Source organism: Rhodovulum viride, from assembly GCF_003265965.1.
GTDB classification, from domain to species: Bacteria; Pseudomonadota; Alphaproteobacteria; order Rhodobacterales; family Rhodobacteraceae; genus Rhodovulum; species Rhodovulum kholense.
Map to the genome: position 1 here is coordinate 1 of NZ_MUAV01000003.1, position 226,080 is coordinate 226,080.

The window sequence follows — 226,080 nt, forward strand, 5'->3', positions numbered from 1 at the left end:
CCGCGCGCCCGCCGCGACAGACGGCCACCAAAGACCGCGCCCGGTGACTGCGCCGGGCGCCGGGACAGCACCAGGACAATACAAGGAAGGACGACCCGATGAAGGCCCGCGTTCATGTCATGCTGAAGGACGGCGTGCTCGACCCGCAGGGCGAGGCGGTGCGCCACGCCCTGGGAACGCTCGGTTTCGAGGGCGTCGGCGGGGTCCGGCAGGGCAAGGTGATCGACCTCGATCTGGACGCGACCGACAAGGCCGCGGCCGAGGCGCGGGTGCGCGAGATGTGCGAGAAGCTGCTCGCGAACACGGTGATCGAACGCTACGACATCGAGATCGTCTGAGCGATGCGGGCCGCGGTCCTCACCGGCTGGCGCAAGCCGCTGGAGGTCTCGAAGGTCGACGACCCGGACTGCCCCAAGGACGGGGTGGTCCTGAAGGTCCTGGCCTGCGGCATCTGCCGGTCGGACTGGCATTCCTGGACGGGCGCCGATCCGGACGTGTCGCTGCCGCTGATCCCGGGCCACGAATATTGCGGCGTGGTCGAAGAGGTCGGGCCCGGGGTGACCCGCTGGCAGGTCGGCGACCGGGTCATCGCGCCCTTCATCCTGGCCTGCGGCCATTGCGCCGACTGCGCCTCGGGGCATCAGACGATCTGCGCGCATCAGGTGCTGCCGGGCTTCACCCAGGCCGGCGCCTTCGCCGAACTGATTGCGGTGCCCTTTGCCGATACCAACCTGACGCCGCTGCCTGAAACCATGGAGCCGGCGCTGGCCGCCGCACTTGGCTGCCGGGTGACGACCGCCTGGCAGGCGTTGACCGGGCGCGCCGCGCTGCGGCCGGGCGAATGGCTGGCGATCTTCGGCGGCGGCGGGGTCGGGATCTCGGCGCTGATGCTGGGCCGGGCGCTGGGCGCGCGGGTCGCGGTCGTCGATGTGGTGCCCGACAAGCTGAACTATGCGGTCGCGCTGGGCGCCGATGCGGTGATCGACGCGCGCGCCGGGGACGCGGCCGAGGCGGTGCGCGAGGTCACCGGCGGCGGCGCCCATGTGGCGATCGAGGCGCTGGGTATCCCCGAGACCACAATCGGCGCCATGAAATCCCTGCGCAAGCTGGGGCGCATGGTGCAGGTCGGCATGCCCACGGGCAAGAACACCACGATGGCTTTGCCGATGGATGCGGTCTATTCTGGCCAGTTGGCCGTTTACGGCACCCGCGGCATGGCGGCCTGGAAGTATCCCTCGCTGCTGTCGCTGATCGACGGCGGGCATGTGGACCTGACGCCGCTGATCGGCCGCCGCGTGAAACTGACCGAGGCCAGTGGCGAACTGGCCGCTTTCGATGCCCCCGCACCGCCCGGCGTTGCCGTGATCACCAATTTTCTCGCCTGAGAACCGCCACAGAGGAACCCGCCCATGAAAGCCGCCGTTCTCGTCTTCCCCGGGTCGAACTGCGACCGCGACCTTGCCATGGCCTTCCGCAACGCGGGCGCCGAGGTCACCATGGTCTGGCACAAGGACAGCGCGCTGCCCGAGGGTGTCGACGTGGTGGGTATCCCGGGCGGGTTTTCCTTCGGCGACTACCTGCGCTGCGGTGCCATCGCGGCGCGCTCGCCCATCACCCGCGCGGTGATCGAGCATACCGCCCGCGGCGGCTATGCGCTGGGGGTCTGCAATGGCTTTCAGGTGCTGACCGAAACCGGCGTCCTGCCGGGCGCGCTGATGCGCAATGCCGGGCTCAAGTTCGTCTGCCGGTCGGTGCCGCTGACGGTCGAGACAGCCGACAGCGCCTTCACCGACGGCTATTCCAAGGGCCAGCGCATCGCGATTCCGGTCGCGCATCACGACGGCAACTATGTGGCCGATGCCGATCTGGTGGAACGTCTGAGGGCCGAGGACCGCATCGCCTTCACCTATGCCGAACCGATCAACGGCGCGACCGCCGACATCGCCGGGATCCTGTCGGAAAACCGCAGGGTGCTGGGCCTGATGCCGCATCCCGAACGGGCGGCGGAACCCGCGCATGGCAATACCGACGGGGCGGCGCTTTTCCGCTCGCTTCTGGGCGCACTCGTCCCGGCGTGACCCCGCGCCGCTTGAGCGTTCCTTCGCGCAAGCGTAATTTGCGGGCATGTCCGGTCCCACGCGCAGCCCCTATCGGTCCGCATATCCCCTGCGGGGGGTCTGGATCGTGCGCGTTGCGGTCTGCCTCCTCATCCTGATCGCGGTCGCGACGGTCTGGACCACAAATACCTGGCTGACGGACCGTTTCACCGAAAGCACGCGCAGCCGGGCGCAGGTGCGGATGGCGCTCTATTCGGGCAACGTCGTCAGCGAGTTGCAGCGCGCCTCGGTGGTGCCGCTGCTGCTGTCGCGCGACCCCACGTTGATTCGCGCGCTGGAGAATGTCGACTTCTCGCAAAGCTCGCAGTTGCTGATTTCCTATGTCGATGAAATCGGTGCCGCCTCGCTGCAGCTTCTGGACGATACCGGCCGTGTGGTGGCCGCGACCGACCGCTCGACCATCGGCACCAATCTGCGGTCGGCCCCGTTCTATGTCGAGGCGCTGAGGTCGAACGATACCGTCTTCATCACCTCGCGCGCCGAAGCGGGGAATTTCACCTTCACCTATTCGCGCGCCATCACGGTCGACCGCAAGAAGGCGGGCGTGATCGTGGTGGGCGTCGATCTTGCCAAGTTCGAACAAAGCTGGGCGGGCATTTCGGACGCGGTGATCGTGACCGACAGCGAGGGCCAGATCATCCTCGCCACCGAACCGCGCTGGCGCGGGCGGCTGGTCAATGAGGCGCTCGACGCGCGCTCGGCGCCCTCGGCCGTGGCGCGTGCCATCCAGGCGACCGCCGACTGGGGCGCGCTGCCGCCCGATGCCTATGTGATGGGCGAGGCGGTGATGCGCAACGAGGCGCGGATACCCTTCCGCGGCTGGCGCATCATCTCGTTCACGCCCTATGTCTCGATCCGCGACAAGGTGAATGCCGTGCTTGCGCTCGAGATCATGGGCTTCGCCATGCTGCTGGCGCTGTCCTTCTACCTGCTGTCGCGCCGGGCGCAGATGAAGTCGCTGGGCTATCAGCGCGAGACGGTCGAGCTGCGCGAGCTGAACGCGCGCCTTCAACGCGAGATCGCCGAACGCGAGCGCGCCGAGAAGAACCTCGAGGTGGCCGAGCAGACGCTGGAGCAAAGCTCGAAGCTGGCTGCGCTGGGCGAGATGTCTGCCGCGATCAGCCACGAGCTGAACCAGCCGCTCGCTGCCATGAAGACCTATCTGGCGGGCGCACGCCTGCTGTTGCAGCGCAAGCGCCCCGACGAGGCGCTGTCCTCGTTCCAGCGGATCGACGACCTGATCGAGCGGATGGGCGCGATCACCCGCCAGCTGAAAAGCTATGCCCGGAAGGGCGGCGACGCGTTCGAACCGCTGGACATGCGGTCCTGCGTCTCTGGCGCGCTGTCGATGATGGAGCCGCAGCTCAAGCGGCGGAAGGTGACGATCACCCGGTCGCTGCCGCGCGAGCCGGTGATGGTGATGGCCGACCGCATCCGGCTGGAACAGGTGATCATCAACCTGTTGCGCAACGCGCTTGACGCGACCCGCGAAAGCCCGGTGCCGCAGATCGACCTGATCCTGTCGTCGGGCGAAACCGCGACGCTGACCGTGCGCGACAACGGTCACGGGATCGAGGACATCGACAAGCTGTTCGAACCCTTCTACACCACCAAGCAGCCCGGGGACGGCGTCGGGCTCGGGCTTGCCATCTCGTCGGGGATCGTCGCCGACCTTGGCGGCCGCCTGACAGCCCGCAATGCGCGCGAAGAGGGGGCTGTCTTCGAGGTGCAGCTTCCCATATTGAACCAGGACAAAGAAGCCGCGGAGTGAGCAGCACATGCCTCAGGCCATGAAGATCGCCATCGTCGATGACGAACAGGACATGCGTCAGTCGATCAGCCAATGGCTGGCCCTGAGCGGATTCGAGACCGCCACCTACGCCCGGGCGGAGGATGCGCTGAAAGAGATCGGGCCCGACTATCCGGGCGTCGTCGTGACCGACATCAAGATGCCGGGCATGGACGGGATCACCTTTCTGAAGCGGTTGATGAGCCAGGATTCCTCGCTGCCCGTCATCATGATCACCGGCCATGGCGATGTGCCCATGGCGGTCGAGGCGATGCGGATCGGTGCCTTCGACTTCATGGAAAAGCCGTTCAACCCCGACCGCATGACCGAACTGGCCAAGCGGGCCAGCCAGACCCGGCGGCTGGCGCTCGACAACCGGGCGCTGCGGCGCGAGCTGGGCGACGGCACAGTTCTGGTCAAGAAGCTGATCGGGTCCTCGGCGGTGATGGAGCGGCTGCGCGAGGACATTCTCGACCTGGGGCAGGCCGATGGCCATGTGCTGATCGACGGCGAAACCGGCACCGGCAAGACGCTTGTTGCCCATGCGTTGCATGCAGTGGGGCCGCGCGCCGGGCGCAAGTTCGTCCAGATCGCCTGTGCCGCCTTCGATCCCGAGGCGCTGACCGCGCGGCTTTTCGGGCCGATCGAGGACGGCTCGACCACGCTTCCGGCGGTCGAGGAGGCTCGCGGCGGAACGCTGTGCCTTGAGGATATCGACGCGCTGTCTCCGACGCTGCAGGCCCGTCTGCTGACCTTCATCAACGAACAGGGCAGCCCCGCCGAAACCCGGATCATCGCGGTCTCGAACTTGCAGGAGCAGGACAAGACCGTCGAGGACATGCTGCGTCCGGATCTTTTCTACCGGCTTGCGGCGATGAAGATCACCCTGCCGCCGCTGCGCAATCGGGGCGAGGATATCCTGACGCTTTTCAACCGGCTGAGCGACCAGTTCGCCGAGGAATATGGCTGCGACGCGCCCGAGGTGACCGCGCAGGAGGCCGCCCAGCTGATGCAGGCGCCCTGGCCGGGCAATGTGCGCCAGCTGATCAACATCGCCGAACGCGCGGTGCTGCAGAACCGGCGCGGTTCGGGCACCATCGCGAGCCTTCTGATGGCCGATAACGAGGCCAGCCAGCCGGTAATGACGACGGAAGGCAAGCCGCTGAAAGAATATGTTGAGGCTTTCGAGCGCATGCTGATCGACAACACGATGCGGCGGCACAAGGGCTCGATTGCGGCGGTGATGGAAGAGCTTTGCCTTCCGCGGCGTACCTTGAACGAGAAGATGGCCAAGTATGGCCTTAGTCGGTCGGACTATCTTTGACCCGCAACTGCGGCGTGTGGAAAAAGGCATTGTCTTTGACCGTCTCCACCCGCTAATGTCAACTGACGGAGGACCGTGCCGCCTGTCGGCCGCTCCGGAAGATTTTGAGTTTCGCTGTTTTTTCGCGCGGCGCAGGGCCCAGAGGCCCGTTGCCCGCAAGGAACAGATCGATCTGGCCGGTTTCGGCCAACCGCATTCCGGCGCGGAAATGACGCCGGGACAACCGAATGGATGCCGCTTGACGCGGCATCGGAGACGAACCGCGATGGAGCGTGCAGAGATGACGAGGCAGGGACGCAGACGGCTTGACGCCGCCGCCCGCGCCTCACATGCACGCCTTGACGCCCCAACAAGACACCCACCAGGCCGTTCTGCCCCGCCGGGGCCGAGCGACCTGCCGTGGTGCAAAGAGATCCAATGGCAAAGAAGATGCTCATCGACGCCACCCACGCGGAAGAAACCCGCGTTGTCGTGGTGGACGGAAACAAGGTTGACGAGTTCGATTTCGAGTCGGTCAACAAGCGCCAGCTCGCTGGCAATATCTATCTAGCGAAAGTCACCCGGGTCGAGCCGTCGCTCCAGGCGGCCTTCGTCGATTACGGCGGAAACCGTCACGGCTTCCTGGCCTTCTCGGAAATCCATCCCGACTATTACCAGATCCCCGTCGCCGACCGCGAGGCCCTGCTGGCCGAGGAACGCGCGCTGGCCGAGGACCTCGATGATGAGGATGGCGAGGGCGACAAGCCCAAGCGTCGCGGCCGGTCGCGCCGCAAGCCGCGCTCGGGCAGTGGGGCGTCGGGCCCCGCTGTTGCCTCCGGCGATCAGGCCGAGGAGGGCGCGTTCGACACCGAAGACGGGGACGAGGATCCCGCAGACGAGATCGAGGAACTCTCCGCGTCCGCCGAGGATGCGGACGACGACAGCGCGTCCGAACCCGACGCCGAAGAGGCCGAGGGGCCTTCCGATGCGGTTTCCGACGACGACGCGGACAACCCTGAGACGGATGCCGCCGAAGCGGCGGACGGCGACGAGGGGGAGGACGACGATACCCCGCCCACCGTCATGGCGATGACGGCCCATAGCGACGATCCGGTCGAGACCCGCGAGCCGGGCGCCGGCATTCCCGGCATGGACGTGGTCGATCTGGGCGAGGACGACGAAACCGCGAGCGACCTGGCCGACGAGCCGTCTTCGGAAAGCGCCTCCGAGGGCCGCAAGTCCTCGTCGCGCCGCCGCCGTCGCGGATCGCGCAAGAAGCCCGACGAGGCTGAGGATGAGGCGCCCGCCGTGCCCGCCGCCGAGGCGGACGATGAGGGTCCCGAAGAGGTGCATCACGACGACCAGATCGAGTCGGTCGCCGAAGAGGACGTCACCGAAGAGATCCGTCCGCGCAAGCCGCGCGCCCGGCGCTACAAGATCCAGGAAGTGATCAAGGTCCGGCAGATCATGCTGGTCCAGGTCGTCAAGGAAGAGCGCGGCAACAAGGGCGCGGCGCTGACCACCTACCTGTCGCTGGCTGGCCGCTACTGTGTGCTGATGCCGAACACGGCGCGGGGCGGCGGGATAAGCCGCAAGATCACCAATGCCGTCGACCGCAAGAAGCTGAAGGAAATCGCGTCGGAGCTGGACGTTCCGGAAGGCGCGGGCCTGATCATCCGGACTGCGGGCGCCAAGCGCACCAAGTCCGAGGTCAAGCGCGACTACGAATACCTGCAGCGGCTCTGGGAACAGATCCGCGAGCTGACGCTGAAATCCATCGCGCCCGCGCCGATCTACGAGGAAGGCGACCTGATCAAGCGTTCGATCCGCGACCTCTATAGCCGCGAGATCGACGAGGTTCTGGTGGAAGGCGAGGGCGGCTATCGTCTGGCCAAGGACTTCATGAAGATGATCATGCCGTCCCACGCCAAGAACGTGAAGCACTACACCGACCCCATGCCGCTTTTCGCGCGCTATCAGGTCGAAAGCTATCTGTCGTCGATGTTCAACCCGGTGGTGCAACTGCGCTCGGGCGGTTACATCGTGATCGGCGTGACCGAGGCGCTGGTCGCCATCGACGTCAACTCGGGCCGGGCCACCAAGGAAGGCTCGATCGAGGAGACCGCGCTCAAGACCAACCTCGAGGCCGCCGAGGAAGTGGCCCGCCAGCTGCGCCTGCGCGATCTCGCGGGGCTGATCGTCATCGACTTCATCGACATGGAAGAGCGCAAGAACAACGCGTCCGTCGAGAAGCGCCTGAAGGACAAGCTGAAAACCGACCGTGCGCGGATTCAGGTGGGCCGCATCTCTGGCTTCGGCCTTCTCGAGATGTCGCGCCAGCGTCTGCGCCCCGGCATGATCGAGGCCACGACGCAGCCCTGTCCGCATTGCCACGGTACCGGGCTGATCCGGTCTGACGACAACCTGGCGCTCAGCATCCTGCGCCAGATCGAGGAAGAGGGCGTGCGCGGCCGGTCGCGCGAGGTGTTGCTGAAGGCACCGATTGGCATCGTCAACTTCCTGATGAACCAGAAACGCGAGCATGTCGCCCAGATCGAGGCCCGCTACGGCTTGTCGGTGCGGATCGAGGCCGATCCCTTCCTGATCTCGCCCGACTTCTCTATCGAACGGTTCAAGACCGCGACCCGGTCGGTGCCCGAGGTGGTGACGCCGGTCGTGTCGCTGGACATGAGCGACATGCCCGACCCGGTCGAGGAGGAGGAAGAGGACGAGGCGCCGGTCGTCGAGACCGCCGCCCAGCCCGAGGCCGACGAAAAGGGTGACGACAAGCCCGGCAAGAAGCGCCGCCGCCGCCGCCGCCGCAAGAAACCCTCGCAAGGCGGGGACGACCAGAGCTTCGAGGCCGGTTCGGCCGAGGACGATGCCGAGGGCGAGGATGACGGCGACGCCGGGGATAAGGCCGAAGCCGAACCGCGCGAGGCCGGCGACAGCGAGGACGAGGCCGCTCAGGCCGAGGAGAAATCCGACGACAAGCCCCGCCGGACCCGGCGGAGCCGGTCGCGCGGCCGCAAGTCCGACCGGACCGAGAACGAAACCGACGGGGTGACGGAGGCCGCGGCCGAGGCTGTCGAGCCGTCGGCGCAGGACCTGCCCGCACCGGCGCCCGAAGCTGCACCCGAACCGTCGGCCGATCCCGAACCGGCTGTCGAAACGGCCCTGGCGGAGGAGGAGCAGAGCCCCGAAGCCACCACCGAGGCCACCACCGGGACCGCAGATGCGCCCGAGCCGGTGGAGCCCGCAGACCCCGTGGCCGAAGCCCCTTCGGAGGCGCAGCCCGAGCCTGAAACGCAGGCTGAAGAGCCTCAAGCCGACGAGTCCGACGCGCCCAAGCGGCGCGGCTGGTGGTCGCTCGGTCGCTGACCGGCGGCACCGGGAAGACCTACAGGCACGGTCAAGGCCCGGCGCCCTTCGGGGGCCGGGCCTAACCTTTCCGGATCAGGTAAAGCGTGGCGCCCGCCGCGTCCGGGTCGTCGTCCTCGGCCGCGATCAGCGCGTGCCCGGCCTCCCGGCAGAAATGCGGAATGTCGATCACCGCGACCGGGTCGTCCGCCCGAAGCCGCAGAAGGCCCCCGGGCGCGAGACCGGCCAGAGCCTTGCGCGCCCGCAACACCGGAAGCGGGCATTTCAGTCCCCGCACGTCGATTTCGATCTCTTCCGCCATGGCGCCGCGCTTAGGCTCGATGCGCCCACATGTCCACGGCTTTGTGAGACCGTCGCCCGTGACGAATGAACCGGCTTCGGCTAGGACCGAAGCGAGGTCAAGAGACCGGGGACCGGGCGACGGAGGGGCAATGTTCGGAATCGAGCTGATCGACGCGGGGCTTCTGCCCGCCATGCTGGTGGCGCTGGCGGCGGGCCTGCTGAGCTTTCTCAGCCCCTGCGTGCTGCCAATCGTGCCGCCCTACCTGGCCTATATGGGCGGGATCACGATGGGCGAACTGACCGCGGCCGGGGCGGCACGGCGGCGTGCGACGGTGGCCGCGCTCTTCTTCGTGCTGGGGCTTTCGACCGTGTTCCTGCTGCTGGGGTTCACCGCCTCGGCCTTCGGGGCATTCTTCCTGCAGAACCAGACGCTTTTCGCCCGGGTATCGGGCGCGGTGGTGATCGTCTTCGGTCTGCATTTCCTGCATGTCTTCCGGATTCCGCTGCTGGACCGCGAGATGCGGGTCGATGCGGGCGATCGCGGCGGCTCGGCTCTTGGGGCCTATCTGCTGGGACTGGCCTTTGCTTTCGGATGGACTCCCTGCATCGGGCCGCAACTTGGCGCGATCCTGTCGCTCGCGGCCTCCGAGGCCAGCGTCTCGCGCGGGACCGTCCTGCTGGCGGTCTATGCGGCGGGGCTTGGCATTCCCTTCCTGCTGGCCGCACTTTTCATTCAGCGGGCGATGGGGGTGATGAACCGTCTCAAGCGCCACATGGCCCTGATCGAACGCGCCATGGGCGTGTTGCTGATTGCGGTCGGGCTGGCCCTGTTGACCGGCGCGTTCAGCGCGTTCAGCTACTGGTTGCTGGAGACCTTCCCCTCGCTTGCACGCCTCGGCTGACACCGCTGCGAGTTCTGCGCGACCCTGTCGAGCGCTGACCCGGGCTTCCGATGGCGCCGCCAGGCAAGTGGGAGACGGGGGAAGGATAGGGTGGTTTGTCGTGCGTGAAAGGTCCCCGTCCGTGGAGATCGGTTTCGCGGCAAGTCGCGACAAGGGATGCGATTTTTCCGATGTTCACAACTGATCTGTGTTCTCCGGCGAGAAGCCTATGTCTGAGTGGCAGTTTATAAAGGTCGGACAGTCTGGCCCCGTCATTCGCAGGGACCTGTGCGGATCTGCGGGCGGCAATCGGTTCGCCACCAGAACTCGGGGTAAGCGTTTTGTCGGGATCATGGGGGCTCAGGTTGAGGGCCCGGAATTGCACGGCAGACGTGCGTCGATTCGCTGTTGCGGATGTGCTGCGTCAATCGCCTCGTCGGGTGCTCAGAAGTGCAGGTGCGGCAGGCATAGCGGGGCCGCATGGTGCCAATGAACCGCAGCCGCGCGGGGATGGTGTCGAGCCCTTCCGTCCCGTTCTTGCCAGTCTTGCGCATGCGTCCGCAGTCAAAGGCATTGTCGCGATCAGGATGCACACCCGGTCGGACCGGATCATGCCAATAGCCGCAACACGGCGGCGATCCGCTCATCCGCAGCGCCGGGCTCGAGCCGTACGGTCACCACGGCGACGGCGATCTCGATGCCGCCGCCCTAACCCGTGGCAGCCACAGGTTCCGGCGGCGCCACCATCGGCGGCACGAACTCCGCGGCATCGCCCGGCGCGGGACGCACGGGCTTTCCTGCGCGCGCCATTTGCCGCCAGGCTAAATTATGGCTTACCGGAAGCCCGTGCCGCGCGGCCAGGTCGTTCACGGTCGCGCCCGGACGCAATGTGTCGGCCACAATCTCCACCTTCAGGGCATCGGGCACTTCCGGTTCCGCCGCTGGCTCTCGCGCTGGTTCGTGAGAACCTCAAAATGCGCTTTCATTGAGAAAGTCACTCTCTGCGCTTCGCAGGAAATGAGATCTCCGAGCCGCCCTCTCATAAACAGGTGAGGCGGGAACACCGCACTCAACTCAGGCGTGACCCCGAGCGATCTCCGGGTCCCGGTTGCGGCATGCGCGTGCGGGCCGCCAGCGCGGTCGAAGGTCGGTGTATCGGGTGACCCTCCTCGTGCGTCGGAGCCAGATCGCTGTCACGCTGAGGGGATGACAATTGCGGGAACGCCGACCCTTCGACATTTCTGGTCGCGGTTGCTTCGCATGGCATCGGCAGACGTATTTGAGGCGAAACCAATCCGGGGCGAAAAGCAAGCATGCGGCGGTTCCAGCGATCCGGGCTGTGCATGAAACGGGCTTCAAACGATGACAGTCCATTAGGGTCGGGACCCACTGATTTGCTTGATGCCGCTCTGTCGGCGTGATTCACGCTCCCAAACAGGTGAGGGCTTCATGACCAATCCTTTCTGGCTGACGGACGAACGGATGGAGCGGGTGAAACCTTCGTCGGGAAAACAGTCCCCCGAACTGTTTTCTGATCCTCCAAACTCCCGAAGAGCCATGGTAAGTCTGACCTTCCCCCGCGATTAGGGCCGGGGCGATCCAGAATGTTCCGGTCGAGTTTGAGTGTTGAGCGGCGACGCGGAGACCGCAAGAGTCTCAAGCGCCCGAGCGGTGGTCTTGGTCAGGAACTCCGTTGGTGAGAGGTATCCGAGCGCCGAATGCGGGCGCGCGGTGTTGTGGTGATGGCGCCAGCGGCCGATCTCTTCGCGGGCCCGGCGCAGCGACCGGAACCAGTGCAGGTTCAGGCATTCATACCGAAACTTGCCGTTGAGGCTCTCGACGAAGGCATTCTGGACCGGCTTGCCGGGCTCGATGAACCGTAAACGCAGGCCGGTACGTTCGGTCCAATCGAACATCGCCTTGCTGCTGCTTTCGAGGCCGTTGTCAAGAACGATCTCCTCGGGCATCTGAAACCCCATCGCACGGCGTCGAGCCTGCAGCGCGAAGGCGGCATGGGCGTGATTGGCAGGACCAAGGGCGGCTTGAACACCAAACTGCATGCCATAACGGACGCCAGAGGCCCTCCAGTCAAGTGCTTCATAACGACCGGCCACGCCAGCGATTACACCGTTGCGGCCGTGCTGCTGAGCCGCCTGCCTCAGGGGACTGGCTGCTCGCCGACCGAGGCTATGATGCCGATTGGTTCCGAGACGACCTGAAAGAAAAGGGGATCAGGCTCTGCATCCCGGACCGAAAATCCCGCGGCAAGCCCGTCAAATACGACAAGCGCCGGTGCAAACGTCGCAACCGGAGAGAGATCATGCTTGACAGGCTCAAGGACGGGCCGCGAGCAGCGACCATTAGGACAGAGGCCCAAAGGTTTTCATCTCCGCGGTCGCTCTCCCTGCCACCGTCATGTTCTGGCGTTGACGATGAATGTGTCCGGAGCCTGGCGGCAGGCCGCAGGAGTCCACAATCCGCTTCTTGCGTTCGTGCAAATTAAAGGCGCGGCGGAGAAACGCCGCGCCTCTTTTCCGCGAAAGGGGCTGTCTGCCGCCTATTCCGCCGTCAGAAGAGGCGGCTTTTTCGATGAATCGAGGCGTCGTTTCTCGGGCTCCTCGATCCTGAGGTCGATCTCGCCATCCCGGACGCCGACCTTGACCACACCGCCTTTGGCCAACTTTCCGAACAGCAACTCTTCGGCCAGCGGTTTCTTGATCGTCTCCTGGATGACGCGAGCCAGCGGCCGGGCGCCCATCTTGTCGTCGTAACCCTTGTCGGCCAGCCATTCGGCAGCGGGCCGGGTCAGCTCGATGGTGACGTTGCGGTCCATCAACTGGGCTTCGAGCTGCAGCACGAACTTCTCGACGACCTGCAGGATGGTCTCTTTCGGCAGTGGCGCGAAGGAGATTACCGCATCGAGCCGGTTGCGGAACTCGGGCGTGAAGGTCCGCTCGATGGCGGCTGTATCCTCGCCTTCGCGCCGGTCGCGGCCGAAGCCGATCGCCGCCTTGGCCTGTTCCGCGGCCCCGGCATTCGAGGTCATGATCAGGATCACGTTCCGGAAATCGACCTGCCGGCCGTTATGATCGGTCAGCTTGCCGTGGTCCATCACCTGCAACAGGATGTTGAACACGTCCGGATGCGCCTTCTCGATCTCGTCGAGCAGCAGCACGCAATGCGGGTTCTGATCGACGCCGTCGGTCAGCATGCCGCCCTGATCGAAGCCGACATAGCCCGGAGGCGCGCCGATCAGACGGCTGACGGCGTGTTTCTCCATGTATTCGGACATGTCGAAGCGCAGCAGTTCCACCCCGAGGCTGGAGGCGAGTTGCTTGGCGACCTCGGTCTTGCCGACACCCGTGGGCCCGGCAAAGAGGTAGTTGCCGATGGGCTTTTCGGGTTCGCGCAGACCGGCCCGGGCCAGCTTGATCGAGGCAGACAGCGCCTCGATGGCCTTGTCCTGGCCGAAGACCACGCGCTTGAGCGTCGTTTCCAGGTCCTTCAGCAGCTTGGCATCGTCCTTCGAGACGTTCTTCGGCGGGATCCGGGCGATCTTGGCCACGACGGCCTCGATCTCCTTGGTGCCGATGGTCTTGCGGCGCTTGCTTTCTGCCAGCAGATGCTGGGCGGCGCCCGCCTCGTCGATGACGTCGATGGCCTTGTCGGGCAGCTTGCGGTCATGGATGTAGCGTGCGGCCAGTTCCACCGCCGACTTTATGGCGTCGGAGGTGTATTTGACCTCGTGATGTTCCTCGAAATAGGGCTTGAGTCCCTTGAGGATCTTGACCGCATCCTCGACCGAGGGCTCGTTCACGTCGATCTTCTGGAACCGGCGGCTCAGTGCGCGGTCCTTCTCGAAATGCTGGCGGAACTCCTTGTAGGTGGTCGAGCCCATGCAGCGCAGCTTGCCGCCTTGCAGCGCGGGCTTCAGCAGGTTCGAGGCATCCATCGCCCCGCCCGAGGTCGCACCGGCGCCGATCACGGTATGGATCTCGTCGATGAAGAGGATCGCATCGGGGTGATCCTCAAGCTCGGTAACCACCGCCTTCAGCCGTTCCTCGAAATCGCCGCGATAGCGGGTCCCGGCCAGCAGGGCGCCCATGTCGAGCGCAAAGATCGTGGCCTTCGACAGCACCTCGGGGGTTTCGCCGCTGACGATCTTGCGGGCGAGCCCTTCGGCGATGGCGGTCTTGCCAACGCCCGGATCGCCGACCAGCAGCGGGTTGTTCTTGCGGCGGCGGCACAGCACCTGGATGCAGCGCTCGACCTCCTGGTCGCGGCCGATCAGCGGGTCGATATCGCCCTTGCGCGACTTGGCATTCAGGTTGACGCAGTACTTGGCCAGCGCGGATTCCCGGGACTCGCCGGCTTCGGTCTGGGCGGCGCCGACCTGCGGCTCTTCCTCAAATTCCGAGGCGCCGGTCACCGGGCGGTGTTCGCCGAAGGACGGGTCCTTGGCCACGCCATGGGCGATGAAGTTCACCGCATCGTAGCGCGTCATTTCCTGTTCCTGCAGGAAATAGGCGGCGTTCGATTCCCGTTCGGCGAAGATCGCGACCAGGACGTTCGCGCCGGTGACTTCGGTCCGGCCCGAGCTTTGGACATGGATCGCGGCGCGCTGGATCACCCGCTGGAACGCCGCTGTCGGCACCGCCTCGGAGCCCTCGATATCGGTCACGAGCGTCGCCAGTTCATCCTCGATGAATTCGGTGAGCGTCTTGCGCAGATCCTCGAGATCGACCGAGCAGGCCTTCATCACCTTGGCCGCGTCGGGCTCGTCGATCAGTGCCAGGAGAAGGTGTTCGAGAGTGGCGAGCTCGTGTCGGCGCGCATTGGCTTGTGCCAGCGCAGCGTGAATGGCTTGCTCGAGAGTGTTTGAGAATGAAGGCACGGGACGTGCTCCTTTCCTTCTGTGGCAGAGGCGGGCATTGCCGTTCCTCCACCTTGGCCCCTTAGGATTAAGTTTTGGTGTTTGTTGGCCCGCTTCAAGTTTTTTCTGTTCAAAACTTGGACGCCGTTTCCGGTTCGCCCGGTTTTTCGGCAGGGCCGCCGGGGCGGCGCGAGCCTCAGAACCTGTCCTTGCGCGCGCGGATCTCGGCGAAGACCTCGACATCGGCGGCGGTCTCCAGGCCCAGCGCCGCCTTCAACTCGGGTCTGCCTGCGCGCAGGAAGGGATTGGTTGCGAGTTCGACGGAAAGCGGCACCGGTACGGTCGGACGGCCCTCGGCGCGGTGCCGGTCGATTTCGGCCGAACGGGCGCGGAGCGCGTCGTTGCCGGGCTCGACGGTCATGGCGAAGCGGGCATTCGCTGATGTATATTCGTGGCCTGAGAAAACAAGGGTCTCGGGCGGCAGCGCGGCCAGTTTCGTCAGGCTGTCCCACATCATCGCGGGCGTGCCCTCGAACAACCGGCCGCAGCCCAGGGCCATCAGGCTGTCGGCGGTGAAGACCGCGTTTCCGCCGGCAAAGAGGTAGGCGACGTGACCGAGCGTGTGGCCGGGCACCGCGATTACCTCGGCCTCGGCCGGGCCCTCGCCGATCCGGTCGCCTTCGGCCAGCGCCCGGTCGAGCGGCGGCAGCCGCGCCGCCTCGGCCGCCGGACCCATCACCTGTGCACCGAAACGTGTCCGCAGTTCGGCGACGCCGCCCACGTGGTCGTGATGGTGATGAGTGATCAGAATCGCATCAAGGCCCCAGCCGCGCGACTCCAGCGCCTCGGCAATCGGGCCCGCCTCGGGCGCGTCGATCAGAAGGGCCCCGCCGGGTCCTTTTACGAGATAGGCGTAGTTATCGCTGAGGCAGGGGACGGTGACGATCTCTAGGGGCATGGCATTCTCGTTCGTCTTGGTTATCTTGGGACCCGAGACCCAAAGCCCAGAGGCAGCCGCGCGGCAATGCATCTCGACGTTCTGGACCTGAGGAACTTCTACTACCGCACCAATCTGGGGCGCGTGGCGCAGAGGGCAATCCGCGAGCAGGTGCGCGAGATCTGGCCCGAGACCAAGGGCCAGACGGTCGCGGGCTTCGGTTTTGCGGTGCCGCTGCTGCGGCCGCTCAGGGCCAGCGCGCGCCGGGTGGTGGCGCTGATGCCCGGCCAGCAGGGGGTGATGCCCTGGCCTGCGGGCGAGGAAAACGTCTCGGTCCTGTGCGAAGAAACCGCCTGGCCGCTGCCCGACGGGTTCGTCGACAAGCTGGTGCTGCTGCACGGTCTTGAAACCAGCGAACATCCGGGCGCGGTGCTTGAGGAATCGCTGCGAGTTCTCAGGCCAGGGGGCAGGGCGCTTTTCATCGTGCCGAACCGGTCGGGCCTCTGGGCCCGTCGGGACGGCACGCCGTTCGGGTTCGGCCGGCCCTACAGTTCCGGCCAGCTCGAGGCGCAATTGCGTCAGCACGGGTTCGAACCCGAGGCCCATCGCGCCGCCTTGTTTTCGCCGCCGACCGCCAGGCGATTCTGGCTTAAAACCGCCGGGATCTGGGAAAACGCAGGGCAACGCATGTCTGCCTATTATGCGGGCGGCGTGCTGATGGTTGAGGCGACCAAAAGAGTCTACCGGCCGACGGGGCTGGCGACAAAGGATCCGCGGCCCCGGCCGCTGCGCATTCTCGATGGTCTGCCCCAGCCCGGCGCCGAACCCGCCTGAGAGGCCAGCGGGCATGGGCTTTCGCGGTCCGCGCCGCGGCCTGAGGGCCGCCGCGCGCCGCCGCACCGGGCGCGGTTGCCCCGGCGGCACCCGAGGGTCTTGCGGCCCGTTGTGGCGTGACCGTTACCCCCTGCAACATTCTGCCGTTCTAGGCGGTTGCGAGGTCAATCCTCCTCTGCTACACCCACGCCGATTTCGGAGCGTGCCCGACCGGGCGCGCCGCTTGATCTGCCCCGTCCGGGAGTTTAACGGGCATGCGAGGGGCCTTAAGACATCGGAAGGGTTGACGTGTCCGAACCAGCTTCGATTTCGTCCGGCATTGCCAAGCGCTATGCCACCGCGCTGTTTGACATCACCAGGGAAGCCAATGCCATTTCCGCACTCGAAGCCGATGTCGACGCGCTCGACGCGGCCTTGGCTGAAAGCGGGGAATTTCGAGACCTGATTTCGTCGCCGATCTATTCGCGTGACGATCAGGCCCGGGCCATAGACGCCATTGCGTCGAAAATGGGGCTGGGCCGGATGATGGCGAACACGCTGCAACTGATGGCCTCGAAACGGCGGCTGTTCGTTCTGCCGCAGATGGTCGCCGAACTGCGCGCCCTGATTGCAGAGGCCAAGGGCGAGATCAGCGCCGATGTGGTGTCGGCCCGGCCGCTGAGCGAGGCGCAACGCGCCGCGCTGGCCGCCGCGCTGAAAGAGAACGCCGGCAAGGACGTCAAGATCAATGCTTCCGTCGATGAAAGCCTCATCGGCGGCCTTATCGTAAAACTGGGCTCGAAGATGATCGACACCTCGATCCGCGCGCGGCTCAGTGCACTCCAGAACACCATGAAAGAGGTCGGATAAATGGGTATCCAAGCAGCTGAGATCTCTGCGATCCTCAAGGAGCAGATCAAGAATTTCGGTCAGGAGGCCGAAGTTGCAGAGGTAGGCCGCGTGCTGTCGGTGGGTGACGGCATTGCCCGTGTCCATGGCCTCGACAACGTCCAGGCGGGCGAGATGGTCGAGTTTCCGGGCGGCATTCGCGGGATGGCCCTGAACCTCGAGATCGACAACGTCGGGATCGTGATCTTCGGGTCGGACCGTGCCATCAAGGAAGGCGACGTCGTCAAGCGGACCAACGCGATCGTGGACGTGCCCTGCGGCGACGCGCTGCTGGGGCGCGTGGTCGACGCCCTGGGCAACCCGATCGACGGCAAGGGTCCGATCGCGACGACCGAGCGCCGCGTCGGCGACGTCAAGGCGCCGGGCATCATTCCGCGCAAATCGGTGCACGAGCCGATGGCCACCGGCCTGAAATCGGTCGACGCCATGATCCCGATCGGCCGTGGCCAGCGGGAACTGATCATCGGCGACCGTCAGACCGGCAAGACCGCCGTGGCGCTCGACACCATCCTGAACCAGAAATCCTACAACGAAGCCGCGGGCGACGACGAGAGCAAGAAGCTCTACTGCGTCTACGTCGCCATCGGCCAGAAGCGTTCGACCGTGGCGCAGCTGGTGAAGAAGCTCGAGGAAACCGGCGCGATGGAATATTCCATCATCGTGGCCGCGACCGCCTCGGACCCGGCGCCGATGCAATACCTCGCCCCCTACACCGCCACCGCGATGGGCGAATTCTTCCGCGACAACGGCCGCCACGCCCTGATGATCTATGACGATCTGTCCAAACAGGCCGTCGCCTACCGTCAGATGTCGCTGCTGCTGCGCCGTCCGCCGGGGCGCGAAGCCTACCCGGGCGACGTGTTCTACCTCCATTCCCGCCTGCTGGAACGGTCGGCCAAGATGAACGAGGATCACGGCGCCGGTTCGCTGACCGCCCTGCCGATCATCGAAACCCAGGCGGGCGACGTGTCGGCCTATATCCCGACCAACGTGATCTCGATCACCGACGGCCAGATCTTCCTGGAAACCGACCTGTTCTATCAGGGCATCCGTCCGGCCGTGAACACCGGTCTGTCGGTGTCGCGGGTGGGCTCGGCGGCCCAGACCAATGCGATGAAATCGGTCGCGGGTCCGGTGAAACTGGAACTGGCGCAGTATCGCGAGATGGCGGCCTTCGCGCAGTTCGGCTCGGACCTCGATGCCGCGACCCAGAAGCTGCTGAACCGCGGCGCGCGTCTGACCGAGCTGATGAAGCAGCCGCAATATTCGCCGCTGACCAACGCCGAAATCGTCTGCGTGATCTTCGCAGGGACCCAGGGCTATCTCGACAAGGTCGCCGTCAAGGACGTGACCCGCTACGAGGCGGACCTGCTGAGCTTCCTGCGCACCAAGCACCAGGCGCTGCTGGACGACATCACCAACAACGACCGCAAGGTGAAGGGCGAGCTCGAGGACAAGATCCGCGCCGCGCTGGACGAATTCGCCAAGAACTTCGCCTGAGCGGGGATGGGATCAGGATAGATGCCTAGCCTCAAGGACCTCAAGAACCGGATCGCCAGCGTCAAGTCGACGCGAAAGATCACGAAGGCCATGCAGATGGTCGCGGCGGCCAAGCTCCGCCGCGCCCAGGAAGCTGCCGAGAATGCACGGCCCTACGCCGCGCAGATGGAAAAGGTCATGTCCGGGCTCGCGGCCTCGGCCACCGGGGCGGCGAATGCGCCGAAGCTTCTGGTCGGCACCGGAGCGGACAAGGTGCACCTCTTGGTCGTGATGACGGCCGAGAGGGGCCTTTGCGGCGGCTTCAACTCGTCGATCGTGCGTCTGGCGCGCCACAAGGCGCAGGACCTCATCGCCGAGGGCAAGACCGTCAAGATCCTGACCGTGGGCCGCAAGGGCCGCGAGCAGCTGAAGCGCGACTTCGCCGACCATTTCGTGGGCCATGTCGATCTGAGCGAGGTCAAGCGCATCCGCTACGGCAATGCGCGCGACATCTCGCAGGACATCATCGCCCGGTTCGAAAAGGGCGAGTTCGACGTCGCGACGATCTTCTTCAGCCGCTTCAAGTCGGTGATCAGCCAGGAACCGACCGCCCAGCAGATCATCCCGGCCGTCTTCGACGAACCCGAGGACAGCTCGACCATGTATGATTACGAGCCCACCGAGGGCGAGATCATGGCCGAGCTTCTGCCCCGCGGGGTGGCGACCCAGATCTTCGCCGCGCTTCTTGAGAACGGCGCCTCGGAACAGGGCGCGCGGATGTCCGCCATGGACAACGCGACCCGGAACGCGGGCGACATGATCGACAAGCTGAACCTCGAGTACAACCGCTCGCGTCAGGCTGCGATCACCAAGGAGCTGATCGAAATCATTTCGGGCGCCGAGGCGCTCTAACGGAACCGGAGAAACGACAATGGCAAATGCTGTAGGCAAGGTCACCCAGGTGATTGGCGCCGTGGTCGACGTTCAATTCGACCAACACCTGCCCGAAATTCTGAACGCGCTGGAAACCGAGAACAACGGCAAACGGCTGGTGCTGGAAGTGGCCCAGCACCTCGGCGAGAACACCGTGCGCACCATCGCCATGGACGCGACCGAGGGTCTCGTGCGCGGCGCCAAGGTCACGGACTCGGGCAAGCCGATCTCGGTGCCTGTGGGCGACGCCACGCTGGGCCGCATCCTCAACGTGATCGGCGAGCCGGTCGACGAAAAGGGTCCGGTGCACGCGTCGGAAACCCGCGCCATCCACCAGCCGGCCCCGGAATTCGCCGAACAGGCGACCTCGTCCGAGATCCTCGTGACCGGCATCAAGGTCATCGACCTGCTGGCCCCCTATTCCAAGGGCGGCAAGGTCGGCCTCTTCGGCGGGGCCGGCGTGGGCAAGACCGTTCTGATCATGGAACTGATCAACAACATCGCCAAGGTGCACTCCGGCTACTCGGTGTTCGCGGGTGTTGGCGAGCGGACCCGTGAAGGCAACGACCTCTATCACGAGATGATCGAGTCGAACGTCATCAAGGTCGACGATCTGTCCAAGTCGCAGGTGGCCCTGGTCTACGGCCAGATGAACGAGCCTCCGGGAGCCCGCGCCCGCGTCGCGCTGACCGGCCTGACGCTGGCCGAGCAGTTCCGCGACCAGTCCGGCACCGACGTGCTGTTCTTCGTCGACAACATCTTCCGCTTCACCCAGGCGGGCTCCGAGGTGTCGGCGCTTCTGGGCCGTATTCCTTCGGCCGTGGGCTACCAGCCGACGCTGGCGACCGACATGGGTGCGCTGCAGGAACGCATCACCTCGACCAAGCGTGGCTCGATCACCTCGGTTCAGGCGATCTACGTGCCCGCGGACGACCTGACCGACCCGGCGCCCGCGACCTCGTTCGCCCACCTCGACGCCACCACGGTTCTGTCGCGTGCGATCTCGGAACTCGGCATCTACCCGGCGGTGGACCCGCTCGACTCGACCTCGCGGATCCTTGATCCGGCCGTGGTCGGCGAAGAGCATTACCAGGTGGCCCGCGACGTGCAGGGCATCCTGCAACGCTACAAGTCGCTGCAGGACATCATCGCCATCCTCGGCATGGACGAACTGTCGGAAGAGGACAAGCTGACCGTGGCCCGCGCCCGGAAGATCCAGCGGTTCCTCAGCCAGCCCTTCGACGTAGCGAAGGTGTTCACCGGTTCGGACGGCGTCCAGGTGCCGCTTGAAAAGACCATCGCGTCCTTCAAGGCGGTCGTGGCCGGCGAATACGATCACCTGCCGGAAGCCGCCTTCTACATGGTTGGCGACATCGACGACGTGATCGCCAAGGCCGAGAAGATGGCGGCCGACGCGGCCTGATAGGGCTTACGGCGCCGGACGGACCGTCCGCCCGGCGCCTGCTTGCAAGGAGGCAACATGGCCGACACGATGCAATTCGATCTGGTGGCGCCGGAACGCCGGGTGGCCTCGGAGCGGGCGACTTCGGTCGTCATTCCGGGTTACGAGGGCGACCTGACCGCGATGCCCCAGCACGCGCCCCTGATCACCACCCTGCGCCCCGGCCTGCTTGAGGTCTTCACCGAGAGCGGATCGCAGAAATACATCGTCACCGGCGGGTTCGCCGAAATCACCGCTGATGCGGCGACGGTTCTGGCCGAACGCTCGCATCCGGTCGAGGAGGTGACGCAGGACATGATCGACGAGATGGTCGCCGAGGCCCGTGCGGCCGCTCGCGACGCGCATCCCGATGTGGTCGACGCCGCGGCGCGGATGCTGGCCGACATGGTCGCGATGGGCACCCATATTGGCTTCGAGCCCCAGACCTGAGCCGTTTCGGCTCCGGTTTCTGGACGGGTCCGCTTCGGCGGGCCCTTTTCTTTTTGCGCTCCGGCCATCGGGCATGGGGATGGCGGAAGACGGGCAGGCGGCCGCCCGTCCGATCTGCGAGCGCTGCCGTCCGGCGCCCGGGGCCGTGGTCTCAATCCACAGTCCCGATCCGGACTTCGCCCGCATGCAGGAAACAGGCCTTCGTGAAAATTCCCCGCGGGACCGGATTTGGGGCGCGGATGTGTCCGAAATCAGGCACGGGGCTGCGCTCCGGGTCGAAGGAGCGGTCGATCTGCGAGATGAATCCCAGGACGATCCCGCTTTCTTGGGCCAGTGACTGCAGGAGGAGCAGCTGTTCCGCGAGGGGCGGCTTGCTTCGCTGCTGGTCGAGGATTTGCAGGTAATCCACGACGGCGACGGTGCTCCGGGGGGCGCCCTCGAGATAGCGGAAGATGAAACCGGCGCTGATGCCGTCGGAGGTCACGATCTCCGGCAGGTCCGGACCGGCCGCCTGCGGATCCATCGGCTTCATGCGTTCCAGAACCTCCCGGGCGGTATATTCCAGCGTGAAGAAGACGGCGCGTCGTCCCGCGCGCCTCGCATCGAGAAGAAGCTGCAATCCGAGCCGGGTCTTGCCATGTCCGGGCCGGGCGCCGATCAAAAGCATGTCCCCGTCTGCAAGCCGGGGCAGCAACGGCGCGGCGGGTGCGTATTCCGGCAAACGGCTGGAGAGGAGGCTCCACCCGGAGAACCCCTCCTCGCGCGCTATGCGGTCCTGCGCCTCGTGCAGAGGGATGTTCTCCTTGCGGGCCAGCAGCCTCGCCCGGCGTTTCAATCTGTAGACAGGTGCGGAAAGCCGCATCACGGAACCTCCATTCCGGGCCTGAAACGCAACCCCTCCTTATGCGGATGCCCGAACAGACGGTTCGATGATCATTTTGCCCCGTATTTGCGATACTTCCCGTTCGGAGGGAGGAGGCGCGGGCCAAGCCTTCCTCAAAACGTTACCGCAGCTCCTCTATGCGGGCAAGTCCGGCGGCCGGAGGCCCGCCCGGCCTGCGCCCGGGCGGACCGTCCCGGAAGACGTCTCCGGAGCGTCTTCTGCAGGGTGTTTGATCCCAAAGCGGGCGCGAGCCGCCACTGCCGCGAAGCGATGCGGCTCTTCCGCCGATATTTTGCAGATCCAATCGACCCGGGCGGACCCTTTAGGTGCCTTGGGTCTGCGTGCCGTCTTCCCTACTGCCCCAGCGCCTTCATGCCCCGCTCGATCCCGTCGAGGGTCATCGGCACCATGCGGTTGTCGAAGATCTCGCGGATCATGCCGATCGACTGGGTGTAGTGCCAGTACCGTTCGGGCACCGGGTTGATCCAGAGATGGTCCGGCCACTGCGCCCGGGCGCGTTCCAGCCAGACCCGGCCGGGCTCGGCGTTCCAGTGTTCGTTCGCGCCACCCGCGAAGGCGATCTCGTAGGGCGACATGCTGGCATCGCCGACGAAGATGCACTTGTAGTCGGACCCGTAGGTCCGCAGCACCTCGGCGGTCGGCGTGACCCGGTCCCAGCGGCGGCGGTTGTCGCGCCAGACGCCTTCGTAAAGGCAGTTGTGAAAGTAATAGTGCTCGAGATGCTTGAACTCGGACCGCGCGGCCGAGAACAGTTCCTCGACGACTCGGATATGGTCGTCCATCGACCCGCCCACGTCGAGAAACAGCAGTACCTTGACCGCGTTGTGCCGTTCGGGCCGGGTCTTGACGTCAAGATAGCCGTGATCGGCCGTGGCCCGGATCGTGCCGTCGAGGTCCAGCTCTTCGCGGGCGCCGTCGCGCGCCCAGCGGCGCAATCGTTTCAGCGCCACCTTGATGTTGCGGGTGCCAAGCTCGACCGAGTCGTCGAGATTGCGGAATTCGCGCTTGTCCCAGACCTTGACCGCGCGGCGATGGCGGCTTTCGTCCTGACCGATGCGCACGCCCTCGGGATTGTAACCATAGGCGCCGAAGGGAGAGGTCCCGGCGGTGCCGATCCACTTGTTGCCGCCCTGGTGGCGTTCCTTCTGTTCCTTCAGGCGCTCCTTCAGCGCCTCCATCAGCTTGTCGAAACCGCCCATCGCCTCGATCTCGGCGCGCTCGGCCTCGGACAGGTGGCGTTCGGCCAGCTTGCGCAGCCAGTCCTCGGGCAGGTCGAGCGCCTCGAGCACCTCGCCCGGGCCGATTTCCTCGAGCCCGCCGAAGCTTTGAGCGAAGGCCCGGTCGAACCGGTCGAGCAGGCGTTCGTCCTTCACCAGCGCGGTGCGGGCGAGATAGTAGAAGCCCTCGGCGTCATAGGTGACGAGGCCCAGCTTCACCCCTTCGAGGAAGCTCAGATACTCCCGCAGCGAGACGGGAATGCCGGTGGCGCGAAGCGTCTGGAAAAAGGGCAGGAACATGGTCCGAGCATAGGGCCCGGCAGGGCCGTCGGAAAGGGGAAAGCCCGGATCAGTCGGCCCGGATCAGTCGGCCCGGATCAGTCGGACTGGGCCGGGTTCAGCCAGGCGATTTCCGCCATGCGCTCGCGCACCTCGTCCTCGGAGCCGAATCCGTAGCGCGCCCAGCCAAGCGCGTCGCGCCGGATCGCGGCGGCCTCCCTGTGCCAGCCCAGCATGTCGAGCGCCTCGGCCTTCATCAGCAGCATCGAGGCCAGAAGGGCGGCATTCTCGCCGTTCTGCACGTCGTCGAGGTGATCGTCGATGATCAGGACGGCGGTATCCGGCTGCCCGGCAGACAGCGCGAAAGCCGCGATATGCATGGCCACATGGGCCGATTGCACGCGGGTCACCGGATGGGCGGCATAGATCTGGCCCGCCTCGAGGAACGCAGCCAGCGAGGTTTCGCCATTGTTCTGGCCAAGCGCCAGGCGGCCGAAGGCAAAGAGGCTGAAGGCCAGGCGGGTGTCGCGCCAGCCCTGGGTGCGGGCGATCTCGACCGCGCTCCGGGCGGCCGCAACCCGCTGCGACGGGGCGGTGCCGGGGCCGAGCGCGGTCTCGATGGCGTCGATCCAGACCCGCGGCGTCGGCGACATCAGATCGCCTCCGCCGATGCGTTCGCCGCGCGGGTTGAGCCGGGCCAGAAGCCGCGGCAGCACCCGGGCGGCTTCGTCGCGGGTGGTGCCGTTATGCAATTCGGGCGCGTAATAGGCGCGCAGGATCAGCATGTCGAAGCCGGTCAGGACGGTGTGGAAATTGTCGTCGTTGAAGACCGAATCCGGCAGCCGGTAGAGGTCGTTCAGCGGGCCGATGGCCTGGGCCAGTTCCTCATGCAGGCAGTCGCGCACCTCTTGCGGGCTGACGTCGCCGGGAATGAAGATCGCGACCCGTTCGCGCACCGGCAGCGTGGTCCAGTCGACCTCGCCCGAGCGGCGGCTTTGCCGGTAGTCCTCCCAGGAGGAGACGCGCGGTGCCACGAAGCAGGCGGCCTGCGGCACCAGCCGCTGCAACTGGCTGCGGGGCAGGAACTCGATCGTGATGCTGGCCGGCGCGTCGGCGGCGACCCGGCGGATCCCGATCCCGGCCTCGCGGCGGAGCCGGACCAGCAGCGCCGCCAGATCGGGTTCGAGGCTGGCGGGGGCAGGGCCGGTGACGCGGACGGTGATCGGCCCTTCGAAGCGCGTCATGGAAGGCAGGCTGCGCCCGCTTTCCATCTGGAAGGCGAGGTCGAGAAAGTCCTGGGCGATGGCGGCGTTCGAGCGTTGGGGCGGTGTCACGCGATGGGTGACGAAGGTTTTAATCGGCGGCAGATCGGCGAGCGCCGGCGGGCGGCGTGCCGGCATTTCCGGTCCGGGACCGGCGCAGGCGGCAAGCGCCAGCAGCAGGGCCAAAGGCCGCGCCAGGGCCGCGGCTCGGTCGATGGTCCGCGCCGCGGGGCCGCCGCGGCGGGCGTCAGCCGCGGACATATTTCACGAAGGGGGTGGGCTGGCCGATCCGGTCGTAAAGCTGTCGAGCGGTTTCGTTCGAGTCCTGGGTGAGCCAGTAGACCGAAGGCGTGCCCCGGGAATCGGCCACCGCGTAGACCGCCTCGATCAACGCCCGGCCGACGCCGCGGCCGCGCATGGCGGGATCGGCGTAGAGATCCTGCAGATAGCAGACATTCTCGGGCTTCCAGCAATGCCGGTGGAAGATGAAATGCACGAGCCCCACCGCCTGACCGCCGCTCAGCGCCAGGCGGCAGCCCATGTTCGGATCGCCGCCATGCAGAAGCCGCGCGAAAGTGACGTCATAGGTCTCGGCCGGGACCGAGGTGTCGTAGAAGTCGAGATAGGCCGCCCAGAGACCGCGCCAGGCAGTGGCGTCCTCGGGGCGGAGCGGACGGACGAGGAGGTCGGTCACGGCGGGGGGCCTTTCGCGGGGAGAGCAGGGGGAATCCGACAGTCGCATCTTGCGAGACCGCCGCGGTCTTCACAAGGGTCGGACGCGGTTCGCCGACCATTGCGGGGCGAGGCGTGGCCTTGCGGCCCGGCTTTTTGCGAGCTGCGGCGGGGCGGATAAAAAAACCCGCGCGGCGGGGGCAAGATTTGCGGCCGGAGGCGCTTGACGGGGGCTCTGGGCGTCAATAAAAGGCACGTCACGCCGGGCGAGCCCGGAAGGCGCTGCGGTTGTAGCTCAGTTGGTTAGAGTACCGGCCTGTCACGCCGGGGGTCGCGGGTTCGAGCCCCGTCAACCGCGCCACTTCTTTAAGTTCTGATATTTTTCGTTCATCCGGACGAAAGAAGCCGGGCGCTCCCGCCCGTCTTTGGCGGCCTTTCTGCCGCCGCATCCCGTTGGGCCGGGCGCCGCGCTGGCGCGCGGCGCGGTCGGGGCTGTGCGGAAGGGGTATTTCGTCCGGCCGGTCGTGGTGGTGCGCCAGGGGCTCGCATCGGTTCCGCCGTCCGCGGGGCCGCGGTGGTCGGCCCCGCTGTCTGCCCCGGACCGGAAACACTCCCGGCCGGGGGGCTGCCTCGGTGGGCCGCTCAGTCGGCGAGTGCGGCCAGGATTCGAGCCCAGCTGCGGATGCCCTTGTGGAAGCTCTCGAGATCGTACTTCTCGTTCGGCGAGTGGATTGCGTCGTCATCCTTGCCGAAGCCGATCAGCATCGACTCCATCCCCAGAAGCGTCTTGAAGTAGCCCGCCACCGGGATCGATCCGCCCGAGCCGACAAAGGCCGCCGGGTTGGGCCATTCCTGCGACAGCGCCCGACGGGCCTTCTCGAAGGCCGGATCGGCGATGTCCATCACCGAGGCGGGCGAGGCGCCGTGGGGGGCGAACTCGGCGGTGCAGTCGGGCGGCAGCATGTCCTGCACCATCTTCCGGAACGATTCGCGGATCTTCAGCGGGTCCTGGGTGCCGACGAGCCGGAAGCTGATCTTGGCCGAGGCCCTGGACGGCAGCACCGTCTTGAAGCCCGCGCCCTCGTAGCCGCCGGAGATGCCGTTCACCTCGCAGGTCGGGCGCGCCCAGAGCATTTCCAACACCGACCGGCCGTCTTCGCCCGCCGGGGTCGAAAGCCCGACCTCGCCCAGGAACCGGTCCGCGTCGAAACCGGTCCCGGCCCATTGGCGGAGAATCTCTTCGGGCATTTCGGGCACCCCGTCGTAGAAGCCCGGCACGGTCACGCGGCCGGTGTCGTCATGCAGTGCCGCGATGATCCGGGCCAGCACCCGGATCGGGTTCATCGCGGGGCCGCCATACATGCCCGAATGCAGGTCCTTGGACGGGCCGGTGATGGTGATCTCTTCGCCCACGAGGCCGCGCAGCATGGTGACGATCGTGGGGGTCGCCTCGCCCAGCATGCCGGTGTCGCAGATCAGCGCGAGATCGGCCTTCAGCCGGTCGGCGTTCTCCTTGAGGAAGGGCACCATCGAGGGCGACCCCGATTCCTCTTCGCCCTCAAGAAAGACGGTGATGCGGGCGGGCAGGGAGCCATGCACCGCCTTCCAGGCGCGGCACGCCTCGAGAAAGGTCATCAGCTGGCCCTTGTCGTCGCCCGCGCCCCGGGCGCGGATCACCTTGCCCTTCGGCGTCTCCTCTATGGCCGGATCGAACGGGTCGCGATGCCAGAGCGACAGCGGGTCGACCGGCTGCACGTCGTAGTGACCGTAAAAGAGCAGGCTCGGTCCGGTCGAGCCGCCCTTGGCGACGACCATCGGATGCTTGGGCGTGGGGCAGATCTCGGCGTCGAAGCCGATCGAGGCAAGATCGCGGACCATCCATTCGGCGGCCTCGCGGCAGGCGGTGGCATGGGCCGGATCGGTCGATATCGACGGGATGCGGAGCAGCGCCATCAGCCGGTCGAGCGCCTGCGGCAGATCGGCGTCGATACGGGAAAGAACAGGGTCAAGGCTCATCGCGGACTCCTTCTGGTGCGGGGGTTGCGCGGACCCTAGCAGGCCGGTGGGGGGTGTCCAGAGGGGGTCTGGGGCAGGGGCCGGAGGGCTGGCAGGCCGCCGCCGGGAGGACTAGAGTCACCGGGCGGTCGTCTTGACAGGAGGTGGGACATGGATTGCAGGAACGAAAACGCGGGGCAGCAAGGGGCAGAGGCCGGGCCGCGCCGGGGTCAAACCCGTCTTCCCGCGCGGATTCTCGGGATTTCGCTTGGAGTTGCCCTCGGGCTGGGCGCCGCCGTCGCGGCCTCGGCCGGACCGGTCGACGGCAAGGCCGCGCGCAAGCTGGCATTCAAGCCGAAAGGTGCCGAGGTCACCGTGATCGACCTGCCTTTCCTGTCGGAAGCCGACCGCAAGGGGCTGGTCTTCGCGGGCGAGCAGCAGCCCTATTACGGGGCCATCGCCGTCGCGCCCAGCGAGGGGCTCATTTCCGAGGCGACGCTCGCCGCGGCCAACTATCACGACGTCGAGTCGGCCCGCGCCGCGGCGCTGAAGGGCTGCGACGCCGCCCGCAAGCCCGATGGGAAGCCTTGCGTGATCGCGGCCGAGATCCGGCCGAAAGGCTGGGAGCCGCGGGCGCTGCAGCTCTCGGCCGATGCGACCGAAGGGTTGCGCTCCGACTACGGCCGGCGGGGCGGCCCGCGCGCCATGGCGATTTCGGAATCGACCGGCCGCTGGGTGGTGCGCAAGGGGCCCGACGCGGCGGCTCAGGCGCTCGACGCCTGTACCAGCGCCTCCGGCGCGTCCGATTGTCGGGTGGCGGTCGAGGATCGCTGAGACGGAGGCTTGGCCCTGCGGGGCATGGTCTCTCTGGACCCGCTAGACAGGGGCGGGTCCCGGACGCCGCCAGATGGCCTTTCCGGTGAGGCTGTCTAGCCAGACTTACAGTCGCTCTGTCCACCTGAATTGACAGAAATCAATGTTCAAACGCGAAAACTGTCGCTAAGCTGACGGACGGGTGGTGTGCGCGAACGCTCCTTCAGACCGAATCGTGCCATATTGCCCGGGTATCGGTGGACCTCAGAAACCCTGTTTCCGATCGGAACGCCTGGCCCGGGAAGGCTGACGCAAAAGCGAGGATCGGCTGAAATTTTGTGCAGCATCACGCTTCGATATCCGCCGTTTTTCGCATAAGAGAAACGGACCGGAAACGGAAACGGCAATTCGGACGCTCCCGGCCGGGACGGACGGAACGCCAGAGGGGTCGGTCGGTGACCCCTGAACGCAGAAGGACCCGGAAGGTTCCGCAGGGCGGGGCGTGACGGAAATCCTCGATGGCCTTGCGGGGCCTAGAAAAAGGAGAGACCCGGTGGATTATACCGCTGCTTTGGACGCATCCATCAACCGGCTGCATGAAGAGGGACGCTACCGCACCTTCATCGACATCGAACGGCGCAAGGGCGCGTTCCCCGAGGCGGTCTGGAGCCGTCCGGACGGTGAGAACCAGGACATCGTCGTGTGGTGCGGCAACGACTATCTCGGCATGGGGCAGCATCCGACGGTGATCGCCGCCATGCAGGATGCGATTTCGGCCACCGGCGCCGGGTCGGGAGGCACCCGCAACATTTCCGGCACCACGGTCTATCACCGCCGTCTCGAGGCCGAACTGGCCGACCTGCACCAGAAAGAGGCCGCGCTGGTCTTCAACTCGGCCTACATGGCCAATGACGCGACGCTCTCGACCCTGCCGGTGCTGTTCAAGGATCTGGTCATCGTCTCGGACGAGCTGAACCATGCCTCGATGATCCAGGGCATTCGCCGCGGCCGCTGCGACAAGCACATCTTCCGCCACAACGACATGGCGCATCTGCGTCAGGTGCTGGAAAGCATCGAGAAGGGCCGCCCGATCCTGATCGCCTTTGAGTCGGTCTACTCGATGGATGGCGATTTCGGCCCGATCGAGGAAATCTGCGACCTGGCCGACGAATTCGGCGCGCTGACCTATATCGACGAGGTCCATGCGGTCGGCATGTACGGCCCCCGCGGCGCCGGTGTCGCCGAGCGTGACAACCTGATGCACCGCATCGACATCATCAACGGCACGCTGGCCAAGGCCTTTGGCGTGTTCGGCGGCTATATCGCGGCCTCGGCCAAGATGTGCGATGCCGTGCGGTCCTATGCGCCGGGCTACATCTTCACCACCTCGCTGCCGCCGGCCATCGCCGCTGGCGCCTGTGCCTCGGTGCATCACCTGAAATCCGACCAGGCGCTGCGCGACAAGCATCAGGACCGCGCCCGCGTGCTGAAGGCCCGTTTCAAGGGGCTGGGCATGCCGGTGATCGACCATGGCAGCCATATCGTTCCGCTGATCATCGGCGATCCGGTCCACACCAAGCGCATCTCGGACATGCTGATCGAGGGTTACGGCATCTACGTGCAGCCGGTGAACTTCCCCACCGTGCCGCGCGGCACCGAACGGCTGCGGTTCACGCCGTCGCCGGTTCATACGCCGGAACAAATGGATGCCCTGATCCGCGCAATGGACGAGCTTTGGGCCCAATGTGCGCTGAATCGCGCCGAACTCACCGCATAGATCCAACTGCGGGTGTACCGCTCCCGCGCTTGTGATAATGTTTCGTCAAAGAGGCGGCGATTCCACGGATCGCCGCCTCATCGAGGACACGAAGGCAGGCACAGGGCGGTTCCATGATCAGGCGCAGGCAGCCGCGCGCGGCTGAGGGCTCGCAAGACGCACCTAAAGGTTTCGATGCGTTCGAATTGCGTCTTGGGGATGTCATGCGGGGAGAGCGCGCGACGCTCGGCAAGTCCCTGCTGGACGTCCAGCGCGAACTGAAGATCCGCGCAACTTACATCGCCGCCATCGAAAACGCCGATCCGACGGCCTTCGAGACGCCCGGTTTCATCGCTGGCTATGTGCGGTCCTATGCCCGCTATCTGGGGCTCGACCCGGAATGGGCCTATCGCCGCTTCTGCGAAGAGGGCGATTTCGCCACTGTCAACGCCATGGATGCGGCGGCGTCGCCGCGGCCCCAGGCGTCGCGCCGCAAGTCGGTTTCCGAGCCGCGCGATCCGCTGGCCGACCCCAATGCGATCTTCGTGCCGCGCGGTCCCGCGTTGTTTTCCCAGGTGCAGCCCGGTGCCATTGGCTCGATGCTGGTGCTGCTGTCGCTGATCGCGGTGCTGGGTTACGGTGGCTGGTCGGTGCTGACGGAGATCCAGCAGGTGCAGCTCGCGCCGCTCGACGATCAGCCGGGCCTGATCGCCGATGTTGATCCGCTTCAGGTGGCCGAGGCCGATCCGCTGTCGGACGAAACCCCCGCGACGCCCCCGTCGGTCGAGGCGCTCGACCGTCTCTATCGGCCGCAAGCTCTCGACCGCCCGGTCATGGTCGCCCGCGACGGACCGATCGCCACCATCGATCCCGGCGAAATCGGGGTTCTGTCCAGCGATCGTCGTCCCGACCGGGCCTTCGACCGCGCCGTTGCCAGCGCGCTGGCCGAGGCCGGTGCGGGCGCGCCGAGCCTGACCGTCGCTCAGGCAGGCGCGGCTGGCTCCGGGACGCGCCCTGTTCAGGTCGTGGCGGCCGACGCAACGCCCGAACTGGCGCTTCTGGCCGTGCGGCCTGCCTGGGTTCGCGTTTCGGCGGCGGACGGCACCGTACTGCTCGAGAAGATCCTGAATGCCGGCGAAAGCTACGTGCTGCCCCGGACGGACGAGCCGCCGACCTTGCGCGCCGGCAATTCGGGCTCGGTCTATTTTTCGGTGAACGGTCAGACCTACGGGCCGTCCGCGCCGGGCGCAAATGTCGCCAAGAACATCGAGCTTTCGCCGAAAGCGCTGACCCAGCGCTATCAGCTGGCCGATATCAAGGCCGATCCCGATCTGGCGGTCGCGCTTGCCCAGAACGAGGTTCCGGTCGCCGTATCGGGGCCGTCCCGCTAGGGGCGTCGTCGTCGGCCGAGGTCTCACTGTTCCTCCGAGGAACGCAGGCCGCCCCAAGGGCGGCCTTTGTCGTTCCGCCTGTCGCTTGCGTCTGATCGTCCGGCTGCGATCCTTTGGCGACTGCGTCCGGCAAAGGCTCTGGCTGTGACCGCGCGATGGGCCCGGGCGGGAGGAGGAATGTGCATCGAGAGGCAATTGGTGGCTGGCTCGATCCGGACTGGTATGGCTCCCGAAGAATTGCAGGGGGGCGGGAAGTCATCCGGGCGACGGGGAGATCCGTATTGGAGTCAATAAGACAATAAAAACAAAGGAGAAAAGGGAGGCCGTGGCCAAGCTGCGCGTTCTGCGGCAAAAGTCATTCTGCATTTACCTAGAATTGAACTTTAAGAGAGTTTCTAAACGGTTTGCGGTATACCGCGCAGCATTGCACAATTCGAGGTAGCACGCATGCCCGCCTTCCTGTACCGGATCCCGTTCCGCATTTATCTGATTGTGATCGTAGCGCTTGCGCTGTCGATCGTGCTGTCGGTCCTTCTGCTCTCGCGCGCCGTCGACAACGCATATCAGATGCGCGAGATCGAGCTTCACGGCATGACGGATGCCGCGATCTCGCTTCTAGACGATCTTCAGTCGAAGGTGGAAGCCGGAGAAATGGACCGAGCGGCGGCCGAGGCGAGGGGCCGACAGCTTCTCGAGACGCTGCGTTTCGGCGAGTCGGGGTACCTGTTCGCGCTCGACAACGACCTCATCGTGAAGGCGCACGCCACGCTGCCGGAATGGGTCGGGACCGACAAATCTGACTATGCGGACGTCAAGGGGCTGAAACTCTTTCAGGAAATGCGCGAGGTCGCGTTGCGCGACGGGGCGGGCACGGTGGAATACTGGTTCCAGAAACCCGGCGAGACGGACCCCGAGAAGAAGCTTGGCTCGGTGCAGGAGTTCAAACCCTGGGGCTGGCTGGTCGGAACCGGTGCCTATGTGTCGGACATCAATGCCGAACTGGCCAGCATGCGGATGGCGTCGATCATCACGCTGATCGTCGGCATGCTGCTGCTGATCGCCGTGTCGACCGTGCTGGTGCGCAGTGTCACCCGGCCACTGGCGGCATTCGTTGGGTCGATGAGCGATGTCGCGGATGGCCGCTACAATACGGAAATCCCGGCCGCGAAGCGCCACGACGAAATTGGCGACCTCGGCCGCAACCTGTCCGCGTTCCGTGACAAGCTGGCCGATTCGGAGCGTCTCGCCGCTGCCCGCGAGGAGGACCGCCGTGAACAGGAACGCGTGGTGGCCGATCTGGGCGTCGGGCTGCGAGCGCTGTCCGAGGGCGATCTGACCCGGACCATCGACACGACCTTCGCGCCGGCCTACGAACAGCTGCGTCAGGACTTCAACGCCACCGTCGACACGCTGAACGCGCTGATGGGCGAAATCGTCGAGAACTCGACCGAGATCACCACCCGCGCCGAGGAAATCAGCGGCGCCTCTGACGACCTGTCGCGCCGAACCGAGAACCAGGCCGCCACGCTGGAAGAGACCGCCGCCGCCATGGACGAGATGACCGCCAGCGTGCGCGCTGCCGCCGACGGCGCGGCCCAGGTCGAAAACGTGGTGCGTGAGGCACGCGGCAATGCCGAACAGTCGGGCCTCGTGGTCAAGGAAGCGATCAGCGCGATGTCGGAGATCAAGAAATCCTCCGACGGGATCAACCAGATCATCGGCGTGATCGACGATATCGCGTTCCAGACGAACCTTCTGGCCCTGAACGCGGGCGTCGAGGCGGCGCGCGCGGGCGAGGCGGGACGGGGTTTTGCCGTGGTCGCCTCCGAGGTTCGGGCGCTGGCCCAGCGGTCCTCCGAGGCCGCGAAAGAGATCAAGACGCTGATTTCGTCCAGTTCCGATCAGGTCGAATCCGGCGTGGCGCTGGTGAACCGGACCGGCGAGGCGCTGACCGACATCGTCGAGCGCGTCAGCAACATCGCCGTGCTGATCGGCGAGATCGCGACCGGCGCGCAGGAACAGTCTGTGGGGCTTGGCGAGATCAATGTCGGGATCAACGAACTGGACAAGGTCACCCAGCAGAACGCCGCCATGGTCGAGGAGGCGAACGCCGCCGCGGTGACGATGAAGCAGGAGGCGGGCAATCTGCAAAGCCTCGTCGCCCGGTTCCGTCTGAAGGGCAGCGGCCCCGTGCTGACCAGCCCGCGGAGCCCGTCGGCGCCCACCTACACGCCCGATCGCCCGTCATCCGCCACGATGGTTGCGCCCAAGCGGGCCGTGAACGACAGCGGCTGGCAGGATTTCTGAGCCTGCACGCCGGTGAGCGGGCAGCGGGTCTCGGACCGTTCGCAGAGCGTCAGCGCTCGGAAGGAGCGGTCCGAGATGCCGGAACCTTCAGGCGGATCGGTGCGGGCTTGGGAAAGGCATCGACCGGCTCCCGCCGCCGTTCGGCAATTCCGTGCGGAGCCGTGTTTGCGATTGCGCGGGATGAGCCGGACGAAGAAGACCGCGACGCGCGTCTCTGGCATCGGGCAAGTTCGCACGCGGCCGCCCGGACGAAGATCCCGAGACCTCGAGCGACCTCGGTGTATCCCAGGCCGGGTTCAGGCCGCGTCGCCCGAAAGATAGACCTTGACCGGGCGTACAGGGCGGCCGTCGGACCAATGACCCAGGTCGAACTCCAGACGGTCGGCCTCGGTGCCCTCGCGGATGACCCGGTCGAGCGCAGACCAGAGATAGCGCCAGTCCAGCGTGTCTTCGGCGCCAACGCCGTCGAGCAGCAACAAAGACAGAAGCGGGCGGAAAAAGCTGGTATCGTCGGTCGCCTGTTCGTGATTGGCGAAATGTCCGGGGCAGCCATGGGTATCGGTCTGCGACAGGTACATGCGCTTGCGATCCGTGGCGATGGCACCGAACGGGATATCCCATTCGGATTTCGGCACGATCCAGTCGGCGTCGCCATGCAGGATTGCGACCGGCATGGTCAGTGCCTTTCCCGTGACGCTCAGGTTCACATCGTCCTGCAACCGGTCGAGGGCCAGGCCGATCTGGCCCGGCGCCGACGCGGCGGAACTGCTGGGGATCGGGTCGGCAGTCACGACCTGCAGCGGCATCAGATTGGCGGGCAGGCCGTCCTGGGTCACGTACCAGGGCCAGCTCAGCGCGAAGAGTCCGCCCAGCGAATGGCCATAGACATAGGTATCGACCGCGACATCGGGTCCGAAGCCGACCTGGGCATAGGCATCGGTGACGCTGGCCAGCGCGTTCCGCATCCATTTCTCCTGGGAGGGCCGCAACCCGTCGCCGAAGACCTCGTCCAGCAACTCGGCCACGGTCATCAGCCCTCTGGCGGGAAAGCTGCAGAACCCGGTCTGAAAGTTCGGAAAGAAGACGGTATAGCCCTGACGGACGAGGTGTTCGAGATGAGCGCGGTAGATCTGCGACGCCCCCAGCACGAAGCCGTGCAGGAAGATCACCGCCTTGGGGCGTCCGTTCTGCCCGAGCCAGGGCGTCTTCGGCCGATAGACCTCGATATAGCTGCCCTTCTGGCATTTCCCGAACCGCTCGACGGTAAACTCCGGCGAGGTATAGACGGCGCTGTAATCGGGACGTGGCGGCGCCTTGGGGCGCAATGGTCCGAACACCCGGCAAAGGGCGGCCTGAAGCAGATAGCCTAAGGTGGTGCGCAGATCGCTCAGAAGCATCGACACGGCCCAAGCCTCCCTTGATGGGTCAGGACAATGAAAAGGCGGGGAGGGCGGCGGGTCAAGCTGTTTGCACAACTTGGCGGCGACTTTCTTTCGCCTTGCGGTAAGGTTCGGCGGGGCGCAATGCGGCCCCCTTCGGAAAGGGGGCCGCGGCGCGGCCGGGGCCTCGGTCAGGCGCGCTCGGGCACCTCGAGGCCGAGCCAGTCGCGATAGAAGGTGTCGATATCCGGTTCGAAATCGTGGATCACCGGATACCAGGGCGTGGGCGCCTCGACGTCCAGCAGGTCACCCGAGAGCGGGCAAAAGTATTCGCGGATCACCTGCCAGCCGGTCGAGGGCGCCATCAGCTTGGGATAGAGCTTTTCCATCGCCTCTGGCGTGTCGCGGACCCGGACCTTGGCATGCAGCTTCCAGTTCTCGGTCCAGTCGCAGAAATCGTGCCCGGCCCAGCTGCGGATCACCCATTTCTTGTCTTCGGCCCGCTGGACGATGAAAAGTCTCGGTCCCAGCGGCAGGATGATGCGATCGTCCCAAGGGACCTGCTCTTGCAGGATCCCGAGGTAGATTTCGAACCTTTCCTGATCCTTGGGCATGGACAGCATCTGATGCAGCGCGTCCTGGTCGATGGTGCCGTCCACGAGATCGCGGATCTTGGCTTCGGTATAGGCCATGTCTGTTCCTCCCTTTCTGAAACGGGCGCCGGGGTCGGCCGGCGCCCCGGTTGGGTCATTCCTCGACCAGCTTGACGATGGTGACGTCGGGCAGTTCCGACAGGTCCATCGAATAGTCCTTGCCGTAGGACGGGATCGGCAGGTCGGCCTCCTTCAGTTGCCAGCTGTCCGGCAGGTTCCAGAACGCCCGGAAATCTCGTTCGAATTTCGGGCCGAGCTTGAACGAGGCGGCATACATCTGCTGGACATGGGTGCCCGCCTCCTTGGCCAGGATCTTTTCGCGTTCGCCCGCCATCCAGTCGCGGGTCGGCACCGACTGTGCCAGCCGCTCCTGCCGGATCTCGGCACGGCGCGCCTCGGTCGCGGCCAGATCGGCCACCACCCGGCCGCGCTCGCCCTCGGCCAGCACGACGCCATAGACGCTGTCGGCAAAGCGCGCGAGCAGGTAGCCGCCATTCACATCGGCCGCCACCGCCTCGGGCTTGCGGTCGAGCGGGTCGCCGAAGCCCGGGCCGCCGCGCATGTAGTTGAGGTAAAGATCGTAATCGGCGAACATTTCCTCGGTGGTGATGGCCTGCTTGTCGCGCTTGATCCGGGCACCCTCCAGCATCCCGTCCCAGACCGGGTTCTCGGGGTCGGTATCGCCGCCCCAGGGGATCGGCTCGCCCCTGGCGATCTTCTCTTTCAGCCCGGTGTCATGCGCGGCGAAGCGGTAGCCCGAGGCCGCCGGATAGCCGCCCATCAGCCCCCAGTCGGAACTGATATGGCCGTTGCCCATGAAGAACATCGTCCAGTCCTTGGCGTTCCAGACCATGCGCAGGCTCTCGAAGCCGCAGCCGCCGCGATACTTGCCCGCGCCGCCCGAGGAGGCCTTGATCTGGCGGCCGAGATAGACCAGCGGCTCGGCCAGTTCCCAGATCTCCATGTCGCCCATGTCGCCCTCGGGGTTCCAGATCGCCGCCGCGTGGCTGATGCCGTCGCGCACCGCCGTGGCACCGACCCCGTTGGCCGCGCATTCGAACGAGTTCACGGCATGGATCTCGTCATACTGGTTGAAGCCGCCGCCCTGCAGCCAGTTCGAGGTATTGGCATTGCCCGCATTGACCTCTTCGAGATAGCCGCGTCCGAAATAGCTGCGCGAGAGCCCCCGCCAGAGTGCCGTCCAGGACGAGACCAGGAAGTGCCAGCTATAGGCGAAGGCCACGCGCCGGTCGTCGGGGTTCATCCAGGTGCCCTTGGGCAGGCGGAATTCGGTGCCGTAGGCGGCGCCGTCGTTGATCATCTCGGTCGGGATCAGGGTCTGGGTCATCATCACCCAGATACCGGACGTGAAGCTGACCGAATGGGCGTTGTAGGTGTGCCAGCCCCAGCGCGACGAGCCTTCGAAATCGAGCCGCCAGGTGCCATCCTTGCGGATCGTCATCTCCGACGGCGTGTGCATGATCGTATCGACCTTGGCGAAGTCCGAGGGCACGCGCACGTCGTCGTGGCTATAGGGCACGTCGACGAAGCCCACCTGGCGATAGGTGCCCGGAATGGTCATCGCCTTGATCCGGTTCTGAAGCCCCAGCCGGCCATGTTCGACCGCCTCATAGGCGAATTGCCAGTAGGCATCGATCCCCTCGTCGGCGATCACCTCCTCGACCAGCTTGCGGATCATGTGACAGCCCGCGACCCGGGTGCGTTCGTCGAGCATCCAGTAGCGCGTGGTACGCACCGCGCGCTGGCTTTCATGCAGCCAGTCGCGGAACAGCGTGTCGTTCTCGCCGATTTTGCGGCAGGTCACCGAATAGCCGTCGCCGAAGCGCTGGACCTGGCCCGTGGTCATCGAGCCCGGACCGACGGCGCCGGTATCGATCACATGGGTCACGCCGCCGACCCAGCCGATCAGCTCGCCCTCGTGGAAGATCGGCACGATGGTGTGGATGTCGCACGGGTGGACGTTGCCGATCAGGCTGTCGTTGTTGCAGAAAATGTCCCGGTCCTTGACGCCGGGATTGGTCTCCCATCCGTTCTCGATCATGTATTTGATCGCGGCCCCCATGGTGCCGACATGGATGATGATGCCGGTCGAGGTCAGGATGCTGTCGCCCGCCGCGTTATAGAGGGTGAAGCACAGCTCGCCCTCCTGCTCGACGATGGGCGAGGCCGCGATCTTCTTGGCGGTCTCGCGGGCATCGACGACACCGGCCCGAAGCCGCGAGAACAGCTTGTTGTACTTGATCGGATGCTCGTCCCGCAGCTCCATGTGGCGGAGCCCGGCATAATGGCCGCTGCGTTTGGTGGCCTCCATGATCTTGTCGCGGTGCTGCTTGAGGGTCTCGCCGCCGCGGACGATGCCCTTGATATCTGTCTGGATGTTCATGTGATGTCCTCCCTTTCGCGCGTCACAGTTCCTTGAGGTGGAACAGGCGGTGTTCGTCGAGCCAGGTTTCGAACCCGTCCGGCACGACGAAGGTCGTGGCGTCGGATTCGATGATCGCGGGGCCGACGACCTGGTTGCCGGGCAGAAGCGTTTCCATCCGGTAAAGCTGGGCCTCCACCCAGCGGCCCTTGCGGTAGAACTGCCGCGTGCCGGTGCGCGCCTCGCGCGGCGGGGTGGCGTCGTGCAGGGGTTCCTCGGGGATCTTCGGTTTCGGGATCGGGACGGTGCCGCGCATGATCGCGCCGGTCACCGAATAGCCCAGCTCGGGCGAGCGGGCCGAGGCGGCATAGACCCGGCCATAGGTGTCGTTGAAGGCAGAAACCAGCCGGTCCCAGTCGTCGGCGCCGGCGGCCGAGGCGATCGGGCTTTCGATTTCCAGGTCGTTCAGCTGCCCGCGATACTGCATCCGGAAACCGGGCTGCAGCTCGACCTTGTCGGCGGAATAGCCGTTGCGCTCGAACTCTTCCAGAACGCGCTCGGTCAGCTCGTCCCAGGCGGCCTGCAACACCTTGGCCTGGGACGCCTTGTCGGCCTCGTGGGCATCGGTGTCGATATTGATGTCGAGCGACTTGTCATAGCGGTATTCGAAATCGGCCGCCGCGCAGCCGAAGGCCGAAAAGCCCGCGGCCCAGGCCGGCACGATCACGTCCTCGAAGCCCAGGCCTTCGGTATAGCCATAGGTGTGGACCGGGCCCGCGCCGCCATAGCTGAAGCAGGTAAAGCTGCCCGGGCTGTAGCCCTTGCCCGAGATCATCGAGCGCATGTAGTCGCGCAGCTCGGCATCGAGCAGCTCGATCACCCCGGCCGCGGCATCCTCGACCGACAGCCCCAGCGGGTCGGCGACCTGCACCTTGATCGCGTCCCAGGCGCGCTGGCGGTCCAGCTTGACCTGTCCGCCGAGGAAGTTGTCGGGGTTCAGGTAGCCCAGCACCACATGGCAATCCGAGATCGAGACCGTCTCGATACCGCTTTCGGCCCAGCAGACGCCGACGCGATAGCCCGCGCTGTCGGGGCCGAGCTTGATCGCCTTGGTATAGGGGTCGAGCCGCACGAAGCTGCCCGCACCCGCGCCGACCGAGTCCATCGCCACCAGCGGCAGCGACAGCACCAGCCGCGCCATGTCGGGATCGTTGCGGATCGTCAGCTCGCTTTGCGTGATCAGCGCCACGTCGAAGGAGGTGCCGCCGATATCGGAACAGGCGATGTTCTTGTAGCCCAGCTTCTCGCCCAGATACTTGGCGCCGATCACGCCGCCGATCGGGCCCGACACGATGGTCCGCGCCAGTTCCTTGGCCTTCCACGAAATGGTGCCGCCATGGGTCGCCATCACCCGGAAGTCGAATTTGGACCCGTGATCCTTGAAGGCGCCCGAGATGCCGTGCAGCGTCTGGCGCGACGGCTCGGCGGCATAGGCCTCGAGCACGGTGGTATTGGTGCGGTGGGTTTCCTTGCGCACCGGATAGTAGTCTGTCGAGGCAAAGACCGGGATCGTCTTACCGCTGGCCTTGACCTCGTCCTCGACGATGTCGCGCACCCGGCGTTCGTGGGTCGGGTTCTTGTAGGAATGCAGAAGCGAGATCACGATGCCTTCGACATCCTCGGCGATCAGATCGCTCGCGGCGGTCCGGGCCGACTCCTCGTTCAGCGGGATCACCACCTTGCCCATCATGTCGATCCGCTCGGCCACGCCTCGGGTCAGGTCGCGCGGCACCAGCGGGTCGTCGTAATAGTGCGTGTTGATGTGGATGCGGTCCTCGTAGGCGAAGCCCAGATAGGCCTGGATCGCGCGGCCCATGCGGTGGAAATCTTCCATCCCCGCATTGACGATCAGCCCGACCCGAAGCCCCTTGCGCTGCACCACCCGGTTCAGCATCGCGGTGCCGGAATAGACCCCGGTCTGGATGTTGCGCAGCGCATCCTCCAGCGTCAGGCCCCAGTGTTCGAGCCCCTCGCGGCTGGATTCCAGCAGGCCCTGCGCCTCGTTTGCGGGTGTGGTCTGGGCCTTGCCGACGACGAAGTCGCCGTCTGCATCGACGAAGAACGTGTCGGTCATGGTGCCGCCGGCGTCGATGCCCAGCACCTGAACCGACCGCGCGTTCCGTGCGGTCTGTGTCATGCGTGTTTCCTCCCGTTTCAGCGCCGTCTCGGGACGCCGTCCGGTCAGACTATGCGAGCGGGCGTCGGTACCGGCCCTGTCCGGCGCTGGCGTGGCCGCCGGACAGTCATATTCGTTAAGGCAGGGTTTCGGGCGGCATTGTCCGGGGGCGAAGGGAGAGCCGTCCGGACAGGATGTGTCCGGCTGTCCGGACAGGTGCCGGACAGGTCCGAACAGGTTTCGGAGGGTGTGGGCAGACCGATTCGCGCGGTCTTGTGGGGGCGACCCCGAAGGTCCGTCCCCGTGCGTCAGTCCTCGGGGCGGGTCAGGCCGTAGGCGGCGAGCTTGGTGTAGAGCGTCGAGCGCGCGATCCCGAGCCGGCGGGCAGTGGCCGACATGTTGCCGCCGCTTGCCGCCATCGCCTCAAGAATGCGGGTGCGCTCGTCCGGTTCGGGCCGGGGCAGGGGGGCGGCCGGGGTCCGGATCTTTTCGGGCAGGTCTTCGGCGTCGATCACGCCGCGGCCGCAGAACAGCACCAGCGCCTGCATGTCGTTTCTCAATTCGCGGGCATTGCCGGGCCAGGGATAGGCCATCAGGGCCTCGCGTGCGGCCCGGGTCAGCGCCGGCGCCCGGCGCCCGGCCTCGGCGGCAGCCTGGGACAGGAAATGCTGGGCCAGCAGCGGAATGTCCTCGGTCCGGTCGCGCAGCGGCGGCAGCCGGAACTGGATCGTCGAGATGCGGTGGAACAGGTCGCGCCGGAACCGGTTTTCGGCCACGTCCCGGGGCAGGTCGCGATGGGTCAGCGCGATCACCCGAAACTCTGATCGTTCCGGCGCATCGGGGCTGCGCGCCCGGGTCAGCCCGTCTTCCAGTACCCGCAGCAAGAAGGGTTGCACATCCCCGGGCATCTCGCCGATCTCGTCCAGGCAGAGTGTGCCGCCATGCGCCGCGGCCACCGCGCCGCTGCCGGAGCCGTCGGTTTCGAACAGCACGCCCGCGGCGCTGTCGGCGCGCAGCGCGCCGCAATTGACCGGCACATAGCGCCCGTGCCGCTGGGCCGAGGCATCGTGGATCGCGCGGGCTAGCAGCTCCTTGCCGGTGCCGGTCTCGCCGCTGATCAGCACGGGCACGGCCGAGTCCGCCACGCAGCGCGCATGTTCAAGCAGCCGGACTATCGCGGGCGCTGTCCCCAGAAAGGCGTCGAACGGGTCGCCGCTGGGGGTTTCGACGGGCGTCCGCCGCCCGCGATAGGCCGTCAGCACCAGCCCGATGGGCAGGCCGTCGCGGCGCAGGATCTCGCCATCCATGCCCGAGAACCGGTCCGACATCTCGCTTGCCCAGTCGTCTTCGCGCCGGTCGCCGATGGCGCCGCCCTGGATCGCCTGGTTCGACCAGACGGCGCGGGTGTCGTGCAGGACCGCGCCGCGCCGGTCGATCAGGATCATGTGGGTGTTCTGCCAGCGCGCGCGGCGTCCCATGAACTGCTGGTATAGCACCTCGCGCTCTTCGCCGATCAGCCGGGCCAGCGCCTGGGTGATCTCGTCGCCGACCGCCATCGCCAGCGCCATGCTTTGCGGCAGAAACACATCGGTCGGCCCCGAGATGTCGACGATCCCGCGCAACGACCGGTCGACCGGGTCCAGCACCGGCACGGCGGCGCAGCTCCAGCGCTGGATCTCTTCGCAGAAATGCTGGATGCCATGCACCAAGGCCGGCCGCCCCGAGGCCGCGGCGGTGCCGATGCCATTGGTCCCGATGCTGGTTTCCTGCCAGTTGCCGCCGATCTGCAGCCGGTTCTCGCGGCCGGTGTCGATCACCCCCGGATCGCCCTCGGTTTCGGTGATGATGCAGTCGGGCGAGGCCAGGATCATCATCGATCCGGTGTCCTTCAGCATCGCCCGTGCCCGGAGCAGCGCGGCCCGGGCCAGCCGCCGCAACTCGGCGGTTTCCGTGCGCTTGCGCTGCAGCACCTCGTCGGTGACCTGCGGTGCGGTCAGCCGGTCGGGCAGAACGCCCGAGTCGCGCGAGCGCAGCCAGGAGGCCGCCAGGTCCGGGTCGAGATCGTCCGGCAATGCACCGGTGTCCAGGAAGCGGACCCAGTCCGCTTTCCTGACGAAGCGTTCGCGCGCGACCATATCTCCTCCCAGGGACCGTGCCCGGCCCCGAATACGTCGTCACGTTTGTCGCATCATTCTACCGGGCGCGGGGAAATCTGGAAAGGTCGCGGCCCGGGCTCCTTTGGCGGGGACGTGGGAGGGGCGGGACGGGCAGGGCGGGACCGGCGGCCTGCCGCTCGCGGCAACCGGATTGTTCCCAGAACCGGGTCCAGGTGTTAACCTTGATTGACGGTTCGCGTTGCGCATAGCGCGAATCGGGACGGATCTGCGACCCGGACCTCCCGGAAGGGCTGTCCGAGACAGGTCCATTCGCCGGATTTCCCCCGGCTCCGAAGGCCTCCGGTACTTACCCCGCCGGAGGCCTTCATCCTTTCAGGTTCCGGGTGCCGAGGCCTCACTTCCCGCGCGCCAAGGCGGCGACGCCGGTGCGCGCCATTTCGCAAAGACCGAGCGGGCGCATCAACTCGCCGAAGGCGTCGACCTTCTGGGGCGTGCCGGTGATTTCGAAGACAAAGCTTTCCAGCGTCGAGTCGACCACATTGGCGCGGAAGATATCGGCAAGCCGCAGCGCCTCGACCCGCTTCTCGCCGGTTCCGGTGACCTTGAAAAGCGCCAGTTCACGTTCGACCGACGGCCCCTCGACCGTCAGATCGTGGACCTCGTGCACGGGAACGATGCGGCCAAGCTGAGCCTTGATCTGCTCGATCACGGCCGGTGTGCCGGTGGTCACGATGGTGATCCGGCTCTTGTGGCCGGCGTGATCGACCTCGGCCACGGTCAGGCTGTCGATATTGTAGCCGCGCCCCGAAAAGAGGCCGATGACGCGGGCCAGCACGCCCGCCTCGTTGTCAACGGTCACCGCCAGGGTGTGACGTTCGCTGGTCTCGGCATTGGGGTCGCGCAGGTCATAGGCGGAATGTCTGGAGGTGCCTTGCTGGATGTTCAACGGAGCCATGTCATGTCCTCTCGGCGTTATCGTTTGCGCCCGGCCGGGTGCCGGGCGAAGTCTCGGGGCTTCGGGCGCGCGGCACGAGCCATAGCGCGACCGCCAGGGTCAGCGCCATGCCCGCCAGCGGAAGCCACGCGGCGGGCGGTTGCGGTCCGGGCCTTGGCACGAGGTCCGGCACGACCCTCGGTGCCACGGTCCGGAACGGGCCGACATCGTCGCGGTCTGCGTCCCGACGCGCCCGGGCCGCGCCGCGATCCGGGCGGCGAGGATTGCCGAGGGCAGGGCGGCGGCGATGGCCCGCGGCGGCCGCCACGGGCCGCCGGCAGGCGCCGACCCGTGCGGGCGTTGCCGCGAGGGTAACAGCGCCGCCGCCATGGCTCAGACGAGGACCGCGCCCTTGGTCCCGATCGCCCCTTCGGTATCGGCGTCGCCCAGCAGCATGTCGTTATGGGCGCGACCCGACGGGATCATCGGGAAGCAGTTCTCGTGCTTCTCGACCAGGCAGTCGAAGATCACCGGCCCGTCATAGGCCAGCATCTCGGCGATGGCATCGTCCAGATCGGCAGGGTCCGAACACTTGATCCCCTTGGCGCCGAACGCTTCGGCGAGCTTGACGAAATCGGGCAGCGCCTCGGACCAGCTGTGCGAATAGCGCCCGCCATGCAGAAGCGTCTGCCACTGCCGGACCATGCCGAGGCGCTCGTTGTTGAGGATGAACTGCTTGACCGGCAGGCGGTATTGCACCGCCGTGCCCATCTCCTGCATGTTCATAAGCCACGATCCCTCGCCCGCGACGTTGATGACCAGCGCCTCGGGATGGGCGACCTGCACGCCCACCGAGGCCGGCATGCCGTAGCCCATGGTGCCAAGCCCGCCCGAGGTCATCCAGTGGTTCGGCGCCTCGAAGCCGAGGAACTGCGCCGCCCACATCTGGTGCTGGCCGACCTCGGTGCAGATGAAGCGGTCCTTGCGGTGCCGCGTCAGCGCCTCGAGCCGCTGCAGGGCGTATTGCGGCTTGATGATCGTCTCGGACGGGGTGTAGCGCAGGCAGTCGACGGTCTTCCATTCGTCGATCTGCGCCCACCAGGGCTTGAGTGCCTCCTTGTTCACCTTGCGCCCGCGCGACTTCCAGATCCTCAGCAGATCCTCCAGCACATGGGCCACGTCGCCGATGATCGGCAGGTCGACATGGATCGTCTTGTTGATCGACGAGGGGTCGATGTCGATATGGGCCTTGACCGAGTGCGGGCTGAAATCGGCCACCCGGCCGGTGATGCGGTCGTCGAAGCGCGCGCCGACACAGATCATCAGGTCGCAATCGTGCATCGCGAGGTTGGCCTCATAAAGCCCGTGCATGCCCAGCATGCCCAACCAGTTCTTGCCGCTCGCCGGATAGGCGCCCAGACCCATCAGGGTGGAGGTGATCGGAAAACCCGTCGCCTCGACAAGCTCGCGCAGGAGCTGGGTCGCGGCATCGCCCGAATTGATGACCCCGCCGCCGGTATAGAAGATCGGCCGCTCGGCGGTTTCCATCGCCTCGACGAGGCGGGTGATCGTCTCGCGGTCGCCCTTGACCCTCGGGTGGTAATGGCCGTGTCCCGCCTTGACCGGACCGACATAGGTCCCCTCGGCGAATTGCACATCCTTGGGAATGTCGATCAGCACCGGGCCGGGACGGCCGGTGGTGGCGACGTGAAAGCCCTGATGGATCGTCTCGGCCAGCTTGTCGGGGTCCTTCACCAGCCAGTTATGCTTGGTGCAGGGGCGGGTGATGCCGACGGTATCGGCCTCCTGGAAGGCATCGTTGCCAACGAGGAAGGTCGGAACCTGGCCCGACAGAACGACCAGCGGGATCGAGTCCATCAGTGCGTCGGTGATGCCGGTGACGGCATTGGTCGCGCCGGGGCCCGAGGTGACGAGAACGACGCCGGGCTTGCCGGTCGAGCGGGCATAGCCCTCGGCCGCATGGACCGCGCCCTGCTCGTGGCGCACCAGGATGTGCTGGATGTCGGTCTGCTGGTAAAGCTCGTCATAGATCGGAAGCACGGCCCCGCCCGGGTAGCCGAAGATTACGTCGACCCCCTGGTCCTTGAGCGCCTGAACCACCATCTTCGCGCCGGTCATGGGCTGTGTCATCTTTTCGTTCTCCGTGCTGTCCGCCAGCTTTTGCGCATAAAAAAGCCCCCGTGGAGCGGGGGCGCATGGGGAGGACCCTGGGTCCGCCGTTACCGGCCCATGCGCCTGTCTTCCGTAATTACGAGTACGAGGGTCATTGCCGCGGGACTCCTTTGGCGTTGCGTGCGCGGGACATTAGGAGCCTGCCCGGAAGGGGTCAACCGCAAAAATCGTGAAGAATAGTTCCCTGCGGCAATGAATCCTTTCCGTTTGTTGCGCATCGATGGGGGTCTCGCGCACAAGTGCGAAACCGGGGTTGCGCCGGGCGCAGGGCGGACATGCGGAATGAGCAACGCAGGGCGGCTGGCCGGGGCCGCGCGGGGCAGCTAGGGTCGCGCCCGTTTTGCGCAGCACGCAGGCTCCGGCCGGTCCGAGCGACGACCGACCCGGGGCAGCGGACCCAAGAAAAGGACATCTGCCCATGGATCGCCGCTCTTTCCTGAAGACCTCCGCCCTTGGCGGCTCGGCCGCCGCGGCCACCACGCTGGCCGCCCCCGCCCTGGCCCAAGGGGTGCGGACGCTGACCATGGTCACCTCCTGGCCGAACGGCATGGCCGGGGTCCACGATTCCGCGATGTTCTGCAAGAACCGGATCGAGGCGCTGAGCGACGGCCAGATCAAGGTCGAGGTCAAAGCCTCGGGCGAACTGGTGGGCGCGTTCGAGGTGTTCGACGCGGTCAGCTCGGGGCAGGCCGACATGTACCATTCGTCGGACTACTATTTCGTCAACCAGCACCCGGCCTTCGCCTTCTTCTCGACCGTGCCCTTCGGGATGACCGCTCAGGAACAGATCAACTGGTACTATCAGGGCGAGGGTGCGGCTTTCCATGACGAGCTGGGCGAGATCTTCGGGCTGAAGATGTTCCTCGTCGGCAATACCGGCGCCCAGTCGGGCGGATGGTTCCGCAAGGAGATCAACACGCCCGAGGACTTCCAGGGGCTCAAGTTCCGCATGCCGGGGCTGGGCGGCGTCGCCATGGGCAAGCTGGGCGTCTCGGTCCAGAACATCCCCGGTGGCGAGGTCTATCAGGCGTTGTCGACCGGCGCGCTTGACGGCACCGAATGGGTCGGCCCCTGGGCCGACGAGAAGGCGGGCTTCTACGAGATCACCAAGATCTACTACACCGCCGGGTTCCACGAGCCGGGCGCGGGGCTGTCCCTTGCGCTGAACCGCGATCTCTTCGACAGCCTGACGCCCTTCCAGCAGCAGGTCATGGCAAGCGCCGCGGCCGAGTGCAACCAGTGGACGCTGTCGATGTTCCTGTCGCAAAACAGTGCGGCGCTGTCGCGGCTGGCTTCGGAAGGGGTGCGGATCATGACCTTCCCCGATCCGGTCTGGGACGCGTTCGGCCAGGCCGCGCAGGAGGCGCTGGAGGAAAACTGCGACGGCGATATCTACGACCGCATGCTGGACAGCTACATGGCCTCGATGCGGAGTTCGTCGAGCTGGCTGCAGGCCTCCGAAGGCACCTACCGCGCCCAGCGCGACCGCGTGATCGGCTGATCCCGGCAGGGCGGCCCCGGTCCTCCCGGATCGCGGGCCGCCGAATCGAGACAGGCGCCGGACGGGGTACGGCAGGCCGCCCGGTGCGGTTGCACAACTTTCGGGCGGAATGCGTGGCGATTCTGTAAGGAAAGTTCGCGCCCCGTCCTTTCTGGCTATTTATCTGATCTGACCCTCCCGCTAGATTGCCCGCACCTAAAACGATCCGCCCGTCGAGGAGGCGGGCACGAAACCGGGAGGAGAGAGTTCATGGATCGACGTTCATTTCTGCGCAGGTCCGCGCTGGGCGGTTCGGCCGCGGCCGCCGCCGCGCTGGCCGCACCCGCCTATGCCCAGGGCAAGCGCACGCTGACGCTGGTCACCACCTGGGGCCGGGGGCTCGCGGGCGTGCATGACGCCGCGCAGTACTGTGCCGACCAGATCACCGCCGTCACCGATGGCCAGCTGACCGTCGATCTGAAGGCTGCGGGCGAGCTTGTCGGAGCCTTCGAGGTGTTCGACGCGGTCACCTCGGGTCAGGCCGACATGTATCACGGGGTCGACTATTATTTCGTCGGCCAGCATCCGGGCTATCAGTTCTTCGCCTCGCTGCCCTTCGGCATGACCGCACAGGAACTGCACAACTGGTACTATCACTCGGGCGGGCACGAGCTGCACAACGAGCTGGGCCAGATCTTCGGACTGAAGAGCTTCCTTGCGGGCAATACCGGGCCGCAATCGGGCGGCTGGTTCCGCAGGGAAATCAAGAGCCCCGAGGACTTCAAGGGCCTCAAGTTCCGGATGCCGGGGCAGGGCGGCGAGATCCTCGGCAAGCTCGGGGCCTCGGTGCAGAACCTGCCGGGGTCCGAGGTCTATCAGGCGCTGTCTTCGGGGGCCATCGACGGCACTGAATGGATCGGCCCCTGGGCCGACGAGAAGGCGGGCTTCCAGGAGATCACCAAGATCTACTACACCGCCGGCTTCCACGAACCCGGCCCGGGCCTGTCGCTGGCGATGAACCTCGAGGTCTTCGAAAGCCTGACGCCGTCGCAACAGGCGACGGTCCAGCAGGTGACCGCCTCGGCCAACCAGTGGGCGTTGTCGCTGTTCATGAAGAACAACGCCTCGGCGCTGCGGCGGCTGCAGGCGGGCGGCGTGCAGGTGCGCGAGTTCAGCGACGACGTGTGGGACGCCTTCGGCGCTGCCGCGCAGGAGGTCTTTGCCCAGTACATGGGCGATGAGCTCTACAAGAAGATCTACGACAGCTACGTCGCCTCGATGCGCGATTCCGCTGCCTGGATCGAGATTTCGGAGGGGGTCTTCACCCGCCAGCGGAACCGCGTTCTGGGCTGAGCCCGGCCGCGCCCGAACCACCTGGCGCCCCGGCCCGAACCAAGGGCCGGGGCGTCGATGCTTCACCGATCCCGCCACGACAGGCGGGGCAAACGGGAGAACCGGATGCTCGACGGCATTCTGTGGGTCTGCAAGAACATCCTGCTGGCCTTCTACAATTTCGGCTTTGCGCTGTCCCATCCGGGGCTCTGGCTCGACTGGTCCGACAAGCAGGCGATCATGCGGGTCGTCTATTACGGCGGTTCGGTCGAATTCTTCTTCGTGGTCTTCACGGCTTTCCTCGTGCTGACCGCCGTCGGGATCTGGCGGCGGCAGGTCATGTGGGGCACGGTCCGGCTGCTGGAGGGGCTGGCCAACGGCATCGGCCGCGCCGTCGCCTGGTTCGGGCTGTTGATGGTGCTGCAGCAGATCATGATCGTCTTCCTGCAGCGGATCTTCCGTGTCTCGGAAATCGGTGTCGGGCCGTTCGGCTACACCTTCACCAAGGACCTCTCGTGGTGGTCCGAAGAACTCAAGCTTTACAACGCCGCCATCGTGGCGCTGTGCGCGACCTACACCTTCGTGCAGTCGGGCCATGTGCGGGTCGATCTGGTCTATTCGGCGGTGGGCTTCCGCGCCAAGCGCGCGATCGACATGGCGGGGTCGCTTCTGTTCATGATGCCGGTGGCGGTGCTGGTCTGGATGTATTCCTGGTTCTTCATGTGGCGCCACCTGATCACGCCCAAGCCCTCGGCCTCGGACACGATCGAGCGGCTTCTGATGAAGGCCCGCGCGGTGCGCTGGAATGTCGAGACCATCGGGTTCTCGCCCAACGGGTTCAACGGTTACTTCCTGTTCAAGGTGCTTCTGGTGGCCTTTACCGGCCTCGTGTTCCTGCAGGCCATCGCGTTCTTCTACCGGTCCTTCCTCGAATTCGTGGAAGGCGAGGAGAGCGCCGGAAAATATCTCGACCGGGACAGCCTTGGCGCCGGCGAAGAAGCCTATGAAGGCACGCATTAAAGGGGCAGGGCAGGCATATGCTATTCGGACTTGATGGCGTCGAGATCGGCCTGATCATCGTCATTCTCTGCCTCTTCGGGGGCATCCTGTCGGGCTTTCCGGTGGCCTTCGCCATCGGCGGCGCGGCGGTCATTTCCTTCGGGATCATCGCGGCGCTCGACAGCGCGGGCATCCTGGTGGCCCAGGTCATCGACACCGGCTCCGCCGCCTATGACGCGCTGATCGCGCAGGGCATTCATCCCGACACGATCTCGCCTTTTCGCTATCCCGACCTGCCGACCGTCGCCACGGCGCTGTTCCCGCAGGGCTGGGAAACGGCGATGGACCGCAATATCAGCTTTATCGTCAACCGGATGAACGAACGGGTCTTTGCCGGGCAGTCGATCGAGACGCTGCTGGCGGTGCTGATGTTCGTGCTGATGGGGATCACCCTCGAACGCTCGAAGATCGCCAACGACCTGCTGACCACCATGGCGCGGGTTTTCGGGCCGATGCCGGGCGGGCTGGCGGTCTCGGTGGTGGTGGTGGGCGCCTTCCTCGCCGCCTCGACCGGCATCGTCGGGGCGACCGTGGTGACGATGGGGCTTTTGTCGCTGCCCACGATGCTGCGCAACAAGTATTCGCCCGAGCTGGCGACCGGGGTGATCGCGGCCAGCGGCACGCTGGGCCAGATCATTCCGCCCTCAATCATCATCGTGCTGCTGGGTACGCTGGCGGGCGATATCTACGCCACCGCGCAGGAGACGCGCGCCCAGCTTGCGGGCTGTCCCGATGCGCTGACCTATCTGGGGCAGGCTGCCGTCGTTTCGGTCGGCACGCTGTTTCAGGCCGCGATCCTGCCCGGCGTGCTGCTGGCTCTGCTTTATGCGGCCTATGCGCTGGTCTATGCGCTTCTCAACCCGTCGAAGGCCCCGCCGGTGGTCGAGGCCGGGGCGCGGCGCGGGCGCAAGGGGGCGGCGCTGACCTGGTTTCTGGCGGCCCCCGCCGGGGTGATCGGGCTGGCGTTGCTGCTGGAGGCGACCGGGATCGCCGGAAGCCAGGACATTGCCGTCTCGCGCTATTCCAACACGGCCGAATCCGCGAGTCTGCGGACCAATGTGCCCGATCAGTGTAAGGCTTCGATGATCGCGCTGCACGGCCAGTCGAAATGGGATCGCGCCGTCGCCCAGCAGCAAGAGATCGACGCAGGCGGCGGCCGGGTCGAGATGCATCAGCTGACCGATGACGAACTCGCCGCTGCGCGCGCCGAAAAGATCGCGGCCACGCCGCCGGTCTCGGGCGGGGTGCTGCTGGGCTTCACCTTCCTCGCGCTGGCGCTGGTGACGGCGCGGGGCGTGGTGCCGACGGCGCGGCCCGCGCCGCTTCTGATCGGGGGGGCGGGGATCGTGCTGGGCCTTCTGGTCGATGCGCTCTTCATCGGGCCGCTGGCCTCGCCCGGCACGGTGCTGCTGTGGCTGGCGCTGCCCGTCGCGCTGGCTCTGTACGGCTGCCGCTACGCGGTGGCCTGCCTGTCGCGGTCGGATCTTCTGCGGGTGGTCTTCCCGCCGCTGGTGCTGATCGTGGCGGTGCTGGGGTCGATCCTCGCCGGTATCACCAACCCGACGCCCGCAGCGGCGCTGGGCGCGGGCGGCGCGCTGATGCTGGCCGCCTATCGCAAGCTGCTGGAAGAGCACCGGACCGGCAAGCTGATCCTCTGGGCCTCGTATGCCATCGTCATCATGCTTCTGGTCGGCACCAATTTCGACCTGAGGCTCGGGCGCGAGAGCGTGCCAGTCGAGGACTGGCTCGCTTTCTTCGTCGCGCAGGGCACCTATCACTTCGCGATGTTCGGCATCCTCTACGCCTGCTGGGTGCTGCTGCGCTCGGGCGTGCTGGGGCCGGTGGTGCGCGAGACGGCCAAGGTCACCTCGATGGTCTTCACCATCCTGATCGGCTCGCAGCTTCTGAACCTCGTGGTGATCTCGTTCGGGGGCGAGCATTACATCCAGCAATTCCTGCGCAGCTTCGACAACGAGCTGACCGTCTTCCTGCTGGTGATGCTGGTGCTGTTCATCCTGGGCTTCGTGTTGGATTTCCTCGAGATCATCTACATCGTGATCCCGATCGTGGGCCCGGTGATCTATGGCGGAACCTTCGATCCGAAATGGGTGACGATCATGATCGCGGTGAACCTGCAGACCTCGTTCCTGACCCCGCCTTTCGGGTTCGCGCTGTTCTATCTGCGGGGGGTCGCGCCGAAGGAGGTCACGACCTGGCATATCTATCGGGGCGTCGCGCCTTTCGTGGTGATCCAGGTGATCGGGCTGGCGATCCTGTGGTTCCTGCCCGGGATCGTGACCATCGTGCCGAACCTCCTGCCGAACGGCTGATTTCGGGAGGTCCTTCCAAAGGAAAGCCCGCGCCAATCGCGCGGGCTTGCTCTTTCCTGTCGCCGGGCCGCGGCCGGCCCTGCTCCGGTTCTGGCCTTTATCAATCGCGGGTTGGGCGGCTGTCGGGCAGGTGGATCCGGGCGACCTGTTCGGCAATCGGCGCGACAGAAAGCGGGTGTGTTTCGGCCTGATGGTCCTCGGGCGCGCCGATATCCTGCCAGCGGTCGTTCTTGTAGATCTCGAGCGCCGAGAAATTCGCCTTGTAGCCCATCTTCGGGCTGCCCGGCACCCAGTAGCCGAGATAGACGTAAGGCAGCCCGGCCTCGCGCGCGATCTCGACATGGTCGAGGATCACATGGGTCCCGACCGAACGTTTGGTTCGTTCGGGCTCGTAGAAGGAATAGACCATCGACAGCCCGTCATCGAGGATGTCGGTCAGGCAGACCGCGACCAGCGGCCGGTGGCGTCCGCCATCGGCGGGATCGGCGGTATATTCGACCACGCGCGAGCGGACCGGGGTTTCCTCGATCATCGCGGCGAATTCGAAGATGTCCATGTCGGCCATCCCGCCATCGGCATGGCGGCTGTCGAGATAGCGGCGGAAGAGTGTGTATTGCTCTTCGGTGGCCCAGGGCGAACTGGCCTGCCGCTTGAGATCTGAATTGCGGTTCTGGGCCTTGCGCTGGCTGCGGGTCGGCTGAAAGTCGGCCACCCGGATCCGGGCCGAAAGGCAGGCCGTGCAATCGGCGCAGGCGGGACGGTACAGAACATTCTGCGAGCGCCGGAAGCCCTGTTTCGACAGAGAGTCGTTCAGCGTCTCGGCGGTGTCGCCCTGCAGCGCGGTGAACAGTTTCCGTTCCATCCGCCGGGGCAGATAGGGGCAGGGTTGGGGCGCCGTCACATAGAACTGTGGCGCAAGCGGAAGGGTGTGGCGCATCGTCGGGCAGTCATATCCTGGTTACGAATACGCTAACACTCGTCCCCCGAGGCGCCAAGGGATTGTTGCTACGGATTTGCAGGTCGGTTAATGGCGGCGGTTCCAAGGAGGAAATCAGGCAATCCCTGGGCACGTGCGCCGGTCAGCATCAGGATTACCGAGGCCAATTGCGGCAACAAAAAGGTGATACAGGCCGAATAGGCCAAAGTGTGAAGGGCCGCCGTCGTGAGATCGAGTTTCTCGCCGCGCGCGGTGCGAATCTCTATCGCCATGATCCGCATCCCCCAGGTGGCCGAGCCGCGCGCCAGCGTGACGGTGCGGTAGCCAAAGCCCACGAGGGTGAAGAAGAGCGGCAGGAAGAAGATCGCGGTGAAGGCGGTGAAGGGCAGCGCCAGCAACGACAGGATCAGGATCAGCACGACGTCGATGACCCAGGCGGCCAGCCGCTTGGAAGGCACGTCGGTATAGAACTCGGGCTGGAGCACCGGGTCGGGCAAGCCCCAGAGGCGGTCGGCGGAGGGTTCGGTGCGGTCTGTCATCGCTGACATGTAGGAAGCCAGAGGCGCGCCGGGAAGAGGCGGCCGCGGGGCCGCCTCCCGGAAAGCGCGGGTCAGTCCATCTGCTTGAAGTGGAACTCGCCGCCTTCCTTCAGACCCGAGGGCCAGCGCGCGGTCACGGTCTTCGTCCGGGTGTAGAAGCGGAAGGCATCGGGCCCGTGCTGGTTCAGATCGCCAAAGCCCGATTTCTTCCAGCCGCCGAAGGTGTGATAGGCCAGCGGTACCGGGATCGGGACGTTGATGCCCACCATCCCGATATTGATCCGGCTGGCAAAGTCGCGCGCGGTGTCGCCGTCGCGCGTGAAGATCGCGGTGCCATTGCCGTATTCGTGGTCCATGGCATAGCCCAGAGCTTCTTCATAGGTCTTCGCCCGGACGGTCGACAGCACGGGGCCGAAGATTTCGGTCCGGTAGATATCCATGTCGGTCGTGACCCGGTCGAAGAGGGTCGGACCGACGAAATAGCCCGCCTCATAGCCCTGAAGTGCGAAGGCCCGGCCGTCGATCACCAGATCGGCGCCCTGGGTCACGCCGGACTCGATCAGGCTCAGCACGCGCTTGCGCGCCTCGGCGGTGATGACCGGGCCGTAATCGACGTCGCTGCCGGCGGTGTAGGGGCCAACCTTCAGCTTTTCGATCCGGGGGACCAGCTTCTCGATCAGGCGGTCGGCGGTTTCCTCGCCCACCGGGACCGCGACCGAGATCGCCATGCAGCGTTCGCCCGCCGCGCCATAGCCCGCGCCCACCAGCGCGTCGGCCGCCTGGTCCATGTCGGCATCGGGCATGACGATCATGTGGTTCTTGGCGCCGCCGAAACATTGCACGCGCTTGCCGTTCGAACAGCCGCGCCCGTAGATGTATTCGGCAATCGGGGTCGAGCCGACAAAGCCGATGGCCTGGATCGCCGGGTTGTCGAGGATCGCGTCGACCGCCTCCTTGTCGCCGTTCACGACCTGCAGCACGCCGTCGGGCAGGCCCGCCTCCTGCAGCAGCTCGGCCAGCATCAGCGGCACCGAGGGGTCGCGTTCCGAGGGCTTGAGGATGAAGGCGTTGCCGCAGGCCAGCGCCGGGCCCATCTTCCACATCGGGATCATGGCCGGGAAGTTGAAGGGCGTGATGCCCGCGACCACACCCAGCGGCTGGCGCATCGAATACATGTCGATGCCCGGACCGGCGCTGTCGGTGAACTCGCCCTTCAGAAGATGCGGCGCGCCGATGCAGAACTCGATGACCTCGAGCCCGCGCTGCACGTCGCCCTTGGCATCGGGCAGGGTCTTGCCGTGTTCGGACGAAAGCGCCTCGGCCAGCTTGTCCATGTCGCGGTTCAGCAGGCGGACGAACTCCATAAGCACCCGGGCGCGGCGCTGCGGGTTGGTGGCGGCCCAGCCGGGCTGGGCTTCGGCCGCGGCGGCGATGGCGGCATCGACCTCGGCCTTCGAGGCCAGCGGCACGCGGGCCTGCACCTGGCCGAGCGCGGGGTTGTAGACATCGGCAAACCGACCCGAGGTCCCGGCGGTGTGCTGCCCGTTCACGAAATGGGTGAGATCCTTCATGGCGTTCTCCCTGGGTTTTTCTCGGGCGCGAGCTTAGTCTTGCAAATTTGTGCCGAAAAGCCGCAGATCGCCAAAAGCGTTTTGCAGAAATGCAAGGATGGGCGGATGAACTGGGATGACATGCGGCTGTTTCTGGCGGTGGCACGGGCCGAAAGCCTAACCGGGGCGGGCAAGGCCTTGCGGCTCGATCCCGCGACGCTGGGTCGGCGGATCGCTCGGCTGGAAGAGGCGCTGGGCAGCGCGCTTTTCGCCCGCTCGCCACGGGGCTACGGGCTGACCGAGGCGGGCGAGCGGCTGATGGTCCGCGCGGTCGAGGCCGAACAGGCGCTGACCGAGGGCGTCGAGGAGGTGCGCGGGCAGGAGGGGCAGCTGACCGGGACGGTGCGGATCGGGGCGCCGGACGGGGTCGCCAACTATCTGCTGCCGCAGGTGGCGGCGGCGATCTGCGACCGGCATCCGGGGCTTGAGGTGCAGATCGTCGCGCTGGCACGGGTCTTCAACCTCAGCCGCCGCGAGGCCGACATGGCGATCGCCGTCAGCCCGCCCAAGACCGGGCGGCTGACGGTGCAGCGGATCGCCGATTACCAGCTGCACCTTGCCGCCCATCGCGACTATCTGGCGGCGCATCCGCCGATCCGCGATCTGGCCGATCTCTCCGGGCACCGGATCGTCGGCTACATCCCCGACATGATCTTCGACAGCGAACTCGACTACCTGTCGGCCACCGGGGCCGAGCGGGTGGCGCTGGCTTCGAATTCGGTCTCGGTGCAGTTGAACTGGCTGCGGGCCGGCGCGGGGCTGGGCATCGTGCACGATTTCGCGATCCCGGCCGCGCCGGGGCTGGTCAGGGTTCTGGCTGATCGGGTGGCGCTCAGGCGCAGTTTTTATCTGATCCGCCATGGCGACGACCGCAAGCTGGCGCGGCTGACCCGGTTCGCCGGGCTGCTTCTGGACGGGGTGCGCGCGGAATTGCAGCGCCTCGAAGGCTTGACTTGACAGAATGTCGCGGTCCGGATGACGCTTGGTCAATCGACACCGTCATCCTGGGGAGGAGACAATGCAAGTTCATCAGATCCTGCGCGAGAAACTTGTGCCGGGGGTGGCGACGATCCCGCCTGAAACCTCGGTGGCCGATGCCGCAGCCGAGCTGTCGGCCCGGCGCATCGGCTCGCTCTTGGTCAGCGGCAGCGGCGAGCGTGTCGAGGGCATCGTTTCGGAACGCGATATCGTGCGCGAGCTGGGGCGGCGCGGTCCGAAATGCCTCAAGGACCCGGTGGCCGCGATCATGACCCGCCGCATCCAGTTCTGCGCGCTGGAAGACAGCGCCGATGCCGTGCTGGCGCGCATGACCGAGGGCCGGTTCCGGCACATGCCGGTCCTGGAAGACGGGCGGATGGTGGCGATCATCTCGATCGGCGACGTGGTCAAGGCGCGGATGTCGGAACTGGCGATGGAGAAGGCCGCGCTGGAAGGGATGATCATGGGCCACTAGCCCTGCGACGTTCGGAAATCGGTCGCCAAGCCCATGGTGTGCTTGCAAAATGGGCGCCAATATTGTTGCGTGCGCCGGGAAGGCTGCAGGAGGTTGCCCGATGCGCATCGGTCTATATCCGGGGACGTTCGACCCGGTGACGCTTGGCCATATCGACATCATCACCCGGGCCTGCGCGCTGGTGGACAGGCTGGTGATCGGGGTCGCGATCAACCGCGACAAGGGTCCGCTGTTTCCGCTGGAAGAACGTGTCGAGATGATCGAAAGCGAATGCGCGGCGCTGGGCGAGCGGTTCGGAACCGAGGTCGTCGTCCATCCCTTCGAGAACCTGCTGATCGACTGTGCCCGCGATGTCGGTGCCTCGATGATCCTGCGCGGGCTGCGGGCGGTCGCGGATTTCGAATACGAGTTCCAGATGGTCGGCATGAACCGCGCGCTCGATGCCAGTGTCGAGACGGTGTTCCTGATGGCCGATGCCCGGCGCCAGGCCATCGCCTCGAAGCTGGTCAAGGAGATCGCCCGGCTGGGCGGCGACGTGTCGAGTTTCGTGACGCCTGGGGTGCGCGACCGGCTGGTGGCGAAGTTCGTCTGACCGCCGGATTTTGCGCCTGGCCGTCAGATCGGCGAAATGGCGTCGGCATGTCGTTTCTCTCTGGCGGCCCTGACCGGGCCGCAGACGGGTATTTTTGCCAAGAAGAAGGTGGAGGCGGGGCGGCGGGCCCTGCTGTCCCCGGAGTTGCGACGGCAGGGGCGGTCGAGCGGACCGGATCGGGCCGGGCGGCGGCCGTTGGGGGGGGGCGCATTCCGCCTTTCCTTAAGCTACACTTGACGCAATGGCCCGCCACCGCGATTCGGAACGCGGCTGCGACAGGGCCCCGAAAAGACTGGCCGGAGAGCAGGCGGATGAGCGATATCGTGGAACTGGAGCGCCGGATCGTCGCGGCGCTGGACCGCATCGGGCGAGGGCTCGATGGGCTGCAGCGGGGCGACGACCCCGACCGGCCCGACCCCTCGGAGCTGGAGGCGCTGCGCGAGGCGCTGGAGACCGAGCGCGGTGCAAATGCGCAATTGAACGAGCGGGTCAAGGCGCTTCATGACCGTCAGGAGACACAGGTGGCGCGGCTCGAGCAGCGGGTGGCCGATCTGACCGCGCGGGCCGAGGCGGCGGAGGCCGATGTCGACCGGCTGCGGGCGGTGAATGCCAAGCTGCGCGAGACCAGCGCGGCGCTGCGCGAGGCGAATGCCCAGGGGCTGGGCGACCCCGGCGCCATCGACGCGGCGATGCTGGCGGAGCTTGAGGCGCTGACCGCGCTGCGCGCCAGCGACCGGGCCGAGATCGACGCCATTCTGGCTGAACTGATGCCGGTGGCCGAAGGAGGGGCGGCGCATGCCTAATATCGAGATCGTGATCGGCGGGCGCAGCTTCGATGTGGCCTGCCAACCCGGCGAGGAACCCTATCTGGCGGCCGCGGCCCGCATGCTCGATGCCGAGGCCTCGGTACTGTCGTCGCAGAACGGGCGGCTGCCGGAAGCGCGGCTTTTGCTGATGTCGGGGCTGATGCTGGCCGACAAGACGGTGGGGCTCGAAGAGCGGCTGAAGGGGCTTGAGGCGAAGCTTGCCGAGGCCTCGGCCCGGATCGAGGCCATGGAGACCGCGCCGCGCCCGGCGCCCGAGCGGGTCGAGGTGCCGGTCATTCCGCCATCCGTCGGCGAGACCCTGGCCGAGATCGCGGCGCGGGCCGAGGCGCTGGCGGCTCAGGTCGAGGACCGGGCATCGGGGTCCTGACCGCCAGACCCGAACAGGGGCGCCCGGGAATTTCGACCGGACGCCCTTTTCGATCGGGGATCACATCAGGGACTTGCGTCTGTTCAGGATCACCGAGATTTCCGACAGGATCCGGCCGATCCGCGCCCCCAGCCCTTCATGCGGCGGGGCCGCTGTCGGGAAGAAGGACAGCCGTCCGTTGTCGAGATCCTCGACGATGGCATCGAGCGCGAAGGCAAGCGGCAACAGGACGCTGCGTGCCACTGGCGCGCCCGGGGCAAAACGCCTGCCGGGGGCCGGGTCAGACACCTCGATCCGCGCGGTGCAGCGCGCGAGGCGCCGGGCCAGGGCTGCGGGCGCATCCGCGGGAAGCCGACTGACCAGATCGGCCGCCTCGCCCGAGACGCCCAGCCCGCGTTCGAGCGCGAGCGTGGCGCCGACAGGCGCGGTCAGCCGGACCTCGGACCGCCATTCACCGTCGAGATTGCGTTCGCGCAGTGCCACGGAACAGGCCAGCGGCCCCCGCAGATATTGCGCGATGCGCTTCGGCGGAAGGTGGTCGCCGGCCGGGCCGTACCACAGACGTGCCCGGATCATCGGGGCGGCCTCAGGCGTTGGCCGCGCGGATCTTGTCGGCCGCGTCCTTGGAATAGGCCACGCCCTTGTCCTCGAACAGCTTGTCGAGTTCGCCCGAGAGCGTCATCTCGGTGACGATGTCGCAACCGCCGACGAATTCGCCCTTGACGTAAAGCTGCGGGATCGTCGGCCAGTCCGAGAAGTCCTTGATGCCCTGGCGGATGTCGTCGTCGGCCAGCACGTTCACATCGGCATAGTCGACGCCCATGAAGTTCAGAACGCCCGCGACCCGGCTGGAAAAGCCGCATTGCGGCGCGGATTTGGTGCCCTTCATGTAAAGCACCACGTCATTGTCGGAAATCGTCTGCTGGATGCGATCCTTGGCGTCGGTCATGGTCTGCGGTCCTGTCTGCGGGGCCGGGTCTGGCCCCTGGTGGGTCTGGTGCGATCCGGCGCGCACGGCTCTGCGCGCCTCCGGGCGATCCGTCCGGTCAGTCCGGGGCCTTGGTGGTGAGGGCAAGCGCGTGAAGCGCGCCGCTCGAGCCTTCCATCTGGGTTTTCAGCGCCGCATAGACGGCACGCTGCTGCTGCACGCGGTTGAGGCCGCGAAAGCTTTCGTCGATCACCTCGGCGGCGTAGTGGTTTCCGTCCCCGGCAAGGTCGGTGATGGTGATCTGCGCGGCGGGAAACCTCTCGCGGATCAGGGTCTCGATTTCTTCGGGCGTGATCGCCATGGGCGGGCGTCCTTTCTGCTCTCCCCTGCCAGATGTAGAGGGGGGAACGGCTGGCTGCAAGCGGTCAGCCGCGCCACTCCTCGCGCAGCATGCCGAAGAGCAGGAGATCGGCGATATCGCCGGCCGGACGTTTCCAGTGACGGCGAAGCGTGCCTTCATGGGTGAAGCCCGCGGCCAGATAGACCCGGTGCGCCCGGTCGTTGTCGGCCGCCATGTCGAGCCAGATCCGGTCGGCGGCAAGCTCGGTGAAGGCGTGGCGGACAAGCGCGGCCAGAAAGGCGCGGCCGAGCCCCCGGCCGGTCTCGGCGAGTGCCAGGCGGCGCAGCTCGACCCGACCCGAGGGATTGCCGATCTCGCAGAAGAGCGCAAAGCCCAGGGGGCGGCCCTCGGGGGACCAGATGACCAGCCGGCAGGCAGGATCTGCCAGATGGGCGGCAAGCGCCGTGTCGTCCTCGTCGATCACGAAGCGCGCCATGTCCGGGCGACCCGCGACGGCGTGAAGGAACGGAAAATCCGCCGGTGAAACCGGGCGGATCGCGGTGGCGGAAGGGGCGCGGTCATGTGTCGTCACAGCCCGAGCCTAGCCGGATCTGCACGCCCTGTCAGGCCGGGGCGCGCGGGTCCGTTGTCGCAGGTTCCGCTCAGGGGTTCCGCTCAGGCGCGACCTCGGGGTTAGCCCAGGGCGGCGGCAAAGGCCGAGCGGTACAGCGCCGTGAGATCGGCAAGCGGGGCCGACACCCCGCCGAAGCTGACCTGATCGCCGCCGAACCGGCCGACGGCGGCCAGCGGCACGCCCGCCTTGGCGGCGGCGACCATCAGCGCCTCGGCCGCGTCGAACCCGGCCGCCACCAGATAGCGGGCCTGATCCTCGCCAAAGAGCGTAGGTGTGTCGGCCGCATCGAGGGTGACGCCGATCCCGCCGGCCTGGGCCAGTTCGAAGGCCGCGAGCGCGAGCCCGCCATCGGCCAGATCGGTCGCGGCGGCGATCAGTGCGCGGTTGGCGCGAAGGAAATCGCCATTGCGGCGTTCGGCCTCCAGATCGACCGGGGGCGCGTCGCCATCCTCGCGGTTGAAGACCTCGTACAGCAGCGCCGACTGGCCCAGATGGCCCGCCGTCTCGCCGATCAGAAGCGCCAGATGGCCGTCGGCGGGCACCCCCGCGATCAGCTCGTCGAGGCTTTCGAGCAGGCCCACTGCGCCGATGGTCGGCGTGGGCAGGATCGGGGCGCCGTCGGTTTCGTTGTAAAGCGAGACGTTGCCCGACACGATGGGCATGTCGAGCGCCAGGCAGGCCTCGCCGATGCCTTTGATCGCGCCGACGAACTGGCCCATGATCTCGGGCTTTTCGGGGTTTCCGAAATTCATGTTGTCGGTGGTGGCGAGCGGCTTGGCCCCCACCGCCGAGAGATTGCGGAACGCCTCGGCCACCGCCTGCTTGCCGCCCTCGACCGGGTTCGCGCGCACATAGCGGGGCGTCACGTCCGAGGTGAAGGCCAGTGCCTTGGGCGTGCCGTGAACGCGGATGACGCCCGCGCCAAGACCCGGGCGGATCACCGTGTCGGCCATCACCTGGGTGTCGTATTGTTCATAGACCCAGTGCCGGGAACAGTAGTTCACCGACGAGATCAGCGCCTTCAGCCCGTCGATCGGGTCGATGCCGGGCACGTCGTCCATGGGCGCGGCCGGGGGCGTCTCGACCCAGGGGCGGTCATATTCGGGGGCATTGCCCGACAGCGCCTTCAGGGGCAGGTCGGCCCGCACCTCGCCGCCGTGGACGATCAGGAAGCGGTCTTCGGGGATCGTCTCGCCGACGATGGCGAAGTCCAGATCCCACTTGTCGAAGATCGCCTTGGCCTCGGCCTCCTTCTCGGGGCGCAGCACCATCAGCATCCGTTCCTGGGATTCCGACAGCATCATTTCATAGGCGGTCATGCGTGCCTCGCGGCAGGGCACGCGATCCAGATCGAGCCGGATGCCCAGATTACCCTTGTCGCCCATCTCGACCGCCGAACAGGTCAGGCCCGCGGCCCCCATGTCCTGGATCGAGATCACCGCGCCCGAGGCCATCAGTTCCAGACAGGCCTCCATCAGGCGCTTTTCGGTGAAGGGGTCGCCGACCTGGACGGTGGGGCGTTTCTCCTCGATGCCCTCGTCGAATTCGGCCGAGGCCATGGTCGCGCCGCCGACGCCGTCGCGGCCGGTCTTGGCGCCCAGATAGACGACGGGCATGCCGACGCCCGAGGCGGCCGAGTAGAAGATCTTGTCGGTATCGGCCAGACCCGCCGCGAAGGCGTTCACCAGGCAGTTGCCGTTATAGGCGGGGTGGAAGCGGACCTCGCCGCCCACCGTCGGCACGCCGAAGCAGTTGCCATAGCCGCCCACGCCCTCGATCACGCCATGGACGACCTGGCGGGTCCTGGGGTGGCTCACCTCGCCGAAGCTGAGCGCGTTCATCGCCGCGATGGGCCGCGCGCCCATGGTGAAGACGTCGCGCAGGATGCCGCCCACGCCCGTGGCCGCGCCCTGGTAGGGCTCGATGTAGGAGGGGTGGTTGTGGCTTTCCATCTTGAAGATGACGGCCTGCCCGTCGCCGATATCGACGACGCCCGCATTCTCGCCGGGGCCGCAGATGACCTGCGGACCGGTGGTGGGCAGGGTGCGCAGCCATTTCTTCGAGGACTTGTAGGAACAGTGCTCGTTCCACATGGCCGAGAAGATGCCGAGTTCGGTGAAGGTCGGCGCCCGGTTCAGCAGCTGCAGGATGCGGTCATATTCGTCCGGCTTGATCCCGTGCGCGGCGATGAGATCTTCGGTGATCTGCGGCTCGTCCATGGCGGTCGTCTTCCCCTCGGGCAGTTTGGCGTCGTCCTACGACAGGAGCGCGGTCGGGGGAAGGGGGCGCATGGCGGAAGGCGGCACGGAAGACGCGCTGGCCGGGGTCATGCCCGCGATTCGACCGCCGAGTCGGGCTCCGGGCCACCGCAAACGGCTTCCGCCATGGCAGCGATCTTCACATCCCGGTGAGATCGCATGCGGACGTAACGGCAACTTGCCCAAAAAAGCGCCAAGCTTGTGCTGCGCGCAAAAAAAGGCCGAGCATAAGCTCGGCCCAAGTCCAACAGGGAGGTAAAGACGAAAGCGCTACTTCCGCCTTCGTCCAAGCAATTATGGACGAGGTGGCTGCGGTTCAAGTCCAAACTTGCCGCAAGGCAGCATAGACGGCATGCATGTGACACATATCTCACATCGAGGGCGTGTCTTTGTCGCGCTGCCGCTTCTCCATGATCTGTTCGGTGATGAACTCCCGGAAGGCCGCGATGCGGCGCGAGGCGCGCAATTCCTCGGGGTAGGCGAGGAAGACCGGCACGTCGTGCGATTCGATCTCGTCGAGCACCCGGACCAGATGCGGATGATCCTCGGTCACGTAATCGGGCAGGACCCCGATGCCGAGCCCGTTCAGCACCGCCTGCAGCACGCCGAAATAGTTGTTCACGGTCAGGGTCGAGGGGATGTTGTAGGTCATCAGCTCGCGCACCAGCCGCGCGCCTGCCGCGACCTGGGCCGACGAGGTGTTCTGGCAGATCAGCCGGTGGGTCGACAGATGCTCGGGTGTGGCGGGCATGCCGTGCGCGTCCAGATAGGGCTGGGTCGCGTAAAGCCGCATCTTGATGTTCATCAGCCGCAGCCGGATCAGGTCGGCCTGGCTCGGTTCCTTCATCCGGATCGCGACATCGGCCTCGCGCATCGGCAGGTCCAGAACCTGCTCTTCGAGCATCAGGTCGATCTTGAGCTCGGGGTAGCGCTGATAAAGGATCGGCAGCCGCTTGGCGAGCCAGAGCGACCCGAAGCCGGTGGTGGTGGTGACGCGCAGCTCGCCGAAGACCTCCTCGACGCTGTCGCGGATGCGCGCGACGGCCGTGTCGAGCCGCCGGGCCATGGCCGAGGTCGCGTCGAACAGCAACTCGCCCTGTTCGGTAAGAATCAGGCCGCGGGCATGGCGGTGAAAGAGGGTCGATCCAAGGCTTTCCTCAAGCGCCCGGATCTGGCGCGAGACCGCCGACTGGGACAGGTGCAGGCTTTCGCCGGCATGGGTCAGGCTGCCCGCGTCCGCGACCGCGTGAAATATCCTGAGCTTGTCCCAATCCATCATGCAATTCCCGCAATGCTGGTATACCGATTTCGACAGATACCTACAGGCGGCGGTTCCGGATTTGCAAACGAAGAAGTGCCGCCGAAATCATTTTGTAGGTCACGGTTCCTGACCTAGACTGGGGGCAAACCCGACGCCAAGGGAGGGGCGCCATGACCAGACCCGATGTGAGCCTGCACGATCGCTACGACCTGTCGAAATCCCGGATCCTGTTGAACGGGACCCAGGCGCTGGTGCGCCTGATGCTGATGCAGTCGGCCCGCGACCGGGCGGCCGGACTGGATACGGGAGGCTATGTCACCGGCTATCGCGGTTCGCCGCTCGGGGCGGTCGATCAGCAGATGATGCGGGCGCGGGCCGATCTGGAGGCCGCGGGCGTGCTGTTCCAGCCCGGGCTGAACGAGGATCTGGCGGTGACCGCGCTCTGGGGTACCCAGCAGGCCGAATTGCGGGGCGAGGGGCGGCATGACGGGGTCTTCGGCCTCTGGTATGGCAAGGGGCCGGGGGTCGACCGGTCGGGCGACGCGATCCGTCATGCGAACCTGGCCGGAACCTCGCCGCGGGGCGGGGTGCTGCTGGCGATGGGCGACGATCATACCGGCGAATCCTCGACCACCTGCCATCAGTCCGACTGGGCGATGGTCGATGCCTATGTGCCGGTGCTCTCGCCCGCGGGCGTGCAGGAGATCCTCGATTTCGGGCTGTACGGCTATGCGCTGTCGCGCTTTGCCGGGGTCTGGGTCGGGCTGAAGGTGATGAAGGACACCGTCGAGGTGACTTCGGTCGTCGATGGTCGCCCGGACCGGATGCGGTTCGTCACGCCGGAATTCGCGATGCCGCCCGGCGGGCTGGGCATCCGGCTGAACGATCACTGGGTGCCGCAGGAAGAGCGGATGATCGACCACAAGCGCTTTGCGGCCGAAGCCTTCGCCCATGCCAACCGCATCGACCGCCGGGTCTGGGGCAAGCCCGGGGCCAAAATCGGTCTGGTGGCGGCGGGCAAGAACTGGCTCGACCTCGTGCATGCGCTGGAACTGCTGGGGATCGGCGAGGCCGAGGCCGAGCGGCTGGGGATTTCGACCTACAAGGTCGGGCAGGTCTGGCCGCTGGACATGAAGGGCTTTGCCGAGTTCTTGGAAGGGCTCGAACTGATCGTGGTGATCGAGGAAAAGCGCAAGCTGATCGAGGTGCAGGCCAAGGAGGCGATCTTTCACAACCGCCGCGGCCGCCGGATCTATGGCTGGAAGAACGACCGCGACCAGGAACTGTTTCCGACCCGCTATGCGCTGGACCCGGTGATGATCGCCGAGAAGCTTGGCCAGATCCTGATCGAGGAGGGCCGCGAGACCGAGGCGCTGACCGCGGCGCTGGCGCGCATTCGCGAGGCGCGGCGCGCCGACAATGCCGAGGATCTGGCGGCGCGGCTGCCCTATTTCTGCGCGGGCTGCCCGCACAATACCTCGACGAAGGTGCCCGAGGGCGGGCGCGCCTATGCGGGGATCGGCTGCCATATCATGGCGCTCTGGATGGACCGCGAGACCAGCGGCTTCACCCATATGGGCGCGGAGGGCGCGAACTGGATCGGCGAGGCGCCGTTCTCGACCCGGGGCCATGTCTTCCAGAACCTCGGCGACGGCACCTATAACCATTCGGGGCGGCTGGCGATCCATGCCGCCATCGCGGCTGGCGTCAACATCACCTACAAGATCCTCTATAACGATGCGGTCGCCATGACCGGCGGGCAGGGCAACGATGGCGGCCTGACCGCGCGCCAGATCGTCGACGAACTGCTGGCCGCCGGCACAAAGCGCGTCGAGGTCGTCTATGACGAGAAGGAAGACCTAGACCCACGGGGCTTTCCGGCCGGGGTGGCCTGCCATCCGCGCGCCGAGCTGATGGCGGTGCAGAAGCGGCTGTCCGAAATCGAGAGCGTGACCGCGCTGGTCTATATCCAGACCTGCGCCGCCGAGAAGCGCCGCCGCCGGAAGAAGGGCGCCTTCCCGGACCCCGACACCCGCGTCTTCATCAATACCGATGTCTGCGAGGGCTGCGGCGATTGCGGGGTGCAGTCGAACTGCGTGGCCATCGTGCCGGTCGAGACCGAGTTCGGGCGCAAGCGCGCCATCGACCAGTCGGCCTGCAACAAGGATTTCTCCTGCCTCAAGGGGTTCTGCCCGTCCTTCGTGACGCTGAAGGGCGCGCGGCCGCGCAAGGAGGCCTCGGCCGAGGTCGAGATCGGCGCGCTGCCCGCGCCTGCGCTGCCCCGGATCGAGGGCACCTGGAACCTCGTCATCACCGGGGTCGGCGGCACCGGCGCGGTGACGGTGGGGGCGATCCTCGCCATGGCCGCCCATGTCGACGGCAAGGGCGCGGGGATGATGGAAATGGCCGGGCTCGCCCAGAAGGGCGGCGCGGTGCAGATCCATTGCCGGATCGCCGAAACGCCCTCGGATATTTCCGCCATCCGCGTGGCGACGGGCGAGGCCGATGCGGTGATCGGCGGCGATCTGGTGGTCACGGCGGGGGCGAAGACCGTCGGGCTGATGACGCAGGGCCGCACCGGAGCGGTTGTCAACAACCACGACATCGTGACCGGGGCCTTCACGCGCGATCCGGAATTCCGGGTGCCGTCGGACCGGCTGGAACTGGCGCTGAAGGCGCGGCTGAAGGACCGGCTGCAGCTGTTCGATGCGACCGAGCTCGCGCGGCGGCTGATGGGCGACACGATCTATGCCAACATGATCGTCACCGGCGCTGCCTGGCAGCAGGGGCTGATCCCGATCTCGCACGAGGCGATCGACCGGGCGATCGAGCTGAACGGGGCGGGCGTCGCGGGCAACCGCCGCGCCTTCGAGATCGGGCGCTGGGCTGCGGCCGAGCCTGCCGCAGCGGCGCGGGTGCTGGTCTCGGAGACGGTCGAGAAGCCCCGGTCGCTGCGCGAGCGGATCGCGCTGCGCGAGGCGCATCTGCGCGCCTATCAGTCGGCGCGGCTGGCGCGGCGCTATCGCCGGATGGTCGAGCGGTTCGAGGACCCGTTCCTGCGGGCGGCCGTGGCAAAGGGCTATCACAAGCTTCTGGCCTACAAGGACGAGTACGAGGTCGCACGGCTGCATCTGGAGACCGCCGCCAAGGCGCGCGCCGAATTCGAGGGCGATCTTCAGATCACCTGGCATCTGGCGCCGCCGTTCCTCAAGGGGCAGGGCTCGGACGGCCGTTCGAAGAAACGCGCCTTCGGGCGGCGGATGGAACAGGGGTTCCGGTTGCTCGCGGCGTTCAGGCGGCTGCGGGGCACGCCCTTCGATCCGTTCGGCTGGCAGGACGAACGGCGGCGCGAACGCGCGGCGATCCGGCGCTACGAGGCCGACATGGACGAGGTTCTGGATCGGCTCTCGCCCGCCACGCTGGACGCCTGCACCGCGCTGGCCGAACTGCCGCTGACGGTGCGGGGGTTCGGCCCGGTCAAGGCGGCGGCCGAGGCGGCGGCCGAGGCGCGGCGCGACGAGCTTCTGGCCGCGATCCGGCGCGGCGAGGCGCCGCTGCGGACGGCGGCGGAATAGAGGGCTGGCGGGGCTGCCGCCGGGCCTCGGGAAATCCGGGTCCGGCGGCCCCTGCGACGCCGATATTTCTTTTCTGCGCGCGGGTTTTGGTGTAGCTCCACAGGCCACCCGGCCCGGCGCCGGAGAGCTTCGGGGAACGCCCATGCGGGGCCAGGTCGCGCGCGACATCAGCTATTCGAGTTCGGCCCGGACCAAGGGCGGCAAGGCCCTGATCCGGGTTCTGGAAAATGCCACGGGGCGCATTTCGCTGATCCGCCGGGCCGAGGGCTACGAGGTCGAGGTCGAACGCGGCCGGAACTTCTGGGAGGTGATGGTCGACCGCTACGGGCTCAGCCTCGACGTGGTGCAGGGCAGCCTTTCGGACATTCCTGCCAACGGTCCGCTGATCCTGATTGCGAACCATCCCTACGGCATTCTCGACGGGCTGATGATGGGGCTGATCCTCGCGCGGGTGCGGGGCGATTTCCGCATTCTGGCGAATTCGGTCTTTCGCAAGGCCGAGGCGCTGAACCGGGTGATCCTGCCTGTCAGTTTCGACGAAACCAAGGCCGCGATGCAGGAGAACCTGGCGACCCGCAAGGCGGCACTGGCCTATCTGGCCGAGGGCGGGGCCATCGGGGTCTTTCCGGGCGGGACGGTATCGACTGCGCTTCGGCCGATGGGGCCGCCGATGGACCCGGGCTGGCGCAGCTTCACCGCGAAGATGGTGGCGAAATCCGATGCGACAGTGGTGCCGATCTTCTTCGACGGCCACAATTCGCGGCTGTTCCAGCTGGCCAGCCACCTGCACGAGACGCTGCGGATGGCGCTGCTGCTGAAGGAGTTCCGCTCGCGGGTCGACGAACCCGTGCGGGTCGCAATCGGCCGCCCGATCGACCGGGCGCGTCTGAATGCCCTTGGGCAGGATGCCAAAGCGATGATGGATTTCCTCCGCAACTCCACCTATGAGTTGTCTCCACGGCCTCTGAAGTCGCTCGCATACGGCTACGAGTTCGATCACAAACGCAGGGCATGAGAGCATGGCGGTTGGTGTCTTCGATTCCGGGCTTGGCGGTCTGACGGTGCTGGATGCGGTATCGCGTCGACTGCCCGATGTGCCCTTCGTCTATTTCGGCGACAACGCCCATGCGCCCTACGGCATCCGCGATGCCGAGGATGTCTACAAGCTGACCACCGCGGCGGTCTCGCGATTGTTCGATGCGGGCTGCGATCTGGCGATTCTCGCCTGCAACACGGCCTCGGCCGCAGCGCTTCGGCGGATGCAGGAAAGCTGGGTGCCGAAGGACAAGCGCGTGCTGGGGGTCTTCGTGCCGCTGATCGAGGCGCTGACCGAACGGCAATGGGGCGACAACTCGCCGCCGCGCGAGGTCGCGGTCAAGCATGTGGCGCTGTTCGCGACGCCCGCCACCGTGGCCAGCCGCGCCTTCCAGCGCGAACTGGCGTTTCGCGCCATCGGCGTCGATGTCGAGGCCCAGCCCTGCGGCGGGCTTGTCGATGCCATCGAGGCGGGCGACGAGATGCTGGCCGAGGCGCTGGTGCGGTCCCATGTCGAGGCGCTGAAGCGGCGGATGCCCCATCCCGAGGCCGCGATCCTCGGCTGCACCCATTACCCGTTGTTGCAGGGCGCCTTCCAGGAGGCGCTGGGCGCGGACGTCAAGGTCTATTCCCAGGCCAATCTGGTGGCGGAAAGCCTTGCCGACTATCTGGGCCGGCATCCCGGGATGCGGGGGCCGGGGGACGCCTCGATGTTCCTGACCACGGGCGATCCGGGCTTCGTGTCGGACAAGGCCACGCAATTCCTGCGACGACGCATCGAATTCCGCGCGGCCTGAGCCGGGCCCCATGCTGCCGGCGCATCCGGTGGGGAGCGGAAACACCCTGTTTCCGTGAACTTTATCAAATAACGGGTTGAAAAATATCAGGATTATGTTACATACAGCCTGAGTTTTTCTGGGGAACAAGATGAGACCTGTGCTTGCCGCGGCTGCCCTTGCGGCAATCTTTGCCCTTGGCGGGGCTGCGTCCGCCGCAACGATCGTTCTGGATGGCAGCAAGGATATCCGGCTGACGCTGAACGATGTCAGCAATGTCGTCCTGTCCTTCTCGATCGACGCCAGCGCGGCGAGCTACACGAATTCGGGCGGCTACATCAAATGGTCCACCCGCGAGGACGGTCGTCAGGACGCGGACGGCCCATGGGGCACCTGCCTCGAATGCGGCTATTCCGGCGGCGACTGGGCGATGAGCTACGACCCTTACAGCAGTTCGAACACGCTCAGCAGCGATCTGAAGCTCGATTTCGGCAAGACGCTCGAGTCCGTCTATGTCTGGATCCGGCCGACCTATGGGACAGGCACGGTATCCTATGACGATGGCAGCCAAGGCGCGCCCGACATCGCGGCCGTTCCGCTGCCCGCGGGTGGCCTCCTTCTGATTTCGGCTCTGGGGGCGGCGGCGCTCCTGCGTCAGCGCCAGCGCGCGCGGAAAGCGGGCTGAGCGGGGCTTGTGCCCTCTCTTGCGTTTGGCCCCGCGCGACAGGTAAGACAGCCGGGTCCGCCTTGTGCGGGCCCGTTTTCCTGCAGGGGCAGAAGCCATGACACACTCCGTCGCCATTCTCGGCGCCTCGGGCTATACCGGGGCAGAACTCATCCGGCTGATCGCCACTCATCCCGAGCTTCGCATCGTGGCGCTGTCGGGCGAGCGTAAGGCGGGGATGCCGATGGCCTCGGTGTTTCCGCATCTGCGCCATATGGACCTGCCCGATCTGGTGAAGATCGAGGAGATCGACTTTTCCACCGTCGATCTGGCCTTCTGCGCGCTGCCGCATGCGACCAGCCAGGCGGTGATCAAGGAATTACCCCGCGATCTGAAGATCGTCGATCTGTCGGCCGACTTCCGGCTGCGCGACCCGGCCGCCTACGAGAAATGGTACGGCAAGCCCCATGCCGCGGTCGATCTGCAGAAAGAGGCCGTCTATGGCCTGACCGAATTCTACCGCGACGAGATTCGCGCCGGACGGCTGGTCGCGGGCACCGGATGCAACGCGGCGACCGGGCAATATGCGCTGAGGCCGCTGATCGAGGCGGGTGTCATCGACCTTGACGAGATCGTGATCGACCTCAAGGCCGGGGTGTCCGGCGCGGGCCGGTCGCTGAAGGAAAACCTGCTGCATGCCGAACTGTCGGAAGGCTTTCACGCCTATTCGGCGGGCGGCACCCACCGGCATCTGGGCGAGTTCGACCAGGAATTCTCGAAGATCGCCGGGCGGCCTGTCGAGGTGCAGTTCACGCCCCACCTGATCCCCGCGAACCGGGGGATTCTCGCCACCGTCTACGTGCGCGGCGAGGCCGAGGTCGTTCATGCCACCTTGGCAAAGGCCTATGCGGATGAGACCTTCATCGAGGTCCTGCCCTTCGGAGACCACCCCTCGACCCGGCATATCCGGGGCTCGAACTTCGTCCATATCGGGGTTGTGGGCGACCGGAAACCGGGCCGGGCCATGGTGATCGCGGCGCTCGACAACCTGACCAAGGGCTCGTCGGGGCAGGCGCTGCAGAACGCCAACCTGATGCTCGGGATCGCCGAGGAAACCGGCCTGATGCTGGCCCCCTGCTTCCCCTGAGGGAGAACGCAAGATGCGCGGACTGAAGAAGAGACGGCGGATACAGATCATCCTACTGGCCTTTGCGGCGCTGGTGCTTTCGACCGGGCTGATCGGCTATGCGATGCGCGACGGCATCAACTTCTTCCGCTCGCCGAGCCAGGTGACCGAGGCCCCGCCGCCGCCGACCGAAACCTTCCGCATCGGCGGTCTGGTCGAGCAGGGCAGCCTGAAACGCGGTCAGGGCAAGACCATTCGCTTCAACGTCACCGATGGCGGCGCCAGCGTGCCCGTGACCTATACCGGCGTGCTGCCCGACCTGTTCAAGGAAAACCAGGGCATGGTCGGCACCGGGCGGCTGGTCGACGGCGTCTTCGAGGCGCGAGAGATCCTCGCCAAGCATGATGAAAGCTACATGCCCAAGGAAGTGGTCGACGCGCTGAAAGAACAGGGCGTCTATCGTGACCCGTCCGTTGAGGGCGCGAACGGCAGCTGAGCCTCACGCTAACCGCCTTCGATCCAAATTCCCCCGGTTCCGACGCGAAGCGGGGGAGAAGCGCTCATGAAAACGGTGGAAGACCTCGCGCGGGAAATCGTCCTGCGCGAAGGCGGCTTTGTGAACGATCCCGACGACCCGGGCGGTCCGACGAATCACGGGGTCACGCTGGACACGCTGCGCCGACTGCGGCTCGACCTGACCGGGGACGGGCTGGTCGACATCGCGGATGTGCGCAAGCTGAGTGCCGAGCAGGCGGTGGCGATCTATGTCGATCATTATTTCCGGCGGCCGAAACTCGACGCCCTTCCGGACCTGCTGCATCCTTCGGTCTTCGACATGTATGTCAACGCGGGCGCCAATGCGGTGCGGCTGCTGCAGCAATTGCTGAACGACATGGGCCAGCCCTGCGGGATCGACGGCGTCGTCGGGCCCGAGACGGCGCGTGCCGCGAAGACGGCTGCCGAGGCGGCGCCGGACCATATCGCCGACGCCTATGGCATCGCCCGGCGCAACTATTATTACGCGCTGGCCGACCGCCGCCCGGCGAGCCGCAAGTTCGCCTGCCGGCGGGATGGCGGCAAGGGCGGCTGGATCCTGCGGGCCGAGGAATTCATCTCGGCGCGCTATCATCTCAGCGACGACGAACATCGGGAAAGGACAGCGCGATGGGGATGATGAATGCAGCCCTCGGCATGCTCTTCTCGGGCGGGCCCAATGTGGTGCGCGAGGCGGCCGAGGTGTTCCGGGTCAATGCCGAGGCCGCCGACAAGCGCGATCTGGAATTGCAGCGCGCCGTGCTGGAGGAATTCGCCCGTGAATTCGCCCAGCCGCGCCAGACGCTTTTCGATGTGCTGATCGACGGGGCGAACCGGCTGCCCCGGCCGCTGCTGGCGCTGGGCACGGTCGGGCTGGCGATTTCGGCCATGGTCGACCCGGTCTGGTTCGCGGCCCGGATGCAGGGCATGGCGCTGGTGCCCGAGCCTCTCTGGTGGTTGATGGGTGCGATCATCAGCTTCTATTTCGGGGCGCGCTATCAGGCCAAGGGGCAGGATTTTCAGCGCTCGATCGCCGAGACCATGGCGATGGCGCCGCAGGTGGCGCGCAACCTCCAGCATCTGCGCGACCTGTCCGAAGAGGCAGTCGCGATCCGCACCGCCCGGAGCGATACCGACGCCGTGGCGGTCTCGCAGGGAGCCAATCCGGCGCTCGAGGCGTGGCGCGAGAGGTAATCGAGAGCTGATCACGGGACGGCTGCGCCCGGCGCGGCCGGGCTCACGATTGCGTAAACGTCTCGGCCCCGCGACGCGAAATCCATTGGCGCAGGGGCGCCGGGCGGGTATGAGATCGCCATGGTTATCGAGCTCGGCCACTTTGCCCTCGCCCTCGCCTTCGCCATTGCCCTGGTGCAGGCGATCATTCCCATGATCGGTGCCCACAAGGGCTGGAGCGGCTGGATGGCCATGGCCGAACCGGCCGCCATGGCGCAGTTCCTGCTGACCGCCTTCAGCTTCGGGGTTCTGACCTACGCCTTCGTGGTCTCGGATTTCTCGCTGAGGGTCGTGGTCGAGAACTCGCACACCCTGAAGCCCATGCTTTACAAGGTGTCGGGCGTCTGGGGAAACCACGAGGGCTCGATGCTGCTCTGGGTGCTGATCGTGGCGCTTTACGGCGCGCTCGCGGCCTGGTTCGGGGGCGGGCTGCCGCCGACCCTCAAGGCGCGGGTGCTGGCGGTGCAGGCGGCCATCGGCGCGGCCTTCTACGCCTTTATCCTTTTCACCTCTAACCCGTTCGACCGGCTGGCCGAGGCGCCTTTCGACGGGCAGGATCTGAACCCGCTGCTGCAGGACCCGGGGTTGGCCTTCCATCCGCCCTTCCTCTACCTCGGCTATGTCGGGCTTTCGATCTGCTTCTCCTTCGCGGTTGCGGCCCTGATCGAGGGCCGGGTCGATGCCGCCTGGGGGCGCTGGGTCAGGCCCTGGACGCTCGCCGCCTGGATCTGCCTGACGGTCGGCATCGCGTTGGGGTCCTGGTGGGCCTATTACGAACTGGGCTGGGGCGGTTTCTGGTTCTGGGACCCGGTCGAGAACGCCTCGTTCATGCCCTGGCTGATCGCCGCCGCGCTGTTGCATTCGGCCATCGTCGTCGAAAAGCGCGAGGCGCTGAAAAGCTGGACGATCCTGCTGTCGATCATCGCCTTCGGCTTCTCGCTGGTCGGTGCCTTCATCACCCGGTCGGGCATCATCACGTCCGTGCATGCCTTCGCCAACGACCCCGAGCGGGGCGTCTTCCTGCTGATGATCCTGCTGGTCTTCATGGGCGGCGCGCTGACGCTGTTCTCGGTGCGGGCCAGCGCGATGCAGGCCAAGGGCGTGTTCGGGACGGTCAGCCGGGAATCGGCGCTGGTCTTCAACAACATCCTGCTGGCGGTCGCGGCGCTGGTGGTCTTCGTCGGCACGATCTGGCCGCTGGTGGCCGAGATGGCCTTCGACCGCAAGCTGTCGGTCGGCGCACCCTTCTTCAACATGGCCTTCACGCCCTTCATGGTGGTGCTGGCGATCCTGTTGCCGCTGGGCTCGATCCTGCCCTGGAAGCGGGCGCGACTTGCCCGCGCGGCAGGGCCGGTGCTGCCCGCGCTGGTGCTGGCAGTGGCGCTGGGGGCACTTGTCTGGGCGATGCAGACCGGACACAGCGCGCTTGGGCCCATCGGCGTGGCGCTGGGTGCCTGGTTGATCGCCGGGTCGGCGGTCGATCTCTGGCTGCGGGCCGGACGTGCGGGGCTGGTGGCACGGCTCGGCCGGCTGACGCGGCTGCCGCGCGCCGATTGGGGCAAGGCGGTCGCCCATGCCGGGCTGGGGATCACCATGATCGGCATTTCCGCGATGCTGGCCTGGAACCAGGAAGACATCCGCGTCGCCCAGATCGGCGAGCGCTATGACCTGGGCGGCTACGGCTTCCAACTGGACCGGGTGCAGAAGCTGGAAGGCCCGAACTATATCTCGACCGCCGCCACCATGAGCGTCTGGCGCGGCGACAAGCAGATCGCAGAAATGCATCCCGAAAAGCGGGTCTACCCGGTCGCGGGCATGCCCACGACCGAGGCGGCCATCGACGGCGGGTTTCTGCGCGATCTTTATGTCGCCATCGGCGATCCGCAGCAGGACGGCGGCTGGGCGGTGCGCACCTATATCAAGCCCTTCGCCAACTGGATCTGGATGGGGGCCATCGTGATGGCGCTGGGCGGGCTTCTCAGCCTTTCCGATCGCCGGGTCCGCGTCGCCGCCGGGGCGCGCAAGGATCGCGGCCCCGTGCTGCCCCAGCCCGCCGAATGAGGATGCCGATGCCCCGTCCCGCGCTGATCTCTGCCCTTCTGCTGGCCCTGAGCCTGACCCCGTTGCTAAGCGGGCCGCTGAAGGCGGTCGAACCGAACGAGATGCTGGCCGACCCGGCCGAAGAGGCCCGCGCCCGCGATATCTCGAAGGGCATCCGCTGTCTCGTCTGCCGCAACGAAAGCATCGACGATTCCAACGCCGATCTGGCGCGCGACCTTCGGGTCCTGGTGCGCGAGCGGATCGCGGCGGGCGACAGCGATACCGAGGTCGTCGACTATCTGGTCGACCGCTATGGCGAATACGTCCTGCTGAAACCAACTGCCACCGGCTCGAACCTCGTGCTTTACATCGCCGGGCCGCTGATGCTGGTACTGGGGCTGGGCGCGGCCGTTTTCTACATTCGCGGACGCCGGGCCGGGCGCGATGCGGGCTCGGAGGCGCTGAGCCCCGAGGAAGAGGCGCGGCTGAAAGAGATCCTCGGCAAGTGAGGCGCTGACCTCGCGTCTCCCTTTTCCCCGGGCGCGCTGCCGCTAGTCTGACCGGAGACCGGGCAAGGGGAGGATACTGCCGTGACGGATTACAAGACCATCGGATTTGACTGCACGGACGGGCTGGCGGTGGTGACGCTGAACCGGCCCGAGGTGATGAATGCGCTCAGCGCGCAGATGCGGGCCGAGATCACCCATGCGATGCGCGCGGCGGGGCAGGCGGCGCGAGTCGTGGTGCTGACCGGCGCGGGCCGGGCCTTCTGTTCCGGCCAGGACCTGGGCGACGGCGCCAACATCGCCAATATCGACATCGAGCGCACGCTGCGGGACGAATACGAACCGATGCTGAACGCCATCATCGACTGTCCGGTGCCGGTGATCGCGGCGGTCAACGGCGCCGCCGCCGGGGCCGGGGCCAATCTGGCGCTGGCCGCCGATGTGGTCATCGCCTCCGAGGCTGCGGTTTTCGTGCAGGCCTTTACCCGCATCGGGCTGATCCCCGATGCGGGCGGCACCTACTGGTTGCCCCGGCAGGTGGGCTTTGCCCGCGCGATGGGGGCGGCCCTTTTCGCCGAACCCGTCCCGGCGCGTCAGGCGGCCGAGTGGGGCATGATCTGGGAGGCCGTGCCCGAGGACGGGTTCGAGGCCCACTGGCGCGCCCGGGCGGCGCAGCTGGCCTCGGGGCCGACCGTGGCTTACGCCAATCTCAAGACCGCGCTGCGGCGCTCGGTCTCGAACGATTTCGAGACCCAGCTGTCGCTGGAGGCCGAACTGCAGGGCCAATGCGGTGCCTCGCGCGACTTCAAGGAGGGCGTGCTGGCCTTTCTCGAAAAGCGCAAGGCCCGGTTCGAGGGCTGCTGAGACGGGGGCGGTCGGCCGGTCCTTGCCGAGGCGAGGCCCGGCTCCGTGCGGCGATGGAACGGGAGGGGCAAGCCGTGCGTTGGGCAAGGCAAATGACCCAAGGGAAAGGATCCGCCATGACCCGTCTTCATACGATCACCGCCGTTTCGCTTCTTGGCGCCGCCTTGCTGGCGGGGTGCGGCGAAAGCTACGGCGAACGCGCACTGACCGGCGGCGTGCTGGGCGCGGGCGTTGGTGCAGCGACCGGCAACGATGTGGGGACCAGTGCCGCGATTGGGGCCGGTGCGGGTATCCTGACCAAGTAACCGGACCCCGCCGGGCGTCCGGCGCCCCGAAATGAAACGGACCCGCAGGCATCGGCCTGCGGGTCCGGTGTTTCGGTGACGGCCGGGGCGATCAGCGCCGGTCTTCGACATCCACGTAGTCGCGGCGGGTGGCGCCGGTATAAAGCTGGCGCGGACGGCCGATCTTCATCGCCGGATCGCCGATCATTTCCTTCCACTGGGAAATCCAGCCGACGGTGCGGCTGACCGCGAAGATCGGCGTGAACATCGAGGTCGGGAAGCCCATCGCGTCGAGGATGATGCCCGAATAGAAATCGACGTTCGGGTAGAGTTTCTTCGAGACGAAATACTCGTCCTCCAGCGCGATCTTCTCAAGCTCCATCGCGACTTTCAGGGTCTCGTTGTTCTCGATGCCCAGAAGCTCCAGCACCTCGTCGGCGGATTGCTTCATCACCTTGGCGCGCGGGTCGAAATTCTTGTAGACCCGGTGGCCAAAGCCCATCAGGCGGAACGGATCGTTCTTGTCCTTGGCGCGGGCGATGAATTCCGGGATCCGGTCGACGGTGCCGATCTCGCGCAGCATTTCCAGACAGGCCTGGTTGGCGCCGCCATGGGCCGGGCCCCAGAGGCAGGCGATGCCGGCCGCGATGCAGGCAAAGGGGTTCGCGCCCGACGACGAGGCCAGACGCACCGTCGAGGTCGAGGCGTTCTGTTCGTGGTCGGCGTGCAGCGTCAGGATCCGGTCCATCGCGCGGGTCAGGATCGGGTCGACCTCATATTCCTCGCAGGGCACCGCAAAGCACATGCGCAGGAAGTTCGAGGCATAGTCCAGATCGTTGCGCGGATAGATGAAGGGCTGGCCGATCGAATACTTGTAGGCCATCGCGGCGATCGTCGGGACCTTGGCGATCAGCCGGATCGAGGCGACCTCGCGCTGCCAGGGGTCCGAGATGTCGGTCGAGTCGTGGTAGAAGGCCGACATGGCGCCGACCACGGCCACCATGACCGCCATCGGGTGCGCGTCGCGGCGGAACCCGGTGAAGAAGCGGTGCATCTGTTCATGCACCATGGTGTGGCGGGTCACGCGGTTCTCGAAGTCTTCCAGCTGGGCGGCGGTGGGCAGTTCGCCGTACAGCAGCAGGAAGCAGACCTCGAGAAAGTGGGATTTCTCGGCAAGCTGGTCGATGGGATAGCCGCGATGCAGCAGCTCGCCCTTGTCTCCGTCGATGAAGGTGATCGAGCTTTCGCAGGACGAGGTCGAGGTGAAGCCCGGATCGTGGGTAAAGATCCCCATCTGGCCGTAGAGCTTGCGGATATCGACGACGTCCGGCCCGGCCGTCGGGCTCAGCACCGGCAGCTCGACCGATGTGTCACCCAGAGTCAGCGTTGCGGATTTCTTGCTGTCAGCCATGAAAGTCCCTCTTCTTGAGATACCGGGCCGCGCTCCCTGATCGCGGCTCCGGACGGTGGCGTGCAGGGGGCTTTCGGCGGCGGTGCCTCAGCCCTGGGTGTCAGCCAGCCGGGCGAGCGTCTCGTCCCGGCCGATGACAAGCATCATGTCAAAGACGCTGGGCGTAACCGTCCGCCCGGCAAGTGCGGCGCGCAGGGGCGGGGCCAGTTTCCCGAGGGTCAGCCCATGGGCCTCTGCCACCCCGGTCACGGCCGCCTCAAGGGCGTCACGCGTCCAGCTAGCATTTTGCAGATGCGGCGTCAATTCTCCCAGTATACCACGGGATACATCATCCAGCGATTTTGCTGCTTTCTGATCCGGCTCGAAGGGACGCTCTCCCAGAACGAAATACGCCTTTTCAACGAGTTGGGGGAAGGTCTTCGCGGATTGCTTGAGGAAGGGCAGGGCGCGGGCCAGACCGGCGATCTGTTCTTCCGTCAGGGACGGTCCGTCAGTTGCGGCCAGAAAAGCCTGAACTTCGCGCAGCAGCGCGGCATCCTCCGCCGCCGCGATATGCTGACCCGAGAGGTTTTCAAGCTTCTTGAAGTCGAGCCGCGCGGGAGAGCGGCCGATTCCTTCAAGGCTGAACCATTCCTTGGCCTGGGCGTCGTCGAAGACCTCGTCATCCCCGTGCGACCAGCCGAGCCGGGCCAGATAGTTGCGCATCGCGGCCGCCGGATAGCCCATGGCCTGGTATTCCTCGACCCCCAGCGCGCCGTGGCGCTTCGACAGCTTCTTGCCATCGGGCCCGTGGATCAGCGGGATATGCGCCCAGACCGGCACCGGCCAGCCCATGGCGTGATAGATCTGCATCTGCCGGGCCGCGTTGTTGAGGTGGTCGTCGCCCCGGATCACATGGGTCACGCCCATGTCGTGATCGTCGACCACCACCGCCAGCATGTAAGTGGGCGTGCCGTCCGAGCGCAGCATCACCATGTCGTCAAGCTGGTCGTTGCCGATCTTCACGTCGCCCTGCACCTTGTCAGCGATCACCGTCGCGCCCTCGCGCGGGGCCTTCAGCCGGATCACATAGGGCGCATCGGGATGGGTCGCCGGATCGGCGTCGCGCCAGGGGCTCTGGAAAAGCGTCGAGCGGCCCTCGGCGCGCGCCGCCTCGCGAAAGGCCTCGATCTCGGCCTGCGTTGCGAAGCACTTGTAGGCGGTGCCGTTGTCCAGCATCGCGCGGGCCACCTCGGCATGGCGGGGCGCGCGTTCGAACTGGCTGATGGCCTCGCCGTCCCAGTCGAGCCCCAGCCAGGTCAGCCCCTTCAGGATCGCGGCCGTCGCCTCGGGGGTCGAGCGGGCGCGGTCGGTATCCTCGATCCGCAGCAGGAAGCGACCGCCCCGGCCGCGCGCGAAAAGCCAGTTGAACAGCGCCGTGCGCGCGCCGCCGATATGCAGGTACCCGGTCGGCGAGGGCGCGAAACGGGTGACGACAGGGCCGTCCGACATGTCGGTCATGAGCCTTAACCTTTTATTCACCATGGTGGAGATAGCGTCTCTGTCTGTCTAGGAGATCGCTGCGGAGAGGACAAGCGGTGGGGCTTCTGCTGACCGGGCCGGTCGGCCTTGCGGGACCGGCACAGCTGGCGCGGGCGCTGGCCTTGGCGGCGTCGGCGATGCTGGCGTCGGTCGAGGCCCGGCGCGGCCATCTCTTCCCCTGGACGCCGGTCTTCCTGTCGTTGGGCATCGGGCTGTATTTCCTGCAGAAAACCGAGCCGCCGGTCTGGGCGCTCTGGGCCTGCGCCGGGGCCGCTGCCGTGCTGGCCCTGGCCGCGCGCCGCCTGCCCGAGCTGTGGGGGCCTCTCCTGATCGCGCTGGCGCTGGTTGCGGGCGGGACGGCGCTGGCAGGGGCCCGCGCCCATCTGGTCGCGGCGCCCAAGCTCGACCACCGCGTCTATGGCGCGCTCGAGGGCCGGGTGCTGGTTCTGGACCGCTCGATCTCGGACGCGCCGCGGATCACGCTCGATCAGGTCTGGATCGAGCGCGTGCCCCCCGACCAGACGCCCCGCCGGTTGCGCGTGGCGCTGCATGGCGAGGGCGGGGTGACGGCGCCGCCGCCCGGCGCCCGGATCGCGATGATGGCGCATTTGTCACCGCCGGGCGCCCCGGCCGAGCCCGGCGGCTTCGATTTCCGCCGCCATGCCTGGTTCCAGCAGATCGGGGCGGTGGGCTATGCCAACAGCCCGGCGGTGACGCTGAGCCCGCCCGAGGGCGGCGCCACGCTTCTGGTGCACCGCATGCGGATGGCGCTGTCGGACGCGCTTCGGGCGCGCATTCCGGGCGATCAGGGCGCGTTCGCGGCGGCGATCCTGACCGGCGACCGCTCGGCCATGTCGCGCGACACGATCCAGGCGCTGCGCGACTCGAACCTCGCGCATCTGCTGGCGATCTCGGGGCTGCATATGGGGTTGCTGACCGGGGTCGTGTTCGCCGCGCTGCGCTTTGCGCTGGCGCTCTGGCCGCGGCTGGCGCTGCGCCTGCCGATCAAGAAGATCGCGGCGGCGGGGGCGCTGGCGGTCGGCGCGGTCTATCTGGCGCTCTCGGGCGGCAATGTCGCGACCGAGCGTGCCTTCGTCATGGTCGCGGTCGTGCTTGGCGCGGTGATGGCCGACCGCCGGGCGCTGACGCTCCGCGCAGTGGCGCTGGCCGCGCTGATCGTGCTGGTCCTGACCCCCGAAAGCCTGACCCAGGCGGGCTTCCAGATGTCCTTTGCCGCGACGACGGCGCTGATCGCGGTCTTTGCCGCGCTGCGCGACCGGCCCGAAGGCGGCTGGCGCCCGCCCCGCTGGGCGCAGGGCGCGCTGGCGGTGGTGATCTCCTCGGCGGTGGCGGGGGCCGCGACCGCACCCTTCGGGGCCGCGCATTTCAACCAGGTCTCGCAATTCGGGCTGATCGCCAATCTGGCCTCGGTGCCGCTGATGGGGCTTCTGGTGATGCCCGCCGCGGTCGCAGCCGCCTGTCTCGCGCCCTTCGGGCTGGCGGTGCTGGGGCTCGAGCCGATGCGCTGGGGCATCGCCTGGATCCTCTGGGTGGCCGAGCGGGTCGCGGGGCTTGACGGCGCAGTCTGGCCCGTGCCCGCGCCGGGGCCGGCCGTGCTGCCGCTGATCGCGGTCGGGGCGCTTTTTGTCATGCTCTGGACGGGCCGCGCCCGGGCGCTGGGGCTGGTGCCGATCCTCGCGGCTTTCGCGCTCTGGTCGGCAGTCGAGCGCCCCGCACTGCTGATTGCCGACAGCGGCGGGTTGATGGGGGCGATGGGCTCCGAGGGCCGGGCGCTGTCGAAACCCTCGGGCGAGGGCTTCGTCGCGCTGAGCTGGCTGGAAAACGACGGCGACAGCGCCGATCAGGCCATGGCCGTCGCCCGGCCGGGGTTGAACGGCGCGCGTGGCGAACAGGAGGCGACGGTGGCCGGGCAGCGGGTGACGCTGATCACCGGGCGCGGCTGGGCCGACCGGATCGCGCCCGCCTGCATGCGGGGTTGGGTGGTGGTGCCGCAATATGTCGACGATCCGCCTGCGGGGTGCCGGGTCTTCGACCGCGCGGCGCTGGCCCGGACCGGGGCGCTGGCGTTGTTTCCCGGCGCGGACGGCCCGCGCCTTGTCACCGCCCGCGGCGTGGCGGGCGACCGGCTCTGGGCTCAGTAGCTGCGGATCAGCCCGACCAGACGGCCCTGCACCTTGACCTGATCGGATCGCAGGATGCGGGTCTCATAGGCCGGGTTCGCGGCTTCGAGCGCGATCATCTCGCCCTTGCGTCGGAACCGCTTCAGCGTCGCCTCATGGCCCTCGACCAGTGCCACCACGATCTCGCCGTTCTCGGCGGTGGTCTGTTCGCGGATCACCACGACGTCGCCATCGTTGATCCCGGCCTCGATCATCGAGTCGCCCTTGACCTCCAGCGCGTAATGCCGTCCCCGGCCCGACAGCATCGAGCCCGGCACAGCCACCGTATGCGACACCTCGGAAATCGCCTCGATCGGCGTGCCCGCCGCGATCCGGCCCATCACCGGCAGTTCCAGCGCATGGACGGGCGTGACGTCCATCGCACCCGAGGGGGGCGGCGTCTCGGGGCGGTCGCCGTCGATGACCACCGGGCGGAAGCCCCTGGCCTCCAGCGCCTCGGGCAGCTTGACGATCTCGATGGCGCGGGCGCGATGGGCCAGACGGCGGATGAATCCGCGTTCCTCCAGCGCCGTGATCAGTCGGTGAATGCCCGATTTGGACCGCAGATCCAGCGCCTCCTTCATCTCGTCGAAGGACGGCGGAACACCGTCGCGCTGCATTCTTTTATGAATGAATTCAAGAAGATCCAGTTGCTTGCGAGTCAACATGTCCATCCCCCCACAGGAAGCCGTTCTCTCCTGTTCTAGACATGTTCACGTTTTGTGTCAAGCTTTAGTTACCGCAACGTCAAGTATTCCGCCAGTGCCCCTGCGGGCTGTGGCCCGTCGTCCGCCGGACGGATCAGCAGCGCATCGGCCTCGGCCAGCACCGACAGCAGCGCGCTGTCCTGCCGCTCGAAGGGCAAAAGGCCCTCGGGTGTCAGGCGCGCGCGCAGGAAATGGGTGCGCGGTCCGTTGGCCTCGAGATCTGTGGCCAGCGGCGCGCGCGCGGTCGGGAGGGGCGCCTTGGGCAGGCCCTGAAAGGCCCGAAGCGCAGGCCGCAGGAAGACATGGCCGCAGACCATGGCCGAGACCGGGTTGCCGGGCAGGCCGATCATCGCGGCCCCGCCCAGACGGCCCGCCATCACCGGCTTTCCGGGCCGCATCGCGACCTTGTAGAAGGCCGGCGCCATACCGAGATCGGCCGCGACCTTGCCGACGATGTCGTGATCGCCGACCGAGGCGCCGCCGATGGTCACCACCAGATCGGCGCCCTCGGCCAGGGCGAAGACGGATCGCAGCGAGGCCTCGCTGTCGCGCGCGATGGGCAGCAGCCGGGCGATGCCGCCCTCGGCCTCGATCAGCGCCTTCAGCCCGAAGCCGTTCGCGGCCACGATCTGGTCGGGGCCGGGGGTTTCGCCCGGCATCACCAGCTCGTCGCCGGTCGCGATCAGCGCGACCTCGGGGCGGCGGTGGACGGGCAGGGCGGGCAGGTTCATAGCGGCGGCCAGCGCCAGATCGGCGGGACCCAGACGGCGCGGGGCGGCCAGCATGTCGCCTTGCCGGAAATCGCCGCCCGCCGCGCGGATATTGGTGCCGTGATCGAAGCCCGCGCCCAGCACGATCCGGTCACCCTCGCGGGTCACGTCTTCCTGAATGACGACGCGGTCGGCGCCCGCGGGCAAGGGCGCGCCGGTGAAGATCCGCACCGCCTGCCCCGGCGCCACCGTGCCCGGCCAGCCCTGACCGGCGGCGGCCTCGCCCTCGACGCGCAGCGCCGCGCCCGGGCGGGCGTCTTCCTCGCGGATCGCATAGCCGTCCATCGCCGAGGCCGCAAAGGGCGGCTGGCTGCGGCGCGCGGCGACCGGGCGGGCCAGCACCCGGCCCGCGGCCTCGGCCAGCGGCACCTCCTCGACGGGCAGCGGCGCGATCAGGTCGAAGACATGGCCAAGCGCCGCGTCGACCGAGATCATTCGGAGGCCTCGTAGCGGCCCGACTTGCCGCCCTCTTTCAGCTTCAGCCGGATGCCGCCGATTTCCATGCCCTTCTCGGCGGCCTTGAGCATGTCATAGACCGTCAGTGCCGCCGTACTGACCGCGGTCAGCGCCTCCATCTCGACCCCGGTGCGCCCGGTGGTCTTGACCGTGGCCTCGATCCGAAGGCCCGGCAGGCTCTCGTCGGGCGTCAGATCGACCGCAACCCGGGTGATCGGCAGCGGATGGCACAGCGGGATCAGATCCGAGGTCTTCTTGGCCCCCATGATGCCCGCGAGCCGCGCGACCCCGATCACGTCGCCTTTCTTCGCGCTGCCCGCGCGGACCAGAGCCAGCGTCTCGGGGGCCATCCGGACCCATCCCGTCGCCACCGCCAGCCGCGCGGTCTCGGACTTGTCCGAGACATCGACCATATGGGCCCGGCCTTCGGCGTCGAAATGGGTCAGCTCGGGCATCAATGCGCGCCCATCGCCGGGTTGGCCAGCAGCTTGCGGGTCGCGGCGGCGACATCCTCCTGACGCATCAGGCTTTCGCCGATCAGGAAGCTGCGCACGCCGTACATCGCCATCTGCGCCAGATCGGCCGGGGTGTTGAGCCCGGATTCGCTGACGATCTGGCGGCCTTCGGGCACCCGCTTGGCCAGCTGCCTGGTGGTGTCGAGGCTGGTCTCGAACGACTTCAGATTGCGGTTGTTGATGCCGATCAGAGCCGATTTCAGCTTGGCCGCGCGGTCCAGTTCATCGGCGTCATGAACCTCGATCAACGCATCCATCCCCCAGGAAGTCGCGGCCTCTTCCAGCTCGGCCGCCTGGGCGTCAGACACGCTGGCCATGATGATCAGGATACAGTCGGCGCCCAGCGCCCGGGCCTCGGCCACCTGATAGGTATCGTAGAGGAAATCCTTGCGCAGCACTGGCAGCTTCACCGCCGCGCGGGCCTCGGTCAGGAACGGCTTGGCCCCCTGAAACGAGGGCGTGTCGGTCAGCACCGACAGGCAGGCCGCGCCGCCTGCCTCATAGGCACGCGCCAGCGCGGGCGGGTCGAAATCGGGCCGGATCAGCCCCTTCGACGGGCTGGCCTTCTTGATTTCCGCGATCAGCCCGTAGCCCGTCAGCGCCGCCCGGTGCAGCGCCTCGGCAAAGCCGCGCACGGCCGGGGCGGCGCGTGCCGCCGCCTCGACATCCGCCAGCGGCCGCGTGGCCTTGTCGGCGGCGACCTCTTCCAGCTTGTAGGCCTTGATGCGGTCCAGAATGGTCTCGGTCATGCGGCCTCCGATGTGATCCGGGCGAGGCCCTCGACCTTGCTTTTGGCCGCGCCGCTGTCGATGCTGTCCTGTGCCCGCTCGACGCCCTCGCGCAGCGTCGTGACCCGGCCCGCCACCACCAGAGCGGCGGCCGCGTTCAGCAGCACGGCGTCGCGATAGGCCGAGGCCTCGCCGTCGAGAAGCGCCGCGAAGGCGCGGGCGTTGTGATCGGGCGTGCCGCCGATGATGGCCTCGAAGGGATGGACCGGCAGGCCCGCTTCTTCGGGATGCAGCTCGCGCTCGGTGATGGTGCCTTCCTCCAGCATCGCGACATGGCTGATCCCCGCGATCGACAACTCGTCGGTGCCGTCGCCGCCATGCACCAGCCAGGCGACTTCGGTGCCGAGCCGGTCGAGCGTCTCGGCCATGGGGCGCAGAAGTGCCTTGGAAAAGGCGCCGGTCAGCTGGCGCGTGACCCCGGCGGGGTTGGTCAGCGGGCCGAGGATGTTGAAGATCGTCCGGGTGCCCAGCTCGGCCCGGGTCGGGCCGACATGGGCCATGGCCGGATGGTGCATCGGCGCCATCATGAAGCCGATGCCGACCTCCCTCAGCGCGGTTTCGACGACATCGGCGCCGACCATCACGTTGATGCCCATATGGGTCATCGCATCCGCCGCGCCCGATTTCGACGACAGGTTGCGGTTGCCGTGCTTGGCCACCGGCACGCCCGCGCCCGCCACCACGAAGGCGGTCGCGGTCGAGATGTTCAACGTGCCCTTGCCGTCACCGCCGGTGCCGACGATGTCGATGGCGCCCTCGGGCGCGGTCACCTTCCGGCATTTCGAGCGCATGACCTTCGCGGCGGCGGCATATTCGTCGACCGTCTCGCCCCGGGTGCGCAGCGCCATCAGCAGACCGCCGATCTGGCTTGGCGTCGCCTCGCCCTCGAACAGCGCCTCGAAGGCGGTCTCGGCCTCGTCCCGGGTCAGGGGGCGGTCGGCGGCAAGGCCGATCAGCGGTTTCAGCGCGTCGCTCATGCGGGTTCCTTCACGGTGTCGAGGAACGTCTTCAACAGGGCATGGCCATGCTCCGAGGCGATGCTTTCGGGGTGGAACTGCACCCCGTGGATCGGCAGCTCGCGGTGGCGCAGCCCCATGATGGTTCCGTCTTCCAGCCAGGCATTGGCGATCAGGCAGTCGGGCAGGCTGGCGCGCTCGACGATCAGCGAATGATACCGGGTCGCCTTGAAGGGCGAGGGCAGGCCCGCGAAGACGCCCGACCCGTCATGCTCGATCGAGCCCATCTTGCCATGCACGATCTCGGCCGCGCGCACCACCTTGCCGCCGAACGCCTCGCCGATGGTCTGGTGGCCGAGGCAGACGCCCATCAGCGGTATGCCGGTCTCGGCCGCGGCGCGGGTCAGGGGCAGGCAGATCCCGGCCTGGGCCGGATCGCAGGGGCCGGGCGACAACAGGATCGCGGACGGCCGCAGCCCCATCGCCTCCTGCACGTTCAGGGCATCGTTGCGGACGACCTTCGTCTCGGCGCCGAGTTCCCCGAGATAGTGCACCAGATTATAGGTGAAACTGTCGTAATTGTCGATCAAGAGCAGCATGGTCAGCGCCTTCGCGAAAGGGGATGAACCGGGTCGCGGGTCGGGCTATACATGCTCAGAGCGACGCGCCCCGGTCAAGGGGCGGCGGCGGGGCAAAGGGTCCCGCATCGGACAGGGCGGCCCGGGCAGGCCGTCGCGAGGTCGGAGGTACGAGGCATGGGCAGGGTTTTTTCCAGCGGCATTCGCGGCTTTCTCTGGGGTGCTGCGGCCAGCGGTCTGGGGTTGGCGGCGCTGGCGGTCGCGGTGCCGCCGTCCGGGCCCGGCCCTGGTCTCGGCGCTGGTCCCGGTTCTGGTCCCGGCGCCGGGTCCGCTTCGGTGCCCGCCCCAGTGAGAGACCCCGTGCCCGCTCCCGTGCCCGCGCAGCCGGGTGAGGCGCCCGCCCCGCGGTTCTCGGCCATCCCCGAAAGCGGCGCGCCCGCCGCCCCCGAGCCTGAAACCGCGCCTGCCGCGGTTCCGGCCCCGGCGGCGCGGCCCGCGGCGCCGTCCGGGCCCGGGGGGCTGCCCGCCACCGATCCGACCACCGATATCGACCTGCCGCCGGGGTCCGAATTCAACCGTCCCCGGCCCGAGACCGAGGCGACCCTGCCCGAGCGCGAAGAGACCCTGCGCGAGACCCCGGCGATGGGCGCCCCGGCCCCCGCCGCCGTCGCCGAGGCGCCGCTGCCCGACACCGCGCCCGCGGCGGCCCCCGCCCCGGTCTCAGCGATACCCGAGACGATGACCCCGCCCGAGGCTCCCGATGCGGCCGTCGATCTCGGGGCCGGGACCGACCTCGGTGCCGAAGAGCCCGCGCCCGCCGGTGCCGCCCTGCGCAGCCCCGCCGCGCCCGAACCGGCCACGCCGCCCGCCCCCGAGGCACGGTCCGATGGCCATCCCGCGACCGGGATGCAGACTGGGACGACGACCGCACCTGCGACCGGGACAGCGACTGGAATAGCGACTGGGACAGCGACCGGGACAAAGCCGGAGGCCGCTCCGGCCATTCCCGGTGCCGGCTTGCCCGCTGATCGGGACGGCGATGCGGCGAGTACTCTGCCCCAGCCCGAGCCTGACTCCGTGCCTGACTCGGGGCCTGACACGGGGCCTGGCTCCGGAAATGCAGCGCCCCGCATCCTGCCGCCGCCCGGCGCCGGGGCCGCCGATGCGCCCGGAGAGCCCCCGGGCGACTTGACCCCGGTCGCTCCGCTGCCGACGCTCGGCACGGTTCCGGGCGTGGACGCCACGGCCCCGAGCGAGCAAGGCGCGGCGACGGGTCCCGCGCCGGACGACCGGCCGGGGGAACGGGCGCAGGATCGGGCCGCCGCCCCGGCGCCGCTGGGGGCGCTGGCGCGGAATGCCGTGGCCTTCGATCCGCCGCCCGGGGCGCCGCTTCTGTCGCTGGTGCTGGTCGATGTCGGCGCGGCAGGGCTCGACCGCCGGGCCTTGCTGACCTTTCCCTTTCCGGTGACCTTCGCGATCGACCCGGCGATGCCCGGCGCTGCCGAGGCCGCCGCCGATTTCCACCGGGCGGGCTATGAGGTCGCGCTGCTGGCCAGCGGACTGTCGGATCTGCCGCCTGCCGAGGCCGCCGCCCGGCTGAACCGCGCGCTTGGGCTGATCGGCAGCGGTGTTGCCGTGCTCGACCCCGGCACGGACGGGTTTCAGGAGGATCGCGTCCTGACCGATGCGGTTCTGGGCGTGCTGGCCGAAACCGGTCACGGGATCGTCACGCGCGACGAGGGTCTGAACCCTGCGGCCCGCGCCGCCGACCGGGCGGGCGTGCCCGAGGCGACGGTCTTCCAGACCCTCGATGCCGATGGGCAGAACACCGAGACCATGCGCCGGATGCTGGACCGTGCGGTGTTCGAGGCGCGCCAGACCGGGCAGGCGGTGCTGGTCGGTCACAGCCGCCCCGAGACCGTGACCGCGCTTTTTTCCTGGGCGCTGCAATCGGGGCCGGGCGAGGTGGCACTGGCCCCGCTGTCGGCTCTGCTGCGCCTGCCCTGATCCCGGATCAGGCGGCCGGGCGCCGCAACCGCGCGAGATAACCCTGCCGCCCTGCGGCCGCGCGCCAGTCGGCCTCGGGCTGGCGCTGTGCGCGGGCCGCGTCGATCTCGACCTCGTCGAAGCCGCAGGCCCGCGCCATCGGATATTGCTCGGGGATCAGCTGCCCGGCGGCACGGAGCCGCCCGGCAAAGCCCATCCGCCGGAGCGTCCGCGCCAGCGTGAACCCGCGCCCGTCCGATACCGCCGGAAAGGCGATGCGGATGGTCTGGATCTGCGCCAGATGCGGGGTCAGCGTGGCCGGGTCGGTCTCGGGGCCGAGATCGACCCGCAGCGCCCCGGGTGCCGCCTCGAGATCGGCGAAGCCCAGGTAGCGCTCGGCCGGATCGACGGGGCCGAAGCCCGCATCGGTGATCAGAACCCGGTCGCTCATGCCACGTCCTCCGCCCCCATCCGCACGAAGCGGCCATTGACCAGATGGATGCCGCATTCCTGCTTGTCCTGACCGCGCCAGCGGCCCGCGCGCGGGTCCTCGCCCGGAGCGACGCGGCTGGTGCAGGGCGCGCAGCCGATCGACGGATAGCCGCGCGACACCAGCGGATGCCGGGGCAGGTCGTGACGGTCGATATAGGCGGCCACATCCTCGCGGCCCCAGCCATGCAGCGGGTTGATCTTGACCCGCCCGGCCTCGTCGGTTTCGCAGACATGCATCGCCTGGCGCTCGCGGGTCTGGTGCCGCTTGCGCCCTGTGACCCAGGCGCCGAAGCCCGCAAGCGCGCTCTCCAGCGGTTCGGTCTTGCGCAGATGGCAGCAGAGATCGGGATCGCTGCGGTGCAGATCGCCCGCCGGGTCGTGCAGCTCGATCGCCTCGGTGTCGGGGTGCAGCAGCCGAACGCCGGTCAGTCCCAGCAGGTCCGCGACCTCGCGCTGATAGGCCAGCGTCTCGGGGAACAGCATCTCGGTTTCCAGAAACAGCACCGGCAGGCCGGGGTCGAGTTCGGCCACCATGTGCAGAAGCACGACCGATTCCGCCCCGAAGGAAGACACCAGCGCCAGTTGCCCGGCGAAGCGGTCGGCCGCCTCGGCCAGCACCTCTTGCGGCGTCGCGCCGTCCAGGCGCCGGTTCAGCGCCGCAAGCCGGGTCTCTGCCCGTTCGAACCCGTTTTCAGGCCGCATTTTCCCTGCTCTCCTCGGAATAAAGCGCCTTCTGGAACGGCGCGAGCCCCAGCCGCCGATAGGCTTCGGCAAAGGTCTCGTCCGCGCTGTCGCGAAGCTCCAGATAGGCCGTCACGATACGTTCCACCGCACCGACGATCTCGTCCGCGGCAAAGCCCGGACCGGTGCGCTCGCCGATGGCGATCCGTTCGGTCGGATCGCCCCCCAGCGTGATCTGATAGGTCTCGACGCCCGCGCGTTCGAGCCCGAGAATGCCGATATCGGCCACATGGTGATGGCCGCAAGCATTGATGCAGCCCGAGACGTTCAGCCGGAGCGGGCCGACCTCATGGGCCAGATCGAGGGTCTCGAACAGGACCGCGATTTCCTGCGCGACCGGGATCGAGCGGGCCGTCGCCAGCGCGCAATAGTCCATCCCCGGGCAGGCGATGATGTCCGAGATCAGCCCGGCATTGGCCGCCGCCAGCCCGGCCGCCGCCAGCGCCTCGAAGACCGCGGGCAGGTCGTCCTTGCGGACATGGGGCAGGATCACGTTCTGGCGGTGGCTGATGCGGATCTCGTCATAGCCGAAGATCTCGGCCAGATCGGCGATCGCCCGCATCTGATCGGCGCTGGCATCGCCCGGTTGCTGGCCCGGCGTCTTCAGCGAGACGGTGACGATGGCGTGATCCTCGCGCCGGTGCGGGGCAAGGTTCGTATCCGTCCAGGCCCGGAACGCCGGGCTGCCCGACGGGATCGCGGTACCGCCCGCGCGGAAATCGGGGGCGCGGAAGGCCGCGCGGATCTCGGCCAGGGCGGCGTCGGCACCGGGAAATTCGGACCGGGTCTCGGCAAAGCGGGCCTCGACCAGATCGCGGATGGTATCAAGCCCCATCTCGTGGACCGCGATCTTGATCCGGGCCTTGTACTTGTTGTCGCGCCTGCCAAGCTGGTTGTAGACGCCCAGCACCGCCTCGACATAGGGCACCAGATCGGCCTCGGGCAGGAAGTCGCGGATGATGCGGCCGATCATCGGGGTGCGGCCGAGCCCGCCGCCGACGCTGACCTCGAACCCCACGGCGCCGTCCTGCGCGACGACGCGCAGCCCGATATCATGGGCGCGCGTCACGGCGCGGTCGGCGGTGGCGCCGGTGATTGCGATCTTGAACTTGCGCGGCAGGTACTGGAACTCGGGATGGTCGCTCGACCATTGCCGCAACAGTTCGGCATAGGGGCGCGGATCGGCGATCTCGTCGGCGGCGGCCCCCGCGAAATGGTCCGAGGTGACGTTGCGCACGCAATTGCCCGAGGTCTGGATCGCATGCATGCCGACATCGGCCAGCGCATCCAGCATGTCGGGCACATCGCGCAGCTTGGGCCAGTTGAACTGGATGTTCTGGCGGGTGGTGAAATGGCCATAGCCGCGATCCCAGCGCTCCGAGATCGTCGCAAGCTGGCGCATCTGGCGCGCGTCGAGCGTGCCATAGGGAATGGCCACGCGCAGCATGTAGGCGTGCAGCTGCAGGTAAAGCCCGTTCATCAGGCGCAGCGGCTTGAACTCGTCCTCGCTGAGGCGGCCGTCGATCCGGCGCTCGACCTGATCGCGGAACTGGCGCACGCGGTCGCGCACGAAACTCTCGTCGAAATCGGAATAGGCGTACATCGTCACTCTCCGGGAAGGTGGTCGAGGCGGTCAGAGGCGTGGGCGGGACCCCGGACGCGGAAGACCTCGCGGAAATGCAAGGGGGCGGGGCCTTCGGGCGCGGTCGCGACCTCGGCCAGATAGGGGCCGACGACCCGAGCGGCGTCGGACGCGGCTGCGGCAAGGCAGGCCTCGGCCGTCTCGGGATCGCGCAGCACTTCGGCTTCGCGGATCGTGGCCGACCAGCGCCCGTCCGCGGTGCGCCAGACCGGGTGGCCCTCGAACAGGTCGTTGGCGGTCACGACGCTGGGGTGAAAGCGGCGTTTCATCGGGCGGCCTCGCGCAGGGCGGGAAGGGACCGGGCGGCGGCGCGCGGCGCCAGACCCAGCAGGATGACGGCCGGGCCGGTCAGCCCGGCGGCGGCGATCTCGGCGGGCAGGGTGCCCAGCCTTGCCGAAAGGATGCGTTCCTCGGGGCGGCCCGCATTCTCGACCACGCTGACCGGGGTAGCGGCCTCGGCGCCATGCATCATCAGCCGGCCCTGGATGAACCGCGCGGCGCGTTTGCCCATGTAGATCGCGGCGACCGTACCCGGCCGGGCCAGCGCGGCCCAGTCGTGATCGGCAAGGCCCTTCACGTCATGCCCGGTCAGCACGCGCAGCTCGGAATTGCGGCCGCGCCGGGTCAGGCTCTGGCCAAGGCTTGCGGCAGCGGCCGAGGCGGCGGTCAGCCCCGGCACCACCGACCAGGCGACACCGGCGGCCTCGCAGGCCTCGATTTCCTCGTCGAGCCGGCCGAAGACCGACGGATCGCCCGCCTTGAGCCGCACCACGACAAGGCCCCGGGCCGCACGGTCGACGATCAGGCCGTTGATGTCCGCCTGCGGCGTCGAGGGGCCAAAGCCGGTCTTTCCCGCCTCGACGATCTCGGCCTCGCGGCGGGCCAGTTCCAGGATCGGCGCGGGCACCAGCCGGTCGTGAATGACCACATCGGCGCGGTCGAGCGCGCGGCGGGCGCGCAGCGTCAGGTCGTCGGGATCGCCGGGGCCTGCGCCGACGAACAGCACCTCGCCCGTCGCCGTTTCGGCCGCCTTGTGGGCTTCAAGCAGGGGGGCAAGCTGCGGCGCGGGGCCCGGCATGCCGTCGAGAAGCCCCGCGAAGGCGTCTTCCCAGAAGCGGCGGCGGGCCCGGCCCTGGGGCAGCGCCTCGGCCGCCGGGCGGAAGGCATCGGCCGCGCGCACCCGCGCGCCAAGCCCGGCGGGCAGCCAGGCTTCGAGGCCCGCCTTGATGCGGCGCGCCAGAACCGGGGCCGCGCCCTCGGTGCCGATCGCCACGACGACGGGGGTGCGGTCGACCAGCGCGGGGGTGATGAAGGCGCTGTCGGCGCGGTTGTCGACGATGTTGCAAAGCACGCCCGCCGCCTGCGCGAGGTCGGCCACGCGGGCATCCTCGGCCGCGTCGTCGGTCGCGGCATAGACCAGCCGCGCGCCGTCGAGATCGGCCGCCTCGACGGGCCGCGCGACCCAGCTGAGACGCCCCTCGGCCTGCCAGTCGACGATCTTCGGGTCGGCCTCTGCGGCATGAACCGCGATCCGGGCCTCGGTCTTCAGCAGCAGGCGCAGCTTGGCCAGCGCGGTCTCGCCGCCGCCTGACACCACGATCCGCGCGCCCTCGGTGCGCAGGAAGATGGGGAAGAACTTCATCGGGACTCTCCCTGAAACTTTCCCGCAGTAGAACAAAATTCCCCGAGGAACGCGATAACCCGGAAGCAAAAGGGTCATAACTCCTTCCATTGCGATCCTGCGGGGACAAATTCCCATAAACTCCGTTTGCCGCGAAAACCTGCCCGGCGTCGGCCGCAGCGGGCGAACGCCCGTCTCGCAGTGGCAGACGCGCAATCCGCTGGCTCTGGGGGCGAACCGCGCCTAACCTTCGCGCAAATTGCCTGCCCGGAGTCCTGCCGATGCGTTTTCGCCCCCTGCTGCTTGCCGCCCTTCCGGCCCTGGCCGGACCGGCCGTCTGGGCCGGCCCGCATGCCGAGATGCTGGGCGAAGAGGCGGTGACGCTCAGGCTCGACCCGGCCACCGGGGCCCTGACGCTCGACGCGGTGCTGCCCGCGCCGCAAGGCGACGTGACGCTGCCCCGGCAGGACTGGCTGACCGTCGAGACGCTGGAGATCGGCGGCGACGCGACACCGGTGCCAAGCTCGGGCGTCTTGCGGGCGGCGCGGCATATGGGGCGGCCGGTGACGATGCGGCTGACCGGGACGCTGCCCCCGCTATCGCCTGAAATCGGCGAGGCCGCGCGGGCAGAGACGGCCAGCTATCTTCTGGGTTCGGGCTGGCTGCCGGTCGATTCCGCGCCCCGCGCCCGGTTCGAACTGAACCTCGAGGTGCCTGCGGGCTGGCGCCCGGCCGCGACCGGCAGGCTCGGCGCCGAGGCGGTCGGCGCCGAGGGGCGGCGCGCCCAGTTCGTGTTCACCGGTCGGGCGGCCGACATGGGGGTCTTTGCCGGGCGCTATACCGTGGGCGAGGCGAGGCATGGCGACTTGCGCCTGCGCACCTATTTCGAACCCCGCGATGCTGCCTATTCGCCCGCCTATACCGAGGCCGTCGCGGGCTATATCGACCGCTTCTCGGCCGAGATCGGCCCCTATCCCTATGCGGGCTTCTCGGTCGTGTCGGCGCCGATCCCGGTCGGGCTGGGGATGCCCGGTCTGACCTATGTCAGCCAGTCGATCCTGGGCCATGGCTACATGCGCGGGCGGTCGCTGGCCCATGAGGTGCTGCATTCCTGGTGGGGCAATTCGGTCGCCGTCGATTACCGGCGCGGCAACTGGTGCGAGGGGCTGACGACCTACATGGCCGACCATGCGCTGGCCGAGGATGCCGGTCCCGAGGCCGCGCGCGAGATGCGGCTGGGCTGGCTGCGCGACCTCGCGGCGCTGCCCGCCGACGAGGACCGGCCGCTGACCGAATTCCGCGCAGCCTCCCATGGGGCGCGGCAGGCGGTCGGCTATGGCAAGGCCGCCCTTCTGTTTCACATGCTCAAGGCCGAGCTCGGTCCCGCAGACTGGCACAAGGGCCTCAGCCGCTTCTATGCCGAGCGGCATGATCGGGTCGCCGCCTGGCACGACCTCCGCGCCGCTTTCGAGGAGGCATCGGGGCGCGATCTGGGCTGGTTCTTCGATCAGTGGCTGACCCGCAGCGGTCTGCCCGCGCTGCGGCTCGAGGCGGCCGAGCCCGAGGGCACGACCCTGCATTTGGTGCTGGGCCAGTCCGGGCCTGCCTACCGGCTGTCGGTGCCCGTGGTGGTCGAGACCGCGGCGGGGACCGAACGCCATCTGGTTCTGCTCGATGCCGGGCGGGGCGAGGCCACGCTGCGGCTTCGGGCTCCGGCGCGGGCGGTTTCGGTCGATCCCGATTTCGATCTGGCCCGCGCGCTGGCCCCGGGCGAGGTGCCGCCGATGCTGGGCGATCTCTTCGCCGGACCCGAACCGGTACTGCTGGCGCTTGGCGGCGAGACGGCAGCGGCCGAGGCTTTGGGCGCGCGGCTCTTGCGGCGCCCGGCGCGGCTGGTCGATGCGGCGGCGGCCGAGACCGCGCCCGCACTGATCGTGGTCGGCTCGGGGGCCGAGGTGGCGGCCTGGCGGATGGCGCATCTGTCCGCGCCCGCGCCCTGGAGCATGGATGCCGGCCGTGCGCGCGCCTGGGTCGAGCGCGACCCGGGCGGGCGGCTCATCGGATTTCTCTCGGCCGACCGGGCCGAGGATCTGGCCTCCGAGCTGGGCGCGCTGCGCTATCAGGCCGGCCAAAGCTATGCGGCCTTTTCGGGCGGGGCCGCCGTGGCGGCGGGCGACTGGCCGACCGGCGCGACGCCGCTGAGCCGCCGCTTCGACTGACCGGCGCCACGGTCCGGACAGGGCGTCCCCTTCCAGGGGTCTGCGTCAGTCCGGGAGGTCCCTCAGCGCAAAGAAATGGTCGGTCGGCCCATGCCCGTGCCCGACCGACAGCGCCGCGGCGCCTGCGATGGCGGCGCGCGTATAGGCGCGCGCCGCCTCGGCCGCAGGGCGCATCTCGCCCGTTCGGGCCAGCCAGGTCGCCAGTGCCGACGAGAGGGTGCAGCCGGTGCCATGTGTGTTCGGGCTGTCGATCCTCGGTCCCTCGAACCAGACCCGCCCGGTCGGTTCCAGCAGCAGATCGGGGCTGTCCGAGCCGGACAGATGGCCACCCTTCAACAGGACGGCGCGCGGCCCCAGCGCCAGAAGCGCCTCGGCCTGCGCCTCCATCCCGGCGCGGTCCTGCGCCTCGGGACGGCCCAGAAGATCGGCCGCCTCGGGCAGGTTCGGGGTGATCGCGGCGGCCATCGGCATCAGATGCACAGAAAGCGCGGCCACGGCCTCTTCGGCCAGCAACCGGTCGCCGCCCTTGGCCACCATCACCGGGTCCAGCACCACCGGCGCGTCGAGCCCGGCCAGCGCCCCGGCTACCGCCTCGACGATGGCGGCCGAGCCCAGCATGCCGATCTTGACCGCGTCGATGCGGATATCCTCGCGGATCGCGCGGATCTGGTCGGCAACCAGGGCGGGCGCCACCAGCTCTGCCCCGCGCACCCCCTGGGTGTTCTGCACGGTCAGCGCCGTGATCGCGGCCATGCCATAGCCGCCATTGGCGCCGATGGTCTTCAGATCGGCCTGGATCCCGGCCCCGCCCGAGGGGTCGGACCCGGCAATCGACAGGATGTTGGGGATCATGCGCTTCTCCAGGCTTCGGCCAGGGCGCGTGCCGCCGCCGCCGGATCGGGCGCGGCGGAAATCGCCGACACCACCGCCATGCCATTGGCGCCCGCCGCCTTGACACCGGCCGCGTCCGCGACCCCGAGCCCGCCGATCGCGACGCAGGGCAGGGCGGTGCTGCTCACGATCCGCCCAAGCCCGTCGACGCCCAGCGGGGCCGCGTGATCGGGTTTGGTGGCGGTCGCATGGACCGGCCCGACGCCCAGATAGTCGACACTGCCCGCGGGGATGGCGTCGAGCTGGGCCAGGGTCTCGACCGACAGGCCAAGCAGCCGCCCCGGTCCCAGGGCCTTGCGCAGCGCGCGCGGGTCGCCATCGGACTGCCCCACATGAAGCCCGTCGGCCCCTGAGGCCAGCACAACCGCCAGCCGGTCGTTGACGATCAGCGGCACGCCGCGCCGGGTCAGATCCGGTTTCAGCTGCCGGGCGAGCGCGACCAGATCGCTGTCGCTGGCCCGCTTGTCGCGCAGCTGCACCATGCTGGCGCCGCCCCGGACCGCCGCCATCACCAGATCCGGCGAGGCGCCGTCGGGGGTCACGAAATAGACGGCGAGGGTGTTTCGGTTCATGAGGGCTCGACCCGTGCGCCGAGGTCCAGCGCCTCGGGCGTCATGGCGTGCAGCGCGTCGATCAGCGCGACCGCAAAGCTGCCGGGACCGGATGCGCCCCTGGCCGCGATCTCGCCCGCCAGCCCGAAACAGGCCAGCGCCGCGACCGTCGCCTCGGCCCGGTCGGCGGCCTCGACCGCCACGAAGGCCGCGACCAGCGCGGTCAATGAACAGCCCAGCGCGGTGACTTTCGGCATCATCGGGTCGCCATTGTGGACACGCCAGGCGCGCGTGCCGTCGGTGACGTAATCGACCGGCCCGGTGACCGCGACCACCGCCCAGCTGCGCTGGGCAAGGGCCCGCGCCGCCGCCTCGGCCGCTTCGACCGGGTCGGCGCTGTCCGCGCCCTTGCCGCGCGCGGCAGCCCCGGCCAGCGCCAGGATCTCGGAGGCATTGCCCCGGATCACCGCCGGTTCCAGCGCCAGAAGATCGCCGCAAAGCGCCTGCCGGTACGAGGTCGCGCCGACCGCCACCGGGTCTAGCACCCAGGGCAGGCCCGCCGCCCGCGCCGCCCCGGCCGCGGCCTTCATGCCGGCGGCCCAATGCGGCGAAGGTGTGCCGATATTGATCGAGAGCGCCTGCGCCAGCGGCGTGAATTCAAGGGTTTCCTCGGCCGCATGCAGCATCGCGGGCGAGGCGCCCGCCGCCAGCAGCACATTCGCGGCCGTGTTCATGGCGACGAAATTGGTGATGCATTGCACGAGCGGCGCGCGCGCGCGCATCGCGGCAAGATGGACGCCGGGCGTGCGCTCTGTGCTGCGGGCGCCGGTCGGGGTCTCTTTCGCGCTGGGCATGGCTGTCCTCCCCTGGCATCGGACGGCCGCATCGGCCCGCTTTCGGGCCCGGCACGCGACTTCCTCCGCCAGCATGATCTGGTTCAGGTTCTAAGGGTGCTTCTCAGCCCGGGCAGATCCGGACGCCCCTGTCACAAGGCCACCAAACCACGTCCGCGCGCGGATGAAAAGGCCCCGGCTTCGGGCGGCGCTTGCGCCCGGGTGACACGGCTGCCAGAAGACGGGCAAACCCCGACAGGGCGGATCGGATGAAGGGACGGCTTGCAATGACAGGGCATGATGCGACGGCGGTTCCCGCCCCGGCAGGTCGGGGCCGCGCATGACACCTGCGGCGCGGATCGCGGCGGCGGCGGAGCTGCTCGATGCCTGGCGCGCGGGCGCTCCGGCCGAGAAGCTGCTGACCACCTGGGCGCGGCAGAACCGCTTTGCCGGGTCGAAGGACCGGGCCGCGATCCGCGACCATGTCTTCGACGCAATTCGCTGCGCCCGATCCTTCGCCGCGCTGGGCGGGGCGGCGACGGGACGCGGCCTGATGCTGGGCCGCATGCGCGCCGACGGCATCGACCCCGGGGCGGTCTTCACCGGCGAAGGTCACGCTCCGACGCCGCTGTCCGAGGCCGAAGCCGCCCCCCTGCCCAACCTGGCGGATCTGCCCGAGGCGGTCGCCTGCGACTGTCCCGAGGCGCTGGAAGAGGTGCTTCGCGACAGCCTCGGCCCGGCCTTCCGCCCGGTGATGGACCTGCTTAGGCACCGCGCGCCGGTCTTCCTGCGGGTCAATCTGCGCCGCAGCGGCCGGGACGAGGCGGCGGCTCTGCTGGCGGGGGAGGGGATCGAGACCCGGCCGCATGCGCTTTCGGCCACCGCGCTGGAGGTGACGGCCGGGGCACGGCGCGTCCAGCAGTCCCGCGCCTTTGCCGAAGGGGTGGTCGAACTGCAGGATGCGGCTTCGCAGGCGGTGGCCGATCTGATGCCGCTTGGCCCGGGCGCGCGGGTGCTCGATCTTTGCGCGGGCGGTGGCGGCAAGACGCTGGCCATGGCCGCGCGTGGAACGGCCCGGCATTATGCCCATGACGCGGCGCCGCAGCGGATGCGCGACCTGCCCGACCGGGCCGCCCGGGCGGGAATCGCGGTGACCTGCCTTGCCAGCGCCGAGCTTGACGAGGCCGCGCCCTTCGATCTGGTGCTCTGCGACGTGCCCTGTTCGGGCAGTGGCGCCTGGCGGCGAAGCCCCGAGGCCAAATGGCGCACGACCCCCGACGACCTGACCCGGCTGACCGCGCTGCAGGCCGGCATTCTCGACCGGGCGGCCGCTCTGGTCGCGCCGGGCGGGCATCTTGGCTATGCCACCTGCTCGCTCCTGTCGGCCGAGAACGACGCGCAGATCGCGCGGTTTCTTGCCAACACGCCGGGCTGGACGCAGGTCGCGGAGCGACACTTGACCCCGCTTGATGGCGGCGACGGATTCTATGCGGCGGTCCTGCGGCGCGGCGATGGCTGACAAGCGTTACGTTACGTTGGTCGGCGATCCTGTGCCGTTCGGTCATCCCGATGGGGCCGCATTAACCTTCGGTTAACACCTGTGGAGAAAGAGTGGGCAAGACGCTCTGCCCGGGAGGCCTCATTGTTGCGTTTTGTGCCCGTTCTGGTGACTGTGCGGCGATCCGCGGCGGCCCATGCCGACCGCGCCTGGGTGGCCTTGGCACTTGGCGTTCTGCTGGTTGCCGCGGCGTTGACATCGCCCTGGCCCGGGCTTTTTGCGCCATTGCTGACGGCGGGCAGCACGCTCGCCTGTCTGGCCCTGCTGCTGCGCCTCTTCGGGCGGCCGGTGTCGGACATTCCCTCGGACCGGCTGCGGCGGCTCTGCGCCAGCGCGCCGGGCGCGACCCTGGTCACCGATGCCGAAGGCTGCGTGCTGATCGCCAGCCCCGAGGCCCAGCGCCGGGTCGCGGCGGTGCGCGGCCAGCCGGTCGCGGGCGCGCTGCAGGCGATCTTTGCAGATCCCGACCATGCGGTCTCGGACCTGATCTCGGCCGCCGCCCGGGGCCTTCCGGCCGCGGCGCAGCGCAGCCTGGCCTCGGGGCCGCTCCGGATCGGGGTCGAACGCGCCGGGTCGGGGCTGTTTCTCTGGCGGCTCGAATCCTGCGCAGCCGACGGTCCCGAAATCGCGCTGCCGATGGTCCGGCTCGATCCGGCCGGGCGTCTGGCGGTCATCAACGCCGCCGCGCGTGCGCTGATCGGGCAAAGCCCTGACAGCGTGGCGACATTGCTGGGCGGGGCTTCGGACGAGACCGAAGAGGTGATGGTCGAAACCCCCGAAGGGCCAAGCCGCCGCCGCCTGCTGCAGCTTCGCATGGCCGATGGCGGGCGCGAATTCTATATCCTGCCCGAGGCCTCGGGGGCGCGGGCCGCCGAGGCGCCCGAGGGGTTTCTCGACGCGCTGCCGGTCGCCCTCTTGCAGCTCGACATCGACGGCACGGTGCGGCTGTCGAACGCCCGGGCGAACAAGCTTCTGGGCGCCGATACCGGCGAGGCGCTGAACCTCTGCGACCGGCTCGAAGGTCTGGGGCGGTCGGTCGGCGACTGGCTGGCCGATGCCGCCCAGGGTCGCGCCCCCAACACCGCCGAGGTGTTGCGCGTCGCCCGCGACGACCGCGAGCTTTTCGTTCAGGTCGCGCTGGCGCGGATGGGCGGGGGCGGTCTGGTCGCCGTGCTGCATGACGTGACCGAGATGAAGACTTTGGAGGCGCAATTCACCCAAAGCCAGAAGATGCAGGCGATCGGCCAGCTGGCGGGCGGGGTGGCGCATGACTTCAACAACCTGCTGACCGCGATCTCGGGCCATTGCGATCTTCTGATGCTGCGCCATGACGCGGGCGATCCCGATTACGGCGACCTGGTGCAGATCCACCAGAACGCCAACCGCGCGGCGAGCCTGGTGGGCCAGCTTCTGGCCTTTTCGCGCAAGCAGACGCTCAGCCCCGAGGTGATGGATCTGCGCGACACGATGGGCGAACTGGCCCATCTGCTGGACCGGCTGGTGGGCGAGAAGGTGCGCCTGAGGATGCGCCATGCCGAGGCGCTGCCGCCGATCCGGGCCGACAAGCGTCAGCTGGAACAGGTGGTGATGAACCTCGTGGTGAACGCCCGCGACGCGATGCCCGAGGGCGGCGAGATCCGGCTGGAAACCGAGGCGGTGCAGCTGAGCACCGAATTGCAGCGCGACCGCGCCGTGGTGCCGCCCGGCCCCTATGCGATGATCCGCGTCCGCGACGAGGGGCACGGCATTCCGCCCGACCGCCTGACCAAGATCTTCGAGCCCTTCTACACCACCAAGCGCCCCGGCGAGGGCACGGGTCTGGGCCTTTCGACCGTCTATGGCATCGTCAAGCAGACCGGCGGCTTTGTCTTCGTCGACAGCACCGTCGGGCAGGGCAGCTGCTTTTCGGTCTATCTGCCCGCCTATGCCGGCGAAATCGGCCCGGCCGCGCCCCGGCGCGAGCAGGGCACGGTCGAAGACCAGCCCGCACAGGCAGTCGTGCTGTTGGTCGAGGACGAGGCACCGGTGCGCTCGTTCGCGGCGCGGGCGATGCGGATGCGCGGCCATACCGTGCTGGAGGCCGAAAGCGGCGAGGAGGCCCTTGAGAAGCTCGCCGATCCCGATCTCAAGGTCGATGTCTTCGTCAGCGACGTGGTGATGCCGGGGCTCGACGGGCCTGGCTGGGTCAGCAAGGCTCTGGCCGACCGTCCGGGCACGCGGGTGATCTTCGTCTCGGGCTATGCCGAGGACAGCTTTGGCGAGATCAAGGCGCGGATCCCGAATTCGGTCTATCTGCCGAAACCCTTCTCGCTGGCCGATCTGACCGCCACCGTCCAGCGCCAGCTGCGCGCCGCGGCTCGCGCGCGAGAAGGCCACCCCGACGAAGAAGAGGGACGGCTGCCAGAAGAGGTCTCGTGACCGCCCGGCGCGCCCGGCTTCATGGCCCGGCTGCGCGATCTCGTCGGGCGTGAACACTTCCTTAACTGTTTCGGTCAATCCTGAGAATGGGAACAATTTGACTTGAAATGTTCGCCTTTTGATCTCATATGGATGAGAACAAGAGGCGAACAAGAGCGGTCATTGCCGCCCGCTTCCGGGTGTGGAATAAGGAACCAAACATGGCGACGGCGAACCTCCTGGACATGGCAGACAAGAAAGCTTCGGACAAGCAGAAGGCGCTCGACTCGGCGCTGGCACAGATCGAACGGCAGTTCGGCAAGGGCTCGATCATGCGGCTCGGGGCGGACAACCCCGTGCAGGAGATCGAGGCGACCTCGACCGGCTCGCTCGGTCTCGACATCGCGCTGGGGATCGGCGGGCTGCCCAAGGGCCGCATCATCGAGATCTACGGGCCCGAAAGCTCGGGCAAGACCACGCTGACGCTGCATTGCGTTGCCGAGGAACAGAAGAAGGGCGGCGTCTGCGCCTTCGTCGATGCCGAACATGCGCTCGACCCGATCTACGCCAAGAAGCTGGGCGTCAATCTCGACGAGCTTCTGATCAGCCAGCCCGATACCGGCGAACAGGCGCTTGAGATCGTCGACACGCTGGTGCGCTCGGGCGCGGTCAGCATGGTCGTGGTCGACTCGGTCGCCGCGCTGACGCCCAAGGCGGAACTCGAAGGCGACATGGGCGATTCCAATCTCGGCGTGCATGCCCGGCTGATGAGCCAGGCGATGCGCAAGCTCACGGGGTCCATCAGCCGCTCGAAATGCATGGTGATCTTCATCAACCAGATCCGGATGAAGATCGGCGTGATGTTCGGCAGCCCCGAGACCACGACGGGTGGCAACGCGCTGAAATTCTATTCCTCGGTCCGGCTCGACATCCGCCGGATCGGGTCGATCAAGGACCGCGACGAGGTTGTGGGCAACGCCACCCGCGTCAAGGTCGTCAAGAACAAGGTCGCGCCGCCCTTCAAGCAGGTCGAATTCGACATCATGTATGGCGAAGGCATCTCGAAGACCGGCGAGCTGCTCGATCTCGGCGTCAAGGCCGGCGTGGTCGAGAAATCGGGCGCCTGGTATTCCTATGGCGACGAGCGGATCGGGCAGGGGCGCGAGAACGCCAAGAACTTCCTGCGCGAGAATACCGAGATCTCGATGCAGATCGAGGACAAGATCCGCGCGGCCCACGGGCTCGACTTTCACATGAGCGGCGACGACAGCGACGAGATGATCGAGGACTGACGCGCCCGCCGCCTCGACAGTTCGAACACCCGCCCTTCGTGGCGGGTGTTCCGCTTTCTGGACGGGCCTTGCGTGTCTGCCCCATGGACAGGCCCCGTCCGCGGCGATACATCGGACGACAAACCGGAAAACTCCCCCGAAAGGTCTCAGACCGATGCCCAGCCTGAACGAAATCCGCTCGACCTTCCTGAGCTATTTCGAACGGAACGGCCACCAGGTGGTCGACAGCTCGCCGCTCGTTCCCCGCAACGATCCCACGCTCATGTTCGCGAATTCCGGCATGGTGCAGTTCAAGAACCTCTTCACCGGGGTCGAGAAGCGCGACTATACCCGCGCCACCACCGCGCAGAAATGCGTGCGCGCCGGCGGAAAGCACAACGATCTCGACAACGTCGGCTATACCGCGCGCCATCACACCTTCTTCGAGATGCTGGGAAATTTCAGCTTCGGCGACTATTTCAAGTCCGATGCCATCCCCTTTGCCTGGGAACTCCTGACCAAGGATTTCGGCATCCCGAAGGACAAGCTGCTGGTCACGGTCTATCACACCGATGACGAGGCGGCCGCGATCTGGAAGAAGGTCGCGGGGCTTTCGGACGACAAGATCATCCGCATCCCGACCAATGACAATTTCTGGATGATGGGCCCGACCGGCCCCTGCGGCCCCTGCACCGAGATCTTCTACGATCATGGCGATCACATCTGGGGCGGCCCGCCCGGCTCGCCCGACGAGGATGGCGACCGGTTCATCGAGATCTGGAACCTCGTCTTCATGCAGTATGAACAGTTCGAGGACGGCACCCGGCGCGAGCTGGCGGCGCAGTCCATCGACACCGGCATGGGGCTGGAACGGATCGGCGCGCTTCTGCAGGGCAAGCACGACAATTACGACACCGACCTGATGCGGGATCTGATCGAGGCCTCGGCCCATGCCACCTCGACCGAGCCCGACGGTCCCGGCAACGTCCATCACCGGGTGATCGCCGATCACCTGCGCTCGACCTCCTTCCTGATCGCCGACGGGGTGACGCCCTCGAATGACGGCCGCGGCTATGTGCTGCGCCGGATCATGCGCCGCGCGATGCGCCACGCGCATCTTCTGGGCAGCCAGGACCCGGTCATGTACCGGCTGGTGCCCGCGCTCGTCACCCAGATGGGCGCGGCCTATCCGGAACTCCGCCGCGCCCAGGCGCTGATCGAAGAGACGCTGAAGCTGGAGGAAACCCGCTTCATCCAGACGCTGGACCGCGGCCTGCGGCTGCTCGACGAGGAACTGGCTCGTCTGCCCGAGGACGGCGATCTGCCCGGCGAGGCGGCGTTCAAGCTGTACGACACCTACGGCTTCCCGCTCGATCTGACCCAGGACGCGCTGCGCGAAAAGGGCCGCAAGGTCGATGTGTCGGGCTTCGATGCCGCGATGGCCGAACAGCGTGCCAAGGCCCGCGCCAGCTGGGCGGGATCGGGCGAGACGAAGGAATCGACCATCTGGTTCGAGATCGCCGAGCGCATCGCCGCGACCGAATTCCTGGGCTACGACACCGAAACCGCCGAGGGCCAGGTGATGGCGCTGGTGGCCGAGGGGGCCGAGGTCAAGGAACTGGCCGCGGGCACCACCGGCTGGATGATGGTCAACCAGACCCCGTTCTATGGGGAGTCGGGCGGGCAGGTCGGCGATACCGGCACCTATCTCAAGCCAGAGGGCCGGGGCGAGATCCTCGATACCCAGAAGATGCCGGGCGGGCTGTTTGCCCATAAGGTCACGCCCGCCAAGGCCGCGCTGGCGGTCGGTGACGCGGTCGAGCTGCGCGTCGATCACGCCCGCCGCTCGGCGATCCGGGCCAATCACTCGGCCACGCACCTGCTGCACGAGGCGCTGCGCCAGACGCTGGGCGATCATGTCGCCCAGAAGGGCTCGCTCAACGCGCCCGACCGGCTGCGCTTCGATTTCAGCCATGCCAAGGCGATGGCGGGCGAGGAACTGGCCGCGGTCGAAAGCCAGGTCAACGGCTTCATCCGCCAGAACTCGGCGGTCGAGACCCGGATCATGACCCCCGACGACGCCCGCGCCATCGGCGCCCAGGCGCTTTTCGGCGAGAAATACGGCGACGAGGTGCGGGTCGTCTCGATGGGCCGTGCCGCGACCGGCAAGGGGCAGGACGGCCAGACCTGGTCGATCGAGCTCTGCGGCGGCACCCATGTCGCCCGTACCGGCGATATCGGGCTCTGCGTCGTGCTGGGCGACAGCGCCTCCTCGGCCGGTGTGCGCCGGATCGAGGCGCTGACCGGGCAGGCCGCGCTCGACCATCTGATCGCGCAGCAACAACGCCTCGCCGAGGTGGCCGAGGCAGTCAAGGCGCCGGCCTCGGATGTGGTCGCGCGCATCCGCAGCCTGGTCGAGGAACGCCGCGCGCTGGAACATGAGGTGGCGCAACTCCGCCGCGACCTGGCGCTGGCGGGCCCCGCGGGCGCAGGCCCCGAGGCGCGAGAGGTCCATGGCGTGCCCTTCCTCGCCCAGGTCCTGCACGGCATTTCCGGCAAGGACCTGCCGCCGATCATCGACGAACACAAGGCGCGGCTCGGCTCGGGCGCGATCCTTCTGATCGCCGAGGCCGACGGCAAGGCCTCGGTCGCGGCGGGCGTCACCCCCGACCTGACCGGGAAGGTCTCGGCCGTCGATCTGGTCAAGGCGGCGGTCGCGGAACTTGGCGGCAAGGGCGGCGGCGGCCGTCCCGACATGGCCCAGGGCGGCGCCAAGGACGCCGCCAATGCCGAGGCCGCGATCAAGGCGGCCGAAGCCGTTCTGGGGGCCTGATCCGATGCCCGCGCTCTGGATCGCCCATGTCACCGTGACCGATGCAGAAGCCTATGGCAAATATGCCGAACTGGCCGGTCCCGCCATCGCCGCGCATGGCGGCCAGTTCATCGCCCGGGGCGGCCGCTTCGTCCAGCTTGAGGGGCGCGAAAGACCGCGCAACGTGGTCGCCCGCTTCCCCTCGGTCGAGGCCGCGGTCGCCTGCTACAACAGTCCCGAATACCAGGCCGCGCTCGACCACGCGCGCGGCGCCTCGGAACGCGAGCTGATGGTCGTCGAAACCAGCGAATAAAGCCCCTCCGGGCCCCCGAAGACAAAGGCCGCGCTCCGATCCCGGGCGCGGCCTTTTGCATGTCTTCTTGGCACAAATACCCAAAAAGAAAACGGCCCCGTCAGGGGCCGTCTCTGAAATCGTCGCCCGAAGGGCGTCCGCAGGATCGCGGCCTCAGCCCGCCGCGCGCGCCTGGCGCTTGCGCTCATGCGGGTCGAGATAGCGTTTGCGGAGCCGGATCGACCCCGGCGTCACCTCGACCAGCTCGTCGTCGTCGATATAGGCGATGGCCTCCTCGAGGCTCATCCTGACCGGCGTCGTCAGCCGCACCGCCTCGTCCGTGCCCGAGGCCCGGATGTTGGTCAGCTTCTTGCCCTTCAGCGGGTTCACTTCCAGATCGTTGTCGCGCGAATGCTCGCCAATGATCATCCCCTGATAGACCTGCTCCTGCGCGCCGATGAACAGCTTGCCGCGGTCCTCGAGGTTGAACAGCGCATAGGCCACCGACACCCCGTCCTCGATCGAGATCAGGACGCCCGCGCGCCGGCCCGGGATCGGCCCCTTGTGCGGCGCCCAGTCGTGGAACACGCGGTTCAGCACGCCGGTGCCGCGCGTGTCGGTCAGGAACTCGCCCTGATAGCCGATCAGCCCGCGCGAGGGCACATGGGCGATGATCCGGGTCTTGCCCGTGCCGCCCGGACGCATCTCGACCAGATCGCCGCGCCGCACGCCGGTCAGCTTCTCGATCACCACGCCCGAGAATTCATCGTCGACGTCGATGGTGACTTCCTCGATGGGCTCCAGCCGCTGGCCGTTCTCCTCGCGCATCAGCACCTGCGGGCGCGAGATCGACAGCTCGAAGCCCTCACGGCGCATGTTCTCGATCAACACGCCCATCTGCAGCTCGCCCCGGCCCGCGACCTCGAAGGCCTCGCCGCCGGGGGTGTCGGTCACCTGGATCGCAACGTTCAGTTCGGCCTCGCGCATCAGGCGTTCGCGGATCACCCGCGACTGCACCTTCTTGCCCTCGCGGCCCGCCAGCGGGCTGTCATTGATGCCGAAGCTGACGCTGATCGTCGGCGGGTCGATGGGCTGGGCTGGCAGCGCCTCGGTGACCTGCGGCGCGCAGAGCGTATCCGCCACGGTCGCCTTCGACATGCCCGCAAGCGTCACGATATCGCCCGCCTCGCCCGCCTCGATCGGCTGCTGCGACAGGCCCCGGAAGGCCAGCACCTTCGACACCCGGAAGCTTTCCAGCATCTCGCCGGTCCGCGACAGCGCCTTCACGGTATCGCCCGGCTTGACCCGACCGCTTTCGACCCGTCCGGTCAGGATGCGCCCGATGAAGGGATCGGCCGAAAGCGTGGTCGCCAGCATGCTGAAGGGCGCGTCGGTCCGCGCCAGTTGCTTGGGCGCCGGGACATGCTCGAGGATCAGATCGAAGAGCGCATGCAGATCCTTGCGCGGCCCGTCCAGCTCCATATCCGCCCAGCCCGACCGGCCCGAGGCATACATATGCGGAAAATCGAGCTGCTGGTCATTCGCGCCAAGGCTCGCGAACAGATCGAAGACCTCGTTCAGCGCGCGGTCGGGTTCCGCCTCGGGCTTGTCGACCTTGTTCAGCACGACGATGGGGCGCAGGCCCAATGCCAGAGCCTTGGCGGTGACGAATTTGGTCTGCGGCATCGGCCCTTCGGCGGCGTCGACCAGCAGAACCACGCCGTCGACCATGCTGAGGATCCGTTCCACCTCGCCGCCGAAATCGGCGTGTCCGGGGGTGTCGACGATGTTCACCCGATGGCCGTCCCATTCGACCGAGGTGCATTTCGCCAGGATGGTGATCCCGCGCTCGCGTTCCAGGTCGTTCGAGTCCATGGCGCGCTCGGCCACGGACTGGTTCTCGCGGAAGGCGCCGGATTGTTTCAGGAGCTGGTCCACCAGCGTCGTCTTGCCATGGTCCACGTGTGCGATGATCGCGATATTGCGAAGGTCCATCGAAAATGCCTCGAAATGGGGGTTGCGGCGGACATACCCTGTGTGGGGGCCAAAGACCAGCCTCCATTGCCACGGCGCGTTTTCACGGGCCGGGTCAGGTGTTGGCGATGACGTGATGGCAGATCAGCGGGCTCAATGCAGCATTCTTGCGGCCAAGGCAGGGCCGCTGCGGGTCGAACTCTGTCTGGGGCCGGTCAGTGCGCGGCGGTTTTCGAAAAGAGGTGAATGACCAGAATGCCCGCGATGATCAGCCCAAGCCCCAAGGCGCCGGGCCAGTCGATGCGCTGGCCGAAGACCGCCCAGCCGATCCCCGAGATCAGTACGATCCCAAGCCCGGACCAGATCGCATAGACGATGCCGACCGGCATCACCTTCAGCGTCAGGGCCATGAAATAGAAAGACAGCGCATAGCCCAGCACCACCAGCACCGAGGGCCAGAGCCGGGTGAATTGCTGGCTCGCCTGCAGCGAACTGGTGGCCATGGTCTCGGTGACGACGGCGAGCAGCAGATAGAGGTAATGCTTGGGCATGGAACGCTCCGGACCTAGCGCGCGATATAGCGGTCGCGCCGGTGGTTGGTGGCGATGATCACGTTCAGCACCGCGGCGCCCGCCAGCGAGCACAGCACCGTCAGCGGCGGGATGGCTGCAAAGGCCAGGGCGAAGACCACGGCGTCGAAGCCAAGCTGGACCCAGCCCGCGCGGATGCCCCGGCTGTCCTGCAGCCAGAGCGCCATGATGCCGACACCGCCGAGGCTTGCGCCATGGCGGAAAAGCGCCAGCAGACCCGCGCCCGCCGCGACCCCGGCCAGCATCGATCCGGCCAGCGGCTGTACCCGGCCCAGCGTCAGCACATGCGGCATGAGTTCGGTGAACAGCGACAGCAGCGCCACCGCGCTGAAGGTCTTGACGGTGAAGGCCAGCCCCATCCGGCGCAGCGCCAGCCAGTAGAAGGGCAGGTTCAGCGCGAAGAAGATCGGTCCGAAGCCGAAGCCGCTGACATAGCTCGCGACCAGCGACAGCCCGGCGATCTGGCCGGTCACAAGGCCTGCGCTTTTCAGGATCTGCACCGACAGCGCGACCAGCAGCGTGCCCACGACCAGTCCCTGGGCATCCTCCAGAATCGAATGGCGGGGAACGGTCGGGGGGGGCATGTCGGTCGGCATGGGCTAGGGGATGGCGCGCCGCGTGCCACTTGTCCAGTGCCTTGCGATGCAAAAGGGGCCGGCGCGGCGGCCGGCCCCTTCGGGCTGCTCAGGGCGTGGGCGGTTCAGCCAACCAGCGCCTTGTTAAGGTTCTCGTCGATCTTTTCCAGGAAGCCCATGGTGGTCAGCCATTTCTGGTTGGGGCCGACCAGCAGCGCCAGGTCCTTGGTCATCGAGCCCGATTCCACGGTCTCGACCACCACGCGTTCCAGCGTCTGGGCGAAATGCATCAAGGGCTCGTTGCCGTCGAGCTTGGCGCGGTGCTTGAGCCCGCCGGTCCAGGCGTAGATCGAGGCGACCGAGTTGGTCGAGGTCTGTTCGCCCTTCTGGTGCTGGCGGTAGTGCCGGGTGACGGTACCGTGTGCGGCCTCGGCCTCGACGATCTTGCCGTCGGGGGTCATCAGCACCGAGGTCATCAGCCCGAGCGAGCCGAAGCCCTGGGCCACGGTATCGGACTGCACGTCGCCGTCGTAGTTCTTGCAGGCCCAGACGAAGCCGCCGTTCCACTTCATGGCGCAGGCGACCATGTCGTCGATCAGGCGGTGTTCATAGGTGATGCCCGCCTTCTTGAACTGCTCTTCGAACTCTTCCTCATAGACCTTCTGGAACAGGTCCTTGAAGCGGCCGTCATAGGCCTTGAGGATGGTGTTCTTGGTCGACAGGTACACCGGCCAGCCGAGCGAGAGGCCGTAATTCATCGAGGCCCGGGCGAAGTCGATGATCGACTGGTCGAGGTTGTACATGCCCATGGCGACACCGGCGGCGGGGGCGTCATAGACGACCTTCTCGATCACCTCGCCGTCCTCGCCGACGAATTTCATCGTCAGCTGGCCCTTGCCGGGGAAGCGGAAGTCGGTCGCGCGGTACTGGTCGCCGAAGGCGTGACGGCCGATCACGATGGGACGGGTCCAGCCCGGCACCAGGCGCGGCACGTTCTTGCAGATGATCGGCGCGCGGAAGACGACGCCGCCGAGGATGTTGCGGATCGTGCCGTTGGGCGACTTCCACATCTGCTTGAGGCCGAATTCCTCGACCCGCGCCTCGTCGGGAGTGATCGTGGCGCATTTCACGCCGACACCGATCTCCTTGATCTTTTTGGCCGCGTCGACGGTGATCTGGTCGTTGGTCCGGTCGCGCTCTTCGACGCCGAGATCGTAGTAAAGCAGATCGAGGTCGAGATAGGGCAGGATCAGCTTCTTCTTGATGAAGTCCCAGATGATCCGGGTCATCTCGTCGCCGTCGAGCTCGACGACCGGGTTTTCGACTTTGATCTTTGTCATGGGCGCCTCTTTTCGGTGCGGGATTCGCGCTTTCGGATTGCGTGATACCGCAAAGAGGCACGGCGGGGAAGATAGTATGCGGTTGTATACGAAATGGCGCGCAAGCGACATTCCCTTACGTCAAGCCGGTCCCGATCCCCGACCCGGAGCAGCGCTCGGCAGGGGCCGCAGGGCGGGCCGACCGGCAGGAGGGCAATGAAAAACGCTCCGCCCACGGGGACGAAGCGCTTTTCAGAGGGCCGCGACGGGGCGTCGCAGCCGGATCAGCGGGTGCCTTCGGTCAGGCGCCGCCGGACATAGGTGGTGACGTTATCGATCATCGGGTCCATGTGCGGCTCCTGGAAGAAGTGATCCGCCCCCTCGATCTCCTGATGGGTGATGGTGATGCCCTTCTGTTCGTGCAGCTTGTCGACGAGCGCGCGGGTATCGGCGGGCGGTGCCACCCGGTCGGCGGAGCCGTTGATGATCAGGCCCGAGGACGGGCAGGGGGCCAGGAACGAGAAATCGTACATGTTGGCCGGCGGGCTGACCGAGACGAAACCGGTGATCTCGGGCCGCCGCATCAGCAGCTGCATGCCGATCCAGGCCCCGAAGGAGAAGCCCGCGACCCAGCAATGCTTGGCGTTCTGGTTCATCGACTGCAGGTAGTCGAGCGCCGAGGCGGCGTCGGACAATTCGCCCACGCCCTGGTCGTATTCGCCCTGGCTGCGGCCGACTCCCCGGAAATTGAACCGGAGCACGGTGAAGCCCATGTTATAGAATGCGTAGTGCAGGCTGTAGACCACGCGATTGTTCATCGTGCCCCCGAATTGCGGGTGGGGATGCAGGACGATGGCAATCGGGGCGTCGCGGTCTTTCTGCGGGTGGTAACGGCCTTCCAGACGACCTTCGGGTCCGGGAAAGATGACCTCGGGCATGCGTGTCTTCTCATTCGCGGTGCCCGCGATTTCTTGACGAAATCGGACGGGCTCCATAGGACAGGACGAACCCGGCGGGCGCGGGTCGGGGTGCATCCGGAGGTAATGGTCCGCCGGGGCTGCGTCAACTGTTTGCCGGGGGAGCGTCGATGAAACTCAGCACCAAGGGGCGCTATGCGATGGTCGCCCTCGCCGATCTGGCCTTGCAGCCGGAAGAGTGTCTGGTCTCGCTGTCGGAAATTTCCAAGCGCCAGAACATTTCCCTGCCCTATCTCGAACAGCTCTTCGTCAAGCTGCGCCGGGCGGGGCTGGTGGAATCGGTGCGCGGCCCCGGCGGCGGTTACAAGCTGGCGCGCCCGGCTGCGGATATCCGGGTCTCGGACGTGCTGGGCGCGGTCGACGAGACGGTCAGCGCGATGCATACCGGCGCGGGCGTCTCGGGCGGCACTTCGGGCACACGGGCGCAATCGCTGACCAACCGGCTTTGGGAAGGGCTCAGCGCGCATGTCTATGTGTTCCTGCACCAGGCCCGCCTGTCGGATGTGATCGGCAACGGCCTTGCGCCCTGTCCGGCGGTGCCCGCGCTCTTTCACGTCGTGGACGAGGACTGACGCCGCCATCTGTCGCGGTGCCGCCCGCGCGCCTTGCGGCCGTCGACCGCCCGGCGGCGGTGCGGCCGGAAAAGGGCCCGGAACAAGGGGCAGAACAACAGCCGGAACAAGGGGAAGACCATGCCCGGGCGGGTATATCTCGACTGGAACGCCACGGCGCCGCTGCGGCCCGAGGCGAAGGCCGCGATGATCGCGGCGATGGATGTGGTGGGCAATCCGTCCTCGGTGCATGCCGAGGGCCGGGCCGCGCGCGGGCTGGTCGAGAAGGCCCGTGCCCAGGTGGCCGCGGCGCTGGGGGCCGAGGGGGCCGAGATCGTCTTCACCTCGGGCGCGAGCGAGGCGGCGGCGCTGGCCTGCGCCGGGCGCTGGCTGCAGGGCGCCGAGATCGAGCATGACGCGGTGGCGGCCTGGATCGACCCCTGCCTGCCGGTCGATGCCGAGGGGCGGGTCACGGTGCGCGATCCGGCCGGCACCGCGCTTCAGCTGGCCAATTCCGAAACCGGCGTGATCCAGCAGATCCCCGAGGGTCTGGCCGTCTGCGACCTGACGCAGGGATTCGGAAAACTGCCGATCGCCTTCAACTGGCTGGGCTGCCAGATGGGTTTGGTCTCTGCCCATAAAATTGGCGGACCGAAGGGGATCGGGGCATTGGTGATGCGCCCCGGTTGCGACATGGAGCCGCAGATTCGCGGCGGCGGTCAAGAGCTTGGCCGCCGGGCGGGCACCGAGAACGTGATCAGCATCGCGGGCTTCGGGGCCGCCGCAGAAGCCGCCGCCGCCGAGCTTGCCGCAGGAAACTGGGCGGAAATCGAACATTTTAGAAGCATTCTAGAATTAGCGATTGCAGAGCGCGCAAATAAGACTATTTTTGTCGGGAAAGGGGCGCCGCGTCTGCCCAACACCTTGTGCCTCGCCACGCCCGGCTGGAAGGGCGAGACTCAGGTGATGCAGATGGATCTGGCCGGCTTCGCGGTTTCCGCAGGGTCGGCCTGTTCGTCGGGCAAGCTGCGCCCCAGCCGGGTTCTGACCGCCATGGGGCTGGGCGAGGACGTGGCGGCATCGGCGATCCGGGTCTCGATGGGGCTGGGCACGACCGAAGAGGATGTAAGGCGCTTTGCCGAGGCCTGGCTTGCGGCAGAGGCGAAATTCAGGGCCCGCGCGGGCTGAGGACGCGCCGGCCGACGGATCGGACAGGCTCCGCGGATCGGCGGGCCAAGACAGAGAGGCGGAAGACCAGGATGGCTGCTTTGGACAAGGCCGACATGAAGAACGTCAAGGAGGGGGTCGACCAGGAGACGGTCGAGGCCGTCCAGTCGATGGCCGGCAAGTACAAGTACGGCTGGGATACCGAGATCGAGATGGACTATGCCCCGATGGGGCTGACCGAAGAGATCGTCCGCCTGATCTCGGCCAAGAACGACGAACCCGAATGGATGACCGAGTGGCGCCTGCAGGCCTTCCGCCGCTGGCAGCAGATGGAAGAGCCCGACTGGGCGATGGTCGACTATCCCGAGATCGACTTTCAGGCGCAGTATTACTACGCGCGTCCCAAGAGCATGGCAGAGAAGCCGAAATCGCTCGACGAGGTCGATCCCAAGTTGCTTGAGACCTACCAGAAGCTGGGCATTCCGCTGAAGGAACAGATGATCCTCGCGGGCGTCGAGGGCGCCGAGGCCGCGCCCGCCGAGGGCCGCAAGGTCGCGGTCGACGCGGTGTTCGATTCGGTGTCGGTCGGCACCACCTTCCAGAAAGAGTTGCAGGCGGCGGGCGTCATCTTCTGCTCGATCTCGGAAGCGATCCGCAACCACCCCGATCTGGTGAAGAAATATCTGGGCTCGGTCGTGCCGCAGTCAGACAACTTCTATGCGACGCTCAATTCGGCGGTCTTCTCGGACGGGTCCTTCGTCTATGTGCCGCCGGGTGTGCGCTGCCCGATGGAGCTGTCGACCTATTTCCGCATCAATGCCGAGAATACCGGCCAGTTCGAACGGACGCTGATCATCGCCGACAAGGAGGCCTATGTCTCCTATCTGGAAGGCTGCACCGCGCCCCAGCGCGACACCGCCCAGCTGCATGCGGCGGTGGTGGAAATCGTGATCCTCGACGATGCCGAGGTGAAATATTCGACCGTGCAGAACTGGTTCCCGGGCGACGAGGACGGCAAGGGCGGGATCTACAATTTCGTCACCAAGCGCGCCGATTGCCGGGGCCCGCGGTCCAAGGTGATGTGGACCCAGGTCGAGACCGGCTCTGCCGTGACCTGGAAATACCCCTCCTGCATCCTCAGGGGCGATGACAGCCAGGGCGAGTTCTACTCGATCGCCATCACCAACAACTGGCAGCAGGCCGATACCGGCACCAAGATGGTGCATCTGGGCAAGAACACCCGGTCCCGGATCGTGTCCAAGGGGATCTCGGCGGGCCATGCCCAGAACACCTATCGCGGCCTCGTCAGCATGCATCCGAAGGCGAAGAACAGCCGAAACTACACCCAGTGCGACAGTTTGCTTATCGGCGACAAGTGCGGGGCGCACACCGTCCCCTATATCGAGGTGAGAAACAGCAGCTCGCGGGTGGAACACGAGGCCACCACCTCGAAGGTGGACGAGGACCAGCTTTTCTACTGCCGCTCGCGGGGCATGGACGAGGAGGAAGCCGTGGCCTTGGTGATCAACGGGTTCTGCAAGGACGTGCTGCAGGCGCTGCCGATGGAATTCGCCATGGAGGCGCAGCAGCTGGTGGCGATCAGCCTGGAAGGGTCGGTCGGGTGAACAGGCCGAAGACGATGGCCGCCTCGGGCGCGGGCCGCGGCGCCGGCGCCGAGACCGGGCGCGCGGCGGCCGACCGGGCGCGCGGCCCGCGCCGGAGGCGGCTGCCGCTTCCGTCGATCCCCGGCCATGGCGGGCGGCTGTTCCTGACCACCCGGATGCGGCTTCTGATCATCGCTCAGGGGCTGATCTTCTACGCCTCGCTGCAGGACGAAGAGACCATCGACTGGCTGGGAACCCTGGTGCCGCTGTCGAAGGGGCAGGCGGCCCTGGCCGAAGGACTGCTCGGGCTCGTGCTGTTCCTGCTCTGGGGGCTTTGCATGATTGCCTGGATGCGGGTCTTCGCGGCCCAGCGTCGCGACACGGAGGACCGGACATGATCGTCACCACCACGCCCTCGGTCGAGGGCCGGAGCATCATCGCCTATCACGGCGTCGTCGTCGGCGAGGCGATCCTGGGGGCCAATGTCTTCCGAGACATCTTCGCGGGCATCACCGACATCATCGGCGGCCGGTCCTCGGCCTACGAGGCCTCGCTGGGCGAGGCGCGCGAAACCGCGCTTGCCGAACTGGAACAACGGGCGCGGGCCATCGGCGGCAATGCCGTGGTCGGCGTCGATCTGGATTACGAAGTCATCAACAACATGCTGATGGTGTCGGCCTCGGGCACCGCCGTCACGTTGAGCTAGGGGATATCGACATGCTGGAAATCAAGAACCTGCACGCTTCGCTGGAAGAAGAGGGCAAGGAGATCCTGAAAGGCGTCAACCTGACCGTCGAGGCGGGCAAGGTGCATGCGATCATGGGGCCGAACGGGTCGGGCAAGTCGACGCTGTCCTATGTGCTGTCGGGCAAGGGCGGCTATGAGGTCACCGACGGTTCGGCCACGCTGGCCGGTGTCGACCTTCTGTCGATGGAGGCCGAGGAACGCGCCGCCGCCGGTCTTTTCCTGGCCTTCCAGTACCCGGTCGAGATCCCGGGCGTGGGCAACATGACTTTCCTCAGGACGGCCGTGAACGCCCAGCGCAAGGCCCGCGGCGAAGAGGAAATGGACGCCGCCACCTTCCTCAAGGAGGTGCGCGCCAAGGCCAAGGACCTGAAGATCGACGCCGAAATGCTGAAACGCCCGGTCAACATGGGCTTTTCGGGCGGCGAGAAGAAGCGCAACGAAATCCTGCAGATGGCGATGCTGGAACCGAAGATGTGCATCCTCGACGAAACCGATTCGGGGCTTGATGTCGATGCGATGAAGCTGGTGGCCGACGGGGTCAACGCGCTGCGCTCGCCCGACCGGGGCTTTCTGGTGATCACCCACTATCAGCGCCTGCTGGACCATATCGTGCCCGATGTCGTGCACATCATGGCGCGCGGCCAGATCATCAAGACCGGCGGTCCCGATCTCGCGCTCGAGGTCGAACAGAACGGCTATGCCGACATCCTGGCGGAGGTCGCGTGATGGGGCTGCCGCAGGCGAAACTGACCGCGACCGAGGCGCGGCTGGCCTCGCTCGCGATGCCGGTTCAGGCGGGCTGGACGCGGCCCCTGCGCGAGGCGGCGCTGACCCGGGTGCAGGACCTGGGCCTGCCCGGGCGGCGCGACGAATACTGGCGCTTCACCCGTCCCGACGAGCTGATCTCGGCCGCGCCGGTGCCGGCGGCGGTGCTGCCGCCCGCCGAGAACGCCACCTTCGAGGATATCGACCGGCTGCGTCTCGTCTTCGTCGACGGGGTGTTCGACCCCGAGGCGTCCGACGATCCGGCGCTGGCCGGGCTTGAAATCACCCGTCTGGCCGAGGCCGAGGCACAGGACATCCCCTGGGCAGCCGATCTTTACGGCGTGCTCGAGTCCCGCGGGCAGAGCCCGGTGCCGCGTCCGCTGGCCGCGCTGAACACCGCCTTTGCCACCGATGGCGTGCTGATCCGCGCCACCGGCAAGGTCGAAAAGCCGGTGAACCTGGTCTATCGCCATTGCGACGAGACCTCGGATGCGATCCTGCATCACCTGATCCGGGTCGAGCCCGGCGCCGATCTGACCGTGCTGGAAACCGGCCCGGCGGCCGCGCGGTTCAACAAGGTGATGGAGGTCGACGTGGCCGATGGCGGCGCCTTCCACCATGTGCGCAGCCAGGGCCGCGACCACGACCGCCGCGCCGCGACCCATATCTTCGCGCGGCTGGGCGAGGAGAGCATCTTCAAGTCCTTCACCCTGACCATGAACGGCGCGATGACCCGCAACGAGGTGGTGATCGAGCTGACCGGCGACGAGGGTGTGGCCCATGTCGCGGGCGCCTGCATGGGCGATGGCAGCTTTCATCATGACGACACCGTCTTCATCACCCATGACGCGGTGAACTGCGAAAGCCGTCAGGTGTTCAAGAAGGTGCTGAGGAAGGGCGCGACCGGCGTCTTCCAGGGCAAGATCCTCGTCAAGGAGGGGGCGCAGAAGACCGACGGCTACCAGATCTCGCAATCGCTGCTGCTGGACGAAGAGGCCAACTTCCTCGCCAAGCCCGAGCTCGAGATCTATGCCGACGACGTGGCCTGTTCGCACGGCTCGACCTCGGGCGCGATCGACGAGGATGCGCTGTTCTACTTGCGCTCGCGCGGGGTGCCCAAGGCCGAGGCGCAGGACATGATGGTCCTGTCCTTCCTGGCCGAGGCCATCGAAGAGATCGAGTCCCAGGCGGTGCGCGACGAGGTCGTCGCGAGCCTTGCCGCCTGGCTCGAACGGCACCGGAGGTAGGATGGCCGTCACCACCGAAATCGTCGCGACGTGGCGCGGACCGCGCGCCGCGCTGCGGCGGCAGTTGCGGATGGGTCCGCGCGAGGATCGCGCGCTGATCTATCTGATGATCGCCTGTTTCCTGATCTTCATCGGGCAATGGCCGCGCCTTGCGCGCGAGGCCTACATGACGCCCGAGGTGCCGCTGGAGGCGCTTCTGGGCGCGGCGCTGTTCGGCTGGATGGCGCTGGCGCCGCTGTTCTTCTACGGGCTGGCGGCGGTCAGCCATCTGGTGGCGCGCGCGGTCGGGGGCAAGGGCAGCTGGTTCACCGCCCGGCTGGCGCTGTTCTGGACGCTGCTCTGCGTCTCGCCGCTCTGGCTTTTGCAGGGGCTGGTGGCGGGCTTCATCGGCGCGGGCCCCGCGCTGACGCTGGTCTCGACCGTTCTGGCGGTTGCCTTTCTCGCGATTTGGCTCTTGTCTCTGGTCGAGGCCGAGGCGTAGGCCCGTGCCTGACGAGACGCAGGATAGCCCGATCATGACCGAACCCAGACCCTCCTTGCTGTCGCTGGCCCGCGACACCGTCACCGATCCGCGCGGCAGCGCGGTGCGCATCCTGTCGCTGGCCCCGCCGCGTGCCGTGCTGTGGGAGGCGCTGGTTCTGGTCGTGATCCTCAGCGTCCTGCTGACCGAACTGGGCGAGCTGATCAGCCCGGCGCCGATCGACCCGATGATGCCGGTCTTCATGCATTACCCGCTGGCGGCGGCGGCGGTGCAGGGGCTGCTTTTGGTTGTCACGGTGCATGCCATCGCCGGGATCGGCCGGGTCTTCGGCGGCACCGGCGATCTTGCCGGCGCGCTGGCGCTGACCGTCTGGCTGCAATTCATCATGGCCTGCCTGCAGGTGGTGCAGCTTGTCTTCCTGATCGTCCTGCCCCCCGCCGCGGGCCTTGTGGGCATTTTCGGCATCGGCCTTTTCTTCTGGCTTCTCAGTCACTTTGTCGCCGTTCTTCACGGCTTTCCCTCGGTCCTGAAGACCTTTGCGATGATCGTCTTCTCGATGATCGGGATCGTCTTCGGGATGAGCCTGATCCTGTCGATCCTCGGTATCACCCTGACCGGAGCCATGCCCGATGTATGACGTGCACAAGATCCGCGCCGATTTTCCCATTCTCTCGCGTCAGGTGAACGGCAAGCCGCTGGTCTATCTCGACAACGGCGCGTCGGCGCAGAAACCCCAGGTCGTGATCGACGCGGTCACGCAGGCCTATGCGATGGAATACGCGAACGTCCATCGCGGGCTGCACACGCTTTCGACCATCGCGACCGAGAAATACGAGGCGGTGCGCGGCACCATCGCACGGTTCCTCGGCGCCGCCGATCCGGACGAGATCGTCTTCACCACCGGCGCGACCGAGGGCATCAACCTCGTGTCCTATGCCTGGGCCGCGCCGCGCTTCGAACCCGGCGACGAGATCGTGCTGTCGGTGATGGAGCATCACGCCAATGTGGTGCCCTGGCATTTCCTGCGCGAACGGCAGGGGGCTGTGCTGAAATGGGTCGATGTCGATGGCAACGGCAATCTCGACCCGCAGGCGGTGATTGACGCCATCGGGCCCCGGACGAAGCTGGTCGCCGTGACCCAGATGTCGAACGTGCTGGGCACCGTGGTCGATGTCGCCGCCATCGTGAAGGGCGCGCATGAGAAGGGCGTGCCGGTGCTGGTCGACGGCTCGCAAGGTGCGGTGCATCAGCCTGTCAACGTGGATGCGCTGGGGGCTGACTTCTACGCCATCACCGGGCACAAGCTTTACGGCCCCTCGGCCTCGGGCGCGATCCATATCCGCAAGGAGCGGATGGCCGAGATGCGCCCCTTCATGGGCGGCGGCGACATGATCCGCGAGGTCCACAAGGACGGCATCCTGTATGCCGATCCGCCGATGCGCTTCGAGGCGGGCACCCCCGGCATCGTCCAGCAGATCGGGCTGGGCGTGGCGCTCGACTACATGATGGGCGTCGGCATGGAGGCCATTGCGGCCCATGAGAAGGCGATCACCACCTATGCCATGGACCGGCTGACGGGGCTCAACTGGCTGCAGGTGCAGGGCAAGGCCGACCATCGCGGCGCGATCTTCTCGTTCACGCTGGAAGGCCCGGCGCATCCCCATGACATCTCGACCGTGCTCGACAAGAAGGGCGTCGCGGTCCGGGCGGGCCATCATTGCGCGGGGCCGCTGATGGACCATCTGGGCATCACCGCGACCTGCCGTGCCTCCTTCGCGATGTACAACACCCCCGAAGAGGTCGACACGCTGATCGAGGCGCTCGAACTCTGCCACGATCTCTTTGCCTGAACGGGCGCAATCCGCGCCCTTGGTCTTCTCCTCCCCCGTCCCGGCGCCGCGCGCGTGTTTGACGCAGTGCCAAGGGCAGGACTGCGCGAGAAACTTTCTTGCGCAATCACGAGGCCGTGACATCGGTCCGAGGAGGAGACCCCCATGCCCAGCGTCCGTTTTTTCAGCGGCGAGACCGTCCCGCTAGAAATGCACAAGGTCCGCGTCGTCCAGAAGCTGACCCTGCCCGATATCGACACGCGCCTCGCGGCGATCACCGCGGCGGGCAACAACACGTTCCTTCTGCAGAACAGGGACGTGTTCATGGACATGCTGACCGACAGCGGAGTCAATGCCATGAGCGACCGGCAGGTCGCGGCGATGATGGTGGCCGATGACAGCTATGCGGGATCGGCGACCTATACCCGGCTGGAAACCCGGCTGCGCGAGATCTTCGGCATGGACTGGATCCTGCCGGCCCATCAGGGCCGCGCCTGCGAGAACATCCTGGCGCAGGTGCTGGTGACGCCCGGCTCGATCGTGCCGATGAACTATCACTTCACCACCACCAAGGCGCATATCGTGCTGAACGGCGGCCGCGTCGAGGAGATCATCCATGCCCGGGGCCTCGAGGTCACCTCGGACGAGCCGTTCAAGGGCGACATGGATGTGGCCGCGCTGGAACGCCTTGTGGCCGAGCATGGCGCAGAGCGCATCGCCTTTGTCCGGGTCGAGGCGGGCACCAACCTGATCGGCGGCCAGCCGGTCTCGCTGGCCAACCTTCGCGAGGTGCGCGCGGTCTGCGACCGGCACGGGCTGACGCTGGTCTATGACGCGAGCCTGATGGCCGACAACCTCTACTTCCTCAAGACCCGCGAGGCCGCCTGCCGCGATCTGTCGATCCGCGAGATCACCCGCCAGATCGCCGATCTCTGCGACGTGATCTATTTCTCGGCCCGCAAGCTCGGTTGTGCGCGCGGCGGCGCGATCTGCGTCCGCGACGAGGCGCTTTACAACCGGATGCGGGGGCTGGTGCCGCTTTACGAGGGCTTCCTGACCTATGGCGGCATGTCGGTGCGCGAGATCGAGGCGCTGACCGTCGGGCTTGACGAGACCATGGACGAGGACATGATTTCGCAGGGGCCGCAATTCATCGCCTACATGGTGGGCGAACTCGACCGCCGCGGCATTCCGGTGATCACGCCGGCGGGTGGGCTTGGCTGTCATATCGACGTGATGCGTTTCCTCGATCACGTGCCGCAGGCGCAGTATTCGGCGGGGGCGCTGGCCTCGGCGCTGTACATCGCCTCGGGCGTGCGCGGGATGGAGCGCGGCACCCTGTCCGAACAGCGCGCCCCCGACGGCACCGAGCCGCTGGCCAATATGGAGCTGGTGCGGCTCGCCATGCCGCGCCGGGTCTTCACCCTGTCGCAGGTCAAATACGCCATCGACCGGATCGACTGGCTTTGGCAGAACCGTCGGCTGGTGGGCGGGCTGACCTTCGTCGAGGAACCCGAGATCCTGCGTTTCTTCTACGGCCGCCTCGCGCCGGTCTCGGACTGGCAGCAAAGACTGGTGGCGCAGTTCAGGGCCGATTTCGGCGACAGCCTCTGAGGACTGTCCCGCTCAGGCCGGGCAAAGCCGCCCGTCCGTCAGCACCGTGTCGCGCGCGGCCAGCGCGCGGCGCAGCCCGGCATCATGGCTGATCACGATCAGCGCCATGCCGCGCGCCCGTGCCAGCGGCAACAGCGCCTGCCACAGATCGCGCGCCGCCAGCGCGTCAAGCTGGGCGGTGATCTCGTCGCAGATCAGCACCCGGGTCTCGGGCCGGATCATCCGCGCCAGCGACACCCGCGCCAGCTCGCCCCCCGACAGCTCGCCCGGAAGGCGGCGGTGCCAGTCCGGGCGGATGCCCAAAGCCGCCAGCGCCCCGGCATCGGGCGGGCCGCCGTTCTTCAGGATCTTCGCCACCGGCCAGCGCGGATCGGTCGCGGCATCGGGCGACTGGGGCGCGTGCTGGACCGGGCAGGGCCCCCTGTCGGGAAGACCCGAGCCTTGCCAGCGGACGCGGCCGCCCTCGGGTCGTGTCCGCCCCGCAAGGATGCGGCCCAGCGTCGACTTGCCCGCGCCCGAGGCCCCGCCGATCCCCAGCACCTCGCCGGGCGCAAGGCGCAGCGACACGCCGCGCAGCACGTCGCGGCCGTCGAAGCCGTGGCGGATGTCCTCGGCGCTCAGCATGCCTTGGCCCACTCGGTTGCGGTCCAGGTCTGGGCGTCCCAAAGCGCACGCGTGAAGGGGTGGGTCAGGCCCTCGGGGAAGGCGGCGGCCGGAACGGTCTCGACCGGGCGGCCCTCGCGCAGCACCGTCACGCGGGTCGTCGTCGCCACCAGCCGCGGCAGGTCGTGGCTGATGATCAGAACGCCGGTGCCCTCGGCGGCGAGCCCCGCCAGCAGCGCCATGATCCGGTCGGCCGCCTCGGGGTCGAGCCCCAGCGTCGGTTCGTCGGCGATCAGGGTTCCGGCCCCGGTCGCCAGCGCCGTCGCGATCAGCACCCGCTTGGCCATGCCGCCCGACAGCTCATGCGGATAGGCGCGAAGCGCCGCCTCGGGGAGGCCGAGCCGCGCCATCAGCGCGGCCGGATCGGCGGACCGGCCCGCAAGCCGCGCGAGCCGTGCGATCTGCGCGCCCGCTCGCGCCAGCGGGTCGAGCGCCGTCACCGCCTGCGGGGCCAGGGCGATGCGGCCCGAGACCCCGATCCGGCCCGAAAGCTCGGCATTGCGGGGCAGGGTGCCGGTCAGCGCCTCGGCGATCAGGCTTTTCCCGGCCCCCGAGCCGCCGATCAGCCCCGCGCAGTCGCCGGGCGCGACGGTCAGGCTGACGCCCGCAAGCGGGCGGGTCAGGCGCCCGTCATGCTGGCGGAAGGCGACCGACAGATCCTCGATTTGCAACATCAGGCGACGCCCTCCGTTGGATCGGCCGCGCGCCGCAGCGCCTCGCCGAAGCGTTCCACCGTCAGCGCGACCAGCATCAGGCCAGCGCCCGGGAAGACCGCGACCCACCAATGCCCGGCCATCAGTGCCCGCAGCGAGTCCGCCAGGATCACCCCGATCGAGGGCAGATGCGGCGGAATGCCGAGCCCGACGAAGGACAGCCCCGCCTCGTGCAGCACGGCATGGGGAAAGATCAGCACGAAGCCCGCCACGATCTGCGGAAGAAGATGCGGCGCCAGATGATGGCGGGCGATCCAGACGGGTCCGCGCCCGAGCCCGCGCGAGACCGCGATATAGTCGGACGCCGCGACCGTCTGCGCCTCGAGCCGCAGGACGCGGGTCAGCCGGGGCCAGTGAGTCAGCCCGACGCCCAGGATCACCCCCGCCATGCCGCCGCCCGCGGCATAGGCCACAAGCAGGATCAGCACGAAATGCGGCAGCCCCAGCGCCAGCTCGGTCGCGACCCCCACAAGCCGGTCGGCCAGCCGGTGCGAGGCGGCGGCAAGCCCGAAGACGACCGCGACCGCCGTCGACAGCACCGCCGCGAACAGCCCGACCTTGATCGAGGTGGCCAGCGCCAGCGCGGTGCGCAACGCCATGTCGCGCCCCAGACTGTCGGTACCGAAGGGATGCGCCAGCGAGGGACCGAGATTGCGCGATAACGCGCTGACGGGCGGGCCTTCGGGCGGCAGGGCAAGCGCCGCCAACAGCAGCACCGCGACAAGCCCCAGCGCCAGCCCGCCCCGGATCAGCAGATCGCGGCGCACCGGCGAGGCGAGGGTGAGGGCAGCGATCATGCCTGCCTCAGTCTTGGGTCGAGCAGCCGCGCCGCGATATCGGCGGCGAGATTGCCCAGAAAGACCACCACAAGCGTGGCCAGCGCGATCCCCAGCAAAAGCGGCGCATCGGCGCCCAGCGCCGCGCGCACCGTGGCCTGCCCGAGGCCCGGCCAGGCAAAGACCGTCTCGGCCAGCACCGACCCGCCGATCAGCTCGCCCGTGCCCGCCAGATGCACGGCCAGCGCCGGGCCCAGCGCGTGGCGCAGACCCGGCCGCCAGACCAGCCAGCGGGGGCGCGCGCCGTGGGCGGCCAGATGGCGCGCGGCGGGGCTTTCGAGAAAGGCCGCGGCGCGGGCGCGGCTGTGCAGGATCAGCGGCCCGGTCCCCACCACCGACAGGGTCGCGGCGGGCAGGATCAGGTGGTTGAGCCGCGCGGCCAGATCGGCCTCGTCGGCGGTCAGACCGGGCGGGGCCGCGCAACAGGAGGGCAGCCAGCCCAGCCCGACGGCGAAAAGCGCGATCAAGAGCAGCGCGACCCAGAACCCGGGGCTTGCCGTCAGCACCACGGCATAGCCCCGGATCGCGCGGTCGGGCCAGCGCCCGCGCGTCGCGGCGGCGGTCAGCCCGAGGCCCAGCCCCACTGCGAAGGATATCACGAAGGCAAGCGCGATCAGTGTCAGCGAGGCCCCGGCCCGATCCGCCAGCACCTCGGCGACGGGCGCGTTGAAGGTGATCGAGCTGCCCAGATCGCCGCGCGCGATGTGGCCGAGCCACAGCGCGAACCGTTCGGGCGCGGGCGCATCGAGCCCCCAGGCCTGGGCAATGGTCGCGCGCTGGTCGGGGCCGACATCCGCGACCCGGGCGCCGACATAGGCCGTGATCGGGTCGACCGGCGCCAGCGAGACCAGCGTGAAGAGCCCCGCCATGGCCAGCGGCAACAGCCAGGCCAGCCGGATCAACCGCTCGACCAGAAGCCGCCCGAGCCAGCCCGTCATTCGCAGGTCCAGCGCCAGCCGGGCAGTCCCTGGGTGATCGGCCAGCCATGGCCATGCGGCTCGGTCTGGATCGGGCCGAGATCGAGACAGTCGCTGACCCAGTAGGAATGGTCGATATTGATCAGCCAGGCCCAGGCCGCGTCGCCCTTCGCGCCAAAGCCGGTGGTCCCGTCCCATTGCGCGGCGCGCCATTCGGGCAGCGAGGCCTCGAAGGTCTCTGCGGCTTCGGCGGCGGCGAGATGGGCGTCGACCGCCGGGTTTTCGTAAAAGCCCGGATTGTACCAGCCCCGGCCGGCAAAACCGCTGTCATAGAGGTTGAACACCTCCGACGGGTCGTGCGAGCCCCAGCCGAAGACCACCGGCTCGGAATGCATGAGCCGCCCGATCTCGTCCCAGCTCCGGCCGTCGGGGATCGCCCGGATGCCGACCGGTTTCAGCGCCTCGGCGACCCCCAGCGCCAGCGCCTGCCGCACCGAGTCGGAGGCCGGGTAGACCAGCCGGAATTCGGCCTCGAGCCCGTCCTTTTCGCGCAGCCCGTCGCCATCGGCATCGGTCCAGCCCGCAGCCGCCAGCGTGGCGCGCGCGGCGTCGGGGCCGGTCTCGGTCAGGCGGTCCTCGGGGTTATCCCAGGGCAAACCGTCGGCCGGGCCATGGGCGGGGGCGCCATGGCCGTTGACCGCCAGCGCCAGCAGCGCGGTCCGGTCCACCGCCTGATCGACCGCCACCCGGATGGCGCGGTCGGCGGTGACATCGTTGCCGATCGGCACGCCCTCGGCGGTCCGGCCGCCCGCGGGCCGCATCGGGAACATCACCCCGCGATTGTCGACGCTTGGCACATGCAGCACCTGCATCCCCTCTGGCGCGGCATCGGCCTCGGCCGGGGGCACGGCGACGATCTGCGCCGCGCCGGTACGCGCCAGCGCCAGCCCCGTCGCCTCGGCCCCGAAGACGAAGGTCACGCGCGGAAACGGGATGTCGGGGCCGTGCCAATAGGGGTTCGGCGCGACGATCAGCTGTTCGCCCTCGCGCCATTCGACCAGGCGGAACGGCCCGGCGCCGACCGGGTGGCGGGCGTAATCCGGCCCGTAGGATGCCTTTGGCACGATCCCCAGCGTCGCCAGATCTCCGGTGAAGGTGATCTGCGGGTGGCGGAGTTCCAGCTCGACCGTCAGCGGGCCGGTAGCGCGGGCCTCCTTCAGCACCTTGAGATCCGTCAGCCCGTCGCCGTCGCGCGCGGCGTTGAAGGTGAAGGCCACGTCCTCGGCGGTCAGGGGCGTTCCGTCCGAAAACCGCGCATCGTCGCGAAGCGTGACGGTCCAGGTCAGACGGTCGTCCGACAGCGACCAGCCGGTCGCCAGATCGCCCGCCAGCGACAGGTCGGCCGCGCGCCTGAGCAGCGTTGCCTGAAACAGCGGATTCCCGTAGCGGCCCCAGCCCATGATCGGGTCGAAACCGGTCTCGGGTTCGCCGCCCACCGCCAGCACCAGCGGCGGGGCGGCCTCGACAGCCAGCGGCAGACTCAGCGAAACGGCAAGGGCCAGGAAGGACAGAGGGCGCATGAGGACTCGGTATGATTTATGCCTCCCATCTTCATACGCCCGGCGCGGCGGGAATGCCAAGCGCGGTTCTGTGCCTTGTTTGCCCCGCGCTCCGGAGGCAAAGTCGCCGCAAAGCGGGAGGGGCCCATGCAGCGCATCACGATCACCATCGAAGACGACCTGCTGGAGGCGCTCGACGCCTTCATGGACCGGTCTGGCGCGTCGAACCGGTCCGAGGCGCTGCGCGACCTGATCCGCCGGGGGCTTGACCAGGACGCGCCCGAGACCGCCGAATGCGTGGGCGTCGTGACCTATGCCATGGACCCCGCGCAGCGCGATCTGGGGCGGCTGGTGCCAGAAAGCCGCCAGCAGCACCATGACGCGGCCATCGCGGCGCTGTCGGTGCCGCTTGACCATCACGCGGCGGTCGAGGTGGCAGTGATGCGGGGCACGGTGGGCTCGGTCCAGGCCTATGCCAACAGCCTGTTCCTGCAGCGCGGCGTGCGGCACGGCCAGACCGTTCTGATCCCGGTGCGGACCGAGGTCGAGTTCCACCTGCATGGCGAGCGGGCGCATACCCACGATCACCTGCGGGTGCTGGACCGATTCTGACCCTGTCCGCGAAGGGTCCGGGCTAAAGCCTGAGCCGCCGCGCCCGGGCGCCGCCCCGGCGGCATGGGCGGGGCAGGGCCAGATCCAGCGGCCGGGGCGGCATCGCGCGGATCTGCACCAGCAGGCGGCGGAACTCGTCCAGCGCGGCCGTGGCCGGACCCGGTGCCGCCTGCGCCTCGGCGGCGCGGGCGGCGGCGGGCAGATCGGCCCGGCCGGGCAGGCTGCCCAGCCATTGCATGAAGCCAAGCTGGCCCAGCTCGCGCGCCCGCGGCCCCGTCTGGGGGCAGGCGGCAAGCCGCATCAGCACCATCTCCAGCATCGCCGGCAGACCGGCCCCGCCCGGAACCTCGTCACGAAAAACCGGGCCGCGCCGGCCCCTGATGTCATCCATCGCGGATCTCCTTGCCGGGGCACCCCGCCCGGGTTCACACGCTTGGATGGCAGGTCTCCTGGCTTGCGGGTCATCGCCGCCCCGACCCTTCCCGGACCGTTCGGTCCAGTGGCCGTCTCGGGGGGCTCTCCGCCTACAGTTGCGGGGGCAGCCGCGGATTTGCCGGAGGTTCCGGCGGACCGCGTTCCCTTTTCACCCGCGCGGCCGGCAAGGCCTGCGGGAACCATCGCCACAAGCGCTACCCGGCCGGGCGGGCGGCTGTCAATGGCGCAGAATATCGGCCGTGAATGTGAGCCGGGCTCATAAAGATCCTGACAAACATGAATTGGACAGGCGCGGCCGAAGGCCATATCTGCCGTCCATGACCCAATCCGCGCCCCGCCCCGCCCGCCATTCGCCTGTCTTCGAGACCCTTCGCACCGCCGCCGCCGAGCGGATCCTGGTGCTGGACGGGGCGATGGGCACCCAGATCCAGAAGCTCGGCCTGACCGAGGACGATTTCACCGGTTCTGGCGGCGGCTGCGCCTGTCATCTGCACGGCGACAAGCCGCAGAAGGGCAACAACGACCTTCTGAACCTGACGAATCCCGACGTGATCGAAGAGATCCACTACCGCTATGCGATGGTTGGCGCCGATATCGTCGAGACCAATACCTTTTCCTCGACCGCCATCGCCCAGGCCGATTACGGGCTGGAAGACAAGGTCTTCGCGCTGAACGAGGCGGGTGCGCGGCTGGCCCGCAAGGCGATGGACCGGGCCGAGGCCGAGGACGGGCGGCATCGCTTCGTCGCGGGCGCGCTGGGACCGACGAACCGCACCGCCTCGATCAGTCCCGACGTGAACAACCCGGGCTACCGGGCCGTGACTTTCGACGACCTGCGGATCGCCTATGCCGAACAGCTGCACGGGCTGATCGCGGGCGGCATCGACCTGGTTCTGATCGAGACGATCTTCGACACGCTGAACGCCAAGGCCGCGATCTTCGCCTGCGAGGAGGTCTTTGCCGAACAGGGCCTGCGCCTGCCCGTCATGATCTCGGGCACCATCACCGACCTGTCGGGGCGGACGCTGTCGGGCCAGACGCCCACGGCCTTCTGGCATTCGGTGCGCCATGCCCGGCCGCTGACCATCGGGCTGAACTGCGCGCTGGGGGCCGATGCGATGCGCCCGCACCTGGCCGAGCTTTCGGCCGTGGCCGACACGCTGATCTGCGCCTATCCCAATGCCGGGCTCCCGAACGAGATGGGCGACTACGACCAGACACCCGATGAGATGGCGGCGCTGGTCGCGGGCTTTGCGAAGGACGGGCTGGTCAATATCGTCGGCGGCTGCTGCGGGTCGACCTATGACCATATCGCGGCGGTGGCAAAGGCGGTTCGGGGCCATGCCCCTCGCAAAATCCCAGAGATCGCGCCGAAGATGCGGCTCTCGGGGCTCGAACCCTTCACCCTGACCGACGACATCCCCTTCGTGAATGTGGGCGAGCGGACGAACGTCACCGGCTCGGCCCGGTTCCGCAAGCTGATCAAGGAACAGGACTACGCCACCGCTCTGGATGTCGCGCGCGATCAGGTCGAGAACGGCGCCCAGATCATCGACGTCAACATGGACGAGGGCCTGATCGACAGCAAACAGGCGATGATCGACTTCCTGAACCTCGTCGCGGCCGAGCCCGACATCGCCCGCGTGCCGGTGATGATCGACAGCTCCAAGTGGGAGGTGATCGAGGCGGGCCTGAAATGCGTGCAGGGCAAGCCGGTCGTCAACTCGATCTCGATGAAGGAGGGCGAAGAGGCCTTCCTGCACCATGCGCGGCTGTGCCGGGCTTACGGCGCGGCGGTGATCGTGATGGCCTTCGACGAGAAGGGCCAGGCCGACACCGAGGATCGCAAGGTCGAAATCTGCGCCCGTGCCTACAGGCTTCTGACCGAGGAGGTCGGCTTCCCGCCCGAGGACATCATCTTCGACCCGAACGTCTTCGCCGTCGCGACCGGCATCGAGGAGCATGACAATTACGGCGTCGATTTCATCGAGGCCACGCGGCGGATCACGGCCGAGTGCGCGCATGTGCATGTCTCGGGCGGCGTGTCGAACCTGTCCTTCAGCTTCCGCGGCAACGAACCCGTGCGCGAGGCGATGCATGCGGTCTTCCTGTATCACGCCATCCAGGCCGGCATGGACATGGGCATCGTCAATGCGGGCCAGCTTGCCGTCTACGACCAGATCGAGCCCACGCTGCGCGAGGCCTGCGAGGACGTTGTCCTGAACCGCCGTGCCGACGCGACCGAGCGGATGCTGGAGATCGCCGAAAAATACCGCGGGCAGGGCGGGTCGCAGGGCCGCGAAAAGGACATGTCCTGGCGCGAGCTGCCGGTCGGGAAGCGGCTGGAACATGCGCTGGTCAACGGCATCACCGAATTCATCGAGGCCGATACCGAAGAGGCCCGGCTGGCGGCCGCGCGGCCTCTGCATGTCATCGAGGGCCCGCTAATGGCGGGGATGAACGTGGTGGGCGATCTTTTCGGGGCGGGCAAGATGTTCCTGCCGCAGGTGGTCAAGTCGGCCCGCGTGATGAAACAGGCCGTGGCCGTGCTGCTGCCCCATATGGAGGCCGAGAAGGATGGCCGCCGCGAGGCTGCGGGCAAGGTCCTGATGGCCACCGTCAAGGGCGACGTCCATGACATCGGCAAGAACATCGTCGGCGTCGTGCTGGCCTGCAACAATTACGAGATCGTCGATCTGGGGGTGATGGTCCCGCCCGAGAAGATCATCGCCGCCGCGAAGGAGCATGCGGTCGACATCATCGGCCTGTCGGGGCTGATCACGCCCTCGCTGGACGAGATGGTGCACATGGCCTCGGAAATGCAGCGGCAGGGTTTCGACATCCCGCTGCTGATCGGGGGGGCCACGACCAGCAAGGTGCATACGGCGGTCAAGATCGCGCCGAACTACACGGCGGGGCAGGCGGTCTATGTCACCGATGCCAGCCGCGCGGTGGGCGTGGTCTCGTCGCTCTTGAGCGACAACCAGCGGTCGGGCTATGTCGAGGGCATCCGCGCCGAATACGAGGATCTCGCCCGGAAACACGCCCGCGGCGAGGCCGCCAAGAAGCGCCTGCCGCTCGTGGCCGCCCGCGCCAACCGGATCGCCATCGACTGGACGGGTTACAGCCCGGTCAAGCCCTCCTTCCTCGGCACCAGGGTCTATGACCGCTGGGATCTGGCCGATCTGGCGGCGCATGTCGACTGGACGCCGTTCTTCCATGCCTGGGACATGAAGGGGGTCTTTCCGCGCATCCTCGAGGACGAGGCCAAGGGCGAGGCGGCGCGCGCGCTTTACGACGACGCGCGGCGGATGCTCGACCGGATCGTGCAGGGCGGCTGGTTCGCGCCGAAGGGCGTGGTGGGCTTCTGGCCCGCCAATGCGGTGGGCGACGATGTGCGGCTTTACACGGGCGAGGACCGCCAGGAAACGCTCGCCACCTTCCACACCCTGCGCCAGCAGACCGCCAAGCGGCCCGGCGTCCCGAATGCGGCGCTGTCCGATTTCGTGGCGCCCGAAGGGGTGGCCCCCGACTATCTGGGCGGCTTTGCGGTGACGGCGGGCCCCGAGGAAATCGCCATTGCCGAGCGCATGGCGGCCGAGCATGACGACTATGGCGCGATCATGGTCAAGGCGCTGGCCGACCGCATCGCCGAGGCCTTCGCCGAGCGCATGCATGCGGAAGTGCGCCGCAGCCTCTGGGGCTACGCGCCCGACGAGGCCTTCACCCCCGAAGAGCTGATCGCCGAGCCCTACAAGGGCATCCGGCCCGCGCCGGGCTATCCGGCCCAGCCCGACCACACCGAGAAGAAGACGCTGTTCCGGCTGCTCGATGCGGAACGTGCGGTGGGCATCCGGCTGACCGAAAGCATGGCGATGTGGCCGGGGCCGTCGGTTTCGGGGCTTTATTTCGCCCATCCCGACAGCTTCTATTTCGGGGTCGGCAAGGTCGAGGCCGATCAGGTCGCCGATTATGCCGCCCGCAAGGGGATTACCCTCGCCGAGGCCGAACGCCATCTGGCGCCGGTGCTGAACTACACGCCCGGCAAGGGGGGCGACGCGGCGGCGGCATGAAGACAGGCGTCCGGCGGACCACGCCGGGCGTCAGGTCCGGTGCATCACCCGGGCCGTCAGGCTCGACAGTGCCAGCGAAGCCAGCACGCAGAAGGTGAAGAGGTAAAGCCCCCAGGCGGTCTCGACCCGGCCGAGGCCCACCCCTTTCGCGACCACGACATAGATCGCGATCAGGAACACATCGGCCATGGCAAGCTTGCCCATGACATGGATCGCGGGCAGCAGCCGGGGCGAGGCCAGTCCGTACTGGATCAGCGCCAGCCCCACGGTCTTGGCGAAGGGGGCGACCAGCGCCAGCAGCGTGACCAGCAGCGCGAGGAAGATGTCGGCGTGCCAAAGCGAGGCAAGCCCCGACAGCACCGAGATTTCCGACATCCCGAACAGCGGCAGAAGCCCCGCGCGCAGCAAGGGCGCGGCCCAGGCGATGGGAAAGAGGATCAGCAGCGCCAGATTGGCGAGGCGCAGCAGCCGCAGGGTCACGGCCGGACCGTCACCGCACCGCCTCGATGGGGCCTTCGGCGCGGCCATGGATGAACTGGTCGAGATAGGGATCGCCCGACTGGTCCATGTCGGCGACCGGCCCGGTCCACTGGATCACGCCCCCATGCAGCATCGCCACATCGTCGGCAATGGCCCGGACCGAGCTCATGTCATGGGTGATGGTCATGGCGGTCGCGCCCATCTCGACCACGATCTCGCGGATCAGCTCGTTGATGACGCCCGCCATGATCGGGTCGAGCCCGGTGGTGGGTTCGTCGAAGAAGATGATCTCGGGGTCGGCGGCGATGGCGCGGGCCAGACCCACGCGTTTCTGCATGCCGCCCGACAGCTCGGCAGGGAACAGGTCGGCAACCTCGGGTTTCAGCCCGACCCGGCGCAGCTTTTCGATGGCGATCTCGCGCGCCTCGGCCTTGGGCCGCTTGGTGGCGCCGCGCATCAGCCGGAAGGCCACGTTCTGCCAGACCGGCAGGGAATCGAACAGCGCGCCGCCCTGAAACAGCATCCCGAAGCGGGCCAGGAACGCTTCGCGTTCGGCGCGCGACGCATCCTCGCCCTCGATGAGGATCTGGCCCGCATCGGGCCGCACCAGCCCGAGGATGCATTTCAGCAGCACCGACTTGCCGGTGCCCGACCCGCCGATGATGACCATGCTCTCGCCCTTCGGGACGGTCAGGGTCACGCCCCTCAGGACATGGTTCCGGCCGAAGGCCTTGTGGATGTCGCGAAGCTCGATCATGCGGCGAAGAACAGGGTTGTGAGAATGTAGTTGGCGGCCAGCACCAGCACCGAGGCTGCGACCACGGCCGATTTCGTGGCGGCCCCCACGCCCTGGGCGCCGCGGCCCGAATTCATGCCGAAATAGCAGCCGACCAGCGCGATCAGGAAGCCGAAGGCCGCGCCCTTCACCAGACCCGAGGTCACGTCCCAGATTTCCAGGTAATCGGCGGTGTTCCGCAAATAGGCGGCGGCGTTCAGCCCGAGGCTTTGGGTGCCCACCAGATAGCCGCCGAAGATGCCGATGGAATCGCCGACCGCGACCAGCACCGGCACGGTGACCGTCGCCGCCAGCACCCGCGGCACCGTCAGATAGCGCATCGGGTCGGTCGAGAGCGTGACCAGCGCGTCGATCTGTTCGGTGACCTTCATGGTGCCGATCTCGGCCGCGATCGAGGACGACACCCGCGCCGCGACCATCAGCCCGGCCATCACCGGCCCCAATTCGCGCGCCATGCCGATGGCGACGATCGAGGGCACGACCTGGCCTGCATTGAAGCGCGAGCCGCCCTCGTAGATCTGCAGCGCCAGCGCCGCGCCGGTGAAGATGGCGGTCAGCCCGACGACGGGCAGGCTGTTATAGCCGATCACCCAGACCGCATGGCCGAATTCTCGGAAATAGAAGGGCGGGCGCACCATCGCGTAAAGCGTCGCCCCGAGATAGAGCGCGAGGCGCCCGACGGCCGCGAGCCCGCCCAGCACGGCACGCCCGAGCGCGCCGACGGGGTTCAGCAGGATCATGTGCCCGCACCGCCGACATAGCGGCGGGCATAGCGGCGGCCGAGCGCGGTCATGATCTCGTAGCCGATGGTCCCGGCGGTATCGGCGACCGCGTCCACCCCCTGTTCGGGGCAAAGCAGGTCAAGCGCGGGCGGCACCGTTCCCAGATGGGTGATGTCGGCCGTGATGAGGTCCATCGACACCCGTCCCAGGATCGGGCAGGGCGTGCCCTCGAACCAAAGCTGGCCACGATTGGACAGCGCGCGGTGCATGCCGTCGGCATAGCCCGCGGTGACGGTCGCGACGACGCGCCGTTCGGCGGCCGTGTAGGTGTAGCCGTAGCCGATGCTTTCGCCGGGCTGGACCTCGCGGGTCTGGATCACCGGGAAGGACAGGCCCACGACCGGCTCGGCCTCGGCGAAGGGCAGCCCGCCATAGACGCCCATGCCCGGGCGGGTGACGTCGAAATGATAGTTGGGCCCCAGCAGAACGCCGCCCGTCGCCGAAAGCGACCGCGGCACGCCGCAGCCGTCGGTCATCTCGCGGAAGGCGGTCAGCTGCTGCAGGTTCGCGGGGTGCCCGGGCTCGTCGGCGCAGGCGAGGTGGCTCATGATCAGGACCGGCCCCGCGGCCAGGACGATGTCGCGCACCGCCGCCCATTCGGCCGGTTCAAGACCCAGCCGGTTCATCCCCGAATCGAGCTGGATGCCGAAGGGACGGCCCGGCAGGCCCTCCATGTGGCGGGTGAGCTGGTCGACCGAGTTCAGCATCGGCACCAGGTCGAGATCGCCGATCATGTCGGTATCGCCCGGCATATGGCCCGAGAACACGCAGATCTGCGGCCCCGGTCCCAGCGCGTTGCGGATCTGGGCGCCTTCCTCGGCGGCGGCGACGAAGAAGCGCCGGGCGCCGGCCTGGGCCAGCACGCGGGCGACGCGCTCGCCGCCCAGCCCGTAGCCGTCGGCCTTGACGACCGCCCCCGTTTCCACGCCCGCCCCGCTTGCGCGGTCGAGCGCCTTCCAGTTGCGCGCGAGCGCGTCGAGATCGATCGTGAGTGTTCCGGTAGCCATGGCCGCTGTTGTGCCACGCGCGCGGGCCGCGTCAAGAGCCGAATGGCCCCGGCTTGGCCCGCCCGCGCCCGGACCGATCAAAAGCCCTCGACCGCCTGTCCCTGTTGCCAGGGTTTGACGAGGTTGCCAAAGCGGGTGAAGCGGCCCTCGAAGCTCAGCTCGACCGAGCCGATGGGCCCGTGCCGCTGCTTGCCGATGATGACCTCGGCCTTGCCGTGCAGGCTTTCCATCGCCTCCTGCCAGCGCGCCATGCCTTCGAGGTCATGATCGCTGGGTTTCTCGCGTTCCTTGTAATATTCCTCGCGGAACACGAACATCACGACGTCGGCATCCTGCTCGATCGAGCCCGATTCCCGCAGGTCGGACAGCTGCGGCCGCTTGTCCTCGCGGCTTTCGACCTGCCGCGACAGCTGCGACAGCGCGACGACGGGAATGTCCAGTTCCTTGGCGATGGCCTTCAGGCCCTGCGTGATCTCCGAGACCTCGTTCACCCTGCTGTCCTTGGCGGTGGCGGGGCGCACGAGCTGGAGGTAGTCGACGAACAGCGCATCGAGCCCGTGGGTCCGCTTCAGCCGCCGGGCGCGGGCCGCGAGCTGACTGATCGGCAGGGCCGGGGTGTCGTCGATGTAAAGCGGGCAGGCCTCGAGTTCCTTGGCGGCATTGACGAAGCGGCGGAACTCGGCCTCGGTCATGTCGCCGCGGCGGATCTGTTCGCTGGGCACTTCCGAAGCTTCGGACAGGACCCGGGCGGCGAGCTGCTCGGCGCTCATCTCGAGGCTGTAGAAGCCCACGACGCCGCCATTGACCGCGCCGACCGACCCGTCGGGGAGGGTGCCGCGCTTGTAGGCGCGGGCGATGTTGAAGGCGATGTTGGTCGCCAGCGAGGTCTTGCCCATCGAGGGCCGCCCGGCGAGGATCAGAAGGTCCGAGCGGTGCAGCCCGCCGAGCTTCTTGTCGAGATCGGTCAGCCCGGTCGAGACGCCCGCAAGCCCGCCATCCCGCTGATAGGCGGCGTTGGCGACCTTCACGGCATCGGTGACGGCGCGCAGGAAGGACTGGAAGCCGGTTTCCGACTGGCCCTTCTCGGCCAGCTTGTAGAGCCCCTGTTCGGCCTCGACGATCTGGGCGGCGGGCTCCGAGGCGATGTCGACCTTGGCCGCCTTGTCCGAGATTTCGGCGCCAAGCTTCATCAGCTCGCGGCGCAGCCAGAAATCGTAGATCATCTGGGCATAGTCGCGCGCCGCGAAGGACGAGATCGCAGCCCCCGCAAGCCGCGCCAGATAGGCCGGCCCACCCAGTTCGGCGAGCCCCTCGTCATCCTCGAGGAAGGCTTTCAGCGTGACCGGCGAGGCCAGCTGGTTCTTCTGGATCCGGTTCGCGGCGATCTCGAAGATCCGGGAATGGACCGGATCGTAGAAATGCTGCGGCTGGACGATGGACGCGATCCGGTCGAAGATATCGTTCGTGGTCAGGATCGCGCCCAGCAATTGCTGCTCGGCCTCGATATTGTGAGGCAGGCCGGTCGTGTCGTCGTCTTTTTCGCCTTCGGGGCGAATTGTTCTGACCTGATTCATCTTTGTTTCTCTCCCTGCGGCCGGGTTTTAGACCCTCGTCCGCGGCCACGGCAATCTTGGTAAACCTGTGGATTGCCTGTGGATAACTTCCCGACCCGAATCTTGCGGGTCAAGGTCGGGTTGCGTCAAGATATGGTTTCCAGTCGGGGTCTTTCGCCGGATGGCTGAAGGATTTCCGGCGTCAGACAAGCGGGTTTGCGCCTAAACCTCGCGTCGCGCCTCCTGCCAGGCGCGGGGGGCGGTCAGGAACGACTCGACATCGGCAAGCGTCGCGGCGTCGAAGGCGCCCTGGGCGCGGGCCTCGGCCAGCACGTCCCACCAGGTGCAGAGATGATGCAGCCGGATGCCGTGATCGCCCAGCGTCTTTTCGGTCTCGGGGAAGATCCCGTAATAGAAGATCACCGCCGTATGGCCGCAGACCGCGCCGGTGTCGCGGATCGCGTCGACGAAGCTGATCTTCGAGCCGCCATCGGTCGTCAGGTCCTCGATCAGAAGCACCCGGTCGCCTTCGGACATCACGCCCTCGATCCGGGCGTTGCGGCCGTAGCCCTTGGGTTTCTTGCGGACATAGGTCATCGGCAGGGCCATCCGCTCGGCCACGAGGGCCGCGAAGGGGATGCCCGCGGTCTCGCCGCCCGCGATGCAGTCGAAGGCCTCGAAGCCCGCGTCGCGCAGGACGGTGACGGTCAGGAAGTCCATCAGCGTGGCGCGGATCCGCGGGAACGAAATCAGCTTGCGGCAGTCGATATAGGTGGGCGAGGGCAGGCCGGAGGCAAGCGTGAAGGGCGTTTCGGCGTTGAAATGCACCGCCCCGATCTCCAGCAGCATGCGGGCGGAGAGGCGGGCGATTTCGGACTTGTCGGGGAAGGCGGTGGGGATCATGGCGCAAGCGTCTCCGTGTCCTGCCGGAGCGGCGCGACCCGCCCCGGCGATTTTTCTGCGAAAAATGCGCGGCTCACCGCGCGACCCGCCAGTGCAGATCGAAACCCGGATCGAACAGCGTCACCGGCCCGGCCCCGGTCTCGATCCGCGCGGGATAGGCGACGGGCGAGGCGCCCCGGGTCAGGGTGATGCGGTCGTCATTGGGCGGCAGGCCGTAGAAGGCGGGGCCGTTCAGCGAGGTGAAAGCCTCGAGCCGGTCGAGCGCGCCCGCCCGCTCGAAGACCTCGGCGAGGCAGGACAGCGTGTTGGTGGCCGAAAAGACGCCCGCGCAGCCGCAAGCGCATTCCTTGGCCGGGTCGGCATGGGGCGCGCTGTCGGTCCCGAGAAAGAAGCGCGCATCGCCTGAAGTCGCGGCCGCGACAAGCGCGTCGCGATGGCGCGCGCGTTTGGCCACCGGCAGGCAGTAGTAATGCGGCTTGATCCCGCCCACCAGGATATGGTTGCGGGTGATGATCAGGTGATGGGTGGTGATCGTCGCACCAAGCCCCGTCTCGGCCGAACGCACGTAATCGACCCCGTCCGAGGTGGTGATATGCTCCATCACCACCTTCAGACCCGGCACCGCGCGGCGGATCGGGTCGAGCACCCGGTCGATGAACACCGCCTCGCGGTCGAAGATGTCGATTTCGGGGTCGACCACCTCGCCATGGACGCAGAGCGGGCAGCCGATCTCGGCCATCCTTTCCAGGACCCCGCGTACCTTGTCGAAATCGGTCACGCCCGAGGCCGAATTGGTGGTCGCCCCGGCGGGGTAGAGCTTGACCGCCGTCACCAGCCCTGCCGCATGGGCGCGGGCCACATCCTCGGGATCGGTCCTTTCGGTGAGGTACAGCGTCATCAGCGGGGCAAAGCGCGCGCCCTCGGGCAGGGCCGCAAGGATCCGGTCGCGATAGGCGGCGGCCTCGGCACCGGTCACCACCGGTGGCACCAGATTGGGCATGACGATGGCGCGGGCGAAGTCGCGGGCGGATTCGGGCAGCACGCCCGCCAGCATGGCACCGTCGCGCAGATGCAGGTGCCAGTCGTCGGGGCGGCGGATCGTGAGGCTCTGGGTCATGGGGCAGGGCGATACACAATCGCCCGGGCGCTTTCCAGTACCGATCGCGGTCGGCTTGCGGCCTCGGGGCGCCGCGCGCCGCACCTGAGCCAAGCGCCTGACGCAAGGCGGGGCTTCCCATCCGTCAATGGAAAAGTCACGGATGCTGTCCTATCTTGGCGGCATGGGAGGGAACGTCTGTACGCGAACAGGAGTTTCCAAATGGCACTCGCGAATACTCATGTGGCGGGCCCGCGCGGCTCGCTCGTTTCCTCGATCATCGCGGCCATGGTCCGCATCGTCGAGAACCACCCGCGCACCCGTGCGCTGGAAAAGCTGAACGCCATCTCGGACGAGGATCTGGCGGCCCGGGGGCTGACCCGGCAGGACGTGATCCGCCGGATTTTCAGCGACCGCTTCTACCTCTGATCTGCGGCCGGTCGGTCGCTCAGACCGGCACGTCCGGCCGGTGGCGCCGCAGCCGCCGGTCCAGATCGGTGCGTGCGCCGGTCAGGTGCTCGTGCTCGGCAACATGGCTTGCATGGCGCAGAACGCCCCGCGCCAGATCGGTGCGGCCGGACTTGTCAAGCCGGTCCAGAAGGGCCGCAAGATAGGGGGCATGCTGGCGCCGCGCCCGGAAAAGCCGGAAAAAGACCTCGGCCGTCAACTGACCCTCGCCGGCCGCGTCGATCAGTTCCGGCAGGACCGCCATGGCCGACAGATGCGCCTCGAGCGCGTCGCCGCAATAGGGCGCGGCCAGCCGCATGACGTTCGGCCCGTCGAACAAAGCGGCATGCATCGCGTCGAGCGTCTGCGCCGGGTCGTAGAGGATCGCCGCACAGCAGGCGGCCTCGATCATGTCGGGGGCATAGCCATAGCGCGAGGCAAAGTCGCGCCGCCGGGCCATCAGAAAACGCCGGTCCCAGTCCAGCCGCGCGGGGTCCAGCGTGGCCTGCGGGGCCAGAGCGACGACCGCCGCTCCCGGTGCCACCACGGAATAGGCGCAGGCCGCATAGCCGCACATCCCCGCCCCGTAAAATACCACCCGGTCGAACGCGTCGAAGAACTCGGAATCGACGCGCTCGTCGAAGAAGTCGTAAACCGCCGCGTCGCGGAACCAGGTCGCGCCATGGGCCACCAGGGTCAGCCGCGACCAGCCCGCGGGCTCGGCCAGCTGGGCGGCCAGTGTGTGGCCGGCGGTCGCTCCGGTCAGGATCTCGCGGGCCTGCTCGAAGGTGACCAGAAGCGTGCCGCCCCCTGCCGCCCAGACGGCAGCATGGTCGGGGCCAAGCGCCTTGACCCACGCCCCCGTGCCGGACCGGTCCAGCAACGTGTGCCAGCGGCCTGTCTCGCTCTCGCTCGCGAACCGGTCCTTCATGCCCACCTCTACAACCGTGGGGAAGCCTAAAGCCAAGTTGCGGCGTCCGAAAGGCGCGTTTTTCGCGGACCTGCGCGGCACGGCGTCCGGTCAGCGGAAAATCGCCCCGGGCCCGGTCAGTTGCGCGCCGCCGTCGCGGTCAGGGCCCCCATGCCGATCAGCGCGCCCCCCCCGGCCCGGGTCATCCAGCGCAGCACCGAAGGCCGCCGGATCTGCGCCCTGAGCCGGTCGGCCAGCAGCGCATAGCTCAGCGCGTTCAGCGCGGCGAGCCCGACGAATGTGGCGATCAGCGTTGCGAATTGCGGCGCCAGCGGCGCCTCGGGCCGCAGGAATTGCGGAACGAACGCGATGAAGAACGCGATCGATTTCGGGTTCAACGCCGTGACCAGCGCGGCATGGGCGAAAATCGCCCGGGCCGGGCGCTGCTCTGGCACGCCGCCGCTCTCCTCTTCCAGTGCCGCCGGACGGCTCCGCAAAAGCTTGACCCCGAGCCAGACCAGATAGGCCGCCCCCACCCATTTCAGCACCGAGAACAGCGTGGCCGAGGCCAGCACCAGCGCGCCCAGGCCTGCCAGTGAGGCGGTCATCGCGATCAGATCGCCCAGCGCGACACCCAGGGCCATCGCCACGGCCACCCGCCGCCCCTGGCTCAGGGCATAGCTCAGCACAAGCAGGACCGTCGGCCCCGGGCTCATCAAAAGAAGGGCCGAAGCCACGGCAAAGGCAAACCACAGATCCAAGGGCATTGCGGGCACTCCTGCACGAAAAGGCACGGCTCCCACATACGCCGGTTTCAGCCCGAAACCCAGCGCGGCGAAGAGCCTGTCCCTTCTTCTTGGCTGAAGTACCCCGGGGGTCCGGGGGCAGAGCCCCCGGCGTGCAAGATCCCGGCCGTCAGACGGGGCCTCGGGGGCCTCAGAAAAAGGCCTGCAGCCCGGTCTGCGCCCGGCCGAGGATCAGCGCATGCACGTCATGCGTGCCCTCGTAGGTGTTCACGGTCTCGAGGTTCACCATGTGGCGGATCACCGGATAGCTGTCGGAAATCCCGTTCCCGCCATGCATGTCGCGGGCCGCGCGGGCGATCTCCAGCGCCTTGCCGCAATTGTTGCGCTTGATCAGGCTGATCGCCTCGGGCGCGGCGCGGGCCTCGTCCATCAGCCGCCCGACCTGCAGGCAGGCCGACAGCCCCAGCGCGATCTCGGTCTGCATGTCGGCAAGCTTCTTCTGGAACAGCTGCGTCGCGGCCAGCGGGCGGCCGAACTGACGGCGGTCGAGCCCATAGGCGCGCGCTGCATGCCAGCAGGCCTCGGCCGCGCCCATCACCCCCCAGGCGATGCCGTAGCGCGCCCGGTTCAGACAGCCGAACGGCCCCTTCAGCCCCTCGACCCCGGGCAAAAGCGCCTCTTCGCCGACCTCGACCCCGTCCATGACGATCTCGCCCGTGGGCGAGGCCCGCAGCGACAGCTTGCCCTCGATCTTCGGGGCCGAAAGCCCCGCCATGCCCTTTTCCAGAACGAATCCGCGGATCTTGCCGCCATGGGCCTCGGATTTCGCCCAGACCACGAAGACATCGGCCATCGGCGCATTCGAGATCCAGGTCTTGGTGCCGGTCAGCCGATAGCCGGTGGCGGTCTTCTCGGCCCGGGTCTTCATGCTGCCCGGGTCCGACCCGGCCTCGGGCTCGGTCAACCCGAAACAGCCGATCAGCGTGCCCTGCGCCAGCCCCGGCAGATAGCGCTGGCGCTGCGCCTCCGAGCCGTAGGCGTAGATCGGATAGATCACCAGCGAGGACTGCACCGACATCATCGAGCGATAGCCCGAATCGACCCGCTCGATTTCGCGCGCGACAAGGCCATAGGTCACGTAAGAGGCCCCGAGCCCGCCATAGGCCTCGGGCAGCGTCACCCCCAACAGCCCGGCCTCGCCCATCTCGCGGAACAGCCCCGGTTCGACCGTCTCGTTCCGGAAGGCTTCGGTCACGCGCGGCTGCAGCCGGTCCCGGGCAAAGGTCCGCGCCGCGTCCCGCAGCATCCGTTCGTCCTCGTCCAGCCGGTCCTCCAGCCGCAGCGGGTCCTCCCAGTCGAACCGCGCAAGCTCTGGCGCATCCTTCGGTTTCAGCGGGCTCTCCAAGGCCGTTCCTCCTCCTTTAGGCTTATGGACGAGGCATAGCCTGCGGGGCAGGGTGGGGCAATCGCCGGTCCCGGCGCAGGGGGTGGACGGGCGCGAAAACGGAACGGCACAGAGGAGGACAGGGCGGGTGGCAGAAGCGATCGGGTCCATCGACGCGGTGCAGGCGATGCTGGCGGGCCAGAACTATGTCTGCGGCCGCGCGCTCGGGACAGTGGCCTTTCTGGCGCTGAGGCTGGGGCGGCCGTTGTTTCTCGAGGGCGAGCCCGGCACCGGCAAGACCGAGATCGCCCGTGCCATCGCCGCCGCGCTTGGCCGCAAGCTGATCCGGCTGCAATGCTACGAAGGGCTCGATGCGGCAAGTGCTGTCTGCGAATGGAATTTCGCGGCCCAGATGATCGCGATCCGCACGGCCGAGGCCGCGGGCGGTGCCGACCGCGCCGGGCTCGAGGCCGAACTCTTCGATCAACGCTTCCTGATCGAACGGCCGCTCCTGCAGGCGATGCGGCCGCAGCCCGGTGGCGCACCCGTGCTGCTGATCGATGAAATCGACCGCACCGACGAGCCATTCGAGGCTTTCCTTCTGGAGGCGCTGGGCGATTTCCAGGTGACGATCCCCGAACTCGGCACGATCCGCGCGGCCGAGCCGCCGATCGTCATCCTGACCTCGAACCGCACCCGCGAGGTCCATGACGCGCTGAAGCGCCGCTGCCTCTACCATTGGGTCGACTACCCCGATTTCTCCCGCGAGCTCGAGATCCTGCAGGCCCGCGCGCCCGAGGCGGCCGAAACCCTCAGCCGCGAGATCGTGGCCTTCGTGCAGCGGCTTCGCAACGAGGATCTGTTCAAGAAACCGGGCGTGGCCGAGACCATCGACTGGGCCAAATGCCTGCTGGCGCTCGACGTGATCGGCCTTTCGCCCGAGGTGATCGCCGACACCATCGGCGCGCTTCTGAAATACCAGGACGACATTCAGCGGCTCGAAGGCTCCGAGGCGCGGCGCCTTCTGGATGCGGTGAGGGCCGAACTTGCGACCGCCTGACCCCGCCGCGCCCCGGAGTGAATGAAGATGGCCGACTATCCCGCCCTGGGCATCCCCGACGAGGGGAAGCTCTCGCACAACATCCTTCATTTCGCGCGTGCCCTGCGCAGGGCAGGGCTGCCGGTCGGCCCGGGCCGGGCCATCGATGCCATTCGCGCGGTCGAGGCGGCTGGCTTCACCGACCGGGCCGATTTTCACCACACGCTCGCCGCCTGTTTCGTGTCGCGCCCCGAGCATCGCGCGGTCTTCGACCAGGTGTTCCGGCTGTACTGGCGCGACCCGCGCTTTCTCGAACACATGATGAGCCTGATGCTGCCCGCGCTGCGGGGCGCCGCGGAAGAGCGCCGGGCGCGGCCGGCCGAAAGGCGCGCGGCCGAAGCGCTGCTGGACGGCGTGCCGCGCGACCTGCCTGATCCGTCCGGCCCGGCGCCGGAAGAGGAAATCAAGATCGACGCGACCGGCACCCAGTCGGCACGCGAACGGCTGAAGAGCCTGGATTTCGAGCAGATGAGCACCGCCGAGACCGCCGAGGCGAAGCGGATGCTGGCCCGGCTGCGCCTGCCGGTGGCGCCCCTTGTATCGCGCCGCAGCCAGGCCGCGCGGCGCGGGCGGCTGCCGGACTGGCGCGGCACGATGCGCGCCTCCCTGCGCGCGGGCGGGGAAGTCCGCGATTTTTCGCAGAAAAATCGGCGCCCGCGCTGGCCCAATCTGGTGGTGCTCTGCGACATCTCGGGGTCGATGTCGCAATATTCGCGCATGGTGCTGCACTTCCTGCACGCCGTCTCGAACGCCAAAGGTGCGGGCTGGGCGCGAGTGCATGCCTTCACCTTCGGCACCCGCCTGACCAACATAACCCGCCATCTCGCGACCCGCGACGTCGACGCGGCGCTTGGCGCGGCCGGGGCCGAGGCCCCCGACTGGGACGGCGGCACCCGAATCGGCAGCGCGCTGCATGCCTTCAACCGCGACTGGTCGCGCCGGGTTCTCGGGACCGGTGCGGTGGTGCTGCTGATCACGGACGGGCTCGACCGCGACGAGGCGGACATCCTGTCGCGAGAGATCGAGCGGCTGCATCTCTCGGCGCGCCGTCTCATCTGGATCAACCCGCTTCTGCGCTGGGACGGATTCGCGCCCAGGGCCCGGGGAATACAGGCGATGTTGCCCCATGTGGATTGCTTTCGCGCGGGCCATTCGGTCCGCTCGCTGGAAGAGCTTGCCGACGCCGTCTCCGAGGCCCGCGACACCGGCGAACGCGACCGCCTACTGGCCGCCATGCGACATTCCGGACCGGTTTGATCCAGATCAAAGTGACGGCCCGGCGAAAGATACATCTGACAGTCACTGTTTGCGGGCGGCGTCGGAACGTTCCCAGCCGACGCCAGCAAGCCCGCAGCGAGTCCCTGTGTCTTTCCCAACACAGGATTTCGGCATCAAAGGGGTCCTCCCTCCCCGGATGCCGGTCAGTGAAACGCCGTGGGCCCTCCCTCCCACGGCGTTTTTCGCGTTTTCCGTTCCCGTTTTTGTCACAGGCGATCCGTCTTGATCCGACTCGTCGCGCGCTGTCATTATATTCCAAACAGAGAATATAATGAGGGGAGTGAAATCCGGTGAAACCCATGCCACTCAACTGGAAGATTGGCGGTCCGCTCCTTGGGATCGTCTTCTTCCTGGCCGTGCTTCTGGCCAAGCCGATCGGCGTCTCGACCCAGTTCGTGGTGCTCGACGCCATCCTGTGGAACCTCCAGCAACCCGACGCGGGCATCGTCACGCAAACCGCCGAGGGCTTTACCTCGACCAATGCCTATCTGGCGAAATCGGGCGGGGCGCTGGCGGCCGAGGCGGGCAACCCGCTGACCTATCCGGTGGTCTTCGTGCTGGCGATGATGGTGGGGGCGTTCCTGTCCTCGCTGATCCGCTCGACCGTGCCGAAGGGCGAGCGCAACGTGCCCGCCATGTACCGCGCCAATACCGGCGGCTTCTGGCCGCTGCGCTGGGTCCTGGCCTTCGCGGGCGGCGTTCTGGTGCTTTACGGCGCGCGGCTCGCGGGCGGCTGCACCTCGGGGCACATGATGTCGGGGATGATGCAGACCTCGGTCTCGGGCTATGTCTTTGCCTTCGGGGCGTTCCTGACCGCCTTCCCGACGGCGATGATGCTTCTGAAGAAGGAGGGCTGAGCCATGACCATGACCCTTGTCATCGCCGGGCTTCTGGGCGCGGCCTTCGGCGCGATGCTCGACCGGATCGGGGCCACGAACCCGAACTGGATCGCGAAGATGCTGACGCTGACCGATACCAACCTGATGAAGACGATCCTCGTGGCCATCGGCACCGCCTCGATCCTGATCTTCGCGGGGCAGATCTACGGGCTTGTCGATGTGGGCCACATGTCGGTGAAGGCGGTCCATGTGGGCGTGCTGCTGGGCGGCGCGATCCTCGGCTTCGGCTGGGCCATCGCGGGCTATTGCCCGGGCACCGGGCTCTGCGGGCTTGCCGTCGGCCGGATCGACGCGCTGTTCTTCGTGGCCGGTGGGCTCGTCGGCGCCGCGGGCTTCATGATCACCTATCCGTTCTGGGACTCGATCGGGTTTCTGAACGGCGAGAAATGGACGCTGGGCGCCATCCCGGGGGCCGATTACCCGGCCGCGATTCCGGCGCTGCAAGGCGATCTTGCGGGCATCGTGATGGGGGCTGCCTTCATCCTGATCGCGATCCTGCTGCCGCGCCGGATCGTCGGGCGCAAGGCCGCCCGCGCCGCGGCGGCCGAAGCCGCGAAGGCCGCGCCCGCCGAATGATCGGCCTCGGCCCTCGCCCGCCGGACCTCTGGCGGGCGGGGGCGCCACCTTTTGCCTATTCCCCCCGGCGGCCCGGCCCCCCAATATCCGGGCCGAGGGAGGGCACCATCCATGCAGATCGCAGACCATGACGCGATCCCCGAGACCGCGCTGGAATGGCACCGGACGGGGCAGGGTGCGGCGCTGGCCACCGTGGTCGAGACCTGGGGCAGCGCGCCGCGCCCGGTCGGCAGCCAGCTTGCGGTTTCGGGCGCGGGCGGCATGGCGGGGTCGGTTTCGGGCGGCTGCGTCGAGGGCGCGGTGATCGCCGAGGCGCTCGAGGCGCTGGGCGACGGCCGCCCGCGCCTGCTTGACTTCGGGGTCAGCGACGAGGATGCCTTTGCCGTGGGGCTCGCCTGCGGCGGCCGCATTCGTGTGCTGGTCGAACCGGTGGGGGCGGCGCTGCCCGAGGCGCTTCTGGCCGATCTGGTCGCGGCCCGGGCCGCGCGCCGGGCGGTGGCCTATGTGGTCGAAACCGACAGCTGGGCGCGGCGCCTTGCGGGGCCCGGCGATCCGGGGCTCGGGCCGGTTCTGGCCGACCGGATGCGCGCCGACCGCTCGGGCTTCGAGGGGGCGGCCTTCATCGGGATTCACAATCCGCCGTTGCGGCTTGCCGTTGTCGGGGCCGTCCATATCGCCCAGCCGCTGGTGCGGATGGCGCGGCTGGCGGGCTTTGCCCCGGTGGTGATCGACCCGCGCCCGGCCTTCGGGTCCGAGGCGCGGTTTCCCGGCGAGACCCTGATCGACGCCTGGCCGGACGAGGCGCTGGCGGGCCTCGGCCTCGACGCCCGCACCGCGGTCGTGACCCTGACCCATGATCCCAAGCTCGACGATCCGGCGATTCTGGCCGCGCTTCAGTCCGAGGCGTTCTATCTGGGCTGCCTCGGCTCGCCCCGCACCCATGCCAGGCGGGTCGAGCGGTTGCAGGCGGCCGGGCTGACGCCCGACCGTATCGCGGCGATCCACGCGCCGGTGGGGCTTGATATCGGAGCCCGATCGCCAGCCGAGATCGCGGTCGCGATCCTGGCCGAGATCGTCCAGCGGCTGAGGCGGGGCTGATGCGCTTCGGTCCGGTGCCGCCCTCCGAGGCCGAGGGCGCGATCCTCGCGCATTCGCTGACGCTGGCGGGGCGGCGGCTGCAGAAAGGCCGCGTGCTGACGGCCGAGGATGGCGCGGCGCTGGCAGCGGCGGGCATCGCCTCGGTCACGGTCGCGCGCCCCGATCCGGACGACGTGACCGAGGACGTTGCGGCGGCGCGGCTGGCGGCGGCGCTGGTTCCGGACCCCTTGGCCGCGGCGCTCCGGATCGGGGCGGCGGCGCGGGGGCGGGTGAACCTGCACGCGGTCGGCCCCGGGGTTGTCGGGCTCGACGCCGCGGCGGTCCAGGCGATCAATCGGGTCGACCCCGGCATCACGCTGGCGACCCTTGCACCGCTGGTCCGGGTCGCGCCCGGCATGCTGGTCGGCACCGTCAAGATCCTGCCCTATGCCGTTCCCGGCGCGGCGCTTGCCCGGGCTTGCGAGGCCGGCCGGTCGGCGCTGCGGGTGCATCCTGTGCGGCGGCGGTCGGCGGGACTGATCCTGTCCGAGGTGGCGGGGCAAAAGCCGGGCCTGACCGCCAAGGGCGAGGCTGCGGTCGAAACCCGGCTGAAGGCACTGGGGATTTCTCTCGGTGCGGTGCGGGTCGTGCCGCACGAGGCCGGGGCGATGGCGGCGGCGCTGGCCGATCTGCCGGGCGAGATCGGGTTGATCCTGACCGGCTCTGCCACCTCGGACCCGCGCGACGTGGGGCCCGAGGCGGTGCGGCTTGCGGGCGGGACGGTCGAACGGTTCGGCATGCCGGTCGATCCGGGCAACCTCTTGTTTCTGGGCGCGCAGGGCGGGCGGCCGGTGATCGGGCTGCCGGGCTGTGCCCGCTCGCCCGCGCTGAACGGGGCCGACTGGGTGCTGGAGCGGGTGGCTTGCGGCATCGAGGTCGATGCTGCCGCCATTGCCGACATGGCGGTGGGCGGGCTTCTGAAGGAGATCCCGTCGCGTCCGCAGCCGCGCGAGGCCTGAGCCCGGGGGGGCGGGCCTGCAGTCCGGCCCGCGGCGGGCTGCGCGTTGGCCCGCACGTCCTCCGACCGCCGGCATTGGCCCATGGACCGCTTTGGTTGCGAAGGCTCTCGGCCTCCTGTGCCATCGGTCTGTCCGGGGCAGCGCTTCGGCCGCCCCGCGCCGGAAAGTCGCTCTGTCTTTGGTGTCCGGGGGCGCTGGTTTGGCCCCGACGCGGGGATCGGCCGCGTCGCACCAGGTGTTGGATCCCATGGTTTGATGGCGCGGTCCATTCCGCAGAAAGCGAGCGTTTTCCCCCCTTGGCATTGCGGTTTCCTGAGCGATCCGAGGCCGTGCCGTCTTCCCGCGCGCCCGGCGTTCAGGTCGGAATGGCGGACGGCCTGTTCTATGGTCTGGAGGAGCCGGCCGGAGGAGGTCACGGCGCGGAGTGTCCTGGAGAGCTTCGGGCCCGGGGCTCGTGTGGGCGATGTTGCTCGGCGGCATCGGCTCTTGCCGTCGCAACTGACGACGCGGTGTCGGCAGGCCCGTGATGGGGGGCGTGCGCTTCCGTTGGATGCGGCAGGCTCGCTGAGCCTCCCAGAGTTCGCGCCATCGGTGGTCGACGCGCCGGACCTTGCGCAGGAATTCTGTCGGGACCGGATCGAGACAGGTGACATGGTGATCCGAGTGCCTCGCAGGATCCTGGCGGGGGCATGACGGGCTGGCGGCGACGGCGCGAGACACGAGCTGGGCCTCGACCCGTATTCCGGGCTGACGGTCGTGGTCCGGTCGACGCGCGGCGACCGGCTGCAGATCCCCGTCTGGAACGGAAGCGGCCCGGTGCCGATCTGCAAACGCCTCGGGAGCGGGTCCATCATCTGGCCGAAGGTGCGGGACGGGTTGGCTGCCCCGCGCCCGATCCGAGGCGCTGTTCGAGGGCCTCGACTGGCGGCGGGTGATGGCGCCACGCGTGCTGGCACCGGGTGCGGCGAGGTGAATGGGCCCCGTTGTCTTGTTGGGGGCTCGGCGCGGCACCGGAAAAATCATGTCCCTGTCGTCCATGATCGGGCCCGATCTCATGGCCCTGTTGCCGGTTCCGCACCCGCCCCGCGCACGTGATGGCGGCCTGCAACTTCGCCCGCAAGCCCAAGATCCTCATTGGACTCGCGCCATATGGATAGGTCTGCAAAGCCTGGATGCCAGGGCCGGACAGGGTCATCGTCAATCCGATCCACCAGATGCCTGGACCGACCGCCCGGCGCCATCGGGCGCCGCTTTCTCGAAAAGAGGGCGATCGGGTACCGGATCTCTGCTTTCAGATGTTTGACAGGCGGCCTTTGTCCTCGGGGCCGATGCGGACCGCGGCAGCCCTGAAGCCGGGACGCCCGGTATCTGCGCGTGGGCACCGGGCATCTGGCTCCGAGACCGGGCGCGATTGCGGCAGTCCTGATCGGGGCAAGGCGGCTCTGCCCCGGGGGGGGGGCAGCGCATCGGCGATTGGCGCGCTCCTGCGCGTGAGGGGTCCGGCTTCGCTCAGGCGGCGCGCAATGCGACGAGGAAATTCCGGACCTTGTCCGACAATGTGCCCGCCTCGCCCGATACGGTGCCGACCGCGTCCTTGAGCGCCATGGACGTGTCGCCAGATCGTTCCACCCGATGCGAGACGTCGTGGATCATCTGGGCCATGTCGGTGGTGCTTGAGGCCGTCGACTCGGCATGCTGGGAGATATGCTGGGCGGCCTGGGTCTGTTCGGCCACCGCAACGCGGATGCTGTCCGAGAAGGATCGCACCCGGCTGACGCAGTCGCTGATGCCGGTCATCCGCGTGCCCATCAGCTGGGTTTCGGACTGGATCCGCTTGATCCGGTCGTTGATCGAACTGGTCGCCTGGCTGATCCGTTCGGCCAGGGCCTTGACCTCGAAGGCGACCACGGCAAAGCCCTTGCCCGCATCGCCCGCGCGCGAGGCCTCGACCGTGGCGTTCACCGCCAGAAGATTGGTCTGCTTGGCAATCTCGGCGATCAGGTTGACCACCTCGCCGATTTCCTCGGCCGCGGATTGCAGGCTTTCCACCTGTTCCGAAGACGCCTCGGCCTCTGCCATCGCATTGGCCGAAGCCGAAGCGGCATTGTTCACGTCCTGGGTGATCGAGGTGATCGAGGCAGACAGTTCGTCGATCGCCGAGGCGACCGATTGCGCGCTGGTGGCGATCCTCGAGGCGTTGTCCGACAGCGAGTCGGCGCCTTGCCGGGCGCGGGAGATTTCGGTTGTCATGGTGCCCGCCGCATCGTCGAGACGGCGCATCGAGGCCGACAGCACATCGGTGATGCGGCCGATGTCATCCTCGAAATTGCGGCCCAGCGTCGAAAGCCGGGTCTCGTATTCCTCGGCCTGCGCGGCGAAGAAGCCGGAGTTCGCGACCTCGGTATCCAGCATCAGCACGCGCGACAGGGCGTCCATGTAAGGGGTCGGGTCGCCGCGCCCGAGGAAGGATTTCTTGCGCACCTCGGCCATGATGAGGCCCTGAAGCGCCAGACCGACCCGGGCATAGGCCGCGGTGTAATGGCTGATCGGCAGGCCGATCCGGTGGTGGACCCGGCCGATCTTTTCCGCGCTTTCGAAATAGGTTTGCGAGAAGTTCGAGCTGAACATGAGAATCCAGTGCTCTTTCTGCTTCTTGCGGGCGTGTGCGCGCAGCGCTTCGGTCGTGAAATACGCGTCCCAGTCGGGGGTATTGGCGATGTCTTCATAGAAACTCGCCAGCACCGCATCGAGATGCGGCAGCAGGATCTTGCCAACCTCGGCGACGCGTTCGCGTGTCTGGCCCTGAAGCCCATAGGCCCAAAGACGTGCCGGCTGACGTTTCTTTTCGGCCATGACGCTGACGGTCTCCCTGTTGCGCAAGCGGATGCGATGGGACTATCCGCCGCGACGGTTGACCTAGCGTTACCTTTGTCGAGATAAGAACAACTATAACGAAAAAGCCGCCCCGAAGGGCGGCCGATCGCTGGACGGGCGGGTTTTTTTACTTGGCCGGCCCGATCATCATCACCATCTGGCGGCCTTCGAGCTTGGGCATGTTCTCGACCTTGCCGATTTCCTTGACGTCCTCGGCCACCCGTTCCAGCAATTCGCGCCCGAGATTCTGGTGCGCCATCTCGCGGCCGCGGAACCGGAGCGTCACCTTCACCTTGTCGCCGTTCTCGAGGAACTTGATGACCGAACGCATCTTGACCTCGTAGTCGTGGCTGTCGGTGTTGGGGCGGAACTTGATTTCCTTGACCTCGATCACCTTCTGCTTCTTGCGGGCCTCGGATTCGCGCTTTTGTTGTTCATACTTGAACTTGCCGAAATCCATGATCTTGCAGACCGGCGGCGTGGCATTGGGAGAGATCTCGACCAGATCGAGCCCGGCCTGTTCGGCCAGTTCCATGCCGCGGGCGGGGGCCACGACTCCGAGATTTTCGCCCTCGGCGCCGATCAGGCGGATTTCCGGGCAGCGGATGCGTCCGTTGATGCGAGGGCCGGTATCGCGCGTTGGCGGCGCGTTGTGAGGTCGGCGGGCTATGGTGTCGCTCCTTGGATCGTTGCAATTGAGTAGACCCCAAGTTACCGCCGGGGCGGGCGCGCTTCAAGGCGGTTTTCCGTCTGCGGGCAAGGCTCTGGGCCTGCGGCGACGGGCCGGTTTGCCGCAGGTGGCGGCATGCGACAAGCTCTGGGGCGAGGGCCGGGGCAGGATGCTCCGGCGGCAGAGGAGGATAGGATGAAAAAGGCTCTTGCAGCGATCGTCATTCTCGCCGCTTTCGGGCTGGGCGGGTTCCTTTGGTATCTGGGCAACATGGCCGGTCCCGGGGCGCGAAGCGCGGATGTCCCCGCATCCGGAGAGGCCGCGCCCGAGGCGACGCCTGAACCCGCAGAGGCGGCTCCCGACGCGGCCGACGCCCCCGCGGCCGAGGCGGCTCCCGGGCCTGCCGAGGGCCAGGCTCCCGAGGCGCCGGTCGGAGCGCCGGAGGATAACGGAGTGCCGGAGGATCAGGCCGCGACCGGGCCGCAGGCCGACTCGGGCATGGCCTCGGCCGATGACGACATGAGCGTCGGCGAGCAGACGCCGACCGAGTCGTTTGAGGCCCCCGCGGCGGGCGGGACCCCGGAGGAGACCGAAGCGGTCGGTTCGGGCGATGGCAGCGTCAAGGCCGTGGTTCCCGAAGAGGGGCGTGCCGCGGATACCGCCATGCCGCAGGACGACCCGGCCCTGGACGGGGCGGGCGCAGAGGACCCGGCAGCGGCGGGCCAGGACGCAGACGATCAGGGCACGGACGAAGAGGGCGCAGACGGAGAGAGCGCGGAGGCACCGGAGACGGCAGACCCGGGAGGGGCGGAACCGGCCTCGGAAGGGGAAGGCCCTGAAGCGGAAGCGCCCGAGGCCGGGTCGCAGGCCGACGCATCCGCGGCCGGGACGGCCTTGCCCTTTGCGCTGACCGAGGGCGGATTCGATGCCGGAGCGGTGGCCGAACTCATTGCGGCCTCGGATCTTCCAGAGGACGAGAAGGCATTGCTGACCGCCGCAGCCGAGGGCGCGGCCGACGCGCCGGTTCTGGTGCCGCCGGTTGTGGCCCAGATCCGCGCGGCCCTGGGCTACTGAGCGGGCTCAGGCTCCGCCGCTGCGGGCCGCGTCACTCGCGGCCCGCGCTCGTCGCGGCAATGGCCGCGCCAGGGTTTCAGCGACTGTTTCGCATAGGCCGCGCGCGCACGTCTCGGACCGCCACGGGTCTTCGATTTCGGGACGTTCCGTCGCTTTTGCCGCTCCGGCTTTGCCGGGGGCGGCCTCAGGCCGCCGGGGCGGCCTCAAGCGCTGCGATGATCGCCGAGAAATCCGAAGCCTTCAGCGAGGCGCCGCCGACCAGAGCGCCGTCGACATTCGAGGTCGCGAAGATCTCGGCCGCGTTGCCGGGCTTGACCGACCCGCCATAGAGCAGCCGGATGCCCTCGGCCGCGGCGCCGAAGCGGTCTTTCAGCGCGGCGCGCAGGCTGTCATGCACCTCGGCGATCTGCTCGAGCGTCGGCACCCGGCCGGTGCCGATGGCCCAGACCGGCTCGTAAGCCACGACGACGGTCTCGGCGGTGACGCCCGCATCGGGCAGCGACCCGGAGAGCTGCGCGCCGACCACCGCCAGCGTCTCGCCCGCGTCGCGCTGGGCCTCGGTCTCGCCGACGCAGACCACCGCCGCAAGGCCCGCGGCCAGCGCGGCTTCGGTCTTGGCGCGGATCAGCGCGTCGGTCTCGCCGTGATCGGCGCGGCGCTCGGAATGGCCGAGGATCACGTAGCTTGCACCCGCATCGGCCAGCATCTCGGCCGAGATATCGCCGGTATGGGCGCCCGACACCAGCGGGTGACAATCCTGTCCGCCGACCGCGACCTTCGAGCCATGGACCGAATCCGCCATCCGGTCGAGCAGCGTTGCAGGCGGGCAGAGCAGGATGTCGATGCCGGGGGCGGGATGGGCCGCGGCCAGCGCGACCGCTTCGCCAAGCGCGCCGCTCAGCCCGTTCATCTTCCAGTTTCCGGCCGCCAGCTTCCTGCGCATGCGCTCACTCCCTTGTCGCTGATGATGATTCCGGCCTTCCTAGGCGATTTCCCGGCCGGGCGGAACGGTCCTTTTCCGCGCAAGCGAGGCGCGCCGGACGGTGCGGGGCCGGAGCATGCGGAGGAGAGGCGATCAGCCCTCGGCGGCGTCGGTTTCGCGGAACTTGATCGATTCGCCGCAGCCGCAGGCATCGACCACATTGGGGTTGCGGAACTTGAACCCCGATTCCAGCAGCGAGGTCTCGTAGTCGATCTCGGTGCCGAAGAGGAACATCTGCGCCATCGGCGCGATCGCGACCCGGGCGCCGCCCTGTTCGACGATCTCGTCCATCGGATCGAGTTCGGCGACATAGTCCATGGTGTATTCCATGCCCGCACAGCCGCCCTTCTTGACGCCGATGCGCAGCCCTTGGGCGTTTTGCTGGTCCATCAGGCGCGCGACCTCCGCCGCCGCGGCGGGGGTGAGGCTGACAGCCTGTTTTCCGGGAATGCCGAACATTGCGTACCTCGTTTCCTTCGGGGCCAAGCTAGGGCGCGGTGGGCCTCCTGCAAGAGCCCGGACCCTGGCCGGCAAGGGCAGGCGGCGCGGCCGGGCTACATGAAGCCCAGTTCCAGCCGCGCCTCGTCGGACATCATGTCCATCCCCCAGGGCGGGTCCCAGGTGATCTCGACCTCGACCCGGTTCACGCCCGGCAGCGGCTCGACCGCCTCCTGCAGCCAGCCGGGCATGTCGCCCGCCACCGGACAGCCGGGCGCGGTCAGCGTCATGGTGATGTTCACCACGTTCTCGGGGTCGATGATGATCGTGTAGATCAGGCCCAGATCGTAGATATTGACCGGGATCTCGGGATCGTACACGGTACGGCAGGCTTGGACGACCTGGTCGTACATCGGATGGTCGGTGGTCGAGGGCTCGATGAGCGGCGTGCCTTCAAGCTTTCCCTGCGGCTCGGTCATGGCGGCTCCTGTAATTCCTACCAATTATATAAGGAATGGGGAAACCGCCGTCCAGAGGCGGAATGCGGGGGCTGGTGCCGCGAAGGAGAGTGGCGATGTCGTGGATGTCCAGACTGGTCGAGCGCCGGATCCTGCAGGCCCAGGCGCGCGGCCAGCTGCAGGGGCTCGCGGGCGAGGGGGAGCCGCTGCCCGACCGGACGGGCGATGCCTTCGTCGGCGCGGCCGAGGCGGCGGGGTTCCGGATCATGGCCGAGGCGGGCGCGCTGCCGGAAGAAATCTCGTTGAAAAAGCAGGTTCTTGCCTGCAAGGCCCGGCTGGCTTCGCTGACCGATCCGGCGGAACGCAAGACCGCGATGGCCGAACTGGCCGATCTGCAGATGCGCCAGGCCATCGCCGAAGAGGCGCGGCGCCGGTTTCTGTCTTTCTGAGCGGGCCGGGTCAGGCCCACATGTCGCGCATCCGGCGGCGCAGGTCGAGCCGGGGCGCCTCGGTCCCATCTGCCGGTCCGTCGGGGCCGGGCGGGTCCTGCCAGTAGACCTGCTCGAACTGGCTCAGGATCGAGTCGGGGATGAAGCGTGTCCGCCGGGCATAAAGGTGGCGGTCGCCGAAGCGGGCCTGCTGGGTGACATGGAATTTCAGCGGCACCCCCAGCGCCAGGCTGTCCTTGGCGCGGGTCATCGCCACGTACAACAGCCGTCGTTCCTCCTCGATCTCGGCCTCCGATCCGGTGCCCAGATCGGACGGGATGCAGCCATCGACCGCATTCAGCACGAAGACCGACCGCCATTCCTGGCCCTTGGCGGAATGGATCGTCGACAGGATCAGATAGTCGTCGTCGCGCAGCGGCACGCCCGCCTCGGCGCTGGTGGCCTCGGGCGGATCGAGCGTCAGGTCGGTCAGGAACCGGGCGCAATCCGGATAGCCCGCCGCGATCCGTTCAAGCTGTTCCAGATCGGCGCGGCGGCTTTCGGCATCCTCGTGAAGCCGGTCCAGATGCGGGGCATACCAGGCGCGGGCGGCGCCGATCAGGTCCGGCCATCCGGCGGGCGCGGTCAACAGCTCGACCAGCGCGGGCCAGTCGGCGGCGGCCCGGGGCGGAGGGGCCAGACGGCGCAGCGCCTCGGCCGGGGAAGGGGCGGCCTCGAGCGCGTCAAGCACCCGCGCGGCCGTGCCCGGGCCGATCCCGGGCACAAGCTGCAGCATCCGAAAGCCCGAGACCCGGTCGCGCGGGTTCTGCCGAAGCCGCAGCACCGAAAGCAGGTCCTTGACATGGGCGGCCGACAGGAACTTGAGCCCGCCGAACTTGACGAAGGGCACATGGCGTCGGGTCAGCTCGATTTCCAGCTCGGCCGAATGGCTCGAGGTGCGAAACAGCACCGCCTGATCCTTCAGCCTCAGCCCCGCCTCGCGCGCGGCAAGGATGCGCCCGGCGACATGGCGGGCCTGGTCGCGGCCGTCGGGAAGGGTGACCAGTTGCGGCCTGGTGCCGCCCGCGCGGTCGGTCCAGAGCTCCTTGGCAAAGCGCTCGCGCGCCTGCCCGATCACTGCATTGGCGGCCGCGAGGATCGGCCCGGTCGAGCGGTAGTTGCGGTCGAGCGCGATCACCGTGGCGGGCGGTTCGAAGGCCTTGGGAAAGTCGAGGATGTTGCGCACCGTCGCGGCGCGGAAGCCGTAGATCGCCTGGGCGTCGTCGCCGACCACGGTCAGCCCGCGCCCGTCGGGTTTCAGCGCCATCAGGATCTGTGCCTGCAGCCGGTTGGTGTCCTGATATTCGTCGATCAGGACATGGTCCCATTGCGCCCCGGCCCAGCGCGCGAAGCTTTCGTCCTCCATCGCCTGCGCCCAGGCCAGCAGCAGGTCGTCGTAATCCAGCACATTCTGCGCCTGCTTGGCCGCGACATAGGCCCCGAAAAGCCGTTTCAGCTCGTCCTCCCAGGGCAGGCACCAGGCAAAGCGGTCGGCCAGGACGTCGGGCAGCGGGCTGCCCGCATTCACGCAGCGCGAATAGATCGCAAGGCAGGTGCCCTTGGCCGGAAAGCGTTTCTCGGTCGAAGAGAGGCCCAGCCCATGCCGGGTGAGGTTCATCAGATCGGCACTGTCCTCGCGGTCGTGAATGACGAAATCGGGGTCGAGCCCCAGCCGGCCCGCATTCTCGCGCAAGAGCCGGGCGCCAGTGGCATGGAAGGTCCCCGACCAGCATAGCGCGCCCGCGGGCCAGGCGCGGTCGGATCCGGCCAGCAGCCGTTCGACCCGGCGGGTCAGCTCTTGCGCGGCCATGCGCGAAAAGCTCATCAGCAGGATCCGGCCCGGATCGGCGCCGCCGGTCAGAAGATGCGCCACCCGGTGCGCCAGGGTACGCGTCTTGCCAGACCCCGCCCCCGCGATGACCAGAAGCGGCCCCGCACCCTCCGTCCCGTGACTCGCAGCCGCGCGCTGCCGGTCGTTCAGACCGGCGAGATGCCCGCCATGATCCAGCATGCCCCTGCCCATCGTCTCTTGCCGGACCAGTCTAGCGCGATTGGAACAATCATGGAACACCGAAAGACGCCGCAGTCCTGTCCGGGCCGGGGTTCCTCTCGAAACCGCCCGAAGTGAGGGCAAGATTCGCTTTTTCATTTACTCTGCGTCAATTTTGACCGGCGAAACAGGACGGGATCGACTTGTGCCTGGATTTGGGGCTGGTCCGGGGACGGGCGCTGAACGATCGGATTGGCGGCCGGTCCGGTGCGGCCGCGGTGGTTGCGTGGCGGCATGGGGCGCGACGGGCGCCACGACAGATATTCGGGCCGGTGCGGGCAGGGCCGCGGCGCCGGCCCCTTCGGGAGACGGCACGATGCGCCTCAGCAAGCTATCCTTGAAGGTCGTCCTGACGCTGGGTACGGGCCTGCTCGTGCTGGTGCTGTGCATCGTCCAGGGGGTGGTGCTTCAGCGCCAGACCGCCGAGGCGATGCGCGAGGCCGCGCAACAGCGCCAGACCACGTCCTTGCGCATTCTGATCGACCAGTTCGACAACCGTTTTGGCGGCATCGGGTTTGAAAACGCGCCCGACGGCACGGTCAGCCGGGTGACCTGGGACCGCTTGCCCGACCTGACGGACAATGCGCTGATCGACCATGTGGGCGGGTTGTCGGGCGAAACCGCGACCCTTTTCGCCTGGGACGCCGCCAGCGACGACTTCGTCCGTGTGTCGACCAACATCCAGAAACCCGACGGCACGCGCGCGGTCGGCACGCCGCTTGGCCGGGACAATCCGGTCAGGGCGGCGATGTTGCAGGGCCAGACCTACAGCGGAGAGGCGATCATCCTCGGTCGGCCGTTCATGACCGTCTATCAGCCGATCATGGGACCCGAGGGCCAGCCGATCGGGATCTTCTATGTCGGCATCGACCGCAGCCGGATCGACCATGCGATCGCGGTGCAGCGCCAGACCGGGCTGGCCGTGACCGCGGTGCTGATCGCACTCGCCATGGCGGTGTTGCTTGTGATGCTGCGGGTGCTGTTGCGCCCGCTCAGCGATCTTGGCGGCGCGTTCGAACAGATGGCGGGCGGCGATCTCGAGACCGAGGTGCCGCATGCGCATCGGCAGGACGAGATCGGTGGGATTGCCGACCGGGCCGATGCCTTCCGCATCAAGCTGAAGGCGGCGCGCCGGCTCGACGAGGAAGCGCGCCAGCGCCAGAAGGAAGAGGCGCATGTGGTCCAGACCCTGCGGGCGGGGCTCGAGCGGATGGCCTCGGGCGATCTGTCCCGGTCGCTGGAAGAGCCGTTCCCGGAGAATTACGAAGGGCTGCGGACGGATTTCAACGCCACCATCGATACGCTGAACGACCTGATCGGCATCGTCGCCGAGAACGCGGCCGAGATCCGGACCCGCACCGACGAGATCAGCACCGCCGCGGACGAGCTTTCGCACCGGACCGAAAACCAGGCCGCGACGCTCGAAGAGACCGCCGCGGCGCTGGACCAGATGACCTCGAGCGTGCGGGCCGCGGCCGAAGGCGCGGCAGAGGTCGCCGAGGTGGTCAAGCGGGCCTGCAACCATGCCGAGGAAAGCGGCTTGGTGGTGAAGGACGCGGTCGGGGCCATGTCGCGCATCAAGCGATCTTCGGACGGCATCGGTCAGATCATCGGCGTGATCGACGATATCGCTTTCCAGACGAACCTTCTGGCACTCAACGCGGGCGTCGAGGCAGCCCGCGCGGGCGAGGCCGGCCGCGGCTTTGCCGTCGTGGCGTCCGAAGTGCGGGCGCTGGCTCAGCGTTCGTCCGAGGCGGCGCGCGAGATCAAGACCCTGATCTCGACCAGCTCCGACGAGGTCGAATCCGGCGTGGCCCTCGTCAACCGCACCGGCGAGGCGCTGACCGACATCGTCGAACGCGTGGGCAACATCGCGGGTCTTGTCGCCGACATCGCGAAAGGGGCCGAGGAACAGTCGGTCGGATTGGGCGAGATCAACGTCGGGGTTTCCGAACTGGACAAGGTCACCCAGCAGAACGCGGCCATGGTCGAGGAGGCGACGGCCGCGTCCACCACGCTGAACTCCGATGCCGCAACCTTGGAACGGCTTGTGGCGCGGTTCGATCTCAAGCGGCGGCCGTCGGCACATGGGACTGCGCCCGCACCGGCGCGTGCCCGTCCCGCTGCGTCCGCCCCGGATCCGGTGCCGGCAGCTGTTCCGAGCGCCCCTTTGCGCCAGGCGGTCAACGACGGCGGCTGGCAGGATTTCTAGGCGCGCGTTCTGCCCCAAACCGCTTCGGCAAGGCCCCTCGAAGGACGGCCTGAAACGCCTTGACCGGCGCGGGCGACGTTCGACGCATCAGGCTGCCTGACCTTCGCGCCCGGCGTTTCGGGCTGCCGGGACAAGGTGTCGGGGACACTGTCCCGGTTCCGGGAGACAATGCATCCGTCTTCGGTCAGGGCGGGCACCGGAACCAGCCAGTTCGCGCGATACAGCAGATCGACCAGCAGGTCGTGGGTCCAGTCCCGCTCGCCCGGAATCGGGCTCTTGCCCTCGGTCAGATGGATCGGCGTCCAGGGATCGCCGGTATTTCCGCGGGCCTCCTTCGCGGCGACCCTTGGTCCCTTCGAGGTGCTGCGCTCTGTCGCCATTTGTCGGTCGTGAAGGGGTAGCCGGATTCGGCGGCAGATCTCGATGAACAGGGGGGGCGAGCGCCTGGAAATCCAGCGAGCGGCCATCGGGCCGGCGGGCGAGCCAAGGCAGCGCCTTGCCGGAAAGCCCCGCGCGCCCCGCCAACAGGCGGCGCACATCCCGAGCCCGCCAGGCAGACGGATCGATCTCGGCCGACCTCGCCCTTGCCGGGGCCAGGGACAGCATGGCTCGCGAGGACGCCCCACCGTTCATCCGGGCAAAGCCGCATTCCCGGCCCCGCCAAACCCCTCCATCGTCTGCGGGCTGACCAGCGCGAACAGCCAGTCCTGTGACGCCGTCTCAAATGCGATTTCGCGCTTCAGGTCGTGGTTGCGCGAGGTGATCGGCAGATCGGCACAAAGGTCGAGCGACTGTTCCAGCGTCTGCGTCGCGCGATCCTCGGCTGCGAAGCGGCTGTGATGGAGCGGCGGTTGCCCGTCGATGGCCAGCAGCAGGTCAGGGCGAGCGGCATCGCAAGCTGCACCTCGGTCATGCAGGCATCCGACGCATGTACTTCGTCGATCACCACAAGCGCCCTGGACCGCGCGCTGCCGCGCAGATGCCCATATTTCACCCGCAAGCCGCCGAGGGCCAGCCGATCGACCGTCCCCACGGCCACTTGCGCTGTGAGGCATCGCGCAACATGTTCGGCAGCCCAACGCGCGGGCCGGGTTGTGGTGTCGTCCCAAAGCCCTGCGAAACCCGGCAGGGGCCTGCCTGCGGCCTCTCCCGACAGAAGCTGCCCCGGAACCGCGAGAATGGCCTCGGGGGCGGGGTCGAACATGCGTAAGAGCGCGGCATTGACCCTTCGCAGCAGGTGCTGCGCCGCTGCCCGCGTCGGCACGGCGAAGTAAAGGGCATCGACCTCTCCGGCGGCCAGCAGAGTGGCAAAGCGCCAAGGCGCGGCCTCGGTCTCGCCCGATCTTGTCTCGGCCTCCAGCAAGACGAGGCGCTCGTCGGCGGGCAGGGCTCCGACGGCCTGCTCCGCGGGGCGTGCGACGGGTGGCCGGAAATCAAGGCCCAGCCGGGCGCACTGCGCAGGTGCAAGCTGCCCTCGGCAAGCCCGATATCGGCCCCCCGCCTGTTCGCGCGATCGCGCGCGGTCTTCCAATAGTCCGGACGGACGTTGCCTTCGAATGGAAACGCTTTTTGGTCCGATCCGATCCAGTCCGCCAGCGTGAGAAGGCCGCAGAAGAAATGCTTGAGTGCCGGTCTGAGCCCCGGTGCCGACGAACACCCGATCGCGGGGCATCCGGTCCGGAAGCGCGCGGCCCATGACGGCCTCCTGAGCCCTCCAGCCCCAGCCCGAAACCTTCCCCGCAGGGAAGGCCGCTGCGGCCTTTTCAGGGCTAATCTCGGGCACCGGCCGCCCCTGAGCCGCATTCGCCCGTGCCCGGAATTTTGGTCGTTCAATCAGGCTTAGGGAACCTGCGGCGACATCTGCCGAATGATGGGCCAGATGATGAAATTCACCTGGTGCCCTGTCGCGCATTCCCCAAGCGTTCGCCGAAATTTGCGAAAGCATCTTCGAGCATCGAACGTAAAACCAAGTCTGGCTGCAAATGTCCGAGCCGAGATTGGCGGGCCTGACTGGCCAAAGCAACCCGAATGTCGGTCTGATCGGTTTTGGCGCGGAGCGGCTGGTTTCTGAGCCCGGGATCGTGTCAATGAATCGCCGCTCCTTCGAAACCAGAAGGCAGGACAGACCGCGCAGGCTGTTCAGGATCGCCATTCGGGATTGCTTATGCAATCACCCCTTAGGTGTTTGATCCTAAGGACTTATGGTGCGTTCATTCGCTGCAGTGGACGGAAACCTTTCGGGACGAGGCGGTCACGGCTGCGCCACGAGCACGCGCGCGGTCAGAACCGCAATACGAACCGATCGCAAGCTTCAGCCGCGGCGCCGAGCCGGGCATTCTGGATCAACTCGAAGGCCATCGCGAAGTGGCGCAAGCGCGAGATGGTGGAGGATCGCAAGACCGGTCCGAAGGACCTGCGCTCGAGCGTTCTCGGCGAGACCGAGAAAGCCGTGACGGGGGCGGTCCTTCGGCACAGCCCGCGGCCCCCAGGGGGCGCGCCGCAGGACTGGCCGGATTGCACGGAATTGACCTGAACCTTTTTCGCCGTCGTCCAGGCGCAGAAGAAACGGGATGTTGGGCGGAGGAAAAGGGGGCTTGTGACCGCATTTGGAACCCACGAATTGTTTCAAGATCTATTCTTGGGCCCGGGAACGAGCATGGTGCAACCGACACAAGACCAATCTGCTGGCCGGTCCCCGGCCGAACGGCCCAACCTCTGATGCGTGGTTCACAGGCAGTTGTCGGACCGCACATCGGATGGCCGGAAACGGTCCGCACCGAGATCCGGATCAATCGGAGCATGACGGCTCGCCCCGCTCGCCGGACGCGGTTCGCCCCGCGCGACGCGTGCGCCGTCTCGAAGGGGACTTAGGATGCCAGGGAAAGGCGCGTCAGGCCCCAGACTGCGCGGGTCCGAGCCGCCCGGCACCGGTGCCCCCGGCCAATCGTCCGACAGAGGGCGGGGCGCCAAAGCGGCTTTGCCCGTGCAGCACGCCCGGACGGCCCTGGTCCGGAAGCGAAGCAGGCGGAGCGGGCTGGCCCTTCCGTCCGGGCTCGGATAAGCACGGGCCGCAAGACGAAGGAGACGCGCGATGCCCGACACACTGACGCTTCTGGCCATGCTGGTCCTGCTAATGGCGATCGGCGCGATCGCGGGCGTTCTGGCCGGGCTTCTGGGGGTCGGTGGCGGCATCGTGCTGGTGACCGCCTTCTTCTACGCCTTCCACAGTCTCGGCTATGACAGCGCCTATCTGATGCAGATCTGCCTGGCGACCTCGCTTGCGACGATCATCGTGACCTCGACCCGGTCGGTGTTGTCCCATGCCAAGAAGGACGCGGTCGACTGGCAGGTGCTGAAGGGCTGGGCGCCCGGCATCGCAGTCGGCGCGGTCATCGGGGTGCTGGTCGCGGCCTCGTTGCGGTCCGTCGTGCTTCAGGGCATTTTCGGCGGGCTCGCCATGGTGGTCGGGCTGTACATGGCACTTGGGCGCAGCGACTGGCGGCTAGGCGACACCATGCCGAAGGGCCTCAAGCGGGCGCTTCTGTCCCCGGTCGTGGGCTTCCTGTCGGTGCTGATGGGGATTGGCGGCGGCAGCTTCGGGGTGCCGCTGATGACGCTTCATGGCGCGCCGATCCATCGCGCGGTGGCGACCGCCTCGGGTTTTGGCGTGCTGATTGCGGTGCCTTCGGTTCTGGGCTTCTTCTTCGTGCAGATCCCCGACGGGGCGCGGCCGCCCTTCACGCTGGGCGCGGTCAACATCCCGGCCTTTCTGGTCATCATCGCGATGACGCTGATCACGACGCCTCTGGGCGTTCGGCTGGCCCATGCGATGGACCCCAAGCCGCTGAAACGGGTCTTTGCGGTCTTCCTGATCCTCGTCGCGGGTAACATGCTGCGCAAGGCCGCCGGGTTCTGAGACCCGCGCCGCAAGCGTGGCGAACTCTGCCCGCATGCGCTATGCTGCCCGAAAAGACCGGGGTGATCGGGCAGCTATGACGGCAATTTCATTGGTTTTTCGCGCGCTCGCCGCGCTTTGGCTGGGCGTCGCCGGTCCGGCGGCGGCCGAGCCGCTGTCGGCGCTGGCCAGGCCCGATCTGGCGGCGTCTGCACTTGAAGATCTGCCGGGCGGGGGCGTTGCGCTTCAGCTCGATCTCAGCCAGCCGGTGCCCTACCGGGTCTTCACGCTCGAGGCGCCGCCGCGGCTGGTCGTCGATTTCCGCGAGGTCGACTGGCGCGGGATCAGCGCCGCTGCGCTGACCGGCAGCGACCGGGTGAGGGCGGCGCGGGCGGGCACGATCCGCCCGGGCTGGTCGCGGCTGGTGTTGGACCTCGCGGCGCCGATGGCGCTGGCCTCGGCCGAGATGCCGCGCGATCCGGTCTCGGGCCGCGCCCGCCTGACGGTGCAGCTTGGCCCGGCCGATCCCGCGCGGGCGGCTGCTCCGGCCGGCCCCCCCGCCCAGACCGCGCTTTGGGGCCTGCCCGCGCCCGAGCCGCTGCCGCCGCCGCCCCGCCGCAACGATGGCAGCCGCCCGCTTCGGGTGGTCATCGACCCCGGCCATGGCGGCATCGATCCGGGGGCCGAGCGCGCCGGGATCAGCGAGGCGAGCCTGATGCTGAGCTTTGGCAAGGAGCTGGCCGAGGCACTGGCCCGGGCCGGGTTCGACCCGGTGCTGACCCGCGCCGAGGATGTCTTCGTGCCGCTGGAAACCCGGATCGACATCGCCCGCGCCGCCCGCGCCGATCTGTTCCTGTCGCTGCATGCCGATGCGCTGGCCGATGGCTATGCCTCGGGCGCCACGGTCTACACCCTGTCGGACACCGCGACCGACAGGGCGTCGGCGCAACTGGCCGAACGCCACGACCGCGACGCGCTGTTGGCCGGGGTCGATCTCAGCGACAAGGACGACGTGATCGCGGGCGTTCTGATGGATCTTGCGCGCACCGATACCCAGCCCCGCTCGGAACGGCTGGCCGAGGCGATCGTCGCCGGGCTCGGCGCCCATGTCGGCCAGCTTTACAAGACGCCGCACATGTCGGCGGCGTTTTCCGTGCTGAAGGCACCCGACATCCCGTCGGTTCTGATCGAGATGGGGTTCCTGTCCTCGCGCGATGACCGCGAGAACCTGACCTCGCCCGACTGGCGCGCGCGGGCGGCGGCCGGAATCGTCGAGGCCCTGCGCGCCTGGGCCGAAACCGATGCCGCCGAGGCCGCGCTGTTGCGCCGCTAGGCCGGGGACAGGAGACCCGATGCCCGCCGTGATCCGATCCGTCCTTCTGTTGCTGATGCTGATGGCCATGCCTTTCGCGGCGGTGGCGCAACCGGTCGACCGGGCGGCGGTCGAGCGGCAGTTCCGCACCTGGCTCGACACCCGGATCTGGCCGCGCGCCCGGGCCGAGGGCGTGTCGCGCACCACCTTCGAGACGGCGTTTTCCGGGGTGCGGCTGGACTGGGATCTGCCCGATCTGGTGCCGCCGGGCCAGGCCGCCGCACCCGGACCGCAGCGCCAGGCCGAATTCGGCGCGCCCGCCGCCTATTTCGACGAGGGCGGGCTGCGGAGCGCGGCGACCACCGGGCGGCAGATGGCGGTGCGTCAGGCCGGGGCGCTGACGGCTGCCGAACGCGCGACCGGCGTGCCCGGCCGGATCGTGCTGGCGATCTGGAGCCGGGAAAGCGCCTTTGGCCGCGCCCCGATCCGTCATGACCTCTTTCGCGTCCTCGGCACCAAGGGCTTCATGTCGACCCGCGCCGACTATTTCGCCGACGAACTCGTGGCGGCGCTGAAGATTGCCCAGGCCCGGCCGGTGCCGCTTGCGCAGATGAAAAGCAGCTGGGCGGGCGCGATGGGCCAGCCGCAATTCATGCCCTCGTCCTATCTGGCCCATGCCACTGACGGCGATGGCGACGGGCGCGCCGATATCTGGCGCTCGGGCCCCGATACGGTCGCCTCGATCGCCACCTATCTGGCCCGCCATGGCTGGCAGGCCGGGCGCGACTGGGGCTTCGAGGTGCGGGTGCCTGCGTCGGTCTCCTGCACGCTGGAAGGGCCCGACCGGGGCCAAAGCATCGCCGACTGGGAGGCTCTGGGCGTGACCCGCGTGTCCGGCCGCCCCTTCCCCGAGCACGAGCGGCGGGGCGAGGGCTTTCTGATGATGCCCGCCGGGCGGCATGGCCCGGCCTTTCTGGTGACGCCCAATTTCTATGTGCTCAAGGCCTATAACATGAGCGATCTTTACGCGCTTTACGTGGGCCATCTGGGCGACCGCATCGGCTTTGGCTCGGGCGGCTTTTCCGGGCGCTGGGCGGCCCTGGGTCGGATTGACCGGGCCGGGATCGCCACGATCCAGCGCGCGCTCGAGGCGCGGGGGCGCGATGTCGGCGGGGTGGACGGGCTGCCGGGGTTCAAGACCCGGCGCGAGATCGGCCGCTGGCAGGAAAGCGCGGGCCGTCCCGCGACCTGCTTTCCCGAACCGGGGATGGGCGCCGCGCTGGGGCGCTGAAGCGGCCCACGCTTGACAGCTGCGCCCTTCCGCGCCGATCCTCGCGGTCGGTTTTAGACGGTTTCGAATTTTCCGAGGTTTTGGCCATGAGGCATTTCCTGCCTGCGCTTGCCATTTGCCTGGCCGGGACGGCCGCGGCGCAAGGCGACGATCCGGGGCGGCTTGATCCCGCCGCGCTCATCGAGAAGTTCAGCATCGCCCTTTCCGAACCCGAGGACCGGACGCGGCCCGTCCTGCGGCCCGCGCTTCGGATCGAACCGGCCCTTGAGCGGCGAGCCGAGGATCTGCGGCCCGGGCCGCTGCGGGCGGCCGGGCTGGTCCGGAGCGGCGCGGTCGCGGCGGGCTTTGTGCTGGGCGAGCTGATCCTTGTGGCCGACAGCCCGGCCGCGGCCGAGGCGGCAGCGGCGCGGATCGGGACCCCGATCGGCGCGCCCTTGCGGCTGACCGTGGGCACACCCGAGGGCCGCACGCTGAGCCTTCTGCGGGTGCGGCTCGACCCCCGGCGGGCGCCGGATGATGCGGTCTTCGACCGGGTCGAGGCGGCGTCCCCGCACCGGTTCACCCGGGTCTACGAGGTGTCCTCCGAGGCCGCGCGGGACACGCTGACCGCCGCGCTCGACCTGCAGCTGGCGGGCGAGGTTTCGGTCGGGCTGAACTGGATCTTCGAGCCGGTGGCGCTTGACAACGAGATCCTGCTGGAGGGCGTCACCCCCGCCGGTGCGGGCTTCGTCAACCCGTTCGATTTGCCCTATCTCAACGGCGAGGGCGCGGCGCGGATCGGGGTGACCGGCGCCTGGCATCTGCTGAAGGCGGCGGGTCTTCTGGACGATACCGGCCGTGCGATGGCCGCCAGCCGGATTCCGCTCGCGGTGATCGATCAGGGGTTTCACGACGCGCTCGATCTTTCGATGCCCGAGATTCGGGGCGCCGCGGCGGGCAGGCCGGGCGACCGGGCCTGCGCGGGGGGTGCGGTCTGTCCCTGGCATGGCTCGCATGTGGCCGAGATCATGGCGGCGCCGGTTGGCAACATGCGCGCCGTGGCCGGTCCGGCGGGTCCGGTGGCGGGGCCGGTCGAGTTGCAGACCCTCGACGGGTTCGAAAGCTGGTCGCTTCTGGCCTGGATCGCGGACAGGACCGCGCCCGATGCCGCGGCCGTGCCCCGTGTGGTGAACATGAGCTTTGCCGCCACCGTGCCCGATCTCTGGGCCTGGTCGACGGTGGCGCTCGATCTGGGGATCGCGGCGCTCGACCGCGCCGGAACGCTGGCGGTCGCCGCCGCCGGGAACGACCGGGCCGATATCGACGCGGTGCGCTGCGTCGAGGGCGTGCCGGGAGCGTGCCATGAAACCGCCCGGCGCGTTCCCTGCGAACTGACCGGTGTGGTCTGCGTCGGCGCGCTGGGTCAGGACGATGTGCGGATCGCCGAGTTCTCGGCGGTGGGGGCGATGCCCGGCACGCCGGGGCAGGACGGCGACAGCATCGACATCTACGCGCCCGGGGTGGCGATCCTGGCCGGGGCCGATCCGGGCGCGGGCACGTCGCCGCCCGCGCAGGGCTGGACGCAGGCGCTTTCGGGCAGTTCGGTCGCGGCGCCGCTGGTGGCGGGGGTGGCCGCGCTGATCGCGGCGGCCGATCCGGGGCTGGGCGCGGATGCGCTGCGCGGCCTTCTGCTGAACGGCGCCTGGTCCGGGGCCACCGACCTGCCGCCCGGGCAGGCGCCCGATCCGCGGCTCGGCCGGTTCCTGAACGCCGAGCGTCCGGTCCGGCTGGCGCTGGCCGCGCGCTTTGCGGGAACCGATTTCCCGCCGCTGGTCGAGATCGTGCGCCCGCGCCCGGGTCTTGGCATGCCCGCGGTGCAGATGGGCAGCAAGCTGGACGTCGAGGCCCGCAGCGTCGATGTCGAGGAGGGCATCGGCTGCTGTGCGCCGCGCTGGACGGTCGACGGGCTGGCGCGGCCCGACCTGAGCGGCCCCCGGGTCGGGATCGTGCTGGAGCAAAACCGAAGCTACGAGATCGGCGTCACCGTCACCGACGGCGCGGGCCAGACCGCCAGCGACACGATGACGGTGCGTGCCCGGCCCTGAACGAGGGGGCGGGGGCCCGACCTCCCGCCGATGTGACCTCGGGGACCGGCCGCGCGGCGCCGATCCGGGGCTCTTGCTTTTGACCCGCCGGGTGCGAAGCCCTATAGAGAGCCGACAACGGCACAGAGGCACGCGCGGGTGATCCGGTTCTTCCTGTCCCTTATCGGGGCGCTTTTTTCTTTCGCGACGCTGGGCGTCGCGGCCGCCGTCCTGATGATCGGCGCGGTCTTCTGGATGTATGCGCGCGATCTGCCCGATCACGAGGATCTGGCCAGCTACCAGCCCAAGACCATCAGCCGGATCTATTCGGGCGAGGGGCGGCTGATCGACGAATTCGCCGAAGAGCGGCGGCTGTTCGTGCCCGCCGAGGAAATTCCCGATCTGGTCAAGGCGGCCTTCATCTCGGCCGAGGACAAGAACTTCTACACCCATCACGGCTATGACGCGCGCGGCATGGCGGCGGCGCTGTTCGATGCCGTGAAAAGCCGGGGCCGGAACGTGCGGGGCGCCTCGACCATCACCCAGCAGGTGATGAAGAACTTCCTTCTGGGCGGCGAACGGACCGGGGAACGCAAGATCAAGGAGCTGATCCTGGCTACCCGCATCGAAGAGACGCTGTCGAAGGACCAGATCCTCGAACTGTATCTCAACGAGATCTTCCTCGGGCAGAACTCCTATGGCGTGGCGGCCGCGGCGCAGACCTATTTCGACAAGACGCTGAGCGAGCTGAAGCCCGAAGAGGCCGCCTATCTGGCGGCGCTGCCCAAGGCGCCCTCGAACTACCATCCGGTGCGCAACCACGATGCCGCTGTGGCCCGGCGCGACTATGTGCTGCACGAGATGCACGATAACGGCTATCTCGACGATGCCACCTATGAGGCGGCTCTGGCCGCGCCGCTGAAGACGGTGCAGAACGGCGATTTCCCGCCCTTCAGCGCCAGCCTGCCGCCGCGCGACTATTTCACCGACGAGATCCGCCGCCAGCTGAGCCAGGATTTCGGCCAGGAGGAATTCTTTGGCGGCGGGCTGACGATCCGCGCGACGCTCGACCCCGAATTGCAGGAGGAGGCCGCAGAGGCTCTGCGCCGGGGGCTTGAGAAATACGACCGCAGCCGCGGCGTCTGGCGCGGCACCGGCAAGACCATCGACCCGGCCGAGCTCGATACCGAGGAGCATTGGCGCGCCGCGCTGGCGGCGACCGATGTGCCGCGCGACATCCGGCTTGACGGGCCTTGGCATCCGGCGGTGGTGCTGAAGATCGAGGACCAGCAGATGCGGCTGGGGATCGAGGGCGTCGAGGCGACCGAGGCCGAACCCCCCGTTGTGCCGCGCAAGGATATCGGATGGCTGCGCGGCGATTTCCGCGCCAATTTCAAGATCGGCGACGTGGTGCTGGTGCGGCGCATGACCGGCGACGATGGCGGCTTTATCCGCTGGACGCTGCGCCAGGTCCCCGAGATCCAGGGCGGCTTCGTCGCGATGGACGTCAATACCGGCCGGGTGCTGGCGATGCAGGGCGGGTTCTCGTACCAGGCGTCGGTGTTCAACCGCGCGACCCAGGCGACGCGCCAGCCGGGTTCCTCCTTCAAGCCCTTCGTCTATGCGGCGGCGCTTGACAGCGGGTTCACGCCCGCAACGATCGTCATCGACGCGCCGATCGAGGTCGATACCGGCGGTGGCACGATCTGGCGGCCCAAGAACTCTTCGAACAAGTATTACGGTCCGACGCCGCTGCGCACCGGGATCGAGCAGTCGCGAAACCTGATGACGGTGCGGCTGGCGCGCGAGGTCGGGATGGACACCGTCGCCCGCTATGCCGAGAAATTCGGGGTCTATGACCGGCTCGAACCCTATCTGGCCAATGCGCTGGGCAGCCAGGAGACCACGCTGTACCGGATGGTGGCGGCCTATGCGATGTTCGCCAATGGCGGCGAACGGGTCGAGCCCACGCTGGTCGACCGGGTGCAGGACCGCCAGGGCCGCACCATCTACCGCCATGACGACCGGGTCTGCACCGATTGCGGCACGCTGTCGATCCCCGAAGGGCAGGGGCCGACCGTGGTCTCGGACCGCGAGCGGGTGATGAACGCGATCACCGCCTATCAGTTGACCTCGATGATGCGGGGCGTGGTCGAGCGCGGCACGGCGGCGGGGCGCGTCAATCTGGGCGTGCCGACGGCCGGCAAGACCGGCACCACCAATGACGCGCGCGATGTCTGGTTCCTGGGCTTCACCTCGAACATCGTGGCGGGCTGCTACATGGGCTTTGACCGGCCGCGCAGTCTGGGGGGCGGCGCCTTTGGCGGATCCATGTGCGCGCCGGTCTTCAACGAGTTCATGAAGGTCGCCACCGCCAAATATGGCGGCGGGCCGTTCAAGGTGCCGCCGGGCGGGCATTTCATCAAGATCGACCGCTATTCCGGCGAGCGTCTGGCAGATGACGCGTCGGGCGAGAATGTGGTGGCCGAATATTTCCGCGCGGGCGAAGAGCCGATCTTCGGCATCGGGGCCATGATCGATGGCGGCTTCGCCATGGGCTCGAACCTGCCGCTTTTCGGCCGGGGCGAGCAGGACACCGGCGAAGACGTCCCCTCGGAAGAGGTCACCACCTCGACCGGGCGCAAGGCGGTCGTGGGACCGAAGGCCAGTTTCGGAACGCTGTCCTCGGGCGGGCTTTACTGACGAAACGGCGGGCGGTCGGGGGCCGCTTTCCGGTCTCGCCCGCTTGCCCGTCCCGGCCCCTCGGGATATGACCCCCACCTGACACTATATCAGCGAGGCTTCGCCCGATGCGTGCAGAGGCGCAGAATACCGTCGAGGACATCCGCAGGTCGCTGGGGCTTCTGGCCCAGCGTCTGGACTGGGAGACCGCCCAGCACCGGCTGGAAGAATTCAATGCCATGGCCGAGGACCCCGAGCTGTGGAATGACCCCGACCGGGCGCAGAAGCTGATGCGCGAGCGGCAGGCGCTGGTCGATGCCATCGACACCTACAAGGGCATCCGCCAGGAGCTTGAGGACAATGTCGAGCTGATCGAGCTGGGCGAGGCCGAGGGCGACCAGGAGGTCGTCAAGGAGGCCGAGGCCGCGCTGAAGGCGCTGCGCGAGAAGGCCGAGGCGAAAGAGCTTGAGGCGCTGCTTGACGGCGAGGCCGATGCCAACGACACCTTCCTCGAGATCAACTCGGGCGCGGGCGGCACCGAAAGCTGCGACTGGGCCTCGATGCTGGCGCGGATGTATGTGCGCTGGGCCGAGAAGCACGGCTATGATGTCGAGCTGCAATCGGAAAGCGCGGGCGAAGAGGCGGGGATCAAGTCCGCCACCTACAAGATCACCGGCCGCAATGCCTATGGCTGGCTGAAATCGGAATCGGGCGTGCACCGGCTGGTGCGGATCTCGCCCTACGATTCGGCGGCGCGGCGGCATACGTCGTTCTCGTCGGTCTGGGTCTATCCGGTGGTCGACGACAATATCGAGATCGAGGTCAGCCCGAACGACATCCGCATCGACACCTACCGGTCCTCGGGGGCGGGCGGACAGCACGTGAACACCACCGACTCGGCGGTGCGGATCACCCACATGCCGACCGGCATCGTCGTGACCAGTTCGGAAAAATCCCAGCACCAGAACCGCGACATCGCCATGAAGGCCCTGAAATCGCGCCTCTATCAACTGGAACTGGACAAGCGCAACGCCGAGATCAACGCCCAGCACGAGGCCAAGGGCGATGCGGGCTGGGGCAACCAGATCCGGTCCTACGTGCTGCAGCCCTATCAGATGGTGAAGGACCTGCGCACCGGGGTCGAGACCTCGGACACGCAGGGGGTGCTGGACGGCGATCTGGACCAGTTCATGGCCGCCACGCTGGCGTTGAAAGTGTCGGGCAAGACCCGGGCCGAAGCCCAGGCTGAGGACTGACTGTCGAATGCTGCGCATTTCCGACTGCGCCCGGCGAATTTTCTGAATCCTGCCGGTGGGCCGTGCCTGGCAACTCTGACCTGAGTGCCAAGAGATTCCGACCCAATCCAGTCCGTCGCGGCGATCCCCGCGGTGGTAAGCAATGTGGACGGAGCTGCCTTTTGGGGCGGTTGCGCCAATGTTCGTTTTCCCAAACTCCCATTACCTGGAAATCAGAACTAAATGGCTGAAATAATTCGGATTCGGGTGGGGTTATAAATACTGAATTTCATTGATTTTCAGCAACAATCTTCGGAGTTCGCGCGCTCCAGGCGGGGCTTCGCCATAAGACCAACGCTGTTGTGAGATACACCATCCAAATTCTCGGATCGGACCGCTCGCTTGGTGCGCCTGTTCGCCTTTTCTGCGTGTTCTGCCAAATACGTTGATCCAATCAGGATTGCGCCCCGCAGTCAAAAGAAAGACCTGAGACTTTTCCGTAGTTACCGTGAACGCACCGATGGGCCCACCATGGCGTGCGTCAGCTATTGCTTTGTGCCATTCCCCGATTTTTTCAAAGGTGCCTTCATCGCTCAGCGCAGCCATAAGGTGCTTGCACCATCTTGAAAGGTTATTTACCGGAAAATCGCTCCGATGAACGAAATCAGGGCAAGAACAAGTCTGGTTGGAGAGTGAGATGTCATAGACAACTCCGGGTTGGGCGAATGAAACAATTCGGAAATCACCAGAAACGGGGCGAATATCACCACATGCGAGATCGAAAGGAATGAAGAGATCGTCTGCCCGCTTCTCATAAGTTTGATGGGTTCTTGGCGGTCGTCCTAGTAGACGGCGCAATAATCGTCTCATTTGTCGCGGGACTCGGTGAAACTCATAGTAAGACGTTCGCAGACCGTGCAGCATCAGTCAATTTGGGCTCGTTCCTGCCGTTGGCTGCATTTTTCACGAATGACAGCTTGTCCCCTGTCTGTCCTTCATGCGGAGCGCCGTGAACCGGGCCAGAGAAGGGGCACAAAAGTCGGTTTTGCTTTGCCACTTATACTGACCGAAGACTGACAGAGGGCTGGGCGCCCTTCGCGCTCAGCCGCGTTTCCGGCGGGGGAGCCCCGTTTCGGCGTCGGGGCGGATCCGGCCGCGGCGTGCGGGCAGCTCGGCCATGATCCGGCGGCGCTCGGCGGGGGTCATGCTGCCCCACATGCCGATTTCTTCCATACTGCGCAGGCAGCCGATGCACAGCCGGCTGTCCCAGTCGACGCGGCAGGTGCGGATGCAGGGGGTCTCGATCGGGGCGTCGGTGTCGGTCATGGCGCGGCGGTCAGGTTCCGTAGTCTGTCCAGCAGTCCCTGAAGGATATAGCCCGCGGCCACATGGTCAATGACCTCGGCCCGGCGCCGGCGCGAGGTGTCGGCCTCGAGCAGCGCGCGTTCGGCCGCGACGGTCGATAACCGTTCGTCCCAGAACCCGATGGGCAGCTCGGTCAGCCGCGACAGGTTGCGCGCGAAGGCGCGGGTCGACTGGCAGCGCGCGCCCTCGGTCCCGTCCATGTTGCGCGGCAGGCCCAGCACGATGCCGCCCACGGTGCGGCCCTGGGCGATGTCCAGAACCCGGCCGGCATCGAGGGTGAACTTCTTGCGCCGGATCGTCTCGAGCGGGCTCGCCACGGTCCAGAACGGGTCCGACACCGCGACGCCGATGGTCTTTTCGCCGAAATCGAGCCCGATCAGCGCGGCGGGGCGGGTCAGCGCCGCCGCGAAGTCCTCGGGGGTGTCGTGCACGCTCACTCGGCCACGCCCGCCGATTGCGCGGCTTGCCGGATGGTGGCCAGCGCATCGGGCTGGGCGGCGAAGGTCTGCTGTGCCTCGGCCCAGATGGCGCCCGCCTGCTCGCGGTCGCCAAGCACGCCGAGCGCGCCGATCAGCCGCGCCCATTCCTCGGGGCTGCCGCCCTGATCTGCGAGCCGCGCCGACAGCCGGGCGACCATGCCGCGGATCATTTCCTGCCGGGCCTCGGGGGTCATGTCCTCGGCCGCGGCCATGTCCTCGGCGCTGGGTCCGGGGGCGCCGCCAGCGGCGGGCATGGGCGGCAGCTGATAGCGTTCGTCGCCCGCATACCAGGCGAGGTTCGGCATCTGCTCGCGCACGATGGGAAGCCACGGGTCATCCGCCTTCGACACGTTCAGCAACTCGCGCCAGACCCGGAAGGCGATGTCGGGCCGCCCGGTCTGGATATGCATGAGCCCCCAGTAGTAAAGCGCCGTGCCGTTCTGCGGATTGCGGTTCAGCGCCTGTTCCAGCGCGGCCTCGGCTTCGGGCGACACATAGCCCGAGCTGGCCAGCACCATCATGTCGGCTTCGGTGGCGTAATCGTTGGCGGTGGCCTGGGCGCCCTTCAGCGCGATCACCTTCGCCTGGGCCTCGTAGGCCGCCTTGAAGTTGCCCAGCGCCGCCTCGTTATGGGCCAGAAGCTCCAGCCCCTGCAGATCGTCGCCGCGCTCGGTCACCACCTGGCGGAGCTTTTCGACCAGTTTCAGATGTTCGGCGTCGGGGGTGGGCAGGCCGGGCATCGGCGGGGCCTTGGCCTCGGCCTCGGCCTGACGCATCCGGGTTTCGCGGTAGTCGGCGGCCTCGGACTTGCGCAGATCGAGCGGCTGGTCGGCATAGCCCGGCGCGCCATTGTAGCTGTAGGTGATCCAGGCGCCGCCCAGCAGCACGGCCAGCACCGCGATGCCTGCCACGAGGCTCAGCGCCTTCGGGGCCTGGCCGGTCGCGGCCTGACGCGCGAGCTTGCGGTCGGCCTCCAGCACCCGGCGCGACACCTCGGTGCGGATGCGCTCGGCTTCGTCCTCGGCGATCACGCCGCGCGCAAGGTCGCGCTCGACCTCGTCGAGCTGTTCGCGATAGACGCGCAGGTCGTAGGCTGCGGCCGGTTCGTCGCCGCGGCGGCCCCGGATCAGCGTCAGCGTCAGAACCGCGGCGATCACGGCGGCCATGCCGATGGCGACGACGATAAAGGTCATGGGATAGGGGCCCCCTCTCTGCCTGCCCCAGCCGATCTAGTATGCTTGGCCCGGTTTCGAAAGACCAAAGCGGTTCGACCCCTTGCCTTCGGCGCCGGTGTCGCGTTCTTTTGATGGCATGCCGCTGGCGGGCAGGGGGGCGCCGGAGCAGGGTGCTTAAACGGGGCCAAAGAGCCCGCAAACCCAAGGGGATTCGCCCGTGGCCATGAAACGCTATTCCGCATTCGCCATTGCCCGTGAGGCCGCCAGCTACCATGAGGGCTGGGAAAAGGCCTGGGCCTCGCCCGAACCGAAGCCCCGCTACGACGTCATCGTGGTGGGCGCGGGCGGGCACGGCCTCGCCACCGCCTATTATCTGGGCAAGAACCATGGCGTGCGAAATGTCGCAGTGATCGAGAAGGGCTGGCTTGGCGGTGGCAATACCGGCCGGAACACCACGATCATCCGCTCGAACTACCTGCAGGACCCCTCGGCCGCGATCTTCGAGAAGGCGCGGTCGCTCTATGACGGGCTGAGCCAGGATCTGAACTACAACGTGATGTTCAGCCCGCGCGGCTGCCTGATGCTGGCCCAGTCCGAACACGAGGCGCGCGGCTGGAAACGGACGGCGGCGGCCAACGTGCTGCAGGGGATCGACACCGAATATGTCGATGCGAAGCGCGTGAAGGAGATCGTGCCGATCATCAATATCGACGGGCCGCGCTATCCGGTTCTGGGCGCGCTCTGGCAGAAGCGGGGCGGGACCGCGCGCCACGATGCGGTCGCCTGGGGCTATGCCCGCGCCTGTTCGGCGATGGGGATCGACATCATCCAGCAATGCGAGGTCACCGCGGTCCGGCAGAAGGCGGGCAAGGTCACCGGGATCGAGACCACCAAGGGGGCCATCGACTGCGGCAAGCTCGCGATCGTGGTGGCGGGCCATTCGGGCGTGCTGGCCGAGATGGCCGGGTTCCGCCTGCCGATCGAGTCGGTGGCGCTGCAGGCGCTGGTGTCGGAGCCGATCAAGCCTGTGATCGACACCGTCGTCATGGCCAACACCGTGCATGGCTACATGAGCCAGTCCGACAAGGGCGAGCTGGTGATCGGCGGCGGCGCCGACGGGTTCAACAACTACACCCAGCGCGGCAGCTTCCAGCATGTCGAGGACACGATCCGCGCCCTGATCGAGACCTTCCCGATCATCTCGCGGCTGAAGATGCTGCGCCAATGGGGCGGCATCGTCGACATGACCGGCGACCGCTCGCCGATCCTGTCGAAAACGCCGCTTGGCAACTGCTTCATCAATTGCGGCTGGGGCACTGGCGGGTTCAAGGCGATCCCCGGCTCGGGCTGGGCGATGGCCGAGCTTGTGGCCAAGGGCGAGCCTGGGCCGCTGGCGGCGGAATTCGGGCTCGACCGCTTCGGCGCGGGCCGGTTCGTCGATGAAAGCGTTGCCGCCGGGGTGGCGCATTGATGCCAGCCGCCGGTCCCGCCGCTTGGCCCTCGGCCGCGACAGCCCGACTCGCGCCGGTCTCCCGGCCCGGTCAGCCTTTACAGGCCGTTAACAGCCGCGCTCCAGGCTCTGCGCACCTGAGCCGCGGTGTCGCAGACGGGCGTTCTGGTCCTTTGGTCGTCTTGACCCATCCCGCGGTTTGCATAAGTTGCGCCAAAAGCAATTCGGAGAGCCGCGCATGTCTGAGAATAACTCGAGCTACGACGAACTGGTGCCCGCATCCGCTGCCAAGTGGATCGGTCTGGTGGGGGGGGTGCTCTTCCCGCTGTTCCTCGGCGTCGTCGGCGCCCATGTGTACTATGCCGGAAGCGGCACCCAGCAAGCCCAGGTCTTCCCGCTTCCCGACGAATAATCCGGGGGCCCGTCACCGTGCCCCCGTCCGCCAGTCACTGAACCGGACCGAGGGGGCGCGATGCTTGTCCTGACTTGTCCCTGCTGCGGCGCCGCCGCAGAGGAAACCGAACTGGCCCCGGGCGGCGAGGCGCATATCGCGCGCGTCGGCCCGGGCGCGGATGCCGAGGCATTCGAGGCCTATCTCTTCCATCGCAAGAACCCCAAGGGCGTTCACTTCGAACGCTGGCGCCACGCCCATGGCTGCGGCAAGTGGTTCCATGCGGCGCGCAACACGGTGACGCTGGAAGTCTACGGCACCTATCCCGCCCAGACCCCCGAGCCGCCGCGCGAGCTTCTCGACAAGATTGCCGCCCGGGTGCCGGGCTTTGCCTGGGAGGGCCGGGCATGAGCTTTCGCCTGTCTTCGGGCGGTCGCCTGATCGACCGCAGCGCGCGTCTGGGATTTGCCTTCGACGGGGCCGAGTGCCACGGGTTCGCGGGCGACACGCTGGCCTCGGCGCTGCTGGCCAATGACCGGATGCTGGTCGGCCGGTCCTTCAAGTATCACCGCCCGCGCGGCATCGTCGCCTCGGGCGCAGAAGAGCCGAATGCCCTTGTGGGTCTTGGCACCCGCGGCCGGTTCGAGCCGAACCAGCGCACCACCACGACCGAGCTGTTCGACGGGCTTGTGGCGGAAAGCCAGAACCGCTTTCCCTCGCTTGCCTTCGATATCGGCGCGATCAACAGCAAGCTGTCGCGCTTTCTGCCCGCGGGCTTCTACTACAAGACATTCCTCAAGCCCGCGGCCTTCTGGGAACACATCTACGAACCGCTGATCCGGCAATCGGCCGGACTTGGCCGGGCGCCGTCCGAGCAAGATCCCGACAGCTACGAACATTTCCACGTCCATATCGATGTGCTGATCGTCGGCGGCGGGGTCGCCGGGTTGCAGGCGGCGCTGGTCGCGGGCCGGGCGGGCGCGCGGGTTCTGGTCGTCGAGCAGACCGCCCATTGGGGCGGTCGCGCTCCGGTCGACGGGGTCGAGATCGAGGGGCACCCGGCCGAGGCCTGGGTCGCGCAGACCGTGGCGACCCTGTCTGGCATGGCGAATGTCACGCTCCGGCTGCGCTGTCAGGGCGTGGGCATTTACGATCACGGCTTTGCCCTGGCCCATGAGCGGCTGACCGACCACGCGCCGGACGCGGGCGGCCCGCGCCATCGGTTGTGGAAGATCCGCACCCGGCAGGTGATCGTCGCGGCGGGCGCGCTGGAACGGCCGCTGGCCTTCCCGGGCAATGACGTGCCGGGCGTGATGCTGGCCTCGGCGGTGCGCGACTTCGTGGAGAACTGGGCGGTCGCGCCCGGCCGCCGCACTGTCGTTCTGACCAACAATGACGACGCCTATCGCACCGCGCTGTGTCTGCTTGAGGCGGGGCTCGAGGTGCCCGCGATCCTCGACACCCGCGCCAGCGCCGAGGGGCCGCTGCCGAAGATCGCGCGCAAGGCCGGGATCGAGGTCCGGACCGGCATGACCGTGGTCGATGTGGCGGGCGGCAAGCGGGTCCGGTCGGTCGGGATCGGTCCGGTCGACGGCAAGGGCTATCCGACCGACCGCATTGCCTGCGACGCGGTGGCGATGTCGGGCGGCTGGTCGCCCGCCGTCCATCTGTGGTCCCATGCGGGCGGCAAGCTCTTCTGGGACGCCAAGCAGGCCAGCTTCCGCCCCGATGCCGAGCGCGCGCCGAAATCCCATGACGGGGGCACCTTCGTCCACGCCGCGGGGGCCGCGAATGGCGCGCTGCTGGCCAAGCGCTGCCAGCTCGATGCGGCGCGGGCCGGGGCGGCTGCGGCGCTGGCCGCGGGCTTTGACGCCGAACCGGTCGATGCGGTCGCCTCGGCGCCCGAGCAGAAGCCGGTCGAGCCCGCCTGGATGCTGCCGCGCCGGGCGGGGCCCGAGCTGAGGATGAAGATGTTCCTCGACTACCAGAACGACGTGAAGGTGTCGGACGTCCAGCTGGCCGCGCGCGAGGGCTATGAAAGCGTCGAACACACCAAGCGCTACACAACGCTCGGCATGGCGACGGATCAGGGCAAGCTGTCCAACGTCAACGGTCTGGCGATCCTGGCCGATGCCCTGGGCGCCGAGATCCCGGCCGTCGGCACCACGACCTTCCGGCCGCCCTACACGCCCCTGACCTTCGGCGCCATCGCGGGCCCCGGCATCGGCGAGACCTTCCAGCCGTTGCGGCGCACGCCGATGCAGGACTGGCACGAGGAGCAGGGCGCCCATTTCGAACCTGTCGGCCACTGGCGCCGCCCCTATTGCTACCCCCGCAAGGGCGAAAGCCACGGCGCCGCGATCCGGCGCGAGGTTCTGGCGGTGCGCGAGGCGGTGGGGCTGCTCGATGCCTCGACGCTGGGCAAGATCCTCGTCAAGGGGCCCGATGCGGGCGTCTTCCTCGACCGGGTCTATACCAACATGATGTCGACCCTGAAGGTCGGCCGCTGCCGCTATGGCCTGATGTGTTCGGAAAACGGCTTCCTGATGGATGACGGCGTGGTGGCGCGGCTGTCCGAGGACAGCTTCCTGTGCCACACCACCTCGGGCGGGGCCGAGCATGTGCACCAGCACATGGAGGAATGGCTCCAGACCGAATGGTGGGACCTCAAGGTCCATGTGGTCAACCAGACCGAGCAATTCGCCCAGATCGCCGTCGCGGGCCCGAAGGCACGCGAGGTGCTGGACCGGCTGGGGGGCATGGATCTGTCGAAGGAGGCGCTGCCCTTCATGGCCTGGACCGAGGGCGAGCTTGGCGGCTTCCCGGTGCGGGTCTACCGGATTTCCTTCTCGGGCGAGTTGAGCTTCGAGATCGCGGTGCGGGCCGGGCAGGGGCGGGCCTTCTGGGATGCCTGTCTGGCGGCGGGGGCCGATCTGGGGATCGCGCCCTATGGCACCGAGGCTCTGCATGTGCTGCGGGCCGAGAAGGGCTTCATCATGATCGGCGACGAAAGCGACGGCACGGTGATCCCGCAGGATCTGGGGCTCGACTGGGCGGTGTCGAAGAAGAAGGACGACTTCATCGGCAAGCGCGCGCAGGCGCGCAGCCACATGACCGACCCGACCCGCTGGAAGCTTGTCGGGCTGGAAACGCTGGACGGGTCGGTCCTGCCGGACGGGGTCTATGCGGCGGCGCCGGGGCGCAATGCCAATGGCCAGCGCAACACGCAGGGCCGCGTGACCTCGACCTACTATTCGCCGACGCTCAGGCGGGGCATCGCCATGGGGCTTGTCCTGCACGGACCCGACCGCATGGGCGAGGTGATCGCCTTCACCTGCGCCGATGGCAGCACGCGCGAGGCCCGGATCGTCAGCCCGGTCTTCTACGACCCGGAAGGGGAGAAACAGAATGTCTGAACCCGTGACTGCATCGGTGTCGGCCCTGGGCGGCTTCCGCGCCGATGGGCTGGCCCGGATCGAGGAGGGGCCGCTGCAGGGCATGATCGCGCTCAAGGGCGATCTGGCGGATGCGAAGCTCCGCAATGCCGCGACCGGGGTGACGGGCATCGACCTGCCGGGCGAACTGGAGGGGACCATCGAGGGCGACCGGGGGCTCGCCTGGATGGCGCCGGACGAATTGCTGCTGTTCCTGCCCTATGCCGAGGTGCCGCGCACGATCGAGACGCTGGGGCGCGCGCTGAAAGCACGCCATGCCACGGTCGCCGACATGTCGGACGCGCGCGCGGTCTTCCGGCTTTACGGCACGGGCGGGCGCGAGGTTCTGGCCCGGCTGACACCCGCCGACATGGCGCCCGGCGCGTTCCGGCCCGGCGGTTTCCGGCGGACCCGGCTGGCCCAGGTGCCCGCCGCGATCTGGTGCGAAAGCAACGACCGCTTCGGGGTGATCTGTTTCCGCTCGGTGGCCGTATACGTCCGGGACCTGCTTGCCGCTGCGACGGCAGCGCCCTCTGCGGACTATTTCGGCAGAGGGGGTTGACGATCTGGCTTTGCGCTCTCCATCTAGGCCAAAGTGACGCAGTTCGTTAACGAAAAAGGAGGTCTTTTGATGGCTTTCGAACTTCCCGCCCTTCCCTATGCGCATGACGCGCTGTCCGACAGCGGCATGTCCAAGGAGACGCTGGAATATCACCATGACATTCACCACAAGGCTTATGTCGACAACGGCAACAAGCTGATCGAAGGCACCGAATGGGCCGACAAGCCCGTCGAGGAGATCGTCAAGGGCACCTACCAGAGCGGCGCGGTGGCCCAGTCGGGGATCTTCAACAACGCCTCGCAGCACTGGAACCACACCCAGTTCTGGGAAATGATGTCGCCGAAGCCGGTGGCGATGCCCTCCGAGCTTGAATCGCGCCTGAAGGATGCCTTCGGCTCGGTCGAGAAATTCAAGGAAGACTTCGCCGCCGCCGGGGCCGGTCAGTTCGGGTCCGGCTGGGCCTGGCTGGTGGTCGATAGTGACGGCACGCTGAAGGTCACCAAGACCGAAAACGGCGTGAACCCGCTGTGCTTCGGCCAGACCGCGCTTCTGGGCTGCGATGTGTGGGAGCATTCCTACTACATTGACTTCCGCAACAAGCGCCCGGCCTACCTGACCAACTTCCTCGACAAGCTGGTCAACTGGGAAAACGTGGCGCAGCGTCTGTCGAACACCTGACGCTGCCGCGATCCGGCCCCCCGGATCGCCTGACCTCATAGGACCCCGCCCGGCCTCCGCGCCGTGGCGGGGTTTCTCTTTCCGCGCGGCCGCGGCTCCGGCTTTCCTTCGTGCGGGCGTTGCGCTAAAGCGCAGCCAACCAGACGGGAGAGCCCCATGAGCGAGCGGAAGAACGGCCTGACCTATGCCGAGGCGGGCGTGGATATCGACGCAGGCAATGCGCTCGTCGAGCGGATCAAGCCGGCCGCCAAACGGACCGGGCGGGCCGGGACCGTCGCCGGGCTGGGCGGGTTCGGCGCGCTGTTCGATCTGAAGGCTGCGGGCTATCTCGACCCGGTGCTGGTCGCCGCGACCGACGGGGTGGGCACCAAGCTTCGGATCGCCATCGACACCGGCCATCTTGACGGCGTGGGCATCGACCTTGTCGCCATGTGCGTCAACGATCTGGTCTGTCAGGGCGCCGAGCCGCTGTTCTTCCTGGACTATTTCGCGACCGGCAAGCTTGAGATCGACGAGGCCGCGCGGGTGATCGAGGGCATCGCCGAGGGCTGTCTGCGGTCTGGCTGCGCGCTGATCGGGGGCGAGACCGCCGAGATGCCCGGCATGTATCATGGCGGCGATTTCGATCTGGCGGGCTTTGCCGTCGGCGCGATGGAACGCGGCCACGATCTGCCCGCCAACGTGGCCGAGGGCGACGTGCTTCTGGGGCTGGCCTCGGACGGGGTGCATTCGAACGGCTATTCGCTGGTCCGCAAGGTGGTCGAGGTCGCGGGCCTTGGCTGGGACGCGCCCGCGCCCTTCGCCGACGGCCCGCTGGGCGCGGCCCTGCTGGCGCCGACCCGGCTTTACGTCAAACCGGCGCTCGCGGCGATCCGGGCGGGCGGCGTGCACGGGTTGGCCCATATCACCGGCGGCGGGCTGACCGAGAACCTGCCGCGCGTGCTGCCCGAGGGCCTGGGCGCGACGGTCGATCTGTCGACCTGGGATCTGCCGCCCGTGTTCCGCTGGCTGGCCGAAACCGCCGGGCTGGCCGAGGCCGAACTTCTGAAGACCTTCAATGCCGGGATCGGCATGGTTCTGGTCGTGGCCGAGGACCGGGCCGAGGCGCTGACGGCGCTTCTGGCCGAGGCGGGCGAGACCGTGGCCCGGATCGGCCGGGTCGGGCCGGGGCAGGGGGTCGCCTACGAGGGACGCCTGCTGTGACCGACCCCAAGCGCGTTGCGATCCTGATCTCGGGATCGGGGTCGAACATGGTGGCGCTTGCCGAAAGCATGACCGGCGATCATCCGGCGCGCCCGGTGCTGGTGCTGTCGAACGATCCGGGCGCCAAGGGGCTCGACCGGGCGCGCGCCATGGGCATTCCGGTTGCCGCCGTCGATCACCGCCCCTTCGGAAAGGACCGCGCGGCCTTCGAGGCGGCCTTGATGGACCGGCTGGCCGAGGCGCGTCCCGACATCCTGTGCCTTGCCGGGTTCATGCGGGTGCTGACCCCGGGCTTTACCGAGGCCTGGGCCGGGCGGATGCTGAACATCCACCCCTCGCTCTTGCCCAACTATCGCGGGCTTCACACCCATGCGCGCGCGCTCGAGGCGGGCGATGCCGAGGCGGGCTGTACCGTCCACGAGGTGACGGCCGAACTCGATGGCGGGCCGATCCTCGGCCAGGCGCGGGTGCCGGTGCTGCCGGACGACACCGCCGACACGCTGGCCGCGCGGGTGCTGGTGCAGGAACACATGCTTTATCCGGCCGTTCTGCGCCGCTTTGCGGCGGGCGACCGGACGCCGGTTCTGCTGCCCTGAGCCGCGTGCCATGTGGCGAAGGCGGACAGTCAGGGCGATGCGGCCTTTCCATTCTCCGGTGGTTTTACTATCACGAATGCGTCTGGGTTCTTGCGGGGTGCTATCGGTTTCATGCGGGCTGAGATGAAGACACTGACCACGACCGAGGCGCTGGCCGCCTTCTGCGAGGAGGCCGCGAGCGCCCCTTATATCACCATCGACACCGAATTCCTGCGCGAGCGGACCTATTACGCCAAGCTCTGCCTCGTGCAGCTGGCGCTGCCCGCGCGCGACGGAACCGAAGGCGCGGCGGTGCTGGTCGATCCGCTGGCAGGCGATCTGTCGCTCGAGCCGCTTTACGCGCTGTTCCGCAATCCTTCCGTGGTCAAGGTGTTCCACGCCGCCCGGCAGGATCTGGAGATCTTCTTCACCGAAGGCAAGGTCTTCCCCGAACCGCTGTTCGACACCCAGGTCGCGGCCATGGTCTGCGGCTTCGGCGAACAGGTGGGCTACGAGACGCTGGTCCGGAAGATCGCGCGGGCCAATCTCGACAAGACCTCGCGCTTTACCGACTGGTCGCGCCGGCCGCTGTCGGACGCGCAGAAATCCTATGCGCTGGCCGATGTCACCCATCTGCGGGTGATCTACGAATATCTCGCGGCCGAGCTGGAAAAGACCGGCCGGGCCAAGTGGTTGCAGGAAGAGCTGAGCGTCCTGACCGATCCCGCGACCTATATCGTCCACCCCGAAGAGGCCTGGCGCCGGGTCAAGACCCGCACCCATTCGGGCAAGTTCCTCGTCGCGGTCAAGGAGCTGGCGCGGTTCCGCGAAACCTATGCCCAGGCCCGCAACATTCCGCGCAACCGGGTCTACAAGGACGACGCGCTGCTGGAGCTGGCCTCGACCAAGCCGCAAAGCTTCGAGGACCTGTCGCGCTCGCGGCTGTTGTTGCGCGAGGCGCGGCGGGGCGAGATTGCCGAAGGGATCATCGCGGCGATTGCCGCGGCCGCCGAGACGCCCCAGGCCGACTATCCGACAATGCCCGACACCGACGACAAGCTGCAGGTGAACCCGGCGCTGGCCGATCTTCTGCGGGTGCTGCTGAAGGCCAAGTCTGAAGAGGCCGGGGTGGCGCAGAAGCTGATCGCGACTGCCTCCGAGCTGGACGCCATCGCCGCCGGGCGCCGCGACGTCCCGGCGCTGCGCGGCTGGCGGGCCGAGGTCTTCGGCGATGACGCGCTGCAACTTTGCGCGGGCAAGATCGCTCTGGCCGCCAAGGGCAGCAACGTGGTGGTGGTGCCGCTCTAGGCGACGGGCGGGACGGCCCCGTCCGCGGGGCTCACCTGGGTCGTTTGCATTCGTAGGCGCGGGCGATGAGGCGCTTGTTCCGGTCGCGCCAGTAGATCGCCTCGCTCGACGTGTTGCGGGAGCTGAACGCCCTCACCTTCGCATCGCTGACGGCTAGCTTCCGTTCCAGTTCGCTGCAAGGGATATATTCGGGAGGCGTTTCGGTCTCGATGAGCCGCGCCTGCGAGGCCGCCGTCGGGCCCTGACCCGTCGTCAGGGCGGTGTCGTTGGGCTGGCAGGCGGCAAGGACGGTCGTGCCGCAGACGATTAGGGAAACAAGCCTGATCTTCATGATGTCCTCCGTCACCGTGACTGTCTGGTCGGTCCGTGCACGGAGCCGCGCATCACCGCGCGGGACCGTGTTATCTTGGCGACCGGCCGCCTTAGCGGCGCGCCTGGCGCTGGTTCTGGGCGCCGCGCACGAGGATGGTGCGGATGCCTTCGAGATCCTGATCCGACAGGAACCGCGCGGCCGTGACCAGCCGCGACGGCTCGGTGCCGACGGGGGTGGCGGTGCCGGGGGACGCGATGCGGAAATCGTAGACCAGCGTGTCGGTCGGGGCGTCGGCATCGGATTCGACCCGCACCAGTTCGGCATTCCAGAACCCCTGACGGACCGGCAGACCGGTCGCGGTCACGATGGCGCCGCCCGGGGCGCGGTCGATGCTCATTTCGACCACCTGGTCGACCAGCGCGCGCGGGTCTTCGTCCTTGGCGGTCCGGACCTGCGTTTCGGTGGTCTCGGCCTCGGTCGAGCTGCGGAACCAGTTGAACGGGTTGATCCGCGACTCGCGCACGGTCCCGCAGGCGGAGAGGGCGAGCGCCGCGCAGAGCACGGCCGAAAGCGATGATTTCATGGGCAGGCCCCCGGTTGCTTCGTCCAATCGGTTAGCCGAAACCGGCGCGGTTGAAAAGCCGGTCTGGCCCCGAAGCTGGACCTTTGCCCGGGCCGGGGCTAGTCAGGGACAGTCAGGCAAGGAGAGACGACGTGGCAAGTGAGGCCTTCGAGGAGATCGTGGACACTTTCGAGTTCCTGGAGGACTGGGAGGACCGCTATCGCCATGTGATCGAGATGGGCAAGGCGATGGAGCCCCTGTCCGAGGCGTTCAAGGTGCCCGCGACCAAGGTCGACGGATGTGCCAGCCAAGTCTGGCTGATGGCCGATGTCGAGGGCGAGGGGCGTGAGGCGATCTATCACTTCAAGGGCGACAGCGACGCGATGATCGTCAAGGGGCTGATCGCGGTGCTGCGGGCGCTTTACGACGGGCTCACGGTGGTTGAGGTGCTTGAGACCGACGCGGGCGCCCAGCTGGCGCGGCTGGGGCTCGACGAGCACCTGTCCTCGCAACGCTCGAACGGGCTGCGCGCCATGGTCGAACGCATCCGTACCCAGGCCGCGGGCGTCGCCGAAGGGGTCTGAGCCCTCGCGCGCCTCAGCCGGTGAACCGCACCGCGCCGATATAGGGCAGGTTGCGGTTGCGCTGGGCATAGTCGATGCCGAAGCCCACCACGAAGCGGTCGGGGATCTCGAAGCCGACCCAGCGCGCGCGCACGTCGACCTCGCGCCGCGACGGCTTGTCGAGCAGCGCGCAGCATTCCAGCCGCGCGGGCTTGCGGCCGTTCAGCAGGTGCAGCACGTGTTTCAGCGTGTGGCCGGTATCGACGATGTCCTCGACCACCAGCACGTCGCGGCCGCCGATTTCGCCGCGCAGGTCCTTCAGGATGCGCACCTCGCGCGACGAGGTCGTGGAATTTCCGTAGGACGAGGTCTCGATGAAGTCGACCTCGACCGGCAGGTTCAGCTCGCGCACCAGATCGGCGATGAAGATGAACGAGCCGCGCAACAGCCCGACGACGACCAGCTTTTCGGTATCGGCGAAATGCGCGGTGATCTCGCCCGCCAGCGATTCGACGCGGGCCGCGATGGTCTTGGCCGACAGCAACTCGTCTATGACATATGGTCTCTCGGCCATGGGTCCCCCTTGATTTTGCCGGCTTTCTAGCAGACATGGCGTCCCATTGTCAGCAGCGAACCGGGACCCATGCCGCGCCATTCGGAAAACCGCGAGATGCCATACACCGCCCAGCAGATGTACGATCTGGTGGCCGATGTCGGGTCCTATCCGCAATTCCTGCCCTGGACGGCTGCGGCCCGCATCCGCTCGCGCACCGATTACGGCGACCGCGAGCTGATGGAGGCCGATCTGGTGATCTCGTTCAAGGTGTTCCGCGAACGCTTCGGCAGCCGGGTGACGCTTTGGCCCGGGCGCATGCGGATCGATACCGAATATCTCGACGGGCCGTTTCGCTATCTGAAATCGCACTGGCAGTTCGAGGACGTGGCCGAGGGCCGCTGCAAGGTCGAGTTCTTCGTCGACTTCGAATTCAGGAACCGGGTGCTGCAGGGCGTGATCGGTGCGGTCTTCAACGAGGCGATGCTGCGGATCGTGCGTGCCTTCGAGGATCGGGCAAAGGCGCTTTACGGCACGCGGCCCTGAGGCCCTAGGTTCGCGGCGCGCCGAGCGCCCCCAGCAAAAGCGCCAGGGCATGATCGCGGGTCGCGGCCCGCACCCGGTCACGGCCGAGCGCGCCGAACTCGACGGTTTCGGTCCGGGTTTCGGCCCCGCGCCGGGCGAGCCCGAAGCAGACCCGGCCCTCGGGTTTGAATTCGGACCCGCCGGGACCTGCGATGCCGGTGACGGCAACGGCCAGATCGGCCTCTGACCGGGCCAGCGCGCCCGAGGCCATTTCGGCCGCGACCTCTTCCGAGACGGCGCCATGGGCGTCCAGCGTTTCGCCCCGGACGCCCAGCATCGCCTGCTTGGCGGCGTTCGAATAGGTCACGAAGCCCCGGTCGAAGACGGCGGACGAACCCGGAATGTCGGTGATGGCAGCCGAGATCATGCCCCCGGTACAGCTTTCGGCGGTGGCGATCACGAGGCCCGCGGCACGGGCCCCGGAAACGAGGGGTTCGGCGGTTTCGGTCACATCAGGAAGATATGCGAGAGTGCGGCCAGCGCAAGCACCAGCACCGCCGTGGCGACGCCCGCCAGCACGTCGTCCAGCATGACCCCGATCGGCGTCTTCATCCGGTCGGCGCGGCCGATGGGGCCGGGTTTCCAGATGTCGAACAGCCGGAAGCCCAGAAAGGCCGCGATCCAGCCCGGATAAAGCGCGGTCGCGTCGACCCCGGCCGCCGCCGCCCCGATCGAGACCGGCAGCAGCGCGATCCACATCCCCGCGACCTCGTCGATCACGTATTCGGACCGGTCCGGGTCAGGGGCGCCGGCCGCGGCCTCGCGCACCGCCCAGATGCCGAGCGGGATCACCGCAAGCGTCCCGAAGGCGGTCAGGAAGACCCCGCCGATCACGTCGAGCGCCCAGAAGGCGGGCATCGCCGCCAGCGAGCCCCATGTGCCCGGGGCGGGGCGCATCCGGCCCACGCCGAAGACGGTGGCGATCTGCGTGGCGAGGCTCATGGCGCCACCAGCGTCACGGTGGCCAGCGCCGCGATCCCTTCCTCACGCCCGGTGAACCCGAGCCGTTCAGAGGTGGTGGCCTTGACGCTGACCCGGGCCTCGTCCATCCCCATCAGCCGCGCCATCTCGGCCCGCATCGCGCCCGCGACGGGGCCGATCTTGGGCCGCTCGCAGATCAGCGTCAGATCGACATTGGCGATGCGGAAACCGCGTTCGGCCGCCAGCGCGACCGCGTGTTTCAGGAAGATCTCGCTGGCCGCGCCCTTCCATTGCGGATCGGAGGGCGGGAAATGCTGGCCGATATCGCCTTCGGCCAATGCGCCATAGATGGCGTCGGTGACGGTGTGCATCCCGACATCGGCGTCGGAATGGCCTTTCAGCGCCTTGTCATGCGGCACCTTGATGCCGCAGAGGATCACCCCGTCGCCCTCGCAGAAGGCGTGCACGTCGAACCCGTTTCCGGTGCGAATGTCCATGTTTCTCTCCCGCAGGACCCGCTCGGCGCGGGCGAAATCCACCTTGTGGGTGATCTTGAGATTGTCTTCGTCGCCTTCGACGATGGCCACGTCAAGGCCTGCCGCCAGCGCCACCTCGACATCGTCGGCCGCCCCGCCCGGATGGGCCTGATGGGCGGCGAGGATGGCGCGCAGGTGAAAGCCCTGGGGCGTCTGCGCGCGGAAAAGCCCCTCGCGCGGATGCGGGGCCGCGACCTTGCCGTCGCGGCCCCGCCAGAGCGCATCTGTGACGGGCAGGGCGGGGGCGGCGCCGGGGGCATCGTCGAGCGCGTCGATCACCCGGTCGATCAGCGCGGCCGAGACCAGCGGCCGGGCGCCGTCATGGATCAGCACCCGCGTCGTGCCCTCGGGCGCGGCCTTGAGGCCCGCCATCACCGAGGCGTCGCGGCTGGCGCCGCCCGGCACAGTCACGACCTCGGCGGCGCTGTCGGCAAGGGCAAGCTTGAACAGCGCGCCGTCCTCGGGGTGCAGCACCGCGACGATGGCGCCGATCCGGGGGTGGCCGGCAAAGGCCTCGATCGTGCGGGCCAGAACGGCACGCCCGGCAAGATCCTGATATTGCTTGGGCTTGTCGCCCCCCACCCGGGTGCCGCGGCCCGCGGCCACGATGATCGCCGTGACAGTCATGTGTCGCCCCCCTGCTGCCCGTCGGGGTTTTAGGCGGGGCGTTGCTGCGGGGCAATGGGGCAAACTGGCGGGCAGGTCTGCCCAATTGTTGTGCAAAGATCGTTTCCGGGCAGACAAAGAGTGTCAGGGTGATTGCCATTGCCGGGCGGGGGGGCTAGATCAATTCCGGCTGCACAAGGATTAATCAATTGGCCATTCGCGTGGCAGATATCGCGCTGGATCCTCCGGTTCTCCTTGCTCCGATGGCGGGAATCACGGACTTGCCGTTTCGACGGCTGGTTGCGTCCTTCGGCGCAGGCCTGGTGGTGTCCGAGATGGTCGCGAGCCAGGAAATGGTGCAGGCCAAGCCGGGGGTGCGCGAGCGGGCGGCGCTGGGCTTCGGCGAAGAGGCGACGGCGGTCCAGCTGGCTGGACGGGACGCGGACTGGATGGCGCGGGCGGCGCGGATGGTGGAAGAGCAGGGGGCCAGGATCATCGACATCAACATGGGCTGTCCGGCCAAGAAGGTGGTCGGCGGGCTGTCGGGTTCGGCGCTGATGCGCGACCCCGACCGGGCGTTGCGGCTGATCGAGGCGGTGGTGAAGGCGGTGTCCGTGCCGGTCACGCTGAAGACCCGGCTGGGCTGGGATGACGGCCTGAGAAACGCCGCCGATCTGGCGCGCTGGGCCGAGGCCGCGGGCGTGCGGATGATCACCATCCATGGCCGCACCCGCTGTCAGTTCTACAAGGGCCGGGCCGACTGGCGCGCGATCCGCGAGGTCAAGGAGGCGGTCACCGTGCCGGTGGTGGCGAATGGCGACATCGTCTGCGGCGAGACCGCAGCGCAGGCGCTCGATCAGTCCGGTGCCGACGGGGTGATGGTCGGGCGCGGCGCGCAGGGGCGGCCCTGGCTGCTGGCCGAGATCGGCGCCCGGATCGCGGGGCGCCCGGCGCCCGCGGTGCCCCAAGGCGCGGCGCTGGCCGACATGGTCGCGCGGCATTACGAGGACATGCTGGGCTTTTACGGCGCGGATCTGGGCGGGCGTGTCGCGCGCAAGCATCTGGGCTGGTACATGGACCGCGCGGGCACGCCCGCGCCCCTGCGCCGCCGGGTGTTGACGGCGCCGGCCGGGGCGGCGGTGCTGGCGCTTCTGCCCGAGGCGCTGGCTTCCGAGGGGAGGGCCGCGGCATGACGCTCGATCAGGACGCGATCTGGACCGCGCTGCCGATCCCGGCCTTCCTGCTGGATGCGGGCGACCGGATCGCCGCGATCAACCCGGCCTCGGAGCTTTTCGTCAACGCCACGATCAAGACCCTCAGCGGCGTGCCGATCTTCGACCGGCTGGCGGTCGATGCGCCGCTTGACGAAGCCTTCGCCCGGGTCCGCGCCAACCGCGCGCCGCTGTTCATCAACGATGTCGATGTCAGCGCGGGCAACAAGCCGCCGGTCCTGTGCAACGTGCAGGTGGCGCCGATGAACGACGGCGAGGAACACCTGCTGCTGCTGGTCAGCCCGCGCGAGATCGCCGGGCGGCTGGGGCGGGCGCATTCGGTGAAATCGGCGGCCAAGTCGGCGATCGGCATGGCCGAAATGCTGGCGCACGAGATCAAGAACCCGCTCGCGGGCATCACCGGGGCGGCGCAGCTTCTGTCGATGAACCTGACGAATGGCGATCTGGAGATGACCGATCTGATCGTCGAGGAAAGCCGCCGGATCGTGAAGCTGCTCGATCAGGTCGAGCAGTTCGGCAATCTGCGCCCGCCGGCCTGCAAGGCGGTCAACCTCCACGACGTGCTGGACCGGGTGCGGCGCTCGGCGGCGGTGGGCTTTGCGGCCAACATGAAGATCGTCGAGGAATACGACCCCTCGCTGCCGCCGACCTGGGCCGACCCCGACCAGCTGATGCAGGTCTTCACCAACCTGATCACCAATGCCGCCCAGGCGGCCGGTCCGCGCGGCGGCACGATCCGGCTGCGCACCTTCTACGACCTGTCGCTGAGGCTGCGCCACCCCGACGGATCGGGCGTGCCGGTGCCGTTGCAGGTGGAAATCACCGATGACGGTCCGGGCCTGCCCCCCGAGATCGCCGCCGACATCTTCGAGCCCTTCGTCTCGGGCCGCGAAAACGGCACCGGGCTGGGGCTTGCGCTGGTCTCGAAGATCATCGGCGACCATGGCGGCTGGATCGCGGTCGACTCGGTGCCCGGGCGCACCGTGTTCCGCGTCTCGCTGCCGGTTGCCCCGAAACCCGAAGAGGATGAGAGCTGATGGACGGAACCGTACTTGTCGCCGATGACGACCGCACGATCCGCACCGTTTTGACCCAGGCCCTGACCCGGGCCGGCTGCAAGGTGCATGCCACCTCGTCCCTGACCACGCTGATGCGCTGGGTCGGCGAGGGAAAGGGCGATCTGGTGATCTCGGACGTGATCATGCCCGATGGCAACGGGCTCGAGATGCTGCCGAAGATCGGGCAGGAGCGGCCGGGCCTGCCGGTGATCGTGATTTCGGCGCAGAACACCATCATGACCGCGATCCAGGCGGCCGAGGCCGAGGCCTATGACTATCTGCCCAAGCCCTTCGACCTGCCCGACCTGATGAAGCGGGCGGCGCGGGCGCTGGAGACCAAGCGCCGGGTCGGCCGTCCGCGCGAGGTCGCGCCGCCGACCGGGGGCGACACCCAGGACGACCTGCCGCTGGTCGGGCGCACGCCGCAGATGCAGGCGCTGTACCGGCTGGTGGCGCGGGTGATGAACGCCGATCTGCCGGTGCTGATCACCGGCGAATCCGGCACCGGCAAATCGCTGATCGCCCGCGCGATCCACGACTTTTCCGACCGCCGCTCGCTGCCCTTCGTGATCGCGACCGCCGCCGACATGGAGGGCGTCGACGGCCCCTCGGCGCTGGTCGCGCGCGCCCGCGGCGGCTCGATCCTGTTCGACGAGGTGGCCGACCTGACCGAAGAGGCGCAGGGCCGGATCGTGCGCATGCTGGACAGCTTCGGCGACAGCGCGCCGCGCATCATGGCGACCAGCCAGACCGATCTGATGGGCCGGATGGAGGCGGGGCAGTTCCGGCAGGACCTGTTCTACCGCCTGGGCGGCGTCACCGTGGCGGTGCCCTCGCTGCGCGAGCGGGTCGACGACATTCCGTTGCTGGCCGAGCATTTCCTCGGCCGCTCCGACCGCGACGGCAGCGCGACCCGGCGTCTGGCCGAGGATGCGATGGACCTGATCCGCGCCTATAGCTGGCCCGGCAATGTCCGCCAGCTGGAACACACCATCCGCCGTCTGGTGGTGACAAGTTCCGAAGAGGTCATCACCCGCGCCGAGGTCGAGGCGGTTCTGGGTAACCAGCCCGAGATCGAGCCGCTGGTCGGCGGCGGGGATGGCGAAAAGCTGTCGGCTTCGGTCGCCAAGCATCTGAGGCGCTATTTCGACCTGCATGGCGGCGTGTTGCCGCCGCCCGGGCTTTATGCCCGCATCCTGCGCGAGGTCGAAATGCCGCTGATCGAGATCGCGCTGGATGCGACCGGCGGCAATCAGGCCAAATGTGCCGATCTTCTGGGGATCAACCGCAATACCTTGCGCAAGAAGATCACGGATCTCGATATTCGCGTGACACGGCGCCGGAAGTTGATGTAAATTGGCAACAAGGCGTGGCCGACCGGACATAACCCCGGCGGCCCTGCCATGAGGTCAGGGCCGTCTTCGGGCGGTGCAGCGACACGAGGCGAGCGGTGACACATGCCAAGGGCCTGATGGCCCTGGAAAGGTTCTTGCGCCTGCGCAGATCGCGCCAGGCGACCAATGCCGCCACGCTGAGCGTCGTGGTCCTTGGCCCGCTTCTGGCGATCTTCACCTTCCTGATGCTGGGGCCGCTCGATCAGGGCGCCTCGTCGCATGGGCTTCGGATCGTCATCCTGATCGATCTTGTCTATGCGCTGGTCGTGGCGGCGCTGGTGGTGCAACGCATCGCGCGGATGGTGGCGGCGCGGCGGCGGCATTCGGCGGGCTCGCGGCTGCATCTGCGGCTGACCGGGGTCTTCGCGCTGATCGCGCTGATCCCGACGGTGTCGGTCGCGATCTTTGCCGGTCTGACCATCAATATCGGGCTTGAGGGCTGGTTCTCGGAACGGGTGCGCAACGTGGTCGGCGCCTCGTTGGCCGCGGCCGAGGCCTATGAGGACGAACACCGCCGCGATCTGGTGGCCGATGCGCATACGCTGGCGGGCTATCTGGCGGTGGCGCGGCAGGCGACCGTGTTCCTGTCGGACGGCGACATGCGCCAGCTTCTGACCCAGGCCCAGGCGCGGGTTCAGCGCGGGCTGAAGGAAGCCTATGTGATCGACGGCTCGGCCGAGATCCGGGCGCGGGGCGAACGGTCTTACCTGTTCAACTACGAACGTCCCGGCGCCGACGACATCGCGCGGGCGGGCGCGGGCGAGACGGTGGTCATTCAGGACTGGGACAACAACGAGTTCCGCGCGCTGCAAAAGCTCGACGGCTATCTCGACCGCTATCTCTACATCTCGCGCACGGTCGATGGCGACATCCTGAACCTTCTGGACGACACCCAGCAATCGGTGCGGCTGTATCAGCAGCTCGAACAGGAACGCGGGCGGGTGCTGTTCGAATTCGGGCTGCTCTATCTGGGCTTCGCGGTGATCCTGATCCTTGCCGCGGTCTGGCTGGGCCTGTGGTTCGCCGAAAGGCTGTCGCGGCCCGTGGGTCGGCTTGCGGGTGCGGCCCAGCGGGTGGGGGCGGGCGATCTGGACGTGCGGGTGCCCGAAGAGACCGGCGATGACGAGATCGCGATGCTGGGGCGGATGTTCAACCAGATGACCCGGCAGCTGAAGCTGCAACGCGACGCGCTTCTCGACAATACCCGCCAGATCGAAAAGCGGCGGCGGCTGTTCGATTCCGTGCTGTCCTCGGTCACCGCGGGGGTGATGGGGCTCGATGCCGAGGGGCGGGTCGAGGTGATGAATCGCTCGGCGCTGCTGCTTCTGCGGCTCGATGCGGCCGAGGCCGAGGGGCAGGAGCTGTGTGTCGCGGTGCCGGAATTCGCCGAGCTTCTGGAAAAGCTGAAAGCCAGCCGCCGCGGCACCGCCCAGGAAGAGATCCGGCTGCTGCGCGGCGGCAACATGGAACATCTGCTGGTCCGCATGGCGATGAGGAAAAGCGCCGATGGCGGGGCCGAGGGCTTCGTGGTGGCCTTCGACGACGTGACCGATCTGGTGACGGCGCAACGGATGGCGGCCTGGGGCGACGTGGCGCGCCGGATCGCACACGAGATCAAGAACCCGCTGACGCCGATCCAGCTGTCGGCCGAGCGGATCAAGCGAAAGTTCCGCACCGCGGTCGGCGATCAGGCCGAGGCGCTGGACCAGATGACCGACGTTATCGTTCGGCAAACCAATGACTTGCGGCGCATCGTTGATGAATTCTCCAAATTCGCCCGGATGCCCGAACCCGACCGCAAGCCGGTCGATCTGGCGGCGCTTCTGCGCGATGCGGTGTTGTTGCAGGAGGCGGGCCAGCCCGGGGTCGCCTTCGTGGCCGAGATCCCCGAGGCGCCGGTTCCGGCCGAGCTGGACGCGACCATGATCTCTCAGGCGTTGACGAACATCATGAAGAACGCGGGCGAAGCCATTGACAGTCTTAGGACAAAAGGCGAACCCGAAGGCTATGCCCCCGAGATCCGGGTCCGGCTCGATGTCGAGGAGGGCAGCGCGACGATCCGGATCGCCGACAACGGCATCGGGCTGCCGCAGGACCGGGCGCGGCTTTTCGAGCCCTATGTGACCACGCGCGATCACGGCACCGGGCTGGGCCTGCCCATCGTCAAGAAGATCATCGAGGAACACGGGGGCCGGCTCGACTTGCGCGACGCCGATCCCTTCGCCGAGGGGGCACATTGCGGCGCCCTGGCCGAAATCACGCTGCCGGTCGATCCGGCACAGGGCGCGGCGGACGGCCCGGCACGGGCCGCCACCCGCGACACGACACCAGAAACAGCGGCAACCGGGGAGTAGGACATGGGCGACATCCTCATCGTCGACGACGAGCGCGACATTCGCGAGCTGATCTCGGACATTCTGCAGGACGAGGGCTACACGACGCGGCTGGCCGCCAATTCCGACGCCTGCATGGCCGAGATCAACGCCGCCGCACCGGCGCTGATGATCCTCGACATCTGGCTGAAGGACAGCACCATGGACGGGATCGACATCCTGTCGAAGGTCAAGCGCGACAATCCCGACATTCCGATCGTCATCATCTCGGGTCACGGCAATATCGAGATCGCGGTCGCGGCGATCAAGCAGGGCGCCTATGATTTCATCGAAAAACCCTTCAATATCGACCAGTTGCTGGTCGTCATTCGCAGGGCGATGGAAGCGTCGCGGCTGAGGCGCGAAAATCAGGAGCTGCGCCGCAAGGACGTGGTCCAGGCCGAGATGATCGGCGAAAGTCCGGCCTTCAAGACCTTGAAATCGCAGCTGGACAAGGTCACCCGGTCGAACGGGCGGGTGATGCTGAAGGGGCCGTCGGGCTGCGGCAAGGAGGTGGCGGCGCGCTACATCCATGCCAATTCCGGCCGCGCCTCGGGGCCGTTCGTCGTGGTCAATTCTGCCTCGATCGAGCCCGAGCGGATGGAAGAGGTGCTTTTCGGGCGCGAAAGTGCCGCGCGCGGGGTCGAGAAGGGTCTGCTGGAACAGGCCCATGGCGGCATCCTCTACTTCGACGAGGTGGCCGACATGCCGCTGGGCACCCAGTCGAAGATCCTGCGGGTGCTGGTCGACCAGCAGTTCCAGCGCGCGGGCGGCACCGACAAGGTCCGGGTCGACATCAGGGTGATTTCCTCGACCACCCGCGACCTGACCGCCGAGATACAGGCCGGGACCTTCCGCGAAGAGCTGTATCACCGGCTGAACGTGGTGCCGATCGACGTGCCCTCGCTGGACGAGCGGCGCGAGGACATCCCCGAACTGGCGCGCCATTTCATCGCCGCCTTCAACCGGGTGCAGGGGCTGCCGCTGCGCGCGCTGGGGGCCGAGGCCGAGGCGCTGTTGCAGACCATGTCCTGGCCCGGCAACGTGCGCCAGCTGAAGAACGTGATCGAGCGGGTGCTGATCCTTGGCGAGGGCACGGACCCGATCCTTGCCTCCGAACTGCCGATGCAGGCTGAAGGCCCGGCCGAGGAGGGGCGGATCGTGCTGGCGGGCGCGCTGGCGACGCTGCCGCTGCGCGAGGCGCGCGAGCTGTTCGAGCGCGAATACCTGCTGACCCAGATCAACCGCTTTGGCGGCAACATCTCGCGGACCGCCAATTTCGTCGGCATGGAACGCTCGGCGTTGCACCGCAAGCTCAAGTCGCTGGGCGTGGTGACGACGACCCGGGCAGGCGGCCGGATCGCGCATCTCGAGGAGGAAGAGGAGCCCTCCGCCGCCGATTGACCCTCCGGGCCGCTTCTGCGATGGATTGGGGCAGTTTTGCCTGACGGATACGGGGCGCATGAAGGTCATCATCTGCGGCGCGGGCCAGGTGGGCTGGCAGATCGCCCGCCACCTCTCGGGCGAGAAGAACGACGTCACCATCGTCGACATGAACGCGGACCTGATCCGGCGCGCCACCGACGCGCTGGATGTGCAGGGGATCGCGGGCCATGCCTCTTATCCGGACGTGCTGGAACGCGCGGGCGCGCGCGATGCGGACATGATCATCGCCGCCACCCAGTCCGACGAGGTCAACATGGTGACCTGTCAGGTGGCGCATTCGATCTTTGCCGTGCCGCGCAAGATCGCGCGGCTTCGGGCGCAGTCCTACCTGACCGCGATCTATTCCGATCTTTACCGCCGCGATCACATGCCCATCGACGTGGTGATCAGCCCCGAACGCGAGGTGGCCGAGGCCGCGCTGCAACGGCTGGCCGCGCCTGCCGCCTTCGATACGGAGAGCTTCCTGCGCGGGCAGGCGCAGCTTCTGGGGATCGCGCTCGATGAGGATTGCCCGGTCCTGCGCACGCCGCTGCGCCAGTTGACCGACCTGTTCTCGACGCTGCGCGCGCTGGTTGTGGGGGTGCGCCGCGAAGGCACGCTGTTCGCGCCCGAGCCGGGCGACCAGTTGTTCCCCGACGACCAGATCTATGTCTTCGCCCATGTCGATGACGTGAACCGGACGCTGGAGATCTTCGGCAAATCCACCAAGAAGCAGGAGCGCGTGGTCATCATCGGCGGCGGCAATGTCGGCCTGTCGGTCGCGAAGGCGCTGGAGGCGCGCGAGGAGCGGATTCGCGCCAAGGTGATCGAGAAGGACCGACGTCAGGCCGAGATCGCGGCCGATGCGCTGGAACGGACCATCGTGCTGAACGGCGACGGGCTCGACATCAACCTGCTGGCCGAGGCCAATATCGAACGCGCCGACGCGGTGCTGGCGGTGACCGACGACGACAAGACCAACCTGCTGGCGGCCGTGCGCGCCAAGATGGCGGGCTGTCCGATGGCGATCTGTCTGGTCAACGATCCCTCGCTCGTGTCGCTGATGGGGGCGCTCGAGGTCGACGCCTATATCAACCCGCGCGCCACCACCGTCAGCTCGATCCTGCGCCATGTCCGCCATGGCCGGGTGCGCGGCGTCTATTCCATCGGCGATGCCGAGGCCGAGGTGCTGGAGGCGCAGGTGCTGTCGACCTCGCCCATGTCCGGCAAGCGGGTGCAGGACATCGACTTTCCCGAAGGCGCGCTGGTCGGCGCGGTGATGAAGGCCGGCAAGGTGATCCTGCCGCGCGGCGATACCCGGATCGAGGAGGGCGACATGGTGGTCATCTTCGCCCTCAGTGCCGACGTCCCCGAGGTGGAGCGCCTGCTGCAGGTTTCCATCGACTTCTTCTGAGCCATGCGACGGCTGGCCGATCTTCCCTTCCTGGTGATCCTGATGGGGATCGGGGCGCTGGCGATGTTTCCGCCGGTGGGCCTTGCGCTGGCCGAACGCGACTGGACGACGGCGCGGGCCTTCTTCAATTCGGGGCTGCTGTTTTCCGTCCTGACCGTGCTGATCGGCTTGTCGACCATCAACCGGCCGGTCCGCAACCAGGCCCGCAGCCATCTGCTGGCGATGCTGGGCTTCTATGCGCTGTTGCCGGTGATGCTGGCGGTGCCGTTTTCCGAGGCGGTGCGCGACACGAGCTTTCTCAACGCCTATTTCGAGATGATCTCGTGCCTGACCACGACCGGAGCGACGCTGTTCGACAGTCCCGAACGGTTGACCGCGGGCGTGCATCTGTGGCGCGCGCTGGTCGGCTGGCTGGGCGGGTTCTTCGTCTGGGTGACCGCCATCGCGATCCTCGCGCCGATGAACCTCGGTGGCTTCGAGGTGACGGCGGGGGCGGGCAGCATCGCCGGTCGTGTCGGCCCCGAGCGCGGCGCGGTTCACCCGGCCCACGATCCGCGCGAACGGCTGATGCGTTTCGCCGAACAGCTGGCGCCGGTCTATATCGGTCTGACCGCCTGCCTCTGGGTGCTGATGCTGGTGGCGGGCGAGGGACCTCTGGTGGCGGCCTGCCATGCGATGTCGGTGCTCTCGACCTCGGGGATCTCGCCGGTCGGCGGGGTCGCGGGCGGGCAAAGCGGCATCGCGGGCGAGATCATGCTGTGGGGCTTCATGCTGTTCGCGATTTCGCGGCAGATGTTCATGTTCGATTTTCGCCCCGAAAGCTGGCGGCGGCTGAAGGACGATCTGGAATTGCGGATGGGCATCGGCATCGCCTGGGTGGTGACCGTCTTCCTGTTCGCCCGGCACTGGGTCGGCGCCTATGAGGTCGCCGCCGAGGAAAACGGGCTGGCGGCGCTTGGCGCGCTCTGGGGGGCGATTTTCACGGTGACATCTTACCTGACCACCACGGGCTTTGCCTCGGTCGAATGGATCGACGCCCGGCAATGGTCCGGGCTGGCGACGCCGGGGCTGATTCTGGTCGGCCTTGCGGTTTTCGGCGGCGGGGTCGCGACCACGGCGGGGGGCGTCAAGCTTCTGCGGATCTACGCGCTTTACAAGCACGGCATCCGCGAGATGGAAAAGCTGGTGCACCCGTCCTCGGTCGGCGGCGCTGGCGCCTTCGCCCGCCGCATCCGCCGCCAGGGCGCGCAGATCGCCTTTGTCTTCTTCATGCTCTTCGCGCTGTCGGTGGCAGTGGTCATGGTCGCGCTGGGGTTTCTGGGGCTCGACTTCGAGGCCGCGATGGTGCTGACGGTCGCGGCCCTGACCACGACCGGTCCGCTGGCCGCCGCCGCGACCGACCCGCCGCTGTCCTATTCGGCGCTCGGCGATGCCGCGAAGATGGTGCTGGCAAGCGCGATGATCCTCGGACGGCTCGAGACCCTGGCCATCATTGCGCTCTTCAATCCGGAATTCTGGCGCAAGTGAACCTTGGGTCGATGCAAAATTCACCTGTGGAACACGTTGAACAGGGCTGGAATCTGAGTAAACCTCGCTTCATACTCGCCCCCAGAGGGAGACGGCTGTCCGCCGAGGGGCAGAATAGACAACAAGGCAAAGAAAAAATGGCTGCCGATAAGCAAAACCTGCAAGACGCGTTTCTTAACCATGTTCGCAAGACGAAGGTCCCGGTCACGATCTTTCTGATCAACGGGGTCAAGCTGCAGGGCGTGATCACCTGGTTCGACAATTTCTGCGTGCTGTTGCGCCGGGACGGGCAGTCCCAGCTGGTCTACAAGCATGCGATTTCGACCATCATGCCCTCGCAACCGATCAACCTTTACGAAGGTGAGGATTGAGCCCGGCCGAACCGGCAGGGTCCGAGCCTCGCATCACCCGCGCTTGGGTGTTGCATCCGGACATCTCGTCCGACCGCGAGCGCCGGGCCTCGGCTCCGGCGCTTGAGGAGGCCGTGGCGCTGGCCGGGGCCTTGCCCGGGCTTGAGGTCGCGGGCGCCGAGATCGTGCCTCTGGCCAGGCCCCGGGCGGGCTATCTGTTCGGCTCGGGCAAGATCGACGAGCTGAAAGAGCGGCTGACCGAGGCCGAGGTCGAGCTGGTGCTGATCGACGGGCCGGTCAGCCCGGTGCAGCAGCGCAATCTGGAAAAGGCCTGGAAGGTCAAGATCCTCGACCGGACCGGGCTGATCCTTGAGATCTTCGCCGACCGGGCGCGGACGCGCGAGGGCGTGTTGCAGGTCGAACTGGCCGCGCTCAGCTATCAGCGCACCCGGCTGGTGCGGGCCTGGACCCACCTCGAACGCCAGCGCGGTGGCCTGGGATTCGTCGGCGGGCCCGGCGAGACCCAGATCGAGGCCGACCGCCGCGCCATCGACGAGGCGATCACCCGGATCCGGCGGCAGCTGTCGAAGGTCGTCAAGACCCGCGATCTGCACCGCGCCGCCCGGCGCAAGGTGCCGTTCCCGATCGTGGCGCTGGTGGGCTATACCAACGCGGGCAAGTCGACGCTTTTCAACCGGCTGACCGGGGCCGAGGTTCTGGCCAAGGACATGCTGTTCGCCACGCTCGATCCGACGATGCGGGCGGTCGCGCTGCCGACCGGGCTCAAGGTGATCCTGTCGGATACGGTGGGGTTCATCTCGGATCTGCCGACGCAGCTGGTCGCGGCCTTCCGGGCGACGCTCGAAGAGGTGCTGGAGGCCGATCTGGTCCTGCATGTCCGCGACATCGCCCATCCCGACAGCGAGGCCCAGGCCGAGGACGTGCGCACGATCCTTGCGGATCTCGGTGTGGCGCGCGAGACGCCGCAGATCGAGGTGTGGAACAAGACCGACCTTCTGGACCCCGACCGGCGCGCGGCGGTCGAGGCGGCGGCGGCCCGGCATGACGGGGTCGAGGCGATCTCGGCCTGGACCGGGCAGGGGATCGAGCCGCTGCTGGCGGCGGTGACCGGGCTTCTCGACGAGACCCGTCAGCGGCGCGAGCTGCATCTCGATCATGGCGACGGGCGCCGCCGCGCCTGGCTTTACGATCAGGGCGTGGTCGAGGGCGAGGCGCCCGACGATGACGGCTCGACCCTGACCGTCAACTGGACGGCGCGGCAGGAACAGCGGTTCCGCAGCCTCTGAGGCGACGGGCGATCCCGGCCGTCGGCAACGAAATCTGAACTTCTGGCTGGCAGGGTCGCGGGCAATTCACGCACTCAGAACGAGGTGCCGATGCCCCCGCGAAACCGCGTGCCGATGCTGGCTGTCGAACTGGCCCTTGCCCTGATCCTCGGATTGGGGCTTGCCCTGGCCTCTGTCCTGCGCCCCGCGCTGGCCGAGCCGGTCTCGCTGATTGCGGGGGGCGGGTTTCTTGGCGCAGCGGGCGGCGCCTCCGGGCCGTTGCTGACCCAGATGCCTGCCTCGGGGCCGGGTCCGTCCGGCGCCAGTCTTTTCGCCGGACGCGAGGGGTCGAGCCTTTTCGCCCCCTCTCCCGACCGGCCGCAACGGGCGGCGCCGTCCGGCCCGGTGTCGATCTTTTCGCCGCTCCGTCCGGGCGGCACGAATGCTGCGCTGGCCGAGGGCATCCGGCTTCTGATCGGCCGGGCCGAGGCCGGGCGGATGGGCTATGACGCGGTTCAGCACGGCGCGAAGATCCTGCCGCCGGGGCGGCCCACGCAACTGAGCATCGGCCAGATCTACAAATGGATCGCCGACACCCCCGGTCAGCCCCATGCCATCGGCCGCTATCAGTTCATTCCGGAAACGCTGCGCCGTCTGGTGACCGAACTGGGGCTGAGCGAGCGCACCCGGTTCACGGCGCCGGTTCAGGATCGTTTGGCCGATCTGCTGCTGGAAGAGGCCGGGCTCAGCGCCTTCGGCGCGGGCGAGATGCCGCGCAAGGATTTCATGCATAATCTGGCGCAGATCTGGGCCGGGTTTCCGACCGCCAGCGGCCGGTCCTATTACCATGGCGTGGCGGGCAACCGCGCGACGATGACCTGGGCCCAGTTCGAGGATGCCATGGCGCGCATCGCCCCGACAGGACGTCGTCCGCCGAAGGACGGCTGAGACGGGCCTCGAGGGCCGTCTGGCCCGGGCAGAGATCTTCGGATCGGCGCGCGGCCGATCCGGAAAACGCGGATCCGCGCCGCGGTCGCACCATCTGCCTGCGTCAAGGGGCGGGCCGGGCGCGCCCCACCCGATGGCGCCTGCCGATCCCCGCGATGCCTTCAAGGGGCGCGTCCGGTTCCAGGGGCGGGGGACGGTCCGGAAATGAGACGCGGGCCATGTGCCACGCGATGGCCGCGTGCCGGAGGCCTGGGGGCGCGGCGCCTCCCGCGCATCGGTCACGGCGCCTGACGGCGCGCGCCGATGCGGGGCACAGCGTCACTCGGCTTTCGGCACCAGATCGGTGATGCCGACCGCGGCGGCGCGGGCGAGATCGGGGTCGAGCGACATCGGGATGTACTCGCCCCGGCGCCAGAGCTCGCCCAGATCGTCGTAATGACGGCTGAGCGGATGGCCAGATTGCCCCGTCGAGATGATGAAGACCGAACTGTCGGGATCGGCGAAATCGTAGACCCCGCGATAGCCCGCGCCATGGACATTGGCGAAGGGGAACGGGTCAGTCCCCTTGGTCAGGCCCCGGTTCAGCGTGTTGTCGCCGCCCGAGGTCGGCTGGCGGATGTTGACGATCCATTTCAGAAGCGGCGTCTCGCCCAGCACCGGATGATCGTGCCAGGCCTGATGCGCCTGCCCCCAGCGCAGCGATTCGAGCGAGCCGCCATAGGTTTCCGACAGGTACAGAAGCGCCTCGTCGAGCGACTTGCGGGCGATCTCGGTGCAGGTCTCCTGCGCCGCCGACTGGCGGATGTCGCACCAGACCGAGGCGCCGTCGATGTCGCGGAACACCCGCTCGATGAACAGCGGCTCGACATGACTGAACTCGCGCGCAAGCGGGCCCAGGTCGTCCTCGATCAGGTCGCGCTGCAGGAACCGCATCCAGGCGGCATAGATCAGCGGTTCGGGCAGGTGTTCGTTCATCTCGCCGTTCCAGCCCGCCAGCAGTTCCAGCGCCCGCTGGCGCCGCCGTTCCGGGCTGCCCGCGGGTGCGGGTTCGCCGGTGAACCACAGATCCTTGCCGACCAGCGGCAGAAGCGACCGCGCGGTGAAGGACACGGTGTCCAGCTGGGCCTCGATGAAGCTTTCGCGGGTATGGACCTTGCGCGTCTCCATCAGCCGCTTCCAGCGCTGGATCCGCTGGGTGTCGCCCCAGTCGAAGCTGACATGAAGCGGGAAGGGCCGGTCGACGAGCTTGTTGTTGGTATTGCCCAGGATGCCGCCCTCGGGGTCCTTGAAGCTGGGATTGGCGGCGTAGTTCAGCCAGCCCTGCCAGCGGTTTTCCTCCTTCCAGCCGGGCTGGGGCAGGCGGCCCTGGCTCTGGTTGGCGGCGCTTCGGCGCGGCATCGCGCCGATCATCTGCAGCGCGATATTGTCCTCGTCGACCAGCGTCAGGTTCAGCGAGGGCGCGACGAAGAACCGGCCGGCCTCGATCGCCTCGTCGACATTCTGCGACCGCATGACCCGCATCGCCGCGCTCATCGAAGTGTCGGCCCCGTTCAGCAGCGTCCAGCCCAGCGACGCGACATGGCCGGGCGGGGTGATCGAGGCCAGATCGTAATGGGTGCCGGGCAGCACCGGCCCGTTCTCGGTCCAGCGGAGCGTGATCGTGACCGGCTCGGCATCGGCGACCTTGATGATGCTGCGCCGGGTCTCGAAGGGGCGAAAACCGTCGGGCGTGCGGTATTCCTCGGGGTTGTCGGGGTTCAGCTGTTCGAGGAACACGTCCTGATCGTCGAGATAGGAGGTGGTGAGCCCCCAGCCCAGCTTGGCCGAGCGACCCGAGAGGATCGTGGGAATACCGGGGATGGTGCCGCCGATGACGCCGCCGGTCGAAAGTTCCAGCCGCGCCAGATACCAGATCGAGGGCGCGGAGAAGCCCAGATGCGGGTCGTTGGCCAAAAGCGTGCCGCCCGCCGCCGAGCGTTTCGGCGCCGCGGCCCAGGCGTTCGAGGCGCCCGCGAGGTCCGCCCCGAGAAACGGCGACAGCGGGCCTTCGGCATAGCGGGCGATCGGCGCCGAGGAGGGCACCACGCCGGGGGCAAGCTCGGCATAGTCGGGCAGGGCTGCAAGCCCCGGCCCGGGCGCGTCGGGCAGGAGGTCCATCACCCGCCCGGGCTCGAGCAGCAGCGAGACGCGCGCGCGCAGCACCTCGGCGTCGAGATGGGAGGACAAGCGCACCCCCATCAGCTTGACGAGCGCAATCGAATCGGCCGGCTGCCAATAGGCGACTTCCGGCCGGAACAGGAAGAATTCCGGCGCGCCGCGGCCGCGCGCCTCGGTGTTGACGGTCTGGATCCAGGCATTGACGCCGCGCGAATAGGCCTCGAGCGCGGCGCGGGTCTGCGGGTCCTGGGCCGCGACCGATTTCTGCGCGAGCCCGTAAAGGTCGAGCCGCCGCATCAGTTCGTCGATCTTCAGCGTCCGGGCGCCGAACAATTCGGACAGCCGTCCCTGCACCGTCCGGCGCAGCACTGTCATCTGCCAGAGCCGGTCCTGGGCATGGGCATAGCCCAGCCCGAAGAACACGTCCTCGTCGGTCTTGCCGAAGATATGCGGAACGCTGGTATGGTCGCGCACGATCTCGACCGGGGCGCTCAGCCCCTCGACCTCGTGGGTGCCGCTGTATTCGGGCAGCGACCGCGCGGCGAGGTAATAGGCGCCGCCCAGTCCCAGACCGGCCAGAACCACGACGGCGGTGAAGATCCGCAACAGCCAGCGGAAGAGATTGGGCATGGCGCACCCGTTGTTGACGCCTCGGATGAGGCCGTTAGGTAAGGGCAAATGGCGTTTCATGCAACGAGGGGAGGAGCCGCATGGCACGGGTTGCGTTTCTGGGGCTTGGGGTGATGGGGTATCCGATGGCGGGGCATCTTGCCGCCGCGGGTCATGAAGTTGCCGTTTACAACCGCACCGCCGCCAAGGCCGAGGCCTGGGTGGCCGAACATGGCGGGCGCGCCGCGCCGACACCGGCCGCGGCGGCCGAGGGGGCCGAATTCGTGATGGCCTGCGTCGGCAATGACGACGACCTGCGCGCGATCTGCGACGGCGAAACCGGGGCCTTTGCCGGTATGGCTTCGGGCGCGGTCTTCGTCGATCACACCACGGTGTCGTCGATGGTGACCGAAGAGATGGCGGCGCTGGCCCAGACGCGGGGCATTGCCTTCGTCGATGCGCCGGTTTCGGGCGGGCAGGCGGGCGCCGAGAACGGCCAGCTTGTGATCATGTGCGGCGGCCCCGAGGCGGCCTATGCGGCGGCCGAACCGGTGATGGCCGCTTATGCCAAGCTGTCCAAGCTGATGGGCGGCACCGGTGCCGGGCAGCTGACCAAGATGGTCAACCAGATCTGCATCGCGGGGCTGGTGCAGGGTCTGTCCGAGGGGCTGCATTTCGCCGAGAAGGCCGGGCTTGACGGACGCGCGGTGGTCGAGGTGATCGGCGGCGGCGCGGCCGGAAGCTGGCAGATGATGAACCGCTATCAGACCATGCTGGACGACAAGTTCGACCATGGCTTCGCGGTCGACTGGATGCGCAAGGATCTGGGCATCTGTCTGGCCACCGCGGACAAGACCGGCGCGAGCCTGCCGGTGACCGCGCTGGTCGACCAGTTCTACAAGGATGTGCAGAAGCTGGGCGGCGCGCGCTGGGATACGTCGAGCCTGATCAAACGCTTGCGCGCCATGGGTTAGGCCCGGCCCGAACCGGGCCGCACCGGGCATCCGCGGGGTTCTGCCGAAATTTCGGGCAGGTGCCCAAGGAACTTGCCCGGGACGGCCCGGGTGCCCTTGCACAGGGCCGCGTCTGTTTCCATGATCGCGTCCGAAACGGGGAGTGGCGCGATTCCAATGACCGAGACCAAGGCAAGGCCCCGGCTGGGCCGAAGCGAGGCGGCCCAGGGGTATTTCCTGGTGGCGCCGCCTTTCCTTTACGCGCTGCTGCTGCTGGCAGCACCCCTGGCGGCTATCGTGCTGTTCAGCTTCTGGACGCAGGATTACCTGACGCTCGATACCACGCTGACGCTGAAGAATTATCGCGAGGCGCTGTCGGACCCGCTTTATGGCGAGCTTCTGCTGCGCTCTCTGGTGATTTCGCTGGCGGTGACGGTCGCGACGGTGCTGACCGCCTTTCCCATCGCCTATTTCATCTCGTTCAACGTGCCGCCGTCCAGCAAGTCGATGTGGATCTTCCTGATCACCATCCCGTTCTGGTCGTCCTACCTGATGCGGGTTTTCCTGTGGAAGGTGATCCTTGGCTATAACGGTGTGCTCAACACCACGCTGACCGGGCTCGGGATCATCGACGAGCCGCTAAGTTTTATCCTTTATAACGCGAATGCGGTGGTGATCACGCTGGCGCACGCCTATGCGCCCTTCGCGATCCTGCCGATCTACGTGGCACTGGAAAAGATCGACCGCTCGCTGCTGGAGGCCAGCCGCGATCTGGGCGAAAGCCGGGTCATGACCTTCCTGAGGGTGACGTTGCCGCTGGCGATGCCGGGGGTCGTGGCGGCGGTGCTGATCGTCTTCATCCCGACCATCGGGGACTATGTGACGCCCCGGCTTGTGGGCGGGCCGAACGGGCTGATGATCGCCAACATGATCCAGACCCAGTTCCTGAAGCTGAACAACGCCCCCATGGGCGCGGCACTGGCGGTGCTGGCGATGGCGATGGTGACGGCGGTCTCTCTGGTCTTCCTGTTCCTCAATCGCCGGTACCTGAAGGGGCAGAAATGAAGAGCCTCAGGCTTTACGCGATCCTCTATCTGATCTTTCTCTATGCGCCGATCGCGCTGCTGCCGATCTTTGCCTTCAATGATGGCACGGTGATCGCCTTTCCGCTGAAGGGCTTCACGCTGGAATGGTTCAAGGAGCTTCTGACCATCCCGGCGCTGCATGCGGCGGTGCTGAACAGCCTGATCATCGCGGTTTCGTCGGCGCTGATCGCCACCTGTCTGGGGATCTGTGCCGCCCGGGCGGGCACGCGCTTTGCCTTTCCGGGCAAGAAGGGCATTCTGGGGCTGATCATGCTGCCGCTGGTGCTGCCCGAGATCATCGTGGCGGTCTCGTTGCTGGTGGTGCTGCTGCAACTCGGCCTGCCGCTCGGGTCCTGGACGGTGGTGCTGGGCCATGTGCTGATGTGCACGCCGTTTTCCATCGCGATCCTGAATTCGGCCTTTCAAAGCCTCGACGTCTCGCTGGAGGAAGCCGCTATCGATCTGGGCGAAACCCGCTGGTCGAGCTTCCGGCTCATCACGCTGCCGCTGGTGATGCCGGGCATCATCTCGTCGCTTCTGATCGCCTTCACGATCTCGCTCGACGAGTTCATCATCGCCTTCTTCCTGACCGGGACCAACCCGACCCTGCCGGTCTATATCTGGGGCCAGCTCCGCTTTCCGCAGAAGATCCCCGTGATCATGGCGCTGGGCACGATCCTGGTGCTGGCCTCTGTGATCCTGCTTGCCATTGCCGAATATTTCCGCCGCCGGGGCGTCGCGCGCACCGGACAGGCCGACGCCGGAGGTTTCCTGTGAAAGACACGCTGGGCGTCGAACGCCCCATCATCGCGCTCGAGAATGTCGAGAAATACTACGGCGAGTATTACGCGCTGCGGGGGATCAGTGCCGAGATCCGGCAGGGCGAGTTCTTTTCGCTGCTGGGACCGTCGGGCTGTGGCAAGACCACGCTTCTGCGCACCATCGCAGGCTTCGAGGAACTGTCGGGCGGCCGGCTGACGATCGACGGCAAGGACATGAAACGGGTGCCGGCCAATGTGCGGCCGACCAACATGGTTTTCCAGTCCTACGCGATCTTCCCGCATCTGACGGTGGCCGAGAATGTTGGCTTTGGCCTCCGGCGCGAGCCGCTGAGCCGGGATGAGAAGGCGCGCAAGGTGGCCGAGGCGCTGGAGATGGTGGGGCTCAGGGGCTATGGCGCCCGCGCCGCGCATGCGTTGTCGGGCGGGCAGCGGCAGCGCGTGGCGCTGGCCCGCGCGCTGATCCTGGAACCCAAGGTGCTGCTGCTGGACGAGCCGTTGTCGGCGCTTGACAAGAAGATGCGCGAACAGATGCAGACCGAGCTGCGGCGGTTGCAACGGCAGGTGGGCATCACCTTCATCCTGGTCACCCACGATCAGGAAGAGGCGCTGATCATGTCCGACCGGATCGCGGTGATGTTCGAGGGCCAGATCGCCCAGCTCGACACCCCGCAACAGCTGTACCGGCGGCCCAACACGCGTCAGGTGGGCGAATTCATCGGTGTGATGAACTTCCTGCCCGCGACCGCCACGGTCAGCGACGAGACCCATATCGAGGTCGAGGCGGCCGGATTGGGCCGCGCGGTGATCGCCCCCGATCAGCTGCCCGGCGGCTGGCATCCGGGCCAGACCCAAAGCGTGGGCATCCGCCCCGAGACCATGTCGATCCTGTTTCCCGGCGAAACCACCGACCGCCGCGTCGCGATCGGGACGGTCGAGGATCTGTCCTATTACGGGGACATGACCTATTACGTGGTGCGGCTGGACGGGGTCGACCGGCCGATGACGATCTCGATGAAGAACCTCGTCGGGCGGCCGGTGCTGGACCGGGGCACCGAGGCGCGGGTCGCCTGGGATGCGCGGTCGCTGGTGCTGTTCGCCTGAGGTCGGGTTTCAGGGAGGCTAGAGCGTCCAGATCTCGGGACCGCCGCAGATCCGCGGGTCGGGGTCGCCCACGACCTTGTCCTTCTTGCCCTTGTAATCGACCAGCGACAACACGCGCCGGATCGCGGCCAGCCGCGCCCTGCGCTTGTCGTCCGACCGGATCACCGTCCAGGGGGCAGGCCCGGTATGGGTGCGCATGAAGGTTTCGCGGATCGCCGCCGAATAGGCGTCCCAGCGCTTCAGCCCCTCGACGTCGATCCAGGACAGCTTCCATTGCTTGAGCGGGTCGCCTTCGCGCTGCAGAAAGCGGCGCAGCTGTTCGGCCTGGCCCACGTTCAGCCAGATCTTGACCAGCAGCACGCCCTCGTCGACCAGCATCTCCTCGAAGCGGGGAACCTGATCGAAGAAGCGTTCGCGCTCGGCCTCGGTGCAGAATTCGAAGACATGCTCGACCACGGCGCGGTTGTACCAGGACCGGTCGAACAGCACGATTTCGCCGCCCGCGGGCAGTTCCTCGACATAGCGCTGGAAGTACCACTCGCTTTTCTCGCGGTCCGAGGGCGCGGGCAGCGCCACCAGCCGGGCGACGCGCGGGTTCATGTTCTTGCGAAACCGCTTGATGGTACCGCCCTTGCCGGCCGCATCACGGCCCTCGAAGAGGATGGCGATGCGCTTGCCGGTGGCCTTCACATCGGCTTGCAGCTTGGCCAGCTCGATCTGCAGCGCCTCAAGATCCTCGGCATAGGTGTGCTTGTCCAGCAGGCGGTCATAGGGATAGCTGTCGGACAGGATGTCGTGCTTGTGGCTGTCCGCAATGGCCTTGCGGATCTCGTGGGGCGCGTCGTGCTCGTAGAAGCGGGTGATCGCGCCGTCGAAGGGAAGATCTGTCATCGCATGCTCCGGGCCGGTCCCGGGCAGTATGACGATCAGGCGGCGGGACGCAATCCGGCCCGCGCCGCCGCCCGGCGGATCGCCGCAACCGCCGCCTCGGGATCGGCGTGGTGGGGCATGTGGCCGACGCCGTCGAGTTCGGTCAGATGAACGTTGGGCAGGCGTTCGGCCAGCGGCCGGGAATGGACCTCGATCGGCACGATCCGGTCGGCGGTGCCATGCAGGATCTCGATCGGCATCCGCAGCGCGTCGTAGCGGTCGGCCATGGCGCGGATATGGGGCTTGAGCCCGTTCACCTGCCGGGTATTGGCGCGCAGCGTATCGGGGCGCAGGCTGAGCGCGATGCCGATATGATCGGCATAGCCGTCGGGAACCGGGTCGGGTTCGAAGATCCGGGCGATGGTCTGGTCGGCGACGAAGCGCGGCACGAAGGCCGAGATCAGCGGGACCATGAACATCGACCCGAAATCCGACGAGACCAGTTCGTAATAGGGGCCGAGCCCGCCGGGCCAGGGCATCGCCGCGCCCGCGAGCGACACGATGGCCGCCGCCCGCGCCGGATGGTCGAGCGCCCAGGCAAGCGCCACGGCCCCCCCGAAGGAATGGCCGACCAGAACCGCCGGGCCAAGCCCCAGCCGGACGCTGGCGGCCTCGAGCACCGCGGCCTGTTCGGTGGGGCTTTCGCCATTCGGGTGCAACGGGTCGGTATGGCCGAGCCCCGGCCGGTCGAAGGCGGTCACGCGGAACTGGCCCGACAGTCGCCCGAGCAGGTCGAAGGTGAAGTCGCGGGTATTGCCGCCCGCGCCATGCAGCAGGATCACGTCGGGACCGGCGCCCTCCTGATGGGCATGGACCTGAAGCCCGTCGATCTCGATCAGCCGTCCGGTGGGGGCGTAGTCTTCGGGCATGCTCAGCGGGTTCCGATCAGGCTCTGGTCGAAGGGGGTGGTCTGGTAGATCTGGTTGATCCAGTTGCCGTAAAGCAGGTGCGCGTGGCTGCGCCAGCGGTTCTGCGGCGGCAGGGCCGGATCGTCGCCCGGATAGTAGTTCTGCGGGACGTTGATGGGGGTGCCGTTGGCCACGTCGCGGTCGTATTCCTGTTTCAGCGTCTCGCTGTCATATTCGAAATGGTTGAAGATATAGAGAGCGCGATGCGCCGGGTCCTCGACCAGGCAGGGGCCGCTTTCGTCGCTTCCCAGCAGCGTGACCAGCCCGGGGGCCGTGTCGATCTCGTCCTGGCGCATTTCGGTCCAGCGGCTGACCGGGATCACGCAATCGTCGGAAAAGCCGCGCAGATAGGGCGAGGCGGGCGCCAGATTGCGGTGCCGGAAGCAGCCGAAGGCCTTCTTCGGCAGCATGTGCTTTTGCACCCCATGGAAGTGATAGATCATCGCCATGCCACCCCAGCAGATGCCGAAGGTAGAATGCACATGGCTTTGGGTCCAGTCGAAGACCTGGGTCAGCTCGTCCCAATAGGTGACCTCGGTGAAGGGCAGATGCTCGATCGGGGCGCCGGTGATCAGAAGCCCGTCGAACTTCTCGCCGCTGGCCGCCACTTCGGCAAAGGGGCGGTAGAAGGTCTCCATGTGCTCGGCGGCGGTGTTCTTGGTCTTGTGCTCGGTCATCCGCACGAGGCTGAATTCGATCTGCAGGGGCGTCGCGCCGATCAGCCGGGCGAACTGCGTCTCGGTCTGGATCTTCTTCGGCATCAGGTTCAGAAGCGCGATCTTCAGCGGCCGGATGTCCTGGCGCAGCGCCGCATCCTCGCCCATCACCATCACTCCCTCGCGCGCCAGAACGTCAAAGGCGGGAAGGTCGGTCGGGATCTTGATGGGCATCGGACATCTCCACTCGAACGGCGCGTGAACATAAGTCAGTTGGGTCCGTCTCTCAAGGGAGAGGCGGGTCAATTGACAGACGGGACCCCGCGCGGTTTCATCACATGGAACAATCGGCGAAACCGGAGGGGAAAGCGTGCGCGGGACAAGGTCGAGATCGCCGAGAGTGCTGCCGATTCTGACCTGCGCCGCAGTGCTGGCGGCGGGTGGGGCGCGCCCGGTCGCGGCCCAGGATGGCCCCGAATGGGAGTTGCAGCGGTGCATCTGGAGTTGCCTCTCGGCCTTCGGTCCGGCCGACAACCCGGCCTATGCCGCCTGTGTGGCGCAAAGATGTCCCTCGGAAGCTGCGCCCGCGCCGGTTCCCTGGGCCAGCGGGCCGACAGCCGACGGGCGCGGCGCCTTTGCCGGGACCCGGTCAGAGGCCGATCCGGATGTGCTGTTCTATCTCTTCTGCGCGCCGGGCGGCCAGCGCATCCTGCAACTGGCAGGCGTCGAGGGCGGCCCGGCGCCGAATGTGCTGGTGCTGGCCGTGGACGGGCAGGGATTTCCGGTGAGCTTCACCGGGGCGGGCGATGGGGCGGGCGATCTGAGCGTGCTGGCAAGCCTTCCGCCCGGGGCGCCCCTGTTGGGGGCGCTGATGCGCGGGCAAAGCCTCGAGATCCGCAACGGTGCGGGCTTCGCGCTGGGCCGGTTCGGGCTGGCCGGCGCGGGCCCGGCGATCAGCGGCGCGCTGGCGCGCTGTCGATAGCCCGGGCGATCAGCTCGACGAAATCCTCGGGGCTGCGCAGGGCCGCGACCTCTTCGGCGGTGACCCTGACGCCCCAGTTCCGCGCCATCGCGGCATAGCGCGGCTGCCGGTGGGCCAGGGCGCGCGCATAGGTCCAGCGCACGAAGGCATCGGGATCGACGCTGTCTTCGGTCAGGCCGGTCTGGGCGAGGTAATCGGCCCAGGCGGCATGCAGGAATTCGGGCTGGTAATACATCGGCTTCGGCGCGCGGTCGAAGCGGCGTACCAGTTCGGCGGTATGGGCGTCGCTGCCCTCGATCCAGACCAGCAGCAGATGCGACGAGAGCGCCGACAGCACCGGGTCCTCGGGGTTCTCGGGGTCCACGACCTCGCAGATCGAGCCGCCGGAATCGCAGACGAAATCGGCATAGCCGTAAAGCTGGGCCGCGCGGTCGATGAAGCGCGGGGTATCGAGCAGCGCCGAGATTTCCGCCTCGCGGTGCTGGGCCTGGCGGTTCATGTATTCGTCGAAGGGCAGCCCGCCCTTGTCGCGCGCGCCGGGCTTGCCAAGATAGGTCGAGAGCGGCGCGAGATTGTCGAAGGTGATGTTCGAGGCGATGAACACGCTGTCGGTGCGCAGAAGCTCGCGCAGCAGCGGCACCTTCATGGCCTCGCGCTTGAAATTGTCGGCGATGAATTCGCCCATGTAGCGGGTGCCGATGCGGTAATCGACCGAGTAATGGAACCAGCCGCCCTCGGCGCGCAGCATGTTCGACACATGGGTCTTGCCCAGCCCCGACATGCCGAACAGCAATACCTGCCGGGTTTTGGCCTGCCGCCAGGCCTCTGCCGTCTCATAGATCATCCGACCACCCCTTCGATCCGCGCCGCGTCCTATCCCGCCGCTGCGGGGCGGTCAAACCCAATCGCCGCCCGCGAAACGCGAACGCCCCGGCCGGGGCCGGGGCCGGGGCGTGATTGGCGCCACTGCGCAGGTGTCAGAAATAATACCCGACCCTCAGCCCCACGCCGATACCGTGATTGTCCTTGAAGGTCGTCGTGGTCGGACCGAACTCGGTCTTGGCATTGCCGATATCGACATAGCGCACGCCGCCCGTCACCTTGACCTTGCCGGTGGTATAGGTTGCGGCCAGACCGATCGACCGGAAGCCGTCGGTCGGCCCGAGATTGCCGGTATAGCTGCCTTCGTGCTTTTCGTAGCCGAACAGAATGGCCCCCGACCAGTTGTCGTTGAACTTGCGCCCGAGGCCCAGATTGTAGGTGGTCACGTCGTGGTCGTAATCGACCAGAGATCCTCCGGGCACGACACTGCCGGTGTAGAGATCGGGCGTAATGTCGAAGGCGGTCCAGTCCACCCATCTGATCGAGCCGAAGACAAGCGTATCCTTCGCGATCCCGCTCTGGAATTCCAGCGTCAGAGATTGCGGGATCGTGACGTCAAGCTCGTTCGAGATTGAAAAGGCGCCGGCGGTCTCGACCGTATCGAAGGCATGGTCGATGGCCGAACTGTAGGTCAATGCCACACGCGCCGCGATTTCCGGTTTTTCCCAGGCGACGCCGAGAATGTAGCCGAAATCGGTCTCGGTCGAGGAGGTCATCGAATAGGCGCCGATGCCCGGCAGGCCGACAGTGCCGGACGTCCTGATGGCGCGGACCCCGCCGATCAGGTTGACATTCGACGGAAGCTCGTATCGCAGCAATGCGGTGAGACCGGTCGAATTGATGTCGGCCTGCGCGCCGTCGAGCGTCGAGAGCGGAGATCCGACCGGATAGGTGTTGGTGCTGCCATAGGACACATCCGCACCGATCGGTTCATCGAGGATCAGCGCCACGGCCATGCTGTCGCCCAGATCCTGCTTGAAGGCGAGCGAGTAGCCGCTGAAGCCCGGCAACATGTCGCCGGAGCCAAGGCCGGTCACGTCCGACGACCCGCTCACGTCGGGATCGAACCGGCTGAAGCCCAGTTCGACATAGGTGCCCTGTTCGAAAAGGATCCCGACCGAGGGCACCGATCTCTCGATCCCGCCCGCAAATGCCGGGCCTGTCGTCACAGCAGCCAAAACGGCCGCCCCAACGGCATATTTCATTCTTTCCTCCCACTTTTTGACTTTTACAAAAGGCTAGCGGGCGCGGGCTTCACCGGTCAATTGCTAACGCGACGTTCGCCGGGGTGCCATCCGGTTTTCCTGACCAGCGTGTCGCGGGCGTCCCACTTCCCCGCGCAAATTGAGGAAATTGGCCCCGAGAATAATTGCCGCACCGACAAGCACCATCGGATCGAGGGGTTCGTCGTAAAGCACCATGCCGACCAGCGCGATCACGGGCAGGCGCAGGAAGTCGAGCGGCATGACGATGCTGGCGGGCGCGACCGACAGCGCGCTGGTCAGGCAGAAATGCGCGGTGAGCCCGGCCAGCCCGATCACGGTCAGCGGGACCCAGGCGGCGGGCGAGGGCCAGGCGATCTGGCCGTCGATGCCCGCGCAGGCAAGGCCCAGCACGGTCTGCATGGCCGTCAGCCAGAAGAGGATCGAGACGATCGACTGGCTGCGAGTCAGCCGCTTGGTGAACAGCGCCGATCCCGCAAAGCAGATCGCCGCGGCCGCGGCGGCCATCGCCCCGGGTTCCAGCGCGGCCGGATTCGGCCGGGCGACGAGAAGGATGCCGAGAAAGCCGATGAAGGCCGCCAGCGCCCGGGTCGGGGTCAGCCTCTCGCCCAGAATGGCGGGGGCCAGCAGCGCGACCCAGATCGGCGAGGTGAATTCCAGCGCGAAGACCTGCGCCATCGGGATCAGGCCCAGCGCCAGGAACCACAGGTTCTGGCCGGTGAAATGGCAGACATTGCGCAGGGCATGCAGACCGAGCTGTCGGCGCGAAATCTCGCCCAGCCGTCCGAAGGCGCCGCCGACCGCCAGCACCAGCCCGAGGCCGATCAGCGAGCGGTAGAGCATCAGCTCGAACGTATCGAGCTCGACCGAGACCATTCGCCCCGCAACCGCCATCGAGGAGAAGGCGGTGATCGCTCCGGTCATCCACAGGGCAGCTTTCAGGAGACTTCCGCTGTCTGTCATCCGACCCTGGAAAACGAGAAGGCGAATGAGTATTTCATCAACACGAGACCTTCGATCATCCGGGCGGCGCGGATCAGTTTGGGATCGAAGTCCGGTGCGATAAGCACACCGCGCGGGCGCGCGCCCGTTTCGTCTTCGATGTCGGCCATGTATGCCGCGATCTGGCCCAGGACGTCGTGCCCGGCTGTCGTCGCCTTCAGTTCGATCACCACGCGGTTGCCCCGAGCGTCCACCGCCAGCACGTCGATCCTTCCGGATGGGACGGCGTATTCCTTTCCGTTTTCAAAAAGATGGAGGCCGGGCTCGATCTGCTCGACGCAGGATACCAAGGCCGTCTGCAGATCCTGCTCGTAGCGGAAGCAGAGATCCCTTGCAGAGGCGGTTTGTGCGTTCGCCTCGCTAAGGTCTCTGGCATGCGGCTGAACCGCTTCGAGTTCCAGATCGGCTCGAAACCGCGCGTATTTCGCCACCGCCGATTTGTAGGAAGCAAGGTTGTTGCGCAAATTGCCGTTGATCGGCAGCTTGGAGGGATTGGGCTCGTCCCTCCGCTCCATCTCCCGGGAATAAGTCAATTCATCGATGAGGCTTGTCAACTCGTCGGCATCGTAGAGCGTGTCGATCTCGCCGTACTGGGCCTCTACGCGGCGCAACTCCGACAATTTCGTCGACCAAGTCGCCTCGGTTGGAACTGCGCGCCTGAGCCAGTCCGAATAATCTGGATGCATGACTTGCTCTCCTTGCCGACCCGAGCGGTCCTCGGGCCCAGTCTATCACGAAGGCAGCATTACTCCCATTCGATGGTGCCCGGGGGCTTCGAGGTGATGTCGTAGGTGACCCGGTTGATGCCCTTGACCTCGTTGATGATCCGCGTCGCGGTCTCGCCCAGGAAGTCGTGGGTGAAGGGGTAATAGTCCGCCGTCATCCCGTCGACCGAGGTCACGGCACGCAGCGCGCAGGCATAGTCATAGGTGCGCCCGTCGCCCATGACGCCCACGGTGCGGACGGGCAGGATCGCGACGAAGGCCTGCCAGATCTCGTCGTAAAGCCCGTGGCGGCGGATCTGGTCGATATAGACGGCATCGGCCTTCCTGAGGATGTCCAGCTTTTCGCGGCTGATCCCGCCGGGGCAGCGGATCGCGAGGCCCGGACCGGGGAAGGGGTGGCGGCCGATGAAGCTGGCGGGCAGGCCCAGTTCGTGGCCCAGCGCCCGGACCTCGTCCTTGAAAAGCTCGCGGAGCGGCTCGACCAGCTTGAGGCCCATCTTCTCGGGCAGGCCGCCGACATTGTGGTGCGACTTGATGGTGACCGAGGGCCCGCCCGAGAAGCTGACGGATTCGATCACGTCGGGGTAAAGCGTGCCCTGGGCCAGGAATTCGGCGCCGCCGACCTCGGCCGCGTGCTTCTGGAAGACGTCGATGAAGAGCTTGCCGATGGTCTTGCGCTTGACCTCGGGGTCGCTGACGCCTTCGAGCGCGCCCAGGAACAGGTCCGATTCATCGGCATGGATCAGCGGGATGTTGTAGTTGTCGCGGAACATTGCCACGACTTCTTCGGCCTCGTTCAGCCGCAGAAGCCCGTGATCGACAAAGACGCAGGTCAGCTGGTCGCCGATCGCCTCGTGGATCAGCACCGCCGCGACCGAGCTGTCGACCCCGCCCGAAAGCCCGCAGATGACCTTGGCATCGCCGACCTGCTCGCGGATCTTGCGGATCGCCTCTTCGCGATAGGCGCCCATGGTCCAGTCGCCGGTGAAGCCCGCAAGGCGCACGAAATTCTCGTAAAGCGTCTTGCCGTTCGGGGTGTGGTGCACCTCGGGGTGGAACTGCACGGCGAAGAAGTTGCGCGAGAGGTCCGCGGTGATCGCGAAGGGCGCGTTGGGCGAGGTGCCGTAGACGGTGAATCCCGGCGCGATCTCGGCCACATGGTCGCCATGGCTCATCCAGACCTGCTCGCGGTCCTGGGCGAACCAGCCCTTCAGCAGGTCGATCCGCTCGGCCGAGGGGGTGACATAGGCGCGGCCGAATTCGGCGGTGCCGTGGCCCCGTTCGACCCGGCCGCCCAGCATCTGCATCATCACCTGCTGGCCGTAGCAGATGCCGAGGATCGGCACGCCGAGGGCGAAGACGCCCTCGGGGGGACGCGGCGATCCTTCGTCCAGCACGGAGGCGGGCCCGCCCGAGAAGATCACCGCCTTGGGCGCGAAGTCGGCCAGGAAGGCGTCGGTGACATTCTGGTAGGGATGGATTTCGCAATAGACGTTCAGCTCGCGCAGGCGGCGCGCGATCAGCTGCGTCACCTGGCTTCCGAAGTCGATGATGAGAAGGCGGTCATGGGTGCTCATGGGGTCTCAATATGCGACCCCATGCGCCGTGGCAATCCCGCCGAAACGGCCCCCGGCGGGGGCGGTCAGCGGATCGGCGACAAGAGCTCTTCGGCGGTCACGAGCTGGCGCACGCCATGGCTGTGATCCTCTTCGAAGACGTTGCCATGGGCGGCCCATTCGTACAGCGAATTGATGTCGAGCTTGGCGCAGGACGGGCGCACCGACCAGGTCACCTGCAGCGGCGAACAGGTGGCCTGGGTGTATTTCGGGCCGGTGGTCGAGCCGCCATAAAGCACCGGCGTGCCGGTGTTCTGGGGCAGGGCGCGCGGCTGGTGCAGCCCGTTCACCTGGGTGCCGCGATAGATGAAATCCTTGAAGTCGAGCGCGGTGTGATCGTTGACCAGCAGAAAGACCTGCGCCTCGACGCGCAATTGCGGGTTCTGGCAGGTTTCCGACATGCACGAGCCCAGCCCCTTGCCCGGGGCCACGTCGCACGAGCTGTAGACCCAGTGGACCTCGATGGTGTCGCCCGGTTTGGCGCCATGGAACGCTCCGCGCCCGGCGGCCGGGTCTCTCAGTTCCTGTTCGGTCAGGCTGGCGGTCTCGTTGCACTTGAAGCCGCCATGTTCGCCCGTGCCCGCGCTGATCGAGAAACCGGGACCGGAATGTTCGGCATTGGTATGGGTGTGGATGTTGCACAGGTTCAGCTCGGACGAGGGCGGGGCCATGTTGAAGATCCGCCCGTTGCTGCCCCGGGTCATCGTGATGTCGCGCGGGGCCTGCGGCCCGAAGCCGTGACAAAGCCCCTGGGCCAGGGCGGGGGCGGGGGTATCGTGGCCGTCGGCGCCATGCCCGGGGGCTGCATGACCCGCCGCTGCGCCATGCGCCGCGGGATCCGCCGCCGCCATCTGCGTTCCGTGACCGGTGCTGTCGGCTGGCACGGGGGTGGCCAGGATGCCTCCGGCAATCGCAAGGGCGGTCATTGCAAGAAGGGTGGGCAGGGGGTTCGACATCTCTGTCCTCTCTGTCGTGCTGACCGGGCGCGGATGCGGGGGCGCAACCGGACAAAGCTGCTGGTTGTGGCCCGCCCCGTCGCCGGAGGGCAGGCAGGTGTCGGTCGGGCCGGTTTTCGCCGGTTCGGAGGCATTCCCGGGCGGTGTCGCGCGCGGACGCGACGCCTCAAGAAGTGCCGGTGAAACGCGGCCCCCGCGCGGCCGGTCATGGGCCGCCTTCGGGAAATTTCTGGACGCGCATGGGCACCTGCCCCGGCGAATGGGGCGGAACTTTGGCGGCGGCGCGGACCGATGTCGCGGACGGCAAAGGAAAGGGCGCAAACCGCGCGGCCTGCGGCGCGGCATCGGCGCTAGAACCGGGGAAGGCAGGACCAGATCGACGGGAGACGTGCATGTCCGAGGCTGAGGGGAACGCAGGGCGCCGCGCCCGGGGAGGCGGCGGCGCCGCGCGCCGTGCCGCGCGCACCAATGTGGGCATCGAGACCGCGCGCTACATCACCCGCAACATTCCCGATTTCGAGATCCTGAACGCCGAGGCGCTGGAGCTGATCGAGGCCAATGCCGAAACCGTACTGGCCGAGATCGGGGTCAATTTCGTCGACAACCCGGGCGCGCTGGCGCGCTGGCGCGAGGCGGGCGCCGAGATCGAGGGCGAACGGGTCCGCATCCCGCGGGGCCTCGCGCGCAAGCTTTGCGCGACCGCGCCCGCCCGCTTTGTCCAGCATGCCCGCAACCCCGAACGCAACGTCGAGATCGGCGGCCGCAACCTGGTGCTGGCGCCGGTCTACGGGCCGCCCTTCGTGCGCGATATCGACGGCGGCCGCCGCTATGCGACGATGGAGGATTTTCGCCGCTTCGTGCAGCTGGGCCAGATGTCGAAATGGATGCACCATTCGGGCGGCACCGTCTGCGAGCCAACCGACGTGCCGGTGAACAAGCGTCATCTGGACATGATCCATGCCCACATGACCCTGTCGGACAAGCCGTTCATGGGCTCGGTCACCGAACCTTCGCGGGCGCGGGATTCGGTGGCGATGTGCGAATTGCTGTTCGGCAAGGACTTCGTGGCCGAGAACACGGTGATGACCTCGCTCGTCAACATCAACTCGCCGCTGACCTTCGATGCGACGATGATGGGCGCGCTCGAGGTCTATGCGGCGGCAAACCAGGCCTGCATCGTCTCGCCCTTCATCGTGGGCGGCGCGATGGCGCCGGTGACGGTCGCGGGCACGCTGACCCAGGTGCTGGCCGAGGTGCTGGCGGGCGTGGCCTATTCGCAGCTGGTGCGGCCCGGGGCGCCGGTGATCTTCGGGGCCTTCGTGACCTCGATCGACATGAATTCCGGCGCGCCGACCTTCGGCACGCCCGAGGCCAGCCAGATCCTTTACGGCGCGGGCCAGCTCGCGCGGCGTCTGGGGCTGCCGTTCCGGTCGGGCGGCGCGCTTTGCGGGTCCAAGCTGCCCGACGCGCAGGCCGCCTACGAGACCGCCGCCACGCTGAACGCGGCGCTTCTGGGCGGGGTCAACTTCATGCTGCATGCGGCGGGCTGGCTGGAAGGCGGGCTGGTCGCGAGCTACGAGAAATACGTGATGGATGCCGACCAGCTGGGCGCGCTGCACCGGATGGCGGCGGGCATCGCCACCGACCCGGCGGCGCAGGCGATGGACGCGCTGCGCGAGGTGGGGCCGGGCGGGCACTTCCTGGGCTGCGCCCATACCCAGGCGCATTTCCGCGACGCGTTCTGGCGCACCGATCTGCTCGACTACAAACCCTTCGAGACCTGGGACGAGGAAGGCGCGCGCGACACGGCCACGCTGGCGGCCGACCGGGTCACCCGGCTTCTGGCGCGCTACGAGGCGCCGCCGCTCGATCCGGCGCGGCGCGAGGCGGTCGAGGATTACGTGGCCCGGCGCAAGGCGGACATGCCAGACGCGTTCGTCTGACCGGAGACCGGCCCCCGAGGGGCGCGGCTCGGCCCTGGCCGGGCCCGCCCCTCATTCCGCCGCGTGGGTGCTTTCGAAATCGCAGATCAGCCGGGCTTCGGCCATCAGCGCGATCAGCAGCTCGATATGCCGCGCGGTCGAGTACCCGGCGTCCCCGGACTGCCGGATGGTTTCCATTCGTTGTTCCTGATCGATCAGCCAGGACAGTGCGGTCTGGGCACTGTCCGGCAGCCGCCCCTGCATGAGCCGGGCGAGGTCGCGTTCGCGGCGATAATCGCCAAGGCCGAACCTCGCTGCACGCACCAGCAGGCGAGGGCGGCGCAGCGTGGCGAGCGTGGCGGGAAGCATGTTCATGGCGCGATCTCCGATTGATGACAGGAGGCATCCTCGCACAACCTGAACGGGTGTTGCGCATCCGGCGATTTGAGCGCGCGTTATCCACAGGAATTTTTATGGTTTGGAAACAAGAATGAACACGTGGAACAATTCTTAACTAAACGGTAACCAAAACAACCTTGGATTGTATTGTGCGGTCGCCTGGTGTTCCACGGGGCCGCCTCTCCAGAAAGCTCAAGAGAGGTTTGTTGTGGGAACGCAGTGCCCAAATCAGTCCGTTCCGGCCTGGCTGCCGCAGGCGGCGCGGCTTTATCTGGCTCATACCGAGGCAGGCGTTTCGTTGCGTGAACTTGCCCGGATCGAGGGGTGTCATCCCTCGACGGTCATGCGTCAGGTGCGCCGGGTCGAAACCCGGCGGGACGATCCCTTAATCGACGATGCGCTGACCCGGCTCGGTGGCCGGGCCGGTGCCTCCGCCCCCAAGAAGGAGAGCCCCCAAATGTCTCCGACAACGCGCCCGTTGCCCCCCGCAGCGGACGAGCCCGCAATCGACCGCGAGGCCCTGCGCCTGCTGCGGCGCCTGAACGAACCCGGAGCCTTCATGGCGGTCGCCCGCGACATGGAGAAGGCGGCCATCCTGCGCGAAAGCGCCGATGGCCAGACGACCCGGACCGCCGTGGTGGACCGCTCGGTCGCCGAGGCCTTCGCCCTGAAGGACTGGATCGCCTGCCGCACCCGCGGCCGGGTAACCATCTACGACATCAGCAGCGCCGGGCGCGCCGCGTTCAAGCGGCTGCAGGCCGAAGAGGCCGAACGGCGCGACGGCTTTGCGGAGGCCCAGTCGCCCTTTGCCGCGCAGCATCGCGACTGGGAGGTGCAGAAGAACGCCCGCGCCGAGCGGATCCGCTTCAACCGCGCCGAGTCGCCGCTGGCCATTCTGGCGCGGCGAAAGGAGAAGGACGGCCACCCGTTCCTGAGCCACGATCTGGTGGCGGCGGGCGAACGGCTGCGCGAGGATTTCGAGGTGGCGCAGCTGGGGCCGCGGGTGGCCCAGAACTGGGACCGGTTCCTCACCGGCGGCGATCGTGGGTCGTTCTTCGGTGCGGACGGGGCGTCCGGGGGCTCGGCGGCAGCGCGGGATCGTGTGGCCGCAGCTCTGCGCGAACTGGGTCCGGGGCTTGGCGACGTGGCGTTGCGCTGCTGTTGTTTCCTCGAAGGGCTGGAGCAGGCCGAACAGCGCATGGGCTGGTCGGCGCGTTCGGGCAAGATCGTGCTCCGGATTGCGTTGCAGCGCCTGAAACGGCACTACGAGACGTTGGGCGACCGGTCGGGGCTGATCGGCTAGACGGCAGTCGGCGCGGGGGGCCGGGTCACCCGAAGTCGGACCGGCCCCTGCGGCGGCGGCACACCATCCGGACGCGGCGGGCCGCCGGGGATCCGACGGCCCGACTGCGGCCCTGCCTTTCCGACAGCTCGGGTCCCGTGCTCAGGGCATCAGCCGCCGGACATAGCCCGGCAGCGCGAAGGCCGCCCTGTGGATCTCGGGCGTGTAATAGTCGGTCTGGATGGCCGCCGCCGCGAACCGCGCCTCGAGCTCGTCCAGCGCCACCGTGCGCCCCGGCCCGTCGGTGCCCCAGCCGAAGGCCATCGGTCCGCCGGCATAGGTGGGCACCGTCGCCATGTAGCAGCCCCAGTCGGCAAAGAGCGCCTTGAAGGCGCGCATCGAATTGGTCAGTTCCTCTCCCTGCACGAAGGGCACGCCGTTCTGGGTCACCAGAATGCCGTCTTGCGTCAGTGCGCGTTTGGCATGGCCATAGAAGGTGTCCGTGAACAGCACCTCGCCCGGGCCGATCGGGTCGGTGGAATCGACGACGATCACATCGAATTTCTGATCGGTGTTGCGCATGAAGGCGGCCCCGTCGTCGATCACGAGGTTCAGCCGCGGGTCGTCGAAGGCGCCCTGGCTGATGCCGGGCAGGTAGGTCTTGCAGAACTCGACAACGCCCGCGTCGATCTCGACCATGGTCACGCTCTCGACCGAAGGATGCCGCAGCGCCTCGCGCGCCATGCCGCCATCGCCGCCGCCGATGATCAGCACCCGTTTCGCGGCGCCATGGGCGAGGATCGGCACATGGGTCAGCATCTCGTGATAGATGAAGTTGTCGGCCTCGGTCACCTGCACCACGCCGTCGAGCGTCATCACCCGGCCGAAGCGCGGGTTTTCGAAGACCCTCAGCCGCTGGTGGTCGGTCTGGCTGTCATAGAGAACCTCGGTTTCCTCCAGCGCCTGGCCATAGCCCTTGTGCAGGCGTTCGAGGGTCCAGCCCGGGATCGGGGTGTCGGTCATCGCGTCGCTCCTTGAGATCTGTCGGATGGGGACCCGGTGCCCGGGTCAGGTCGGAAAGGCCTCGGCCAGGGCCTGCGCGCCCGCCGGGGTCAGATGCAGATGCCGCCCCCGGGCCAGACGGCGCTGTCCGCCGGCCTCGGGCCCGCGGGCCAGCAGGGCCGCGCCCAGCGCGCCCGCCAGATGCGAGCGCCGCTCGCTCCTGTCGAGACAGGCACGCCAGAGCGGACGCGGCCCGGGTCCGGTTCGGGGCAGGGGGCTGCCGAGCCCGGCGAAGACGGCCGCGCCCCGGGCGGTCGGGGCCACGTCCCCGCGCGCGACGGTCAGAAACCCGCGCGCGGCGAGACTTTCGAAGATCGCGCCCGCGCGGGCGCGCGCGATATGGTCGTGGCAGGTCCGGACCTTACGCAGCGCGGCATCGCGCGGGCCGGGACGGCTGCGCGGATGACCCTTGGCGCCCGCAAGCGCGCTCAGCGTCTCGAACGGGCCCGCGATCTCGTCTCCGGCCAGCGCGAAATAGCGGTGACGGTCCTGCTTGCGCGGCCGGATCGGCCCGGCCTCAGCCCGCTGCGCCAGACGCCCCGAGGGGGTGGCTGCGCTGGATCCGGCCTCGCAGGCCGGTTCGCCCGCGCTCAGCGCCCGGCCCGACAAAAGCGCCGTCGGGATCGACGCGCGGGTCGGGGCGCCGATCAGCGCGGCGATGCGGGAAATGTCGGGACCGTCTTTCATGGAGCCAGCCTTCCGGGCCTCGCCATCGGGGTCAAGTCGAAAGCCTTCGGTCGGGGCCGAAACACCGGGGCGCGCGCTGCGGGCCGGATGGACCCCGCTGCACATCCGAAGGAGACCGCCATGACCGTCCGCCAAACCGTCCTGTCCCCGAACCGCAGGGCCAGCGCCGGGCCGCTTGCGCGGCCTTTCGCGCGCTGGCTCAGAAACCGTCGCACCCGGGCGGATCTGGCCCGGCTGGCGCCGCATCTGGTGCAGGATATCGGCATCGACGCCAAGGCGGCGCGCCGCGAGGCGGCGCGACCGTTCTGGTGGGGCTGAGTGGCGATGCGTCCGTGTCAGGCCGCGACGCGCGCGGCCACCACGTCCTCGCCGCGCAGCAGTTCCTTGACCCGGATATCGCCCGCGTCGAAGGCCGCACGCAGCACCTCGACCGCTCGCCAGGGCTCGGCGTCGCCGCACATGAAGACGTCGAAGGCACCATAGCCGATCTCGGGCCAGGTGTGCACCGAGATATGGCTTTCGGCCAGCACCGCCACGCCGCTCACGCCCTGGGGGCTGAACTTGTGGGTGTGGATGTGCAGAAGCGTCGCGCCGCATTCGTCGACGCAGTCGCGGAACGCCTTCTGGATCCGGGCCTCGTCGTCGAGCCCTTCGCCGTCGACCACCTCGATGATCAGATGTGTGCCGGCAAAGATCCGGCCGTCACGGCGAATGAAATGATCGTCACGCGAGTCGTCGAAGACGTCACGGGTGGCGTTGGCGGCCGCATGGCCGCGGTGATCTTCCGCATGGGCGCCTGTCTCCAGACCGATCCCCAGTCGGAAGAGGTTGGCGTCAGTCATGGCGCGCCCCTTCTTACCAGCAGATTGAATCCAGCCGGCCCCTTAGCGCCCCCCCGGGAAGATCCGAAGTTGGGATCGGGTCCGATCGTTGGGCTCACCTAGGGAAGGTTTGGGATTCGATCAATAGCAAACTCGCGAAAAGGCCCCGAAAGTGCCCCATGTCGCACCAAAACCTGCCGCGTTGCGGCGCGCCTCGTTCGGTGACGTGGCGTGATCGTTCTCTTTTCGGGGAGTCCGGAACGCGGCTCTTGTTGCCGCAAGCTGGAACGAGTAAAATATGAGCATTGGGTGCCGCACCGGTGGGGGCCGAGGCGGGTGTCCTTGTACGAGTTCTTTTGGGGAATACTTGAAATGAAAATGGAATTCCTGCTTGGGACCGCGATGGCGGTCTCTCTGGGGGGGGCTGCGCCAGCCGCGACCCTGTCTGCGTCCGAGATCCTGGCGCAGTTTTCGATCATCACCGCCGGCGATCTCGTCACCAACCAGGACAATTACGGCCGCGCCTATGTGGGCGGCGATCTGGTGACCTCGGCCGGCAAGCCGGACTTCGTCGCTCGCCCGGCGGATTACCCGATCGCGCTTCCGGACTCGCCTTATGCAGACGTTGTCGTCGAAGGCGATGTCACCGGCAGCGGGGGCGTGCGCATCGGGCCCTATGGCACCACCCTGGCGGTCCGGGGCGACGTTTCGACCGGGGTGATCGAATACGGCGTCGAAAGGACCGGCGAGGCGCTGATCGGGGGCACGCTGTCGGCCGGGACGCTGATCAACAACAGGGAAAGGCCCGGCTTTGACGGCGTTCTGGTCGAAGACGGGCTGGCGGGCAACGCCGCTTTCGAGGCGTTGTTCCCGACCGATGTGGTTGCCACGCTGAACAAGGCGTCGGAGGATCTGTCGAAACTGGCAGCCACCGGAACGACGACGGTCACCGGCGGCGGCAACACGCTGAACATTGCCGCGACCAACGGCGGGCTCAATGTCTACAACTTCGACATCTCCGATTTCGGCGGCTCGATCGGTCAGATCGCCTTCAGCCTCGGCGCGACCGACACGCTGATCCTGAACGTCGCGGGGTCGTCGATCCTGATCGAGGACAACATGCTGGGCCTGCAGGCCAGCGACGGCCAGCGCATCATCTGGAACTTCTACGAGGCGACCTCGGTCACGCTCGGTCGGCAGATGTACGGCTCGATCCTGGCCGGGAACGCGGCGCTGACCAACTCGACCGCCATCGAGGGCAACATCTTCGCGGGCTCGGCCGTTCTGCGCGGGCAGGTGCATGCGCAGGCCTTCGCGGGCGAGCTGCCCCATGACGACCCGGCGCCGGTGCCGCTGCCGGCGACGCTGCCGCTGCTGGCGGCGGCGGTGGGGGCGGTGGCCCTGATGCGCCGCCGCCGCGCCTGACCGGACCCGTCCGAATGCCTTCGACGCCGGCCGGAAACGGCCGGCGTTCCGCATTTTCGCGCCCGATCACGGCCGATCGCGCCAGAAATTTGAGGTATCCTGATACCTATTTTGCAAGGCTTTGAATTGATGTGATAAATCGGCGCTCAAGGTCCTTGACCTGTGCCGGGAAATGCTTAGAAAACGCCCATCCGAGTTTCGGGGCGGACGCGCCGTTCCCGGGCCGATCTTTCAGCCGATACAGGGCAGAGCCAATGAAAACCTTTACCGCTACCCCGGCGGATATCGAGAAGAAATGGATCTTGATCGACGCCGAAGGCGTCGTTCTCGGCCGTCTCGCCTCGATCGTCGCCATGCGTCTGCGCGGCAAGCACAAGCCGTCCTTCACGCCTCACATGGACATGGGCGACAACGTCATCATCATCAACGCCGACAAGGTGCAGATGACGGGCAAGAAGCGCACCGACAAGAAATACTACTGGCATACCGGCCATCCGGGCGGGATCAAGCACCGCACCGCCGAGCAGATCCTCGAAGGCGCCCATCCCGAGCGTGTCGTGGTCGCTGCGGTCAAGCGCATGCTGCCGGGCAACCGCCTCAGCCGCCAGCAGATGACCAATCTGCGCGTCTATGCCGGGGCAGAGCATCCCCATGAGGCCCAGAACCCCGAAGTGCTGGACGTCAAGTCCATGAACTCGAAGAACACCCGGAGCGCGTGATGGCCGAAGAAATCAAATCTCTCGACGAGCTGCAGTCGGTCGTGTCCGGCAAGCCCGCCGCCTCGGCGGACGATGACGCGCCCCGCGAACCCGTCCGCGACTCGCTGGGCCGGTCC

202 protein-coding genes, 1 tRNA gene, 2 pseudogenes and 2 riboswitches (1 of these 207 only partly in view) are annotated in these 226,080 nt (G+C 67.6%); of the genes and pseudogenes, 109 read left to right on the plus strand and 96 right to left on the minus strand.

What is annotated here, in order from left to right; translation table 11 throughout:
- Positions 1 to 98: 98 nt before the first annotated feature.
- The 6 genes from purS (at position 99) to BYZ73_RS02800 (ending at position 8,590) form a co-directional block, all read left to right on the plus strand.
- Complete coding sequence (purS, locus tag BYZ73_RS02775) at positions 99 to 338, plus strand: phosphoribosylformylglycinamidine synthase subunit PurS (protein WP_108027003.1); 240 nt, start codon at positions 99 to 101, stop codon at positions 336 to 338.
- A gap of 3 nt (positions 339 to 341) precedes the next feature.
- Positions 342 to 1,385 (plus strand): zinc-dependent alcohol dehydrogenase family protein, encoded by a 1,044-nt coding sequence (locus BYZ73_RS02780; protein WP_112314822.1) that lies wholly within the window; start codon positions 342 to 344, stop codon positions 1,383 to 1,385.
- Between the two features lie 24 nt (positions 1,386 to 1,409).
- Positions 1,410 to 2,078, plus strand: a complete 669-nt coding sequence (gene purQ / locus BYZ73_RS02785) for a phosphoribosylformylglycinamidine synthase subunit PurQ (RefSeq protein ID WP_108027008.1) — start codon at positions 1,410 to 1,412, stop codon at positions 2,076 to 2,078.
- Between the two features lie 46 nt (positions 2,079 to 2,124).
- Positions 2,125 to 3,888, plus strand: a complete 1,764-nt coding sequence (locus BYZ73_RS02790; protein ID WP_108027010.1) for a sensor histidine kinase — start codon at positions 2,125 to 2,127, stop codon at positions 3,886 to 3,888.
- A gap of 7 nt (positions 3,889 to 3,895) precedes the next feature.
- Positions 3,896 to 5,230 (plus strand): sigma-54-dependent transcriptional regulator, encoded by a 1,335-nt coding sequence (locus BYZ73_RS02795; protein ID WP_108027012.1) that lies wholly within the window; start codon positions 3,896 to 3,898, stop codon positions 5,228 to 5,230.
- A gap of 417 nt (positions 5,231 to 5,647) precedes the next feature.
- Entirely contained in the window at positions 5,648 to 8,590 is a 2,943-nt protein-coding gene (locus tag BYZ73_RS02800) for a ribonuclease E/G (RefSeq protein WP_112314823.1), read from the plus strand.
- Positions 8,591 to 8,651: 61 nt separating this feature from the next.
- On the opposite strand, the gene BYZ73_RS02805 is transcribed toward BYZ73_RS02800, so the two are convergent.
- Positions 8,652 to 8,891 (minus strand): sulfurtransferase TusA family protein, encoded by a 240-nt coding sequence (locus BYZ73_RS02805; RefSeq protein WP_112314824.1) that lies wholly within the window; start codon positions 8,889 to 8,891, stop codon positions 8,652 to 8,654.
- A gap of 130 nt (positions 8,892 to 9,021) precedes the next feature.
- Here BYZ73_RS02805 and BYZ73_RS02810 point away from each other — a divergent pair, with 130 nt between their 5' ends.
- Positions 9,022 to 9,774: a cytochrome c biogenesis CcdA family protein gene (locus BYZ73_RS02810; RefSeq protein WP_112314825.1), complete on the plus strand. Its 753-nt coding sequence runs from the start codon at positions 9,022 to 9,024 to the stop codon at positions 9,772 to 9,774.
- Between the two features lie 329 nt (positions 9,775 to 10,103).
- Here the strand turns inward: BYZ73_RS02810 and BYZ73_RS24075 are convergent, their stop codons facing one another.
- From BYZ73_RS24075 to BYZ73_RS23690, 3 genes and pseudogenes are all read right to left on the minus strand, one after another.
- Positions 10,104 to 10,400 (minus strand): IS66 family transposase zinc-finger binding domain-containing protein, encoded by a 297-nt coding sequence (locus tag BYZ73_RS24075; protein ID WP_112314826.1) that lies wholly within the window; start codon positions 10,398 to 10,400, stop codon positions 10,104 to 10,106.
- A 61-nt stretch (positions 10,401 to 10,461) separates the two neighbouring features.
- Positions 10,462 to 10,680, minus strand: a complete 219-nt coding sequence (locus BYZ73_RS02820; RefSeq protein WP_112314827.1) for a transposase — start codon at positions 10,678 to 10,680, stop codon at positions 10,462 to 10,464.
- Positions 10,681 to 11,438: 758 nt separating this feature from the next.
- Positions 11,439 to 11,717 (minus strand): annotated as a pseudogene (locus BYZ73_RS23690) (integrase core domain-containing protein); the annotation flags it as partial.
- Between BYZ73_RS23690 and BYZ73_RS02830 the strand changes: the two are divergent.
- Positions 11,718 to 12,183 (plus strand): annotated as a pseudogene (locus tag BYZ73_RS02830) (IS5 family transposase); the annotation flags it as partial.
- Between the two features lie 127 nt (positions 12,184 to 12,310).
- Here BYZ73_RS02830 and clpA read toward each other — a convergent pair.
- Together clpA and gloB are read right to left on the minus strand one after the other, a co-directional pair.
- Positions 12,311 to 14,647: an ATP-dependent Clp protease ATP-binding subunit ClpA gene (clpA, locus tag BYZ73_RS02835; RefSeq protein WP_112314829.1), complete on the minus strand. Its 2,337-nt coding sequence runs from the start codon at positions 14,645 to 14,647 to the stop codon at positions 12,311 to 12,313.
- Between the two features lie 175 nt (positions 14,648 to 14,822).
- Positions 14,823 to 15,584: a hydroxyacylglutathione hydrolase gene (gloB, locus tag BYZ73_RS02840; RefSeq protein WP_112314830.1), complete on the minus strand. Its 762-nt coding sequence runs from the start codon at positions 15,582 to 15,584 to the stop codon at positions 14,823 to 14,825.
- A gap of 66 nt (positions 15,585 to 15,650) precedes the next feature.
- Between gloB and BYZ73_RS02845 the strand changes: the two genes are divergently transcribed.
- The 6 genes from BYZ73_RS02845 (at position 15,651) to BYZ73_RS02870 (ending at position 21,588) form a co-directional block, all read left to right on the plus strand.
- Positions 15,651 to 16,397 (plus strand): class I SAM-dependent methyltransferase, encoded by a 747-nt coding sequence (locus tag BYZ73_RS02845; RefSeq protein WP_112314831.1) that lies wholly within the window; start codon positions 15,651 to 15,653, stop codon positions 16,395 to 16,397.
- A 288-nt stretch (positions 16,398 to 16,685) separates the two neighbouring features.
- Positions 16,686 to 17,246 carry a F0F1 ATP synthase subunit delta gene (locus BYZ73_RS02850; RefSeq protein WP_112314832.1) on the plus strand — a complete coding sequence of 187 codons (561 nt, stop codon included), beginning with the start codon at positions 16,686 to 16,688 and terminating at the stop codon, positions 17,244 to 17,246.
- A complete protein-coding gene (gene atpA, locus BYZ73_RS02855; RefSeq protein WP_108027032.1) occupies positions 17,247 to 18,785 on the plus strand; it encodes a F0F1 ATP synthase subunit alpha in 1,539 nt (512 codons plus the stop codon). It begins immediately after the preceding gene.
- 21 nt (positions 18,786 to 18,806) lie between these two features.
- The gene (locus BYZ73_RS02860) at positions 18,807 to 19,676 is read left to right on the plus strand and encodes a F0F1 ATP synthase subunit gamma (RefSeq protein ID WP_112314833.1); all 870 of its coding nucleotides are present in this window, start codon (positions 18,807 to 18,809) and stop codon (positions 19,674 to 19,676) included.
- A 19-nt stretch (positions 19,677 to 19,695) separates the two neighbouring features.
- Complete coding sequence (gene atpD, locus BYZ73_RS02865) at positions 19,696 to 21,120, plus strand: F0F1 ATP synthase subunit beta (protein ID WP_112314834.1); 1,425 nt, start codon at positions 19,696 to 19,698, stop codon at positions 21,118 to 21,120.
- Between the two features lie 57 nt (positions 21,121 to 21,177).
- Positions 21,178 to 21,588 carry a F0F1 ATP synthase subunit epsilon gene (locus BYZ73_RS02870; RefSeq protein ID WP_112314835.1) on the plus strand — a complete coding sequence of 137 codons (411 nt, stop codon included), beginning with the start codon at positions 21,178 to 21,180 and terminating at the stop codon, positions 21,586 to 21,588.
- A gap of 151 nt (positions 21,589 to 21,739) precedes the next feature.
- On the opposite strand, the gene BYZ73_RS02875 is transcribed toward BYZ73_RS02870, so the two are convergent.
- The 4 genes from BYZ73_RS02875 to BYZ73_RS02890 form a co-directional block, all read right to left on the minus strand.
- The gene (locus BYZ73_RS02875) at positions 21,740 to 22,450 is read right to left on the minus strand and encodes a DNA helicase (protein ID WP_112314836.1); all 711 of its coding nucleotides are present in this window, start codon (positions 22,448 to 22,450) and stop codon (positions 21,740 to 21,742) included.
- A 374-nt stretch (positions 22,451 to 22,824) separates the two neighbouring features.
- Positions 22,825 to 24,009, minus strand: coding sequence for a vWA domain-containing protein (locus BYZ73_RS02880; protein ID WP_112314837.1), 1,185 nt, complete (start codon positions 24,007 to 24,009; stop codon positions 22,825 to 22,827).
- A 77-nt stretch (positions 24,010 to 24,086) separates the two neighbouring features.
- On the minus strand, positions 24,087 to 25,388 hold the full coding sequence (locus BYZ73_RS02885) for a DUF2927 domain-containing protein (protein WP_245943042.1): 1,302 nt from the start codon (positions 25,386 to 25,388) through the stop codon (positions 24,087 to 24,089).
- A 109-nt stretch (positions 25,389 to 25,497) separates the two neighbouring features.
- Positions 25,498 to 25,944 (minus strand): GNAT family N-acetyltransferase, encoded by a 447-nt coding sequence (locus tag BYZ73_RS02890; protein ID WP_425451057.1) that lies wholly within the window; start codon positions 25,942 to 25,944, stop codon positions 25,498 to 25,500.
- A 262-nt stretch (positions 25,945 to 26,206) separates the two neighbouring features.
- Between BYZ73_RS02890 and BYZ73_RS02895 the strand changes: the two genes are divergently transcribed.
- Positions 26,207 to 26,283, plus strand: a tRNA-Asp gene (locus BYZ73_RS02895).
- 281 nt (positions 26,284 to 26,564) lie between these two features.
- On the opposite strand, the gene BYZ73_RS02900 is transcribed toward BYZ73_RS02895, so the two are convergent.
- Positions 26,565 to 27,938 carry a M20/M25/M40 family metallo-hydrolase gene (locus BYZ73_RS02900; RefSeq protein WP_112314840.1) on the minus strand — a complete coding sequence of 458 codons (1,374 nt, stop codon included), beginning with the start codon at positions 27,936 to 27,938 and terminating at the stop codon, positions 26,565 to 26,567.
- Between the two features lie 150 nt (positions 27,939 to 28,088).
- Between BYZ73_RS02900 and BYZ73_RS02905 the strand changes: the two genes are divergently transcribed.
- From BYZ73_RS02905 to BYZ73_RS02920, 4 genes are all read left to right on the plus strand, one after another.
- Positions 28,089 to 28,751, plus strand: coding sequence for a 5-aminolevulic acid synthase (locus BYZ73_RS02905; protein WP_245943030.1), 663 nt, complete (start codon positions 28,089 to 28,091; stop codon positions 28,749 to 28,751).
- Between the two features lie 532 nt (positions 28,752 to 29,283).
- Complete coding sequence (hemA, locus tag BYZ73_RS02910) at positions 29,284 to 30,507, plus strand: 5-aminolevulinate synthase (protein WP_112314841.1); 1,224 nt, start codon at positions 29,284 to 29,286, stop codon at positions 30,505 to 30,507.
- Between the two features lie 113 nt (positions 30,508 to 30,620).
- Positions 30,621 to 31,877, plus strand: a complete 1,257-nt coding sequence (locus tag BYZ73_RS02915) for a helix-turn-helix domain-containing protein (RefSeq protein ID WP_108027050.1) — start codon at positions 30,621 to 30,623, stop codon at positions 31,875 to 31,877.
- A 447-nt stretch (positions 31,878 to 32,324) separates the two neighbouring features.
- Positions 32,325 to 34,184, plus strand: coding sequence for a methyl-accepting chemotaxis protein (locus BYZ73_RS02920; RefSeq protein WP_112314842.1), 1,860 nt, complete (start codon positions 32,325 to 32,327; stop codon positions 34,182 to 34,184).
- Between the two features lie 296 nt (positions 34,185 to 34,480).
- On the opposite strand, the gene BYZ73_RS23500 is transcribed toward BYZ73_RS02920, so the two are convergent.
- The 7 genes from BYZ73_RS23500 to BYZ73_RS02960 form a co-directional block, all read right to left on the minus strand.
- Complete coding sequence (locus tag BYZ73_RS23500) at positions 34,481 to 35,587, minus strand: alpha/beta fold hydrolase domain-containing protein (protein ID WP_215731060.1); 1,107 nt, start codon at positions 35,585 to 35,587, stop codon at positions 34,481 to 34,483.
- Positions 35,588 to 35,754: 167 nt separating this feature from the next.
- Positions 35,755 to 36,255, minus strand: a complete 501-nt coding sequence (locus BYZ73_RS02935; protein ID WP_112314843.1) for an acetone carboxylase subunit gamma — start codon at positions 36,253 to 36,255, stop codon at positions 35,755 to 35,757.
- 55 nt (positions 36,256 to 36,310) lie between these two features.
- A complete protein-coding gene (locus BYZ73_RS02940; protein ID WP_112314844.1) occupies positions 36,311 to 38,620 on the minus strand; it encodes a hydantoinase B/oxoprolinase family protein in 2,310 nt (769 codons plus the stop codon).
- A gap of 22 nt (positions 38,621 to 38,642) precedes the next feature.
- Positions 38,643 to 40,796, minus strand: a complete 2,154-nt coding sequence (locus BYZ73_RS02945) for a hydantoinase/oxoprolinase family protein (protein WP_112314845.1) — start codon at positions 40,794 to 40,796, stop codon at positions 38,643 to 38,645.
- Positions 40,797 to 41,083: 287 nt separating this feature from the next.
- On the minus strand, positions 41,084 to 42,910 hold the full coding sequence (locus BYZ73_RS02950) for a sigma-54-dependent Fis family transcriptional regulator (protein ID WP_112314846.1): 1,827 nt from the start codon (positions 42,908 to 42,910) through the stop codon (positions 41,084 to 41,086).
- A gap of 376 nt (positions 42,911 to 43,286) precedes the next feature.
- The gene (gene ilvN, locus BYZ73_RS02955) at positions 43,287 to 43,847 is read right to left on the minus strand and encodes an acetolactate synthase small subunit (protein WP_108022709.1); all 561 of its coding nucleotides are present in this window, start codon (positions 43,845 to 43,847) and stop codon (positions 43,287 to 43,289) included.
- Positions 43,848 to 44,219: 372 nt separating this feature from the next.
- Positions 44,220 to 45,977 carry an acetolactate synthase 3 large subunit gene (locus BYZ73_RS02960; RefSeq protein ID WP_112314847.1) on the minus strand — a complete coding sequence of 586 codons (1,758 nt, stop codon included), beginning with the start codon at positions 45,975 to 45,977 and terminating at the stop codon, positions 44,220 to 44,222.
- 460 nt (positions 45,978 to 46,437) lie between these two features.
- On the opposite strand from BYZ73_RS02960, the gene BYZ73_RS02965 reads away from it, so the two are divergent.
- From BYZ73_RS02965 to BYZ73_RS02980, 4 genes are all read left to right on the plus strand, one after another.
- A complete protein-coding gene (locus BYZ73_RS02965; protein WP_112314848.1) occupies positions 46,438 to 47,520 on the plus strand; it encodes a TRAP transporter substrate-binding protein in 1,083 nt (360 codons plus the stop codon).
- A gap of 249 nt (positions 47,521 to 47,769) precedes the next feature.
- Positions 47,770 to 48,852 carry a TRAP transporter substrate-binding protein gene (locus BYZ73_RS02970; RefSeq protein ID WP_112314849.1) on the plus strand — a complete coding sequence of 361 codons (1,083 nt, stop codon included), beginning with the start codon at positions 47,770 to 47,772 and terminating at the stop codon, positions 48,850 to 48,852.
- A 105-nt stretch (positions 48,853 to 48,957) separates the two neighbouring features.
- The gene (locus BYZ73_RS02975) at positions 48,958 to 49,851 is read left to right on the plus strand and encodes a TRAP transporter small permease subunit (RefSeq protein WP_112314850.1); all 894 of its coding nucleotides are present in this window, start codon (positions 48,958 to 48,960) and stop codon (positions 49,849 to 49,851) included.
- A gap of 17 nt (positions 49,852 to 49,868) precedes the next feature.
- Entirely contained in the window at positions 49,869 to 52,220 is a 2,352-nt protein-coding gene (locus BYZ73_RS02980) for a TRAP transporter large permease (RefSeq protein WP_112314851.1), read from the plus strand.
- Positions 52,221 to 52,320: 100 nt separating this feature from the next.
- Here the strand turns inward: BYZ73_RS02980 and BYZ73_RS02985 are convergent, their stop codons facing one another.
- From BYZ73_RS02985 to BYZ73_RS02995, 3 genes are all read right to left on the minus strand, one after another.
- The gene (locus BYZ73_RS02985; protein WP_108022722.1) at positions 52,321 to 53,157 is read right to left on the minus strand and encodes an arginyltransferase; all 837 of its coding nucleotides are present in this window, start codon (positions 53,155 to 53,157) and stop codon (positions 52,321 to 52,323) included.
- Positions 53,158 to 53,225: 68 nt separating this feature from the next.
- Positions 53,226 to 53,696: an RDD family protein gene (locus tag BYZ73_RS02990; protein ID WP_112314852.1), complete on the minus strand. Its 471-nt coding sequence runs from the start codon at positions 53,694 to 53,696 to the stop codon at positions 53,226 to 53,228.
- A 71-nt stretch (positions 53,697 to 53,767) separates the two neighbouring features.
- Entirely contained in the window at positions 53,768 to 55,267 is a 1,500-nt protein-coding gene (locus BYZ73_RS02995; RefSeq protein WP_112314853.1) for a CoA-acylating methylmalonate-semialdehyde dehydrogenase, read from the minus strand.
- A gap of 105 nt (positions 55,268 to 55,372) precedes the next feature.
- Between BYZ73_RS02995 and BYZ73_RS03000 the strand changes: the two genes are divergently transcribed.
- The 5 genes from BYZ73_RS03000 (at position 55,373) to BYZ73_RS03020 (ending at position 58,545) form a co-directional block, all read left to right on the plus strand.
- Positions 55,373 to 56,263, plus strand: a complete 891-nt coding sequence (locus BYZ73_RS03000) for a LysR family transcriptional regulator (RefSeq protein WP_112314854.1) — start codon at positions 55,373 to 55,375, stop codon at positions 56,261 to 56,263.
- 61 nt (positions 56,264 to 56,324) lie between these two features.
- Entirely contained in the window at positions 56,325 to 56,759 is a 435-nt protein-coding gene (locus BYZ73_RS03005) for a CBS domain-containing protein (RefSeq protein WP_112314855.1), read from the plus strand.
- Positions 56,760 to 56,859: 100 nt separating this feature from the next.
- Complete coding sequence (gene coaD / locus BYZ73_RS03010; protein WP_112314856.1) at positions 56,860 to 57,351, plus strand: pantetheine-phosphate adenylyltransferase; 492 nt, start codon at positions 56,860 to 56,862, stop codon at positions 57,349 to 57,351.
- A 311-nt stretch (positions 57,352 to 57,662) separates the two neighbouring features.
- The gene (locus BYZ73_RS03015) at positions 57,663 to 58,154 is read left to right on the plus strand and encodes a hypothetical protein (protein ID WP_112314857.1); all 492 of its coding nucleotides are present in this window, start codon (positions 57,663 to 57,665) and stop codon (positions 58,152 to 58,154) included.
- On the plus strand, positions 58,147 to 58,545 hold the full coding sequence (locus BYZ73_RS03020) for a cell division protein ZapA (RefSeq protein WP_108022732.1): 399 nt from the start codon (positions 58,147 to 58,149) through the stop codon (positions 58,543 to 58,545). Before BYZ73_RS03015 ends, BYZ73_RS03020 begins: the two co-directional genes overlap by 8 nt.
- A 60-nt stretch (positions 58,546 to 58,605) precedes the next feature.
- On the opposite strand, the gene BYZ73_RS03025 is transcribed toward BYZ73_RS03020, so the two are convergent.
- From BYZ73_RS03025 to BYZ73_RS03050, 6 genes are all read right to left on the minus strand, one after another.
- The gene (locus BYZ73_RS03025; protein ID WP_112314858.1) at positions 58,606 to 59,121 is read right to left on the minus strand and encodes a hypothetical protein; all 516 of its coding nucleotides are present in this window, start codon (positions 59,119 to 59,121) and stop codon (positions 58,606 to 58,608) included.
- Between the two features lie 10 nt (positions 59,122 to 59,131).
- Positions 59,132 to 59,494, minus strand: a complete 363-nt coding sequence (grxD, locus tag BYZ73_RS03030) for a Grx4 family monothiol glutaredoxin (RefSeq protein WP_108022737.1) — start codon at positions 59,492 to 59,494, stop codon at positions 59,132 to 59,134.
- Positions 59,495 to 59,591: 97 nt separating this feature from the next.
- Positions 59,592 to 59,834 carry a BolA/IbaG family iron-sulfur metabolism protein gene (locus tag BYZ73_RS03035; RefSeq protein WP_108022739.1) on the minus strand — a complete coding sequence of 81 codons (243 nt, stop codon included), beginning with the start codon at positions 59,832 to 59,834 and terminating at the stop codon, positions 59,592 to 59,594.
- Positions 59,835 to 59,898: 64 nt separating this feature from the next.
- A complete protein-coding gene (locus tag BYZ73_RS03040; RefSeq protein WP_112314859.1) occupies positions 59,899 to 60,405 on the minus strand; it encodes a GNAT family N-acetyltransferase in 507 nt (168 codons plus the stop codon).
- A gap of 101 nt (positions 60,406 to 60,506) precedes the next feature.
- Positions 60,507 to 62,666 carry a phosphoribosylformylglycinamidine synthase subunit PurL gene (gene purL / locus BYZ73_RS03045; protein WP_112314860.1) on the minus strand — a complete coding sequence of 720 codons (2,160 nt, stop codon included), beginning with the start codon at positions 62,664 to 62,666 and terminating at the stop codon, positions 60,507 to 60,509.
- 409 nt (positions 62,667 to 63,075) lie between these two features.
- Complete coding sequence (locus BYZ73_RS03050) at positions 63,076 to 63,981, minus strand: LysR family transcriptional regulator (RefSeq protein ID WP_112314861.1); 906 nt, start codon at positions 63,979 to 63,981, stop codon at positions 63,076 to 63,078.
- A gap of 155 nt (positions 63,982 to 64,136) precedes the next feature.
- Between BYZ73_RS03050 and BYZ73_RS03055 the strand changes: the two genes are divergently transcribed.
- The 12 genes from BYZ73_RS03055 (at position 64,137) to BYZ73_RS03110 (ending at position 76,624) form a co-directional block, all read left to right on the plus strand.
- On the plus strand, positions 64,137 to 67,541 hold the full coding sequence (locus BYZ73_RS03055; RefSeq protein WP_112314862.1) for an indolepyruvate ferredoxin oxidoreductase family protein: 3,405 nt from the start codon (positions 64,137 to 64,139) through the stop codon (positions 67,539 to 67,541).
- 142 nt (positions 67,542 to 67,683) lie between these two features.
- On the plus strand, positions 67,684 to 68,556 hold the full coding sequence (locus BYZ73_RS03060; protein WP_112314863.1) for a lysophospholipid acyltransferase family protein: 873 nt from the start codon (positions 67,684 to 67,686) through the stop codon (positions 68,554 to 68,556).
- A 4-nt stretch (positions 68,557 to 68,560) separates the two neighbouring features.
- A complete protein-coding gene (locus BYZ73_RS03065) occupies positions 68,561 to 69,373 on the plus strand; it encodes a glutamate racemase (protein WP_108022749.1) in 813 nt (270 codons plus the stop codon).
- A gap of 130 nt (positions 69,374 to 69,503) precedes the next feature.
- The gene (locus BYZ73_RS03070) at positions 69,504 to 70,037 is read left to right on the plus strand and encodes a VPLPA-CTERM sorting domain-containing protein (RefSeq protein WP_112314864.1); all 534 of its coding nucleotides are present in this window, start codon (positions 69,504 to 69,506) and stop codon (positions 70,035 to 70,037) included.
- Between the two features lie 97 nt (positions 70,038 to 70,134).
- Entirely contained in the window at positions 70,135 to 71,163 is a 1,029-nt protein-coding gene (gene argC, locus BYZ73_RS03075; RefSeq protein ID WP_112314865.1) for an N-acetyl-gamma-glutamyl-phosphate reductase, read from the plus strand.
- A 13-nt stretch (positions 71,164 to 71,176) separates the two neighbouring features.
- A complete protein-coding gene (gene ccmE / locus BYZ73_RS03080; protein ID WP_112314866.1) occupies positions 71,177 to 71,638 on the plus strand; it encodes a cytochrome c maturation protein CcmE in 462 nt (153 codons plus the stop codon).
- Positions 71,639 to 71,704: 66 nt separating this feature from the next.
- Positions 71,705 to 72,316 carry a holin-associated N-acetylmuramidase gene (locus BYZ73_RS03085; RefSeq protein WP_112314867.1) on the plus strand — a complete coding sequence of 204 codons (612 nt, stop codon included), beginning with the start codon at positions 71,705 to 71,707 and terminating at the stop codon, positions 72,314 to 72,316.
- On the plus strand, positions 72,307 to 72,870 hold the full coding sequence (locus BYZ73_RS03090) for a holin family protein (RefSeq protein ID WP_181497945.1): 564 nt from the start codon (positions 72,307 to 72,309) through the stop codon (positions 72,868 to 72,870). Before BYZ73_RS03085 ends, BYZ73_RS03090 begins: the two co-directional genes overlap by 10 nt.
- 120 nt (positions 72,871 to 72,990) lie before the next feature.
- Positions 72,991 to 74,970, plus strand: a complete 1,980-nt coding sequence (locus BYZ73_RS03095; RefSeq protein WP_112314868.1) for a heme lyase CcmF/NrfE family subunit — start codon at positions 72,991 to 72,993, stop codon at positions 74,968 to 74,970.
- 8 nt (positions 74,971 to 74,978) lie between these two features.
- Positions 74,979 to 75,458: a cytochrome c-type biogenesis protein gene (locus BYZ73_RS03100; protein WP_245943031.1), complete on the plus strand. Its 480-nt coding sequence runs from the start codon at positions 74,979 to 74,981 to the stop codon at positions 75,456 to 75,458.
- A gap of 81 nt (positions 75,459 to 75,539) precedes the next feature.
- Positions 75,540 to 76,319, plus strand: coding sequence for an enoyl-CoA hydratase-related protein (locus tag BYZ73_RS03105; protein ID WP_112314870.1), 780 nt, complete (start codon positions 75,540 to 75,542; stop codon positions 76,317 to 76,319).
- 116 nt (positions 76,320 to 76,435) lie between these two features.
- Positions 76,436 to 76,624 (plus strand): hypothetical protein, encoded by a 189-nt coding sequence (locus BYZ73_RS03110; protein WP_075785690.1) that lies wholly within the window; start codon positions 76,436 to 76,438, stop codon positions 76,622 to 76,624.
- Positions 76,625 to 76,715: 91 nt separating this feature from the next.
- On the opposite strand, the gene gltA is transcribed toward BYZ73_RS03110, so the two are convergent.
- A complete protein-coding gene (gene gltA / locus BYZ73_RS03115) occupies positions 76,716 to 78,014 on the minus strand; it encodes a citrate synthase (protein WP_108022764.1) in 1,299 nt (432 codons plus the stop codon).
- A gap of 87 nt (positions 78,015 to 78,101) precedes the next feature.
- Complete coding sequence (gene gltX, locus BYZ73_RS03120) at positions 78,102 to 79,505, minus strand: glutamate--tRNA ligase (protein WP_425451060.1); 1,404 nt, start codon at positions 79,503 to 79,505, stop codon at positions 78,102 to 78,104.
- A gap of 86 nt (positions 79,506 to 79,591) precedes the next feature.
- Between gltX and BYZ73_RS03125 the strand changes: the two genes are divergently transcribed.
- On the plus strand, positions 79,592 to 81,697 hold the full coding sequence (locus BYZ73_RS03125; RefSeq protein ID WP_342768179.1) for a ComEC/Rec2 family competence protein: 2,106 nt from the start codon (positions 79,592 to 79,594) through the stop codon (positions 81,695 to 81,697).
- On the opposite strand, the gene lexA is transcribed toward BYZ73_RS03125, so the two are convergent.
- The 6 genes from lexA to BYZ73_RS03155 form a co-directional block, all read right to left on the minus strand.
- Positions 81,691 to 82,383: a transcriptional repressor LexA gene (lexA, locus tag BYZ73_RS03130; RefSeq protein WP_112314979.1), complete on the minus strand. Its 693-nt coding sequence runs from the start codon at positions 82,381 to 82,383 to the stop codon at positions 81,691 to 81,693. The two genes, BYZ73_RS03125 and lexA, sit on opposite strands and share 7 nt — an antisense overlap.
- Before the next feature lie 68 nt (positions 82,384 to 82,451).
- Complete coding sequence (locus BYZ73_RS03135; RefSeq protein ID WP_112314872.1) at positions 82,452 to 83,627, minus strand: molybdopterin molybdotransferase MoeA; 1,176 nt, start codon at positions 83,625 to 83,627, stop codon at positions 82,452 to 82,454.
- Positions 83,624 to 84,103, minus strand: a complete 480-nt coding sequence (gene moaC / locus BYZ73_RS03140) for a cyclic pyranopterin monophosphate synthase MoaC (RefSeq protein ID WP_112314873.1) — start codon at positions 84,101 to 84,103, stop codon at positions 83,624 to 83,626. Before moaC ends, BYZ73_RS03135 begins: the two co-directional genes overlap by 4 nt.
- Positions 84,103 to 84,912, minus strand: a complete 810-nt coding sequence (gene trpC, locus BYZ73_RS03145; protein WP_108022772.1) for an indole-3-glycerol phosphate synthase TrpC — start codon at positions 84,910 to 84,912, stop codon at positions 84,103 to 84,105. Before trpC ends, moaC begins: the two co-directional genes overlap by 1 nt.
- The gene (gene trpD, locus BYZ73_RS03150) at positions 84,909 to 85,928 is read right to left on the minus strand and encodes an anthranilate phosphoribosyltransferase (RefSeq protein ID WP_075785696.1); all 1,020 of its coding nucleotides are present in this window, start codon (positions 85,926 to 85,928) and stop codon (positions 84,909 to 84,911) included. The genes trpC and trpD overlap by 4 nt, the downstream gene beginning before the upstream one ends.
- Positions 85,925 to 86,506: an anthranilate synthase component II gene (locus BYZ73_RS03155; protein ID WP_108022773.1), complete on the minus strand. Its 582-nt coding sequence runs from the start codon at positions 86,504 to 86,506 to the stop codon at positions 85,925 to 85,927. Before BYZ73_RS03155 ends, trpD begins: the two co-directional genes overlap by 4 nt.
- A gap of 339 nt (positions 86,507 to 86,845) precedes the next feature.
- Between BYZ73_RS03155 and BYZ73_RS03160 the strand changes: the two genes are divergently transcribed.
- Positions 86,846 to 88,492 carry a divergent polysaccharide deacetylase family protein gene (locus BYZ73_RS03160; RefSeq protein ID WP_146746250.1) on the plus strand — a complete coding sequence of 549 codons (1,647 nt, stop codon included), beginning with the start codon at positions 86,846 to 86,848 and terminating at the stop codon, positions 88,490 to 88,492.
- 7 nt (positions 88,493 to 88,499) lie between these two features.
- Here the strand turns inward: BYZ73_RS03160 and BYZ73_RS03165 are convergent, their stop codons facing one another.
- Genes BYZ73_RS03165 through cysG form a run of 5 tightly spaced genes read right to left on the minus strand, consistent with a single transcriptional unit; the run spans position 88,500 to position 92,988 of the window.
- The gene (locus tag BYZ73_RS03165; RefSeq protein ID WP_112314875.1) at positions 88,500 to 88,922 is read right to left on the minus strand and encodes a DUF934 domain-containing protein; all 423 of its coding nucleotides are present in this window, start codon (positions 88,920 to 88,922) and stop codon (positions 88,500 to 88,502) included.
- Positions 88,919 to 89,665, minus strand: a complete 747-nt coding sequence (locus BYZ73_RS03170; RefSeq protein ID WP_108022776.1) for a phosphoadenylyl-sulfate reductase — start codon at positions 89,663 to 89,665, stop codon at positions 88,919 to 88,921. The genes BYZ73_RS03165 and BYZ73_RS03170 overlap by 4 nt, the downstream gene beginning before the upstream one ends.
- The gene (locus BYZ73_RS03175) at positions 89,655 to 91,307 is read right to left on the minus strand and encodes a nitrite/sulfite reductase (RefSeq protein ID WP_112314876.1); all 1,653 of its coding nucleotides are present in this window, start codon (positions 91,305 to 91,307) and stop codon (positions 89,655 to 89,657) included. Before BYZ73_RS03175 ends, BYZ73_RS03170 begins: the two co-directional genes overlap by 11 nt.
- Positions 91,308 to 91,309: 2 nt before the next feature.
- A complete protein-coding gene (locus BYZ73_RS03180) occupies positions 91,310 to 91,615 on the minus strand; it encodes a DUF2849 domain-containing protein (RefSeq protein WP_112314877.1) in 306 nt (101 codons plus the stop codon).
- The gene (cysG, locus tag BYZ73_RS03185; RefSeq protein ID WP_112314878.1) at positions 91,612 to 92,988 is read right to left on the minus strand and encodes a siroheme synthase CysG; all 1,377 of its coding nucleotides are present in this window, start codon (positions 92,986 to 92,988) and stop codon (positions 91,612 to 91,614) included. The genes BYZ73_RS03180 and cysG overlap by 4 nt, the downstream gene beginning before the upstream one ends.
- 260 nt (positions 92,989 to 93,248) lie before the next feature.
- On the opposite strand from cysG, the gene BYZ73_RS03190 reads away from it, so the two are divergent.
- Positions 93,249 to 95,186: a M1 family metallopeptidase gene (locus BYZ73_RS03190; protein ID WP_112314879.1), complete on the plus strand. Its 1,938-nt coding sequence runs from the start codon at positions 93,249 to 93,251 to the stop codon at positions 95,184 to 95,186.
- Positions 95,187 to 95,231: 45 nt separating this feature from the next.
- Here the strand turns inward: BYZ73_RS03190 and thiD are convergent, their stop codons facing one another.
- From thiD to thiM, 3 genes are read right to left on the minus strand one after another with little or no spacing between them, the layout of a single operon-like run.
- Positions 95,232 to 96,038: a bifunctional hydroxymethylpyrimidine kinase/phosphomethylpyrimidine kinase gene (thiD, locus tag BYZ73_RS03195; RefSeq protein WP_112314880.1), complete on the minus strand. Its 807-nt coding sequence runs from the start codon at positions 96,036 to 96,038 to the stop codon at positions 95,232 to 95,234.
- Entirely contained in the window at positions 96,035 to 96,649 is a 615-nt protein-coding gene (gene thiE, locus BYZ73_RS03200) for a thiamine phosphate synthase (RefSeq protein WP_112314881.1), read from the minus strand. Before thiE ends, thiD begins: the two co-directional genes overlap by 4 nt.
- Positions 96,646 to 97,482 carry a hydroxyethylthiazole kinase gene (thiM, locus tag BYZ73_RS03205; protein ID WP_112314882.1) on the minus strand — a complete coding sequence of 279 codons (837 nt, stop codon included), beginning with the start codon at positions 97,480 to 97,482 and terminating at the stop codon, positions 96,646 to 96,648. The genes thiE and thiM overlap by 4 nt, the downstream gene beginning before the upstream one ends.
- A 43-nt stretch (positions 97,483 to 97,525) precedes the next feature.
- Positions 97,526 to 97,622, minus strand: a riboswitch (TPP riboswitch).
- Between the two features lie 179 nt (positions 97,623 to 97,801).
- On the opposite strand from thiM, the gene BYZ73_RS03210 reads away from it, so the two are divergent.
- The 5 genes from BYZ73_RS03210 to BYZ73_RS03230 all read left to right on the plus strand — a co-directional run bounded on the left by BYZ73_RS03210 (position 97,802) and on the right by BYZ73_RS03230 (position 105,812).
- On the plus strand, positions 97,802 to 98,980 hold the full coding sequence (locus BYZ73_RS03210) for an RsmB/NOP family class I SAM-dependent RNA methyltransferase (protein ID WP_112314883.1): 1,179 nt from the start codon (positions 97,802 to 97,804) through the stop codon (positions 98,978 to 98,980).
- Between the two features lie 135 nt (positions 98,981 to 99,115).
- Positions 99,116 to 101,437: an ATP-binding protein gene (locus tag BYZ73_RS03215; protein WP_245943043.1), complete on the plus strand. Its 2,322-nt coding sequence runs from the start codon at positions 99,116 to 99,118 to the stop codon at positions 101,435 to 101,437.
- A 200-nt stretch (positions 101,438 to 101,637) separates the two neighbouring features.
- The gene (recA, locus tag BYZ73_RS03220; RefSeq protein WP_112314884.1) at positions 101,638 to 102,708 is read left to right on the plus strand and encodes a recombinase RecA; all 1,071 of its coding nucleotides are present in this window, start codon (positions 101,638 to 101,640) and stop codon (positions 102,706 to 102,708) included.
- A gap of 154 nt (positions 102,709 to 102,862) precedes the next feature.
- Positions 102,863 to 105,520, plus strand: a complete 2,658-nt coding sequence (gene alaS / locus BYZ73_RS03225) for an alanine--tRNA ligase (RefSeq protein WP_112314885.1) — start codon at positions 102,863 to 102,865, stop codon at positions 105,518 to 105,520.
- A 4-nt stretch (positions 105,521 to 105,524) separates the two neighbouring features.
- Positions 105,525 to 105,812 carry a DUF1330 domain-containing protein gene (locus tag BYZ73_RS03230; protein WP_108022795.1) on the plus strand — a complete coding sequence of 96 codons (288 nt, stop codon included), beginning with the start codon at positions 105,525 to 105,527 and terminating at the stop codon, positions 105,810 to 105,812.
- Positions 105,813 to 105,965: 153 nt separating this feature from the next.
- On the opposite strand, the gene typA is transcribed toward BYZ73_RS03230, so the two are convergent.
- The 5 genes from typA to BYZ73_RS03255 form a co-directional block, all read right to left on the minus strand.
- Entirely contained in the window at positions 105,966 to 107,786 is a 1,821-nt protein-coding gene (typA, locus tag BYZ73_RS03235) for a translational GTPase TypA (RefSeq protein WP_112314886.1), read from the minus strand.
- Positions 107,787 to 107,980: 194 nt separating this feature from the next.
- Positions 107,981 to 108,316, minus strand: a complete 336-nt coding sequence (locus BYZ73_RS03240) for a DMT family transporter (RefSeq protein ID WP_108022799.1) — start codon at positions 108,314 to 108,316, stop codon at positions 107,981 to 107,983.
- 14 nt (positions 108,317 to 108,330) lie between these two features.
- A complete protein-coding gene (locus BYZ73_RS03245; RefSeq protein ID WP_245943032.1) occupies positions 108,331 to 108,951 on the minus strand; it encodes a YitT family protein in 621 nt (206 codons plus the stop codon).
- Between the two features lie 104 nt (positions 108,952 to 109,055).
- On the minus strand, positions 109,056 to 110,270 hold the full coding sequence (locus BYZ73_RS03250; protein WP_112314887.1) for an NADP-dependent isocitrate dehydrogenase: 1,215 nt from the start codon (positions 110,268 to 110,270) through the stop codon (positions 109,056 to 109,058).
- A gap of 263 nt (positions 110,271 to 110,533) precedes the next feature.
- Positions 110,534 to 111,187 carry an alpha/beta hydrolase gene (locus tag BYZ73_RS03255; RefSeq protein WP_112314888.1) on the minus strand — a complete coding sequence of 218 codons (654 nt, stop codon included), beginning with the start codon at positions 111,185 to 111,187 and terminating at the stop codon, positions 110,534 to 110,536.
- 149 nt (positions 111,188 to 111,336) lie between these two features.
- Here BYZ73_RS03255 and iscR point away from each other — a divergent pair, with 149 nt between their 5' ends.
- The 11 genes from iscR (at position 111,337) to BYZ73_RS03310 (ending at position 121,231) form a co-directional block, all read left to right on the plus strand.
- A complete protein-coding gene (iscR, locus tag BYZ73_RS03260) occupies positions 111,337 to 111,798 on the plus strand; it encodes a Fe-S cluster assembly transcriptional regulator IscR (protein ID WP_108022807.1) in 462 nt (153 codons plus the stop codon).
- Positions 111,799 to 111,918: 120 nt separating this feature from the next.
- Entirely contained in the window at positions 111,919 to 112,965 is a 1,047-nt protein-coding gene (locus BYZ73_RS03265) for a cysteine desulfurase family protein (protein WP_112314982.1), read from the plus strand.
- Positions 112,966 to 113,036: 71 nt separating this feature from the next.
- On the plus strand, positions 113,037 to 114,569 hold the full coding sequence (sufB, locus tag BYZ73_RS03270) for a Fe-S cluster assembly protein SufB (RefSeq protein WP_108022810.1): 1,533 nt from the start codon (positions 113,037 to 113,039) through the stop codon (positions 114,567 to 114,569).
- A complete protein-coding gene (locus BYZ73_RS03275; protein ID WP_112314889.1) occupies positions 114,566 to 114,946 on the plus strand; it encodes a hypothetical protein in 381 nt (126 codons plus the stop codon). The genes sufB and BYZ73_RS03275 overlap by 4 nt, the downstream gene beginning before the upstream one ends.
- Positions 114,943 to 115,254, plus strand: a complete 312-nt coding sequence (locus BYZ73_RS03280; RefSeq protein ID WP_112314890.1) for a heavy metal-binding domain-containing protein — start codon at positions 114,943 to 114,945, stop codon at positions 115,252 to 115,254. The genes BYZ73_RS03275 and BYZ73_RS03280 overlap by 4 nt, the downstream gene beginning before the upstream one ends.
- A gap of 11 nt (positions 115,255 to 115,265) precedes the next feature.
- Positions 115,266 to 116,021: a Fe-S cluster assembly ATPase SufC gene (gene sufC / locus BYZ73_RS03285; RefSeq protein WP_112314891.1), complete on the plus strand. Its 756-nt coding sequence runs from the start codon at positions 115,266 to 115,268 to the stop codon at positions 116,019 to 116,021.
- Positions 116,021 to 117,307 carry a Fe-S cluster assembly protein SufD gene (gene sufD, locus BYZ73_RS03290; RefSeq protein WP_108022816.1) on the plus strand — a complete coding sequence of 429 codons (1,287 nt, stop codon included), beginning with the start codon at positions 116,021 to 116,023 and terminating at the stop codon, positions 117,305 to 117,307. Before sufC ends, sufD begins: the two co-directional genes overlap by 1 nt.
- 1 nt (position 117,308) lies before the next feature.
- Positions 117,309 to 117,788 carry a YIP1 family protein gene (locus BYZ73_RS03295; RefSeq protein ID WP_112314892.1) on the plus strand — a complete coding sequence of 160 codons (480 nt, stop codon included), beginning with the start codon at positions 117,309 to 117,311 and terminating at the stop codon, positions 117,786 to 117,788.
- A gap of 34 nt (positions 117,789 to 117,822) precedes the next feature.
- Positions 117,823 to 118,425 carry a YIP1 family protein gene (locus tag BYZ73_RS03300; protein WP_108022820.1) on the plus strand — a complete coding sequence of 201 codons (603 nt, stop codon included), beginning with the start codon at positions 117,823 to 117,825 and terminating at the stop codon, positions 118,423 to 118,425.
- Complete coding sequence (locus BYZ73_RS03305) at positions 118,418 to 119,638, plus strand: cysteine desulfurase (protein WP_112314893.1); 1,221 nt, start codon at positions 118,418 to 118,420, stop codon at positions 119,636 to 119,638. The genes BYZ73_RS03300 and BYZ73_RS03305 overlap by 8 nt, the downstream gene beginning before the upstream one ends.
- A 144-nt stretch (positions 119,639 to 119,782) precedes the next feature.
- Entirely contained in the window at positions 119,783 to 121,231 is a 1,449-nt protein-coding gene (locus BYZ73_RS03310) for a tryptophanase (protein WP_112314894.1), read from the plus strand.
- A gap of 12 nt (positions 121,232 to 121,243) precedes the next feature.
- Here the strand turns inward: BYZ73_RS03310 and BYZ73_RS03315 are convergent, their stop codons facing one another.
- From BYZ73_RS03315 to BYZ73_RS03335, 5 genes are read right to left on the minus strand one after another with little or no spacing between them, the layout of a single operon-like run.
- Positions 121,244 to 121,855, minus strand: a complete 612-nt coding sequence (locus tag BYZ73_RS03315) for an ATP-binding cassette domain-containing protein (RefSeq protein ID WP_112314895.1) — start codon at positions 121,853 to 121,855, stop codon at positions 121,244 to 121,246.
- Complete coding sequence (locus tag BYZ73_RS03320; protein ID WP_112314896.1) at positions 121,849 to 122,568, minus strand: ATP-binding cassette domain-containing protein; 720 nt, start codon at positions 122,566 to 122,568, stop codon at positions 121,849 to 121,851. The genes BYZ73_RS03315 and BYZ73_RS03320 overlap by 7 nt, the downstream gene beginning before the upstream one ends.
- The gene (locus tag BYZ73_RS03325) at positions 122,568 to 123,404 is read right to left on the minus strand and encodes an ABC transporter permease (RefSeq protein WP_112314897.1); all 837 of its coding nucleotides are present in this window, start codon (positions 123,402 to 123,404) and stop codon (positions 122,568 to 122,570) included. Before BYZ73_RS03325 ends, BYZ73_RS03320 begins: the two co-directional genes overlap by 1 nt.
- Positions 123,401 to 124,381: an ABC transporter permease gene (locus BYZ73_RS03330; protein ID WP_112314898.1), complete on the minus strand. Its 981-nt coding sequence runs from the start codon at positions 124,379 to 124,381 to the stop codon at positions 123,401 to 123,403. The genes BYZ73_RS03325 and BYZ73_RS03330 overlap by 4 nt, the downstream gene beginning before the upstream one ends.
- Positions 124,378 to 125,940, minus strand: a complete 1,563-nt coding sequence (locus BYZ73_RS03335) for an ABC transporter substrate-binding protein (RefSeq protein WP_112314899.1) — start codon at positions 125,938 to 125,940, stop codon at positions 124,378 to 124,380. The genes BYZ73_RS03330 and BYZ73_RS03335 overlap by 4 nt, the downstream gene beginning before the upstream one ends.
- Positions 125,941 to 126,066: 126 nt before the next feature.
- Between BYZ73_RS03335 and nikR the strand changes: the two genes are divergently transcribed.
- Positions 126,067 to 126,531 (plus strand): nickel-responsive transcriptional regulator NikR, encoded by a 465-nt coding sequence (gene nikR, locus BYZ73_RS03340; RefSeq protein ID WP_108022836.1) that lies wholly within the window; start codon positions 126,067 to 126,069, stop codon positions 126,529 to 126,531.
- A gap of 22 nt (positions 126,532 to 126,553) precedes the next feature.
- On the opposite strand, the gene BYZ73_RS03345 is transcribed toward nikR, so the two are convergent.
- Positions 126,554 to 126,922, minus strand: a complete 369-nt coding sequence (locus BYZ73_RS03345; RefSeq protein ID WP_108022837.1) for a hypothetical protein — start codon at positions 126,920 to 126,922, stop codon at positions 126,554 to 126,556.
- 31 nt (positions 126,923 to 126,953) lie between these two features.
- Positions 126,954 to 127,165, minus strand: a riboswitch (cobalamin riboswitch).
- 118 nt (positions 127,166 to 127,283) lie between these two features.
- Here BYZ73_RS03345 and metH point away from each other — a divergent pair.
- The gene (gene metH / locus BYZ73_RS03350; protein WP_112314900.1) at positions 127,284 to 131,039 is read left to right on the plus strand and encodes a methionine synthase; all 3,756 of its coding nucleotides are present in this window, start codon (positions 127,284 to 127,286) and stop codon (positions 131,037 to 131,039) included.
- Between the two features lie 30 nt (positions 131,040 to 131,069).
- Here metH and BYZ73_RS03355 read toward each other — a convergent pair whose 3' ends face one another.
- The 7 genes from BYZ73_RS03355 to pyrC all read right to left on the minus strand — a co-directional run bounded on the left by BYZ73_RS03355 (position 131,070) and on the right by pyrC (position 137,677).
- The gene (locus BYZ73_RS03355; protein WP_181497953.1) at positions 131,070 to 131,507 is read right to left on the minus strand and encodes a paraquat-inducible protein A; all 438 of its coding nucleotides are present in this window, start codon (positions 131,505 to 131,507) and stop codon (positions 131,070 to 131,072) included.
- A gap of 22 nt (positions 131,508 to 131,529) precedes the next feature.
- Positions 131,530 to 132,276 carry an ABC transporter ATP-binding protein gene (locus tag BYZ73_RS03360; RefSeq protein WP_112314902.1) on the minus strand — a complete coding sequence of 249 codons (747 nt, stop codon included), beginning with the start codon at positions 132,274 to 132,276 and terminating at the stop codon, positions 131,530 to 131,532.
- Complete coding sequence (locus BYZ73_RS03365) at positions 132,273 to 133,055, minus strand: MlaE family ABC transporter permease (protein ID WP_108022846.1); 783 nt, start codon at positions 133,053 to 133,055, stop codon at positions 132,273 to 132,275. The genes BYZ73_RS03360 and BYZ73_RS03365 overlap by 4 nt, the downstream gene beginning before the upstream one ends.
- A complete protein-coding gene (gene alr, locus BYZ73_RS03370) occupies positions 133,052 to 134,104 on the minus strand; it encodes an alanine racemase (RefSeq protein ID WP_108022848.1) in 1,053 nt (350 codons plus the stop codon). The genes BYZ73_RS03365 and alr overlap by 4 nt, the downstream gene beginning before the upstream one ends.
- 77 nt (positions 134,105 to 134,181) lie before the next feature.
- Complete coding sequence (locus tag BYZ73_RS03375; RefSeq protein WP_108022850.1) at positions 134,182 to 135,678, minus strand: replicative DNA helicase; 1,497 nt, start codon at positions 135,676 to 135,678, stop codon at positions 134,182 to 134,184.
- A 201-nt stretch (positions 135,679 to 135,879) separates the two neighbouring features.
- Entirely contained in the window at positions 135,880 to 136,560 is a 681-nt protein-coding gene (locus tag BYZ73_RS03380; protein WP_112314903.1) for an orotate phosphoribosyltransferase, read from the minus strand.
- A 73-nt stretch (positions 136,561 to 136,633) separates the two neighbouring features.
- Positions 136,634 to 137,677, minus strand: a complete 1,044-nt coding sequence (pyrC, locus tag BYZ73_RS03385) for a dihydroorotase (RefSeq protein WP_112314904.1) — start codon at positions 137,675 to 137,677, stop codon at positions 136,634 to 136,636.
- A gap of 201 nt (positions 137,678 to 137,878) precedes the next feature.
- On the opposite strand from pyrC, the gene BYZ73_RS03390 reads away from it, so the two are divergent.
- Positions 137,879 to 138,085 (plus strand): DUF1127 domain-containing protein, encoded by a 207-nt coding sequence (locus BYZ73_RS03390; RefSeq protein WP_108022856.1) that lies wholly within the window; start codon positions 137,879 to 137,881, stop codon positions 138,083 to 138,085.
- Between the two features lie 19 nt (positions 138,086 to 138,104).
- Here the strand turns inward: BYZ73_RS03390 and BYZ73_RS03395 are convergent, their stop codons facing one another.
- The 3 genes from BYZ73_RS03395 to BYZ73_RS03405 all read right to left on the minus strand — a co-directional run bounded on the left by BYZ73_RS03395 (position 138,105) and on the right by BYZ73_RS03405 (position 141,164).
- Positions 138,105 to 139,034: a phosphoadenosine phosphosulfate reductase gene (locus tag BYZ73_RS03395; protein ID WP_108022858.1), complete on the minus strand. Its 930-nt coding sequence runs from the start codon at positions 139,032 to 139,034 to the stop codon at positions 138,105 to 138,107.
- Positions 139,035 to 139,150: 116 nt separating this feature from the next.
- Complete coding sequence (locus tag BYZ73_RS03400) at positions 139,151 to 139,780, minus strand: LysE family translocator (RefSeq protein WP_108022860.1); 630 nt, start codon at positions 139,778 to 139,780, stop codon at positions 139,151 to 139,153.
- A gap of 169 nt (positions 139,781 to 139,949) precedes the next feature.
- Positions 139,950 to 141,164, minus strand: coding sequence for an acyl-CoA dehydrogenase (locus BYZ73_RS03405; protein WP_245943033.1), 1,215 nt, complete (start codon positions 141,162 to 141,164; stop codon positions 139,950 to 139,952).
- 166 nt (positions 141,165 to 141,330) lie between these two features.
- Here BYZ73_RS03405 and BYZ73_RS03410 point away from each other — a divergent pair, with 166 nt between their 5' ends.
- From BYZ73_RS03410 to BYZ73_RS03435, 6 genes are all read left to right on the plus strand, one after another.
- On the plus strand, positions 141,331 to 142,203 hold the full coding sequence (locus tag BYZ73_RS03410; RefSeq protein WP_425440005.1) for an AAA family ATPase: 873 nt from the start codon (positions 141,331 to 141,333) through the stop codon (positions 142,201 to 142,203).
- A 27-nt stretch (positions 142,204 to 142,230) separates the two neighbouring features.
- The gene (locus tag BYZ73_RS03415; RefSeq protein ID WP_112314983.1) at positions 142,231 to 143,499 is read left to right on the plus strand and encodes a vWA domain-containing protein; all 1,269 of its coding nucleotides are present in this window, start codon (positions 142,231 to 142,233) and stop codon (positions 143,497 to 143,499) included.
- Between the two features lie 320 nt (positions 143,500 to 143,819).
- The gene (locus tag BYZ73_RS03420) at positions 143,820 to 144,377 is read left to right on the plus strand and encodes a YeeE/YedE thiosulfate transporter family protein (RefSeq protein WP_112314906.1); all 558 of its coding nucleotides are present in this window, start codon (positions 143,820 to 143,822) and stop codon (positions 144,375 to 144,377) included.
- A 3-nt stretch (positions 144,378 to 144,380) separates the two neighbouring features.
- The gene (locus BYZ73_RS03425) at positions 144,381 to 144,995 is read left to right on the plus strand and encodes a DUF6691 family protein (protein ID WP_108022868.1); all 615 of its coding nucleotides are present in this window, start codon (positions 144,381 to 144,383) and stop codon (positions 144,993 to 144,995) included.
- 117 nt (positions 144,996 to 145,112) lie between these two features.
- Positions 145,113 to 146,093 (plus strand): XdhC family protein, encoded by a 981-nt coding sequence (locus tag BYZ73_RS03430; protein WP_112314984.1) that lies wholly within the window; start codon positions 145,113 to 145,115, stop codon positions 146,091 to 146,093.
- The gene (locus BYZ73_RS03435; protein WP_112314907.1) at positions 146,093 to 147,091 is read left to right on the plus strand and encodes a molybdopterin-binding protein; all 999 of its coding nucleotides are present in this window, start codon (positions 146,093 to 146,095) and stop codon (positions 147,089 to 147,091) included. The genes BYZ73_RS03430 and BYZ73_RS03435 overlap by 1 nt, the downstream gene beginning before the upstream one ends.
- A gap of 1,509 nt (positions 147,092 to 148,600) precedes the next feature.
- Here the strand turns inward: BYZ73_RS03435 and BYZ73_RS03445 are convergent.
- Positions 148,601 to 149,944 (minus strand): globin-coupled sensor protein, encoded by a 1,344-nt coding sequence (locus BYZ73_RS03445; RefSeq protein ID WP_108022875.1) that lies wholly within the window; start codon positions 149,942 to 149,944, stop codon positions 148,601 to 148,603.
- A gap of 148 nt (positions 149,945 to 150,092) precedes the next feature.
- Positions 150,093 to 150,635 carry a translation initiation factor IF-3 gene (gene infC, locus BYZ73_RS03450; RefSeq protein ID WP_108022877.1) on the minus strand — a complete coding sequence of 181 codons (543 nt, stop codon included), beginning with the start codon at positions 150,633 to 150,635 and terminating at the stop codon, positions 150,093 to 150,095.
- 195 nt (positions 150,636 to 150,830) lie between these two features.
- Between infC and BYZ73_RS03455 the strand changes: the two genes are divergently transcribed.
- Positions 150,831 to 151,709, plus strand: a complete 879-nt coding sequence (locus BYZ73_RS03455) for a midas domain-containing protein (RefSeq protein ID WP_112314909.1) — start codon at positions 150,831 to 150,833, stop codon at positions 151,707 to 151,709.
- Positions 151,710 to 151,893: 184 nt separating this feature from the next.
- Here the strand turns inward: BYZ73_RS03455 and tpiA are convergent, their stop codons facing one another.
- The 3 genes from tpiA to BYZ73_RS03470 all read right to left on the minus strand — a co-directional run bounded on the left by tpiA (position 151,894) and on the right by BYZ73_RS03470 (position 153,608).
- The gene (tpiA, locus tag BYZ73_RS03460; protein WP_112314910.1) at positions 151,894 to 152,652 is read right to left on the minus strand and encodes a triose-phosphate isomerase; all 759 of its coding nucleotides are present in this window, start codon (positions 152,650 to 152,652) and stop codon (positions 151,894 to 151,896) included.
- Between the two features lie 132 nt (positions 152,653 to 152,784).
- Entirely contained in the window at positions 152,785 to 153,150 is a 366-nt protein-coding gene (locus BYZ73_RS03465) for a HesB/IscA family protein (protein WP_108022882.1), read from the minus strand.
- A 95-nt stretch (positions 153,151 to 153,245) separates the two neighbouring features.
- The gene (locus tag BYZ73_RS03470) at positions 153,246 to 153,608 is read right to left on the minus strand and encodes an SUF system Fe-S cluster assembly protein (protein WP_112314911.1); all 363 of its coding nucleotides are present in this window, start codon (positions 153,606 to 153,608) and stop codon (positions 153,246 to 153,248) included.
- 95 nt (positions 153,609 to 153,703) lie between these two features.
- On the opposite strand from BYZ73_RS03470, the gene BYZ73_RS03475 reads away from it, so the two are divergent.
- Complete coding sequence (locus BYZ73_RS03475; protein WP_108022886.1) at positions 153,704 to 154,036, plus strand: DnaJ family domain-containing protein; 333 nt, start codon at positions 153,704 to 153,706, stop codon at positions 154,034 to 154,036.
- Positions 154,037 to 154,046: 10 nt separating this feature from the next.
- Here BYZ73_RS03475 and BYZ73_RS03480 read toward each other — a convergent pair whose 3' ends face one another.
- The gene (locus BYZ73_RS03480; protein ID WP_112314912.1) at positions 154,047 to 156,086 is read right to left on the minus strand and encodes an ATP-dependent helicase; all 2,040 of its coding nucleotides are present in this window, start codon (positions 156,084 to 156,086) and stop codon (positions 154,047 to 154,049) included.
- A gap of 355 nt (positions 156,087 to 156,441) precedes the next feature.
- On the opposite strand from BYZ73_RS03480, the gene BYZ73_RS22620 reads away from it, so the two are divergent.
- Complete coding sequence (locus BYZ73_RS22620; protein ID WP_245943034.1) at positions 156,442 to 158,337, plus strand: methyl-accepting chemotaxis protein; 1,896 nt, start codon at positions 156,442 to 156,444, stop codon at positions 158,335 to 158,337.
- Here BYZ73_RS22620 and BYZ73_RS03490 read toward each other — a convergent pair.
- Together BYZ73_RS03490 and BYZ73_RS22345 are read right to left on the minus strand one after the other, a co-directional pair.
- Positions 158,334 to 158,804 (minus strand): hypothetical protein, encoded by a 471-nt coding sequence (locus tag BYZ73_RS03490; RefSeq protein WP_181497946.1) that lies wholly within the window; start codon positions 158,802 to 158,804, stop codon positions 158,334 to 158,336. The genes BYZ73_RS22620 and BYZ73_RS03490 overlap by 4 nt on opposite strands.
- Positions 158,805 to 159,076: 272 nt before the next feature.
- Positions 159,077 to 160,489 (minus strand): DEAD/DEAH box helicase family protein, encoded by a 1,413-nt coding sequence (locus tag BYZ73_RS22345; protein ID WP_146746251.1) that lies wholly within the window; start codon positions 160,487 to 160,489, stop codon positions 159,077 to 159,079.
- Positions 160,490 to 161,428: 939 nt separating this feature from the next.
- Here BYZ73_RS22345 and BYZ73_RS03500 point away from each other — a divergent pair.
- The 6 genes from BYZ73_RS03500 (at position 161,429) to prfB (ending at position 170,836) form a co-directional block, all read left to right on the plus strand.
- Positions 161,429 to 162,253, plus strand: a complete 825-nt coding sequence (locus BYZ73_RS03500) for a sulfite exporter TauE/SafE family protein (RefSeq protein ID WP_112314916.1) — start codon at positions 161,429 to 161,431, stop codon at positions 162,251 to 162,253.
- Between the two features lie 76 nt (positions 162,254 to 162,329).
- Entirely contained in the window at positions 162,330 to 163,565 is a 1,236-nt protein-coding gene (locus BYZ73_RS03505) for an N-acetylmuramoyl-L-alanine amidase (RefSeq protein WP_112314917.1), read from the plus strand.
- 19 nt (positions 163,566 to 163,584) lie between these two features.
- Positions 163,585 to 164,835, plus strand: coding sequence for a lytic murein transglycosylase (locus BYZ73_RS03510; RefSeq protein WP_112314918.1), 1,251 nt, complete (start codon positions 163,585 to 163,587; stop codon positions 164,833 to 164,835).
- Between the two features lie 86 nt (positions 164,836 to 164,921).
- Positions 164,922 to 166,919 carry a S8 family serine peptidase gene (locus BYZ73_RS03515; protein WP_112314919.1) on the plus strand — a complete coding sequence of 666 codons (1,998 nt, stop codon included), beginning with the start codon at positions 164,922 to 164,924 and terminating at the stop codon, positions 166,917 to 166,919.
- Positions 166,920 to 167,057: 138 nt separating this feature from the next.
- Positions 167,058 to 169,601: a penicillin-binding protein 1A gene (locus tag BYZ73_RS03520; RefSeq protein WP_112314920.1), complete on the plus strand. Its 2,544-nt coding sequence runs from the start codon at positions 167,058 to 167,060 to the stop codon at positions 169,599 to 169,601.
- A gap of 107 nt (positions 169,602 to 169,708) precedes the next feature.
- Positions 169,709 to 170,836 carry a peptide chain release factor 2 gene (gene prfB, locus BYZ73_RS03525; protein WP_075785786.1) on the plus strand — a complete coding sequence of 376 codons (1,128 nt, stop codon included), beginning with the start codon at positions 169,709 to 169,711 and terminating at the stop codon, positions 170,834 to 170,836.
- Positions 170,837 to 171,088: 252 nt separating this feature from the next.
- Here prfB and BYZ73_RS03530 read toward each other — a convergent pair whose 3' ends face one another.
- The 4 genes from BYZ73_RS03530 to ccmI all read right to left on the minus strand — a co-directional run bounded on the left by BYZ73_RS03530 (position 171,089) and on the right by ccmI (position 173,852).
- The gene (locus BYZ73_RS03530; protein ID WP_181497947.1) at positions 171,089 to 171,673 is read right to left on the minus strand and encodes an SWIM zinc finger family protein; all 585 of its coding nucleotides are present in this window, start codon (positions 171,671 to 171,673) and stop codon (positions 171,089 to 171,091) included.
- A 243-nt stretch (positions 171,674 to 171,916) separates the two neighbouring features.
- Complete coding sequence (locus BYZ73_RS03535; protein WP_112314922.1) at positions 171,917 to 172,141, minus strand: DUF1289 domain-containing protein; 225 nt, start codon at positions 172,139 to 172,141, stop codon at positions 171,917 to 171,919.
- A complete protein-coding gene (ruvX, locus tag BYZ73_RS03540) occupies positions 172,138 to 172,611 on the minus strand; it encodes a Holliday junction resolvase RuvX (protein WP_108022919.1) in 474 nt (157 codons plus the stop codon). Before ruvX ends, BYZ73_RS03535 begins: the two co-directional genes overlap by 4 nt.
- A 2-nt stretch (positions 172,612 to 172,613) precedes the next feature.
- Complete coding sequence (ccmI, locus tag BYZ73_RS03545; RefSeq protein WP_112314923.1) at positions 172,614 to 173,852, minus strand: c-type cytochrome biogenesis protein CcmI; 1,239 nt, start codon at positions 173,850 to 173,852, stop codon at positions 172,614 to 172,616.
- Between the two features lie 205 nt (positions 173,853 to 174,057).
- On the opposite strand from ccmI, the gene BYZ73_RS03550 reads away from it, so the two are divergent.
- From BYZ73_RS03550 to rnd, 9 genes are all read left to right on the plus strand, one after another.
- Positions 174,058 to 175,305, plus strand: coding sequence for a sarcosine oxidase subunit beta family protein (locus BYZ73_RS03550; protein WP_112314924.1), 1,248 nt, complete (start codon positions 174,058 to 174,060; stop codon positions 175,303 to 175,305).
- 217 nt (positions 175,306 to 175,522) lie between these two features.
- Entirely contained in the window at positions 175,523 to 175,696 is a 174-nt protein-coding gene (locus BYZ73_RS22625) for a hypothetical protein (RefSeq protein WP_158272268.1), read from the plus strand.
- A 60-nt stretch (positions 175,697 to 175,756) separates the two neighbouring features.
- Positions 175,757 to 176,086, plus strand: coding sequence for a sarcosine oxidase subunit delta (locus BYZ73_RS03555; protein ID WP_108022925.1), 330 nt, complete (start codon positions 175,757 to 175,759; stop codon positions 176,084 to 176,086).
- A complete protein-coding gene (locus BYZ73_RS03560) occupies positions 176,083 to 179,091 on the plus strand; it encodes a sarcosine oxidase subunit alpha family protein (RefSeq protein WP_112314925.1) in 3,009 nt (1,002 codons plus the stop codon). The genes BYZ73_RS03555 and BYZ73_RS03560 overlap by 4 nt, the downstream gene beginning before the upstream one ends.
- Positions 179,084 to 179,671, plus strand: a complete 588-nt coding sequence (locus tag BYZ73_RS03565) for a sarcosine oxidase subunit gamma (RefSeq protein ID WP_112314926.1) — start codon at positions 179,084 to 179,086, stop codon at positions 179,669 to 179,671. Before BYZ73_RS03560 ends, BYZ73_RS03565 begins: the two co-directional genes overlap by 8 nt.
- 69 nt (positions 179,672 to 179,740) lie before the next feature.
- Positions 179,741 to 180,349: a superoxide dismutase gene (locus BYZ73_RS03570; protein ID WP_112314927.1), complete on the plus strand. Its 609-nt coding sequence runs from the start codon at positions 179,741 to 179,743 to the stop codon at positions 180,347 to 180,349.
- A 156-nt stretch (positions 180,350 to 180,505) separates the two neighbouring features.
- On the plus strand, positions 180,506 to 181,552 hold the full coding sequence (gene purM / locus BYZ73_RS03575; protein WP_112314928.1) for a phosphoribosylformylglycinamidine cyclo-ligase: 1,047 nt from the start codon (positions 180,506 to 180,508) through the stop codon (positions 181,550 to 181,552).
- Positions 181,549 to 182,148, plus strand: coding sequence for a phosphoribosylglycinamide formyltransferase (gene purN / locus BYZ73_RS03580; protein WP_112314929.1), 600 nt, complete (start codon positions 181,549 to 181,551; stop codon positions 182,146 to 182,148). The genes purM and purN overlap by 4 nt, the downstream gene beginning before the upstream one ends.
- A gap of 123 nt (positions 182,149 to 182,271) precedes the next feature.
- Positions 182,272 to 183,435 carry a ribonuclease D gene (gene rnd / locus BYZ73_RS03585; RefSeq protein WP_112314930.1) on the plus strand — a complete coding sequence of 388 codons (1,164 nt, stop codon included), beginning with the start codon at positions 182,272 to 182,274 and terminating at the stop codon, positions 183,433 to 183,435.
- Between the two features lie 31 nt (positions 183,436 to 183,466).
- On the opposite strand, the gene BYZ73_RS03590 is transcribed toward rnd, so the two are convergent.
- Positions 183,467 to 183,766, minus strand: a complete 300-nt coding sequence (locus tag BYZ73_RS03590; RefSeq protein WP_108022938.1) for a hypothetical protein — start codon at positions 183,764 to 183,766, stop codon at positions 183,467 to 183,469.
- Positions 183,767 to 183,857: 91 nt separating this feature from the next.
- On the minus strand, positions 183,858 to 184,331 hold the full coding sequence (locus BYZ73_RS03595; RefSeq protein WP_108022940.1) for a hypothetical protein: 474 nt from the start codon (positions 184,329 to 184,331) through the stop codon (positions 183,858 to 183,860).
- Between the two features lie 131 nt (positions 184,332 to 184,462).
- Between BYZ73_RS03595 and BYZ73_RS03600 the strand changes: the two genes are divergently transcribed.
- Positions 184,463 to 184,894 carry a SufE family protein gene (locus BYZ73_RS03600; protein WP_108022942.1) on the plus strand — a complete coding sequence of 144 codons (432 nt, stop codon included), beginning with the start codon at positions 184,463 to 184,465 and terminating at the stop codon, positions 184,892 to 184,894.
- Positions 184,895 to 184,907: 13 nt separating this feature from the next.
- On the opposite strand, the gene hpt is transcribed toward BYZ73_RS03600, so the two are convergent.
- On the minus strand, positions 184,908 to 185,447 hold the full coding sequence (gene hpt, locus BYZ73_RS03605; RefSeq protein WP_108022944.1) for a hypoxanthine phosphoribosyltransferase: 540 nt from the start codon (positions 185,445 to 185,447) through the stop codon (positions 184,908 to 184,910).
- 69 nt (positions 185,448 to 185,516) lie between these two features.
- Between hpt and BYZ73_RS03610 the strand changes: the two genes are divergently transcribed.
- Positions 185,517 to 185,972 carry a type II toxin-antitoxin system RatA family toxin gene (locus BYZ73_RS03610; protein ID WP_112314931.1) on the plus strand — a complete coding sequence of 152 codons (456 nt, stop codon included), beginning with the start codon at positions 185,517 to 185,519 and terminating at the stop codon, positions 185,970 to 185,972.
- 4 nt (positions 185,973 to 185,976) lie between these two features.
- On the opposite strand, the gene BYZ73_RS03615 is transcribed toward BYZ73_RS03610, so the two are convergent.
- The 3 genes from BYZ73_RS03615 to BYZ73_RS03625 are packed head-to-tail and all read right to left on the minus strand — an operon-like array spanning position 185,977 to position 188,095.
- A complete protein-coding gene (locus BYZ73_RS03615; protein ID WP_112314932.1) occupies positions 185,977 to 186,462 on the minus strand; it encodes a CinA family protein in 486 nt (161 codons plus the stop codon).
- On the minus strand, positions 186,459 to 186,953 hold the full coding sequence (locus BYZ73_RS03620) for a phosphatidylglycerophosphatase A family protein (protein WP_112314933.1): 495 nt from the start codon (positions 186,951 to 186,953) through the stop codon (positions 186,459 to 186,461). The genes BYZ73_RS03615 and BYZ73_RS03620 overlap by 4 nt, the downstream gene beginning before the upstream one ends.
- Positions 186,950 to 188,095 (minus strand): bifunctional 2-C-methyl-D-erythritol 4-phosphate cytidylyltransferase/2-C-methyl-D-erythritol 2,4-cyclodiphosphate synthase, encoded by a 1,146-nt coding sequence (locus tag BYZ73_RS03625; RefSeq protein WP_112314934.1) that lies wholly within the window; start codon positions 188,093 to 188,095, stop codon positions 186,950 to 186,952. The genes BYZ73_RS03620 and BYZ73_RS03625 overlap by 4 nt, the downstream gene beginning before the upstream one ends.
- A gap of 188 nt (positions 188,096 to 188,283) precedes the next feature.
- Between BYZ73_RS03625 and dusB the strand changes: the two genes are divergently transcribed.
- The 10 genes from dusB to BYZ73_RS03675 all read left to right on the plus strand — a co-directional run bounded on the left by dusB (position 188,284) and on the right by BYZ73_RS03675 (position 201,080).
- Entirely contained in the window at positions 188,284 to 189,267 is a 984-nt protein-coding gene (gene dusB, locus BYZ73_RS03630) for a tRNA dihydrouridine synthase DusB (protein ID WP_112314935.1), read from the plus strand.
- On the plus strand, positions 189,264 to 190,343 hold the full coding sequence (locus BYZ73_RS03635) for a two-component system sensor histidine kinase NtrB (protein ID WP_108022956.1): 1,080 nt from the start codon (positions 189,264 to 189,266) through the stop codon (positions 190,341 to 190,343). Before dusB ends, BYZ73_RS03635 begins: the two co-directional genes overlap by 4 nt.
- Positions 190,343 to 191,719 (plus strand): response regulator, encoded by a 1,377-nt coding sequence (locus BYZ73_RS03640; RefSeq protein WP_108022958.1) that lies wholly within the window; start codon positions 190,343 to 190,345, stop codon positions 191,717 to 191,719. The genes BYZ73_RS03635 and BYZ73_RS03640 overlap by 1 nt, the downstream gene beginning before the upstream one ends.
- Positions 191,720 to 191,835: 116 nt before the next feature.
- On the plus strand, positions 191,836 to 194,112 hold the full coding sequence (locus BYZ73_RS03645; RefSeq protein ID WP_112314985.1) for a sensor histidine kinase NtrY-like: 2,277 nt from the start codon (positions 191,836 to 191,838) through the stop codon (positions 194,110 to 194,112).
- Between the two features lie 3 nt (positions 194,113 to 194,115).
- Entirely contained in the window at positions 194,116 to 195,534 is a 1,419-nt protein-coding gene (ntrX, locus tag BYZ73_RS03650) for a nitrogen assimilation response regulator NtrX (RefSeq protein WP_108022960.1), read from the plus strand.
- A gap of 58 nt (positions 195,535 to 195,592) precedes the next feature.
- Positions 195,593 to 196,969 (plus strand): Trk system potassium transporter TrkA, encoded by a 1,377-nt coding sequence (gene trkA / locus BYZ73_RS03655; RefSeq protein WP_108022962.1) that lies wholly within the window; start codon positions 195,593 to 195,595, stop codon positions 196,967 to 196,969.
- Positions 196,970 to 196,972: 3 nt separating this feature from the next.
- On the plus strand, positions 196,973 to 198,496 hold the full coding sequence (locus tag BYZ73_RS03660) for a TrkH family potassium uptake protein (protein WP_112314936.1): 1,524 nt from the start codon (positions 196,973 to 196,975) through the stop codon (positions 198,494 to 198,496).
- 137 nt (positions 198,497 to 198,633) lie between these two features.
- Positions 198,634 to 198,867 (plus strand): RNA chaperone Hfq, encoded by a 234-nt coding sequence (hfq, locus tag BYZ73_RS03665; protein WP_042461931.1) that lies wholly within the window; start codon positions 198,634 to 198,636, stop codon positions 198,865 to 198,867.
- 32 nt (positions 198,868 to 198,899) lie between these two features.
- Positions 198,900 to 200,153: a GTPase HflX gene (gene hflX / locus BYZ73_RS03670; RefSeq protein ID WP_112314986.1), complete on the plus strand. Its 1,254-nt coding sequence runs from the start codon at positions 198,900 to 198,902 to the stop codon at positions 200,151 to 200,153.
- A 90-nt stretch (positions 200,154 to 200,243) separates the two neighbouring features.
- Positions 200,244 to 201,080 carry a lysozyme family protein gene (locus tag BYZ73_RS03675; protein ID WP_245895468.1) on the plus strand — a complete coding sequence of 279 codons (837 nt, stop codon included), beginning with the start codon at positions 200,244 to 200,246 and terminating at the stop codon, positions 201,078 to 201,080.
- A gap of 318 nt (positions 201,081 to 201,398) precedes the next feature.
- Here the strand turns inward: BYZ73_RS03675 and BYZ73_RS03680 are convergent, their stop codons facing one another.
- A complete protein-coding gene (locus BYZ73_RS03680) occupies positions 201,399 to 203,867 on the minus strand; it encodes a penicillin acylase family protein (RefSeq protein ID WP_108022965.1) in 2,469 nt (822 codons plus the stop codon).
- 80 nt (positions 203,868 to 203,947) lie between these two features.
- On the opposite strand from BYZ73_RS03680, the gene BYZ73_RS03685 reads away from it, so the two are divergent.
- The 4 genes from BYZ73_RS03685 (at position 203,948) to BYZ73_RS03700 (ending at position 207,767) form a co-directional block, all read left to right on the plus strand.
- Entirely contained in the window at positions 203,948 to 204,820 is an 873-nt protein-coding gene (locus BYZ73_RS03685; RefSeq protein ID WP_112314937.1) for an NAD(P)-dependent oxidoreductase, read from the plus strand.
- Between the two features lie 156 nt (positions 204,821 to 204,976).
- Positions 204,977 to 205,864 (plus strand): ABC transporter permease, encoded by an 888-nt coding sequence (locus tag BYZ73_RS03690; RefSeq protein WP_220086786.1) that lies wholly within the window; start codon positions 204,977 to 204,979, stop codon positions 205,862 to 205,864.
- The gene (locus BYZ73_RS03695; protein WP_108022969.1) at positions 205,861 to 206,661 is read left to right on the plus strand and encodes an ABC transporter permease; all 801 of its coding nucleotides are present in this window, start codon (positions 205,861 to 205,863) and stop codon (positions 206,659 to 206,661) included. Before BYZ73_RS03690 ends, BYZ73_RS03695 begins: the two co-directional genes overlap by 4 nt.
- On the plus strand, positions 206,658 to 207,767 hold the full coding sequence (locus BYZ73_RS03700; RefSeq protein WP_245895469.1) for an ABC transporter ATP-binding protein: 1,110 nt from the start codon (positions 206,658 to 206,660) through the stop codon (positions 207,765 to 207,767). The genes BYZ73_RS03695 and BYZ73_RS03700 overlap by 4 nt, the downstream gene beginning before the upstream one ends.
- A gap of 18 nt (positions 207,768 to 207,785) precedes the next feature.
- Here the strand turns inward: BYZ73_RS03700 and ppk2 are convergent, their stop codons facing one another.
- Genes ppk2 through metA form a run of 3 tightly spaced genes read right to left on the minus strand, consistent with a single transcriptional unit; the run spans position 207,786 to position 210,495 of the window.
- The gene (gene ppk2, locus BYZ73_RS03705; RefSeq protein WP_112314939.1) at positions 207,786 to 208,658 is read right to left on the minus strand and encodes a polyphosphate kinase 2; all 873 of its coding nucleotides are present in this window, start codon (positions 208,656 to 208,658) and stop codon (positions 207,786 to 207,788) included.
- A gap of 35 nt (positions 208,659 to 208,693) precedes the next feature.
- A complete protein-coding gene (locus tag BYZ73_RS03710) occupies positions 208,694 to 209,566 on the minus strand; it encodes an alpha/beta fold hydrolase (RefSeq protein WP_112314940.1) in 873 nt (290 codons plus the stop codon).
- 2 nt (positions 209,567 to 209,568) lie between these two features.
- The gene (metA, locus tag BYZ73_RS03715; RefSeq protein ID WP_112314941.1) at positions 209,569 to 210,495 is read right to left on the minus strand and encodes a homoserine O-acetyltransferase MetA; all 927 of its coding nucleotides are present in this window, start codon (positions 210,493 to 210,495) and stop codon (positions 209,569 to 209,571) included.
- Between the two features lie 166 nt (positions 210,496 to 210,661).
- On the opposite strand from metA, the gene BYZ73_RS03720 reads away from it, so the two are divergent.
- The gene (locus BYZ73_RS03720) at positions 210,662 to 211,243 is read left to right on the plus strand and encodes a hypothetical protein (protein ID WP_112314942.1); all 582 of its coding nucleotides are present in this window, start codon (positions 210,662 to 210,664) and stop codon (positions 211,241 to 211,243) included.
- Here the strand turns inward: BYZ73_RS03720 and BYZ73_RS03725 are convergent.
- The 6 genes from BYZ73_RS03725 to BYZ73_RS03750 form a co-directional block, all read right to left on the minus strand.
- Positions 211,215 to 212,087, minus strand: a complete 873-nt coding sequence (locus tag BYZ73_RS03725) for an ATPase (RefSeq protein ID WP_112314943.1) — start codon at positions 212,085 to 212,087, stop codon at positions 211,215 to 211,217. The two genes, BYZ73_RS03720 and BYZ73_RS03725, sit on opposite strands and share 29 nt — an antisense overlap.
- Positions 212,088 to 212,220: 133 nt before the next feature.
- Positions 212,221 to 213,330, minus strand: a complete 1,110-nt coding sequence (locus BYZ73_RS03730) for a hypothetical protein (RefSeq protein WP_108022981.1) — start codon at positions 213,328 to 213,330, stop codon at positions 212,221 to 212,223.
- Between the two features lie 63 nt (positions 213,331 to 213,393).
- Positions 213,394 to 214,311, minus strand: coding sequence for a DMT family transporter (locus BYZ73_RS03735; protein ID WP_112314944.1), 918 nt, complete (start codon positions 214,309 to 214,311; stop codon positions 213,394 to 213,396).
- Positions 214,308 to 215,036: an endonuclease NucS domain-containing protein gene (locus BYZ73_RS03740; RefSeq protein ID WP_112314945.1), complete on the minus strand. Its 729-nt coding sequence runs from the start codon at positions 215,034 to 215,036 to the stop codon at positions 214,308 to 214,310. The genes BYZ73_RS03735 and BYZ73_RS03740 overlap by 4 nt, the downstream gene beginning before the upstream one ends.
- Before the next feature lie 59 nt (positions 215,037 to 215,095).
- Positions 215,096 to 216,652 (minus strand): glutamine-hydrolyzing GMP synthase, encoded by a 1,557-nt coding sequence (guaA, locus tag BYZ73_RS03745; RefSeq protein WP_112314946.1) that lies wholly within the window; start codon positions 216,650 to 216,652, stop codon positions 215,096 to 215,098.
- A gap of 65 nt (positions 216,653 to 216,717) precedes the next feature.
- The gene (locus BYZ73_RS03750) at positions 216,718 to 217,617 is read right to left on the minus strand and encodes a delta-class carbonic anhydrase (protein WP_245943037.1); all 900 of its coding nucleotides are present in this window, start codon (positions 217,615 to 217,617) and stop codon (positions 216,718 to 216,720) included.
- A 422-nt stretch (positions 217,618 to 218,039) separates the two neighbouring features.
- Here BYZ73_RS03750 and BYZ73_RS03755 point away from each other — a divergent pair, with 422 nt between their 5' ends.
- On the plus strand, positions 218,040 to 219,590 hold the full coding sequence (locus BYZ73_RS03755; protein WP_108022989.1) for a trimethylamine methyltransferase family protein: 1,551 nt from the start codon (positions 218,040 to 218,042) through the stop codon (positions 219,588 to 219,590).
- Positions 219,591 to 219,641: 51 nt separating this feature from the next.
- Here BYZ73_RS03755 and BYZ73_RS03760 read toward each other — a convergent pair whose 3' ends face one another.
- Positions 219,642 to 219,944, minus strand: a complete 303-nt coding sequence (locus BYZ73_RS03760) for a DUF6477 family protein (protein ID WP_108022991.1) — start codon at positions 219,942 to 219,944, stop codon at positions 219,642 to 219,644.
- Positions 219,945 to 220,266: 322 nt separating this feature from the next.
- On the opposite strand from BYZ73_RS03760, the gene BYZ73_RS03765 reads away from it, so the two are divergent.
- The gene (locus BYZ73_RS03765; protein ID WP_245943038.1) at positions 220,267 to 221,271 is read left to right on the plus strand and encodes a DUF6456 domain-containing protein; all 1,005 of its coding nucleotides are present in this window, start codon (positions 220,267 to 220,269) and stop codon (positions 221,269 to 221,271) included.
- A gap of 141 nt (positions 221,272 to 221,412) precedes the next feature.
- Here BYZ73_RS03765 and speE read toward each other — a convergent pair whose 3' ends face one another.
- Both speE and BYZ73_RS03775 read right to left on the minus strand, forming a co-directional pair.
- Positions 221,413 to 222,273, minus strand: coding sequence for a polyamine aminopropyltransferase (speE, locus tag BYZ73_RS03770; RefSeq protein WP_108022994.1), 861 nt, complete (start codon positions 222,271 to 222,273; stop codon positions 221,413 to 221,415).
- 45 nt (positions 222,274 to 222,318) lie between these two features.
- Positions 222,319 to 222,999, minus strand: coding sequence for an ArsR/SmtB family transcription factor (locus BYZ73_RS03775; protein WP_108023681.1), 681 nt, complete (start codon positions 222,997 to 222,999; stop codon positions 222,319 to 222,321).
- A 120-nt stretch (positions 223,000 to 223,119) separates the two neighbouring features.
- Here BYZ73_RS03775 and BYZ73_RS03780 point away from each other — a divergent pair, with 120 nt between their 5' ends.
- A complete protein-coding gene (locus BYZ73_RS03780; RefSeq protein WP_108022996.1) occupies positions 223,120 to 223,317 on the plus strand; it encodes a YjiS-like domain-containing protein in 198 nt (65 codons plus the stop codon).
- 17 nt (positions 223,318 to 223,334) lie between these two features.
- Here BYZ73_RS03780 and speD read toward each other — a convergent pair whose 3' ends face one another.
- Positions 223,335 to 223,841, minus strand: coding sequence for an adenosylmethionine decarboxylase (gene speD, locus BYZ73_RS03785; RefSeq protein ID WP_108022998.1), 507 nt, complete (start codon positions 223,839 to 223,841; stop codon positions 223,335 to 223,337).
- Between the two features lie 357 nt (positions 223,842 to 224,198).
- Here speD and BYZ73_RS03790 point away from each other — a divergent pair, with 357 nt between their 5' ends.
- The 3 genes from BYZ73_RS03790 to rpsI all read left to right on the plus strand — a co-directional run.
- The gene (locus BYZ73_RS03790) at positions 224,199 to 225,245 is read left to right on the plus strand and encodes a collagen-binding domain-containing protein (protein ID WP_181497948.1); all 1,047 of its coding nucleotides are present in this window, start codon (positions 224,199 to 224,201) and stop codon (positions 225,243 to 225,245) included.
- Positions 225,246 to 225,499: 254 nt separating this feature from the next.
- A complete protein-coding gene (rplM, locus tag BYZ73_RS03795; RefSeq protein ID WP_075785837.1) occupies positions 225,500 to 225,964 on the plus strand; it encodes a 50S ribosomal protein L13 in 465 nt (154 codons plus the stop codon).
- Positions 225,964 to 226,080, plus strand: the start of a protein-coding gene (gene rpsI, locus BYZ73_RS03800) for a 30S ribosomal protein S9 (RefSeq protein WP_108023002.1). 375 nt of this gene lie beyond the right edge of the window; 117 of the gene's 492 nt are visible here — the first part of the coding sequence; the start codon lies at positions 225,964 to 225,966; the stop codon falls past the right edge of the window. Before rplM ends, rpsI begins: the two co-directional genes overlap by 1 nt.

Coding starts and splice junctions, on each gene's coding strand:
- purS (WP_108027003.1), top strand. CDS start 99: ATGAAGGCCCGCGTTCATGTCATGCTGAAGGACGGCGTGCTCGACCCG.
- BYZ73_RS02780 (WP_112314822.1), top strand. CDS start 342: ATGCGGGCCGCGGTCCTCACCGGCTGGCGCAAGCCGCTGGAGGTCTCG.
- purQ (WP_108027008.1), top strand. CDS start 1,410: ATGAAAGCCGCCGTTCTCGTCTTCCCCGGGTCGAACTGCGACCGCGAC.
- BYZ73_RS02790 (WP_108027010.1), top strand. CDS start 2,125: ATGTCCGGTCCCACGCGCAGCCCCTATCGGTCCGCATATCCCCTGCGG.
- BYZ73_RS02795 (WP_108027012.1), top strand. CDS start 3,896: ATGCCTCAGGCCATGAAGATCGCCATCGTCGATGACGAACAGGACATG.
- BYZ73_RS02800 (WP_112314823.1), top strand. CDS start 5,648: ATGGCAAAGAAGATGCTCATCGACGCCACCCACGCGGAAGAAACCCGC.
- BYZ73_RS02805 (WP_112314824.1), bottom strand. CDS start 8,891: ATGGCGGAAGAGATCGAAATCGACGTGCGGGGACTGAAATGCCCGCTT.
- BYZ73_RS02810 (WP_112314825.1), top strand. CDS start 9,022: ATGTTCGGAATCGAGCTGATCGACGCGGGGCTTCTGCCCGCCATGCTG.
- BYZ73_RS24075 (WP_112314826.1), bottom strand. CDS start 10,400: ATGAGCGGATCGCCGCCGTGTTGCGGCTATTGGCATGATCCGGTCCGA.
- gloB (WP_112314830.1), bottom strand. CDS start 15,584: ATGCCCCTAGAGATCGTCACCGTCCCCTGCCTCAGCGATAACTACGCC.
- BYZ73_RS02845 (WP_112314831.1), top strand. CDS start 15,651: ATGCATCTCGACGTTCTGGACCTGAGGAACTTCTACTACCGCACCAAT.
- atpA (WP_108027032.1), top strand. CDS start 17,247: ATGGGTATCCAAGCAGCTGAGATCTCTGCGATCCTCAAGGAGCAGATC.
- BYZ73_RS02860 (WP_112314833.1), top strand. CDS start 18,807: ATGCCTAGCCTCAAGGACCTCAAGAACCGGATCGCCAGCGTCAAGTCG.
- atpD (WP_112314834.1), top strand. CDS start 19,696: ATGGCAAATGCTGTAGGCAAGGTCACCCAGGTGATTGGCGCCGTGGTC.
- BYZ73_RS02870 (WP_112314835.1), top strand. CDS start 21,178: ATGGCCGACACGATGCAATTCGATCTGGTGGCGCCGGAACGCCGGGTG.
- BYZ73_RS02875 (WP_112314836.1), bottom strand. CDS start 22,450: ATGCGGCTTTCCGCACCTGTCTACAGATTGAAACGCCGGGCGAGGCTG.
- BYZ73_RS02880 (WP_112314837.1), bottom strand. CDS start 24,009: ATGTTCCTGCCCTTTTTCCAGACGCTTCGCGCCACCGGCATTCCCGTC.
- BYZ73_RS02885 (WP_245943042.1), bottom strand. CDS start 25,388: ATGCCGGCACGCCGCCCGCCGGCGCTCGCCGATCTGCCGCCGATTAAA.
- BYZ73_RS02900 (WP_112314840.1), bottom strand. CDS start 27,938: ATGAGCCTTGACCCTGTTCTTTCCCGTATCGACGCCGATCTGCCGCAG.
- BYZ73_RS02905 (WP_245943030.1), top strand. CDS start 28,089: ATGGATTGCAGGAACGAAAACGCGGGGCAGCAAGGGGCAGAGGCCGGG.
- BYZ73_RS02915 (WP_108027050.1), top strand. CDS start 30,621: ATGATCAGGCGCAGGCAGCCGCGCGCGGCTGAGGGCTCGCAAGACGCA.
- BYZ73_RS02920 (WP_112314842.1), top strand. CDS start 32,325: ATGCCCGCCTTCCTGTACCGGATCCCGTTCCGCATTTATCTGATTGTG.
- BYZ73_RS02935 (WP_112314843.1), bottom strand. CDS start 36,255: ATGGCCTATACCGAAGCCAAGATCCGCGATCTCGTGGACGGCACCATC.
- BYZ73_RS02940 (WP_112314844.1), bottom strand. CDS start 38,620: ATGAACATCCAGACAGATATCAAGGGCATCGTCCGCGGCGGCGAGACC.
- BYZ73_RS02945 (WP_112314845.1), bottom strand. CDS start 40,796: ATGACACAGACCGCACGGAACGCGCGGTCGGTTCAGGTGCTGGGCATC.
- BYZ73_RS02950 (WP_112314846.1), bottom strand. CDS start 42,910: ATGGTCGCGCGCGAACGCTTCGTCAGGAAAGCGGACTGGGTCCGCTTC.
- ilvN (WP_108022709.1), bottom strand. CDS start 43,847: ATGGCTCCGTTGAACATCCAGCAAGGCACCTCCAGACATTCCGCCTAT.
- BYZ73_RS02960 (WP_112314847.1), bottom strand. CDS start 45,977: ATGACACAGCCCATGACCGGCGCGAAGATGGTGGTTCAGGCGCTCAAG.
- BYZ73_RS02965 (WP_112314848.1), top strand. CDS start 46,438: ATGGATCGCCGCTCTTTCCTGAAGACCTCCGCCCTTGGCGGCTCGGCC.
- BYZ73_RS02970 (WP_112314849.1), top strand. CDS start 47,770: ATGGATCGACGTTCATTTCTGCGCAGGTCCGCGCTGGGCGGTTCGGCC.
- BYZ73_RS02975 (WP_112314850.1), top strand. CDS start 48,958: ATGCTCGACGGCATTCTGTGGGTCTGCAAGAACATCCTGCTGGCCTTC.
- BYZ73_RS02980 (WP_112314851.1), top strand. CDS start 49,869: ATGCTATTCGGACTTGATGGCGTCGAGATCGGCCTGATCATCGTCATT.
- BYZ73_RS02985 (WP_108022722.1), bottom strand. CDS start 53,157: ATGCGCCACACCCTTCCGCTTGCGCCACAGTTCTATGTGACGGCGCCC.
- BYZ73_RS02990 (WP_112314852.1), bottom strand. CDS start 53,696: ATGACAGACCGCACCGAACCCTCCGCCGACCGCCTCTGGGGCTTGCCC.
- BYZ73_RS02995 (WP_112314853.1), bottom strand. CDS start 55,267: ATGAAGGATCTCACCCATTTCGTGAACGGGCAGCACACCGCCGGGACC.
- BYZ73_RS03000 (WP_112314854.1), top strand. CDS start 55,373: ATGAACTGGGATGACATGCGGCTGTTTCTGGCGGTGGCACGGGCCGAA.
- BYZ73_RS03005 (WP_112314855.1), top strand. CDS start 56,325: ATGCAAGTTCATCAGATCCTGCGCGAGAAACTTGTGCCGGGGGTGGCG.
- coaD (WP_112314856.1), top strand. CDS start 56,860: ATGCGCATCGGTCTATATCCGGGGACGTTCGACCCGGTGACGCTTGGC.
- BYZ73_RS03015 (WP_112314857.1), top strand. CDS start 57,663: ATGAGCGATATCGTGGAACTGGAGCGCCGGATCGTCGCGGCGCTGGAC.
- BYZ73_RS03020 (WP_108022732.1), top strand. CDS start 58,147: ATGCCTAATATCGAGATCGTGATCGGCGGGCGCAGCTTCGATGTGGCC.
- BYZ73_RS03025 (WP_112314858.1), bottom strand. CDS start 59,121: ATGATCCGGGCACGTCTGTGGTACGGCCCGGCCGGCGACCACCTTCCG.
- grxD (WP_108022737.1), bottom strand. CDS start 59,494: ATGACCGACGCCAAGGATCGCATCCAGCAGACGATTTCCGACAATGAC.
- BYZ73_RS03035 (WP_108022739.1), bottom strand. CDS start 59,834: ATGGCGATCACGCCCGAAGAAATCGAGACCCTGATCCGCGAGAGGTTT.
- purL (WP_112314860.1), bottom strand. CDS start 62,666: ATGGACGAGCCGCAGATCACCGAAGATCTCATCGCCGCGCACGGGATC.
- BYZ73_RS03050 (WP_112314861.1), bottom strand. CDS start 63,981: ATGGATTGGGACAAGCTCAGGATATTTCACGCGGTCGCGGACGCGGGC.
- BYZ73_RS03055 (WP_112314862.1), top strand. CDS start 64,137: ATGACCAGACCCGATGTGAGCCTGCACGATCGCTACGACCTGTCGAAA.
- BYZ73_RS03060 (WP_112314863.1), top strand. CDS start 67,684: ATGCGGGGCCAGGTCGCGCGCGACATCAGCTATTCGAGTTCGGCCCGG.
- BYZ73_RS03065 (WP_108022749.1), top strand. CDS start 68,561: ATGGCGGTTGGTGTCTTCGATTCCGGGCTTGGCGGTCTGACGGTGCTG.
- BYZ73_RS03070 (WP_112314864.1), top strand. CDS start 69,504: ATGAGACCTGTGCTTGCCGCGGCTGCCCTTGCGGCAATCTTTGCCCTT.
- argC (WP_112314865.1), top strand. CDS start 70,135: ATGACACACTCCGTCGCCATTCTCGGCGCCTCGGGCTATACCGGGGCA.
- ccmE (WP_112314866.1), top strand. CDS start 71,177: ATGCGCGGACTGAAGAAGAGACGGCGGATACAGATCATCCTACTGGCC.
- BYZ73_RS03085 (WP_112314867.1), top strand. CDS start 71,705: ATGAAAACGGTGGAAGACCTCGCGCGGGAAATCGTCCTGCGCGAAGGC.
- BYZ73_RS03090 (WP_181497945.1), top strand. CDS start 72,307: ATGGGGATGATGAATGCAGCCCTCGGCATGCTCTTCTCGGGCGGGCCC.
- BYZ73_RS03095 (WP_112314868.1), top strand. CDS start 72,991: ATGGTTATCGAGCTCGGCCACTTTGCCCTCGCCCTCGCCTTCGCCATT.
- BYZ73_RS03100 (WP_245943031.1), top strand. CDS start 74,979: ATGCCCCGTCCCGCGCTGATCTCTGCCCTTCTGCTGGCCCTGAGCCTG.
- BYZ73_RS03110 (WP_075785690.1), top strand. CDS start 76,436: ATGACCCGTCTTCATACGATCACCGCCGTTTCGCTTCTTGGCGCCGCC.
- gltA (WP_108022764.1), bottom strand. CDS start 78,014: ATGGCTGACAGCAAGAAATCCGCAACGCTGACTCTGGGTGACACATCG.
- gltX (WP_425451060.1), bottom strand. CDS start 79,505: ATGTCGGACGGCCCTGTCGTCACCCGTTTCGCGCCCTCGCCGACCGGG.
- lexA (WP_112314979.1), bottom strand. CDS start 82,383: ATGTTGACTCGCAAGCAACTGGATCTTCTTGAATTCATTCATAAAAGA.
- BYZ73_RS03135 (WP_112314872.1), bottom strand. CDS start 83,627: ATGATCTCGGTCGACGCGGCGCTTGGCCATGTCTTCGACCTGATCGCG.
- moaC (WP_112314873.1), bottom strand. CDS start 84,103: ATGCCCGAGCTGACCCATTTCGACGCCGAAGGCCGGGCCCATATGGTC.
- trpC (WP_108022772.1), bottom strand. CDS start 84,912: ATGACCGAGACCATTCTGGACCGCATCAAGGCCTACAAGCTGGAAGAG.
- trpD (WP_075785696.1), bottom strand. CDS start 85,928: ATGAGCGACGCGCTGAAACCGCTGATCGGCCTTGCCGCCGACCGCCCC.
- BYZ73_RS03155 (WP_108022773.1), bottom strand. CDS start 86,506: ATGCTGCTCTTGATCGACAATTACGACAGTTTCACCTATAATCTGGTG.
- BYZ73_RS03165 (WP_112314875.1), bottom strand. CDS start 88,922: ATGAGCGACCGGGTTCTGATCACCGATGCGGGCTTCGGCCCCGTCGAT.
- BYZ73_RS03170 (WP_108022776.1), bottom strand. CDS start 89,665: ATGCGGCCTGAAAACGGGTTCGAACGGGCAGAGACCCGGCTTGCGGCG.
- BYZ73_RS03175 (WP_112314876.1), bottom strand. CDS start 91,307: ATGTACGCCTATTCCGATTTCGACGAGAGTTTCGTGCGCGACCGCGTG.
- BYZ73_RS03180 (WP_112314877.1), bottom strand. CDS start 91,615: ATGAAACGCCGCTTTCACCCCAGCGTCGTGACCGCCAACGACCTGTTC.
- cysG (WP_112314878.1), bottom strand. CDS start 92,988: ATGAAGTTCTTCCCCATCTTCCTGCGCACCGAGGGCGCGCGGATCGTG.
- BYZ73_RS03190 (WP_112314879.1), top strand. CDS start 93,249: ATGCGTTTTCGCCCCCTGCTGCTTGCCGCCCTTCCGGCCCTGGCCGGA.
- thiD (WP_112314880.1), bottom strand. CDS start 96,038: ATGATCCCCAACATCCTGTCGATTGCCGGGTCCGACCCCTCGGGCGGG.
- thiE (WP_112314881.1), bottom strand. CDS start 96,649: ATGAACCGAAACACCCTCGCCGTCTATTTCGTGACCCCCGACGGCGCC.
- thiM (WP_112314882.1), bottom strand. CDS start 97,482: ATGCCCAGCGCGAAAGAGACCCCGACCGGCGCCCGCAGCACAGAGCGC.
- BYZ73_RS03210 (WP_112314883.1), top strand. CDS start 97,802: ATGACACCTGCGGCGCGGATCGCGGCGGCGGCGGAGCTGCTCGATGCC.
- recA (WP_112314884.1), top strand. CDS start 101,638: ATGGCGACGGCGAACCTCCTGGACATGGCAGACAAGAAAGCTTCGGAC.
- alaS (WP_112314885.1), top strand. CDS start 102,863: ATGCCCAGCCTGAACGAAATCCGCTCGACCTTCCTGAGCTATTTCGAA.
- BYZ73_RS03230 (WP_108022795.1), top strand. CDS start 105,525: ATGCCCGCGCTCTGGATCGCCCATGTCACCGTGACCGATGCAGAAGCC.
- typA (WP_112314886.1), bottom strand. CDS start 107,786: ATGGACCTTCGCAATATCGCGATCATCGCACACGTGGACCATGGCAAG.
- BYZ73_RS03240 (WP_108022799.1), bottom strand. CDS start 108,316: ATGCCCAAGCATTACCTCTATCTGCTGCTCGCCGTCGTCACCGAGACC.
- BYZ73_RS03245 (WP_245943032.1), bottom strand. CDS start 108,951: ATGCCGACCGACATGCCCCCCCCGACCGTTCCCCGCCATTCGATTCTG.
- BYZ73_RS03250 (WP_112314887.1), bottom strand. CDS start 110,270: ATGACAAAGATCAAAGTCGAAAACCCGGTCGTCGAGCTCGACGGCGAC.
- BYZ73_RS03255 (WP_112314888.1), bottom strand. CDS start 111,187: ATGCCCGAGGTCATCTTTCCCGGACCCGAAGGTCGTCTGGAAGGCCGT.
- iscR (WP_108022807.1), top strand. CDS start 111,337: ATGAAACTCAGCACCAAGGGGCGCTATGCGATGGTCGCCCTCGCCGAT.
- BYZ73_RS03265 (WP_112314982.1), top strand. CDS start 111,919: ATGCCCGGGCGGGTATATCTCGACTGGAACGCCACGGCGCCGCTGCGG.
- sufB (WP_108022810.1), top strand. CDS start 113,037: ATGGCTGCTTTGGACAAGGCCGACATGAAGAACGTCAAGGAGGGGGTC.
- BYZ73_RS03280 (WP_112314890.1), top strand. CDS start 114,943: ATGATCGTCACCACCACGCCCTCGGTCGAGGGCCGGAGCATCATCGCC.
- sufC (WP_112314891.1), top strand. CDS start 115,266: ATGCTGGAAATCAAGAACCTGCACGCTTCGCTGGAAGAAGAGGGCAAG.
- sufD (WP_108022816.1), top strand. CDS start 116,021: ATGGGGCTGCCGCAGGCGAAACTGACCGCGACCGAGGCGCGGCTGGCC.
- BYZ73_RS03295 (WP_112314892.1), top strand. CDS start 117,309: ATGGCCGTCACCACCGAAATCGTCGCGACGTGGCGCGGACCGCGCGCC.
- BYZ73_RS03300 (WP_108022820.1), top strand. CDS start 117,823: ATGACCGAACCCAGACCCTCCTTGCTGTCGCTGGCCCGCGACACCGTC.
- BYZ73_RS03305 (WP_112314893.1), top strand. CDS start 118,418: ATGTATGACGTGCACAAGATCCGCGCCGATTTTCCCATTCTCTCGCGT.
- BYZ73_RS03310 (WP_112314894.1), top strand. CDS start 119,783: ATGCCCAGCGTCCGTTTTTTCAGCGGCGAGACCGTCCCGCTAGAAATG.
- BYZ73_RS03315 (WP_112314895.1), bottom strand. CDS start 121,855: ATGCTGAGCGCCGAGGACATCCGCCACGGCTTCGACGGCCGCGACGTG.
- BYZ73_RS03320 (WP_112314896.1), bottom strand. CDS start 122,568: ATGTTGCAAATCGAGGATCTGTCGGTCGCCTTCCGCCAGCATGACGGG.
- BYZ73_RS03325 (WP_112314897.1), bottom strand. CDS start 123,404: ATGATCGCTGCCCTCACCCTCGCCTCGCCGGTGCGCCGCGATCTGCTG.
- BYZ73_RS03330 (WP_112314898.1), bottom strand. CDS start 124,381: ATGACGGGCTGGCTCGGGCGGCTTCTGGTCGAGCGGTTGATCCGGCTG.
- BYZ73_RS03335 (WP_112314899.1), bottom strand. CDS start 125,940: ATGCGCCCTCTGTCCTTCCTGGCCCTTGCCGTTTCGCTGAGTCTGCCG.
- nikR (WP_108022836.1), top strand. CDS start 126,067: ATGCAGCGCATCACGATCACCATCGAAGACGACCTGCTGGAGGCGCTC.
- BYZ73_RS03345 (WP_108022837.1), bottom strand. CDS start 126,922: ATGGATGACATCAGGGGCCGGCGCGGCCCGGTTTTTCGTGACGAGGTT.
- metH (WP_112314900.1), top strand. CDS start 127,284: ATGACCCAATCCGCGCCCCGCCCCGCCCGCCATTCGCCTGTCTTCGAG.
- BYZ73_RS03360 (WP_112314902.1), bottom strand. CDS start 132,276: ATGATCGAGCTTCGCGACATCCACAAGGCCTTCGGCCGGAACCATGTC.
- BYZ73_RS03365 (WP_108022846.1), bottom strand. CDS start 133,055: ATGATCCTGCTGAACCCCGTCGGCGCGCTCGGGCGTGCCGTGCTGGGC.
- alr (WP_108022848.1), bottom strand. CDS start 134,104: ATGGCTACCGGAACACTCACGATCGATCTCGACGCGCTCGCGCGCAAC.
- BYZ73_RS03375 (WP_108022850.1), bottom strand. CDS start 135,678: ATGAATCAGGTCAGAACAATTCGCCCCGAAGGCGAAAAAGACGACGAC.
- BYZ73_RS03380 (WP_112314903.1), bottom strand. CDS start 136,560: ATGATCCCCACCGCCTTCCCCGACAAGTCCGAAATCGCCCGCCTCTCC.
- pyrC (WP_112314904.1), bottom strand. CDS start 137,677: ATGACCCAGAGCCTCACGATCCGCCGCCCCGACGACTGGCACCTGCAT.
- BYZ73_RS03390 (WP_108022856.1), top strand. CDS start 137,879: ATGGCACTCGCGAATACTCATGTGGCGGGCCCGCGCGGCTCGCTCGTT.
- BYZ73_RS03395 (WP_108022858.1), bottom strand. CDS start 139,034: ATGAAGGACCGGTTCGCGAGCGAGAGCGAGACAGGCCGCTGGCACACG.
- BYZ73_RS03400 (WP_108022860.1), bottom strand. CDS start 139,780: ATGCCCTTGGATCTGTGGTTTGCCTTTGCCGTGGCTTCGGCCCTTCTT.
- BYZ73_RS03410 (WP_425440005.1), top strand. CDS start 141,331: ATGCTGGCGGGCCAGAACTATGTCTGCGGCCGCGCGCTCGGGACAGTG.
- BYZ73_RS03415 (WP_112314983.1), top strand. CDS start 142,231: ATGGCCGACTATCCCGCCCTGGGCATCCCCGACGAGGGGAAGCTCTCG.
- BYZ73_RS03420 (WP_112314906.1), top strand. CDS start 143,820: ATGCCACTCAACTGGAAGATTGGCGGTCCGCTCCTTGGGATCGTCTTC.
- BYZ73_RS03425 (WP_108022868.1), top strand. CDS start 144,381: ATGACCATGACCCTTGTCATCGCCGGGCTTCTGGGCGCGGCCTTCGGC.
- BYZ73_RS03435 (WP_112314907.1), top strand. CDS start 146,093: ATGCGCTTCGGTCCGGTGCCGCCCTCCGAGGCCGAGGGCGCGATCCTC.
- BYZ73_RS03445 (WP_108022875.1), bottom strand. CDS start 149,944: ATGGCCGAAAAGAAACGTCAGCCGGCACGTCTTTGGGCCTATGGGCTT.
- BYZ73_RS03455 (WP_112314909.1), top strand. CDS start 150,831: ATGAAAAAGGCTCTTGCAGCGATCGTCATTCTCGCCGCTTTCGGGCTG.
- tpiA (WP_112314910.1), bottom strand. CDS start 152,652: ATGCGCAGGAAGCTGGCGGCCGGAAACTGGAAGATGAACGGGCTGAGC.
- BYZ73_RS03465 (WP_108022882.1), bottom strand. CDS start 153,150: ATGTTCGGCATTCCCGGAAAACAGGCTGTCAGCCTCACCCCCGCCGCG.
- BYZ73_RS03470 (WP_112314911.1), bottom strand. CDS start 153,608: ATGACCGAGCCGCAGGGAAAGCTTGAAGGCACGCCGCTCATCGAGCCC.
- BYZ73_RS03475 (WP_108022886.1), top strand. CDS start 153,704: ATGTCGTGGATGTCCAGACTGGTCGAGCGCCGGATCCTGCAGGCCCAG.
- BYZ73_RS03480 (WP_112314912.1), bottom strand. CDS start 156,086: ATGCTGGATCATGGCGGGCATCTCGCCGGTCTGAACGACCGGCAGCGC.
- BYZ73_RS22620 (WP_245943034.1), top strand. CDS start 156,442: ATGCGCCTCAGCAAGCTATCCTTGAAGGTCGTCCTGACGCTGGGTACG.
- BYZ73_RS03490 (WP_181497946.1), bottom strand. CDS start 158,804: ATGGCCGCTCGCTGGATTTCCAGGCGCTCGCCCCCCCTGTTCATCGAG.
- BYZ73_RS22345 (WP_146746251.1), bottom strand. CDS start 160,489: ATGGCGATCCTGAACAGCCTGCGCGGTCTGTCCTGCCTTCTGGTTTCG.
- BYZ73_RS03500 (WP_112314916.1), top strand. CDS start 161,429: ATGCCCGACACACTGACGCTTCTGGCCATGCTGGTCCTGCTAATGGCG.
- BYZ73_RS03505 (WP_112314917.1), top strand. CDS start 162,330: ATGACGGCAATTTCATTGGTTTTTCGCGCGCTCGCCGCGCTTTGGCTG.
- BYZ73_RS03510 (WP_112314918.1), top strand. CDS start 163,585: ATGCCCGCCGTGATCCGATCCGTCCTTCTGTTGCTGATGCTGATGGCC.
- BYZ73_RS03515 (WP_112314919.1), top strand. CDS start 164,922: ATGAGGCATTTCCTGCCTGCGCTTGCCATTTGCCTGGCCGGGACGGCC.
- prfB (WP_075785786.1), top strand. CDS start 169,709: ATGCGTGCAGAGGCGCAGAATACCGTCGAGGACATCCGCAGGTCGCTG.
- BYZ73_RS03535 (WP_112314922.1), bottom strand. CDS start 172,141: ATGACCGACACCGACGCCCCGATCGAGACCCCCTGCATCCGCACCTGC.
- ccmI (WP_112314923.1), bottom strand. CDS start 173,852: ATGACCTTTATCGTCGTCGCCATCGGCATGGCCGCCGTGATCGCCGCG.
- BYZ73_RS03550 (WP_112314924.1), top strand. CDS start 174,058: ATGAAACGCTATTCCGCATTCGCCATTGCCCGTGAGGCCGCCAGCTAC.
- BYZ73_RS22625 (WP_158272268.1), top strand. CDS start 175,523: ATGTCTGAGAATAACTCGAGCTACGACGAACTGGTGCCCGCATCCGCT.
- BYZ73_RS03555 (WP_108022925.1), top strand. CDS start 175,757: ATGCTTGTCCTGACTTGTCCCTGCTGCGGCGCCGCCGCAGAGGAAACC.
- BYZ73_RS03560 (WP_112314925.1), top strand. CDS start 176,083: ATGAGCTTTCGCCTGTCTTCGGGCGGTCGCCTGATCGACCGCAGCGCG.
- BYZ73_RS03565 (WP_112314926.1), top strand. CDS start 179,084: ATGTCTGAACCCGTGACTGCATCGGTGTCGGCCCTGGGCGGCTTCCGC.
- BYZ73_RS03570 (WP_112314927.1), top strand. CDS start 179,741: ATGGCTTTCGAACTTCCCGCCCTTCCCTATGCGCATGACGCGCTGTCC.
- purM (WP_112314928.1), top strand. CDS start 180,506: ATGAGCGAGCGGAAGAACGGCCTGACCTATGCCGAGGCGGGCGTGGAT.
- rnd (WP_112314930.1), top strand. CDS start 182,272: ATGAAGACACTGACCACGACCGAGGCGCTGGCCGCCTTCTGCGAGGAG.
- BYZ73_RS03590 (WP_108022938.1), bottom strand. CDS start 183,766: ATGAAGATCAGGCTTGTTTCCCTAATCGTCTGCGGCACGACCGTCCTT.
- BYZ73_RS03595 (WP_108022940.1), bottom strand. CDS start 184,331: ATGAAATCATCGCTTTCGGCCGTGCTCTGCGCGGCGCTCGCCCTCTCC.
- hpt (WP_108022944.1), bottom strand. CDS start 185,447: ATGGCCGAGAGACCATATGTCATAGACGAGTTGCTGTCGGCCAAGACC.
- BYZ73_RS03610 (WP_112314931.1), top strand. CDS start 185,517: ATGCCGCGCCATTCGGAAAACCGCGAGATGCCATACACCGCCCAGCAG.
- BYZ73_RS03620 (WP_112314933.1), bottom strand. CDS start 186,953: ATGAGCCTCGCCACGCAGATCGCCACCGTCTTCGGCGTGGGCCGGATG.
- BYZ73_RS03625 (WP_112314934.1), bottom strand. CDS start 188,095: ATGACTGTCACGGCGATCATCGTGGCCGCGGGCCGCGGCACCCGGGTG.
- BYZ73_RS03635 (WP_108022956.1), top strand. CDS start 189,264: ATGACGCTCGATCAGGACGCGATCTGGACCGCGCTGCCGATCCCGGCC.
- BYZ73_RS03640 (WP_108022958.1), top strand. CDS start 190,343: ATGGACGGAACCGTACTTGTCGCCGATGACGACCGCACGATCCGCACC.
- BYZ73_RS03645 (WP_112314985.1), top strand. CDS start 191,836: ATGGCCCTGGAAAGGTTCTTGCGCCTGCGCAGATCGCGCCAGGCGACC.
- ntrX (WP_108022960.1), top strand. CDS start 194,116: ATGGGCGACATCCTCATCGTCGACGACGAGCGCGACATTCGCGAGCTG.
- trkA (WP_108022962.1), top strand. CDS start 195,593: ATGAAGGTCATCATCTGCGGCGCGGGCCAGGTGGGCTGGCAGATCGCC.
- BYZ73_RS03660 (WP_112314936.1), top strand. CDS start 196,973: ATGCGACGGCTGGCCGATCTTCCCTTCCTGGTGATCCTGATGGGGATC.
- hfq (WP_042461931.1), top strand. CDS start 198,634: ATGGCTGCCGATAAGCAAAACCTGCAAGACGCGTTTCTTAACCATGTT.
- BYZ73_RS03675 (WP_245895468.1), top strand. CDS start 200,244: ATGCCCCCGCGAAACCGCGTGCCGATGCTGGCTGTCGAACTGGCCCTT.
- BYZ73_RS03680 (WP_108022965.1), bottom strand. CDS start 203,867: ATGCCCAATCTCTTCCGCTGGCTGTTGCGGATCTTCACCGCCGTCGTG.
- BYZ73_RS03685 (WP_112314937.1), top strand. CDS start 203,948: ATGGCACGGGTTGCGTTTCTGGGGCTTGGGGTGATGGGGTATCCGATG.
- BYZ73_RS03690 (WP_220086786.1), top strand. CDS start 204,977: ATGACCGAGACCAAGGCAAGGCCCCGGCTGGGCCGAAGCGAGGCGGCC.
- BYZ73_RS03695 (WP_108022969.1), top strand. CDS start 205,861: ATGAAGAGCCTCAGGCTTTACGCGATCCTCTATCTGATCTTTCTCTAT.
- ppk2 (WP_112314939.1), bottom strand. CDS start 208,658: ATGACAGATCTTCCCTTCGACGGCGCGATCACCCGCTTCTACGAGCAC.
- BYZ73_RS03710 (WP_112314940.1), bottom strand. CDS start 209,566: ATGCCCGAAGACTACGCCCCCACCGGACGGCTGATCGAGATCGACGGG.
- metA (WP_112314941.1), bottom strand. CDS start 210,495: ATGCCCATCAAGATCCCGACCGACCTTCCCGCCTTTGACGTTCTGGCG.
- BYZ73_RS03725 (WP_112314943.1), bottom strand. CDS start 212,087: ATGATCTATGAGACGGCAGAGGCCTGGCGGCAGGCCAAAACCCGGCAG.
- BYZ73_RS03730 (WP_108022981.1), bottom strand. CDS start 213,330: ATGAAATATGCCGTTGGGGCGGCCGTTTTGGCTGCTGTGACGACAGGC.
- BYZ73_RS03735 (WP_112314944.1), bottom strand. CDS start 214,311: ATGACAGACAGCGGAAGTCTCCTGAAAGCTGCCCTGTGGATGACCGGA.
- BYZ73_RS03740 (WP_112314945.1), bottom strand. CDS start 215,036: ATGCATCCAGATTATTCGGACTGGCTCAGGCGCGCAGTTCCAACCGAG.
- guaA (WP_112314946.1), bottom strand. CDS start 216,652: ATGAGCACCCATGACCGCCTTCTCATCATCGACTTCGGAAGCCAGGTG.
- BYZ73_RS03750 (WP_245943037.1), bottom strand. CDS start 217,617: ATGACCGCCCTTGCGATTGCCGGAGGCATCCTGGCCACCCCCGTGCCA.
- BYZ73_RS03755 (WP_108022989.1), top strand. CDS start 218,040: ATGTCCGAGGCTGAGGGGAACGCAGGGCGCCGCGCCCGGGGAGGCGGC.
- BYZ73_RS03760 (WP_108022991.1), bottom strand. CDS start 219,944: ATGAACATGCTTCCCGCCACGCTCGCCACGCTGCGCCGCCCTCGCCTG.
- speE (WP_108022994.1), bottom strand. CDS start 222,273: ATGACCGACACCCCGATCCCGGGCTGGACCCTCGAACGCCTGCACAAG.
- BYZ73_RS03775 (WP_108023681.1), bottom strand. CDS start 222,999: ATGAAAGACGGTCCCGACATTTCCCGCATCGCCGCGCTGATCGGCGCC.
- BYZ73_RS03780 (WP_108022996.1), top strand. CDS start 223,120: ATGACCGTCCGCCAAACCGTCCTGTCCCCGAACCGCAGGGCCAGCGCC.
- speD (WP_108022998.1), bottom strand. CDS start 223,841: ATGACTGACGCCAACCTCTTCCGACTGGGGATCGGTCTGGAGACAGGC.
- BYZ73_RS03790 (WP_181497948.1), top strand. CDS start 224,199: ATGGAATTCCTGCTTGGGACCGCGATGGCGGTCTCTCTGGGGGGGGCT.
- rplM (WP_075785837.1), top strand. CDS start 225,500: ATGAAAACCTTTACCGCTACCCCGGCGGATATCGAGAAGAAATGGATC.